Below are 230,686 nucleotides of genomic sequence, written 5' to 3' on the forward strand. Positions count from 1 at the left end.
CCCGAAGAGCAGGACATCCGAATCCCGTTCCCGGTGGACCAGTACGTCCTGCTGCAGATCGTCCAGCGAGGCGAGGCCTGGGGCGTGCACGGCGACGGTGAGCCGGGCACCGGCTGGCGGAATCTCGAAATGCTTCAGGACGGTTCCGCGGACCGAGTCCCATGCGATCTGGACCTGCAACGGCAGGATACGTCCGACGTCTGCCTGCTCCACGAGATCGACGACCAGGCTGTGACCGCCCGCTGGGGACGGCTGCTGGGCCTCGTGCGATGGCACGTCCGGCGGTGTGCTGCCGGGATCTTCGCCCCTGGCCTCACCGGTGGCCACGCCATTGGTGATGACTTCGACGCCGGTGGAGGGTGCGCCGACCGGGACCGGCGGGCCGGATAGGGCCGCGCGGCCACTCGGCGCCGCCGAGGCTACGTCCGGCGCACCGCCGCTCACCCAGTTGAGGGCGGCACTCAGCACGCGCGGCCCCGCGAAGGCGTTCGCAGCCGGCTCCAGGACCAGCGTGGCGCCGGGGATGTGGTCGGCGAGCCAGCGCGAGTGGCCGACCGGGGAGTACACGTCATCGGCACCGTGCCAGAGCGATACCGGCACAGTGATGTCCTCGACCTTGAAGCCCCAGTCCGAGGTGAACGCCACCACATCGTCGACCCAGCCGTCCGCGTTCTGCCGGAACGCCTCCTGGTAGTTGCGCTGCAGCAGCTGGCGGACACCCCCATCGGAGACCACCACCCTGTCGGCGACCGAAGGGTCGGGCGTCAGCCCCTCGACCCGGGTCGGCCAGCCCGCGCGCCCGCGTGGGTGGGAGTGCGGGCTGCCCGTGAGCAGAGCGCGCTCTGCCTCGACGTACGAGCGGACGTTGGACGCTGTCATCCCCGCGTACCAGTCCAGGCCATTCGCGTCCCGGGGAGCCAGGCCGACCAGCACGGCCACCCGTGACACCCGCTCCGGGAGCAGCGCAGCACAGGCCAACGCGTGCGGTCCGCCGCCCGAACGGCCCAGGACCGCGAACTCGTCCAGCCCCAAGGAGTCGGCGATGGCCAGGACATCAGCGGCAGCCGAGGCCACTCGGCGGCCCGGCAGCCTGTCCGAGTCACCGTATCCCGGTCGGTCGTAGCTGATCAGCCGGATGCCCAACCGATAGAGCACTGAGCTGCGCGGCGCAGGGCCCAGACGACTCCCCGGTGTTCCGTGCAGAAGGACGACCGGACGGCCATCCGGCTCGCCCATGCTCTCGACTGCGAGGACACGGCCGTCAGCCACATTGACAAGTCTGATCGCCACACTTACCCGCCCAGAGAATCAGATTCCACCAAGCCTACGGGCAAGATGACTTGAAGTCAGCTCCCGAGCCTCTTCTCCCAGCGCGGCAGGTGGGTTCGAACCTCACCGGGGATCGGCCGTCAGCAGGCTGCCGAACCTCACAACCCGGGGCTGCCGGCTGCGGCACGAGAATGAGAAGGCAGTAGTGCCCAGCGCGCAGGGATTCTTATCGAACTTCACCCGTTCGTGATGATAGTCCGGGGGACTCTCGCCAGAGGCTTGTTGGGGTGGTCATGCTCGGGGTGCGGTGTTGGCCGCGAGTCGGCGGGAGGTGTCAGTCGTGGCGATGACCTTGGCAGTGAGTGGGGCGATGTGTCTGTCACTTCGGACGGTAGGTCAGATGTCCTGGCTAGGTGGGTGCGTGAGCGAGCCGGGCTTGCCCAGGAGAAGGCGCCCGAGAGTGATGGCTTGCGGATCGCGTTCTACGGCCGGGTTTCCACCGAGGATCACCAGGACCCGGCCACGTCGCGCGCCTGGCAACTGCTGCAAGCAGAGTCCTTGGTTTCCGGCCATGGCCGGGTCGTGGCGGAGTTCTTCGAAGTCGGGCACAGCAGGGCGCTGCCCTGGGCACGCCGTCCCGAGGCCGGCGCTCTTCTCGCGGCGCTGACCGATCCGGACCGGGGGTTCGACGCGATCGTCATCGGGTCGAGCGAACGTGCCTTCCACGGCAACTAGTTCAGCGTGATGGCGCCACTGTTCGAGCACTTCGGCGTGGGCGTGTGGATCCCGGAACTGGGCGGCTGTGTCGACCCGACGGTCGCCGGGCACGAGGAGCTGATGGTCCTGCTCGGCATCCTCGCCAAGCGCGAGGTCACTCGCGCCCGGATCCGGGTCCGCTCCGCCATGGCCGTCCAGACCCGCGACCAGGGCCGCTACCTGGGGGGACGCCCTCCGTACGGCTACCGCCTGGTGGATGCGGGACCGCACCCCAACCGGTCCTTCGCCCGCCGCGGCGTGCGCCTGCGACGGCTGGACACCGACCCGCACACGGGACCGATTGTGCGGTGGATCTTCTCCCAGCGCCTGTCCGGCCACAGTTTCGCCCGGATTGCCCGTGCTCTGAACGACACGGAGGTTCCGCCGCCATCCGCCGTCGACCCGGAGCGCAACCCGCACCGTGACGGCTGGCGCTGGCAGGTCCCCACGGTGCGGGCGATCCTGGCGAACCCCCGCTACACCGGCCGCCAGGTCTGGAACCGCCAGCGCACCGACCACGAGCTGATCGACCCGGACAACACCACCCTCGGCCACCGCGACGTCCAGCGCTGGAACACCCCGGACGACTGGGCTATCTCCCGCAAGCAGGTGCACCCGGCGCTGCTCAGCGAGGCCGACTTCGTCGCCGCCCAGCACGTCCGCGTGACCCGCGAGGTGACGCCAGGCCGCACGTACCGGCTGGCCGGGATCCTGCGCTGCGGCCTGTGCGGCCGCCGGATGGACTCCCACTGGACCCACCAACGCCCCGGCTACCGCTGCCGCCACGGCCAAAACAGCGCTACCACCCCGCAGCCCGACCGGCCGCACAACGCGTACGTGCGAGAGGACCTGATCGTGGCCCACCTGCCGGCTCTCGTCCTGCGCCTCACGGCTGCCGTCGGCGATGCGGCCGGTGAGCCGCTCACCGCCCTCGACGCAGTCGAGCACCTGCGTGCCAGCGGCACCACACTGACCTACGACGCGGTGGCCAGGGTCCTGACCGCCGACACCGAGCTAGCCGAGAGGATCCTGATTGGCTGATATTCCAGCGAGACATGCGACGAGCTGAGGACGACACCGAACGACGAACGCCCGCACCTGGCCGAAGGCCTGGAACGGGCGCAGATCCACCGTACTCGGAAACCGAGCACGGTGGGGGAAGAGTGTGTCCGAGCTTGTACCACCGGCCAACCTGGAGTGGGCTTCTGCGGTGCTGGAAGTTGATTACCGGTAGCTGGCCTGACGTGGCTCTGCGTATAGCGAACATCCGCAGGCGGGCTTGCCCTCGCCGCCGACTCCAAGCGTCCATGGGGACACCGCCCGCTACGGGCGGGCTCTGAATCCGATGGAGAGGGCTTACCCCATGGCCTGGATCGAGAAACACGGATGCGGTTGGCGTGCGCGCGGCCGGAACGGCAGCGCCGACGTAGCCCGGGTCACCGAGCCTGATGTCGCAGACGCCCGGGAGGTGCACTTGCCTGTCCCATTCGCGGGGCGTGTCCCTGGACCCGTCGGCGCGTTGTGCCAGGACGGGGCTGGATTCGGGCCGCGCTGGCTGGGGCTGTCAGTGTCCGGAACTAGACTGGCCGCTTCATGTAGGGCGACCGCACCGGGACCATGCCGCTGGCCAGCGCTGGACAGCAGGATCGGGAATGGCAGGTCGTACCTCGAAGGGAGGTTCGCTAACGTGTTCGATAACCTGGCTGGACGCAGTCCGGCATCTGGCGTCCTCCACCCCGCAGGATCGGCGCGCGTTGCACGGAGGAAGAATGTCTGCCCTTAAGGTTGTCGAGATCTGCGCCGGAGCAGGAGGGCAGGCCGTCGGCCTTGAACGGGCAGGGTTCGAGCACGCCCTTGCAGTTGAGCTTGATCCGAACGCGTGCGAGACACTGCGGAAAAACCGGCCCGAGTGGAAGGTCGTCCAGGGCGACGTCGCGGATGAAGAGGTATGGCGGCCCGAGGACTACAAGGGAGTCTCCCTGCTCGCGGGAGGGGTGCCTTGCCCGCCCTTCACGATTGCGGGCAAGCAGCTCGGTGCAACCGATGAGCGTGATCTGTTCGCCTGGGCCGTCAAGCTCGCCGAGCGTGTCCAGCCCAAAGCGCTGCTGCTGGAGAACGTCCGCGGACTCAGTGCCAACCGCTTCTCTGCATACCGGCAGCACGTCCTCGACACCCTCCGCGACTTCGGCTATGTGGCGGAGTGGCGGCTCCTTCAGGCTTCCGACTTCGGGGTGCCGCAACTTCGGCCGCGGTTCGTCCTGGTCGCCCTCCAGGATGAGTACGCCGAGTACTTCCACTGGCCCGAGCCCCTGCCCGGACTGGCGCCCACGGTCGGTGAGACGCTGAAGGACCTCATGGCAGCCAACGGCTGGGAAGGCGCCGAGGAATGGGCCGCCAAGGCTGACGGCATCGCCCCCACCATCGTCGGGGGCTCGAAGAAGCACGGTGGAGCCGACCTCGGCCCCTCCCGGGCCAAGGCGGCCTGGGAGGCCCTGGGCGTCGACGCCTGGGGCATCGCGAACGACGCGCCGGCGCCGGGCTTCGAACCGGCGACGAGCAAGAAGGGCGAACGCAGGGGCGGACCGAAGCTCACCAGCCGGATGGCGGCGCGGATCCAGGGCTTCAGCGACGACTGGGAGTTTGAGGGAGGCAAGACCACCGGCTATCGGCAGATCGGCAACGCCTTCCCGCCGCCAGTCGCCAAAGAGGTCGGCCTCTCCATCGCGCGGGCCCTCAACAAGAAGGCCTCTCGCCGTGAACGTGCCGAGATCACCCATGACCCGGTCTACCGGCTGCTCCGCGGAAGGACACAGGCGCTCACAGCAGAGCAGATCACCGCGCTTCTCCAAAAGGAGGACGTCGTGATGGGCGTGCCCGACGTCGAACGCCACTTGAGCCACCTCGGCCGGGACTTCAACATCGAGACCGTCGAGCGCAAGCAGGGCGTCCCGAGCTACTTGCTCCGCGACTTCAAGGCTTTCATCGGCCAGGAGGGCCACGAGCGGCACGAGCTGTTCAAGGCCAACAAGGCCAAGATCAGCTGAGCATGACCGGCTGCCGCCCGCGGGAAATCAGCCCGCGGGCGGGCCTCCGGGGAGACGGCTTTGGCTGTTCTCAGCCTTTAGCCGCTTCCGCTCGGCGAGCTCCTGCCTCCGCGCCACAACGGCTGCCACCACTGCCTCTGCGCACTCCGCGGGCGACTGGTGCTCCCAGAAACGCAGCACGAGCCATCCCTCGTCGGCGAGGCGCCCATCGGTATCCCGGTCGCGGGTGACGTTCCCGCCGATCTTCGACTCCCAGTACGCGGGATTGGTCTTGGGAAGAACGAAGTGCTCCGGGCAGCCGTGCCAGAAGCAGCCGTCGATGAAGACGGCGACGCGCACCGGCCGGAACACCAGGTCGGCTGTGCGCCGCATCTTCGGGAGCGGTCTCACAGCAACCCGGTAGCGCAGCCCGGCTGCGTGCACGAGCGACCGCAGCGCCAACTCCGGGGAGGTGTCCCTGCTGCGGTTTCCGAGCATGCTGCGCCGGTTAGCTGCCGAGGATGCCCACGAGCCTTCGGGGGCGGTCCAGGCACCGCTGTCTGGGTCTGGAGAGCGTGTGCTCATATCTCTGGGAGCTTCGGGACGTATTCCTCTGGGTCGTCCGGCAGAGCCAGCGTCCACTGCTCGCCGCCGAGATCGACACAGGGCGCACCCCCATGGTGCGGCCTCAGCCGTGCGAGCCGCGCACTAACGGAATCCCCCGACTCCGGGACGGGCAGGCCCAGCTGCTCAGCCAGCTGGCCATGGCTCGAGTAGTGGCCGAGGATGACGATCCCGCGGGACTGCAAGCGCGAACGCGAGCCGCCGTTGTAGCGGACCCGCTTCATATAGTCCTCCTGCATCGCCACAGTCGCCACGACGTTGCGGCTGACCCTCCGGTGCTGCGCGCGCAGGAACAGCTCGTCGACGCGGCGCTGGCCCGACCTGTGACTGAACACTGCCGAGACGTCGTCCGCCGACAGGCGCAGCAGCATGTTGTCCTGCAGTGGCGCGTTGTAGAACAGCCACCGCACCTCCTGCCGCCCCGCCGCGCTGAGCGTCTTCTTCGCATCGCGGTTGCCGCCGACGTTCAGCAGCTCGGGGAGCGCCCGGACCAGACCCGCACACCACTGCGAGTCGCGGTCGTTCGCCCACACCACGAGCAGCAGCTCGCCGTGCGCCTCCGGCGGGATCATCCACGCCCCGCGGGTCTGGGAAAACTTGCAGTCCACATCCGCACCAGCGATCCGGTAGTCCATCCTCGCGCCGTCGGCGAACGCGAACTCCCGCTGCAGGTTGATCTCGATGAGCGTGCCGAGGTGGGCCTTCTCCGTCTTGTAGAGCTGCTCCCAGCGGAAGCGCCCGGTGTGCTGGCCATCGAGCAGCATGTCCATGCTCCGCCGGACCGCACCCGCGAAACGCCGACCGTCGGGGTCTTCGCGAAGGATCAGCTCGGCTACCGCCTCCAGCGCTGAGTCCTGCCCAGACGCATCCGGCCACAGGCTGGGCTGCTCAGCATCAAATCCGTGATCCACACGGGAGAGGCTATCGGGGAAGCCCCCGTTTCGGCACCGAATAGGTGCACCCGGTCCGGCAGTGAAAGACTCATCCGCGTGATCCGAGAACCTGCTGAAGTCAGCATCGACGCCGAAGGCCACGTGGCCCTGCCCATGGCCCCTCCTCGCGGAGGCCGGCCTGGACATCGGCGCACGGCTCCTCGCCTGCAGCGACGGCGACGGCCGAATCGTCCTGCGCCGCCAGGCCGATGCGATCAGCCAGCTGCTGGAGTACGGCGAGTTCTGACACCGGTGCCGCCTGCCACAGGCCTGGACGGTGATTGAAGCCGAGGAGCCGGACTCCGGCCCGGCCGCGCATACAGGCCCGGTTTGATCCGTGCGAGCAGCTCGTCGTCGCCGGTCCGCGTATGTTGGCGCCCCCGGTATCCGGCTGCCGAGAGGCTGGCGCTGGCCTACGAGAACAGCGTGGCCTGCACGGCTCCTTGCTGGGCGCCCAGCGTCCCCTCCAGGTCGAGCTGCTCCTGGAACGCCACGGCGTCGGCGAGCGGCAGCTGAGTCATGCTGCCAGCGCACAAGACGAGTTCGTGAGCATGGCGCTTGTGGTCGTGGACGCTTCCGTGACCGGCACGGCCCGCGATCGGTACGAGCGCCACTGGGCGGGAACAGGACGGGCACGCGACTCTCGGCATCTTCACTGCTCCAGGATGCCGCAGCCGTATGACAGTTGGCAGACTGTCGAGCGCATCGCCAGAGCTCTCCTCATCAGGGAAGTGTGTAGCGGCATCCCGCGCCACGGCCGCTAGCACAGCCGTGCAGGGGGACCTCCCCGTATCGGCGTACACGTGAGTATGTGCGCAGTCGTGTACGAATGAATTGGATCCGTCGCCGACCGTGTGATGGAGTCGCTTCGCTTCACCGGCAGCCCTGTTGTGGCCGGTCGCTCCGTCCGAGGTCCGCCCTACTACGCTGAAGCCTTCGACAAGGGGGTGAGTGCGGCGTCGAGGGATGTTGCCGGGTTGTTGGCCGTGTTCGACGCGCAGTTGAGGAGCCGGGTTCCTCGCTTCGCGCCGGTCGGGGCGGTCGTGGAGCAGGACGGGCCGCTGGTCCGCATCCAATTCGGCACGCACGGGATCGTCGGTCATCGCGGTCTGGACGGTGAAGACTTTGGCGAGCTGATCCGCCGACAGCAGGCTCTGTTTGCCGGATGTCTTCGACCGGTACAGTCGCGCATCGCGAGGATTGAGTGTGAACAGGACAGGAGCGCGGGGGAACGTGGCCCAGGGAAACCTTCCAATGGTTGAGCAGTACCGCGCTTGGCTCCTGCCCGACGGCGGCATGGACGACGCCGAGCGGGAGGCATTCTTCACTGATGGTCTTGTAGTGCTCGACACCAACATCCTGCTCAGCCTCTACGAGTACAATCCCGGAGCGCGCGAGCAGGTCTTTGCAGCGCTGGAGCAGATCGCTGACCGCCTGTGGCTGCCCCATCAGGTTGGACTGGAGTTCGTCCGCGGACGTCACCGTGTGATCGTGGATCGCCTGAAGGCCCTCAAGGACGCGCCCGCCGAGGTCGACCGGAAGCTGCAGCAGGCCCGCCAGGCAGTCATCGAGGCCAGCGATCTGGTGAAGCGGCTCCTCGCGAAGTACGCACAGGACGATGTCGCCAGCGCCGAACTCGATGAGCAGATCAACCCGGAGGCGATCGACGGCCGTCTGGATGAGTACCGCACTCTTCTACGGCGGCACGTCCAGCACTTGAAGGACGAGCAAGACCTACTGCTCGGGTCGATCAGCTCTGATGACCCCATCCTCCCGCGTGTGGCCGCGCTGTTTCTCGATCGCATCGCCGCGCCCACTCCGCCAGACACGGTGAGGCAGCGACTCGATGAAGCCCTGACCTACCGGTTCCCCAACCAGATCCCGCCAGGGTTCTCGGACGGCCGCAAGGGAACATCCCTCGAGGCGGCAGGCGACTTCCTCCTCTGGGCGGAGATTGTGGAGAAGGCCAGAGGACTGGAGCAGCCCTGCCGGGTCCTGCTGGTCTCTTCTGACGGGAAGGGTGACTGGTACGAGAAGGCCGAGCCCGGCCGCAGCCGCCGCCCTTGGCCGATGCTCTTCGACGAGTTGAGGCTACGCGCCGGGGCCGAGCTGCGACTTGAGGAGCCTAGGAAGTTCTTCGAGGGCATCAAGCAGTTCCTGAACCCGGATGTTGAGCTCGCCGCGACCACCTATGAGGAGATCGACCGTGCGGCAGCTGTTGCCGCTGGCGGTACCGGCCAGCCGGACCTTGTCACTGAGGGCAACGCTGCTGTCATTGTCCCGGCGGACGGCCTGGCGCTCGACGCATACCGTGCGGCCGGCCTGACAACAGGGTCGGTTCGCCGTCTCGCGGAATCGCCTATGCACCGTCAGTTCCAATGGTGGCTGATCGGCGCCACAGCTCAACTCGGCCAGCGTAACGTCAGAGAGGGCGAGCCCCAGGTCGAGGTGCTCGCCGCTGTTCGCTCCGAGCGCCCGCCAGGGCCCGAGTGGCTAGGCGGGGATGTGCTAACCCAAGGCGAGTGGCCGTACCGGGGAGGTTCCTGGATCGCGCCGTGGTTTGTTCAGGTGGTGCGCTCAGCCAGCGAGGCCGACCGGCTGCCGCTCCAGAGGCTTGCGGCGCGGCACGCAGACCGGGTGGTGCCTGGCGGCTGATCCGCCATCTGATCGCACTGATTGGCCGTCTGAACAGGCGGAGGGCACTACGCTAGCGGACGTAGTAGATCGCGGACAGTGAAGACGGGGTCAAGCTGAAGATGGCGCACAAGCTGTTGGACATCACGCCCACTCCGCAGGTGCTGGTGGCACTCACGCGGACCCCGATTTCGCCGCTTGACGCACTTAGCGAACTGATCGACAACGCCATCGACTCGTTTCGGGCGGCGGCCACCGCGGGCAAGCCGTCTCCTGTCCGCCAGGTAATCATCGAGATCCCCAGTGCTGCTGAGGTCAGCCGCGGCGAGGGCCTTGTCCGAGTACGCGACACGGGACCCGGGCTCTCCGAGGAGCAGATCGCCGACTCGATGCGGGCAGGGTTCTCCTCCAAGAACCACTTCGACACCCTCGGGCTATTCGGCATGGGCTTCAACATCGCCACCGGCAAGCTGGGCCGTATCACCCGCGTGGTCTCGGCGCGCGCTCAAGACCCGCATGCCATCCAGGTCACCCTCGATCTCCCCAAGCTCATCCAGGAGCAGAGCTTCGCAGCCGAGGCTGAGCAGGTGCCCAAACCCCCTGGCCTCACGCACGGAACGGTAGTCGAGATCCGTGGCTGGTGGCCCGACGGCGATGGGAACAGCGGCTTCATCCGCAACTTGGCGAAGCTTCCGCGGAAGACGCTGCGTGATCGGCTCGGGCGGCGGTATGCATCGCTTCTGCGCACCGACAGCTCCACACCGGTGATAATCAGTGTCAACGGTGAGCGGTGCCAGCCGTTCGAGCACTGCGTGTGGTCCAAGGAGCGGTTCGTCGAGCGCCAAAGCCACGGCAAGGTGCCCGCGCGAATCGACTTCGACGAGCAGATCAGCCGTGCACGGCGGTGCCTGCACGACGGGACCGACTTCGGCGTTTCGGCGACCTGTCCCCGGTGCGGAGGAACGGAGAGCCGACAGGTCGTCCACCGGGTCCGAGGCTGGGTCGGCATCCAGCGGTTCGACGACCAGAACGACTTCGGGATCGACCTGATCCGCAACGGGCGCGTGATCCGGGTGGCTGAGAAGGCAGCCTTCTTCGAGTTCGCCGACGAATCCACCGGGCGCTCTGAGCGCGAGTACCCGATCGACCAGCAGTACGGGAGGATCGTTGGCGAGGTCCACCTCGACCAGGTCCCCGTCGACTTCCAGAAGCAGAATTTCCAGCAGGCTACGGATGAGTGGCAGGACGCCATGCGGTACCTGCGCGGCGGTTCCCTACTCCCCACTAAGTGGAGTGACGAGGAGCGCAACGAGTCTCCTGTCTCCCGCTTGTTCCAGGGCTACCGCAAAGTCCGCAACTTCGGCCGCAGCGACATGTACATGGGCCAGTACAACCCCGCCAAGGGCAAGGCGGACCGGATCTCTCGCGACACCGAGCGTGCTTACCATCAGAAGTTCCTCGATCGCGAGCCCGGCTACTACACCGATGAGAAGTGGTGGGAGCTCGTTGAGACGGCCGGTGAACCGCCGATCCAGGAACTGCCCGAATGCGGTGACTGCGGGTTCCAGAACACCCCGGCCGCCGAGGAGTGCGGAGGATGCGGACAGGTCCTCAACGGGAAGACCTGTCTGAGCGCCGACTGCCGCAAGCAGATCCCGCGGTCCTCCACCGCTTGCCCGCACTGCGCTACCTCACAGGTCCCCACGGTCCAACTGCCCTGGAAGTGCGCCTTCTGTTCCTCTGAGAACAAGGCCGGGGACGAATCCTGCAATGTATGCGGCAGTATCAAGGGCGCGCCGCACCCCGCCAGCCCCGAAGCGCTCGCCCTCGCCTCAACGAAAGAACCCGACTACTGTGCCTCCCAGCTGATGGTCGCTCTGGCCGATGGGAAGATGAGCAGCCCGCTCGACATTGCGGCGCACACGGTGCATCGGCCAATCATCCCTGCGTACGGCCGCGAGCCGGTACCGCTCGTCACCGGCGCGGCGATGGGAAGGATCACTGTGTATGTCGATCCAACCCACCCGGTGTTCACCGCCATGGGGCTGCGACCCGAGTACCTTGTCGCCACCGAGGCAGCGCAGTATCTCTACTCCCTCCACAGGAACCTGCAGAACCAGCCCGGCCACACCGTCGCGGCGATGACCGCTGAGCTCCTCAAACAGGGGTGGGGCGACGCGGTCACCGACAACGCCGACACTGTCCGGGGCGACATCAAGGAACTGTTCAGCCAGATCACCGAGAAGATCCTCTTGGCACCCCACGCCGAGGACTTCTACAGCGAACTCGATGAAACGCAGCAGCTTGCGCTCGCCGAATCGATGATCAAATCTGGTGCCGACCTGGCTGAGCTCGGCCGCCTCAAGAGCACCGGCGGCTACCTGCGCTACTGCGACCGCGACACCGTGACCGCGTTCTTCGCCCGCCACTCCGACAGCTGGTTCAACGGCCTGGTCTGGCAGGACCCCTGGCCCAGCGAGGCAGAGGTCGGCCCGCTCATCGCAGGGAAGCTGCGAGAAGTCCTGCGATTGAAATATTTGCGCTGCCTGGAGGACTGCGCGTCCTACATGCGCTACGAACAGCCAGAACGCCTGATCATCGTCCGAGCTCGCGCTGCTGTTGACTTCCTCGCCGACAAGCTGTCATGACGCAACGTATCGTCACCGACCTCAACCTGGCTGGGACTGGCTGGCAGTCCTTTGAGAGGACTGTCCAGCGCCTCCTAACTGCCCGCGGCTACACGGGCGTCCAGCTAGCCGGCGCATCCGGTGATGGCGGCGCCGACGTGATCGGCACCCTCAACGGACGGCGATGGCTTTTCCAGGTCAAGCGCTGGCGTACGCCGGTGGGGCCTGACGTCATCGCGCAGACCATCGCGGCGTGCCAGCGCTATGACGCTGACATCCCTGTCGTCGTTAGCCTCAACGGCTTTGAGGCATCCGTCCGGGCCCAGCACGAGCACTTGGCAGCGAGAGGGATCCCTCTCCAGCTATGGGACCGCCGCATGCTTGTCCGGCAGGCCGAGCGCGTGCCCCGGGATCCGTTGTCCCAACGGTTCCCGGAGCGCTACCAGTTGCGCTCCTATCAGGAGCGCGCCGTTGAACACGTCATGGGCGAAATGGTCAACGGTGCCCGCAGTGCCCTGGTCGTCCTTGCAACCGGGCTAGGCAAGACCTTCGTCGCAGCCGAGTTCTACCGGCGCTTCCGGACATCACGCCCCGACACAAAGACGCTTGTCCTCGCACACCGAAACGAGCTCGTATACCAGCTCGAGCGTTCCTTCTGGCCCATGCTGCCCTCTTCCGTGGGCACCGGCGTGTGGAATGGATACGAGCGTCCGGACCCGGACGCCCTGGCTGATCTCGATATCGTGTTCGCCTGCGTGGACAGCGTAGCTACCGCCGCAGCATCAGGACGCTCACTCCCCGACTTCGGCTTGGTGGTCGTGGATGAGTGCCACCACCTGGGCACCACCGCATACGACACGGTCATCGGCGAGCTGTCGGCAGCTGACGGCGGAGCGTTCCTTCTCGGCATGACCGCCACTCCGTGGCGGCCCGACGGGAAGACGCTGGGACAGTGGTTCGACTATCCCGTCGTGGACATTGACTTGGTGCGTGGGCTGCGAGAGGGCTTTCTCGCCAACGTCGACTACCGGATGTTCACGGACAACCTCGACTGGGACGCCTTGGCCGCCGGACTTGCTGGGACTGCTCCAGCCCTCACGCCCCGCGGAATCAACCGCACCCTGTTTATCGATGAATGGGACGATGCTGTCGCTGATCGGCTCTCCGAGGTGTGGCGTGAACAGCTCAATCCCCGCGCCATCGTCTTCTGCGGGACTATCGACCATGCCGAGCGGATGGCCGGACGCATCAACGCCCTGGGCTTTGCCAGCGCCGAAGTCATCGCTTCCCGAACTTCCAGCGGCAAGGCGGTGGACGCGGCAACCCGCAACCGCATCCTGTGGGACTTCGCAGATGCCCGTACAGGCGTCCTGTGTGCCGTCGACGTCCTCAACGAGGGCGTGGACGTCCCGGACGTCAACATTGTTGTCTTCCAGCGCGTCACCCACAGCCGCCGCATCTTCGTCCAGCAGCTCGGCCGAGGCCTCCGCCTCGCCCCAGGCAAGGACAAGGTCATCGTTCTGGACTTCGTCTCCGACATCCGCCGCTTCGCCGCAGGCCTGAGTCTTCAGGACTCGCTCGCCTCGCCTGGCAAAGCGGGCCACGATCCCCGAGTCAAGATCGGCAGTCAGATCAGCTTCCTTCGGGCAAACGGCCCTGACCAAGAAGGAGCTCAGTTCCTCCGCGAGTGGCTGGGCGACCTAGAGGCGGTCGAAAACGCAGGCGAGGATACACACATCCTTCGCTACCCTCCTGGCAGCGCCATTGCAGAGATCGCGAAGTGATAGGAGCGCATCCCAATGCCTGAGCACAAGTCCCGTCCCGAGGCTGACTGGAACCGCCTCAAGCCGGCCACCGAGCATGCGGTCACTGAACTCCTCAACCAGCTTCAGCAGGACGCGTGCGCACAAGACCTCCTCGATGCCTACCTCTACGCGAAGCGCCTGCTGGCAGAGTCGATGCAGGCTCTGATCCGCATCGATCTTCCGGCAGAGTGCGAGACGTTCCAGGACCTCCGCAAGCAGCTCTGCGACGCTATAGCGGCTCAGTACGGGAACAAGATCCCCGAACGCTACCTCGTCGTGCCCTATGGCAGCCGGACCCACGAGGAGCTTTTCACCATCCTGCTCCAACACTTCGGCCAGCCAGTCAGCGCCGCGTTGCTCCGTGTTGTCACCAGGGACTCCGTCCACACCGAGCGCCGCACCCGCGAACTGCGAGAGCTCGGTCTTGACATCGAGACAGGAAAAGAAAGCGGTGTTGACGTCTATACCCTCAGATCCCTGGCCCTCGACACCGGCATGATCCCGACAATCATCAGGAACAACCTCCGCGACAAGAAGGCCCCGGCCGGTGTAAAGGCTGCGGCGCTCGCCGTCCTCGGAGAGTGAGCGGAGCGCGTGATCCGTGATCCCCGTGGGACCTTGTTGCTCGATGTGATTGTTCGTCACTCGTGATCTCCGTGTTGGGTGGACACTGCTGGGTGTCAGGCCGGTGATCTGGGTCGAAGGAGGAGATCATGTCGATGCGTCCGCTGCCGGCTCCTGAAGTGCCCGGGTCCACGTCCCGGGTGGCGCGGGCTGTGTTCCCGCGTGGCTGCCTGGCGATGCGGATCAGGGACGAACTCGGCGCGGTGTTCGGCAACGAGCGGTTCGCGTCCTGTGGGGCTCGTAAAGTCATTGCTGCAGATGGGAGCTCGCGTGCGGACTCACCGATGGTGGCTGGGATGCTGCGCGGGTGATCATCTCGCTGCTGTACAGGGCCACGCGTGCGCTGCTGTCCGTGCCGGCGGTGCTATTGCGCCGGGACACCGCCAAGGACGCCGAACTGCTGGTGCTGCGGCTCGAGAACGCGGTGCTGCGACGACAGCTCGACGGTCCGGTTCGCTACGAGCCCACGGACAGGTTCTGGTTGGCCGCGCTGTCGTCGCTGATACCGCGCCGTAGCTGGAGGAGCGTCTTCCCAGTCACGCCGGGGACGCTGCTGGCTTGGCACCGGAGGCTGATCGCCAGCAAGTGGGACTACTCCGACCGGCGGGGACGCACTGGCCGCCCGGCCACAGCGGCAGCACTCAAGAAGCTTGTACTGCGCCTGGCGCGGGAGAACCCGCGGTGCGGTCATCGCAGGAGCCAGGGCGAGCTGGCGCGGCTGGGGCACCCGATCGCGCCGTCCACAGTCTGGGAGATCCTGCGCGCGGTCGGCATCGACCCGGCCCCGCGCCGTACCGGACCGAGCTGGCGCGAATTCCTCACCGCGCAGGCCGAGGGGATCATCGCGGCGGACTTCTTCCACGTGGACACCGCGACGGACAGGCGCTTGTACGCGCTGGCATTCCTTGAGCACGGCACCCGCAGGCTCCACATCACCGGTGTCACCGCCCACCCCACAGCACAGTGGGCGACCCAGCAAGCCCGCAATCTCGCCGCCGACCTCGGCAGCCGCGTCGAGTCTCTGCGCTTCGTTCTCCGCGACCCCGACAGCAAGTACACCGCCTCCTTCGACGCTGTCTTCGAAGCTGAGGAGATGGGGGTGCTGATCAGCGCGCCCCGAGCGCCTCGGATGAACGCACACTGCGAGCGAGTGATCGGCACGATCGGCCGCGAAGTCCTCGACCACGTTCTGATCATGAACGAGGCCCACGCCCGTCAGGTCCTCGCCGAGTACCGGGATCACTACAACAGGCATCGACCGCACCGATCCCGGGACCAACGACCGCCTGAGATCCAGGAACAGCCAGCAGTCTTGCACCAGTTCGATCCCGTAAGGCTCCTGCGTACTCGAGTCCTCGGCGGTGTCGTCAACGAGTACCGATACGCCGCTTGAGCTGCAGCGATGACTTTCCGAGCCCCACACGAGTAAGGGTGACGGCGATGGTCGGCAGACACACGCTCTCTACTCGCGCCAGTCGCCGACCCGGGGCAGCTCTCCCAGCTCGAGATACGCCGACGCGACCGGCTCGGCGGAATCCTGCATGAGTACCGACATGCTGCATGACCAGTCCAGATGCGAATTCCGGCAAGTGCAGCGCTCTGAGCGCCACGTCGGCTGACCCATTTCACGCGAGGCTGCTGAAGAATCCCAGTCCGGGATCATCCAGAGTTCCGGCGACCAGTCCGCGGTCGAGGAAGCGGTTGAACTCCTCACACGCCGTTTCGGGCAGCAGAGCACAGCTGTGGCACGCTGCGAGGTTGCAGGAATCGGGCCCCTGGCCGTGGCTGTCCATGCAGACCGGGTCAGAGGAGCACCAGCGGGAATTGCTGATCGCGTTCTTCAGGACCTCTTCGAAGCGCTCAGGCTGACCCATGCGCACGAGCCCACCGAGGGTCCCTTCCGAGTCGCCAGCGGCAGTGTAGATGAGCAGGCCGTTCATTCCATCAGTCCCGGGCGAGACGTAGAGGCGTTCCCGCAGTGACGCCGAGCTGTAGCCGCACTCGAACGTCAGTTGGTTGATCAGCAGGTGGGCGAGCGTGTGCAGTAGAACGAGCCGGGGAGTTACCTGTCGTTCGACGAGGTGGCGTTCCTGGGCCACCATCTGGAACCGCTGGGCTATCGGGACGAGCCGGTTCTGCACCGACGGGGCTACTTCCCACTGCACCAGGAGTTCCGGATCGAGTTCCAGGTAGATGCCTTCCCCGAGCACGGTGTAGGCGGGGAGCCATGACTCGCCATCCTCCGGGGTCCGGCGACGCAGCAGGGCCATCCGGGCAGCGGTGTCCGGGTTGGACGACTCGGCGAAGATCCGGTTGAACCCCCAGAGGACACGGGTCTCCCGCAGCTTCTCGACGAGGCGTACGCGTGACACCAGCCGTCCGACGTCGTTGGCGGAGTCGGCCTCCTGCTCCCGGACAACAAGCTCGGTCGAGTCGATGGTGTCTCGGATGCGCGTGTACTCCTGCTGGCGGAACGGTGCCTGGTCCCCGTCGGCATCGGCCGTCAGCTCGGTGGAAGCCGCCGCCGGGCCCTCCAGGATCGAGAGCGCCGCCTCGATCTGCTCGTCGGTGAACTTCTCCAGGCGGAAGGCGTTCTTCCTCGCGGTCCGCCGCAGGCGGCTTGCGGTGAGGACCTCCCCGTCGTCCAGGACGCCGCGGGCATTCGCCCGCGCCCTGGCGATGGTCTGCTCCTCGAGAGCCTCGAGTACGCGGGGGTCTACTCCCGTTGACGATGCCTCAGGGATGAAGATGGAACTCTTGACCAGGGCGTAGTAGACGTTGGCCGCGCCGCGGAGGCTGCCGCGCAGCGGTTCTCCGCAGGGCTGTCCGGCCGTTGCCAGACCGAGCCAGGGCATAGCTCCACGGCACGAGAACTCAGTGCCGTCCTCCAGATGGGCGGTGAGGTAGGTGGTCTCGTCCTTGTCCCCCTGGTTGGGGCGTTCCACCGAGGTGATGCCCTCCAGCCCCCGGTCCTTGTGGCAGGTCTCGCAAACGACGCGCTGCGAGGCAAGAGTGCCGCCGCCGGAGGTCCGGAGCTTGAGCTTGGGTGAGCGACAGCTCGGGCTGACGGCCCGATGGACCCACTCGACCCAGGGGAAGTCCTGGAGGTGGCCGCGCTCGCACAGGGCCACGAAGGGAACCTGTGCGAGAAACGGTGCCCAGGATGCCTTTTGCCTGGGGCAGTTCGGGTTGGTGCAGCGCGGCCGGTCCGCGAGGTGCAGCGGGTGCTGGGTCAGGGCGCGGCACCGGGGGCAGAAGCTCCAGGCAGGGAAGCGCAGGACTGGTACCTGGAGCTTGGTGTTGTACTGGTCGGGGCTCGACCTGAAGCTGTCCCGGTAGTCCGGCGGGGTGTAGAGGGCCTCCACCCCGAGGTGGCGTTCCAGTCGCCATTCGTGGATGCGGAATTCCTCCTGGTCCAGCCTCTCCCCGGGGATGAACCAGTGGTCGAGGCCGGCGGTGATAACGGAGGTGCCGTCCGCGAGGACCTGCATGGCTCCCGGCCCGAACGGGGCGACGAGCTGAGAGCGCCGGATCTTGCCGCGGATCACTGCCTGGCCCCTTCGAGTGCATACTGCTGGGTGATTTCGGCGCGGCACTCTGCGTCGGCGCCGCGCATGGAGGTGGGCGTAGGCCAAGTGCTCTCCTCGACGATGCCGTCCGCATAGTGGCCTGCCGCCCGCATGAGGCTGCCGAGTACGGCGGTTCCGCCCGGTGTACCCCAGGTGGTCGGCTCCCAGTGGGACCACTCTTTTCGGAGCTTGCCCAGGACGGAGGCGACGTGGCTCTCCTCGCTGGGGTCGCAGATCGCGACCCGGGCGAGCAGGAGTTCCTCAGCCTCGTCGAACAGGGCCTTGGGGAAGGGGAACGGCGGCAGGGACTGCTCGGCTGTCTGACGGATGTACCCGACGGCGACGGCGTGCAGGGCGCGCTCCACAGCCGACGGCGCGAACGGGGTCGCGCTGGTGGGTTCGACCTGGGCGTACAGCCGTTGGTGGTAGCTGCGGAAGCGCTCGAAGTGGCTCCGGTCGCGTGGTTTGGCCGCTCCGTAGAGGGTGACTACCAGGCCGGGACGCTTGTCCCACTTGCGGCCGACGCGCCCGGTGACCTGGATGTACTGAGAGGTGTTCTTGGGCTGGCCCACTACGGCCATCAGGGACAGACGGTCGATGTCGATACCGACTTCGATAAGGCTGGACGCGAGGCAGACATCGATGGCTTTGCCGTCCTTGGCCTTCTGGGCAAGCTTCTCCATCGCTTCGGGAATCTGGTCCTGGCGGAGCCGACTCGTCATCTCCTCCACGCGGTTGAGGTAGCGGACCTCCGTACGGTCCGCACTGGAGCGGTTGTTGATGGTCTTGAGGTAGTCGGGGATGTCGGACTGCATCAGTGAGAGGGAGTTGCCGAGCTCGCGGAGGCTGTTGAAGAAGGCCATCAGCGTCCACCAGGGGTCCTGCTGCTCCCCGTCCGGAGCGTCCTTCGCTGCTTGCAGGAGTGAGGCGAAGGAGCGCACTTGGGTGGTCTGCATGGAACCGAGCGCGGGCGCGTGGACGCCGATGTACCTCCGCCCCGGGAGGAGCTCTCCGCTGGCGTGGTCGCGTGCGTATACCGCGAAGAACGAGTCCGCCGCGTCGATGCCGTGCGGAGGGAAGAGGTGGACCGTGTCGCGTGCGTACAGGGCACGGACCTGTTCCTCGTGGCGGCGGATGGTCGCCGTCGAGGCGATGATCTTCGGTGGGGCCGGAGCTGCTCCGCGCGAGTCGGTGCACAGGTTCTCGATGAGTCCCTCGTACAGGCCGGTCATCGAGCCGAGGGGGCCTGCGATCAGGTGCAGCTCGTCCTGGATCACGAGCTCGGGAGGCGAGTAGTCACGCTGTCCGGACTCTCCGAGTCCGAACAGGGCTCGTGCGCGGGGGTTCCAGGCGAGCAGCGCGAACTTGTCCACCGTCCCGATGACGAGGGACGGGCGGTACTCGTACACATCGTCGTCTACGACATAGACCGGGAGTGGGCGCCTGGTGGTGGAGAATTCGCAGTTCGTGTCAGGGCAGAGGAAGAGGACGCGTCCGCCGTACGCCTCGTAGCCCGCGATGGTGTTCTGCCTCTCGGTCTGCTGCGGCCTTCCGCGTGGGGTCCGGCTTCGCCCGCCTGACGCTGAGTCAGGGTCCTGGACGCTCTTCACCGGCCCCATCTGGGCGGCGCACCACGGGCAGCGCAGGAGCAGGAAGGGGTTGTCTCCCCCCTCGCGGGCGAGTGCCTTCAACGCTGAGACGGCGTCGCTGTTCTTGTTCGGCGTCGAGTCGCCACCGACCCAGATGCCGATGGAGAACCGCTCGCTGCCCAGCCCTTCCTCCCGGTCGCGCAGGTCTTCGAGCGCGCAGATCAGCCCGGCGGCGCGGAGGAACTGCTGCGCGGTCAGCAAGCGCAGGGTGTAGCGCATGAGGATGGTGACGCTGGCGTCGCTGGGTTCGCGCAGCCGCCGCAGCAGGATCGCGAAGGCGGAGAGGCCGAGATATGCCTCGGTCTTTCCACCCCCGGTGGGGAAGAAGATCAGGTCGACGGCGAGGCGGTCCGGATGCGCGGGGTCAGCGGTGGAGGGGATCGCGGCGAGCAGGAAGGCGATCTGGAAAGCGCGCCATGCACCGCGCCCCGCCTGTGCTGCGGCCTTCTCGTCGGGCGGTTCGCCCTCGACACGGATCCGCCCGTCGACGAGCCGGGTGGTGCGCAGCTCGGCGCCGGAACGCACCTGCTGCTTGAGCATGGCCGCGTTGGCCAGCCGGAAGGCCCGGCCGATCTGGCTGGCGGGGTCGCGGACGAGCTCGAGCCCTTCTCGCATGCGCTCCAGTGCCCTGGTGCAGTCGGCCATGTGCCGCTCGGCGGTCGCGCGGAACTCCTCTTCCAGTGCCGCCGCCTGGGTCCTATGTGCCTCGATCCAGCCCGCATACTCCGCCAGGACCCGTTCGAGCTGGGCCATGCCGCCCGGCTCGGTCCCGGCAAGCTGCGCCATAGAGACGGTCAGGGGCTGGCCGTCCTCCAGGACGATGTCGGGGGTGATACTGGGAGTCTCGTACTCCGGGAGCGGATCGGCCTTCGCCCACCGCGACCGTCCCGCGTTGTCGGGATCGTCCCAGTCGGCGGAACAGCCATGTCCGACGGCGTACGTTTGTGCGTGCCGGTAGATGAGCCGGAAGGACGCGTCGTCAGGGTGTGCTCCGGCTTCGGCGCTCTCGGGGTAGGGGACGATCCAGGTGTTCTCGGGAGTCGCTGTCATCCCGGCCTGGAAGAGGGATGCGGCATCCACCGCCCTAACTCCCGGCAGGGACCGGTTCACGAGGGCGATGGTCGTCAGGGTGCCTGCGGCGTGCCGCCGCAGGTTCACTGTCAGCCGCAGGTCGAGCCCCTCCAGTCCCGTGGACTCGCTGGCTACTGGGATCAGTTCGCGGTGGAGTCGGGGGATCCGCTCGAAGTGTTCAGGAGCCAGTCGCCACACCGCCTTGACCGGGATGCGGGTCCACCAGGTGCGCCGGGCCCCGCCCGGGAGGTCGATCCTGATCTGCTCATACCGGCCGCCGGTCGCCTCGATCTTCAGACCGGTCCGCGGATCCGGGGTCAGGAGGAACGAGATGCCCATGGCTGTGGGCCTGCGTTCGTTGGCGCCCGAGAGATCGAAGTCGGCGTCGTCAGAGGTCGCTCCCAACCGCCCGGCGGATCCTTCCCACGCCCCGGTCTGCGGCCCCTCGGTGTCCTCGGCGGTCAGGCCGGGCACGATGGCCTGGTCGGCGATCTTGGGGCTTGCCGCACCGGCGACGGGGTAGAGGACGCCGACGCCGTATCGGATCAGGGGGGCGCGCTCCAGGATCTCCTCGCCGGTGGCGGCATTGGTCCAGGGGCCGTATGAGTCCTCCTTCTTGTCGAAGGTGAACCTGTCCAGAGGCTTGCCGGCGGGCGATGGGCCCAGGAGCTCGTCCCGCAGGGCCCTGATGATCTCGTCACGGCCGGCTGTCCGGTCTTTCTCGGGCATGGCTATTCTCCCAGTACCAATCGGCGGAAGTCGGGGCGCGCGGTGTCCCGGGCGATGATGGTGAGGTCGTCGCGCGCCCGCGACGAGGCGATGTAGAAGAGAGCTTCGCTCCTGGCGTCCTTGATCTCCTCGATATCAGTGACGATCACTGCCGCCGCGTCCATTCCCTTGAACGCGTGGACTGTTCCGTAGGCGATGGCCCCGCTTTGCGGCTTGGCGAACGGGGCCAGCCGCCGGGACCATCGCGGGTCGGTGCACAGTTCTGCGGCACTGCCCTTCCCGCGGGTTGACAGCACCACGATCTCGTCCGTGGCGAAGCCGTCCGCGTGGAGCCTGGCTAGGTGCTTGACCAAGTGCTGGTCCTGCTCCGCAGGCGTGCTCCACCACTCCCGTACGGCCTCGCGGTCGTTCTCCGCGCGCAGGGTGTCGCTGTATCCGGGGTCCAGATGCGAGGTCTCCTCCACGTACTGGGAGATCGAGGGGACGTTGCGGCAGTTCGCCGTCAGGGTGAAGGACGCGGAAGCGGTGCCCGCTCGGTCCTTGAGCAGGCCGATTCCGGCATAGCCGGAGTCGTAGATCGCCTGGTTTGTGAAGTCGCCGAAGTGCAGCCACCTGCCGCTGCCGAGCCCTCCGCGGACGGACGTATCGAGGACGTCCAGGTAGGAGTCCAGCATGAGGTCCTGTGCCTCGTCGACGACCAGGGCGTCAAATGGCGGGAGCCCCTCGAGAAGCGCGCCGAGGGCGAGTTCCGGGAGTACTTCGGTGAAGAAGCCGCCCTCGCCCTTGTGATGCTCCGATGCGTTCGGTGCGAGCTTCCCCATATAACTGTGGAGTGTTCCCGCAGTTATCAGGCGGTCACTGGCGGTCTCCTCTTTGAGCCACTGGCCCAGGAGGTTGTTGTAGCAGCAGAGGAGCACACGCGAGCCGTCGGCGGCGAGTCGGCGGGCGGCCTCCAAGGCGATGAAGGTCTTGCCGGTGCCGGCCGCTCCCTTCACGATGCAGCGCGGATTCTCGGCGATCATGTCGAGCAACTGATACTGCTGCCGCGTGAACCGCTCGGCCTCCTCCTGTCGGCGGTAGCGACGGATCTTGGGCGGCTCGGCGAACTCGAAGCTTGGCCGCAGCTGGTCCGCGATGCGCGCGCAGTTCACCAGAGTCGGCTCAGCGTGTGACAGGGAGAACCAGGAGCGGACACTCGGGGTTCCGGCGAGGTGCTCACGATGGCCATTCAGGACGGCGCGCAGCAGGGCTGAGATGGAGTTGCGGTGGAAGGCGACCGTGTCGATCGCCTGCCAGCTGTGCCACTCGGTGGGGTTGGGCACCTGGAAGCGGGCGTGGGTGAAGCAGACAGCGGAGATGATGGGGAGGCGCGGCAGCTGGGGGTTAGCCTTCTTGAGCTGTGTGGCGATCGCGTGCATTGCCTCGTCGGCCTGCTTGAACGGCCCGCGGGCCTCCGGCTGCTGCTGACCGAGTTTCCAGTGGCCGTCTGCGAACCGGACGACGTGCAGGTGCGACTTCACTTCCAGGCAGACGACGCCGCTGCCCGGGACGATGACCACGAAGTCGGCCTCGCCCTGGACCTGCCTGGGGTGCTTGGCGATGCCCAGGGAGTGGAGTGCGATCCATCCTTCCGTGGCCGGATCGTCGCGCAGCCGTTCGAAGACCTCGCGCTCCCCTGGGCTGGTGCTCTCCGGGGCGAAGGACGGCGGGATCATTCGGGTCATCGGGTGTCCTCCGTTGCGCTGAGTCGGCAGAGGGCGTGCAGGGGGACCTGCAGGGTGTCGGGCAGGATGTCGTCGATGCGGGCGATGAGTGTCTCGCTATCCGGTCCGGTCGGGCTGACGGTGCACCAACCAGCTGCGACGAGTCGCTCCACGCTGTCCGGGGTCAGCGCCCGCTGGAGGTCGTGGGCGTACCGCTGCCCGGCGCTGCGGTGGGCGCTGTCGATCCGCCGCAGACGCTCCCAGGCTCCGTCGACGTCAGCCCCAAGCGCCAGGTAGCGCAGCACAACAGCGAAGTCGTCCTTGCTCCTCGGCCGGATACACCAGCCGCTTACCCAGTAGCCGACGTTGGCGGTGACGGCTCCCAGACTGCGGAGTTCGCCGGCGACGCCACGGATGCCTCGAGGGTGCCGCTCGGTCCGCTCCCATAGTCGCTTCTTCCATTCGGCCTGGGTGGCCCGCAGCGAGGCCGCGTCCAGGCCAAGGATGGCGTCCGCCCGGTCCATAAGGTCCTGGTGGTGGGAACGGTTCCGCAGGGCCAGGTAGTCACCGCGGCCCACGGAGGATGCGGAGACCTGCTCCACGTGGACGTCGGGGAGGTCCTCAGCGCGCAGCGCAAGGATGCGGGCGTCGGCATCTGTCGGCAGGAGCACATGGGAGCCGTCAGCGAGGACGGCCGCATGCGCTTCGACCTGGTCGGGGACACCGCGGTAGCTTCCTTCTGCCGGATACCGGGGGAACGAGGCTTGGATCTCCTCGCTGGGCGAGCACTCCTCGGCAGAAAGCAGGCCGACTCCTTCCGGTTCCGGCGGCTGCGGGCTCAGTGCCGACGTTTCCGGCGCTCCATATCGGAATGGCTTCGACTTCTTGATGGGGCGCGTGACGTGGGTGCTGACCGCTGGCCCGAACAGGAGCGGTGCCACTTCAGGGCTCTCGCGGAAGAAGCCGTAGTGCACGAGCGCGAGGTTTCCGATCCGGGGCGCATTGAGGAGCCCGGGGCGGATCCAGGCTGGTGGTCCGACGACTACAGCCGAGGCATAGATGTCGTGCCCGACAAGGTCGGCGTAGGTACCGATGCGCGTTTGGACGCCGTTCAGCGCCATGGCCTCGGCGACCGCGTCGGTGAACCTGCGGTCGGACAGGACGACGATCCCGTCACGGGGGTCCTCCAACGTGAGGAAGTCCCGCACGCAGTCGCCGAGCGGATCCCCGCCGTCAGCGGCGAGGCGCTCGAGGCTCAGCGTCGCAGTCCGCAACCGCTCCACGTGTCCAGGATCGGCGATGCCGTCGAAGCCGGCAGCGGCCGCTGCGAGTTGGCGGGCAGCGTCCTCGAACTGGAGCAGCGGCTCGTCGAACGGGAGCGGAACCGTGCAGACGAGTCTCCGGCACCGGCGCAGGAGGGCAGCGCTGGACCTCCAGAGTTCGGTGTCCTCAGCTTCCCCGAGGGCTCGCAGGAAGCCGGTCGCCGCGAAGACGAAGGCCCGCGCGGTGGGATGCTCGACGGGCTGGTCCCAGATCTCGCACTCCGCCGCGCAGGCGTAGACCTGGTCGATCTCTTCGAGCGTCGTCATGGGTTCCCCACCCTGCTCTGCCATGCGAGTACTTCGATCCCGGCAGGGACACGGGCGAGGTCCGCTGGGAGCGGCAGGTCCCGCAGGCTCCTCGCTCGGTAGCGTTCGAGGACGTCGGCTGCGGAGTCGCCGGAAGGCGCCGTACGCTCGACCAGCGCGACCGTGATCGGCGACATCCCCGCGCCGAGCCACCGGCAGACCGTCGCCGCGCCGTCCAGGATCGTGACTCTGGGCTTCCGCGCGGCAACGAGTTCACGGTAGTCCTCGGGGTCCTCCCGCGCTGGCAGCAGCAGGCTACGGAACTGGCGCGCCTTGTCGCGCACGCTGCGGAGCCGGAGCAGAGCGCTGAGCGGAATCGGCTCCGTCGCTGCGGAGGCTGCGACGAGGGTCCCGGACTCCTGCTGGATGGCCCTGCCATTGCCGACGATCGCGCAGTGGAGGGTGCTGAACCCGCAGAAGTCGGCGGCCGCGCCGGGGAACAGTCCGTCTGCGCCGTCCGGGATGTCGATCGGCTCCAGAGTGCGGCTCCGCCCCATGAATTCCCTCGGGCTGTCCGGCCAGCGGAGGACATCGATCCGGTACTGATCCGCCGGAAACCAGCTTCCGCCGACGTTGTAACCCTTGCGATTGTGCTTGATCACTGCCTCATTGAGGATGCCTACGAATCCGGTGGTGTTCCGCGTCGGGATGAGCCGGACGACGTGGCTCCTCGGTACAAGACTTACGGCTCTGTCGAACTGGGAGCCCTCAGGCGAGGTGTCCAACTGTGGCTGGAATGCCGCATACACCGCTCCGCATCCGAGGAGGACGCTGGCGTACTCGCGGGCGGGAACGGAGACTGCAACGGTTCCGCTGACGCCTTCCGCTGCCAGCTCCACGGCCCAGGCGCCGAGTTCAGCTAGCCAGGCAGCCCAGTTCGGGAGCGGGATACGCGCCTCGTCTGTGCACAGCAGCACTCCGCTCAACGGCGTGCGGCCCCCCGCCGATCCCACCCGAAACTCCTGTCCATGGCAACGCCTGGCACCTGCATAGTCACGCAATCAGCACCTGTGGTGGCGTCAGGTTACAGCACTCCCAATGGAGATCATCCCGGAGTGGTTTCTCCACTGCAGCGCAAGGCGGCCCCAGAGAACGATGGGTTTCCTGTTCGCCCCAGGGGCCAACGTCTCACCGGGTAGGCACACTGGAGATCAAGGGGTGCAGGTTCAAATCCTGTCGTCCCAACCTGGCAGATCGCTCAGGATGCATTTCCGAGCGATTCCGGCGCCATGGGTGTGCGGGACAACGTGCTCAACTTCGAGCACGTTGTGGTCGACCGCTGCGGGGAGTCGAGTCACGCTGGCAAGACTCCGTGCTCAAGGTAGGCCGTGCAGGTCGCATCCCTGGCCTGGAGTGCTGCGTGGATCCGGCGGGCCAGGCGGGGGATCAAGAGGCTGTCGATCTCGCTTGCACGGTGGAAGGCGTAGTCACCGATCTCGGTGCCATCGAGGACGATCTTCTCGCGGTGCTCGGCCGCGAGCGCTCCGCCGTCGAAGACGAAGAGCAGTTTGTCGCCTTCCGCCGGGTGAGGTGCCCAGTCAGCAACCAGCAGTCGGCCGATCGGCGGTGTGATGCCGAGTTCTTCGAGGACCTCGCGGGCGGCCCCTTCGGTCGGGGTCTCTCCGGGGTGTAGGTAGCCGCCAGGGATCTCCCAGCCGTCCTTGTAGGTGGGTTTGACCAGCAGGACGTGTCCGGAGGCGTCGAAGAAGAGCACGCCGGCGGCGACGCGTGGCTGGGCGACTGGTTCGTGGTCCTGGGCCGTGTTCACGGCTGTGACTGTAGTCGGTGGAGGAAGGGTCATTCGAGAAGCTGCAGGCGTTGTGCGAGCGCGGCCAGCCGTGGACTGGGCTTTCCACGCAGGGTGCGGACCCAGGTGCCGACCAGCTGGCGGGATATGAAGTGATCTCGGACCTGCTCGGGGGAGAGCTGCTCGGCGGCGAGCACGATGGCGAGCGCGTCGTCGGTTCGGTTACGGGCGCTGTGGGCGCGGGCGACTTCCAGCTTGTGCCGGACCTGGCGCTCGACGGGGAGCCCTGCGGCCTCGATCGACGGGCCGAGGTCGAGGGCGATCTGGACGTCGCCGAGTTCAGCCGCGGTGGAGACCTGGTGGATGGCGACGTTAGTGGGTCCGAAGGCTGTCCAGAGGTAGTTGGCGTCGTGGCCGAGCTGTTCGGCCGCGCTGGCCGAACTTCGCATGTAGTCCTGGACGGCGGCCCGCTCGCCGTCTCGGGCAGCAGCCATGGCGCCGACGAGAAGAAGAGTGCCGTACACCGACAGGAATGCGGGGGACGCGGGATGCCGCGCGGCCGTCAGATAGCTGGCTGCGTCAGAAGTGACGTCCTGAGCGGCGGTGAAGCGGCCACACGAGAGCAAGCTATGCGCCACGGATCGGAAGAGCGACCCGATGACCAGGGGATCGCCGCAGTGCTGAGCGGCCGTAAGGCCACGGTCGGCCGCGATCCACGCGAGATGCGCTTCTCCGGTACGCGCCAGGATCGTGGCGGCCAGGTGGTGGGTCAGGGCCAGCATGGAGTAGGCCCGTAACTGGTCGTCTCCGTGATGTCGCTGTGCCGCCTGGTGGGAGTGAGCGAGCAGCGAGGGGAGGTGGTGGACCGCGACCGAGTAGTGGGCGTGCTGGCAGGCGTCCCAGGCGGAGCGGAGGCGGGCGTCGAGGACGTCCAGCTCGATCAGCCCTCCATTCGACCCGTGATCCAGCACGGGCGAGATGGAGCGGTAGTCCGTGAGGGCGTCGCGGAGGGACTCGACAACGCTGGCGCGGGCAGGCGCGCTCTGGGCCTGGACTGAGGGCTCATCAAGCAGGTCGCCCAGCCGGATGCGCAACGCGTCGGCAACGCTTCTGATCACCGCGAGCCTGTCCATGGCGATGCGGTCGTTCTCCACCTTGCTGAGCCAGTCGGTGCTCCTCCCGACGAGGCCGGCGAGCACCTCCTGAGACATCCCGCGACGTCGCCGGTACCACGTGATGCGCTCGCCGATTGTCAAGCCGTCGGTCATCGTTGGTTCGCCCCCCAGCGTCCCATCCGTCCGCGATCGGACCCCGGAAGAATTTTCCGGGTTGTCATCCCTTCCCAGCTCTAGCGTTCTGACTCTACTTCGGAACTGACGATGCGTTGGCCGGAGCGTAGGGCTCATGCGGATGGGCCGCTCACTCATAAACGCTCATAACTGGCCGGGGTGTTGGTCGGCATCGTAGTGATCGTAGTGAGGGCGGCGGAGGCCGTCGGGAGAACCGCGTCTTCTTCCGCCCGGTGATCGGGTTCCGCCGAACGCGACGAGGAGGTGGGCAGATGCTGCGTCATGGCACGATCAGCGGGTCTGGCACGGTGCCGGCGTTGTCTCAACTGGCCGAACACCAAGCGGGGATACCGCAGCTGGCTCGTGACATCGAGGCAGGACCAGCCGCTGCGCGGACGGCCAGATGGGCAGTTCGGGACGAGTACGCGGGGCGGCTGACCCCAGACATTGCCGGGGATCTCGAGCTGATCGTGACTGAGCTTGTGGAGAACGCCAGTGCGGTAACGGTGGAGGGCGCCAAGGTGCACGTGGACGTCCGGCCGTACAGCACTCGTCTGCTCATCGAAGTCACCGATTCCTGTGACCGGGCGCCTGAACCTCGTCGCGCCGCAGATCTGGACGAGGATGGTCGCGGCCTTCTCCTGGTCGGCGAGCTCAGCGAGTCCTGGGGCTGGTACCCGAGCGGCGAAGGAAAAGTCGTCTGGGCCCTATGCGCCCTGCCCGACCGAACTGCGCCGACACTCGGCAGCGGCCCGACGCCGACGAAGGCACCCGATATCGCCGCCAACGGCGCGTCGCCGAGCGGCGAAGGACGTAGGAGACAGTGACGGACCGGGTCGCCCTCGTGACGGCTCCCTCAACCGGCGGCCCCGCGCTCCTCGCGAAGCCCCAGCCGTAGCCTCATCGCGCTCACCAGCGCCGTATTGGCCAGTCGAGCGGATCCCGGGTCGCAACTCGCCTGATCAAGGCCGAAGTTCCTGTCCCGACTGCCTGCTGCTGCCGATCTCAGCTTTCAACCGCGAAGGGCCTCGCCCTCGCTTGTACGAGAGGAACAGAAACAACGTGAAGCTCTCGATTATCACCGATGAGGTCTCCCAGGACCCGCTGGTCGCGATCAAGTACGCCGTCGCGCAGGGCATCCGGCACGTAGCCGTGCGCTCCATCTGGGGGAAGAACATCCTTCAGTGCGACGACCAGGACGTCGAGCGTCTCGCGGAGTTGTTCCGGCGGCACGACCTCGCGGTCACGTCCATCATGTCGCCGCTCTTCAAGTGCCTCCCCATCGACACCCCTGGGCCGCACCTGGTCGATCCTCACTTCGTCGGCTTTCAGCCGATCCTTTCGAATCACCTCGACGCCGCGGCGCGGCTCCCCGCGCTCGCTGCCGCCTTCCAGGCGCCGACCGTCCGGATCTTCACCTTCCTGACGGCGGAGCCGATCGCAGCTACCCTTACGGCGCCTCAGATCGACAGCATCACGCAGGCCGTGGAGGACTGGCCGGCCCGTCTGGCAGCCGTGGAGAACGAGTACGTCTGCCACGTGCGGACGCTCCCTGAGCTTGAGCGCTTCACCGCCCTCGCGGGACTGTCCGCTGTAGTGGACCCATGCAATAGCTACCTCGCGACGGGCAGCGACGGGCTCGACGAGCTCAGCGAGGAACTGCTGGCCCGGACGGTTGACGTGCACGTAAAGGACCGTCAGTACGGACGGTATGTACCGGTTGGCGACGGGACCTTGCGCTGGCCGCAAATCTTCGACCGGCTCCACGGTCTCGGGTACTCCGGCACCATCACCTTGGAGTCGCACCTGCGCGGCGACCTTGACGGCCTGGACCGCTCGATCGCCGCGCTGCGCAAGTGGGTGACTCCGTGACCCAGCTCGCTCGCATCACCGAGGTGCTGTCGACCCGACCCACGGGGTCTGGGTCTGTGGGAGACAGCCCACTCGGAGTCGTCGTGGTGGGGCACGGGCGCTGGGGCGCCAACCATGCCCGAGCGGTGACCGACGCGCATGGCGTCAGGCTGCAGGGCGTAGTGGACCCTCGGCCCGAGGCTCGCGATCTCGCTCGGCAGCGGTACGGCGTACCGGTGTGGTCCACGCTGGCACACGCTCTGGACGACGACCGGGTGGAGGCCGTGGTGGTTGCCACTCCGGCGCACACCCACGCGGACATGGTCGGTGCGGCACTGCGTGCCGGCCGCCACGTGCTCGTGGAGAAGCCAGCTGCCATGAGCACGGCCGACGCCGAGGCCATGGTGGCCGAGGCGGACGCGAGGGGCCTCCAGGTCTCGGTGGGCCACACCTTCCTCTACACCCAGCCTCTCCGGAACCTCGCACGGTGGCTGCGGGACGGCGCCCCGAGTACGCCGTGGCTGCTCCGTAGCGAGCGACTTGGCGGCCAACGCCGACCCGACTGCGACGTGTTGTGGAACTTCGGGCCGCACGACGTGTCGATCCTGCTTCACCTGCTGGCCGAACCGGTGCTGGAGGTGGCAGCGCGGGGTCACCGATTCCCCGGGGGTCGGCATCTGGACGCCGTGACTCTCGACCTGGGGTTCGCCTCAGGAGTCCGCGGTGAGGTCTATCTGGGCTGGCGGCACCCAGGCGCGAAGCGCTCGCTGCGCGTGCTGGGTGAGGACTGGGCGGTGACGTACCGCCATGGCCACGTGAACGGCGAGGACACCCTGACGCGCACGGGCGCGCAGAGCAGTCCACAGAGCGACAACGTCCTCAGCAGCGGCTGCAACCAAGGCCAGCGGAGTGGCAGCCTGCACGGCTACCAGGAGCCGCTGAAAGTCGAGCTCGAAGAGTTCGCCGTGGCCTGCCGGACCGGTCGCCCCACGGTGACTGGACCAGATCACCTCGTGGCGGTCACGAGCGTCCTGGAGGCAGCCGCCCGCTCGGCGGCCCGAGACGGCCAGGCGGAGGTACCCGACCGGGTGGGCGTCGCCGGCAGGCGACCACAACTGGGGAGGCGTTGAGCATGGACATCCTGGGCGTCAACCTGACCCGGACATCCACCGGTACCGACCTCTACGACGGGGCGGCGGTTCTCCTGCGTGACGGGGTGCCGATGGTCGCCATCGCAGAAGAGCGACTCACCCGCGCGAAGCACTGCGGATCGGTCCGATTGGCGAGCCAGTACTGCCTCGACGCGGCCGGGACCGACATCCGCTCGGTCGACTACGTCGCGGTCAGCATCTGCTGCGAGGTTCCGCCGCCGGCGGACTGGGCCGCTCACTCGCTGCGCCTGCAGGGGCTGGACGTTCGAGACGATCAGGTCGTCGTCGTGCCGTCGCATCACCTCTCGCACGCCGCGAGCGCCTTCCTCGCCAGTCCCTTCCAGCAGGCGATCACGGTAGTGGCCGACAATGAGGGAAACATCCTCGGGCCGCGTACCAGGCAGGAGTACTGGCTCAACAGCTTGGAGCGGACCACCGTTTGGGCCTGCACCAGTGGGATCGGGACGGAGATCCGGCGGATCGCCAGCCACGGCGACCAGCCTGACGAGATCTCACTCGGTGCGGCGTACAACTACATCACCAAGTGGCTCGGCTTCTCCAGTTACCACGATGCCGGACAGACGATGGCCCTGGCGGCCCACGCCACCGGAAAGTGGAGCGACTCGCGGCTCTTCGAATGGGAGGCGGGCCGACTGCTGTGCCGACTTCCTCAGCGAAACGACGCGAAGGTCGAAGCCGTCGCTGGCTGGCTTAACGCAGAGTTCGGCATCCCGCTCGATCAGGGCCGCGACCCCGGAGAGCCCATCACCGAACTCCACCACGAGGTGGCGGGACTCGCACAGTCCGCCCTGGAGCGCGCCCTTCTCGACCTGGTGCGCCGCGCCGTCGAGGAGACCGGGATCCGTACGGTCTGCCTGGCCGGCGGTTCGGCGTTGAACTGCGTCGCCAACCACAGAATCGCGAGAGAACTGGATCTCGACGGCCTCTTCATCCAGCCGGCCGCCTCCGACGTTGGGCAGGCCCTCGGCAACGCGCTCTGGACCTGGCACTGCCTGCTCGGCCAGACACGCCGCTGGGCCATGAACAGCGCGGCGCTCGGTCGTCCCTACGAGGCGGCCGAGGTCAGGCGGGCGGCCGAGGAATACGCAGCCCACATCGATGTGGAGCCGTCGCCAGACGTGGTGGGAGCGGTCGCGTCGAGGCTCGCCCAAGGACAGATCGTCGGCTGGTTCAGCGGCGGCAGCGAGTACGGGATACGAGCGCTCGGGCAGCGCAGCATCCTCGGGGACCCGCGACGGCTCGAAACCAAGACCCGCCTGGACCTTGAGATCAAATGCCGCGAGCCGTTCCGTCCGTACGCCCCGAGCGTCACCGCCGAGTCGGCGTCCGAATGGTTCGACCTCACCGAGCGCGAGATCGCTCCCGGCGCGCCGGCCACCTTCATGCTCCAGGCCGCACCCGTCCGGCGCCATCTGCGGTTCCGTATCCCCGCCGTCGTACACGTCGACGGCACGGCCCGAGTCCACGTCGTACACCCCGGTCAGAACGCCGACTACCACGCACTCATCGAGCGATTCCGCCAGCTCACGGGAATCCCAGTCCTCCTCAACACCTCCTTCAACGCCGCCGGAAACCCGATCGTCGAGACCCCCGGCGACGCCATCGCCGAGTTCCTCGCCATGGGGCTGGACTGCCTCCTGCTCGACGGTCTCCTCATCACGCCTCGACGCCGCTGACCCGACTGATGTCCCGAGAGCGATCCAACCCATCTCGAATGACTGGGAGTTATCGTGGAACCCTCGTTCAGCACCGACGCCGGTGGCTGCGGCTCATGCTCGTCCTCCGCAGCTGCCCCACCGCAGGTCATCCTCCCGATCCCGCGCCTGCGCCCGGCCCTCGTCCCGCCCGCAGACGACTACAGTCGTGACGGCCTCCCGGCCCTCAGCACGAGCACCGGCACCGCCACGACTCACGTGTACCTCGACTCCGGCGCCCTTCCGGCCGTGGCCGCTCGCAAGGGCGGACCGCAACCGGAGACCAACACCGCGCTCATCGACCTCGGCGGCGGCGCATGGTGCCTGAACCACGCCCTGCGACAGGAACAGCTCTACGGCGGACGCGTCCTACGGGACACCTTCGAAGACCTCAAGGTCGGGAGGAAGCCCGCTGACCCGGTACTCGCCCAGGTGATGCAGGCACAGGGCTTCATCACAGCAGCAGGCGGACAGGCGGAGGCGTTCCACCGCGACCTGATGCGGCAGGAGGACACCAAGACGGAGGTCCAGCCCTCCTTCACCCTTCTGAGAATCCTGCTGACCGACGTCTGCAACCTCTCCTGCACGTACTGCAAGGTCATCCCCAACGTCCTTGCCCCGCAGGCCGAACCGACGGACGCCGACCGCCTCGCGGAGGTGATCGACTTCTTCTTCACCCACTCCGAGGTCAGCCGCCCGAAGATCATCCACATCACCGGAGGCGAGCCGACGCTCTTCTTCCACCAGATCCAGCACATCGTCGAGGTCGCCGAGCGCGCCGCACGCCCCGGCGAGAACTTCTGGTTCGTCATCGGCACCAACGCGACCCTGATCCGCGACCGTCAGGCCGCCTTCCTCGCCGAGCACGACGTGAAGTGCATCGTCTCCATGGACGGCCCCGCCGACGTCCACGATGCCCTGCGTCGCAATCACGGTGGCCGCGGCTCGTGGCGCATGGTCGACGCCGGTGTTCGCCAGCTCAAGAAGGCGGGCGCGGAGGTCTCGCTGTCGATGGTCCTCGGCCAGCACAACCTCGATCGCGCCGAGGGGATCATCGAGTGGTTCCTCGACACCTACCAGCCCACCGGCCTCGGGGTGAACTTCATGAAGCCACCCACCCCGGACCAGAAGGACTACGACCAGCTCATCGACCCGGACCGCTACGCCGACCGGATGTACGCCATCCACCAGCGGTTCCGCGACCGCGGACTGTTCCTGGAACTCGTCTACCGCAAGCTCCAGCCCTTCGTTCAGCAGCGCTACCGCTTCCACGACTGCGGGGCCGCCGGCGGAACCAACCTCAACGTCGACGCCAAGGGCAACGTCGGGCCGTGCAAGAGCTTCCTCGTCATGGACCGGCTCGCCATGCGCCAACTCGACATCGACGCCTACCGGTCCACCGTCGTGGACAAGTGGCGCAAGCGCTCGCCCATCTACTACACCCACTGCGATGGCTGCCAGGCCCGAGGCATGTGCGGCAACGGCTGCGCCTACGACGCGATGGTCCACACCGGCGACGAGATGGCCATCGACATCCGCAGCTGCCAGTACACGAAGCGGTTCAACAGGCTCTTCATCGACGACCTTTTCCAGCAGGTCCGCCCCGAGGGCCAGCTCTCCGACAGCTGGTGGCATCTGCCCAGCCCGGCTGAGCGCCAGCGGCTGTTCGGCGAGGTCTCCGCCAGGCCGCGAACTCTGTCCTACTCGATCGGCCACCAGACGCTCGACTGATTGCCCCGGAGGAGATATGACTACGACATCCGCTCTGACCCAGGCGACGTCAGACTCACTGCGCCTGCGTGATACCGCCACGGAGGCGTTCCGCGACCACCTCCTGCCGGCGATCCGGACGCACCTCCCGGAGATCGAGAACCGGATCAGCGTCAACATCACCTCCTCGGTCGCGTACGGAGCCGCGGACGAGCACTCCGACCTCGACGTCTTCGTCATGTTCGAACGCGAGCGCGACTACGTCCGGCATGCAGCCGAGCTGCAGAAGCTGATCGACAACCTCCACCTCGACGCTCTCTACGGCGAGGTGTGTGACAAGGGCATGCGTTTCGAGATCGAGAGTCTCTCTCGGGCGGACCTCAGCGCGATCTACCGCCACCCTGAGCGGCCCGAGCACTGGCACCGGCAGAGCGAATGGCTGTTGTCCTGGTTCCTCGACTCACACCCCATCCACGACCCGTCGGGGATCCATGCAACGCTCCAGCGGCGCGCCGGGCGGTGGCCCGACGACATCCTGCAGGGGCGCCAGGACGACGCGCTTACTCGGATCTCGACCTGGACGGCGGCTGCCCGCCGCTTCCTGGTGGATCAGGGGCCGAGCTTTGTCGCGGTGCGCAGTGCATACCGTGCCGCTACGGCCTCGTTGGAGTTCGCCTACCTCCAGGCCGGTCTCTATGCACCTCACCCAAAGTGGAGGAGCGCGTATGCCGGGGTCATGCTTCGCCAAAATCCTGACGCGCAGCGGCCTCTGGAAGTCCACCAGCGGCTTGCCGAAGAGCTGGTCGCATCGCCCTTGACCACCGGCGGGCTCGACGACCTGCTGCTCGGTCATCTCGACGGTAGCGACCTCAGTAATCCCCCTTCACCGGTGGAAGGTTGGTGGCCCGTGCTGCGTGACCGCGCCGAACTCTTCGTCGATGAGCACGGCAGCATCTGGGCGGCGCGCGACCGTGCCCCGGGACGGGCGTTCCATGTCGCAGCGCGGGCAGCCGCAGCGATGGGCGAGACGGTCTACCTCGGGTCGGAGCTGGGCTGCGATCGCATCGACAGCCGGACGTACGACGGGAGCATGCGAGTCGCAGAGCCGTTCCGCTGGCTGATCGAGCGTCAAGTCGACCTGCCAGGGCGACCCGCCATCGATTCGAACTCCTCAGCACATCTCCGCAGGTGGCGGTTCCTCAACTTCATCATCTGGCGGAAGCTGAGGGTGGTCGACAAGGCGTCGAAGAGGGGGCAGGCGTTCACCTGCCGGTGGTACCAGCTCCAGGTGGTCGATCATCTGATGGAGGCGCAGGCCTTGCTCGCGGGTACCCATCTGCCCCCGCTGCACCGGTACGAAGCCTCGACACTAGGGTTCCTGACAGCGCCGATGTTGCGAGCCCTGACCGGCCAGCCGGCAGAGGTCCTGATCGGCGACGTTCAGGACTTCTTGGGCTGGGGCTGGCGGGAGTTCGCGGAGCTTCAGCTAGCCATGACCAAGCGTGGCCTGCTGAGTGATCAAGCGGCACGCGATCCGTTGGCCACCCAGTGGGAGATCCAGTACTGGAAGTACGAGAACCTCTTCAGCTGAACTCTCGCCCTCCGGGACCTCTCGTGCGAGGTCGCCCCGCACTTGGCCGCGCAGCGGCGCAATGCGCGCCGCCGATCCGCAACCTGCCGCTCCCGCACTCCCGAGCGGCGCAATGCGCGCCGCCGATCCGCAACCTGCCGCTCCCGCACTCCCGAGCGGCGCGTTCGCGAGCATCACGGCTCCCCGCAGAACCTCCTGATCGTGCGGGGAGCCGCTTTTCCCGATACCGCTTCGTCTTGGAGACCACCGTGGACTCACACCCGGCGGGCACGCTGGTACTTAATCCGGACGAGCTCGGGCAGGACCCGGCTCATGGAATGGACCTCGCCCTGGCGCTGGGCATCACCGAGTTGGAGATCCGCACGGCGTGGGGCGCCAACGTCGTGATGCTGGGCGACGACAGGCTGCGGCGCTTGCGCGGCATGGCCGAGGAGCGTGGCCTGCGGGTGGCGGCGCTGGCCTCTCCACTGTGGAAGTGGTGCCAGCCGCAGGCGACGCCGGGGCTGGTGGACAGTTTCGGTTTCCCCGCTCGGGTCGCGCGAAGCGAGCGGCTGGGGTGGGTGGAGCGGGCGGTCCAGGCGGCGCGGGCTCTGGGCGCGCCTGCGGTGCGGGTGTTCTCCCACCTGCGTGTCGAGCCGGACCTGACGGAGCATCTGGTCGGTGACCCGCTGTTGGCGAGGGCCCTGGAGGTTGCGAACGCGGCGGGAGTGCGGCTTCTGCTGGAGAACGAGCCGGTCTGCACCGTCGCCCACGCCGACGAACTGCTGGAGATGCTCGGCCGCTACCACGGTCAGGGACTCGGGCTGTGGCTGGACGTGGCGAACCTCCACGAGGTCGGCCAGGCCATGCCGGAGGTGGTGGGGTCCCTGGCCCCGTACGTGGAGTACGTGCACGTCAAGGACTACCGTCCGGCTGCGGACGGAGGCCGGGTGTTCTGCGCGGCGGGCGCCGGGTGCGTTCCCTACCCGCAGCTGCTGCCCCTGCTGGACGCAGCCCGTCCGACCCTGCCGTACGCGCTGGAGACCCATGTGCGCGACGCCCCAGCCGACGCGCTCGCTGCGGGGGCCGCCTTCCTGCGTGCGACGCTGCCGGGAGGCCTGGCGTGAGCGGGTCCCGTTTGTTGGCGCCGGCGAGGTCGGCGCGACGCACCTGGGTGCCCTGGCCGCCCTGGGGCCGATCGGTCTTGCGGCGGAGGCCGTCGCCGATCCCGCGCCCCGCAGCGCGGTACGTGCGGGTACCCGCGAGCGACGACGGCGTGGCAGCGATGCTCCACCACGCCCCTCGCTCGTGAGCAGCCCTCTCCTGGTCACCGGAGCGAGCGGCGCCATCGGCACACACCTGGCCACGGACCTAACCGCCCAAGGCGTCCGGCTGCGGCTGCTCGACCGGCGATCGCCCGCTGCCGGTCCTCCCGCCGACGCCGAGTTCGTCCAGGCCGACCTGTGCGACCAGGAGGCTGTCGAGAGGGCCGCCGCAGGGGCGTGCGCGATCATCCACCTTGCGGGCAGCAGCCAAGAGGGGTCCTTCGCCGACATGGTGGAGCACAACATCACCGGCACCCACCACGTCCTTGAGGCGGCCCGTCGTCAGCGGGTACCGCGCGTGGTGCTGGCCAGCAGCCACCACGTCACCGGCCTGAATCCCGCCAGCGGGCCAGAGAACGAGCCGCTGGCGCCGGACAGCTTCTACGCCGTCAGCAAGGTCACCATGGAGGCGCTCGGCTACCTCTACGCGCACAAGGGAGGCCTGGAGGTCGTCGCGGTCCGGATCGGCAGCTGCCGGCCCCGCCCCAGCGAGCCCCGCCACCGAGTGACCTGGCTCAGTCCCCGAGATGCCACCGCCCTGCTGTACGCCGCGGCAACCCGCCCCCTGCCGAGCCGATTCCTCACCCTGTACGGCACCTCTGGCAACGCGGAGCGCTGGTGGCCCCGCACCGGCTGGGACACCCTCGGCTACCAGGCCGCCGACAGCGCTGACCGGCACCCCGACCCCGGGCCGCTCACCGACCGCTGGACGGGCGGAGCCTTCGCCGACCATCAACTCCCCTCATAAGAGGAGCCGCGCCGAGGTGGACTTGGGTGTGAATAGCTGATGATCAATCAATCATCAATAATCGCAGGGGCGGCAGTTGATATTGCGCTGCCAGAGTCGCCTGGATTCACTACACTGACCAGGGTGATCGATCTGAAGGCTGCTCGTAAAGAGCCCAACTACTTCCGTGCCGCCCTCGCCAGGCGAGGCGCTGCAGAGGACTTCGACGACCTGCTCGCGGTTGACGCGAGCTGGCGCGAACTTGTGGACCAGGTTGATCGGCTTCGATCGCAGAAGCGCCCCAAGGGCGCGCCGACCCCCGAGCAGATCGAGGACCTGAAGCGCCTCAAGGACGAACTTCGTGACGCCGAAGAGGGGTTGGCCAACGCGGCCGCCCGCCGTCAGCATCTGCTGGACAGGCTCCCGAATCTGCCGCACCCGACCGCGCCCGCCGGCGGTGAGGACGAAGGCGAGGTCGTCCGGACCTGGGGTGAGATCCCGGTCTTCCCCTTCACGCCCAAGGACCACCTCGAGCTGGCATCGAGGACCGGTTGGGTGGACATGAAGCGCGGAGCCCGGCTCGCCGGCGCGCGCTTCGCCTACCGGGTCGGGGATGTCGCGCTGACCGAGCAAGCTCTCTATCGCTTCGTGCTGGACCGGATCATCAGCAAGGGCTTCACCTACCTGCTGCCGCCGGTCCTGGTCAACAAGCGTGCGATGTACGGCACCGGCTACCTGCCGACCGACGAGACCAACCTCTACCGGCTGGACAAGGACGAGCTCTACCTGAGCGGCACCTCGGAGGTCGCGCTCGGCGGCTTCCACATGGACGAACGGCTTGAGGAAGACGAGCTTCCCGCTCGGTACACCGCCTTCTCGACGAACTTCCGGCGCGAGGCGGGCTCGGCCGGCAAGGACACTCGCGGCATGTTCCGCGTCCACCAGTTCGACAAGGTCGAGATGTTTGTGTTCTGCCTGCCGGAGCAGTCCGAGCAGATCCACGACGAGATCCTCGCGCACGAGGAGGAGATCATCCAGGCGCTGGGCCTGCCCTACCAGGTGGTCAACATCGCGGTGGGTGACCTGGGCAACCCAGCCGCGAAGAAGTACGACATCGAGGCTTGGTTCCCCGCCCAGGAGCGCTACCGCGAGGTGACGTCGTGCTCCAACACGACCGACTACCAGGCCCGCCGCCTGAACGCCCGGGTTCGTCGTGACGGCGGGACTGAGTTCCTGCATACCGTCAACGGCACCGGCATCACGGCACGGGCCCTGCTCGCAGTCATGGAGAACTTCCAGGACGAGCGAGGGGTGGTCGCGGTCCCGAAGGTGCTTCAGCAGTACGGGGCGCCGGCCACGCTCGGCACGGCTGACTGAGGTTCGGTGACACGGTAGTTCACCGAGCTGTCCGTCTGGTCCCCTCGGATCGGACGGACAGCTCGGCTGCGAGTTCAGCTTCCAGGACGTCGAGGAAGGAGTGGGCGTACGCGCGGCGTTCGACTGCCAGGTCCTTGCCGAGCCGAGTCCGGAAGACCGGCTGATCGATGAAGAACCTGGCGCGTTCGATGCTCTCCTCGTAGTGCTGCCCTCTTGCCCCACCGGTAGTAAACGCCTTCGCGATGCCGAAAGCGCCCACTGCCTCAAGGAAGTTGGCGTCGTGGACCAACTCCTCCTCCAGCAACATCGGCTCCTTGAGGTGACGTTCCAGGCTGATCAGGGCCTGAGTCACCTCCTCGGCGGGCCACCCGAGAGACCCGAGGAAGGCGGCGGTGTCCCGCCGAAACCCCGGATCATCAAGGTTGGGGACGAGTCCGTGGAAGCAGGCCAGGAAGTAGAGCAGGTGCAGTCTGGGTTGCTGGCCGTCACGCAGGGAATCAAGCCGGGCCAGGATGCGCTGGACGTGCACAAAGTCGTGAGCCGGGTCTTTGGCCGCGTAGTAGGCGCGGGCCTGGTCGGCGTACGGCTCCGGCTTGCACCGCGCGTCAATGCCACAGGAGTTGGCGCTTATCTCGACCTCCACCGAAGAAACGGCACGGCAGCCCAGCGCGGGACCGCATGCTGCTGCAAGACACGGAGCAATGCCAGTCGACGACAGATCAGAAGACTTGGCATCAGGGAGTAGGCCGACTGGGTGAGTCTCGTGTCCCGAGCCAGACAGCCGGGAAATCGTGCCGCTACCGGCCGGGGCGAAGGGCAGCTGTGGCAGTGTGGAACTCAGCGGTGTCATCCGGTCACGTACCGAGTGGGGTGGGGCGTGGAAAACGCGCAACAGCGATGCTGCACCGGCTGTGGAGCGCTGCTCAGCCGCTTCAACCAACGGCGTCAATGCGCGCTGTGCGAGCGCAGCATGGCACCCAAGGCCGACGCGGCGTTCTGGGCGGAACCCGAGGTCCTGGGAGCGCTGAGACGCTGGGACTTCGGAGCGGTGGTTCGTTTATATCGACGGCACACAGGGCTTCCGCAGGCGGCAGTGGCGCGGCTCGTCGGAATCGATCAAGCCGAGGTCAGCCGACTGGAAAACGGTCGCAAGACGATCCGCGACCGTCACCAGCTCCAGCAGTGGGCCAAGGGACTGGGTATCCCACCCGCCCTGATCGCGCCGCTTCCTGCGGAGTCGGCGGCGCTCGTGCCGGTGCGCGCCCAACACCGAAGGGCACCGGAGGAGGCAGCCACTGCGGGAATCTGGGACGATCCGGCGGTGATCGCGGATCAGTTGAGTGCGATTACCTCGGTGAACGTCGATACCGCCGCCCTGTCCCAGTTCGCTCGGTCCGTTGACTCGATCGTTATGTCCTACGAGACGGGCGGACCACAATCCCTCGCCCCGGTCGGGGCTCAGCTACGGTCCTCGCTACATACTCTGCTGAGCGGACGGCAGCATCCCGGCCAGCGGCAGAAGCTCTACGTTCTGGCTGCTCAGGCAGCCGGCCTCCTCGGCTATATGGCGGTGAACGCGGGACGGCCGGCGGCTGCCAAGGCCTACTGCGCGGAGGCGTTCCAGCTGGCAGAGGAGGTTCAGGACGTCGACCTGATGGCGTGGGTCCGGGGGACACAGTCCTTGGAGGCCTACTACGCCGGCCAGTACCGTGAGGCCTACGACCTCGCGGACGCGGGCGTCCGCCTCGCAGTCGGCAGCCCACAAGCCGTCCGACTGCTGGTCAACGGCAAGGCGCGCGCCCTCGGCAAGCTCCACGAGAGGCGGGCTGCGGAGCGGGCGATCGGGGAGGCTCTCGCACTGACCGAACGGGTCGGCACGCCGCTCGGCCTGACGCCGTGCATCTCCTTCGAGCCGTACGGCCTGGCACGCACGCTGGCCAACGCCGCGACCGTTCACATGGCGCTCGGCGATACCCCGAAGGTGCTCAGCTACGCTGACCAGGTCGCGCAGCACGTTCAGGAAGCGGACTCCGCCTGGAGTCGGGCCCTGATCGCCCTGGACGTCGCAGCCTCCCACCTTCACGGTCCGAACCCAGAGGTCGAGCAGTCCATGGACCTCGGCCGAGCAGCGCTGCACTCCGGTGGTGCGAACCCGATCCGCTCAGTCGTGCAGCGCGCTGCCGAACTTCAGCAGCTCGCGGCACCGTGGTCCCATCTCGATGCGGTGGTTGAGTATGGTGTGGCCCTCGCGCAGTGGAGGGTCCAGAAGGCCGCGTACATTGTCGAGGCATAGGCCCTGATCCTGAGCGAGCCCTCTGGCCGTGGACGAATAGAGCGTCGATGTACCCAGACACGCCCACACGACCCATCAGCTTCCCCGCTGACCCGCCGCCGTCGCTCACTGACCCCAGGGTGATCGCGGACCACGACTGGGCCGCCTTCTCCGCAGTGACCATGATGGTCAACCACTGGGACCGGCCTGGGAGATCATCCGGACGCCGTCGGCTCTACTGGTTCATTACCGCGGAGCAGGCGCCCGACGTTCACTCGCTGGCTGAGCGGTGCCAGCGGCAGCTCGCCCGGCCGGAACTTGATCACACCGCCGCCGACGGACTGCACATCACCATCAGCCGAGTCAGCGCGGCGAGCGAAGACATGCTGGCGACCGTAGCTGCAGCCGCCCGTGCGCGCTGCGCAGAGCTTGATCCATTCGTCCTGCAAGTCCTGCCCCTGGCAGGGTCTCGTGGTGCAGTGCGCTTCAGTCTCGCACCGTGGGGGCCACTCCTGCAGCTACACAGTGCACTCACCGACGTCGGCACTGCGGCCGGGGTGGCCACGGCCAAGCCGACCAGCGGCTTTCGACCCCACCTGGGCATCGCGTACTGCAACCGGCCGGTCCCGGCAGAACCAATCCAGAGGGCGATCACCGATCTCCGCCGCCTCGAACCTGCTGAACTTCCTGTATCGGGTGTCAAGTTGGTCGAACTTCGGAGGGAGAATCACCGCTACCGCTGGACCACGCTGGAGGAGATTCGTCTCGGTGGCGTCTCCGATGGAGCGAGGGACAAGCGTTAGCGGGGGAGCCCGGTGCAGCTGGCGGCTTGGGCGCAGCGCCGATCTCTCCCACCTTGTTGGCCCGTTGCCGCTCCCACTGCAGAGCGCCGGCGACGGCGCGTCCCCGGAACCGGGGCAGGGTCTCGGCTGACTGCTCCTACCAGTGTGTCGGCGGCGGCTGAACCGTGACCCACTTTGGTCGGTCGAGATCTGACCCTTTTCGCGTCGTCAGCGCTCGTGTTCAGTCGTTGTCGGTGGCGGGGACGCGACCGAGATCGCGGCCCCGCATGCGGTAGGACTCGCCCTTGAGGGAGTGGACCTCGGCGTGGTGGACGAGCCGATCGATCATCGCTGCGGCGACGGTCTCGTCACCGAACACCTCTCCCCAGCGCCCGAAGGGCTTGTTGCTGGTGACGATCACGCTGGCCCTCTCGTATCTGTTCGAGATCAGCTGGAAGAACAGGTTCGCGGCCTCGGCCTCGAACGGGATGTAGCCCACTTCGTCGACCACGATCAGCGGGTAACGGCCGAGTTTGATCAGCTCGTCCTGGAGCCGTCCTGTGTGGTGGGCGGCGGCTAGGCGGTCGACCCACTGGGCGGCGGTCGCGAACGCGACCCGGTGGCCGGCCTGGCAGGCCCGGACGGCGAGCCCGGTCGCCAGGTGCGTCTTGCCGGTGCCCGGCGGCCCCAGGAAGATCGCGTTCTCGCGGGCGGCTATGAAGTCCAATGTTCCCAGGTGGCCGAGTTGTTGGCGCGTCAGCCCGCGCAGATGGGTGAGGTCGAGTTCCTCGATCGTCTTGATCGCGGGGAAGCGGGCGGCGCGGATGCGGCCCTCGCCGCCGTGGCTGTCGCGGGCGGAGACCTCGCGCTGCAGGCAGGCGACGAGGTATTCGAGGTGGGTCCAGGACTCGGCCTGGGCGCGTTCGGCCAGCCTTTCGGCGGCGTCCAGCAAGGCCGGGGCCTTCAGTGCGCGGGCGCAAAACGCCAGGTCGGCTGCGGTCTGTCGCCCGGTGCGGGCCTGGCCGTCGGGCTTGGCCGCGCTGGTCGTGGGGGTGGGTGTCATCAGGGTTCCTCCTTCCCGGCGCCGCCCTCGATGAGGGTGAACATGCGGTCATAAGTCGCCAGTTCGCGTTGCTCGACCTCGATGCCGAGGCTGTCCGGGGCCAGCAGGGCGGCTCGGGCGGTGGCCGCGCGGGCGGCTTGCTGGCGGATCGCCTCGCCGCGAAGGAGCTGGGCCGCAGCTGCGTGCTCGGGGTCGGTCAGGGTCTGGTGGCGGGCCCAGCAGCGGGTGTGCCGGGCGACGACGTCGTTGCCCGCGATGACGCTGACCTCCTCGTTGTCCGCGCGGACCATCACGGTCTTGCCGATGGCGCGCGGGTGGACGGAGTAGTCGTTGGTGTCGACGCGGACGTAGTGGTCGCGGCCGATGCGGGTGTGGAAGCGCCACCAGCTGGGCGGCGACACAGGCGGAATCTGGAGCATCGCGGCCCGGTCCGCCTCCCAGCGGTCGATGGGCCGGGCGTCGATGGAGCGGTGGATCCGCCGGTTGGCGATCTGCAGCCAGGCTGCCAGCTGGGTGTTGAAGTCGGTGGGTCCGGTGAAGGTGCGGCCGGGCAGGAAGCTGGTCTCCAGGTAGCCGTTGGCGCGTTCGACCAGGCCCTTCGCTTCCGGGTCGCGGGGGCGGCAGAGGTGGACCCGGGTGGCCAGCAGTCCCGCGAACGCCGCGAACTCGCTGGTCAGCCTGCCTTTGCCGACTCCGGCTTCGTTGTCCCAGACCAGGGTCTTGGGGACGGCTCCCCAGCCGTCGGCGAGCAGGCGCCAGTGCCCGTCGATCAGGTCGCCGGTCTGGCGCGACGGCAGCATCCGAGCGGTGATCACCCGCGAGTAGCCCGAGACGATGACCAGAACCGGCGGGCGGCCGGACTGGCCGTAGCCGAGCGGGATGTCGACGGCCGGGAACCACAGGTCGCACTGCGCGAGCTCGCCCGGCTGGTAGACGGTCCGCGAGACCGGGTCGACGGGCAGGTAGGCCGGCCGCAGCTCACGCACTCGTTCCTTCAGGATCGTCAGCCCGCGGGTCCATCCGATCCGCTCGGCGATCACTGTCGCGGGCATCGTCGGCGTCTGTTTGAGCAGCTCGCGGATCGCGGGCTCGAACGCGTCGACCGCCGATCCTTTCAACGGACGCTGGTAGACGGGCGGCTGGTCGGTGGCCAGGGCCCGCTTCACCGTGTTCTTCGAGATGCCCATATGGCGGGCGATCGCCCGGATCGGCATCTGCTCGGCCCGATGCAGCCGACGGATCTCGGCCCAGTCCTCCACGTGGATCACCCTCTCCTCCTGACCCTCTATGAAGATCAGGATGATCAGACGATCGCGAGGTGGGTCACCTTTGATCCGCCGTTCAGCGGTCAGTTTTCACCCGTCGCCGAGACAGTGCTGGCTCCCGTCTACTCCTACGGGCTGTCCCGCAATTGATCTTTGACGCGTCTGCCGTCGTCCGGGTTCGGGCGGCGTGGGTGGGCTATGCGGCCTGGAGGAGGTTGTGCAGGCGGGCGATGCCGAGCATCGCGGCGTGGACACCGTCGCCCTTCAGGCGGCAGTCGCGAAGGATCTTCCAGTTCTTCATGCGCGCGAAGACGTGTTCGACGCGGGCGCGGCCCTGCTGTGGGAGTGGTTGTGCTGCTTCTTCCAGCCGCAGAGGTGACCGCTGGCGGGGCGGCGGTGCGGGATGACCAGTCCGGTGCCCTGGTCGCCTCGGCGATGGTGGTCGTCCTGCTCACCGCTGCGGCGGCGCCCGACTCGGTCTACGCCTTGCAGCAAACTGTCCCCCCGGGCCCTGGCCGAGATCGCCCGCACGGAAGCCACTCGCGACAGTTCCTGGCCCGGTACTACAGCGGCGGATCTTGCTGATGTGATCGCTTCGGATCGCTTGGGCGAAGGTGCGCGGGGAGGGGGTCTCCGCGTCGCTGGTAGTGGCTGATGGCGGCTGCGGTCTGGTGTTTCGGTTCGTCCGTGGTGCTGACGCAGAAGTTCGGCGTCGTCGTGGCGGATGACGAGGCCGGTGAGAGCCAGGAGGCAGGCCAGCGCGGAGAGGGTCAGTCGGATCATGGGACCAGGCTGGCGTGGTGGGCCACTTGTTGGTGGCGGGGGCTCCTCGGCGGGCGGGGCGTCTGCCGTCTCCTGGCCCGGAGCCGCTTCCCCACGCGGGAGTTCGGGGTCGGCGGCGAGGTGGCGGGCGCGCTGGACGGCCAGGAAGGCGTGGGCGAGCATCGTGCAGGTGATGCTGCGGTGCCAGGGGATCCACTTGCGGACCTGGTACTGGTCCAGGCCGGTGAGCTGTTTGGCCTGCTCGTTGTCCTCTTCGATCTGCCAGCGGATCCCGGTCTGCTCTATCGCGGCGCCGGCCGGGGTGGCGGCGGGGGCGTGGACGAGGAAGTAGGCGTATTCGAAGTCGAAGCGCCCGCCGGCCAGTTTCCTCTTGTGCTTGGAGCAGCCTATCGGCAACTGGTGTTCGAATCCCTCGGCGGGTTCCTGGTCCTTGACCCAGACGGCGACACGGTCCAGTCGTAGTACCGACGGCCCTTCGATCCTTCTCCGCAGGAGCGACGTTCCCACTGGTTGCGGCGTTTCGCGTAAGGCAGCAGGTGGTCGGCGCGCTTCATGGTGGCGGTGCCGGGCGCGGGCCATCCGGGTGGGCCAACCAGCGGCAGGTACAGGCGACGGTCGATAAAGGTGTGTCCGCCGGGTGCCGCGTAGGTCAGCATCAGTCGGGTAGCTCCGGCGCATTACTGCGCCGGAGCCCCCTCAGAACCGGGCATGCCCGCTTTCCGGGCACCACGGCTCAAGCAAGCCCTGGAGGCGTGCGGGCGTGCAGAGTTGATGTTGCGGGTCTGCTGCCAGCAGTGTTGAGCTGCTGACAGGTGGTGTGGACAAGACGGAGTTGTGTTCCGTCCGGCGTGCCGATCCCGTGGTAGGTGATCATCCGTTCGGTGATCGCCTGGCGGGTCGCCCGCAGCCATCTCTCCCACTGGGTGGGGTCGGCTGGCGGGCGTTCGACGGGCAGTAGCGGCCTGCGGCAGATCTGACAGCGGCCGTTCTGCGCGTTGAGCAGGCGCAAGGTGGCGCGGTTGACCAGCGAAGGTGCGCTTCTGCGCCGTCGATCGGCCCAGTACTCGGTCAGGTCGGGGTCGTCCGGGGACGCCCCGTTCTGGACCATCTGGTGTCGGAGGATGCTCGTCCAGGCGAATTTCAGCAGGTAGGCGCCGCTGTGGCGGTCGCCGAACACCCACTGGTCCTGCCGGGACTTGTTGAACCGGCCGAAGTAGCGGGCGGTGACCCAGTGCCTCGACTTGTTCGGGTGGGCGCGGGTGGCCCACTTGTAGACGAGCTTCCACATGTAGTCGTCCAGGGAGGCGAAGACCTCGCTGGAGACCACGTTCCGGTAGTAGGCCGCCCAACCCCGGATGATCGGGTTGAGCCGGTGCAGCACCGCCGCCGCGTTGGCCCCGTTCTGGGCGCGCATTTCGGTGCCGAGCCTTTGCCGGATCCGTTTGACGGCCTCGCGGCTGGGTTTGATCAGCAGCTTGCCGTGATAGCGGCGGACGGTGAACCCGAGAAAGTCGAAGCCCTGTTCGAGGTGGACGATGCGCGTCTTGTCCTCGTTGAAGGCCAGACCCCGGGGCGCCAGCCACTGGGCGAGCCGTTCCTTGACCCGTTCGGCCTGTTCCCGCGAGTGGCACAGGGCGACAAGATCGTCGGCGTATCGAACCAGCAGCGGGGAGCCCGGCATCGTGTCGCCAGCGCGGCGGCCCGTCTGCCGGTACTGCACTCCCGCGGCCGTCTCCATTCCATGCAGGGCGATGTTCAAGAGGACAGGGCTGATCACGCCGCCTTGGGGAGTTCCCTCCCCGGTCGGGGTGAGCTCGCCGTCCTCGACCACGCCGGCCTTCAGCCACCGCTCGACCGTTCCCCGGGCGGGGAAGGAGCCGAGCTGGGCGAGAAGGTGGGCGTGGTCGATCCGGTCGAACGCCGCCACCAGGTCCGCGTCGAGCGCCCACCGACGCAGGGCGCTCTTGCCCTTGGCCGTCCAGTAGATCGCCGCGATCGCGTCCTGGCAGCTGCGGCCGGGTCGAAAGCCGTACGACTTCGGCTCGAACCGCGCTTCCCACTCGGGTTCCAGTGCCTGTGAGACGCGGGCTTGCTGCACCCGGTCCACGATCACGGGAATGCCGAGCGGGCGCCTCTTTCCACCTGCTTTGGGGATGTACACGCGCTTGACGGGTCGGGCCTGCCACGGGCCGGTGCAGTGCTGGACCCAGTGGGCCAGTTCCGCCTTGCCCCGGGAGGTCAGTACGACCTGCCCGTCGACGCCCGCCGTCTTGCGCCCCGCGTTGATCTCCGTGACCCGCCGCACGCTCACCAGCGTGCTGGCTCGGGAACGGAGCATCAGTTTCTGCAAGTTGCGGACCTTCTTGAGGTCCCTTGCCTGCGACGCCGTGAAGATCCGCTGTCGAAGACGCCGTACGCTCTCCTCTTCGGCACGCCAGTCGATGGCGTCCCAGTCGGGGAGAGTGTCCTCCGGTCCGTTCACCGCGCGGACCGGCGGCGTCGCAACAGCAGTCGCCTCGGTCCTCATGGTGTCCAACTTGCCCTTCGGTTCCGGAATCCTTGATCAGTCACGTTCCTCACGGGCTCACCCGGCCCACGTCAGCTCCCTTTCGGGATCGGGCAGTTGCCCGTATCCGGTCAGTTGTGCGGGGCTCGGCGGAGGAGCCGATGGTCCGCCCCGGTTTCCTGCTGCCTTTCGGCGCACCGGCGTTGGCTTCTTGGGCCGTCCTGCTCCCGCTGGGGAGTTGGGCCTTCCTTGCGGTCGGCTGACCAGGCGACAAGTCGCATGGACCCCAACGGGGTTGTCACGTTCCACACGTATGAGATGCGACCGGGGTGGGCGCCCTCATTACCCCGGGACGGTGGTGTCCTCCCGGCCGACTCAGAGTCTGCGACCGGCACCTGCCGCTTCTCAGCGGCCAGTCCTGCACCCCACCACTGCATTCCACCTGCGGGGCTTGCCATCACGAGGCATCGTCGAGGGTTCATTCACATTCACCCGTCCGATCTTCTCCTTGCCTGTGACCTCCGAGTGGAGCGGAGGCCCTTGGGCTTCTTCCCGGAGCTTCGCACCCCGCCGTTACCAGCGACGCACGTCCGGGCGGAGACAGGCCATGGACACTGGCCCGGGGCTACGTCCTCGGCATCACACCGACCCTCCTTCCGACGAGCCCACTCACTACGTGCGACTTCGTGTCGCACCCATGACCTGGCAGTTGCGCACGTCGCCGGTGGCTCCGCAGTGCTGCCGGGCGACCCCGACGGACTTGGTCCCCTTCTTCTGTACCTGGGTGTCGTCCAGGACCAGCGACGCGGCCTGATCGCCCAGATGCTCGGCCACGTACGCCCGCAGTTCGGCCAGCAGCGCGTCTGCTGACCACGAGGCCGCGTTGAGGAACTTCCGGATCCGCGAAGGCGTGACATGGCCCGCCCGTGCGGCCATCGTCCACGCGTTCTTCCGACGCAAGTCCGACAGCAGACCCTCGACCAGGTCTGCGAACACCTCCCGGGGCTCCGGCCGCGCGAACAGATGGTCGAGCCCACCCAGCAGAACACCTAACTGCTGGGCCCACTAGCCGAAATGCTCCTCCGTCACATCCACCAGGATGACCGCTCAACGACAGAACCGATCAGCAGTCACATGATCTTCCGCTGTAGTACCTGCATCGACCAGATTGTGAATCAGCGGAGCCGGACCAGATCACCTGAGATTTCCAGCGGCCCGGCGTCTCAACTGATCTGGCCGTCGCAGATCAAAGCCCTACCCACAGACCAGATCCTTTGAGGCGGGACACGAGCGTGAATGCTTACGCGGGGCAAGAGTGTGGAGGTTGGGAAGATCGTCCTGCCGGACGGCGTCGAGCCACTCCGGCAGGTGCTCACCCTGGTGTTTGGTGAGCACCTGTGGCCTCTTGTGAGTCCGAAGACGTCCAGCAGCCGTTCAGCCCAACAGAAGCGCGGAAACGACGATGTTGGCCAGGTTCATCGCGAATAGAGTCGTCTTGTATGGCGTCAGAAGGTTGAGTCGGGTGACTCGGGTGCCAAAGCGACGAAGAGCTCCGCGGGGCGGCGGCAGATCGTCTGGATTATTGCGAAGCGCTGCGCCGGCGAGCTTCGTGGAAAGGAGGATCAAGGCCCAGATGGAAAGGGCCAGGAAGATCGCTAGGGGAACGCAGAGCCAGGCCTTCTTTTCTGCAACGCACACGCCGCCGACCACAATGATCGCAATGGCAGTGGACGCCAGCCCAGTAAGGACGGCTGCGGCATCGCCGGCGAGAGCGCAGATCGTCGCGATGAGCGGTATGACGACCTTCCGGCGTTGCTCTAGCGGGGGGAGGTCCAGCTCGCCCTCCTTGTCCTTCTCGGCCTCCTTGGAGAGAAGCTTGCTCCCGGAGCCGTCAAAGCTCCGCCCAACCACCTCGGTGAGCGCAAGCTGCACGAACGATGCGGCGGCCACAGCGATGCCCACGGCTCCGATGTGCATCGGATCACCCGACGTCGATGACAGTGTCGCAGTGCCGGGAGAACCGCTTGGGCGGCGGACTGCCTAGCGTTCCGCTGGTGTCGAGGTAGTCCGACCAGTCGGCGTCGGTCGAGATCTGATGACTGCCGTTGATCCCCGGCTGTTTCTTGAGATCGAAGGGTTCGCATCGGTGTCCCTGCGGACGAATCATCGCCCCGTTAGCAGCCGTGCCGCTTATCTGAAGCGAAGGGGCTGGCGGTGCCGACACGTCCACTCGGATGTGCACGTCGTACAAATTCGTCTGACGCCAGTTGGCCAGGGTGACCTTGTGCTTGCCGTCCGAGCTCGTGAGTCGGTCCGGTGATGTCTCGGCAATCAGGTTGACCTGAAGGCGATTATCCGAGGCCTGCATTTTCGTCGCTCACAATCCACATCGACGACATCTCGTAGGCGAGTCTGCCCACCTCGGCTGGATCTTCGTTGGATACGAAGAACTGGTTGTCGTCGAACAAACTCAGGTGTACCTGCTTGTCTGACTCGAAGAGCAGGCCGATGGACGAAAAATCGACCACCTGCAGCACCCATGGTGACACGGGCTGGCGGAACTGAGTAATCCTGGATGTAGTCTCCGAATCCTCGCGGAAGCTTGTCACCTGCACCTTTCTGATGAAGGAGGCGATGGATTTGCTGCTCAGTCTTATTCTTATCGCGCCAAGGGAGACGCCGCCCTCGGGTGCACGTTTTTCCAGTCGCGCCATGAAACTGGCGGTGTCCACAGGATCCGGCGAGGCCACCCCGATGACGCGCTGAGATCCGTTCGCGGTGTGGCAATCGACTTCGTACACGGCCACTGTGTGGGTAGCCTCGCCCGGGACGGTCCGCCATGGGGTTTCCAGCTCCCCTGGGGAGTCCTTGCGATCGCTGAGCCAGACCCGTCCCCAGTCGTAAGTCCGTGGGGCGCTTGTGACTTCCGGAAAGCTGCCTACAACATCGAGATTCCAGTTCCCGATGGCAGCAGCCCAGCGTGTATGGACGTGAAGCATGCCCACTCACCCGTGCTCTCTGAGTTGGCCGTTTCCCATCTTCAGGTTAGGTCTGCCCTGCTGTCGTGCGCGACCCGGCCTGACAGCGGCCACCAGGAATGGTTCTGATCCACTCTCTGCCACGAGTCGGCTGAACGCGGCGGCCAGTTCGTGGCGCCAGGGCCAGACGGCTGCGATCCGCAGGTACAGGCGACGGGCTCCGCTGGTGATCCGGGCGCTGCGTGCAGGATCCGGTAGCGGAGCTTCTTGGGCTCAGCGGTGGGGAATCCGCCCTCCAGTAGCAGGGTCCTGGCCCGGGCGAGCAGGTCGATGGCGGTCAGGGACAGCTCCAGCCAGGCCTGGTTGATGGCGAAGTGGCGGGAGGGGAAGCGGCCGAAGCGGGTGGTCTTGCCGCAGCGGATGTGGTCCTCGACCCTGCCGTGGGCCCGCTGGAGGGCCTCCAGATACTGGATCGAGCCGCCTGCGGCGATGGGCGTGTTGGTGAGGAATGCCTAGTGGCGCATGCCCTCGTCTGGTCGAACAGAGAGAGCTGCACGCCGGGGTAGGGCTGTTCGCGGCGCATGACGATGCGGGTGCCGCCTGGGTGGCCGGCGAGGTCGACCAGGCCGGTCCGTTCGGCGACTTCGGCGCCGACGCGCAGGGAACCGTCCTGTTCCAGGGCCGGGCGCCAGACACGGTCAGGCAGAGCGCGGATGCAGGCAGAGCGCGGATGCAGGCAGAGCGCGGATGACGGTGCGGACCTGGTCTGTGACGGTGTGTCCGACGGAGAAGGACGTGTGGGTCCCGCGTTTTCGCAGGGCACGTATGTGGGCGAGGAAGGCCTTGGTCTCGCACGCGCTGTCGGCGCAGATGAGAATGGGTGTGCCGTGTCGGTGGGCGTCGGGGATCTGGGCGAGGGCCCGGTCCTGGATTGCGACGAGCGAGCGATCCCCGCGCTTCTGCCGTACCGTTGGAAGTGATTTGCCCCCGTCTGTCGTCCGTCTGGAAGATCGGGACGGCCCCTCAAGGTTCACAGCCTCCTGCCTACGACAAGGGTTTGATGCACGCTGAGTGCAGTGACTCACGATTCGGGCGAGACCATGAGTACTTCAAATTTTCCAAAATTTGATGAGCAACGCTACTTGGATGAGGAAGACAGTGTTCCCTCCCCGGACTTCCGGTCAGCCTTCCAAAATGACCGTGACAGGATCTTGTACTCCTCGGCTTTTCGTCGCCTAGCTGGAGTTACTCAGGTCGCGGCGGTGCGTGAGCACCACCTCCTGCATAATCGCCTCACTCACAGCCTCAAAGTCGCCCAGATCGGGCGAAGGATGGCCCAGCAGCTGGTGAATGACCATGACCTGTTCGGCATAGAAGATAAGTCCTGGCTGGCGGACATCGTGGAGGCTGCAGGGTTGGCCCACGATATCGGGCACCCGCCTTTTGGTCACATTGCCGAGGCAGTCCTGCAAGAGGAATTAGCGTCATTTGGAGCCAGCTTTGAGGGGAATGCCCAGTCTTTCCGTCTCGTAACCCGGCTCGCCTCGCGCAAGAATGGCATGGACGGGTTGAACCTCACCCGAGCCACCTTGAATGCGATGCTGAAATATCCCCAGTACAAGCATGAAGTATCGGATGGTAGAAGTAGCCACGAGTGGCATAATAGGGGCTACGGTGTCAAGTGGGGCGTGTACAAGAGCGAGCGGGAGTGGTTTGAGTTCGCTCGCCTCAGCCCGCCGGCGGCGACGTCTCGCGACTCCGACCCGAAGGTCCGCTCAACTGCGGCGGCCCTGGTAGATTGGGCAGACGATGTATCCTATGCCATCCATGACGTTGCCGACTATTTTCGAGCGGGACTGATTCCTCTCGATATTATCCACCTTGAGAGTCATCTTCCTTCGAAAGGTCAGATGACACGGCGTGCGAGGTTCATTGAATTTGCCAAGAAGGAGCTAGGCAACAGATACAGCCAGTTCGATCCGGATCGCTTTGAGGATCAGTATGATCGACTCGTTGCCGATCTCAAGCTTGAGGAACCATGGTCGGACACGAGGGACGACCGGTATGAGCTTAACAGCGTCCAGCGAAAGCTTCACCAGCTGTTCTGCACTGGCGTGCGAGGGCTGGATCATCCCCCATATGTCGAGGTGGACATCGACCACCAGTATCAAGTAGAAGCATTGAAGCAATTCACTTGGTATTACGTAATCAAGCAGCCGAGTCTTTCTGTGGCCCAGAAGGGTCAAAGTGCGATCATCAAGTCCCTACTGGCCGAACTGATGGCAATGCTGGAAAAGTATGAACCCGCCTCGAAGTTCACCAGTCAAATTCCAAACTATCTTCGCAATCGATATGAAAGCGTCCTTGAGTTTGCTGCTCACAATCCAGGCGTGATGGCCACAGAAGAGTATTGCCGAGCCCGCACGGTTTGCGACTACCTCTGCGCCTTGACCGAGGATCAGACGATCGACCTGTACGAGAGGATCACGGGATACAGCGTCTCCCGTGGCTCGATCTTCGGCGCCTGGTTCCACTAGTACTACAGGGGCAGATCTTGCTTATCTGATCGGTTTGGATCGCTCGGGCGGAGGTGCGCGGGGAGGGGGTCGCCGCGTCGCTGGTAGTGGCTAGTGGCTAGTGGCTAGTGGCGGCTGCGGTCTGGTGTTCGGTTCGCCAGTGGTGCTGGCGCAGGAGTTCCTGGTCACTGTGGTGGACGGCCAGGCCGGTGAGGGTCAGGAGTCCGGCCAGTGCGGTGACGGTCAGTCGGATCATCGGACCGGTCTTGCCTGGACTGTCCTGGCACATGGTCACATCAGGTGCCGACGGGGGTGGGTCCTGGGGTGCGGGCGGGTCGGCGCCATGGTGGGTGTGGGCCGGTTCCTCGCACGGGAGTGCGGGCGGGGAGTTCAGGTGGTGGGCACGTTGGACGGCCAGGAAGGCGTGGGCGAGCATCGTGCAGGTGATGCTGCGGTGCCACGGGGTCCACTTGCGGACCTGTCCTCGGTGTTTCATGGGTGGCCTGAAGCTTGGTGACGCTGTGTGAGGTAATGAAAGAAGGTGCCGCCCGACCTGCGATGATCTGGCTTGTCTAGGGCTTGATCAACGTGAAGGCGGGGGCACCTCTTCGGTGCACGATACAGAGTGGTGCAAGGGCCTGGCCATGTCGGCCGACGGCCGGGGGCAGGTCGGGCACGTCGGCGGGGTGCACTTGCGGCTGCTGGCCGAGCGGACGGGGGTTCTCTGGGAGGTTCTCCGGCGACCACGGTGTCGATGCTTCAGTTGAGAGAACGCCACGACGATTTGTATCGCGGTCGGTCGTGCCGTATCAGCCAAGGGCGGTCCAGCCAGGGGCGGCTGAGGTTCGCGTTGATCAAGGTGATCATCGCATCGTCGGCTTTCTTTGTCTCTTGGGTCTTGTAAGCCGCAACGAGTTGACCGAGTGCGCGCAATGCATTCTTGCGGACGTGTTTCCGAGGGTGGCCGGCGGCCACCACGTGCAGCCGTTCACAGGCCTCGATGTACTTCGCGGTGAGGTTGGCGTGCGGGTCGTCGCGGATGGAGTCCAGGAGCAGGAGCGCAGGGCCGAATGCCTCAGCGTCGTTCCACTGTCGGCCGCGGAGCAATTGGTGATGGGCCGTGACGGCCGTGATCGATCCGCCGACTAGTACACCGAGTACGCCGCTGGCGAGGCTGCTCCAATCCATCACAGCTCCCATCAGACCGGTCCGCCGGGTTGCCATTGCGATCTTCGCTGACCGGGTAGCGCCGCAGTGTTCGACCATGGTTACACGGAGTGCCTTACCAGGGTGGTCGGCGCGCGGGTCGGCGGACGCCAGCCGCCGGGCGGGCTGCCCTCCGCTGGTCCTTCCTCTGCCGACCGATCGGGGGCGGAGAAGGCGGCCAGGAGAAGGCTCGATGACCTGTGGTGGGAGGTCCGCCTCGTCCATGAGGAGAGCGGTACCCGAAGTGGCAGCGGGAGTAGATGGCCTGCGTGGGTGTGATCCAGGTGGACGCCGATGCCCGCCTGGACCGGCCGTGCCGGGTACTGATGGTCGTCAAGGGCGGCCAGTGCCGCGCCCCGCTCGCGGCCGCCGTCCTGCAGCCAGAGGTGGAGGAGGTGCTGTCACGTTGGCTGCTGAGGGATGATCTCCCGCGGGTACCGGCTGGTACTGGTCCAGACCGGTGAGTTGTTTTCCCTGCTCGTTGTCCTCTTCGATCTTCCAGCGGATCCCGGCCTGGCCGATTGCCACGCTCGCGGGAGTCCCGACGGGGGCGTGGACGAGGAAGTAGGCGTACTCGTAGTCGTAGCGTCCGCCGGCGAGCTTCTTCTTGTGCGTGGAGTGGCGGATCAGCAGTTGGTGTTCGAAGCCGTCGGCCGGTTCCTGCCCGGTGACCTTGACCCCGAACAGGGTCCAGTCGTAGTACCGCAGGCCCTTGGATCCCTCTCCGCAGGAGCGGCGTTCCCACTGGTCACGGCATTTCGCGTAGGGCAGCAGGTGGTCGGCACGCTTGATCTGCCGCCGGCCGGGGGCGGGCTTGCCGGGCGGGCCGGTGAGCGGCTGGCTGACTGGGACCGCGAGCACGTAGTTCGCGGCTCCGCGCTGATCGCCTTGACGGTAAATATGTAGCTCTGCACAACGTGGGTCAATACGAAGTCCCCCTCCCGGTCGTCATAGAGTCGTAGCCTTCCGGAGTGGCTCTCGTGCAACACCCGGAAGTCCTCACCCGGCTCATCGGGCCGCAGAGTGCCCGACCAGGCCGTCTGCTCGTGGGGGGCCCGCAGCGAGGACGGTTGCCGGGCCCCCGTAGGTGGATGTGTCCATGGAAGCAGTCTGCCGCCCGGCGGCTATGGCTTCGCTCCGAGCGGTCGGCCCGGTGCCCATCCTTGGCCTCACGTGATCGCGAACTGGACATCCCGCGACTGTGCCGAGGTCATGGGACAGGCGAGCGGTGGTCCTGTGTCATCCAATCTGGTCCGTCGAGCTCCCCGACACTGCTGCGTCCCTACGTCTATGCAGGCCAGCTGCCGTCTGCCGGCGTCGCTGTACTTCGCCGACCAACTGAGTGGCACGGCGGGACAGATCGACCAGATTGAGTGTCAAGCGACCCGACTGGATGGCATAGGACAGTGGCGTGTCGCATTCAGAGAAATCGCCTGGATGGGGCCGTTAGTTCGGAGCACCTGTCCTCCGTCCCTGTGAATGGTCCCGGTGGTGCTGGGCGCGCGGCGGGAGCGGGCCGTACACCGGTACTTGAGAGATCAGTACCGGGTCCTTCGTGGGCCTGCGGACACCAGGGAGATACAGCGATGGCAGACATGACCGCCGAAATCGGAGCCTGTCGAGCGCTTCGTGTCTTGGTGGTGATCGCGTGCCTGGCCGTTCTGACGGCATGCGGTCCGACGTTGAGGAGTCGTACCGGCCCCGGTGGGTCGGCGTCGCCGGCGACACCGGTGGGAACGGTCGAGGTGGTTCCCATGCCGATTCCGGTTCCCTGGCCGACACCTGAGCAATCGACAACTCGGTGATGAACAGGGCTGCTTGGGTTTCTTACCGAGCTTGCGAGGCGGACGAACAGCCCCAGGGGCACCCGCTACTTCGGAAGCTTGTCGGACTTTGCACTCTTCCGTGTGAAAACAGTCGATATCCGCATCTTTTTCGTGATGAATGTCGTCATACACCGGTACTGGGGCGCGGCGCCGGATTCTTCGTGGTCCAGGTGATGAGCGGGAGGCGAGGCAATGGTGGAGTCGACTCGGCTATGTGGCGGCAGGGGGATCGTGGCCTGGACGGTGAGCCTGGCGTGCCTGACGGGGTTGGCTGGCTGTACGAGCGGAGCCTCACCGAGCGTGGAGGCTACATCGAAGGCATCCGCCTCGATCTTCGGTACCGCTAGCCCTGCGCCGACTGTCTCAGGCTCTGCTTCGGCCGCGTCGGCTCCTTCGTGGTCGGGCGTGCCAGCACCCCCGGAGGCCCTCGCCGCGTATGACGCCATGTGGGAGGACATCATGGCTGTCTCGGAGACGTCCGACTACAAGAACCCGCGTCTCGCGCAGCACATGCTCGGCCAGCCGTTGAGCTTCTGGACCGAGAACGTGGCACGGGATCAAACCCGTGGCTGGGTCGGACGTGGACGGCTCACCTGGAAGGCGAAGGTGACATCGGTGACCCCGGCTGCGGCGCCGGACCGGGTGGAGGTCGCCGACTGCCTCGACAGTACCAACTGGGTCAACGTCACGACGGACGGCAAGCCGGCCAAGGACACGCCGGGCGGTCGACACCGCTCGGCCTCTGCCATCACCAGGGCTGCGGACGGATCGTGGCGGGTCAGCCAGCAGCTCGTCGGGGAGGTTGGTACGTGCTGACCGGTCGACGGGCTTGGCAGTTGATGATTGCCGAGGTAGTCCTTGCCGTCGTCATGGCTGGTCCGGCGTTGGCCGACAAGGAGGTGCCGACCGGCAGCACCACGTGCGGGATTTCCAGTTGTGACCTCGCGGCTGCGCTGCAGGGTACTCAGGAATCGGGGCCTCCGGGTTCGGGTGCTCACCCGCCACCCGGCTCAAGTGCTGGTACCGCAGCGACGCCCGTGTGCAAGCCGGTCACGTTGTCGGCTGTCGAACAACTCCCGACCGGAGAGCGAGGCCAGTGGTATTGGCTGGACTGCGGTGGAACTCTTCCGCACGGCTCGTTCGGGGAGACGGGAATCCCCGGTACTCCGCTGTGGGCATCCCTTACCGACGAGAAGGATGCTGCACCGGCGGTCGATCCAAAGGTGTTGGCGGAGCAAGCCGTGTCCCAACTGGCCTTGCCAAAGCCAGTGGTGAGGATGTCACCGGTGGAGACGGCCCGTCAGGTGGTCAGGGTGCCGTCGTGGCTGTGGGTCGAGCAGGCCGGTTGGGCCCCGGTGCGGTCGACAGTGGCGGTTACCGGGGTTGAGGTGACGGCAGAGGCGAGGCCCTCCTCGGTGACCTGGGATCTGGGAGACGGCGCGACGGCGGTGGTGTGTCGGGGGCCGGGGACACCGTACGGGCCGGACTCCGATCCGTATGCGGCTTCTCCGGATTGCGGGCACACCTTTGAGCGGCCGTCGGTCGGGGAGGCGGGCGGGGTGTTCCAGGCGGTGGTGACGGCGCACTGGTCGGTGACGTGGTCGGGGGCCGGACAGGGCGGGGCGTTCCCGGATCTGACGACGAGGACGGTGCTGCCGGTGAAGGTGGTGGAGGTCCAGTCGCTGGTGGTTGCAGGTAGTGGCCGCTGAGGCCGTGTGAACGGTGTCGGTCGAGATCATCTGAGGAGTGGTGCGTTGATGCTGACCTTGAAGGTTCCCTCCGCGCGGTCACGGCGCGATCGGCCTGGTTCGGAGCTGACCAAAGCGGTTGCGGGGGAGGAGGTACGCATCGCGGCGGTCAAGCGTCGGGGTCGGCGGCGGATGCTGACGGGGCTGTCGGTCATGGCGGTGTGTGCGCTGCTGTTCGGCGTGATGGCGATCGCTACGGGGCATCGGAGTCACGTGCTCGCGCTGGCCAGGCCGGTGACGGCAGGCCAGGTGCTGACGGCCGCTGATGTGAAGCCGGTGCTGGTCTCCGCCGAGGGCGGGACCGCGGTGATCGCGGCAGGGCGCCAGGACTTGGTGGTGGGGCAGAAGGTGAACGCGACGCTTCCGGCGGGCCTGCTGCTGTCGCAGGACCTGCTGGGCCAGGGGCCCACGCCGGCGGGGTCGGCGGTGGTGACGCTGGCGCTCAAGGAAGGCAGGTATCCGCCAACTCTCGGTCCCGGTGACCGGGTGGCTGTGTACGAGGCCCGCCCAGCAGCCGCTGCCGGTGGTACCGGGGCGAGCCCTGTCGCAGCGGAGCCCGTGACCGCGATGACGCTGGACGTTCGCCCGGGCGGCGGCTCAACGGGCGGCGCGGTGGTGATGCTGCGGGTCGCGGCCGACCAGGCCGGGCGGCTGGTGGCTGACCAGGAGCCCGCAGTGGTGCTGCTCGGCGCCGATCCGGCAGGGGGCGCGCGCTGATGGCCCTGATCGTGGTGGGTTCGGCGAAGGGCGCACCCGGTGCGAGCACCCTCGCTCTGGCGCTGGCAGCTGCCTGGCCGGGCGGGGTTCGCCCGCTGGTGGTAGAGGCGGACGCGGCCGGTGGTGACGCGCTGCTGCGCTTCGGGATGCGCGAGAGTCCGGGGCTGGTGAGTCTGGCAGCCGGCTCTCGCCGTGCCGGCGTGACGACGGCGTCGCTGCGTGAGCATGCTCAGCGGCTGCCCGGAGGTGTCGAGATGGTGATCGCCCCGGCGGAGGCCGGGCAGTGCGCGGCCACGCTGGACGCGCTGGCCCCGGTATGGGTGGAGGCGGAGCTCGACGGAGCCGTGGTGCTGGCGGACTGCGGCCGACTGCCCCTCGGTGCCAGTGCGACGACAGCGCTGCTGGGCATCGCGGACGCGCTGATTCTGGTCAGCGGCGGTTCGGTGGAGGCGCTCGCGCACACGGCGGAGACCGCGGACCGGCTGCGGCCCAGCATCCATTTCCTGGTGGTCGCGGTTGTGGGCCGGTGCGCGTGGCCGGCGAGAGAGGTGGAGACGGCTCTGGGAGCCGACGCGTGCGTGATGCTGCCGTACGACCCCGCCAGTGGGGCTCTGCTGCGCGGCGCGCCCATGCCAAGACGCCGTTGGCCGGCCAAGGCCCGCCATCCCTTGATGGACGCGGCACGGGGTCTCGCCATGGAGTTGGAACGACAGCTCCCCGAGAACCTTGCGCCCGATGAGAATCCGCAGCCAGCGGCAGCCTCTGCCGCCGAGCGGGCCGACCTGGCATCCGCACTGGGAGGCGAGCGCCGATGACCACCACCCCGCAACACATTCCCGCGATGGTCGCGGGCCATGGAAGTGCCTCGGGTGCAGGGGAGTTGAGCGAGGCGCTGCGGGCCGAGGTCGCGCAGCTCCTCGTCGCAGAGGCCCAGCGGCGCGAGGACGCAGGCCTGCGTCCCATGTCAGGCCATGAGCGCCGGGCGGTGGGTGAGCGGCTTCTCAGCGAGGCGATGGACCGCCACACCGCTCGGCTCCTGGGCCAGGCCCGGCAGGCCCTGGACACGGACGCCGAAACGCGGACACTGCGTGCCGCGCACGACGCGCTGTTCGGTCTGGGCGGGCTGCAGGGGCTGCTGGACGACGAAGGCGTGGAGAACATCGACGCGAACGGCTGCGACGCCGTCTTCGTCCGCTACGCCGACGGCCGCAAAGAGCAGGTCGCACCGATCGCCACCTCGGACGGCGAGCTGGTCGAGCTGATCCGCACGGTCGCCGCGCGCGGGGGCGCGGAGGAGCGCCGGTTCGACCGCGCGCTACCGCGCTTGAACGTGCAGCTCCCGGACGGCTCTCGGATGTTCGCCGTAATGGCCGTCTCCGGCCGGGTCTCCCTTTCCATCCGCCGCCACCGGTATCCCCGAGCGACGCTGCCGCAGCTGCGACGCCTGGGGGCGTTCGACGCTGAACTGGAGGCATTGCTGCGGGCGTTGGTGCTGGCGCGGAAGAACGTCATCGTCGCCGGGGGCACGAACGTCGGCAAGACGACGCTGCTGCGCGCCCTGGCCTCGGAGATTCCGGCCGCGGAGCGGTTGGTGACGATCGAGGACACCTTCGAACTCGGCCTGCACCTGGACGGCCTGCACCCGGACGTGGTTCCGATGCAGGCCCGCGAGGCGAACATCGAGGGCGAGGGCGCGATCGACCAGGCGGAACTGGTCCGCTGGGGCCTGCGCATGGCCCCGGACCGGGTGATCGTCGGCGAGATCCGGGGAGCGGAGGTCGTGCCGATGTGCAACGCCATGTCGCAGGGCAACGACGGCTCCCTCTCCACGATCCATGCCTCCACCTCGCGCGGGGTGTTCACCAAGCTCGCCGCCTACGCCGTCCAGGCACCTGAACGTCTCAGCCTGGAGGCCACGAACCTGCTGGTCGCCTCCGCTGTGCACTTCGTCATCCACCTCACCCGCGACACGGCCGGGCGCCGGGCCGTCTCCTCGATCCGCGAGATCATCGACGCCCACGGCGGCCAGCTCATCTCCAACGAGGTCTACCGACCCGGGCCCGACCGCCGGGCGCAGCCCGCCGCCCCGCTGCGCACGTCGACGCTGGAGGACCTCACCGCGGTCGGCTACCAGCCGCCCGCGCTGACCGGCGGGTGGTCGTCATGAGTGCCCCGCTGCTGGCGGTGCTGGTCCTCGGCGCCGGGTTCGGTGCGGGGGCGTGGCTGCTCCATGCCGGGCTGCGGCCGACCGAACCAACGGAGCGTCAAGAAGGCCAGATCGCCAGGTGGTGGCGTACACACCGGCCACCGCGCCCCGGTCGACGGCTCGCGACCACGGCCCTGGCCGCGCTTCTTGCGCTGGTGGCCACCGGCTGGCCGCTGGCGGCGCCGCTCGCCGCCCTCGCCAGCTGGTCACTGCCGGGGCTGCTCGGCCGGGACAAGGGCCACGAGCAGGCGATCGCCCGGATCGAGGCCATCGCCACTTGGACCGAGCAGCTGCGCGACACCCTCGCCGCTGCCGCAGGCCTGGAGCAGGCTCTGCTCGCCACCGCCACAACTGCCCCGGCGGCGGTACGGCCGCAGATCACCGCGTGCGCGGAGCGCGTCGCACGCGGACAACGCCTGCCCGACGCCTTGCGGCAGATGGGACACGACCTCGCGGATCCGCTCGGCGACCTGGTCGTCATCGCGCTGATCAGCGCCTCCGGCCGCCAGGCCGGACGGCTCGGCGACCTCCTCGCGGGGCTGGCGGCGTCGGCGCGCGAGCAGGCCCTGATGCGCACCCGCACCGCTTCCTCCCGCGCCCGCATCCGCACCTCCGTGCGCATCGTGGTGGGCACCACCCTCGCCATGGCTGTCGGCCTGATCGTCCTCAACCGCCCCTACCTGCAACCCTTCGACACCGCCACCGGACAACTCGTCCTCCTGCTGGTCGGCGCGCTCTTCGCGGGCTCGTTCGGCTGGCTGCGCCGCATCGCCACCTTCACCGAGCCAGCCCGCCTGCTCGCCGACCCGACGACGGAGCCTCTCGCGTGATCTACCTCCTGATCGGGGCCGGGTTCGGCGCGGGGGCCTGGTGGTGCTGGCTCGGCTGGCACCCGTCCGTCCCCGCCCTCGCCCAAGCCCTCACACCCACCCCACCCGCGCCGAAGCCTTCCGCGCGCACCACGGATGCCGGCGGCTGGTCGGCGCGTCTCGGCGCACGGATGGTTCCGCTGCTGGTGCTCTGCCACCTGCCGGGAAAGAAGACCGTGAGTGACCTGCGCACGCTGGCCGTCCCGGTCGAGCGGCACCTGGCGGAGAAGGCGACCTCGGCGCTGGCCGGACTGCTCATTCCCTGGCTGTTCACCGCCCTGGTCGCCATGGCGGGCCTGGACTGTTCTCCCGCGCTGCCTGCCTGGGGCTCGGTGGCCCTGGCGGGCTTGCTGTCCGTCGTGCCCGATCTGTCGCTGCGTCAGCGAGCCGCCCGCTACCGGGCGGAGGTCCGCCACGCCCTGTCCACGTTCCTGGACCTGACCGTCGTGGCCCTGTCCGGTGGCGCCGGCGTGGAGCAGGCACTGACGGACGCGGCGGGCGCGGGCCAGGGCCCTGCGTTCACCGCGTTCCGCCGGGCCCTGGGGGAGGCGGAGGTCACCCGCACTCCGCCCTGGACGCCGCTGGGCGAACTGGGGGAGCGCCTGGCGGTGGCGGAACTGACGGAACTCGCCGCCACCACCGCACTTGCAGGCCACGAGGGCGCCAAGGTCAAGGCCTCACTGACCAGCAAGGCCGCCACGCTGCGCGGCCACCTGCTCGCCGAGGCGGAAGCCGACGCCGCCTCCGCCACCGAGCGCATGAGCCTGCCGGTGGTCACCCTCTTCGCCGGGTTCCTCCTCTTCATTGGCTACCCGGCCCTCTCCCACGCCCTCGCCGGCCTCTGAAACGTCCGTGGGTTCGTCGAAACCGAGAATCCAATTCCGGCAGTCCCTTCAACTTCCCTCTCCCGTAAGGAGCCCGCTGATGCGCCCCACCCTCACCCAGGCCCGCGCCGTCGTCCGCACCGCCCGACGCCGCTTCGCCGCTCATCTCGCAGAGGTCAGCGCCAAGCGCAGGGCCAACCCCGACGGCGGCTACACGACCGAGACCGTCATCATCACCGCGCTGCTCGTCGCCTGCGGCATCGCGGCTCTCGGCATCCTCGCCACGAAGGTCCTCGACAAGGCCAACGCCCTCAACTTCTAGGACACCGGAATGCCCCGCATCCGACGACCCCCCGCCGCTGAGCGGGACCGGGGAGCGGCCAGCGCTGAACTCGCCATCGCCACCCCGCTGCTGCTGCTCATGCTGCTGGCGATCGTGCAGTTCGCGCTGGCCGTCCACGCCCACCACATCGCCCAGGCCGCCGCGTCCCGGGCCCTGGCCACCGCCCGGGCCGAGCGGGCCACGGCCCAAGCCGGGCAGGCGGACGGCCAGGCGCTGCTCCGGGCGGTCGGCTCCGCGACGCTGACCGGCCCGCAACTGACGGTACGCCGAACTGTCACCCAGGCGAGCGTCGAGGTGAGCGGTGGTGTCGTGAAGGTCCTGCCGTTCCTCGACCTGCACGTCAGCGCGCACGCCACCGGCCCCGTTGAACATCTCACAGGGCCCGACCACTGACATCCATCCGCCCATCCGCGAACGGAGGAGAACGCGTGCCCGACCGTTTGGGGCGTGGCGGCGACGAGGGCTCGGTGTCCGCCGAGATGGCCCTCATCGCGCCACTGCTGCTGACCCTGCTCGTGTTCGCCGTCGGTGCTGGTCGGCTCGTCTCGGCCCGCCTCGACGTCGCGGACGCGGCCCACCAGGCGGCTCGCGCCGCCTCCCTGGCCCGTACACCCGCCTCCGCCACCGCAGCCGCTGAGCAGGCAGCCCGCGGCGCGCTCGACGGCACCGGGCTGGCCTGCCCGAAGTTGGCGGTCACCGCCGACACCGCCGCCTTCCACCCGGGAGGGCAGGTCAGCGTCACTCTTGCCTGCACCGCATCGTTGGCCGACCTCACCGCGCTGCCGTGGGCGGGCGACCACACCGTCACCGAGACCTTCACGGCTCCACTGGAGACCTACCGCACGACAAGTGAGCCGAAATGAACCCGAACTCCCAGCGCACGAGGCCCCGTAGTCTGGACGAGGGCTCGGTGACGGCGTTCACCGTCGTCGTCGTGATGGGCCTGCTCACCCTGCTAGGCCTGACCGTCGACGGCGGCCTGGCGCTCGCCGCGAAGGTCCGCGCCTACGGTGAAGCGCAGGAGGCCGCCCGCGACGGCGCCCGCCACCTCGACCTGAAACGGCTGCGCGAACAGCACCCGCTCACCCTGCGCACCGCCGACGCCGAACAGGCCGCCCTCGCCTACGTCCACGCGGCCGGGGCCACAGGCGAGGCGACGGCGAACAATGACAGCACGACGGTGACCGTCCACCGCACCCAGCGCACCCAACTTCTCGCCCTGATCGGCATCTCCAGCATCAACGTCAGCGCCTCCGCCACCGCGCACGCCGAAGAGGCCGACACGCCATGACCTTCCTCGAACGCCTCGGCCGGCTCCTGCGCGCCCTCGGCGCGGCCGGGGTGCTGGCCGGCCTGCTCGCGGGACTGCCTTACCTTCTCCTGCACTACGCCCAGCAGTTCCGCCCCGAGCACCTGCCCGACCTGGACGAGATCACCGTCTGGGCGAGCAACCCGCTGTCCGAGTTCCTTCTCCTGCAACTCCTGTACTGCCTCTGCTGGGTGCTGTGGGCGTATCTTCTGCTGCAGACAGCGCGGGAACTGTGCTGGCACGCCGTCCACTTCGCCGCGCTGCTGAGCGAGATCGGCCCGGACGCGGTCGCGTTCACCGCCCGCCGCACGATCGCCGGCCTGCTCGTCGGGGCGATCGTCCTGGCCATCGCGACCAGCCTGCGCAGCACACCCGCGCACCGCAGCAACGCGACTCTGGCCGACTGGAGTTCACCGATCACTGCCACCGCACCCGCCGATCCCTCCATCACCGCACCACCGACACCCAGCACCGCCCCCGCCCCGGCTGCCGCCCGCACTCAGGCGCCCGGCGCCTGCACCGTTGGGCCAGGGGACACGCTCTGGGATCTCGCGGAGCGCCATCTGGACAACCCGCTGCGGTGGAGGGAGATCTACGAACTTAACAAGATGCTGCCGCAGTCCGACGGGCGTCACCTGAGCGACCCGGACCGGGTCTACCCGGGCTGGACCATGCTCCTGCCCGGCACGCCCCAGGTCGCGATCACCAGCCCGGTACAGCCAGCCACTCCGAGCCCGCCACCTTCCACCTCGACCGTACCGCTGGCGCCCGCTCCGCCGCAGGCCGCCCCCAGCGCTGAGGCTCCTTCGCCAGCGAGCGGCACTCGCCAGACGGCCGAGCCCACTCGCGCCGCCACACCGCACGAGGCATCCGATCCGGGAATCCAGCTTCCCAGTGAGGCCGGATACTTCGCCGTGACGGTGGCCGTAGCGCTGAGCGCCGCCGCCGTGCGCCGCACCCTGCGCCGCCGACGCGACTACCGCCCTGGCGACCCGGCCAGCCAGGACCAGCCACGGCCCGAAGAGACCGCGCTGGTGGCGGCCATGCGCAGGATCACCCGGCTTCACCCGGACGCGAGCACCGACCCCGCCGGACCTCCAGTCCCGGTTGGGGACTTTCCCTTCGCCACCCGCGGTGCCCGGCAGCACGGACTGCTCGACCTGTTGACCGGGCATCAGCATCCGATGCTGACCCTGGCCGGACCCGGGGCCGACGACGCTGCCCGCGCCCTGCTTGCCAGCGCCCTGACCACTGCGGGCCGCGCCCGCCTGCTCCTGCCCCGCAGCGAGGTCACGCGCCTGGCACCAGGCCTCACCGACCGCCAGCTCGCCCCCTGCCACCTGGCCGCCGACCTGGAAGAAGCCCTCGGCGTACTGGAGGAAGAACTCCTGCGCCGTGCCCGCTTGCACCAGGACAACCCTCGCGCGGTCGACGGCCATCAGCCCGGGCCACTGGTCCTGCTCGCCCGCCACGACCCGCGTCAGCACCAGCGCCTGAGCGCGCTCCTCAAAGCCGGCCGCACCTATGACCTGGCCGCGATCCTGCTCACCGACGTGACGCTCTCCCAAGCAGACGGGCTCGCCTGCCACGTCGAGGCGAACGGCAACGCCACCACCAACGGAACACCGCCCAGCGATCGCCTGCGCATCTTCCACCTGCCCATGCGCAGCGCCGAAATCCTGCTGAGCCTCATCCCCGAAAACGACCAATCGCGACCCGGCGACCATTCACCGACCAATAATTCGACCAGCCCGGTAGTGCCCGGGCCGGACCATGGCGAGGCCTCCCCGCTCGTCGATCACATCTCTCATCCCGACGGTAGCGAGATTCCGGATAATGATTCTCAAAGGGATACATCTCCGGGGCCTGAAGCCGGAGAAGCACTCGGCGGGAATTCGAATAAGGGCGAACTCTTCTCCGAGTCGGTATTCGCTCACGCGCCGGCCCCGGTCGGCTTTGGCGCGCGGGCGGACGAGGTGAGTGGATCGGAGGGGACACCGCAGGCGGCCGCGGTCTCCGGCGGGGGAACGGTCGCCACCCTCGCCGCGCCATGCGCCGTGGCCGTGTGCCTGCTGGGTCCGCTCACCGTCACGGCGCTGGGCCAGGTGGTCACCCGGGGACTTGCCGGTTACTCGGGCGAGCTGTTTGCCTATCTCGCCAGCCACCCGGCAGGCTCGACCAAGGACGCCATCCTGGAGGCCGTCTGGCCCGAGAAGGACCCGGGCGGCAGCGGGACCGAGGCCTTCCACACCGCGAAGAAGAGCGTTCGCGGGGCCCTGCGCACAGCGCTCGGTGCGACCACTTCCCTGAGCGTCTTCCTGCACGCCGGCGGACTGTGGCGCCTGGACCCCGCGCTCATCACGACCGATCTCGAGGACTTCCACGCCGCCGTGCGGCGCGCCACCGCCGCCACCGACCCGGCCGAGCGTCTCGCCGCCCACCGGTGCACCGTCGAGCTGTATCACGGGGAACTGTGCGAGGGGATGGACCGCGCCTGGCTCACCGCCCCGCGCGAGGACGCCCGCCGCCGCACCCTCAACGCGCTGGGGGCGCTCGCTACCAGCGCTGCAGACCCCGAAGAGGCCTTGGGCCTGCTGGAGCGCGCGCTGGAGCACGACCCCTACAACGAACAGCTCCACCTGCGCCTGGCCCGCCTGCACACCTCGCTCGGCCGCGCCGAAGCCGTCCGCCGTACCCAGGAACGCCTGCACCGCAGGCTGGCGGAGATCGACGAACGCCCGACCCCCGGCACCACCCGCGCCTTTCAGGACCTCCTGAACCCCAACCCCGCCACGAGCCACCCCGTCCCCGGTCGGCCTGCCCCTCACCGCCCGGGCCCGGCCGCGCCGAAGCGCCAACCCCGGCCGTGACCCGGGCGGTGAATGGACGTACGCCAGTCGCCGCACCCGCCACCTGACCCCCGCCGACAGCCTCACCGAGCCCGAGTGGAGCCTCCCGGTCCGTCGCAGCGGTGCCACAGCCCCGGGAGCTTTGGGCTTCGGTCGGCCCGCGGCGGATCTGCCACCTGTCGAGTCGCCCCGGTCTTGCCGGACCCCATGGCCGGTGGGGTGTCGATTCTTGGGTGTCGTCCCTTGGGCGTCCCCCCAGGTGTCCTTCCTCAGAGGGGACACCCCGTCCTGCGGCATACCGGCAGGTCAGCGGCCGATTGGGGGCGCGCGGCGGGGCCAGACTCAATACCCGGTGGTAGGTACCACCCGGTCTTCACGCGCCCGGCCCGGCCCGTACTCCGGCTCGTTCCCTCCGGTCCCGTCATTCTCCTTCGTCTTCCCTGACCTCTCGTCACCTCCTCTCCTCCCCGCTCTCTTGCGTCTGCTTCTCCGTCCCTGCCCCGCCCTCGCCTGTCCCCGCTGGCCCAGGCCCCAACTGAGCCGCCTGCCGGCCCGGCGGGCGCGGTGCCCCAGCGAAGCGGTGGGGAAGCGTCCGCCCGGGGCCGCCGCCCGGGGCCGCCGTGGTGATCATGGAAGTGCCGGCCTTCCCGCGCCCCGAATGGCACCCGAACGGGTGACATTCGGGGCGCGCCGCCGGGCCGTGTCCTGTGAATCGGTCGTGCGATCACAATTCGACGACCGAACGCGTCGTGCACCTGGAATTACACGACACAAGGCGTCGTAAAAACCCCGGAATTCCAGCATTTCCGAGCCCGGGGTACGACTTCACGACGCCCCGTAATCGAGCTATCTTAGAAATGTGCCCGGGAAAACCGGGCGGCGGAAAGTCCGCCAAAACCCCCGAGAAATCCGCCGACGGGTGAATTGTGCCCGCTGCCCGGCAAAAGGAAAGGAATAGGAATTTCTGGGGAAATGCCGGAATGCGGCCCTGCGCATTCACCCGAGCCCGCACTCGAAACGAAGGAGACCCTGACATGACCGACACGACCTGCACCCCCGCGACCTTCGCGGCCCCGCCCGGCAGTCACCCGGGCCCGTTCACCCCGGCCCCCACCCCGGTCCTCCCGGAGCCGACTGCCACCGGCGGGCGCGAGGAGTGGGAGGTGTACGTCAGCCCCCGCTACCTGGCCGGGCCCGGCCATGAGGCCGACGACGCCATGGCCCCCCTGCACGGCGACACCGGCTGGCACGGCTGGAGCGACGAGCTCGCCAACCGGCACGTCACCAGCCCCTGCGGGCGCGCCTACCTGGGCTTCCTGCCGGAGGACAATCCGGAGCCGGTCGGACTGTGGAAGGCCTGGGCACGCCCGCACCACCACGGCCCCCGCACCTGGATGGCCGCCTTCTCCGACCAGATGCCTTACGAGTTCATGGGCGCCTTCACCGCCGAGTGGGCTGAGGGCTACAACCCCGACGACCCCGCCTTCGCCGAGCCCGACGACGGCGGCCGCGACGGCGTCGAGAAGGTCCTGGCGGTCCTGCGGGAGGCCGGGTGGGACCGCGACCCGCAGACCGGCGCGGGCCGCACGGTCGAGCGGTGGACCGCTCCGGACGGCCGCGCGGGTGTCGAGGTGCGGGTGCACGCGCGGGGCGGCGTCGAGCACGAGATCCTCACCGGCGATCCCCGGTGGACGGTCTGGGCGTCCCCCGCCCCCTACCGCAGGCCCCTGTGGGACGCCGTGTTCAGCACCGGCACCCCGACCGGCCTGATCGCCGCGTTCTGCCGGGCCCTGGCCGACCGGGCCCCGCTGACCCGCGAGGACCAGCAGATCCCCCGCGCCTGCGAGGGCCGGGTCACCCTCACCTGACGCCGCACTGGAGGGGTGCCGCCCCCGACCGAAACGGGGGCGGTACCCACCCCCAGCGTCGCACAACCCGCCCAACCCGCACGGAATGGAGGCCCGAAATGAGCATCCGCTCGGTTATCGCCCGCCCCACCCCCGACGGCTACGCCGGACGCTACGTCCACAGCGACGGCCACCCCACCACCCGCATCCCCATCCTCCTGGCCGCCGTACAGGGCCACTTCGGCGGCGACCCGCAAGCCGCCGCCCGGTTCTACCTCGACGAGCACCCCGCTGGCTGGTACGAGCTGGGCCTCGACTTCACCACCACCCCCGGCTACACCGAAACCCGCCCCCACCCGGCCGGGGCGTGGCCCAACCGGTGCTTCTGCCACGGGGACCGCGCAGACGCGCCCGAGCTCCTCACCCACGAAAACGTCGACGCCGTCTGGCACGAGTGGATCTACCTCCTGCGCCCCGACGGCCTGCAGATCATCCGCACCGACTGGAGGAAGAGCACCCAGGCCGACTGGGCAAGCCACCTCCTTCCCTGGACCACCAACCCCCACGCCCCGCTGCCCGCCACCTTGCGCTGACCGCGCACCACCCCTCTGCCCCCGGTGGCCGGGCAACCCCCGCCCGGCCACCACCACCCGAAAGTGAGTAACCGTCATGACCCGAAGCATCGCCGCGCGCGCCCAGGCCGCCGCCGACCACCTCGCCGCCACCGCCACCGACCCGTTCTTCGCCCACCCCGCCCGCCCCGACGAGGCCGCCGCCGCACAGCTGCGCCTGGCCTACCTCCTCGGCGTCCCGGTGAACCGGGTCACCGTCACCAGCGACGGCCTGCGCCGCCACCACCAGAGCGGCGAGCCGCTCCTGCTGACCGTCACCGACTGGGCCGACGAGGGTGGCACCGAGGCGGTGTACCGGTTCATCCTCGGCGCCCCGCTGTACGACGACGACCCCTTCCGCCTGCTCGACGCGTGCCCCGAATGCGGCGCGGACGTGCCGGTCTGGACGGTCATCCGCATCACCGACCTCGCCCCCGCCAACCGGTCCGACGTGCCCGCAGACCTGAGCGCCGACGACACCTTCCTGTACGACCCCGGCCACCGTGACACCTGCGACTTCGGCTCCATGCGCGGCTGACCGCACCACCCACCGCCGCCCGGAGCGGCCGGACACCGCGATGGCCGCCCCGCCCCGACCGCGACACACCCAGCCTGGAGGCTCTCGATCATGACCACCCGTCACCGCACGGTCGCCGACCTGATCACCACCCTGACCGCCTTCGACCCCACCGCCCCCGTGCGCCTGGCCATCAACCCCCAGTGGCCCTTCGAGCACTACGTCGGCACCGTTACCGCCACCCCCGGCATCAACCCGACCACCGGCCCCGGCGACACCGACCTCACCGGACCCGACGGCGCCCCGACCGGGGTGGTGTGGATCGGAGACGGCGGCCAGATCGGCTACCTGCCCGCCGAAGCCTGGCTCGACCTCCACCACGACCCCTACGACGACCTGTACGGCGCGGCCTGACAACCCGACCCGGGGTGGCGGCGCCCGACCGGCGCCGCCACCCCGGGCCGACACCGTCCGACTGCCCGGAGCCCGCCCGCTCGAACGCTTCCACCTTGTCAACAACCGACCGCCACCTCGCCGCCGCCCCGCCCCGGCGGCGACTCCTCCCCGAGAACGGAGCCACCCGCCATGACCGCCCACCAGCCCACGCCCGCCACGCTGCCCGGCCTGCGAGCCCTCGCCGCCACCGTCCTCGCCACCGCCATCGCCGCAGCCCTCACCGCCGACGACCGCTTCGCCGACGCCCACCGCCAGATCCACCGGATCGCCCCCGGCCCCGCGCTGCCGCCCGGCCACACCGACCTCGTCCGCCGCGAGAGCGCCTACCGCCTCGCCCACGCCGCCCAGCTCAACCCCCACGGCCTCCTCGCCCCGAGCCCCGCCCCGGCGCTCGAAGGCCGCGACCGCGCCTGGCCGCGCCCCATTCGCAGCACCGCCCTCCTCACCGCCCTCGCCCAACTCCCCGCCACCCCCGACCGCACCCTGCTGATCCCCGGTCAGCCGCCCAAGACCCCCACGGCCATCACCGACCGACTCACCATCACCCTCCACGCCGCCGCCATTCAGGCCGCCACCGACCTGCGCGGCAACCGCGCCCGCAACCTCACCCACGCCCTCACCGCCGCATCCAGGCATGCCACCCGCACCCTGCCCGCCGGATACGACCTCCTCCTGGAGCGCGAGATGACGCTGCGCCTCGCGCTCACCCTCGCCCTGCCCACCACCGGCGCCCTGGCCCCCGGCCTGGACCTCGCACTCGCCCACGCCACCTCCACCACCAACCGCACCGAACTCGCTGACCTCATCCTCACCGCCCTGCGCCCCGCCCCCACCCGCCCGGCACCCACCCCGGTGTTCCGCAGCCACCTCGCCCACGTCCCGCGCCAGCGGGTCATCGCCGGGCCCTGCACCTGCGCATGCGCCAGCGGCGGGTTCTGCGGCGGCTGCGGCCACGCCGGATGCGCCCGCCGCTGACCCACCCGCCCCATCCACCCCCGGGGCCGCCCCACACCGGCGGCGGCCCCGGACCGCACAACCAGCAAACCAACGAAGCCAAGGAGGCACCTTCCATGTCCCAGACCACGATCGCCACCACCCCGACCGCCGACCGACCGGTCACCGCCCTGACCGGCACCACCGCCGCCGTCTACACCGAACTGTGCGGACAGGAGCGCGCGACCGCCGCCGCCCTGGCCCTCGCGGCCGAGGTCAGCCCCTCCGCCGCCCGCAAGGCCCTCACCGCCCTCGAGCAGCGGGGCCTGGCCCGCCGCACCCCGGGCGGCAACGACCGCACCCGCCGCCTGCCCGACCACTGGTACCCCGCCACCCCCGGTGATCTCCCCCCGGCTGCAGAGCAGGAGACCGCACCGGCGGGGGAGGCGGCCGAGAACGCTGACGAGGCGGCGGACCCGCAGCGCGACACCCACACCCCGGCCAACCCCGAAGGCGAAGGCGACGGCGGCACGCCGCATGAGGACCAGGTGGACGATGAGAGCCACGCCCCGAACACCGACACGCTCCCGGACAGCCCGGAGTTGACTGCCGACCCGCTCGCCGCAGATGACCTCCCGGCGGAGGACCCCGCCCCGGGCGGAGCACCGGCCCCTGAGGCCGCCGATAGCGGCGTGGCCGACCCCGATGACGGCAGCGGACAGGCAGGCGCCGCGATCGAGGACCTGACCGTGCCGATGGCGGCCGAGAACACTGATGAGTGGACCGAGCCGCAGCGCGGCCCCGAGACCCCGGTTCACCCCGACGGCGATGGCGGCCAGGCGCCGCAGGGCGACCCGGCGAGCGAAGAGACCGACACCTCGAACACCCCGGACGCCACTGAGAGCGCGGAGTTGACCGCCCATCCGCTCGCCATAGATGGAACTCTGGGGGAGGACGACGCGCCCGGCCCCGGGGCCACCGCGAATCGCCCGGCCGACCCCGAGAGCGGCGGCGCAGGAGCAGCCGCCGCCGGGGAGGAGCCGACCGGGCCCACGGCGGGCGGCGACGCGCCCACGGTGTCCACCGCACAGTGCTGTCCGACCTGCGGCACCCACCTGCGCCCCCCGGCCCGCAAGCGCGCCTCCACGGCCACCAGCGGCGGGTCCCGGCTCGCGCCCGGCCAACTGCACCAGATGATCCTGGACCACCTGCGGGCCAACCCCGAAACGGACTGGTCCCCCACCAAGATCTCCCAGGCACTCGGGCGATCCTCCGGCGCGATCTCCAACGCCCTGGTCACCATGGTCAGCCGGGGCGAGGCCGTCATGACCTGTGCCCAGCCCCGCCGCTACCAGGCCGCACCGACCGCCACCGAGGAGGCTCCCAGCGGCAACTAACAGCGCGGTAAGGGCCGTCCGGGGGGAAAATCCCTCGGACGGCCCGTCCGCGCGCCGGCGCTGATCGCCATGCCGGCGGACTCCAGCGGTTCAGCGGCCACACACCGAACCGACGCGAACCACAGGCTGGGCGCGCGTCATCCAGTCAAATCGCCTGGGGCGGTGGACCTCTGGTGAGGTGGTGTGCGGCAGGACCGGTTCATCGCAATCTTGAAGCGACCCGCCGGGAGGTGCCAACGAGCGGCCCGCTGAGGGGTGGACCGCAGCCGGCTGACCGGGTGAATGATCTTCGCTGCCCGCAGCGGATGCGGGGGCGTCCCCGTTCGGCCGAGTGTTCCGGAGATGGTCCGGGCATTTGCTCCGCAGGAGGTCCTGATGCGTGTCGTCCGGCCCGTTGCCCTACTGACCGCTGCTCTCGGCATTGTCGTACTCGCCAGCCCAGCCGCCAACGCCCAGACCCGCGCCGTCCAGCGCGGCGTGACCGGCTGCTTCGCCTGGAGCTGGGACCCTGGTTTCGCCTGGACGACCGTGTATTGGCACAACCGCTGCGACACCGCCCACGTCCTGAGGATCTCCTGGAAGTACAGCGGCTGGAGGTTCCGATTGTAGGGTGTCGCACCCCGCTGCATACTCAGCGCCTGTTGCATCTCGATGAGACTCGCAGGTCAACGGCAGGATGGTGCTTACTGTAGCTAAACGCTCACCGTTGGAGCATTACCGCTGCCGGATGGTGGCGCTCAAGCGTTGCGCGGCCGCCTCGAACCTGACAGAGGCGTCACTCGAAGAAAGGGCGCCTGTCTGCTTGTTCGTCGGCTTAATCTTTCCCTTTAGGCCCCGCGCCCAGTATCTTCCCAAGGCATCTCGAAAGTGAATCTGAACCGGCTCCTCCTTGAGAAACCTTTCGATCTCTGCAACGACATCTTCATCTCTCAGCAACGAGCTTTCCAGTACGGCAATTGCTCGAAATGCACCGAGAAATGCAGCTACTTTCGGGTAAATGGCTTGCTCATCAGCCTGCTTTGGCTGCAGTTCTGGATACTCGGCCAGCACGTAGCGGTCTGCATCCATGATAGTCAAATGATAGACTGGAGTATCCCCAAAGTTTTCAACATGCAGAGCGAACTTCTGTTCGTCGCCATCGGAGCTCTCGCTGATCCATGCAGCTATCTTGCTCGCATATTCTCGCCTCTTGTCCCGCTGACTGTGCCAATAGGTAAGCGCTGCGATGAGAACGCTGGCGGTACTCACCCAGGCGGGAACTGATCCCCAATCCATTCCAGAGAGGCCAATTGTAAGGAATGTGGACGTCATAGATGACTCCCGCGTGGCACATCTTCGGATCCAGCAGCTCTCGCCCATATGGCCGCCTCTTATGACCGTAGGACGTTGGATCCTGTGTCGCCACTGGCGGTACTCCGATTGAACGGGCGGTGTCCGGTATCGAAGGGATCGTGGAACGTCACCCAGCGCGGACACCGCCCGTTCAATCGGAGTAGTTGCAGTTGATGAAGTGGCGAAGTCGAACGCTGCAGAGTTCGGGATGGGTCCGGTCTCTACGTTTAGGTGATGCGGGTCCAGAGTGTCTCGCACAGGCCCCTGACCTGCACCTAACCTCGATCCTGCGTGATGGCCCGTCAGCTTGGCTGGCGGGCCGTTTCTGCTTGGTCGGGCTGGGTGTTTCTGCCGACGGGTATGGCGATGGCCCGGCTGTCGCGTCGGGTGGCGCCAGGCGAGCAGGTCGAGTGCGATCTGGACGATCTCCAACCAGACCTGGTTCTGGGCGGCGTCGTGCAGGGGCAGGTTGCGCAGGCCGGTGTCGCGGGCGGCGCGGATGCGGTCCTCGGCCAGGGGCGTTTCAAAGTCCTGGTGATCACATGAGTTCGCAGGCCAGAGCGGTCTGGAGGGTCCGGGTAGGCCCGTCACGTACGCATCGAAGCTCCAGTTGAACGAGGTGACCTTGCCAAGTCGCCTTGAACCGCTGGAGCTTCGATGTGCCGTCAGTCTGCCACCGTCTGTCTCGTCAAGTCGCCCACTCTGGAGGAGGTGGCGGGACTCTCGCTGGTGGAGCGGTTGCGGGTGCTGCCGGATCCGCGTCGGCGGCGCGGTGTGCGTCACCCGTTCGTGGCGGTGCTGCTGGTTGCTGCCTCGGCGGTGGTCGCCGGCGCGCGCTCGTATGCGGCGATCGGCCAGTGGTCCGCGAATGCTCCGCAGCAGGCCCTGGCCCGGCTGGGTGCTCGTGTGGCGGGCGCGTTGGGGGTGCGCATCGGGCCGAGCGCCGCCACGATCCGACGGGTCGTCAACCTGGTCTGCCCCCGGGGCCTGGCCGATCTAACCGGTGCTGATCCCGGCGGTGCGGACTCGGTGGCCGTGGACGGCAAGACCGCCCGTGGCTCCCGGAACGGCCAGACTCCCGCCGCCCACCTGCTGGCCGCGATGACCGGTGACGGCCGGACCGTCACCCAGCTACGGGTTCCCGACAAGACCAACGAAATCACGTGCTTCGCCACGCTGCTGGAGCCCTACGACCTGACCGGGATCACCGTCACCGCCGACGCCCTGCACACCCAGCGCGCCCACGCGCGCTTCCTCGTGGAGGAGAAGAAGGCCCACTACCTGCTGGTGGTCAAGGCCAACCAGCCTGAGCTGCACCGCCGGCTGCGGTCACTGCCGTGGAAGGACGTCACCGCGAGGCGCTACGACCGCGAGATCGGCCACGGCCGCAAGGAGACCCGCGTGACCAGGGCACTCACCATCACCGGTCTCGGCCTGGACTTTCCCCACGCCGTCCAGGCCGTGCGGATCCTGCGACACCGCACCGACCTCAAGGTTGGCACCGTGAGCCGTCAGACCGTCTATGCGATCACCGACTTGACCTCACAAGAAGCCTCACCCCAGCGCCTGGGCCAGCTCGCCAGGTCACAGTGGACCATCGAGAACCGGCTGCACTTCGTCCGCGACACCACCTTCGGCGAGGACGCCTCGAAGATCCGCACCGGCCACGGACCCGAGAACATGGCGACCCTCCGCAACTTGGCGATCAACACGCTGCGACAGCACGGACACCGCAACATCGCTGCCGGCCTCCGCCACGTCTCCTACGAGCCCTTCAACAGGCCGCTGGACCTCCTGGGCATCGCCTGACCAGCCGGTCTACATGATCACCGGGACTTTGAAACGCCCCTGGGTCCTCGGCGCGGGCCCGCTGGCGGTGCCGTAGCTCCAGGTGCGCGATCGGCGTGTGCTTGGTGTTGGTGGCGAAGCAGGTGATACGCATGCCGTCGGCGTCGGTGATACGCAACTGGGCCCCTGGGTGGGGCCGTTCCTTGCGCACGATCAGCCGCATGCCCTTCGGCCAGCCGGTGAGGACGTCGCCGGCGAGTTCGGCAACCCAGGCGCCGTCGCGGATCTCGCCGCCGGGTTCGACGGCCGGGGTCCAGGCCGGGGCCGGGATCTTCAGCACGCGGACCACACCAGCAGTCCAGTCGGACGCGGTGGGCTCGCCGTCGCATCGCGTAAGGGGTCGGTCGGGCCTGAGACCTCGGGAAGGCTACAGAACGCCTTGGACAGGGTCGCCGCTTCCTGCAGCCTTCTGTTGAAGCGGTCGGTCAGGTTCGCGTAACCGCCGAGAGTGTCGTTGGTGCGCTGGAATTCCTCGCGCGCCTCCTTGGCGAGCCCGACGTCGCGGGTCGCTATGGCATACAGAAGTTTGATGTCCTGGGCAGCAAGCACTCGATTCGCGGAGGGGTGACCTCTGGAGAGCTCGGTGAAATGTGCGAACCGGTCCTCGATGAGAACCTCGGCGCGGCGCGTTGAAGGCGCCAGGACCAGGTCTTCGCTCCGGATCCCGAAGCTCAGGGCGATCTCTAGTGTCCGTCTGTCCCTTGTGAACTGAACCTCGATCACGCCGCTTTGCTGGTCTGCGAGCGCATGCACGTGACGCAGTGCAGCCATGGCAGAGGAACGGTCCCCCTGTCTTAACGCCTCCGTGTACGCGATCTGGGCATATGCGTCGTGCAGCTCCTCAAGTTGGTCGTGCTCGCTGGGTGGGAAGTAGACAGCATGGCTGATGGATTGGCGATAGCACCGCAGAGCTGCGTGATGGTGGCCGAACATCTGCAGGATGTGCCCCCGGCCGGCCATTCCCCTGCGAACTCGTGGGTCGGCGATACCTGCCGGGCTGAGCCGGGCCGCATCTACCTGGAGCGCCCGGGCGTAGCGCAAGGCGATGATGTGTTCCGACTCCATCGCCGCATGGAACCGTAGTTGAAGGTAGCTGAGCCATGCATCGACGCCCGCCGCATTCGCGTCGGGAATCAAGCGTCCGGCGTGGGCGATGAGGAGCGGAAGTGCTGCCCGTTGTTTGGTCACGATGGCCGTGCTGATCTGTTGCAGCGCAGCCTGTGGGTCTGTCGTCAGCTCGATGTCTCGACAGACGGTCAGGAGTGACCTGTCGGCCGCGGTAGTTGAGGGAACCGGCGGATTCTTGGCAAGGGTGTTCATCCACGCCGCAACTCGTTTGGCGTCCCGGTACCGGCTGTCCTTGTTCCCGGCCATGTAGGAGGGTCTGCCCCGGTTGGCAATGGCGGTCGGACGTTGGTTGCGAACGAACATTTGCACGGCGTCGAGCGATCGGATCGGATCCGACACAGAGAAGCACTCCGCGCGCACCGCTGCGAGCATTTCGTCGATGTCGAGGTGGAATTCCGGATTCACCCGTCGTGCCCCGCGTCGAAACTGACCAGGTGGGAGATCGCCAAGTACACCTGCCACCGCACCGTCGACATGACGAATACGTCGGTGCGCCTGTCTGGTTGTGAGCTGAAGGTCGCGCGCCATGTCAGTGACGCTGGTCCGAACACAGGGGCGTTTCAAAGTCCTGGTGATCACATGAGTTCGCAGGCCAGAGCGGTCTGGAGGGTCCGGGTAGGCCCGTCATGTACGCATCGAAGCTCCAGTTGAACGAGGTGACCTTGCCAAGTCGCCTTGAACCGCTGGAGCTTCGATGTGCCGTCAGTCTGCCACCGTCTGTCTCGTCAAGTCGCCCACTCTGGAGGAGGTGGCGGGACTCTCGCTGGTGGAGCGGTTGCGGGTGCTGCCGGATCCGCGTCGGCGGCGCGGTGTGCGTCACCCGTTCGTGGCGGTGCTGCTGGTTGCTGCCTCGGCGGTGGTCGCCGGCGCGCGCTCGTATGCGGCGATCGGCCAGTGGTCCGCGAATGCTCCGCAGCAGGCCCTGGCCCGGCTGGGTGCTCGTGTGGCGGGCGCGTTGGGGGTGCGCATCGGGCCGAGCGCCGCCACGATCCGACGGGTCGTCAACCTGGTCTGCCCCCGGGGCCTGGCCGATCTAACCGGTGCTGATCCCGGCGGTGCGGACTCGGTGGCCGTGGACGGCAAGACCGCCCGTGGCTCCCGGAACGGCCAGACTCCCGCCGCCCACCTGCTGGCCGCGATGACCGGTGACGGCCGGACCGTCACCCAGCTACGGGTTCCCGACAAGACCAACGAAATCACGTGCTTCGCCACGCTGCTGGAGCCCTACGACCTGACCGGGATCACCGTCACCGCCGACGCCCTGCACACCCAGCGCGCCCACGCGCGCTTCCTCGTGGAGGAGAAGAAGGCCCACTACCTGCTGGTGGTCAAGGCCAACCAGCCTGAGCTGCACCGCCGGCTGCGGTCACTGCCGTGGAAGGACGTCACCGCGAGGCGCTACGACCGCGAGATCGGCCACGGCCGCAAGGAGACCCGCGTGACCAGGGCACTCACCATCACCGGTCTCGGCCTGGACTTTCCCCACGCCGTCCAGGCCGTGCGGATCCTGCGACACCGCACCGACCTCAAGGTTGGCACCGTGAGCCGTCAGACCGTCTATGCGATCACCGACTTGACCTCACAAGAAGCCTCACCCCAGCGCCTGGGCCAGCTCGCCAGGTCACAGTGGACCATCGAGAACCGGCTGCACTTCGTCCGCGACACCACCTTCGGCGAGGACGCCTCGAAGATCCGCACCGGCCACGGACCCGAGAACATGGCGACCCTCCGCAACTTGGCGATCAACACGCTGCGACAGCACGGACACCGCAACATCGCTGCCGGCCTCCGCCACGTCTCCTACGAGCCCTTCAACAGGCCGCTGGACCTCCTGGGCATCGCCTGACCAGCCGGTCTACATGATCACCGGGACTTTGAAACGCCCCTGGGTCCGAACACCCCGCAGGCCCGACGTCTCGATCCACAGCAGCACGTCTGCCGGGGAGAGGCCCGCGTCCACTCGGCTTTCCATGGCCGTCCAGCCGAGCGCGACCCGAGTCTGGGCCGGATTGAGGTCTCCGATGATCTCAACTATCGGACGGGATGGGTCGATCCAGGACGGCCTGGTTGGGCCCCGATGACCTTGCTGTAGGTCGTCGAGGAGCCAGCAGCGAAGCAGTTGGATATCGGCCGCCGTGACCGCGGCGATTACTCGAAGCTGCTTGGAGTCGCTGACGGACGGTTGTCTCTCGTGTTCGACTCTCACCTCCCAAGGGTCTGCCAGTCGTGGCGGGCAGGCAAGGGTACCCGCTTGATGCGATGTCGCACTTTCGCGAAGTTTGACTGCGTGGGGAGTCCGCCTGCCGACCGCCGTGGTGCAGTGGGGATCGGTGAATGACGACCGTTCGAGCCACGTCGCGAGACGGCGACTCGACCAGGATGTAAGGGGTGTCCCAATGCCGGTGTGGGTTGTCGTGTCGGTGGTCTCGTCCGCGAGTGGGCTCGCTGGTCTGTGGCTGATCCTGCGTTTTCTCTGGCGGATCTACGACCGTGGCGGGATCGACGACCTGCGAGACGCTGCACGCGCGGTGCAGGTTGTCCGCCCTTCGTGGCGGCACCTGGGCTCGGAGGTCCGCCGCCGACGCCGCTAGTGATCAGGTGCACGGGGGCACACCCACGGTCCCGAGCATCGGCAAGACGCCGGTGTGGTGCGGGGCGATCGCGGACATCCAGTAGGTTGCCATAGGTACCTGCAGACCTTCGATCAGGTGGCACCCGCAGCCCACGGCTCATAATCCGCCAGCGGATTCGGACTGAAGTATCCGCCAGCGACTTGGACCAACGACAGACTGCCAGGTCGGCGTTGTGACTCGGCAGAGGAGACTGGAACCTACAGCGGCATCGAGGAGTCCACCATCACCGTGGCTGCGGACGCGAAGGGCAACCAGTCGCGGATGTCGGACCCGGAGAGCATCTGGGACGGCGGACGCCCGTAGAAGCCGGCACCTTGGCCGACGTCGCCTCAGGAGTGCGACCGTACGGGGAATCGCAGAACCTACAGTGCCGCAGTGCCCGCCGACAGGCTCAATGTCTTGAGAGTTGCGGACGTTGCTCGGCAGTCGGGGAGGCTCTGCTGTCGTGTTGATCGCTGCGGTGGTCGTCATGGCGGCGTTGACCCGGGCTCATGCTGGTGGTCTTCATCCAGGGTGGTCCAGATCTTGCGGACGAACGTGGGGCTGCGGTGGGCCCAGCGGGCGGTCTCGCGCTGGCTCAGGCCGTCGAGGCGACCGCGCACGATCCGCGAACGTGCCTCTCGGGCATCGGCGGGGGGCTCGGTGACATCGCCTTCGTCCCCCTGCTCACCCCCCTCGCCCACGGTGTACTCATCGGTGCCATCGGTGTCGACCCCGTCGGCGTGTGCCGACGGCCGCGCGGGGACCACGGGTTGCTCAGGCGGCCATGCGGTGCGCACCTCTTCGGCCGGGGTGCGCACCGCACTCGCGGGGTGCGCACCCCAGGTGGTCACCTCGGGCGGGTAGTCGGGCCTGGGACTGGGCACCTGGGGCTCTGTTGCGGTCACCTCCGGTTGGTCAGCGGTAGCCCGGGTGCACGCCCCCGCCGGTGGCAGCGAGGTTTCGACCGACCAGGAGTGACGTGGCAGCTGCTCCTCGGTGTGGTTGCGGGTACGACGGGTGGACAGGTGTCCACCGTTCCAGGTGGACTCCGGGTGGCCGGCTGCGGTAGTCGGTGCGTGCGGTTCAGCGGTTCCGGAGTGCTGAGAGGTGGTGAGCGGGCCATCCGGGTTCGGACGGAGGTCCCTGGAGGCGGGTGCGCGTTCCAGGTGGACGAGTTGGCGGCGCCAGGCTGGGCCCGCCTCGCCGAGCACGAGCAGCAGCGCGGGTGCGATCAGGTGGACCGCGACGCCGACCAGGTCACCTTGGAGGGCGGCGTCCCCGATGTTGACGAACACCGAGAACGCGCCGGTCAGCCAGCGGAAGGCGCTGGGCCACCGTCCACCCGTGGAGCCGAAGCGGGCGAGGGTGGCGTCGGCCTGCAGTGCCATGACGAAGGCGATGTCGATGCCGGCGGCGAGGACCCAGCCGGACCAGTGCCAGGGGGAGTGCGCACCGATGAACTGGGCTCCGGTCATGGCGGAGAAGGTGCACACCGCGCCGATCAGGACCCAGGTTCCGGCGGTGAGCATGCGGCCGGTGCGGCGCAGTTCGGCACGGGTCGGCGGGGTGGTCGGGTACGCACTGGTCATGGCCGGAGGCTCCTGAAGGGTGCTCGGGTCAGGGACATGTGCGCACCCTGGTGTCCGGGGTGTGCACCTCCTGGGGCGTGGGTGGTCACCTGTCCCCTCGGCTGGCAGGGTCGTGCCGTTGTTTCTCGTCCGACATCCACCGCCGGGGGTTGACGCCTCACGGCGGGCCCGTGGTGAGCGGCACTTCTCCGTTGAGGTCATTGGGTTGGCCTCGTCGCGCCGAGGTAGTGGTCGCCGGGGTAGCGGTAGGGCGCCTCGGTGACGGTCCTGCCGGTCCTGGGGGCGTTGATCATTCGTGCGTTTCCGGTGTAGAGGCCGACGTGGACGATGTGGGTGGGGTCGTCTCCGTAGAAGAGGAGGTCTCCGGGGAGGAGCGGTGCGGTGTCGGGGACTTTGGGGGTGGCGTTGTACTGGTCCTGGGCGACTCGCGGTAGGCGCAAGCCGGCGGCTGCGTAGGCGGCTTGGGTGAGGCCGGAGCAGTCGTAGCCGTGGCCGTTCTCTCCGGTGCCGCCCCATTCGTAGGGGATGCCGATCTTGGAGCGGGCGAAGGCGATGGCCGTTGCTGCGGCCTGGTTGGGGGCGTTGATCGGGCCGGGTTGCTGGTTGGCGTTCTGGGCGTATTCGCGGGCCTGAGCAAGGACCTTGTCGACGTACCACTGGGCGTGGTTGTAGGCGTAGATCGCGGCGTGCAGGTCGCGGGCGTCGCGCGCGCCGTTCGCGCACAGCAGGCGGGTTGCGGCGTAGACGGCGTCGGGTGGGTCCCAGGGGGTAGGCGGTGTGGCGCCGCCGGGTGGGATGGGCAGCGCGTACTGGTTGAGGGTGTCGGGGAGGAACTGCATGGGGCCGACGGCTCCGGCGCTGGAGACCTGGCTGGGGGCGCGGCCGTGGTCGGACTCGATCTTGCCGATAGCGGCGAGCACGGTCCACGGAAGGCCCGGGCACGTTGGGGCCGCTTGCCGGTAGAGCATCAGCATTCGCGGCGGGATCTCGGCGAGGGCTCCGCCGTTGGGGGAGCCGTCGGCGGCGACTAGGAAGCTGAAGAGCCCGCCGCCGGTGAGGGTGGAGACGGCGGCGGTGGCGGCGGCCATGACGAGGGCCAGGAAGGCGAGGCAGCCCGCTCCGGCCCCGGTGGCGATCCGCGCGGCGGTGGACGCCACAGCGGCCTCGCCGGGTCAGTTCCCGCCCGGTGGGCGGGCGGTGGGCGCGGCATGGGCCGGTGGGGTCGGCGTCGGGGCGGGGATTCGTCGTCGCCCGTCGCTGCGGTCGCCGGTGTCCTGGTCGGCGGTGGCGGTGGCGGTGCCGGGGCGCTGGTGGATGGGCCAGGCGGTGGGCAGGTCGGCGAGGCGGGTGCGGATGCCGGGGTGGGAGACGGGGAGCCACAGGGGGTCGGCGGGGTGGTGGTGGCCGGTTGCGGGGTGGTGCTGGTCGCGGCTGGTGGTGGCGACCGCGAGGTGTTCCAGAGCCGGATGGCCGGTGAGGCGGTCGTGGAGGTTGGTCTCGCGGGCCCCGCTGTGGAGGGTGAAGAGGATGAGGGGGCGGGTGCGGGTGGTGGTCGCGAGTTCGGCGTAGTCGTCGAGCTTTCGCGCGAGGCGGGTCAGGGCTTCGGTGCCGGTGTCGTACTCCAGGAAGAAGGAGACTGCGCCGGAGAGGCCCTTGTAGTGGCCGTAGCCGTCGGGGTGGGCGAGGTCGGCCCACAGGTGTTCGCAGCGCTGTTCGGACCACCAGGCGGTGAGCTGTTCGCGAGGCCGTGTGGGGCGGGTGAGGTGGGTGAAGAAGGTGCGGGCGCCGAGGTCGTGGGCGAGGAACGGGGAGAACATGGTGCGGGTGGCCTGTTCGGGGTGCCAGCCGAGTGCTGCGGGGGTGGTGGCGTAGCGGGCGGCGAGGAGGTTGGCGCCGGCGGGTCCGAGGACGTAGTGCTCGGGGGCGGATCCGGGGCGGTGGTGGGGGCGGAAGGAGTGCAGGACGCTCAGGTCGGTGAGGGTGGCCAGGCGGCGGTTGACGGAGCGTCGGGAGGTGGTGAGCAGGTCGGTGAGGTGGGTGGAGGTCAGGACGGTGTGCTCCTGGAGCATCTCGAGGAGCCAGATGTCGCGGGGGGTCAGACGCCGGGCGAGGACCGCCAGCGCCGGCCTGTGACGTGCAGCAGTTGTGGTGGTGCGTTGGCGGGCCGGGGCGGTGGGGTGCAAGGGCGTTCTCACTTTCGTACAGGGGGCGTGGGTCCGTAGGTGGTGCGGGAGGACTCCCGGATGGCGGTGGCCCGCCCAGGGATGCGTGCCGGGAGGGGTGTGGTGCGCAGGGTGAAGGCGGGGGTGTTGGCGCTGGCGGCGATGAGGCGGGCGGCGGCTTGGTAGGCGCCGAGGTGGGAGAGGTCGTGGGCAGTCAGGTTGGGTGCCATGTGGCGTTCGAGTTCGCGGGCGTCCTCGGGGGAGGCGTTGAAGACGATCTTTGACCGGGCGTTGGCGGAGATGCCCTCGCATAGGTCGTGGGGGAGTTGGGCGAGGTGCTGGTGGGCGAGGACGAGGGAGAGGCGGTAGCCGCGGGCTTCGGCGAGCATGTCCTCCAGTGGGTAGGGCAGCGTCAGGAAGTTCTGCGCCTCGTCGAGGTACATGGCGGCGTCTCGGCGGGTGTGTTCGCGGGTTCCGGCGCGGCGTGCGGCGGCCTGCCAGGTCTTGGCGACGACGAAGGAGCCGAGTAGGCGTGCGGTTTCCTCGCCGAGGACGCCCTTGGGGAGGCGGATGAGGGCGATGCCGCCGTCGAGGACGGTGTTGAGGTCGAAGGTGGAGGGGCCGGCGGCGATGGTGTTCTGGACGAACGGGCGCAGTAGGAACGCGCGGAGCTTGTTCATCAGCGGGCCGGTGGCGGCGGCGCGGGAGGGTTCGGAGAGCTGTTCGTACCAGTTCCAGAATCCGCGCAGCACGCGGTCGTTGACGCCGGCGGTGGTGCGGCGACGGTAGGAGGGTTCGGTGAGCAGGCGGGGGATGTCGGCGAGGGTGACCGCGCCTCGGGTGGTGGTGGAAGTCATGAGGGTGAGGCAGGCGGCGCGCATGACGTCGTCGGTGCGCGGTCCCCAGAACGCGGTGAAGATCCGCCGGAAGATCCCGACGAGGTTGTCGACGACGACATCCGCGTCCGGCCCTTCCAGGACGTTCAAGCGCGGCGGTAGCGCGTGGTCGTCGGGGTCGATGAGGACGGTCCGGCCGAGCGCCGACTCGGGGAGCCGGGCGAGGAGGTCGTTGACGAGGTCGCCCTTGGGGTCGATGACCAGCGCCCCTCGTCCGGCGTCCGCGTCGGCGAGGATCATGTTGGCCATCAGGGTGGACTTGCCGGAGCCGGTGGCGCCGACGATGTGCAGGTGGTGCCGCCCGTCGGCGACGGAGAGGCCGACGGACCGGGTCGCGCCGATGTCGGCGGTCCCGAGCGGCTTGACTGCGGGCCCCGGCGTCGGGATGGCTGCGGTAGGGAGGACCGAGCGGGCGCCGGCTCGCTGGACACCTGGGGCTGCTGCGTCGAGCGGCAGGTGAGCGACGCTCGCGAGTTCCGGGACGGAGAGCAGGTCGCCTCGGCGCGGGAAGTGGCGCTCTGCTAGACGCACAGCGGGATCGCGTAGTCGATGGCGGGTGTAGAAGTTGCGGCCGGAGTGGACGGCGAAGCTGGAGGCGACCGCGTGGGCGCGGCCCCTCGCTCGGGCGCGAGCCGTCTCCACGGCTTCGCGTGCCGCTTCCTTCTCACCGCCAGGGTCGGCGGGGGCTCGCTGGATGGGGATGCTGACGGCGTACCGGATCGCGGTCTCCCACTGGGGGCCTGCGGCTTTGGTGAGTGCCGCGCGCAGTTCGACGTTCTGTTCGGGGTCTTTGGCGGTGGGGGTGGTGCGGGAGGGCTGGTGGGTGAGCAGGTCGAACAGCCGTCCGGCGCGGGTGGGGCTGCCGGTTCCGGTGCGCAGTCGCCGAAGTTGGTGCTTGGCGCGCCGTACGCGTCGGCCGGTGGCGGGTCGGGCGAGGACGCTGACGGTGATCGCCTCGCCGTCTTGGAGGGCGAGTCCGGCGCCGAGTAGGGCGCGCAGCGGGTCGCTGTCGTGGTCGGTCTTGAGGGGGAGGATCTCGGGGCGAGCCAGGCGAAGCGTCCCACCGGTGGTGAACAGATCCTCCTTCGAGAGCGGGACCGGGAGGCGTTCGGTTTTGGTGTGGGTGCCGGGCCAGGCCGCCTCGACGGCGCGGCGCAGCAGGGCCTGCGGCACGGAGGCGGGCGCCCAGAGTCTGACGGTGAGTCCGGCCGGGGTGAAGTGGTACTCGAACGCAAGGTGGGGTTGGCCGGTGAGAAGGCGCCGGTACCAGGGGCGGAGTAGTCCGACGAGGTGGCTCCACAGCGCTGCTGCTGCGGCGGGGTGGGCGGTGGGCGGGGAGAGGATCGTGACCGCGATTCCGCCGATGGTGAGCCGCTGCTGGCGTCGGCGGTGCAGCGCGCACCGGGTCGTCCAGTAGGCGGCTGTTGACCCGGCTGCCGCTGGGATGAGGATCGGCCAGTCGGTGGTGCCGACGGAGATCACGGCATCGGTGGTGGCCTGCCACCAGCTGTGCGGGTCGGTCAGGAGGCGGCCGAGCGGCCCGCCCGGGACGGGGTCGGTCACCAGTTCTCCTCGGGGGCCTTGAGGAAGGCTGCGGACGGATCGGCGGCGGCGTGTGGACCGCTGGCCTGCTCTTCCTGCTCGTCTTGTCTGCCGTACGCCGCAGTGTCCGTGAGCTCGGCGGGGTCTGTGGTGACGAGCTGATGCTCGACGTCGGAGGCGACGGTGGTGAACGCTGCCCGCTGGCCTGGTCCGCTGCAGAGCAGGGCTTCGCCCTTCGCGGCGGCGAGGAGGTAGGCGGCTTCTCCGGCGGACAGGCGGAAGGCGTCTGCGACGGCGTCGATGGCCTGGGGTGCTTGGCGGAGCAGGATTTGGGTGGCGGCGTTGGCAACTACGGCTTTGCCGAGGTCGGTGGCGAGGAGGTCGGCGGTGTCCTGGGTGACGACGGCGAGGCCGGCCCAGTGCTTGCGCGAGGATTTGGCCATGCGGTGCAGGAAGCGGGCGCCGTGCTCGTCGCGCATGAGCAGCCAGGCCTCGTCGATGACGACCAGGCGGGGCCTGCGGTCGTGTGGGTTGGTGACGGTGCGCCAGATCTGGTCGAGGGTGAGCATGGTGGCGGCGGTCTTCAGCTCCTCGGGGACGTTGCGCAGCGAGTACACGGTGAGGTGCCCGCCGGCCTGCTGGGTGGTGGGGCCGTCGAAGAGTTGGCTGTGGGTTCCGGTGGTGTAGGGGGCGAGGCGGTCGGCCAGGAGTGTGCCGGCCGGGTCGGTGCTCGTGGCTAGGACGGTGGTGAGGTCTGCGAGGAGTGGGGCGGGTCGGGTGTGGGTGCGTGGCTCGAGGGTGATCCCGGCCTGCCGGTAGGCGGTGAGGATCGCGGTGTCGAGCAGGGCCTTCTCGGACGGGGTGGGTGTCTGGCCGAGCAGGACGGCGATGAAGGAGTGCAGAAACAGGGCGCGCCTGGTGAGTTGGTCCACCGCGCCGTCGCCGGCGAGGTCGAGCGGATTGATCCGCACGCCCGGGGCGCCGGGGCGGATGACGGTGCCGCCGACGGCGTCCGTGAGGCGGGTGTACTCGTCTTCGGGGTCGATAACGAAGACCTGGACGCCTTGGTAGAGCAGACGCAGGGCTTCGAGTTTGGTGAGGTAGGACTTGCCGGCACCCGAGCGGGCGAGGGTGACCGAGTTGTGGTTGTCCTGGGCGAAGCGGTCCCACATCACCAGGCCCGAGGCGGCCGTGTTCAGCCCGTACAGCACCGTGCCCACCCTGTTCTCGGTGTCCGGGCCGGTGGCTGGCAGGTCGGGGGAGGAGAACGGGAAGCAGGTGGCCAGGGCGGCGGTGTCGAAGGTCAGCGGGGCCTGCAGTTGGTCGACGCCGAACGGCAGGCAGGTGGTCCAGCCCTGCAACGCGCGCCAGGTGGCGATCTGGCAGCGCAGCAGCATCGACTCGGCCAGAGCCCGTACGGCTGACAGCTCGTCGGAGAGTTCCTCCCGACTGGTGGCGTAGATGGTGAGGTAGAGGCCGACGCGGAAGAGCTTTCCTTCGCCTCGGGCGACGCGCCAGGCGAGTTCTGCGGCGTCGGCCGCTGCGGCCTCGGTTTCGGGGTCTTCGAGGCGGCCGTGCTGGTGGCCCGCACGGCGGGTGGCTTCGAGACGGGCGCGCTGTTTGCGCAGCCTGGCGGAGGCGACCTGCGCGGGGACGGGCTCGATGTGGAGGGAGACGTCGAGGCGGCCGGGGTAGGTGAGCAGGGGATCGAGCCAGCCGGGGCCGACCTCGGCGGGGTAGCCGGTGACGGTGAGGGTGGTCGCGAGGAGGTCGCCGACGGCGAGCACGCGCGGTTCGACCTGCACGGAGTCGGGGCCGAGCCTGAGATCACTGTCGGCCTCGGGGGCCAGGCGGCGGGGGATCGGGTGGGGGATCTTCACCAGGCTTCTCCGGTCGAGGTCGAGGTCGAGGTCGAGGTCGTGACGGGGACGTGCGGCAGGGCGGGGAAGGGGTGGGGCGGTGTGTCGGGGTCGCAGGCCGCGCTGAGCGCGGCGTAGGCTGCGGCGCCGCCCAAGGGGCGGACGGCGATCTCGGCGGCCGCGAGCAGCCCCGCGGTCTCGTCGCAGCGCCGGAGCGCTCGTCCTGCGGCACCTGGGTCGGTGCGGTTCTCGCGGTGCACGATCAGCACCTGCCGGTGCAGCAGTTCCTGCTGGTGGGCGAGGTCGGCGAGGAAGTCGGCGTGCGCGAGGCAGGCCTGTTCCAGCAGCGGATGCGGCAGCGTGGGCGCGGCCTGTTCGAGGGCGGCGACGCGGGAGCCGATCTCCAGGCGGCGGGTGCGGACCAGGATCTGCACGGGGCCGCTGAGGGAGTTGAGCCAGCGGCCGAACGCCGAGATGAGGACCTGCTGTTCGCCGCCGGTGCGCAGGGCGAGGTTGACGGTGCCGGCCTCGCTGATCGCCGCACACCCATGCGGGCCGAGGTCCAGGACGCCGTCCTCGTCGACGTCCGTGATCGGCAGGCTGAGTCTGCCGATGCTCTCTGCCGGCTGGTCGCCGAGGATCTCGGCCTGCCACGACAGCACGTCGGCCAGGCCGCCGGTCGGGGTCAGGCGCCTGGGTGAGCGGTGGTGGCGCAGGGCCGCGAGCAGCCAGCGGTCCAGCGTCAGCCCGTCGCGGCGGGTGAGGACCGTGAGCGTCGCCGCCGTTGCGAGGGGCAGGGCGCCTGCGGCGAAGAAAAGCGGCGGCACCAGGCGCTCGGTGGCGTGGTAGACACCCCACACGACTAGCAGGACGGCGGCGAGCTGGACGGCCTGACGGGCGGTCAGGGGGCCCAGGACGGTGTCCTCCTTGTCGACGTCGGGGATCTTCACCAACGAGGCCCACGGCTCGTCGTCGCTGGGGTGTCTGCTCAACTTGGGTTCCTCTTTCGGCGGGTGCCGGGCGGGTGGTCGTCCATGGGTGGGCGCAGGACGGCGGGTCTGGGGAGCGGTGGTGGGAGGTTGGCGCGGGCGGGGCGCAGGTTTGACGCGGCGTTGGGCCGCACGGCGGGCGGCAGTGGCACCGTCCGGCCGTTGCCGCCCGTGCCGCCGGGCAGTGGCCGGGGCGGGCGCGCCCCCGGGCCGCCGGGGCCAATCGGTGGTCCGCTGGCACCGGGGCGGTTGCCCGGCCCGCCGGGGTTACCGGGCGGAAGGCCTGGACCGGAGCCGGGGGTGGGTGGCGGGGTCGGCGTGTTGAGGCGGTTTCCGGGGGCGTGTCTGCGGGGGCGGCCCCATTGGTAGGCCGGTGCCGGGTTCGCGCCGCCGGGACCGTTGCCGGGCGGGCCGCCTGGGCCGGGTGCCGTGCCGGGGCCGCCGGTTGGCGGGGGTGTGTTGCCGGGCCGTGGGGCGCCACCGGGGCTCGGGCCGGGCCTGCCGCCGGTCGGTCCCGTACTTGGGCCGCCCGGCCCCCTGGTCGTGCCCGGGCCACCGGGACCTGCGCCGCCGGGGCCGTTTCGTCTCGGCCGTGTTCGTCCCGTGCCAGTCGCTGCCGTCGCGGTTCTCGCTGCCTTGGCGGCTCTCGTGGCGCCTTTGCCGATGCGCAGGCCGGTGGCGAGTTTGGCGCCGAAGGCGTAGGGGCCCAGGGGCATGCCGAGGGCGCCGAGGGCGACTTTGCGCAGGATCCGCAGGCCGGGGATCTTGGGGCCGGCTGCGCTGCCGGTGATGGTGCGGGCGGGTGCGGTGACGATGCGTCGGATCCAGGAGGGGATCTTGATGAGGAGGTAGAGGGTGCAGCAGAGCAGCATGAGGTTGATGAGCTGAGTGGTGGCGCCGAGGGTGACCAGGCCGTAGTTGTTCGGGTCGAGGAGGGCTTTGACGCAGACGAGGAAGGCGATGGCCTGGGCGATCTCGGTTCCCAGGCAACCGAGGTAGGCGCGCCACCACAGGCGGGCGACGCCGTCGCTGAGCGGGTGGGCGTGGCAGGCGAGCATCAGTGGTGAGGCGACGGTGAGCAGGATGATCGCCGCGGTCCGCACCAGCACGGTGATCAGCAGGACGGCGCCGAGGGTGAGGGCGACGAGCTGGATGACCAGGATGTAGAGGGGCGCGTCGCCGGTGAGTTGGGCGAGGAGCAGGCCGATGAGCGTGCCGGCGACGTCGTCGGCGCTGACGCCGTCGCCGAAGATCGCCGCAGCGATCGCGTTGGTCAGCTCGAGCAGGGTGGTGCAGATCGTCAGGGACAGGTTCGAGGCGGCGATACCCAGCACCAGCCGGGGCAGGAGGTCCTGTACGCCCCAGCGTTGTTGGATGCTGCCGTGGGTCATCGTGGTGATGCCGGCGGCGAGGACAAACAGGCCGTAGCCGGCGACCGCGATGACCCTCATCGCCTCCCAGAGCTCGCGGATCCGGGGGGAGGAGGCGGGGTCGGGGGTGGTGAGCAGGGCGCGGACCACGGAGTTGATCAGCGGGTTGACGAGCGGGCGGATCAGGTCGGCGAGCCAGCCGGTGATGGCCTGGCGGATCTGGCCGGGGATGTCCCAGAACGACACCGACTCTCCCCCACCCGTACCGCCCCAGCCGTCGGCGGGTGGCGAGGGTGCGGGGCCCGGTGACGGTGCCGGAGTAGGCGTCGGCCTGGGCTTCTCACTGACCGACGGGGATGGCGTCAGACCGGGGGTCGGCTCCTGGGTGCTCGCAGGCGGTCCGGGGTCCGGCCGGGGTGGCGAGGGCGCCGGTGCGGCCGGGGTCGCGCCGGGCACCGGCTGCGGCCCACCGGGATCGGCATAGGCCCGGACCTGGGAGCAGGCCAGCACGGCGGCGAGCAGCACGAGCGTGGCACCGGTTGTCACCGCCCACGCCCACCGGCGTCTTCGCTGGGGTTGAGGGGGTGTCATTTGGCGCCGACCAGGCCCTTGAGGATGTCGAGGATGACGGGGGCGAGGATGGCGAGCATGTAGCCGATGCCGGCGGACTTGATGGCGCCCTTTGCCTTTTCGACCTCGCCGGGGTCCCCGGCCGCCATGAGGTAGCGCAGGCCGCCGATGGTCAGGAAGGTGGTGGCGATCGCCGCGACGATCCCAGTGATCCAGGCGGTGATGTTCGCGAACACCTGGTCGATCGTCGCCGGGCCGGCCAGCTGGGTCGGGGCGGCGGAGGCAACGTGCGCGGTCAGGATGAGCAGCAGCGCGATCGCGGCGAGCACCGCGGGCAATGCGTACGGGGAGTGGGGCGGGCGGCGCGGACGGCGCCCGGGGTGGTCGCTCGACATGGCACTCCTGACGGGCAGGGCGGGCAAGGGAGTGGGAAGCCGCGTGGTGGGCGGCCGGGGTGAGAGGGCGCTGCCGGGGGCGGGTGCGCGCTTGGAGGGTCCGTGGGCCGTCACCTCCCTCACGGGAATCAGGTGGCGGGCGGGTGCAGCGGTGTCAGCGTCTGCGGCGGATCCTCTCGGCGGCACCGGCGGTGCTGGCCGGTGGCGCCCTCTCACCTCTACAAACCGGGATTAGACGGCGTGTCTAACGTCCGATCAGGAAATTCGCGGAAATTGTCAGCCGTTCAGGAGACCCGCGCGCACGGCCTTGACCAGCCGCAGCTCGGCCCGGTGGCGGCGCATTCCCATCGCCTCCACCGTCACCCCGGCCCGCTCGGCCAGCTCCCGCACCGAGACGCCCTCCAGGCGGGTGCGCGCGATCAGCTCCGCCTGCTCCCGGCCCAGCAGCCCGCGCTCGACCGCCCGCTCCAGCACCTCATCGGGGCACCCGACCGGGACGCCCTCCCGCTCCGGCTGCTCGCCCAGGTCGGCCCGCGCCTCCTCGTGGCGCAGCTGCTCCGTGCGGTAGGCGCGGGCGGCCCGGTCCGCGGCCCAGCACAGGCTCGACGGGATACGGCCCGGGTCGGCCACGGTGTCCATGCGCGAGCGCAGGTCGACCGCGGCCTCCCAGAAGCCGGCCAGGGCCGCCTGCTGCACATCGGCCTGCGACAGCTCCGGGGCCTCGCGCCGCAGCCGGGCGGCAGTGCGCCACAGTCCGGACAGCGCCATCGCGCACAGCGCGGTGGGCCACTCCTCGCCACGCCACCCGGGCGTCTGGGTCAGGCCGAGCAGGCGGACCCAGATCGCCCCGCGCGTCTGGTAGCCGATCGAGGGGTGCAGCAGCAGCGCCCGCAGGCACGCCATGTCCAGCGGGTGCTGCGGCAGCGCCGCGTCCAGGTCCCCGACCACGAGGGTCAGCGGGTGGGGCCGCTCGACGAGGCGGCGCAGCTCCTCCTCCAGGGCCTGCAGCGGCTCCATGCGGGTGGTGGTGTTCTCACGCATGACGGTTCTTCCCTTCGGCGATGACGGCGGGCTTTTCGCCGTCTGCGCCGAGTCCGCCAGGACCGCTGGGGGCCATCTGGGGCCCGGCCGGGCAGGCCGTAGGGAAGCCCTGGGGGCGAGCTGGGGGTGCAGCGATTTCCGGGACCTTGGAGGCCGCCCCATGTCGCCCCCAATCCGGCCCTGACCAGCACGAACGCTCTCGCTGCGGCTGGGGGTGAGCTGGAGGAGGGAGCGTGGAAGAGCTCCTTGAAATTTCTCTGGGCAGCCTCTTGCGAAGTCCCTTCCGGACGGCTGCGGGAATGCCTGATGGGGTGTGTGGTGCGCACGGGCAGCGGTATGACTTATTCGCGATCGGATGGATGGTGCGTTAGAAAACGGCCCAAAATCCGGTTTGTATAGGTGTCAGCGTCACGCGGCGGCCGTCGGGCCAACCCGCATGAACCACCCCACCCGCCCCACTACCTCCACCGAGCCCCAGCCCGCCCTCCCGCGAACCCGCCGGGAAGCCGACGAACGGCCCCGCACCCCGCGCTCCAAGCCCACCGGCGTGCCCCTGTCGGTGTGGCTGACCGAACCGCTCGCCGGCTGCTGCCCCACCTGCGAGACCCCCATCGGCTCGGCCTGCGCCCACCGCCTCCCGCTCGGCCTCGCCAAGCAGATCGTCGAGGCGTTCACCGCCCGAGGCGACCTGGTGTACGTCCCCGAGGCCGGCAATGCCACCTGCCTGATCGCCGCCGTCCAGACGGGCCGCAAGGTGATCGCCTACGCCCCCACCCACCAGGGCGCCACCCTCGCCTACGACACCCTCCACACCCACGCCGTCCAGGTCGCATCCCTCGCCGTCCTACGGCGCGGCGCCCCCGGCAGCCTCCCGCCCGCAGCCGACCGGCTCGGCGGCCAAGCCCAACTGGCGATCGCCGCACCCCACGCTTTCACCACCCCGGCCGAGCTCGCCGCGCTGACCGAGTCCTGCGCGAGGGCGCTGAAGCCCGACGGAGTGCTGGTCATCACCACCCGCCAGAAGACCGGCCAGGACACCGCGGGGCACCTCGTCGCCCACGCCCAGGCCGCCGGCCTGGTCTACCTCCAGCACATCGCCGTCGTCGAGGCCACCGTCACCGACGGCCATCTCGCACCCGCCGTCCCCGCGCGCGTCCAGCACCGCCGGGACTGCGTCTGTCACCACTCCCAGCCCGTCCCGGGCCGCCACGCCTTGATCCACAACGACCTGGTCGTGCTGGTCAAGCCGTGAACGACCACTCGGGTTCAGGAAGTTCGCAGCCCAGCCGCGCCTACCGCGAGGAGCCGATCATGACCACCAGCCCGCACGAGACAGACCCCCAGGCGCAGGCCCGCACCGCTGGACCGCCCCCGCCCCGCGAGCCCGCTGGCACCGTCGGTCCCGTGACCCTGGCCTGCCTGCCGACCTCGGTGTGGGTCACCGCGCAGAAGGACGCCCGCAACCAGCGCCGAGGCCGCTACTCGCCCGCCTCGGCCGCGCACCCCGCGAAGATGCTCCCGGCGATCGCCGCTCACGCGATCGCCACCTACACCACCCCCGGCCAGCTCGTGCTGGACCCGATGTGCGGCATCGGCACCACCCTGGTCGAAGCCGTCCACCTCGGCCGTGACGCCATCGGCGTCGAACTCGAAGGCCGCTGGACGGCGGTGGCCAAGGCCAACCTCAACCACGCCCGAACGAGCGGGGCCACCGGCCGCGCCGAGGTCCGCACCGGGGACGCCCGCCACGCGCAGAGCGTCATCGGCGAGGAGCACTACGGCCGCGCCCAGCTCCTGCTCACCTCGCCGCCCTACGGCGCGTCCGTCCACGGCCAGGTCCGTGCCACCCGCGAGACCGGCCGGCGCGGCATCGGCAAGTTCGACACCACCTACGGCAACAACCCGGCCAACCTCGCCCACGCCCCCACCGACGACCTCCTGGAGGCCTTCACCACCATCCTGACGAACTGCCTGCCGCTGCTCGCGCCGGGCGGCACGGTCGCCGTCACCGCCCGACCGTGGCGTCACCATGGCGAACTCGTCGACCTGCCCGCCGCCGTCATCGCCGCCGGACAGGCCGCCGGACTCGTCCCGGTCGAACGGTGCGTGGCCCTGCTCGCCGGCCTGCGGGACGACGCACTGGTCGCCCGGCCGTCGTTCTTCCAGCTCAAGAACGTGCGCGCCGCCAGGGCGGCGGGCGTGCCCATGCACTTGATCGTCCATGAGGATGTGCTCGTGTTCCGTCGCATGAAAGCGCAGGTGACGGGGTGTGAGAACCGGGCGGGCGCCGTTCACGGGCGGTCGGCGTGACCATCATGAACGCTGTCGGCGGGCCGGGTAACCCCGGCCCGCCGGGTCTCACTCCAGCGGTCCAGGGCGGGCTGCGGATCGGCAGTCTGTGCACTGGGTACGGAGGTCTGGACCTCGCGATCGAGGCCGTCCTTGAGGCCCGCGTGCTCTGGTGTGCCGAGAGCGATCCCGCCGCTGCGGCAGTGCTTGCCGCACGCTACCCGGATGCTCCCAACCTCGGTGACATCAGCGCCGTCGACTGGAGCGCGGTGCCGGACGTGGACATCCTCACGGCCGGCTTCCCCTGTCAGGACATCTCCTACGCCGGTCGCGGCGCGGGATTGGCGGAAGGCAACCGCAGTGGCCTCTGGTACACCGTCGCCGAAGCCGTTCGCGTACTTCGACCCGGCCTCGTCTTCGTGGAGAACGTCACCGCTCTGCGACGGCGCGGACTCGGCATCGTCGTCGCCGACCTGGCCGCGTGCGGGTACGACCTGGCGTGGCGTTGCGTACGAGCTTGCGACGTCGGCGCCCCGCACCGCAGAGACCGGCTCTTCCTCCTCGCGACCCGACGGGACGCCGGGCCGGACACCCCCGGAGGCGTCGGGCTGCGACTTGAGCAGCCCTGTCTCCCTGCTGCTGACCCCGACTGCCAGCCTGGGCAGCGGGACCGGAGGGCAGAACCCGTTGGAGCACCGTGCCGCCGGACACGGTCCGACCCTCGCCGACCAGGTCGAACACCTGGCCACGACACCGCGCATGCAGCCACCGATCCGCAACGTCACCTGCCCGGCGGGCATCTGTGCGATCGAGGTCGTGGACAAGCTCCTGCCGACGCCGCTCGCGGGCGACGGAGTCAAGGGCAGCCCACGGCAGATGGGCTCCAAGGGAGACCTGTCCCTGCCCTCCGCCGTTGCATCACTCAGCTCCCGCCAGCCCGAGCACCACGACTGACCAGACGTCACACAGGCTGGGGACCGTACGAGATGGCGGTCCAGCGCTGGGAGGCCATCCTCGGCAGGCCAGCCCCGCCGCCGACCAGCCCAGGGCTGACGGGGACTCAGCGACTCGCCCCGGCTTTCGTCGAGTGGCTGATGTCCTTGCCCGAAGGCTGGGTCACCGGCATCGACCTGCCCCGCAACGCGCAGCTCCGCCTGCTCGGCAACGGGGTCGTCACCCTCCAGGCAGCGTGCGCCCTGACCTACCTGCTGGGCACCGTGCAGCAGTTGAGACAGTCACCGCCCGAACCGGAGCAGCCGGCGGTCACCGTCGAGGTCCCGGACGAGCTGCCGGCGATCAACGACCAGGCCGCCGCACTACTGCTGCGCATGCTGATCGAACACCGCCCGAACCTGACCGACGGGGAACCGTTCGGGTGATGCGGCTGGAGTAACCCGCCCGGCGGAGTTACGACAGGACGACGGTCCACGGCCCGGTGGCCAGCGGCGACGCGGTCACCGGGCCGGGGACCGGCAGACAGACATTGATCCCGTGCCGACAAGGAGCTTGGCAGATGCGCGACTTCGCCTTCGCCGGACGCTGTTCGACCGAAGACCTGCAAGACCCCGTGGCCTCGAAGAACTGGCAGCTCACCCGCGCCAACATGCTCATCGCCCCCCTCGAAGGGCGGGTCGTCGCCCAGTACTTCGACATCGGGCACTCCCGCTCGCTGCCCTGGCGCCGCCGCCCCCGGGCCTCCGCCCTCCTCGACGCGCTCGCCGACCCGAACCGGGGCTTCGACGCAGTGGTGATCGGCGAGCCCCAACGCGTCTTCTACGGCAACCAGTACAGCCTCATCCACCCCGTCTTCGCGCACTACGGCGTCGAGCTGTGGGTTCCCGAGGTCGGGGGTCCCGTCGATCCCGACAGTGAGGCCCACGACCTGATCATGTCCGTCTACGGTGGCGTGTCCAAGGCCGAGCGCTCCCGCATCAAGGTCCGGGTCCGCTCGGCGATGTCCGCCCAGGCCTCCATCGAGGGCCGGTTCCTCGGCGGACGCCCGCCCTACGGCTACCTGATCGCCGACGGCGGCCCGCACCCCAACCCCGCCAAGGCCGTCGACGGCAAGCGCCTGCACGTCCTGGTAGTTGACTCGGTCGCGGGCCCGGTCGTCCAGCGGATCTTCAGCGAGTACCTGTGCGGTCGGGGCATCTACGCCATCGCCGAGGGCCTCACCCGCGACGGCATTTCCTCGCCCTCCGCGCACGACCGCGCCCGCAACTCCCACCGCGATGGGGCGGCTTGGGCTAAGAGCGCGGTGCGCGCCATCCTCATCAATCCCCGCTACACGGGACACCAGGTGTGGAACAAGCAGCGGAAGGAGGAGGTCCTCCTCGATGTCGAGGACGTCGCGCTCGGCTACGAGACCAAGCTGAAGTGGAACGCCGAGGACAAGTGGGTCTGGTCCGAGCGGATCGCCCACCCGCCGCTGGTCACCCGCGAGACCTTCGACAGGGTCCACCAGATCATGTTCTCCCGCAGTCGCCACAACGCACCCCGCGACCGGGTCGGCGCTATCCATCCCTACCTGCTGCGAGGCCGGGTCGACTGCGTCCTGTGCGAGCGGAAGATGGGTAGCCAGTGGTCGCACGAGGAGGCGTACTACCGCTGTCGTTATCCCGAGGAGTACGCGCTGGCGAACAAGATCGGCCACCCTCGCAACGTCCTGTTCCGGGAAGCCGACGTCATCCCGCACCTCGACCGCTGGCTCGCCCGCAGTTTCGCCCCCGGCCACCGCGCCGCCACCATCCACCGCCTGTTCACCGCCCAGGGCACCACCACCGCGACCGGCCACCAGTCCGCCGAGGTCGAAGCCCGGGCGGAGGTCACCGCGTGCGACCAGCAGCTCGCCCGCTATCGCGAGGCCCTAAACACCGCCGACCCCGGAGCGACTGCCCCCATCACCCGGTGGATCGCCGAGACCGAGGCCGAACGCACCCGAGCCGAAGCACGGCTTCGCACCGCGACCAGCACCCGCCGAACCCAGGCCCTGGCCGAAAAGCAGATCGCCGACCTCGTGAACCAGGCGGGCGACATCGTCGATGTGCTGCGCGCCGCGAAGCCCGAGACCAAACGCCAGACCTATGCCGCCCTGGGCCTGCGCTGCCGGTACAATCACGCGCAACGCAAAATGCAGGTCGGGATTGCTCCTGACCTGCATTCCCTGGCCAACTTCGTTGGCCAATGGGTCGTGTCCGAGGGGGGACTTGAACCCCCACGCCCGATAAAGGGCACTAGCACCTCAAGCTAGCGCGTCTGCCATTCCGCCACCCGGACTAGGTGGTGTCTGCTCGGCTGCCCTTCGGTGTGCCGCGCTGACATGCATAACTGTAGCAAAGATCGGCTCAGGGTCCCAAAAGCCTGGGGGTCTGGGGGTGGCCCGGGGGTGGACGGTTGGGATCGGGGAGGTTCCGGTGGGGATTTCCTTGGGGTGTGGCGGTGGCTGGGGGAGGATGGCGGGACCGTGGCCTGGATGGGCTGGAGGATGAGGAGGGCGCATGAGCGAGTCGGAACTGACGGGCGGGGCGCGAGTGAGCGGGGAGTCGGAGGTCGCCGAGATCTGCCGCGACCTGATCCGGATCGACACCAGTAACTACGGCGACCACTCGGGGCCGGGGGAGCGGGCCGCGGCGGAGTACGTGGCGGAGCAGCTGGCCGAGTTCGGTCTCGAGCCGAAGATCATCGAGTCCGCCAAGGGACGGGCCTCGACAGTGGTTCGGATCGAGGGGGAGGACCGGTCGCGGCCGGGTCTGCTGATCCACGGGCACACGGACGTGGTGCCGGCCAACGCCGACGACTGGACCTACCACCCGTTCTCGGGCGAGATCGCGGACGGCTGCGTCTGGGGGCGCGGCGCGGTGGACATGAAGGACATGGACGCGATGACCCTGGCAGTGGTCCGCGACCGGCTGCGGACCGGGCGCAAGCCCCCGCGCGACCTGGTGCTCGCCTTCCTGGCGGACGAGGAGGCGGGCGGCACGTACGGGGCCCGGTACCTGGTGGACAAGCACCCGGAGTTGTTGGAGGGCGTCACCGAGGCGATCGGTGAGGTGGGCGGCTTCTCCTTCACCGTCAACGACAAGGCGCGGCTCTACCTGATCGAGACGGCCCAGAAGGGCATGCACTGGATGCGCCTGACGGTCGAGGGCCGGGCGGGGCACGGCTCGATGGAGAACAACGACAACGCGATCACCGAGCTCTGCGAGGCGGTGGCCCGGCTCGGTCGGCACCAGTTCCCGCTGCGGATCACCAAGACCGTCGAGGCGTTCCTGAACGAGCTGTCGGACGCGCTGGGCGTGCGGCTCGACCCGAACGACATGGACGAGACGCTGCGGGTGCTCGGCGGGATCGCCAAGATGATCGGCACCACGCTGCGCAACACCGCGCAGCCGACCATGCTGGGCGCCGGCTACAAGGTCAACGTGATTCCGGGGCAGGCCACGGCGCATGTGGACGGGCGGTTCCTGCCGGGGTACGAGGAGGAGTTCCTGGCCGAGCTGGACAGCGTGCTCGGGCCGCGGGTGAAGCGGGAGAGCGTGCACTCGGACAAGGCGATCGAGACCAGCTTCGACGGGGCGCTGGTGGAGGCGATGCAGTCGGCGCTGCGGGCCGAGGACCCGATCGCGCGGGCGGTGCCGTACTGCCTGTCGGGTGGGACGGACGCGAAGTCGTTCACCGATCTGGGGATTCGCTGCTTCGGGTTCGCGCCGCTGCAGCTGCCGCCGGAGCTGGACTTCGCCGGGATGTTCCACGGGGTGGACGAGCGGGTCCCGGTGGAGGGGCTGAAGTTCGGTGTGCGGGTGCTGGACCGTTTCATCGATGCCTGCTGAGATTATTTTCTGTCGATCATCTGAGCGAATGATCACCGGTAGGAGTGAATGCTGATCGGGCCCCGTTCCCCCATTCGGCAGAGCCTCGTTCACTCCTATGGCGGGCGGGTGACCGCGCCGCTCAGATGATCAGGAGGAAATAGTGAACGTCAAGAAGATCGCTGCTGTCGCGGCCACTGCCGGTGGTCTCATGCTGGCCGGTGCGGGCGTCGCCTCGGCGCACGGTGGCGCGAGCGCCGAGGGTGCTGCGCTCAACTCGCCCGGCGTGCTGTCCGGCAACCAGGTCCAGGTCCCGGTGCACATCCCGGTGAACCTCTGCGGCAACACGATCAGCGTGATCGGCCTGCTGAACCCGGCGTTCGGCAACGAGTGCGAGAACGACTGACGGTGGGGCGGTACGCGGGAAGACGGTAGGAAAACAAGAGGGGCACCCTGAGGTGGGGGCGCCCCTCTTTCTATTCTGAAACCACCCGATCGGGTGAGGCGCCGCCGGTTGGCTCAACCTTTTCATGCGCTACTCGTTGTCCAGTGGGCGGGAAAAGAGTTCGTCGGAAATTCCGACCATCACATGTCAGGGGTACCTATGCGACAGGTTGCCAGAAAAGGGATTCTCACGGCCGTGGCCACCGGCAGCGTGCTGGCCTCCACCGCAGGCTACGCCTACGCGGCGGCCGACGCCGACGGGGCCGCGGCCGGCTCCCCGGGCGTCGGCTCGGGCAACAGCGTGCAGGTGCCGGTCGAGGCGCCGGTCAACCTGTGCGGAAACACGGTGGACGTGGTCGGGCTGCTGAACCCGGCCTACGGCAACCAGTGCGCCAACAGCTCCCCGCAGCACGGCGGGCACCACAAGGGTGGTGGGGAGCACGGCGGCGACCACGGCGGTGGCGGCAGCCAGGCCGGCGGCGGCGACCACACCGGTGGCAGCGACCAGGGGAGCGGCGGCCAGGGCACCAGCGGCGGTGACACCCCGGGCGGCGGCTCGCAGAACGGTTCGCAGAACGGGTCGCAGGGCGGTTCGGAGAACGGTTCGCAGAACGGACCGGGCACCCCCAGCCGGGGCGGCCCGGGCGTGCCCGGCATCCCGACCGCCGGCAGCTCCGCCTCCGGTGTCAGTCAGGGCTCCCCGGGCGTCGGCTCGGGCAACAACGGGCAGGTCCCGGTGGACATCCCGGCCAACGTCTGCGGCAACTCCGTCGACGTCATCGGCGCGCTCAACCCGGTCATGGGCAACGACTGCGCCAACCAGGCGCCCGCCGCCCACACGCCGGCCCAGCCGCCGACCTCGACTCCGGCGACCCCGGCTCCGCCGACCGAGGTCAAGGGCGTCAGCGGTACCCGCACCCCGGCGCAGCCCGCCGCCGCTCCGGTGAGCGCACCGGCGGTGGCCGAGGTGGCGCAGCAGGTGCCGGGCCAGCGGCTGGCTTCCACGGGTATGGACGGGCTCGGCATCATCGCGCCCGCCGGCCTCGCGCTGCTGATCGGCGGTGGGGTGCTCTACCGCCGCTCCCGCACCGCCGCCTGACCATCACCGTCTGGCCAGCCCTGCCTGGCCAGGCAGTGTCTGACCAGGACCGCTCGACCTGTGCTGGCTGAGCAGCACTGCCCGAGCAGCACCGCCTGACCTGCACCGCCGGACATCACCAGCTGCGAAGCGCTGTCACCAGCTGCGAATCTGCCGGATGATCCGGCGGCGCAGCAGGACGGTCCGACTGCCATCAGGGAAGAGTCGGAGCCGATCCAGCTCCCAGTGCCCGTACTCGGCGTGCTCGGTGAGTAGCTGCCGTGCCGCGTTGCGCGAGGTGCCGCGCGGCATGCGCAGGGACTGGTACTCGTACTCTGGCTGCCGGACCAGCTTCGGTGGGGTCAAGGCTCGCCTCCTCAGCGACGACTGCGGGCAAGCCTACGACCTGCCCCCGACAGTGGCGCCGGTCCGGACCGGGTCCCCGGTCCCGACCGGTGCCGTACCTCCGGGAGAAGTCATCTGATGCATGATCAATTCCCGGATCGGATGAGTTCTTCGGAGGCATTTCTACCCGCCGGGCGGCTCCCGAAAAGCGCATGGTTTCGGACATCACGGGTCAAGTTGCCAGGGTTTCGCAAACTCGGGAGGTAACCCCTGTGCGCCGCAGGCCCTGGTACGGATAGCGTCTGACCCATGTCTGATGCCGCGCAGCTCACCCGCACCGAGGTACGCGAAGCCGCCGAGGCGGTCAAGGCCGCCATCGACCGCCATCTGGAAGCGGTGTCCAGCACCACCACCGACGACGATCCGGCGGTCTTCGCCGCCTACGAGGAGTTGGCCGCGGCGGCCATCCACTACGACCAGCTGCTCTACGAGGTCTACGACGAGGTCACCCCGTTCGAGGTCCCCGGCGACGGCGGGCCCGGCAGCTACCAGGGCCCGGAGGAGCCGGAGGCGGTCAGCGTGCTGATCCGCCGCGACTACCGGATCGTCGACCCGCGCCGGCTTCGTGCCCAGGCCGAGCGCCTGGACGACTCGCTGGCCCCGGTGACCGGCGAGGAGCAGGGAGTGACGGCAGCCGTCGGGGTGGTCTTCGGTGAGTTCGAGCCGGACGAGATCGCGGCCCGCGCGGAGGAGTTCGGCCTGGAGGAGGGCGACTCGACGCTCTGGGTGACGGCGACCGACCCGACCGAGCCGGGGGAGTGGCTGGCCGAGCCCTTCGACACCCCGGACCCGCACCTGCTGCTCTGCCGGTTCGACGTCAGCGAGGTCTACGACGAGGACGACCTCGACGACTGAGCCGATGAGTGAACGGACGACTGCACTGTCGAGCCGGCTGAACGAGTCGGTTGGACCGACAAGTCGGCTGAACCGACGAGGCGACTGAACCGACGAGGCGACTGAACGGACGAGCGCCGGGGCCGCGTGGCCCCGGCGCTCGTCGTGAGCCGGTCGGTTACCCCTCGGCCTCGGCCAGCAGCCCCCGCAGCCGTGTCGTGCGCGCAGTGCCGGGCCGCTCGGCGACGGCCTGGGCCAGCGCGGGCCCGGCGGCGTGCACCACGGACAGATGCCGCTCGGCCCGGCCGAAGGCGGTGTACACCCACTGCCGGGTCAGCCCGGCGGCCGCATCCTCGGGCAGCACCACCACGCCGCCCGGCCAGCGCCGACCGAGGGCCTGATGGACCGTCAGCGCCCAGCCGTGCCGCAGCCGGTCGACCTGGGCGGGCGGCAGCAGCAGCTCCGCCCCGTCGGTCAGGGCGAGCCGTAGGCCGGCGGCATCGCCGTCGAGCACGGTGCCGGGACGGTTGACCCCGGGCAGCGGCGAGTAGACGACCCGGTCACCGGGGTCGAAGCCGGCGAACCGGCCGGGGCCGGGGTTCAGCGCGGCCTTGGCGGCGGCGTTGAGCGCCCGAGTACCGGCCGCACCGCCGTGGCCGGGGGTGAGCAGCACGGTCTGCTCGGCGGGGATGGACAGCGCGCGCGGGATCGAGTCGGTGAGCAACTGGACGGCCCGGTGGACGGCCTCGCCGGCGTCGCGGGCGGTGAGGATCACCACCTCCTTGCCCGGCGCCTCGACGCTCTGCAGCTCGCCGATGCCGATCCCGGAGACCAGCTCGCCGATCGGGCCGAGGTCGGGCGTGCGGGAGGCGACCACGGGGCAGGGCTTGGCGGCCAACAGGTCGGCGAAGAGTCGCCCGGGGCCGGTCGACCAGAGCTGGCCGGGGTCGCCGCTGAGGACCAGCCGAGTGCCGTCGCCGAGCGACTCGACCAGGGTGGCGGCGAGCTCGAGGTCGAGCAGCGGGGCGTCCTGGACGATCAGCAGGTCGAGCGCGAGGGTGCCGTCCTCGGCGCGCTCCACCCCGCCGGGGGCGAGCAGTTCGGCGAGGGTCAGCGAGTCGGGGTCGGCCAGCGCGTCCCGGCCGTACTCGGTCCAGGCGGCTGCGCGGGCCCGCAGGCGGAGCTCGCGCGCGGCACCGAGCAGCTCGGCCAGCTCGCCGCGGGAGGCGGCGTCGCCGGTGTGCAGGACCAGGCCGTTGGCGGCGACGGCTCGGATCAGCGCGGCGGCCGAGGGCGAAGCGGTGGTCGCCGCGGCCTCCCAGGACTCGGCGGACTGGGCAGCGTCAGCAGGTTCATCGGGCTGGGCAGCGTCGGCGAGCTCGTCATCCTGGGCGGCGTCGGCGGCCTCAGCAGCCTCGGCGGGCTCGAAGGTGGAGATCAGCCGGACCAGCCCGTCCGCCGCCGCGTCCTCCGCCAGTGCCAGCCGCTCCAACGCGAGCAGCATCCGCATCGGCGGCTCCTCGTCCTCGCCCAACTCGCGCGCCCCGGGCCCGGTCTCCTCCTCCTGGAAGGGCATCACCCGGCCGTCCTGCACGGCGTCCTGCAGGGCTTGGTCGGGGTCGGGCAGGCCGAGCTTCGCCAGGCCCGCCCGCAGCTCGGTGGCCTCCAGCGCGGAGTGACCACGCAGCGCGGCCTGCTCCAGCAGCCAGCCGGCCAGCGCCTGCCCGCGTCGCGGGTCGCCGGGGCCGGCCGCCGGGCCGAGCAGGGCCCGGGCGAAGCCGTCGGCCTGCTCGGGGCGCACCCCGGGCAGCGCGAGCAGCGACCACGGGTCCTCGCGCAGCAACTGCGCGGCGCCCTCGCCGAAGGCGGTCAGTGCGGCCCCGGCCAGCGCGGGGACGGCGGCAGCGGGCGCACCGCCGGCGGCGAGCAGTTCGGCGACGGACGAGGTGTCACCGAAGGCGGCCACCGGAGCCGTGGCGATCCCCGGAGCCGTGGCGGGCGCCGACGCCGCGGCGGCCGCAGCGGGAGCTTCCGGCTGAGGATCGGCCGAGCCCTGGGACTCGCGCTCGACCGAGGGCTCGGCCGAGGGCTCGGGTGCAGGCCCAGGTGCAGGCTCGGGTCTGCGTGCGGCAGCCGGCGCCGACGGCGCTCCAGGCGTGCGCCGCTCCACCGCGCGGATCGCCTCGGTCAGCGCGGCGAGGTCGGCACTGCGCGAGGACCGCGGCTCGGGCACCTGGCTCTCGCCGGGTTCCGCTCCGTCGGCCGGGTCGTGCGTCTGACTCACAGTTCGTTCCAGTCCTGATCAGGGTAGCGACGCACCGGCGCCGAGATGTCGTCCAGCGCACCGCGGATCTCATCCGGAAGCGTAAGCGCCTCCACCGACAGCGCCGCGTGCAGCTGTGCCGCCGTCCGCGCGCCGACGATCGCGCTGCTCACCCCGGGCCGGTCGCGGACCCAGGAGAGGGCCACCGCCAGCGGGCTGCTCGCCAGGCCGTCCGCCGCCGTGGCGACGGCGTCCACGATCCGCCGCGAGCGTTCCCCGAGGTAGGGCTGCACGAAGCCGGACAGGTAGGGGGAGGCACCACGCGAGTCCTGCGGGACGCCGTGCCGGTACTTGCCGGTCAGCACGCCGCGGCCGAGCGGTGAGGAGGCGAGCAGCCCGAGCCCGGCGTCCAGCGCGGCGGGCAGCACCTCGCGCTCGATGCCGCGCTGCAGCAGCGAGTACTCCATCTGCGTCGCGGCCAGCGGCACCCGGCCGGGCGCGCAGCGCTGCCAGGTCGCGGCCTTGGCCAGCTGCCAGCCGCTGAAGTTGGAGACCCCGACGTAGCGGGCCCGCCCGGAGCTGACGGCCAGGTCGAGGGCGTGCAGGGTCTCCTCGGTGGGGGTGGCGGGGTCGAAGGCGTGCACCTGCCACAGGTCGATGTGGTCGGTGCCGAGCCGGCGCAACGAGGCGTCCAGGGCGGCGAGCAGCCGGCCGCGCGAGGTGTCGAACCGGCGGTCGGAGTCGGGGACACTGCCGGCCTTGGTGGCGATGACCAGTTCGGAGCGCGGGATCAGAGTGTCCGTCAGTCGGGAGAGCAGGTACTCGGCGCCGCCGTCGGCATAGACGTCGGCGGTGTCCACCAGGGTGCCGCCGGCGTCGACGAACTCCTTGAGCTGCTCGGCGGCTTCGTGCTCGTCCGTGTCGCGGCCCCAGGTCATGGTGCCCAGGCCGAGTCGAGAGACCCGTAGGCCGGTGCGGCCCAGATGACGCTTCTCCATGGCGGAAGGACCCCCTCGATCGGTACCCACGAGGGTAGCCGCCGCCTCGGACGATGTGACGCGCGCCACGCCTACCGGTCAGTAGCATGACCGCGACCGGCGCGACTACCGTGGCCGCGACAGCCCCTGCGCAAACGCGACAGCTCCACCCCAAAACAGCCCCTCCCCAAAAACAGCCCTTCCCGAAAACAGCCCTTCCCGAAAACAGCCCCTCCCGAAAGGCGTGCAGCCATGCGACTCGGCATCAACCTCGGTTACTGGGGCCTCGGCCTGGACGCCGACAACATCGCGGTGGCCCAGGAGGCCGACCGGCTCGGCTACTCGGTCTGCTGGGCCGCCGAGGCCTACGGCTCGGACGCGGCGACCGTGCTCTCCTTCGTGGCCGCCCGGACCGAGCGGATCGACGTCGGCTCGGCGATCTTCCAGATCCCGGCCCGCACCCCGGCGATGACCGCGATGACCGCGGCCACCCTGGACGCCCTCTCCGGCGGCCGGTTCCGGCTCGGCCTCGGGGTGTCGGGGCCGCAGGTCTCCGAGGGCTGGTACGGCGTCAAGTTCGACAAGCCGCTGGCCCGCACCCGGGAGTACGTGGAGATCATCCGCAAGGCGATGTCCCGCGAGCGGCTCACCCATGAGGGCGCCAACTGGACGCTGCCCCTGCCCGGTGGCCCGGGCAAGGCGCTGAAGCTGACGGTGCATCCGGTGCGTGAGCACATTCCGCTGTACATCGCGGCGATCGGCCCGAAGAACCTGGAGCAGACCGGCGAGATCGCCGACGGCTGGCTCGGCATCTTCTTCTCGCCCGAGCCCGAACACGCCGCGCTCTCGCTGGACCCGCTGCGCGCCGGGCGGGCCAAGGTGGGCAAGACGCTGGACGGCTTCGACCTCTGCCCGACCGTCAACATCGCGGTCGGCGAGGACGTCGCGGCGCTCGCCGACGGGCTGCGCTCCTACGCCGCGCTCTACATCGGCGGGATGGGCAGCAAGGAGAAGAACTTCTACAACCAGCTGGCCCGCCGGATGGGCTACGAGCAGGCCGCCGAGGAGGTCCAGCAGCGCTACCTGGCCGGCGACAAGGAGGGCGCGGCGGCGGCCGTGCCGCACGAGCTGATCGACGCCTTCTCGTTGCTCGGCTCCAAGGAGCGGATCGCGGACCGGATGCGCGCCTACGCGGATGCCGGGGTCACCACGCTGACGCTGGCCCCGGCCGGCTGGACGCTGGACGAGCGGATCACCGCGCTGCGCACCGGCGTCGAGGCGCTGGAGCTGGCCGGACTGGCCTGACGAGCTCAGCCGGGCGCGCCGGACGAGCTCAGCCGGGCGCGCCGGACGAGCTCAGCCGGGCGCGCCGGACGAGCTCAGCCGGGCGCGCCGGACGAGCTCACTCCGGCGCGCCCGAGGAGCCGACCTCACGTGGTGACCGCGGGACAGCAGGGCAGGACGGGGTGGCGCGCGGCCACCCCGTAGGCTTGGGGCATGCCCACACTGCTGCTGGTACGCCATGGCCGGTCGACCGCGAACTCCTCCGGGATCCTCGCCGGTTGGACTCCCGGGGTGGACCTGGACGAGACCGGCCGGGCGCAGGCGGACAAGCTGGTCGACCGGCTCGCCGGCGTGCCGCTGGCGCAGGCGGTGAGCAGCCCGCTGGAGCGCTGTCGGCAGACCCTGGCCCCGCTGCTGGCGGCCCGCCCCGAGCTGGGTGAGCCGACCCTGGACGACCGGTTCGGCGAGTGCCACTACGGGGAGTGGACCGGACGCCCGCTCAGCGAGCTGGCGCAGGAGCCGCTCTGGCGCACGGTCCAGGACCACGCCTCGGCCGCGGCCTTCCCCGGCGGGGAGTCGCTGCGCGCGCTCAGCCACCGCACGGTGGCGGCGGCCCGCGAGTGGGACGAGAAGATCGCCGCCGAGCACGGCCCGGACGCGATCTGGCTGGCCTGCACCCACGGCGACGTGATCAAGGCGATCGTGGCCGACGCGCTCGGCCTGCACCTGGACCACTTCCAGCGGATCAACGTGGACCCCTGCACGGTCACGGTGATCCGTTACACCCCGCTGCGGCCGTTCCTGCTGCGGATGGGCGACACCGGAGACCTCACCTCGCTGCGGGCCAAGGCCCCGGCGGGTGGCGACGCGGTGATCGGCGGCTCCACCGGCGCCGACGCGGTGATCGGCGGCTCCACCGGCGCCGACGCGGTGATTGACGGCTCCACCGGTGCCGACGCGGTGGTCGGCGGCTCCACCGGGGCCGACGCCGTAGGGTGAAACCACGGCCCTCGTAGCAACCGCAGCCCCTGAACAAGTCCAGACCCGTTCAACACACCCCGGAGCGAGAGAGTGCCCCGACAGGTCTTCTTCTACGACCAGCCCGAGCGGTTCGTGGCCGGTACCGTCGGCCAGCCCGGCTCGCGGGCGTTCTTCCTGCAGGCCAGCGCGCGCGGCCGGATCACCAGCGTGCTGCTGGAGAAGACGCAGGTCGCCGCCCTCGCCGAGCGGGTCGAGGAGGTGCTGGACGAGGCGCTGCGGCGCAGTGGCGGCCAGGCGCCGATCCCGGCCGTGGCGCCGGTCGAACTGGTCGACACCGCGCCGCTGGACCTGCCGCTGGAGCAGGAGTTCCGGGTCGGCACCATGGCGCTGGCCTGGGACGCGGGTGACGGGTTCCTGGTGGTCGAGGCGCAGGCGGTGGTGGAGGACGCCGAGGAGGAGGACGCCGAGGTGACCTTCGAGGACGAGGAGAACGGCCCGGACATGCTGCGGGTGCGGCTGACCGGGGCGATGGCCCGGGTCTTCGCCAAGCGGGCCCTCGACCTGGTGGCGGCCGGGCGCAAGCCCTGCCCGTTCTGCAACCTGCCGCTGGACCCGGAGGGCCACCTGTGCCCGCGCCAGAACGGTTACAAGCGCTGAACGCCGACCAGGAAGCCGTAGCCGACCACGAAGCGGCCCGCCAGGAAGCAGCGGCCGCCCGGGAAGCCGTGGCCGACGGGGAACCAGCGGCCGCCCGCGAGGCCGCAGTCGACCAGGAGGCCGCCGAGGACGAGATGACCGACATACCGGAGGCCGACCCGGCCACCGGCGCGGCGCTCGCCGCCGACGTGCCGGCCGCCCTGGAGCTGCTGCGCGCCGGCACCCTGACCGTGCACGGGCAGCTCACCGACGCCTCCAACGCCGCGCTCTACTGCTCGGTCGCACTGGACGGGGTCGAGGCGCTCTGCGTCTACAAGCCGGTCCGCGGCGAGCGCCCGCTCTGGGACTTCCCGGACGGCACCCTGGCCGGCCGCGAGGTGGCCGCCTACGAGCTGGCCGCCGCCACCGGCTGGGCGCCGATCCCGCCCACCGTGCTGCGCGACGGGCCGTACGGCAGCGGCATGGTGCAGATCTGGGTGGAGCCCGATCCGCAGGCCGCGCCGCTGCTCGCGCTGCAGGATCCGAGCGGCCCCGAGCCGGGCTGGCTGCCCATCGTCGAGGCCGAGGTGGGCCAGGGCCGCACCGCGCTGCTGGTGCACCTGGACGACCAGCGGCTGCGCCGCCTGGCCGTAGTGGACGCGGTGCTCAACAACGCCGACCGCAAGGGCGGGCACCTGCTGTCCGCCGCCGACGGACGGATCTACGGCATCGACCACGGTGTGACTTTCGCCGCCACCGGCAAGCTGCGCACCCTGCTCTGGGGCTGGGCCCGCGAGCCGCTGACCGAGGAGGCGGTGGAGATGCTGCGGCGCCTCGGCGGTGAGCTGGACGGTGCTCTCGGCAAGCGGCTGGCCCCGCATCTGACGGCGGTTGAGCTGACGGCCACTCGGGAACGGGTGGCGGAGTTGCTGCGCACCGGCCGACACCCGCTGCCGTCCCAGGAGTGGCCGTCCATCCCCTGGCCGCCGGTCTAGGTCCGCTGCGACCCGCGGAATCGGCTGCTGGTTTCAGCCGATTCCGTCGACTGGTTAGCCTTTCAAATGATCGCAAGGTTAGAGTCATTTTCATGCATGCCTGGCCCGCCTCCGAGGTTCCCGCCCTGCCTGGTCAGGGACTGCCCCTGCGTATCCACGACACCGCCACCGGCGGTATCCGCGAGGTGGTGCCGCAGGGCGACACCGCCCGGCTGTACGTCTGCGGCATCACCCCCTACGACGCCACCCACCTGGGCCACGCCGCCACCTACAACACCTTCGACCTGGTCCAGCGGGTCTGGCGGGACGCCGGCCACGACGTGCTGTACGTGCAGAACGTCACCGACGTGGACGACCCGCTGCTCGCCCGCGCGGTGGAGACCGGCCAGGACTGGACGGCGCTCGCCGAGCGCGAGACGGCCCTGTTCCGCGAGGACATGACCGCGCTGCGGATCCTGCCGCCGGCCCACTACATCGGCGCCGTCGAGTCGATCCCGTGGATCGTCCCGCTGGTCAAGAAGCTGCTGGCGTCCGGCGCCGCGTACGAGCTGGACGGCGACATCTACTACTCGGTCGCCGCCGACCCCCGGTTCGGTGAGGTCTCCCGGCTGGACCGCGAGCAGATGCTGCAGATCTTCGCCGAGCGCGGCGGTGACCCCGAGCGCCCCGGCAAGCGGGACCCGCTGGACGCGCTGCTCTGGCTCTCGGCCCGCTCCGGCGAGCCCGCCTGGGACACCGAGCTCGGGCACGGCCGCCCCGGCTGGCACATCGAGTGCGTGGCGATCGCGCTCGAGTACCTGGACATGGGCTTCGACATCCAGGGCGGCGGCAGCGACCTGGCCTTCCCGCACCACGAGATGGGCGCCGCGCACGCCCAGACCGCCACCGGTGTCCACCCGTTCGCGCGGGCCTACGTGCACGCCGGCATGGTCGCCCTGGACGGGCACAAGATGTCCAAGTCGCGCGGCAACCTGGTCTTCGTCTCCGCGCTGCGCCGCGAGGGCGTGGACCCGGCGGCGATCCGGCTCGCCCTGCTCTCCCAGCACTACCGCGCCGACTGGGAGTGGACCAAGTCCACCCTGGACGAGGCCGTGGAGCGGCTGGCCCGCTGGCGCGCCGCGGTCTCCCGGCCGGACGGGCCGTCGGCCGAGCAGCTGCTCGCCGAGGTGCGGGCGGCGCTGGCCGAGGACCTGGACGCGCCGGCCGCGCTGGCGGCGGTGGACCGCTGGGCCGAGCAGCAGGCCGCCACCGGCGGCGAGGACATCGGCGCGCCGGGCCTGGTCTCGCGCACCGTGGACGCGCTGCTGGGTGTGGCCCTCTAGGGCCCACTGCTGGGTGTGGCCCGCCAGGACTGCCGGGTGCGGCCCACCAGCGGCTGAGCAGCCCTAGCACGCCAATGCCATAACAGTCTGTCAACAACAGGGCCGCCGATCTGACAACAGGTCGGCGGCCCTTTGGCGTGCCCCTTCGGATTTCGTAGACACGCCGTGCTGAATCTGCGGATTGCGTGGCGTTTCGCGCGTTATGGATCTGATCCGATCAAAGCATTGCCACTCCCGGCGCGCGCTGGGCAGCATATGGGCCACCCCGGGCGCCCGGGGTGGCCCGCAGCGCAGGAGTAGCCCACAAAGCGAACGCGCCGCCGCCCTTCTCCGCCTCACCTCCCCACCCGCGCGTCCGCGCTTCCTTCCCCCTGACCGGTTTCGGAGAGGCAGCTTCGTGTCCACAGCAACAAATCCCGGCCTGCGTGCCAATGTCCTCGGCGCGGCCGACACCGTCGTGATGGCCGTCGCCGGCAGTGCGCCCGCGTACTCGCTCGCCTCCACCACCGCCGTGCTGGCCGGCGCGGCCGGGCTGGTCGGCCCGGCGGCCCTGCTCTGGTGCGCGATCCCGATGCTCGGCATCGCCTGGGCCTTCAACTACCTGGGCCGACTCGACGTCAACGCGGGCGCCAGCTACTCCTGGGTGGGCCGCGCGCTGCACCCGGCGCTCGGCTTCCTGGCCGGCTGGTCGCTGGTGGTCTCGGCGACCATCTTCATGGTGGCCGGCTCGCTGCCGGCCGGGCAGTACACCCTCTCGCTGTTCTCCGCCTCGCTCGCGCAGAACACCTGGGCGGCCACCGGGGTCGGCGCGGCCTGCTTCCTGGTGATGGCCGCACTGGTGCTGCTGGGCGCGCAGATCACCGCCCGGGCACAGTGGATCATGACCACCGTCGAGGTGGCGATCCTGCTCGTCTTCGGGGTCGCCGCGCTGATCCACGGCGGCCACGCGGCCGTCTTCTCCTGGTCCTGGATCTGGGGCTTCGGCCACTTCGGCGGGGTCAAGGGCTTCGCGGCCGCGGCACTGATCGCCGCCTTCTACTTCTGGGGCTGGGACGTCACCGCCAACCTCAGCGAGGAGACCAGCGACAGCAAGAAGAACTCCGGCTTCGGCGGCCTGGTCGGGGTGATCGGGGTGTTCGCGCTCTTCGAGGTGGTGACCATCGCGGTCAACCTGATCATCAGTCAGGACGACCTGGCCAACCCCGACTCGCCGCCGCTGCTCACCACCCTGGGCGACACCGTCTGGCCCGGCGTCGGCGGCAAGATCCTGGTGCTCGCGGTGATGCTCTCCACCATCGCCACCCTGGAGACCACGCTGATCCAGGTCACCCGCTCGCTCTTCGCGATGGGTCGCGACAAGACCGTGCCCTCGGTCTTCGGCCTGGCGCACCGGCGCTGGCAGACCCCGTGGGTGGCGCTCGCGGTGGTGGTCGTGGTCTCGCTGGGCCTGTTCGTCGGCTCCAACGCGCTCGGCTCGGTCAACAAGATCCTGGCCGACGCGGTGGCCGCGATCGGCTTGCAGATCTCCGTCTACTACGCGCTGGCGGGCCTGGCCGTGGTGGTCGCCTACCGCAAGCTGATCCTGCGCTCGGCCGCCAACGCGATCTTCATCGGGCTCTGGCCGCTGGCCGGCGCGGTCTTCATGGCCTTCCTCTTCGTGGAGAACTGCCGCAGCCTGCCCGGGGCGCAACTGGGCATCGGGCTCGGCGCGCTGGCCATCGGGCTGCTGCCGATGGGGTGGTACTGGGCGAAGGGCAGCGCGTACTACCGGCGCGGGCCGGGGCTGGACGCCTCCGAGCCGTCCGGGGACGGCGTGGGGACGTCGGACGGCCCGATCTCGGTGGCCGGCTCCTCGGACGCGGAGGCCGCGGCCTCCTGAGCCTGAGCGGCCCGGTCCAGTGCCTGAGCGCGCTGCAGTGCCTGCGCGAGGTCCAGTTCCTGGGCCCGGTCGAGCTCCTGGGCCCGGCCGAGTTCCTGAGCCCGGTCGAGCTCCTGGGCCCGGCCGAGTTCCTGAGCCCGGTCGAGCTCCTGGGCCCGGCCCAGTTCCTGGGACTGCTCGAGTTGCTGGGACTGTTCCAGCCTGGCCCGGGCCGCGTTCTCGTCCGTCGCGCTGTCCAGGAAGCGGAGCAGCTCGACCGGGAACGGCAGCACCAGCGTCGAGTTCTTCTCGGCGGCGACCTCCACCACCGTCTGCAGCAGGCGGAGCTGGAGCGCCGCCGGGGTGGCGCTCATGATCGAGGCGGCCTCGGAGAGCTTCTTGCTGGCCTGGAACTCACCGTCCGCGGTGATGATCCGGGCCCGCCGCTCCCGGTCCGCCTCGGCCTGCCGGGCCATCGAGCGCTTCATCGACTCGGGCAGCGCGACGTCCTTGATCTCCACCCGGTCGATCTCGATGCCCCAGCCGAGCGCCGGGCTGTCCAGCATCAGCTCCAGGCCCTGGTTGATCGGCTCGCGGTTGGCCAGCAGGTCGTCCAGCTCGCTCTTGCCGATGATCGAACGCAGCGAGGTCTGGGCGACCTGGGAGATCGCGAACTGGTAGTCCTGCACATTGACGGTGGCGCGGACCGGGTCGACCACCCGGAAGTACACGACCGCGTCCACCCGCACCGTGACGTTGTCCCGGGTGATGCCCTCCTGGGCGGGGATCGGCATGGTGACGATCTGCACGTTCACCCGTCGGATCCGGTCCGCCACCGGCATCAGCATCACCAGGCCGGGGGCCCGGACCTCGTCGCGGACCCGGCCGAAGCGGAACACCACCCCGCGTTGGAACTGCTGGACCACCCGCACGCTCAGCGCCGCCCACGCGGCGCCGACCGCGGCCATCGCGCCCACCGCCCCCAGCACCACATCCAGGACCAACATGGCGTCACCTCGGCCACAACCCGGCTACCGGCCTTCCACGGTACTCCGGCGGCGGGGCGGCGGACGGCCCCGGCGGGGGCGGGCCGCGGCTGGACCGGGCCCCGTCAGGTGGTCTAGACCCTTGACAGGACACGGTCCGGACCGGTGCACTGGTCGTGGCCGATGACCGGCGGCTGCCCGACGTCGGTCATCGGCGCCGTCACGCCCGGCTGTTGACGGTGGATCAGCGAGTACTGCCGCCCTTGCCGTCCGCGTTGTGGTCGTCCTCCTCGGCGGACTCCTCCGCCGTCGGCTCCGCGGCCGAGTCCGCCGCCGCCTCCGGCGAGGCAGCCGGTTCGGCCGGCTCCACCGGCTCCACGGAGCCCATGACCTCGCCGGCCCGCTCCGTGATGGCCCGCCCCGGGCCCGGCTTCTCGCCGCTCGGGCCCTGGTTGTCCCGCCGCCGCAGATAGCGCTCGAACTCGCGGGCGATCGCCTCGCCGCTGGCCTCCGGAAGCTCCGCGGTGTCCTGCGCCTCCTCGAGCTGCTGCACGTACTCGGCCACCTCGCTGTCCTCGGCGGCCAGCTGGTCCACGCCCAGCTGCCAGGCACGGGCGTCCTCCGGCAGCTCGCCCGGCGGGATCCGCAGGTCGAGCAAGTCCTCCAGCTTGTTGAGCAGCGCCAGCGTCGCCTTGGGGTTGGGCGGCTGGGCCACGTAGTGCGGCACCGCGGCCCAGAGCGTCACGGCCGGCACGCCCGCGTGCGTGAAGGCCTCCTGGAGCACGCCGACGATGCCGGTCGGGCCCTCGTAGCGGCTCTCCTCCAAGTCCAGCCGGCGGGCCAGCTCGGGGTCCGAGGTGACCCCGCTGACCGGCACCGGGCGGGTGTGCGGGGTGTCGCCCAGCAGCGCGCCGAGGATCACCACCAGCTCCACGCCCAGTTCGTGCGCCAGCCCGAGCAGCTCCTGGCAGAACGAGCGCCACCGCATGCTCGGCTCGATGCCGCGCACGAGCACCAAGTCCCGGGTGGTCGGCTCGGTCACCCGGACCACCGACAGCCGGGTGGTCGGCCAGGTGATCCGCCGGACTCCGCCGTCCAACCAGACGGTCGGTCGGTTGACCTGGAAGTCGTAGTAATCCTCCGCGTCCAGGGCGGTGAACACCTTGCCGCCCCAGGTCTCGTCCAGATGCCCGACCGCCGTGGAGGCGGCATCTCCCGCGTCGTTCCAGCCCTCGAAGGCACAGACCATGACCGGGTCGATCAACTCGGGAACATCTTCCAGCTCGATCACCCAGCGTCTCCCTCCGCACGTGGAACTCCGCGTTCCACGGACCCTACCTGCCCAGCCTACGGGCTTTGATGCGCGAGGTTCCGCGTATTAGACCCGGTTAGACCCGGACCGGGCGGTGTACCGGGCAGTGCAGCGGGCGGGATCAGGCGAGTGCGTCCGTCACCACCGGAAGGTATCCGCGGGCCTGTCCGTCGGCGGTGGGATGGAAGGACTCCCAGAGGTTGAGCAGCACGATGCCGGTGATCCACTCGGCCTTGCCGCTCTCGCAGAGGCCGTGGCCGGTGAAGGCGGGGCGCGGATCGGCGAACCGGGCGCCGTGGGCGGCGGACTGCTGCCGGATCAGCTCGTCCAGCTGGTCGGTCAGCTGGTTGAACCGGGTGCGGCGGGTGTCGGTGCCGGCCCAGCAACCGGCACCGGCGTCGGGCCGCAGCAGGTGCGGGTAGCCGGTCACCACCACCCTGGCCACCGGGGCGGCCTGGCCGACGGCGGTCAGCAGGCGGTCCAGCCGGCCCGGCAGTTGGTCCCGCAGCAGCTCGGCGGAGTGGTCCAGGGCCTGGGTGCAGCGGCCCTCGGTGGTCAGCGGCTGCAGGCAGTCGACCACGGCGTCGGTGAAGTCCAGGTCGTTGCCGCCGACGGTCAGTGTCACCTCGCCGGTGCCGGCCGGCAGCTGGGGGAGTTGCCCGGCGAGCACGTCCTCGGTGGTGGCCCCGAGGCAGGCGAGGTCGAGGAAGGCGGCGTCCGGGTGGGCGGCGGCCCACAGCGCGGGGTAGCCGTGGGCGCTGCGGTGGCAGTCGCCGCTGGACCGGTCGTAGCCGCCGGCCGCGACCCCGGCGGCGTAGGAGTCGCCGAGCGCGACATAGCCGGCGGCGGACCGGTCCTGGGCCCGGGCCGGCGCGGCGGCCCCGAGCAGCAGCAGTGCGGTGGCCGCGAGCGCGGTGGGGAACTTCAGACGGATCATGGCGACGGATGGTATCCAAATGATCACGCCGAGTGGTGGACCGTCGGGGTGGCGCAAACTTCCGTAAGGCGACGCAATCTTCCGTAAAAGAATTGCGTGATCTGCCGTAGGATCGCCGCCATGACACGACGACTTGCGCAGGTGGCCAAGAAGGTCGGGGTGAGTGAGGCCACGGTGAGCCGGGTGCTGAACGAGAAGCCCGGCGTCTCCGAGGCCACCCGGGCCGCGGTGCTCACCGCCCTCGATGTGCTCGGCTACGAGCGCCCGACCCAACTGCGGGGCGAGCGGGCCCGGTTGGTCGGTCTGGTGCTGCCGGAGCTGCAGAACCCGATCTTCCCGGCCTTCGCCGAGGTGGTCGGCGGGGCGCTGGCCGGCCAGGGCTTCACCCCGGTGCTGTGCACCCAGACCGCCGGCGGCGTCTCCGAACCCGACTACGTGGACCTGCTGTTGGAACAGCAGGTGTCCGGGGTGATCTTCTTCGGCGGCTGGTACGCGCAGGGCGACGCGCCGCACGAGCACTACGGGCGGCTCGCCGAGCGCAACCTGCCGACGGTGCTGCTCAACGCCGCCGTGGAGGACCTGGACTTCCCCCGGGTCTCCTGCGACGACGCGGTCGCGGTGGAGCAGGCGATGGGTCATCTGCGTCAACTCGGCCACAGCCGGATCGGCATGGTGCTCGGCCCGCCCGACCACGTGCCCTCGCAGCGCAAGCTCGCGGCAGGTCGGGCGGCCGCCGAACGGGCCGGGTTCACGCTGCCCGAGGAGCTGGTGGAGCGGGCGCTGTTCTCGTTGGAGGGCGGGCAGGCGGCCACCACCCGGCTACTGCGGCAGGGGGTGACGGCGGTGATCTGCGCCAGCGACCCGCTGGCGCTCGGCGCGGTGCGCGCGGTGCGGCGGTTCGGGCTCTCGGTGCCGGACGACGTCTCGGTGGTCGGCTATGACGACTCGTCCTTCATGACCTGCACCGATCCGCCGCTGACCACGGTGCGCCAGCCGATCGAGGCGATGGGGCGGGCCGCCGTGGAGCTGCTCGCCGGTGCCATCGCCGGGGTCCGGGTGACTCATGACGAGCTGCTGTACGAACCGGAGTTGGTAGTGCGGGGGTCGACGGCCCCGGTGCGTCGGGACTGAGATCGCAGGAACCGGCAGCAGGAACCAGTAGCGGGAACCAGCGGTAGGAACGAGCAGCAGGAACCAGCAGAGGGCGGGCACTTCGGTGCCCGCCCTCGCTGCGTTTGCCGAGACTTGTCGAGCCAGACTCAATGCTGTCGAGTTTTTGCGAAATCACGTCGACATCTTGTGGCCATCTGTTCGGGCTGGTTAAGTGAGCTGCGCCACCGAGGAGCGGTGGCCTCCCCACCCACCTCCTGCCCCGGGCATCCCCGTGCCCGCAGAAGGGTCCCCCATGAACAGCAAGCAGTTCCTGCGCAGATCCGTCGCGGCCGCCGCTGTCGCGGGCCTGACCGTCTCGCTCTCCGCCTGCGGGAGCAGCGGCGGCGGATCGGGCACCGCCAAGCCCGCGCCCAGCGGCGGCGCGACCCTCGACCCGAACACCAAGGTCACCATCAGCATCGACTGCCAGCCGCCGGTCACCAAGACCGCCGAACGCAAGGAGTGGGCCGCCGACATCGCGGCGTTCAACAAGCTCTACCCGAACGTCACGATCAACTCCAAGGACGCCTCCCCCTGCGAGGACCCGGCCGCCTTCACCGCCCAACTGGCCGGCAAGAGCCAGCCCGACGTCTTCTACAGCTACTTCACCGACCTCAACCAGGTGCTCGACGCCGGTCAGGCCGAGGACATCTCCGCCTACGTCAACGACGCCTCGGTGCCCGCCCTGAAGGACATCGACCCGTCGGTGCTGTCCACCCTCAAGTCGGACGGCAAGCTCTACGGCCTGCCCACCTCCAACTACAAGATGGGCCTGATCTACAACCGCAAGCTCTTCACCCAGGCCGGCCTGGACCCCGACAAGCCGCCGACCAGCTGGGACGAGGTCCGCGCCGACGCCAAGAAGATCGCCGCACTCGGCAACGGCGTCAACGGCTACAGCGAGTACAGCGCGAGCAACACCGGCGGCTGGCACTTCACCGCCGAGCTCTACGGCCTGGGCGGCTCGATGCTCTCCAGCGACGGCAAGAAGGCCGCCTTCAACACCGCCGAGGGCAAGCAGGTCCTGCAGAACCTGCACGACATGCGCTGGACCGACAACAGCGTGGGCGCGGCCCAGGGCCTCAAGTGGCCGGACCTGATGACCCAGATGTCCACCGACAAGACCGGCATGTACATCGGCGCACCCGACGACATCACCTACATGGTGCAGACCCTCAAGGGCGACTACGCCAACTACGGCATGGGCCCGATGCCCGGTGGCAGGGCCGCGCTGCTCGGCGGCAACGACTACTTCTTCAAGAAGGGGTCCACTCCCGACCAGATCAAGGCCGGCATCGCCTGGATCAACTTCAAGTACCTCACCATCGGCAAGGGCCAGTTCGACTACGCCAGGTCCAAGGCCGACGGGCTGCCGGTCGGTCTGCCGCAGCCGTTCTTCTTCGGCGGCGCCAGCCTGGCCGCCGACAACCAGGGCAAGGCCGCCAGCGCCACCGTTCCGGTCGCCAACTACGCGCCGTACCTGGCCACCTCGGTGCCCGGAAAGACCGAGCCGGCCAACGCCCAGCAGATCTACAAGATCCTGGACAACGCCGTCTCCGGCGTGCTGACCAACCAGAACGCGGACGTCGCCAAGCTGCTCTCGGACGCCGAGACCCAGGTCAACCAGGTCATCGCCAACAACCAGTAGTCGAGCGTCCGTCCGGGGCCGGTCGCCGGCCGGCCCCCGCTTCACCGAGTGGGAGTACCCCGATGGCAGCGAGCCGCCTGAGGCTGCGTCAGAACCTCACCGCCTACGGCTTCCTGGCCGGCGCACTGGTCAGCTTCGGCTGCTTCACCTGGTACCCGATGGTCCGTGAAGTGATCATGAGCTTCCAGAAGACCAAACGCGGCCGCACCAGCTGGGTCGGCCTGGCCAACCTGACCCGGATCACCCACGACCCGGCCTTCTGGCACGCCTGGGGCAACACCCTGCAGTTCACCCTGCTCGCCCTGCTGCTCGGCTTCGCGGTGCCGTTCCTGGTCGCCGTGCTGCTCAACGAACTCCGGCACGCCAAGGCCTACCTGCGGATCCTGGTCTACCTGCCGGTGATGCTGCCGCCGGTCGCCTCGGTCCTGCTCTTCAAGTACTTCTACGACCCGGGCTACGGCCTGTTCAACCACATCCTGCACGCGCTGCACCTGCCCACCTCGGCCTGGCTCAACTCACCCGGCAGCGCGATGCTCTCGGTGGTGATCGCCGCCACCTGGATGAACATGGGCGGCGCCACCCTGATCTACCTGGCCGCCCTGCAGGGCATCCCCGGCGAGCTCTACGAGGCCGCCGAACTGGACGGCGCCGGCCTGCTCCGCCGGATCTGGCACGTGACGATCCCGCAGACCCGGCTGATCCTGTCCCTGCTGCTCCTGCTGCAGATCGTCGCGACCATGCAGGTCTTCGTCGAGCCCTTCCTGCTCACCGGTGGGAACGGGCCGCAGGACTCGACCATGACCGTGGTCAACCTCGTCTACCAGTACGCCTTCAACTTCGGCAACTACGGCAGCGCGGCGGCGCTCGGCCTGGTGATGCTGGTGGTGCTGGCCGGCTTCTCCGCCGTGTACGTCAAGCTCAGCCGCGCCGAGGACTAGGAGGGCTTCGCCATGGCGCACGCAGAACCGCAGACCCGTACCCTGATCTCGCAGAGCCAGCTCAACCGGCGCGGCGGCCGGATCGTCTACTGGACGGTGCTCACCCTGGTGGTGGGCGGCTTCACCCTGGTCTTCCTCGGACCGCTCTACTGGCTGGTCACCGGCGGACTCAAGTCCACCCACGAGGTGATCCAGAACCCGCCCACGCTCTTCCCCACCCAGCTGCACCCCGAGACCTATGCGGAGGCCTGGAGCAAACTCCGGCTCGGCCGACTGCTCTTCAACACGCTCTACTACGCCTTCGGCGCGCTCGCCCTCCAACTGGTCTTCGACGTGGCCGCGGCCTACGCGCTGTCCAAACTCCGGCCGGTGCTCGGCAACCTGATCCTCGGTCTGATGCTCGCCACCCTGATGATCCCGGCCGCTGTGCTGATCGTCCCGCAGTACCTGACCGTGCTCGACCTGCCGCTGCTGCACCTCAACCTGATCAACTCGCCCTGGGCGATCTGGCTGCCCACCGTGGCCAACGCCTTCAACATCTTCCTGCTGAAGCGCTTCTTCGACTCGATCCCGGCCGACCTGATGGCCGCGGCCGCGATCGACGGCGCTGGACCGGTGCGCGCGCTCTGGTCGATCGTGCTGCCGATGTCGCGGCCGATCATCGGGGTGGTGTCGATCTTCGCGGTGGTCAACGTCTGGAAGGACTTCCTCTGGCCGATGCTGGTGGAACCCGACCCGCGCAACCAGCCGCTCAACATCGGCATCAACTCGCTGGCCACCGGCGTGCCGCAGAACGTGGTGATCGCCGCGCTGGCGATCGCCTCGGCGCCCACGGTGCTCTTCTTCCTCCTCTTCCAGCGCTCGATCATGTCCGGGCTGACCTCGGGAAGCCTCAAGGGCTGACGCCCATCCGCAGAAGGGACCGACCCGTGCACGACGACTGGTGGCGCGACGCGGCGATCTACCAGGTCTACCCGCGCAGCTTCGCCGACGGCAACGGCGACGGCACCGGGGACCTGGCCGGAGTTCGCGCCCGCCTGCCGTACCTGGCCGAACTCGGCGTCGACGCCGTCTGGTTCAACCCCTGGTACCCCTCACCGATGGCGGACGGCGGCTACGACGTGGCCGACTACCGCGCGGTGGACCCGCTCTTCGGCACCCTGGCCGAGGCCGAGCAACTCATCACCGAAGCCCTCGAACTGGGCATCCGCAGCATCGTGGACATCGTGCCCAACCACGTCTCCGACACCCACCCGTGGTTCCGCGCCGCGCTGGAGGCCGCCCCCGGCAGCCCGCAGCGCGAGCTCTTCCACTTCCGCCCGGGCCGCGGCGCCGACGGCGAACTGCCCCCCAACGACTGGGTGTCGGAGTTCGGCGGCTGCCCGTGGACCAGGGTGCCCGACGGGCAGTGGTACCTGCACCTGTTCGCCAGCCAGCAACCCGACCTCAACTGGGCCCATCCGCAGGTGCGCTGGGAACACGAGGCGATCCTGCGGTTCTGGTTCGACCGCGGCGCGGCCGGCGTGCGGATCGACTCCGCAGCACTGCTCGCCAAGGACCCGGCGCTGCCCGACTTCGAACCCGGCCGCGACCCGCACCCCTATGTGGACCGCGAGGAACTGCACGAGATCTACCGCTCCTGGCGAGCCATCGCCGACTCCTACCCCGGGGTGCGGATCCTGGTCGGCGAGGTCTGGCTGCCCGACGCCGAGCGGTTCACCCGCTACCTGCGCCCCGACGAGCTGCACACCGCCTTCAACTTCGACTTCCTGGCCCGCCCCTGGCAGGCCGAACAACTGCGCGCCTCGATCGACGCCACGCTGACCCTGCACGCCCCCGTCGGCGCCCCCGCCACCTGGGTGCTCTGCAACCACGACGTCACCCGCACGGTCACCCGCTACGGCCGCCGCGACACCGGCTTCGACTTCGCCGCCAAGGCCTTCGGCACCCCCACCGACCCGGTCCTCGGCCTGCGCCGGGCCCGCGCCGCCGCGCTGCTCTCGCTCGCCCTGCCCGGCGCCGTCTACCTCTACCAGGGCGAGGAGTTGGGCCTGCCCGAGGTCGAGGAACTGCCGCTGGAACGGCTGCAGGACCCGATGCACTTCCGCTCCGGCGGCACCGACCCCGGACGGGACGGCTGCCGGGTCCCGCTGCCCTGGTCCGGCAGCGAACCGCCGTACGGCTTCTCGGCCCCCGGTGTGACGCCCTGGCTGCCGCAACCCGCCGACTGGGCCCGGCTCACCGTCGAGGCACAGCGCGCCGACCCGGACTCCATGCTCGCCCTCTACCGCGCCGCGCTGGCCCTGCGTCGGCGCGAACCGGGCTTCCGCGGCGACAAGTTCGAGTGGCTGCCCAGCCGGCCCGGAGTGCTCGCCTTCCGGCGCGGACCCGGCCTGAGCTGCCTGGTCAACCTCTCGGCCGAGCCGGTCCCGCTGCCGGGGTGCGGCGAGGTCCTGCTGACCAGCGAGGACCTGACGGATGGCCAACTTCCCTGCGACGGCGCAGTCTGGCTCCGTCAGGGCTGACCAGCAGGGCTGACCAGCAGGGCTGACAGGCAGGGCTGACCGGCAGGGCTGACCGGCAGGGCTGATATCAGGGCTGAAAGGTGTAGGGCGTGGTGACGCTCAACGCGGCGAAGCCCAGCCGCTGCAGGATCGGCCGGCTCTGGTCCGAGGCGTCCACCTGCAGATAGCGGTAGCCGCGTTCGGTGGCCAGCCCCGCCCGGTGGGCCACCAGCGCGCGGTACAGCCCGCGACCACGCCAGGCCGGCGCCGTCCCACCACCCCAGAGGCCGGCGAAGGACACGTCCGGCAGCAGTTCCATCCGCGCACCGCAGACCGGCTCGTCCCCGGCCATCGCCACCACCACGCTGATCGTCTCCGGCGCCTGCGCCGCCTGCAGCCGCAGCCGGCGCAACAGCTGGGCAGGATCGGTGCCGAAGGCCCGCTGGTGCGCCTGCCCCAGCAGGGTGATCCCCTCCTCGTCCGCCCCGGTACGCAGCCGGATCCCCTCGGGCAGCACCACCTCGGTGAGCTGCGAGGCCACCTCGGCCACCATCAGGGTCTCCGCCGGCTCGGCCGTGAACCCCGCCGCGAGCAGCCGCTCACCCAGGTCGGCGGGCCGGTCGTGCCGGTAGTGCTTCCACTCGAACTCCCGCCCCCGCGCGGTGAAGTAGCGCACCTGCTCGGCGATCGCCGGATCGGCCGTCCCCGCATCCAGATCCGACCAGAGCACCGCGGACCACCCGAACTCACCCCCGTCGTGCCGCACCACCGGCCCCACCCGCTGCACCACCGCCCCCGGCCCCTCCGGCCCCGCCTCGCGCCGCAGCTCACGGTCGTACCGGGCCAGCACAGCTTCGGTGTCCATCCCGCCAGTCCACCAGGGGCCCGGGGGAGAGGCAACCGGATTACTCTCCAGCGCCCGGTCAGTGCCTGGTCAGCGCCCGGTCGGTGCCTCGTCAGCGCCCGCTCAGCGTCCCGTCACCGCGCGCCGGACCGCTGCCGTGTCCGTCAGGTCGGGCAGCACCACGTCGGCGCCCGCTGCCGCCAGCTCGGCGGCGGAGACGGTTCCGGTGGCAACCGCCACGCTGCGGGCGCCGACGATCTGGGCGGTTGCCACGTCGCGCAGGGTGTCGCCGATGATCACGGTCTGTCGGCCGTCGAAGCGGCGGCCGAGGACCTGTTCGGTGCGGTCGAAGGCGTGTGCGGGCAGGTCGGAGCGTTCGTAGGCGTCGTCGCCGTAGGCGCCGAGGCGCAGGTCGAGGAGGTCGGTGAGGCCGAAGGCGCTGAGCTTGAGGACGGCCAGCGCGTGCAGGTTGCCGGTCAGCACCGACTGCCGGACCCCGGCGACCTTTCCCACCGCGGCGAGTGCCGCCTGGGCGCCGGGCAGCGCGTGGCCCTCGTCCGCCAGGTCGTCGGCGCGGTCCTGCATCTCGGCCACCACCAGCTCGAGGAAGGTGCTGAGCAGTCCGTCGCCCGGGTCCAGCTCGTGTGCGCGCAGCACCTCGGTGGCGGCGGCCAGTTCGGTGCGGCCGTCGAACTGCCAGCTGCGCTCCAGCGGCTGCCCGGTGGCGCGCTGGAAGGCGGCTGCGTAGGCCCGGCGGTTGACCGTGCCGCAGTCGAGCAGCGTGTGGTCGATGTCCCAGAGCACCAGCAGCGGCGTGGGCAGATTGAGATTCACGGACCCCTCCGATCAGCTGTGGCCGCATCCAGCGACCCCCCACCTCCGATCATCGCGCATATGCCACCGGCTTGTCGCCACCACGCTGACGAACCGTCAGAACGCGCCGGTCAACTCGCCCGGGTGGCTGACCGGGATGGCGCACGCCTGCGTGGGAGGACTCGCCGCCGCGCAATGAGGAGACATGTGATTGCAAGTTCCCAATATCAGCGCACAAATTTCTGGCTTTGTTATGGACTTGCCGACGCGGCGCTCGTAGTCTCAGGTCTCGCCCGGGCCCGTCCCCACCCTCATCCCCCACCCCCAGCAAGGATGTGGACCCCCAGATGCAGCCCCGCATGCAGCCCCAAATGCAGCCACCTCCCCGGCGCAGACCGCTGACCCAGGGCGTCTCGCTGCTCACCGCCGCCGCGCTCGCCGCGGCCGGCCTGGTCACCGTCGTGATCGGCACGGCCGGTTCGGCCCAGGCCGCCGGCGTGCCGACCCTCTCGCCGCTCGCCGTCGCCGGGCGCGGTGCCACCGTCCCGTTCGTCGAGCAGGAGGCCGAGTACGCGGCGACCAACGGCAGCGTGATCGGTCCGGACCGGCTCTACACCCACCTCGCCTCGGAGGCCTCGGGTCGACAGGCCGTCACGCTCAACTCGGTCGGCCAGTACGTCGAGTTCACCCTCAGTCGGCCCGCCGACGCGATGGACTTCCGCTACAGCATCCCCGACTCCGGCGACGGCCAGGGGCGGGACGCCTCGATGGACCTGCTGGTCAACGGCGGGTTGCTGAAGAGCGTGCCGGTGACGTCCAAGTACAGCTGGTTCTACGGCGGTTACCCGTTCAACAACAACCCGGGCGACACCAACCCGCACCACTTCTACGACGACGCGCGGACCATGTTCGGCAGCACCCTTCCGGCCGGCACCAGGATCCGCCTCCAGGTCTCCTCCACCGCGCAGTCGCCCACCTTCACCGTCGACCTGGCCGACTTCGAGAACGTCGCACCGCCGATCGCCAAGCCCGCCGGGGCGATCGATGCGGTGGCGGACTACGGCGTCGACCCGACCGGGGCCGTCGACTCCACCGCCAAACTTCAGGCGGCCGTCAACGCCGGTCAGGCGCAAGGCCGCACGGTCTACCTGCCGCAGGGCAACTACACCCTCTACGACCACGTGGTGGTGGACGGCGTCACGCTGGCCGGGGCCGGCCCCTGGTACACCGTGCTGGGCGGGCGTGACCCGGTCAACCGCAACCGCGCGGCCGGCATCTACGGCAAGTACGTCGCCGGTGGCGGCTACACCGGCGCGATCCGGCCGCAGGAGGCCGGCGGGCCGAGCCGCAACGTCACGCTCAAGGACTTCGCCATCAGCGGCGACATCCGTGACCGGGTGGACGACGACCAGGTCAACGGTATCGGCGGCGCACTGTCCAACTCCACCGTCGACGACCTGTGGATCCAGCACGTCAAGGTCGGCGCCTGGATGGACGGGCCGATGGACGGGCTGACCATCAAGAACAGCCGGATCCAGGACACCACCGCGGACGGCGTCAACTTCCACACCGGGGTGACCAGTTCGACGGTGACCAACACCCTGGTCCGGAACACTGGTGACGACGGCCTGGCCTCCTGGCCGCAGGACAAGCCGAACGCCAACGACAGCTTCACCCACGACACCGTGGAGCTGCCGATCCTGGCGAACAACATCGTCAGCTACGGCGGCCGGGACTTCACCATCTCGGACAACGTGGTCTCCGACACCATCACCAACGGCGGCGGCATCCATGTCGCGAACCGCTACCCGGGAGTCAACTCCGGCAGCGGCACCGCCGTCGCAGGCACCTTCACGCTGGCCCGCAACACCCTGATCAGGGCCGGGAACAGCGACTTCAACTGGAACTTCGGGGTCGGCGCGATGTGGTTCGACGGCCTCAACGAGCCGATCACCGGCGCCACCATCAACGTCACCGACACGGACATCCTGGACAGCTCCTACGAGGCGATCCAGACCATCGAGGGCGCGGTCAACGGCCTGAACCTGACCAACGTGAACATCGACGGCGCCGGGACGTACGCGCTCCAGGCGCAGGCCAACGCCACGGCGAAGTTCACCAACGTGCAAGCCAAGAACATCGCGCAGGCGAACACGCCGATCGAGAACTGCGTCGGGAGCGGATTCGCGATCACCGACGGGGGCGGGAACTCCGGGTGGAACACCGGCACGACCTGCACGGGGGTGTGGCCGGCGCCGGTGTGGACGTACGGGGGACAGCCGGTCTACAGCGGCGGCGGAACGCCCACGCCCACGCCTACGCCCAGCCCGACGCCGACTCCCACGCCGAGCTGCCCGTCGGGTGCGGGAGACCTGCTGCAGGGCAGGCCCGCAACCGCCTCCTCCGCGAACCAGGGCTACCTGCCCGGCAATGCGGTGGACGGTGACGTCAACTCCTACTGGGAGAGCGCCAACAACGCGTTCCCGCAGTGGTTCCAGGTCGACCTGGGCTGCGCCGGCGCGATCGACAAGGTGACGCTCAAGCTCCCGCCGGCCGCCGCCTGGGCGGCCCGTACGCAGGCCTTGAGCGTGCAGGGGTCGACCGACGGCAGTGGCTACAGCACGCTGGCCGCCTCCGGGGGTTACACCTTCGACCCGGCCACCGGGAACACGGTGACCATCACCTTCCCGGCCGCCGCCATCCGCTACCTGAGGCTCAACTTCACCGCCAACACGGGCTGGCCGGCCGCCCAGCTCTCCGGGCTCCAGGCCTACGCCGGCTAGCAACCGGTCGGTCCGCATGCCGCCTCGGCCCACCCCCGCCTCACCGAGGGTGGGCCGAGGCCCATCACCTCGCCGCCACCTGCTCAAGCACCCGCGCGGTATCCGCCGGCCGCGAGAACATCGGCCAGTGGCCGGTGGGCAGCTCCGCCAACTCCCATTCCGAGCCGGCGAGTTCCGCGAAGTAGGGATGGCCGTCGGCGATCATCGCGCGTACCTGGTCCAGCGGGAACGAACAGGAGACCAGCGTCTTCGGCAGCGTGGCCCCGGTGCCCGTCAGCTTGAGGCGCTGGCGCAGCGTGCCGATCGGCTGGGCGGTGGCCCGCTGCTGAATGAGCGCTTGCTCAGCAGCGCCGAGACCGACCAGGCTCGCTCCGTTGGCGGCGAGCTCCGCCCAGGACGGCATGGGATAGCGCCAGCCGTCCAGCACCGAGGCCTCCACTCGGGCCTGCTGCTCGGGCGGGTACTGGTCCAGCGGCGCGAGGCCGTCGGCCAGCGGGCCGCTGTCCAGGTAGACGACCCGGCGGATCCGCTCCGCCACCCGGTCCGCCGCTCCCGTCACCGGCGCGCCCGCACCGCTGTGGGCGACCAGCACCACCTCGCGCAGGTCGGCGCCGGTGATCAAACCGGTGAGATCGGCGACATGGGTCTCCAGGTCGACCCCCGGGCCGCCCTCGCCGGCCCGCTCGGCCAGGCCGGTCAGCGAGACCGCGTGCACCGTGTGCCCGGCCGCCCGCAACGGCGCGGCCACCGCGTCCCAGGCCCAGGCACCCAACCAGTACCCGGGAACAAGCACGAACGTGCTCATAGAAATCTCCTCCTCCTTCGGGGCTTCCAGGGATCAACGCTTCTGGAACGACCCTAGGATCGAATCCGGACAGAATCCGCCCGGATAGGGAAGAGACACGCGCCATGACCCACCCCGTCACCCGCGTCCTGGCCCTGCTGGAGCTCCTGCAAGCCCGCCCCGGCCTCACCGGCCCCGAACTCGCCGACCGACTCGACGTGGACGAGCGCACCGTGCGCCGCTACGCGGCCCGGCTCGCCGAGCTGGGCATCCCCGTGGAGGCCGAGCGCGGTCGCTACGGCGGCTACCGGCTCTGCCCCGGATTCAAGCTGCCGCCGCTGATGCTCACCGACGAGGAGGCGATGGCGGTGGTCCTCGGCCTGCTGCTCGGCCGTCGCTCGGCGGTCCCGGCCGGGGCGGCGGCGATCGAGGCCGCGCTCGCGAAGATCCAGCGGGTGCTCCCGGCCGCGTTGCGCGAACGCGTGGCCGCCGTCGCCCAGACCGTCGGCGTCACCGGCCCGGCTGTGCCGACCCCGCCCCCCGACGCCCGTGCTCTGCTCACCCTCGCCGAGGCGGCCCGCGCCCGGCGCCGGGTCAAGCTCGCCTACCGCTCCTGGCGGGGCGCCGAGACCGAACGCGAGCTGGACCCGTACGGCCTGGTCTGCCACGCTGACCGCTGGTACGTCACCGGCCTGGACCAGCTCAGCGGCGAGCTGCGGACCTTCCGGCTGGACCGGATCCGCGCCCTCGAACCGCTCGACACGTCCTTCACCGAGCCCGGACCGCCCGGCTTCGACCCGGTCGCCCACGTCCTCGACACGCTGGCCTCGGCTCCCTGGCGGTACCAGGTCGAGGTGCTGCTGCACACCACCCCCGCCGAGGCGCGGCGCCGGATCCCGTCCACCGTGGCCACCCTGACCGTCACCGACCAGGGCGTGCTGCTGAGCACCCGCGCCGAACGGCTGGACGCGATGGCCTCGATGCTGGCCGGCCTCGGCTGGCCGTGCACCGTGCTGCACCCGGCCGAACTGCGCGGCGAGCTGCGTGCCTTGGCGGCCCGCCTGACGGTCTGGGCCGAAAACCCACCAGACGGCTCACAGTTGTCGGAAGAGCGACCTATCGTTGGCGCATGACGAACACGACGACCGCGCCGACCAAGATTGACTTCTACTTCGACCCGATCTGCCCTTTCGCCTGGATCACCTCCCGCTGGATCCTCGAGGTCGAGCAGCACCGTGACCTCGACCTCAACTTCCGGGTGATGAGCCTGTCCGTGCTCAACTCGGGCCGCGAGGGCCTGCCCGAGCAGTACAAGGAAATGCTGGGCCGTGGCTGGGGCCCGGTCCGGGTCTGCATCGCGGCCGCCGAGCGGCACGGGTCCAAGGTGCTGCGCGACCTGTACACCGCGCTCGGCACCCGGATCCACAACCAGGACAACAAGGACTACGCCGTGGTGATCGCCGAGGCGCTGGCCGAACTCGGCCTGCCGGCCGATCTGGCGGCCGCCGCCGAGAGCACCGAGTTCGACGAGGCGCTCAAGCGCAGCCACCACGAGGGCATGGACCCGGTCGGTGAGGACGTCGGCACGCCGACCATCCACATCGACGGTGTCGCCTTCTTCGGCCCGGTGCTGACCGCGATCCCGCGCGGCGAGGACGCCGTCAAGGTCTTCGACGGCGCCCGCCTGCTGGCCGGCTACCCGAAGTTCTTCGAGCTCAAGCGCACCCGCACCGGCGGCCTCGACTTCAACTGAGCCTGCCGCGCAGTACGCCTCCCGGGCCCGCCGAGTGTTATTGCTCGGCGGGCCCGGCTGCGCGGTGGGCCAGCCCCTTGGCGGGCCCTGCTCAGCTGCCCAGCTCATCCGCCAGGAACCGCACCGTCTGCGCCACCAGCGCCGGCACGTCGTCGTACCCCGCGAAGATGTGGTCCGCGCCCGGCACCAGTCGCAGCTGCGCGCGTCCGCCGACCTTGAGCAGCGCCTCGTGCAGCCGCTCGCTGTGCGTGCTCGGCACCATCGTGTCCTCGGTGCCGTGCAGCAGCAGGAACGGCGGCGGGTCGGCCGGTACCTGGGCCACCGGGCTGCCGAGTGCGGCGAGCTCCGGCAGGTCCACGGGTCGGCCGCCGAGCAGGTTGGCCTCGGGGGAGTCGTCCCGGTCGGCATGACGGACCGTCATATCGGTGATCGGGTACCAGCAGGCAACCGCTGCCACGCCCCCTGCCGCCTCTGTCCCTCCTGCAGCCGCCTGCGCCGCCCGGTCCGCGAAGGCGGCCAGCACGGCCAGGGTGGCTCCCGCCGATTCGCCCGCGAGCGCGATCCGCCCGGCATCCAGGCCCAGCTCGCCCGCGTGCTCCCGCAGGTAGCCCAGTGCCGCCGCCAGGTCCGCGAGCTGCGCGGGGAAGCGCGCCTCGCCGGAGAGCCGGTAGTCGACCGTGGCCACGGCGACCCCCGCCTCGGTCAGCGCTGTCCAGAGCGACCCCGGCTCCAGCGTCTCCGGCAGGTACCGCCGGTCCCCCCACTGGAATCCGCCGCCGTGCACCCACACCACCACCGGTGCCGGCGCGTCCCCGGCCGGCCGGTGCAGATCCAGCAGCAGCGGGCGGAATCCGCGCAACGCCGAGTAGGTCAAGCCCCCATGAACGCGTGTCATATCCTCACCGTACGCGGCTCAACTCAGACCGACCGGCGATCGGGGGGCGGCGTCGCGGGCCGATGGCTGTCGCCTGGACGGCTTCTCCTCAGTCGCCAATGCTCCGCATGGACTCCTTCGTCGGCGCCGCCCAGACTCGGCCCTCGACCCGCTCCTTCACCCACCCCCCGATCGCCGGTCGGTCTCAGCACCAGTCCCGCCGGTACGACTCCCAGTCCGCCGCCGTCGCCGAGAAGTCCGCGTACACCGCCACCCCGAAGGTCTGCCGGCCGACCGCCTGCCGGCTCAGGCCCAGCCGGATCCCGCGCACCGCCGCCGGCACCGTCTCCGCCGAGCCGCGGTGGCCCCACTCGTCGGCATCGTAGGCGGGCAGGCCCATCAGCAGGTCGACAGCCTCCGGCGTGGCCTCCAACGCCAGCTCGGTCTGCTGCGCGACATAGCCGCCGTACAGCGTGGGCAGTGGCATCGCGGTGTCGTAGGACATCACGGCGATCTGCTCCACCCGCCGGGCCACCTGCCCGAAGTACTCCTGCGACCACCACTTGGGGTGCCCGGTCAGCGCCCCGGCCACCGAGTGCAGTGCCGGCAGAGGGTCGATCTGCGGCGCCGCCACCGAGAGCGGCACCCCGCGCGCCACGGTGAGCTCGTGGGTCTGGTCGAGCAGGGTCAGGAATCCGGCCGAGCCGGAGTGCACCGGCTCCAGGTCGTAGTGCACGCCGTCGAAGCCGGCGTCCAGCACCTGCGCCGCGGACTCGGTGATCCGCTGCCGCACCTCGGGCCGGTCCAGGTGCAGCCCTTCCTCGTGCTCCGGTGCGACCACGTTGCCCAGCCAGGCCTGCACCCGCACCCCGGGCAGTTCCCGGTGCACCGCGTCCACCAGCTGCCGCGCCTGCGGGTACCGGTCGGCGCGCAGCGAGCCGTCCGCCTCGAGCGGCCCGGTGTGCACGTACAGGTCCCGGATCCCGCCGCGCACCAGTTGCGGCAGCGCCGCCAGCTCGGCCGGTCCCTTGTGGCCGTCCACCCAGGCGTGCCCGAGCCAGGCCGCGTCCCGGCCCCGGCTGCGCGCCTGCGCCGCCGGGTCGCCCGCGTCGGCCAGCCGCAGCGCCAGCGCCGCCGATCCGACCGGCAGCACCAGCAGCGCGCCGATCACCGCGAGAGCGAGAATCCACCGCCGTCGCAGTCGAACACGCCCGCGCGGCGCCTGCCCGGTAGATCGCCGTAGCGCCCGGGCCCGGACCCGTATTCGCGCGCCGACCTGCCAGAGAACCCGTGGATTCACCCCTGCTTCCTCCCTCTGATGGCTCACCATACGGAATGCCCTCCATGGCGAGCGGTCCGGGCGGATACCCTGGCCGAGTGCATCCCCATTCAGGGGGAGCGCATAGCCGACAGCCGTCGCACCCAGGGAGTAGCCCCATGGCCACCAGTGTCCCCTCTGCCGCTCAGCAGTCCCGCGCCAGCGCATTGCGCGAAGCCCTGGCCACCCGCGTGGTGGTCGCCGACGGTGCGATGGGCACCATGCTCCAGGCGCAGAACCCGACGCTGGCAGACTTCCAGGACCTGGAAGGCTGCAACGAGGTCCTTAATGTGACCCGCCCGGACATCGTGCGCGGAGTGCACGAGGCCTATTTCGCGGTCGGTGTCGACTGTGTGGAGACGAACACCTTCGGCGCGAATTTCGCCGCGCTCGGCGAGTACGACATCCCGGAGCGGATCTTCGAGCTTTCCGAGGCCGGCGCCCGGATCGCCCGCGAGGTCGCCGACAGCTACGCCACCGAGGACCGCCCGCGCTGGGTGCTCGGCTCGATCGGCCCCGGCACCAAGCTGCCCACCCTGGGGCACACCACCTTCGATGTGGTCCGCGAGGGCTTCAAGCAGAACGCCGCCGGTCTGATCGCCGGTGGCGCCGACGCGCTGCTGGTGGAGACCAGCCAGGACCTGCTGCAGACCAAGGCGGCGGTGCTGGGCTGCCAGGACGCCCTGGAGGAGGCCGGCCTCGACCTGGTGGTGCTGGCCCAGGTGACCGTGGAGACCACCGGCACCATGCTGCTCGGCTCGGAGATCGGCGCGGCGCTGACCGCCCTGGAGCCGCTGGGCGTCGACTACATCGGCCTGAACTGCGCCACCGGCCCGGCCGAGATGAGCGAGCACCTGCGCTACCTGGCCAAGAACGCCAGGGTCGGCCTGTCCTGCATGCCGAACGCGGGCCTGCCGGTGCTGGGCAAGGACGGCGCGCACTACCCGCTCTCCCCGGCCGAGTTGGCCGAGGCGCACGACACCTTCACCCGCGAGTACGGCCTCTCGCTGGTCGGCGGCTGCTGCGGCACCACCCCCGAGCACCTGCGCCAGGTGGTCGAGCGGGTGCAGGGCCGCCCGGTCGCCCCGCGTGACCCCAGGCCGGAGCCGGCCGCCGCCTCGCTCTACCAGTCGGTGCCGTTCCGCCAGGACACCTCCTACCTGGCGATCGGTGAGCGGACCAACGCCAACGGCTCCAAGAAGTTCCGCGAGTCGATGCTGGCCGCCGACTGGCAGGCCTGCGTGGAGATCGCCCGCGAGCAGATCCGCGAGGGCGCGCACCTGCTGGACCTGTGCGTGGACTACGTCGGCCGGGACGGCGTGGCCGACATGCGGGAGATCGCCGGCCGCCTCGCCACCGCCTCCACGCTGCCGATCGTGCTGGACTCCACCGAGCCCGAGGTGCTGCGGGCCGGTCTGGAGCTGCTGGGCGGGCGCGCGGTGCTCAACTCGGTCAACTACGAGGACGGCGACGGCCCGGACACCCGGTTCGGCAGGGTCGCCGGGCTGGCCCGCGAGCACGGCGCGGCCCTGATCGCGCTGACCATCGACGAGAACGGGCAGGCCCGCACCGCCGAGACCAAGGTGGCGATCGCCGAGCGGCTGATCGAGCAGCTGGGCCGCGAGTACGGCATCGCCGAGCACGACATCCTGGTCGACTGCCTGGCCTTCACCCTGGGCACCGGCCAGGAGGAGTCCCGCCGCGACGGCATCGAGACCATCGGGGCGATCCGCGAGCTGAAGCGCCGTCACCCCAGCGTGCAGACCACGCTGGGCCTGTCGAACATCTCCTTCGGTCTGTCGCCGGCGGCCCGTCAGGTGATCAACTCGGTCTTCCTGCACGAGTGCGTCGAGGCCGGCCTGGACTCGGCGATCGTGCACGCCGCCAAGATCCTGCCGATCGCCCGGATCCCGCAGGAGCAGCGCGAGGTCGCCCTCGACCTGGTCTATGACCGCCGTTCCGAGGGCTACGACCCGCTGCAGAAGCTGCTGGAGCTCTTCCAGGGCGTCTCGGCCGCCTCGACCGCGGCCTCCAAGGCCGAGGAGCTGGCCGCGCTGCCGCTGGACGAGCGCCTCAAGCGGCGGATCATCGACGGCGAGCGCAAGGGCCTGGAAGCGGACCTGGACGAGGCGCTGACCGTGCGTCCGGCGCTGGAGATCGTCAACGAGACGCTGCTGGACGGCATGAAGACGGTCGGCGAGCTGTTCGGCTCCGGCCAGATGCAGCTGCCCTTCGTGCTGCAGTCGGCCGAGGTGATGAAGACCGCGGTGGCCCACCTGGAGCCGCACATGGAGAAGTCCGAGGACGAGGGCAAGGGCACCATCGTGCTGGCCACCGTCAAGGGCGACGTCCACGACATCGGCAAGAACCTGGTGGACATCATCCTGTCCAACAACGGCTACACGGTCGTCAACCTGGGCATCAAGCAGCCGGTCTCGGCGATCCTGGAGGCCGCCCAGGAGCACCGGGCCGATGTGATCGGCATGTCCGGGCTGCTGGTCAAGTCCACGGTGATCATGAAGGAGAACCTGGAGGAGCTCAACCAGCGCGGCCTGGCCGCCGACTTCCCGGTGATCCTGGGCGGCGCGGCACTCACCCGCGCCTACGTGGAGCAGGACCTGCACTCGATCTACCAGGGCGAGGTCCGCTACGCCCGGGACGCCTTCGAGGGCCTGCGGCTGATGGATGCGCTGATCGGCGTCAAGCGCGGCGTGCCGGGCGCGGCGCTGCCAGAGCTGCGCCAGCGCCGGCACGCCCGGGTCGAGGTCGAGGAGCCGCAGGAGCAGAACCTCGGTCAGATCCGCTCGGACGTGGCCGTGGACAACCGGCTGCCCAGCCCGCCGTTCTGGGGCGACCGGATCGTCAAGGGCATCCCGTTCGCCGACTACTCCTCCTGGCTGGACGAGGACGCGCTGTTCAAGGGCCAGTGGGGCCTGAAGGCGGCGCGCTCCGGCGGACCCTCGTACGAGGAGCTGGTGGAGACCGAGGGCCGGCCGCGCCTGCGGATGTGGCTGGACCGGCTGCAGACCGAGGGCTGGCTGGAGCCGGCCGTGGTCTACGGCTACTTCCCGGCCGCCTCCAAGGGCGACGACCTGATCGTCTACAACGAGGACGGCACCGAGCGCACCCGCTTCACCTTCCCGCGCCAGCGCCGTGGCCGCCGGCTCTGCCTGGCCGACTTCTTCCGCCCGGAGGAGTCCGGCGAGAAGGACGTGGTGGGCCTGCAGGTGGTCACCATGGGGAACCGGGTCTCGGAGGCGGCCAATGAGCTGTTCCAGGCCAACGCCTACCGCGACTACCTGGAGCTGCACGGCCTGTCGGTCCAACTCGCCGAGGCGCTCGCCGAGTTCTGGCACGCCCGGGTCCGCTACGAGCTGGGCTTCGGCGACGAGGACCCGCAGGACATCCGGGACATGTTCCAGCTGAAGTACCGCGGTGCCCGTTTCTCGCTCGGCTACGGTGCCTGCCCGGAGCTGGAGGACCGCGCCAAGATCGCCGAGCTGCTCAAGCCCGAGCGGATCGGCGTGGTGCTCTCCGAGGAGTTCCAGCTGCACCCCGAGCAGTCCACCGACGCGATCGTCATCCACCACCCGGAGGCGAAGTACTTCAACGCGCGGTAACCCGCTGATCGCGCGCAGTTCGCTGAACTGCGCGTATGCTGGACGGCCCCCCTTCTCACCGGGGGGTCGAGCAGCGAAGGGGCGTGCCCGCATGACCACCGTCGACACCACCACCACAAGCCTCGACGAGACCGGGGGCCGAGGCCTGCAGGCGGTGCTGGTGGACATGGACGGCACCCTGGTGGACACCGAGCACTTCTGGTGGCAGGCCGAGTCCTCGCTCTTCGCCGAGCTGGGCCACCCGCTGGACGAGACCCACCGGGCCCAGGTCGTCGGCGGCCCGATGACCAGGGTGATCGACTACCTGCTGGGCATCACCGGCCTGCAGCTGAGTCCGGCCGAGCTCACCGTGCAGATCAACCAGCGCTTCGTGGACCTGCTGGACGGCGGCGCCCCGCTGATGCCGGGCGCCGAGGAGCTGCTGCGGCTGCTCGCCGAGCAGCGGATCCCGGCGGCGCTGGTCTCGGCCTCGCACCGGCGGATCATCGACCTGGTGCTGAAGAACCTCGGTGACCACCCGTTCGCCTTCTCGGTGGCGGGGGACGAGGTGACCAGGACCAAGCCGCACCCCGACCCGTACCTCGCCGCGGTGGCCCGGTTCGGCGCCGACCCGGCCCGCTGCGTGGTGATCGAGGACGCGCCGCTGGGCGTGCAGGCGGGGGAGGCCGCCGGCTGCCCGGTGATCGCGGTGCCCTCGGTGGCGCCGATCGAGCCCGCGCCCGGGCGCACCGTGCTGCGCTCGCTGGCCGAGCTGGACCTCGAGCTGCTGCGCTCGGTGGTGGCCGCGCGGGTGTGACGTTCATCTCCTCCATGAGGCGTCAGGGATCCATAAATTCGGGCAAATCGGGCATGGTCTGACAAGTCGTCGGTTCTGCCGATCTTCGATGCGAAAGCGTGTCCGATGCTCGGTCGGACGTGTGCCGCCAATGTGGCAGGCTGCTGCGGTCTATCCCGACACGCCCGGGCAAACCGACCGACGCGATCCCCTATCCGGGGATGGTCGGCGGCTGCCCTCACCGGCACCCTCGGCCGGCCTGCACGGAGAAGGAACGCATGACTTCAGCGATACGACGCGCCCCCGGCCGACTGCTGACGCTGGGGTGCGCGACCCTGGTCGCCACCTCGCTGGCGGGGTGCGGATCGGTCAAGTCCATCGCCGGCGGCGGTGACGGCAACAAGAACGCGATCACCATGGGCACCACCAACGTCACCGGCGTGCTGGACCCGGCCGGCGCGTACGACCAGGGCTCCTGGCTGATCCTGGAGAACAGCTTCCAGGGCCTGCTGCGGTTCCCGGCCGGCAGCACCGCCCCGCAGCCCGACGCCGCGCAGTCCTGCGAGTTCTCCGGTGCCGACGCGACCACCTACCACTGCACCCTGCACAGTGGGCTCACCTTCTCCAACGGCCACCCGCTGACGGCGCAGGACGTGGTCTTCTCGATGGACCGGATGAAGAAGATCAAGGACGAGAACGGCCCGTCCTCGCTCTTCGACACGGTCAAGTCGGTCGAGGCCAAGAGCGACACCGAGGTGGTCTTCCACCTCGCCGAGCCCGATGCCACGCTGCCCGACAAGCTGGCCGGCGCGGCCGGTTCGATCGTCGACCACCAGGTCTTCCCGGCCGACCACGAGCTGGCCAACAGCCAGCTGGTCGGCTCCGGCCCGTACACCATCGACTCGGTGGACGAGACGGCCGGCGCCGGGGGCGCCAAGTCGATCGGCAAGGTCACCCTCTCGGCCAACGCCAAGTACAAGGGCGACCAGAAGCTCAAGAACTCCAAGTTCGCGGTGAAGTTCTTCGGCTCGCCCGACGAGCTGAAGTCCGCCCTGGACAGCGGCGCGGTGGACCTCACCGACAACAGCCTGGACCCGCAGGTCTCGGCCCAGCTGCTGACCGACCAGCAGCTCGGCAAGGGCACCGTCAAGATCACCCAGGCGGACGGCAACGACACCCGCTTCCTGGTCTTCAACACCAAGGACGACACCACCGGCCAGCTCGCGGTCCGTCAGGCCGCCGCCCAGCTGCTCGATCGCCAGGCGCTGGCGCGCGATGTCTACGCGCGTACGGTCGAGCCGCTCTACTCGCCGGTCCCCTCCGGCATCGGCGGCCACAGCACCGCCTTCTACGACAAGTACGGCGAGCCGGACGTGGCCAAGGCCAAGGCCTACCTGACCGCGGCCAAGGTGCCCATCCCGGTCAAGCTCACCCTCACCTGGTCCCGCACCCGGGCCCAGGGCGCCGAGAGCGCCGCGCTGAAGAAGCAGCTGGAGGCCGGCGGCCTGTTCCAGGTGACGGTCAACCAGGAGCCCGACTGGACCGCCTTCAAGAAGGGCTGGGCGGCCGGCAGCTACCAGGCCTACACGGTCGGCTGGAGCGCCGACTACCCGGACGCGGACGACTTCATCGTCCCGCTGGTGGTCGGCGGCGGCGCCTTCCACAACGGCTTCGACGACCCGCAGATCAGCCAGAAGCTGGTGCCGGAGACGCTGCGCCAGACCGACCGCACGGTCGCCACCAGCACCTTCGCCGCGATCCAGAGCCAGCTGGCCGTCCAGGTCCCGCTGCTGCCGCTGTTCCAGAACAAGTCGTTCTACGCCGCGCGCCCCGACATCACCGGCGTGGACGCCACCGTGGACTCCACCAACGTGTTCCGCTTCGCCGAGATCGGCCGCGGCTGACGCAGCGACACCGGCGCATCGACGCTGACGCATTGACGCTGACGCATTGACACCGAGGGGGGCCGTCCAGCCGGACGGCCCCCCTCGGCGTGAAGCTCCCTACAGCGCCCCGGGACGCACCAGCCCGCTCTCGTAGGCGAACACCGCCGCCTGCACCCGGTCGCGCAGCCCCAGCTTGGTCAGCACGTGCCCGACATGGGTCTTCACCGTGGTCTCGCTGACGAACAGCTCGGCGGCGATCTCCGCGTTGGACAGCCCCTTGGCGACCAGCCGCAGCACCTCCATCTCCCGCTCGGTCAGTGCGGTCAGCGCGGGGGAGGGCGTCTCGTCGCCCGAAGGCAGCCGGGTGGCGTACATGTCCAGCAGCCGACGGGTGATCGACGGCGCCAGCATCGCGGCGCCGTCCGCCACCACCCGGATCGCCTGCACCAGCTCCTCGGCCGGCACGTCCTTCAGCAGGAACCCGCTGGCCCCCGCCCGCAGCGCCTCAACCACGTACTCGTCCAAGTCGAAGGTGGTCAGCACCAGCACCTTCACCGGACCGTCGCGGCCCGGCCCGGCGATCCGTCTGGTCGCCTCCACCCCGTCCATCCGGGGCATCCGGATGTCCATCAGCACCACGTCCGGCTGCAGCGCCCGGACCTGTTCCAGCGCCTGCTGACCGTCCCCGGCCTCGCCCACCACCACCAGATCGGACTCGGCCTCCAGGATCATCCGGAAACCGGTGCGCAGTAGTGGCTGGTCGTCGACCAGCAGCACACGGATCGTCACCTACGACTCCTTGCTCGTCATACTCGTCCCAATGCTCGCCACCGTCTTCTGCGGTGGCACTTCGGTCAGGGGGAGCGGGTACGGCGGCGGAGTCCCCCCGAACTCCGGGCAGCTGGCCTGATGGTCGCACCAGTCGCAGAGCCGGTTGCGGGTGGCCGGGAACTCGCCCGTCGCCACCGCCCGGCTGATCGCCTCCCACAGCGCCAGCAGCTTGCGCTCCACCGCGCGCAGGTCCGCCTCCTCCGGGTCGTAGCTGACCACGTCCCCGCCGCCGCCCAGGTAGACCAACTGCAGCCGCTTGGGGATCACGCCCTTCCAGCGCCAGACCACCAGCGCGTAGAACTTCATCTGGAACATCGCCTTGCCCTCGAAGTCCCGCGAGGGCGCCCGGCCGGTCTTGTAGTCGACCAGCCGCACCTCCCCGGTCGGCGCGACGTCGACCCGGTCGATGTAACCACGCAGCTTGAGGCCCGAGTCCAGCACGGTCTCCACGTAGAGCTCGCGCTCCACCGGCTCCAGCCGGGTCGGGTCCTCCAGCCTGAACCACTGGGCGGTGAGCTTCTCGGCGTCGGCCAGCCAGCGGGTCAGCTCGGCGCCGTCCGCGTCCGCGGGAAACAGCTCCGCCAGCTCCGGACGCTCGCCCAGCAGCCGCTCCCACTGCGGACGCAGCAGCTCCAACGCCCGCTCCGGGGTGCGCTCCGCGGCCGGGTGGTCGAAGAGCCGCTCCAGCACCGCGTGCACCAGGGTGCCCCGGGTGGCCGCCGGGCTCGGCGGCTCCGGCAGCTTGTCGATCACCCGCAGCCGGTAGAGCAGCGGGCAGGTCAGGAAATCCCCGGCACGCGAAGGGGAGAGCCCACTGGGCGGCACGGCCTGGCGGGCGGTCTCGGTCTGCTGCATACCCAAGACCCTAGGGGGTCCGACTGCCATCCGGCTGTCAGACCACTCACACGGTCTCCCGGCCGGCGAGCGCCCGGAGGCGAGCCGAGCCCTCAGGCGAGCCGAGCCCGCAAAACGGGTATGAAGACTTGTACGGGGGGCGCTTCGGCCATCGCGGGCGGAGATCACGTAGCGTGGGCAGCTACCCGCCTGTCAGGGCAGGGGAATCGGCGGGGACACGACCTGAAGGGGTCACGGTGAGCGACACCACGGGGCAGCAGACCTCCCAGCAGCCACCCCAGCGGCCAACCCCGCCGGGCGGCGGGCCCAAGCAGCCGGACCGCCCGGCCAGCGGCATCCTGATGGGCCGCCCGTTCGGCGTGCCGATCTACGTCACCCCCAGCTGGTTCCTGATCGCCGCCCTGATCACCTGGCTCTTCGGCAACCAGCTGGCCACCGTACTGCCCGAGCTGGGCTTCACCCGCTACCTGGTCGCGCTCTCCTTCGCCGTCGCCTTCTACGGCTCGGTGCTGATCCACGAACTGGCCCACACCCTGGTCGCGCTGCGCTACCGCCTCGGGGTGCGCCGGATCCAGCTGCAGTTCTTCGGCGGCGTCTCGGAGATCGAGAAGGAGGCCGAAACCCCCGGACGCGAGTTCTGGCTGGCCTTCGTCGGCCCGCTGCTCTCACTGGTGCTCGGCGGCATCTGCTGGCTGCTGATGGAGCAGGTCGAGCTGTCCAGCGTCCCCGGCGTCCTGCTGGCCGGCCTCACCGTGGCCAACCTGGTGGTCGCCGCCTTCAACCTGCTGCCCGGCCTGCCACTGGACGGCGGCCGGATGCTGCGCGCCGTGGTCTGGGGCATCACCGGGCGCCCGATGTCCGGCACCCTGGCCGCCGCCTGGACCGGCCGGATGCTCGCCATCGTGGTCCTGTTCGGCCTGCCCGCCTTCAGCTCGGCCCGGGCCGGCAGCCAGCGCTCCGGCGGTGACGCGCTGCTGGACGCGGCGCTGGCCGCTGTGCTGGCCGTGGTGATCTGGAACGGCGCGGGCAACGCGGTGCGCAACGCCCGGCTCAAGGAGGCGCTGCCCGGCCTCACCGTGCGCGGCCTGACCCGCCGGGCGGTCTCGGTCAGCGCCGACACCCCGCTCGCGGAGGCGCTGCGCCAGGCCCGCGAGGCGCAGGCCGGCGCGGTGGTGGTGGCCGACGGCCACGGCGACCCGATCGCCCTGGTCAAGGAGGCCGCCGTGCTGCAGGTCCCCGAGCACCGCCGCCCCTGGGTGGCCGCCGGGGCGCTGGCCCGCTCACTGGAACCCGGCCTGCGGTTGGCCGCCGACCTCGACGGCGAGCAACTGCTCGCCGCCCTGCGGGCCACCCCGGCCAGCGAGTACCTGGTCGAGGAGGCGGACGGCACGCTCTACGGAGTGCTCTCGGTGGCCGACGTCGAGCGCCGGCTCAGCGCGGCGCTCAGCAGGCGGTAAACCCTGGTGGTCAGGGCGGCGCCGCAAACCCCTATAGGATTGTCCGCATGTCCGAACCGACCGGTGCCACCCGCAGGCGGGGGCCATTCACGGTCGGGGACCAGGTTCAGCTGACCGACCCCAAGGGCCGTCACTACACGTTCACGCTCGAAGCCGGGAAGAACTTCCACACCCACAAGGGTGCGTTCCCGCACGACGAACTGATCGGCGCCCCCGAGGGCACCGTCGTTCGTACCACGGGGAACGTGCCCTACCTCGCGCTGCGACCCCTGCTCCCCGACTACGTCCTGTCCATGCCGCGCGGCGCCGCCGTGATCTACCCCAAGGACGCGGGGCAGATCCTGGCCATGGCCGACATCTTCGCGGGCGCCCGCGTGGTCGAGGCCGGCGTCGGCTCCGGCGCACTCAGCACCTACCTGCTGCGCGCCGTCGGGGACACCGGCATGCTGGCCTCCTACGAGCGCCGCCAGGACTTCGCCGACATCGCCCGGTCCAACGTCGAGCGCTACTTCGGCAGCCCGCACCCGGCCTGGAAGCTCACCGTCGGCGACCTCCAGGACAACCTGGTGGAGACCGAGGTCGACCGGATCATCCTGGACATGCTGGCGCCCTGGGAGTGCCTGGACGTCGCCGCCAAGGCGCTCGTCCCCGGCGGCCTGATCTGCTGCTACGTGGCCACCACCACCCAGCTCTCGCGCACCGTCGAGGCGCTGCGCGAGCACGGCACCTTCACCGAGCCGCAGTCCTGGGAGACCATGGTCCGCACCTGGCACGTGGAGGGCCTGGCGGTCCGCCCCGACCACCGGATGATCGGCCACACCGGCTTCCTGCTCACCAGCCGCCGGCTGGCCGACGGCGTCGAGCCGCCGCTGCGCCGTCGCCGCCCCGCCAAGGGCGCCTACGGCGAGGACTACGACAACGGCGGCGCCGAGCCGAGCCTGGCCGAGCGGGCCGCCGCCCGCGCCGCGGCCAAGGCGGCCACCCCGGTCATCGACCAGGACTGAGCGCGCCGTCCGGACCGGCACCGAGCCCGCTGTTCGACCGGCGACTCAACTGGCGGCCGAGCCCGCTGTTCAACTGACGGCCCGGCCCCTGTTCAACTGAAGGCCCATCGGAATCCGATGGGCCTTCAGCATGTCCCGGTCACCCGCCCCCCAGTGCGGATAGAGCACCTGTGATGTGCGACGATGCTCGCCACACCCGTACACCCCGGCGCCTGGAGGGGACCTCTTTGCCCGACGCAGTCGACGCAGCGGACGAAGCACGCCACCCGGCCCAGCCCGCCCCGGCCCGCTCCGGACCCTGGCGTTGGACCGCCGTCGCCGCCGGCTGCGCCGCCCTGGTGGCCGGCACCCTGGCCGCCGCCCCCACCGTCCAGCCGGTGGGCCCCGCCAGCGCGGCCGGCAGCACCTCGAGCACCCCCAGCACTCCCAGGCCACTGCCCGCGAGCAGCGCCCCGGACCCCGCCAAGGCCCAGCTGCCGCTGGACTGCGGCCCGCTTCCCATCAAGGTCTCGGTCAGCTTCGCCGCCGACCTCGGCGACGGCATCCCCGCCACCGTGGTCGCCGCACACTGCCAGGCCGGCAGCGGCACCGCCCCCGACGGCGTCTTCGTGCTCACCGCCGGACCCGACGGACAGCCCGCGGTGCACGACACCCTGGTCCGCTGGCAGGAGGGTCTGACCGTGACCCGGCTCGCGCTGCGCTCCGACGGCACCCTCACCGCCCGCGCCCAGGGCTACTCCACCCCGGACATCCCGCGCTGCTGCCCCGACCTCAACGTGGAGCTCAACTGGGCCCGCCACGGCGGCTCCTACACCCGCACCGAGCGGAGCGTCCCGGCGACCTCCACCTGAGGCCCGACCTGACGCCCGACCTGACGCAGCGCCAACGTTGTGGCGGGCAGCCGTCAGTCGGCGTCCGGCCCGTACACCTCGACCCGGTCGCTCACCCGGCGCACGTGGATGCAGTCGCCCGGGCACTCCTTCGCCGAGTCCACCACGTCCTGAAGCAGCGTCAGCGGGACCGGCGCGGTCTCGCCCGGCTGCTGGCGCAACTCGTCGTCGTCGCCCTTCACATAGGCGAGCCCGTCGATGTCCAGCTCGAAGACCTCCGGCGCGTACTGGGCACAGATCCCGTCGCCGGTGCACAGGTCCTGATCGATCCACACCTCAAGCGGCTCGGCGGCGCCCGCCCCACTGGTCACTGACATCGGCTCCTGCCCAGAAACGGTCACGATCGGGTATTGACTCGCTCGACCCTACATCTCGTCCGCTTTCCGAGCGTGTGCGGTGGGTATCTCTGAGCCAGAGGGGAAGCACACTCGGGTGAAGATCGGACACACCCCTTCCGTCTTTCTTGATCTAGGGGTTTACACGACCCCTGGTGCAGGTAGGGTCTGGAAGCATCCCGCTCCCCGGAGGAGGTGAGGACCGTGGCAGCCCACGATGACGACTACAACCGCAGTGCCGGCAAGCCCGCCCGTGGTTCCGACGAGGCCGCACAGGTCTCGTACCTGGAGCAGGAGATCGCCGTGCTGCGTCGCAAGCTGGCCGAATCGCCGCGCTCTTCGAGGATTCTCGAAGACCGGATCGTCGAGCTCCAGACCAACCTGGCCGGAGTGACCGCTCAGAACGAGCGACTCGCCGCCACCCTGCGCGAGGCCCGCGACCAGATCGTGGCCCTCAAGGAGGAAGTGGACCGGCTGGCCCAGCCCCCCGCCGGATTCGGCACCTTCCTCAGTCAGAACGAGGACGGCACCGCCGACATCTTCACCGGGGGCCGCAAGCTTCGGGTGAACGTCAGCCCCACCATCGACCTGGACGAGCTGCGGCGCGGACAGGAAGTGCTGCTCAACGAGGCACTCAACATCGTCGACGCCTTCGCCTTCGAGTCGATCGGCGACCTGGTCACGCTCAAGGAGGTGCTGGAGGACGGCGAGCGCGCGCTGGTCGTCGGCCACACCGACGAGGAGCGGGTGGTCCGCCTCGCCGAACCGCTGCGTGACATCACGCTGCGCCCCGGTGACGCACTGCTGCTGGAGTCCCGCTCCGGCTACGTCTACGAGGTCGTGCCCAAGGCCGAGGTCGAGGAACTGGTCCTCGAAGAGGTCCCGGACATCGACTACAGCCAGATCGGTGGCCTGGCCAACCAGATCGAGCAGATCCGCGACGCGGTCGAGCTGCCCTACCTGCACGCCGACCTCTTCAAGGAGTACGAGCTGCGCCCGCCCAAGGGCGTCCTGCTCTACGGTCCGCCCGGCTGCGGCAAGACGCTGATCGCCAAGGCGGTCGCCAACTCGCTGGCCAAGAAGGTCGCCGAGGTGACCGGCCGGCCGCAGGGCAAGAGCTACTTCCTCAACATCAAGGGCCCCGAGCTGCTCAACAAGTACGTCGGCGAGACCGAGCGGCAGATCCGCCTGGTCTTCCAGCGGGCCCGCGAGAAGGCCAGCGAGGGCACACCCGTCATCGTCTTCTTCGACGAGATGGAGTCGCTCTTCCGCACCCGCGGCTCCGGCGTCAGCTCGGACGTGGAGAACACCATCGTCCCCCAGCTGCTCGCCGAGATCGACGGCGTGGAGGGCCTGGAGAACGTCATCGTGATCGGCGCCTCGAACCGCGAGGACATGATCGACCCCGCGATCCTGCGACCCGGACGCCTCGACGTCAAGATCAAGATCGAGCGCCCGGACGCCGAGGCGGCCAAGGACATCTTCACCAAGTACCTGAAGAACTCGCTGCCCTTCCACCCCGACGACATCAAGGAGCACGACGGCTCGGTGGACACCACCGTCGGCGCCATGATCCAGGCCGTGGTGGAGCGGATGTACACCGAGACCGAGGAGAACCGCTTCCTGGAGGTCACCTACGCCAACGGTGACAAGGAGGTCCTGTACTTCAAGGACTTCAACTCCGGCGCCATGATCCAGAACATCGTGGACCGGGCCAAGAAGATGGCGATCAAGGACTTCCTCGACCACGGCCAGCGCGGCCTTCGCGTCTCCCACCTGCTCGCGGCCTGCGTCGACGAGTTCAAGGAGAACGAGGACCTGCCCAACACCACCAACCCGGACGACTGGGCCCGGATCTCCGGCAAGAAGGGCGAGCGGATCGTCTTCATCCGCACCCTGGTCACCGGCAAGCAGGGTGCCGAGTCCGGCCGTTCCATCGACACCGTCGCCAACACCGGGCAGTACCTGTGACCACGTTCTAGGCTCGACCCGCGGCTGACGGATCCGACGCTCCGTCAGCCGCGGCGCTTACCGCAGCGACGTCGGTGGGTCAGGACGGGCAAGGAGGGCCGCATGACCGTAAGGCGCGTGATGGGCATCGAGACCGAGTACGGGATCTCCGTACCCGGGCACCCCAACGCCAACGCCATGCTCACCTCGTCCCAGATCGTCAACGCCTACGCGGCGGCGATGCACCGGGCGCGCCGCGCCCGCTGGGACTTCGAGGAGGAGAACCCGCTGCGCGACGCCAGGGGCTTCGACCTGGCCCGCGAGGTGGCGGACGCCAGCCAGCTGACCGACGAGGACATCGGCCTGGCCAACATCATCCTCACCAACGGCGCCCGCTTCTACGTCGACCACGCGCACCCCGAGTACAGCTCGCCCGAGGTGACCAACCCGCGCGACGCCGTGCTCTGGGACAAGGCCGGCGAGCGGATCATGGCCGAGGCGGCAGCCCGCGCCCTGGAACTGCCCAACGGGCAGAACATCCACCTCTACAAGAACAACACCGACAACAAGGGCGCCTCCTACGGCACCCACGAGAACTACCTGATGCAGCGGGCCACCCCGTTCGCCGACATCGTCCGCCACCTCACCCCCTTCTTCGTCTCCCGCCAGGTGGTCACCGGGGCCGGCCGGGTCGGCATCGGCCAGGACGGCTCCGCCAACGGCTTCCAGATCAGCCAGCGGGCCGACTACTTCGAGGTCGAGGTCGGCCTCGAGACCACCCTCAAGCGCCCGATCATCAACACCCGGGACGAACCGCACGCGGACGCCGACAAGTACCGCCGGCTGCACGTGATCATCGGCGACGCCAACCTGTCCGAGATCTCCACCTACCTCAAACTGGGCACCACCTCGCTGGTGCTCGCGATGATCGAGGAGGGGTTCATCGCGGTCGACCTCGCCGTCGACCAGCCGGTGCGCACCCTGCACCGGGTCTCCCACGACCCCTCGCTGCAGTACCTGATCACGCTGCGCAACGGCCGCAAACTCACCGCCGTGCAGCTCCAGATGGAGTACTTCGAGCTGGCCCGCAAGTACGTCGAGGACCGCTACGGCGCCGACGCCGACGAGCAGACCAAGGACATCCTGGTCCGCTGGGAGGACGTGCTCGGCCGGCTGGAGCGCGACCCGATGAGCCTGTCCAAGCAGCTCGACTGGATCGCCAAGAAGGAGCTGCTGGAGGGCTACCGCCAGCGCGACGGCCTGGACTGGGACAACCCCCGACTGCACCTGGTCGACCTGCAGTACAGCGACGTGCGGGCCGAGAAGGGCCTCTACAACCGCCTGGTCGCCCGCGGCCGGTTCGAGCGGCTGGTCACCGAGGAGGACGTGCTGCGCGCCGTCCACAAGCCCCCGGAGGACACCCGCGCCTACTTCCGCGGCCGCTGCCTGGAGCAGTACGCCGAGCACGTCGCGGCCGCCTCCTGGGACTCCGTCATCTTCGACCTGCCGGGCCGTGACTCGCTGCAACGGGTCCCCACCCTGGAGCCGCTGCGCGGCACCCGCAACCACGTCAAGGAACTGCTGGACCGCTGCCGCACCGCCGAGGACCTGGTCCGGGTCCTTTCCGGTGGGTGACTGATCCGCAACCTTGGGTGAAAGGTCCACTGACGGGGAATCATCCTGGTGTGGCTCGAACGTTCCACTACTAGACCGACCGACGATGCAGAGGGGTGAGGGACATGGCGACCAAGGACACCGGCGGCGGCCAGCAGCGGGCCAACCGCTCCACCGAGGAGACCGAAGAGCAGGTCGCGGAGGCGCAGCAGAGCGAGGAGCTCAAGGAGCGCCAGGAGAAGCTGAACGACGACGTGGACGCGGTTCTGGACGAAATTGACGAAGTCCTCGAGTCGAACGCCGAGGATTTCGTTCGCGGCTTCGTTCAAAAGGGCGGCCAGTAAGTAATTCCGCGCGCCCGGCGAGAGCGTTCTCGCGGCGCACACGAATTGTCCGGTCACTGACCGCGGAGCGCCGCAGGCGTGGCTCCACGCCTGCGGCGCGGCGTTCGCCGACAGCTGCGCAATTCGTCTCGAAGGCCGGGTCCGAGCATGTGGATCACCACCTCGAAACGGGTAGGGTCCATGGCATCGGGCCCGACGCGCTCCGGCGGGCTGCCGACTACCTGGAAGGAATCGTGTGGAAGCCAACACTCGTGGCACCGGGCGTCTACCGGCTGCCTTCCTCACCCCCGGACATTCCTCCTTTGTCGACTTCCTGGCGGAGCACTCGCCGGAGCTCATCCCCGGGCGCCGCAAGCTCCCCGAGGGGCTGACCATCGAGGCGCCGCACGGGACGACCATCGTCGCGGCGGTGTTCGACGGCGGCGTGGTGATCGCCGGTGACCGCCGCGCCACCATGGGCAACGTGATCGCCCAGCGGGACATCGAGAAGGTCTTCCCGGCCGACGAGTACAGCGCGGTGGGCATCGCCGGCACCGCGGGCCTGGCGGTCGAGATGGTCCGGCTGTTCCAGCTGGAGCTGGAGCACTACGAGAAGATCGAGGGCACCGTGCTCTCCCTGGAGGGCAAGGCCAACCGGCTGACCACCATGATCCGGGGCAACCTGGGCATGGCGATGCAGGGCCTGGCCGTGGTGCCGATGTTCGCCGGCTACGACCTGGACCTCGGGCGCGGCCGGATCTTCACCTACGACGTCACCGGCGGCCGCTCCGAGGAGCGTGGCTTCGCCGCCACCGGTTCGGGCTCGGTCTTCGCCCGCGGCTCGCTGAAGAAGCTCTACCGCACCGGTCTGACCGGTGATCAGGCCGCCACCCTGGTGATCCAGGCGCTGTACGACGCGGCCGACGACGACTCCGCGACCGGCGGCCCGGACCTGGCCCGGAAGATCTTCCCGATCGTCGGGCTGATCACCGAGGACGGCTTCCGCCGGCTCTCCGAGGAGGAGGTCTCGGCGATCGCCGTCACGATCACCGACGAGCGCCGCAACCACCCCGACGGCCCGCAGGCCCCGCTCCTCTAGTCCGCCACCCCACTCATCCAGAAGGGACGACCGCCGGTGTCCACACCGTTCTACGTCTCGCCCCAGCAGGCCATGGCGGACCGCGCGGAGTACGCCCGAAAGGGCATCGCGCGCGGCCGCAGCGTGGTCGTGCTCACCTACGCCGACGGCATCCTGTTCGTGGCCGAGAACACCTCCCGGGCGCTGCACAAGGTCTCGGAGATCTACGACAAGATCGCCTTCGCCGCGGTCGGTCGCTACAACGAGTTCGAGAACCTGCGGATCGGCGGCGTGCGCTACGCCGACCTGCGCGGATACTCCTACGACCGGGCCGATGTGACGGCCCGTGGGCTCGCCAACGTGTACGCCCAGACGCTGGGCACCATCTTCTCCTCGGTCGGGGAGAAGCCGTACGAGGTGGAGCTGATCGTCGCCGAGGTGGGCAAGGCCACCGAGGACGACCAGATCTACCGGCTCACCCCCGACGGCTCGGTGGTGGACGAGAAGAACACCGTGGTGGTCGGCGGCAACGCCGACTCGATCGGCACCTACCTGGGCCAGCGCCACACCCCGGGCCTGAGCCTGGGCGAGGCGCTCAAGGTGGCCGTGGAGTCCTTGGCCCGGGACCCCAACGGCGGCTCCCCGCGCACCCTGACGCCGGAGCAGCTGGAGGTCGCGGTACTGGACCGGGCCCGGCCGCAGCAGCGCAAGTTCAAGCGGATCCTGGGTGGTCAGCTGAGCCGGCTGCTGGCCGCCGGCTCCGGTGACGGCGGCGGCGACAGCGAGGACACTGAACTGGACCTTCCCGAGCTGGACGAGGACGAGTAGACAGTCCGTTCCGAGTGGGGTGCGGCGCCGTGCGCGCCGCACCCCACCGGGCTGCTCCGGCTTCTGACGGACCGTGGGACCGTCATCCGATTGACGTGGCGAAAACGGTTTCAGAACCTCGCCAAAAGCGTAAAGTCCAGGCATGGACCGCCGAATTTTCGGGCTGGAGAACGAGTACGGCGTCACGTGTACGTTCCGGGGACAACGGCGTCTGTCTCCGGACGAGGTGGCCAGGTACCTCTTCCGCCGCGTAGTTTCCTGGGGCCGCAGCAGCAATGTGTTCCTGCGCAATGGCGCACGCCTCTACCTCGATGTCGGTTCGCACCCCGAGTACGCCACTCCGGAGTGCGACGACGTCACCGAACTCGTGACCCATGACAAGGCGGGCGAACGGATCCTCGAAGGCCTGCTGGTGGACGCCGAGCGGCGGCTGCACGAGGAGGGCATCGCCGGAGACGTCTACCTCTTCAAGAACAACACCGACTCGGCCGGCAACTCCTACGGCTGCCACGAGAACTACCTGGTCGCCCGGCACGGCGAGTTCTCCCGGCTGGCGGACGTGCTGATCCCGTTCCTGGTGACCCGTCAGCTGATCTGCGGCGCGGGCAAGGTGCTGCAGACCCCGCGCGGTGCGGTGTTCTGCGTCAGCCAGCGGGCCGAGCACATCTGGGAGGGCGTCAGCTCGGCGACCACCCGGTCCCGTCCGATCATCAACACCAGGGACGAGCCGCACGCGGACGCCGAGCGCTACCGGCGGCTGCACGTGATCGTCGGCGACTCCAACATGTCGGAGACCACCACGCTGCTCAAGGTCGGCGCCACCGACCTGGTGCTGCGGCTGATCGAGGCGGGCGTGGTGATGCGCGACCTGACCCTGGAGAACCCGATCCGGGCGATCCGCGAGGTCAGTCACGACCTGACCGGCCGGCACCAGGTGCGGCTGGCCAACGGCCGGGAGGCCAGCGCGCTGGAGATCCAGGAGGAGTACTACAGCAAGGCGCTGGAGTTCGCGGACCGCAAGGGTCTGAACACCGGGACGATCGGCCGGGTGCTGGAGCTGTGGGGCCGCACCCTGGAGGCGGTGCGCACCGAGGACCTGGCCAAGGCCGGGACCGAGATCGACTGGATCATGAAGTACCAGCTGATCGAGCGCTACCGCGAGAAGCACCAGATGAGCATGTCCAACCCGCGGGTCGCCCAGATCGACCTCGCCTACCACGACATCCACCGCCGCCGCGGGCTGTTCTACCTGCTGCAGAACAAGGGGCAGGCGAAGCGGGTGACCACCGACCTGAAGACCTTCGAGGCCAAGTCGGTGCCGCCGCAGACCACCCGGGCCCGGCTGCGCGGGGACTTCATCCGAAAGGCGCAGGAGCAGCGCCGGGACTTCACGGTGGACTGGGTGCACCTGAAGCTGAACGACCAGGCGCAGCGCACGGTGCTCTGCAAGGACCCGTTCCGTTCGGTGGACGAGCGGGTGGAGAAGCTGATCGCGGGTATGTGAGCGATCTGATCCGGTTGTCGCGGCCCCGCCTCCGTCGGAGGCGGGGCCGCGTGGTTCTACGCTGATCACGTCTACTGATCCGTAAATGTGACTGACAGTGAGGACTGCCGTGCGCCGCAGAGCTGGATTGCTCGTACTCCTGCCGATGCTGGTGCTGGCCGCGTGCAGCAGTGGCTCGCCCGTGAAGAGCGGACCCTCGCCGGCGCCGACCAGTTCGGCCCCGGCGGTGCCCAGCCCGGTGAGCTCCGCCTCGCCGATGCCCACGGTCAGTGGGGACTTCGGCAGCAAGGCGACCATCACCGTTCCGCAGGGCCAGCCCAGCGGGCAGTTCGTGGTCAGCACGGTGACGGAGGGCGAGGGCGCCAACGTCGGCAAGGGCGACTGGGTGACGGTCAACTACACCGCCACCAACTGGACCACCGGCAAGTCGATCCCCAGCTCGTACGACGCGGGTGCCAAGCCTCAGCTCTACCAGGCCGGGAACGGGCAGCTGGTGCCGGCCTTCGACCAGAGCGTGCTGGGCAAGAAGTCCGGCAGCCGGCTGCTGGTGGTGGCCCCGCCCTCGGCGGGCTTCGGCAGCAACGGCAACCAGCAGCTCGGGGTCGGCAAGGACGACACGGTGGTCTTCGTGCTGGACATCATGCAGGTGGTGCCGCAGGACGCGGTGGTGAGCGGCACGATGACGCAGCCGGCGGCCAACCAGCCGCAGGTGAAGGACAACGGCAAGGCCGCCCCGACGATCACCATCCCGGCCAACACCCCGGCGCCGACCGATCTGCAGACCAATGTGCTGATCAAGGGCGACGGGAAGCCGGTGCAGTCCGGGCAGTCCTTGGTGCTGCAGTACACCGGGGTGCTGTGGAGCAACGGGCAGCAGTTCGACTCCTCGTGGAACCACGGTGGGGCGCAGGTGCTGCAGATCGGCACCGGCAGTGTGATCCAGGGCTGGGACAAGGGGCTGGTCGGGCAGCCGGTGGGCAGCCGGGTCGAGCTGGTGATTCCGCCCGCGCTGGGCTACGGCTCCCAGGCACAGAACGGTATCCCCGCGAACTCGACCCTGGTCTTCGTGATCGACATCCTGGAAGCTGTGTAGCGGCTGTTCCGGCAAGCCGACGGCGCGACAGTCACGCGGGCGGGTACTTCTGGGTGTGTCATGCACACCCGATGAGTGCCCGCCCTCATGGCAAGCTGACATACTGCTGCCGATTCGCACAGCGGCGAGAGATCTGATGGCGAGGATGGGGAGAAATGGCTGAGAACCCGACGGGCCCGCGCGAGGCCGACACCGCGAGCGGCGCGGTCGCCGACCCGGCGGCGCCCCGGCCCGGGGGCCCGCTGCCGGGCGACGGGGAGTCCATCGTGATTCCGCCGTCGATTCTCAAGCAGCAGGCCGGCTGGACGGCGCCCGGCCAGGCGCCCCCGCAGATTCCGTCGGCCAAGCCGGAGGAGCCGCAGGTCTTCGCCTCCACGGTGCGCAAGCAGCAGGTCTCCGAGGCCGACTACGAGAACGTGGGCGGCGGCGGCAAGCTCGGCGCGGTGCTGGGCGCGATCCTGGCGGTGCTGCTGGTCGGCAGCGGCATCGGCCTCTACGTGGTCACCCAGAACAAGGACTCCAAGCCCGCCAAGGCCGCGGACAGCGCCCCCAGCGCGCCGGCTGCCCCGAGCCAGGCTCCGGTGCCGCCGATCAAGGACAGCGCCAAGGTGCTGCCCACGGTGGCCGGCGACTTCGGCAAGAAGGCCACCATCACGCTGCCCAGCGACCAGGCCGACGGCACCTTCGTGGTCAAGTCGCTGAGCGAGGGCGACGGCGCCAAGGTCGACAAGGGCTCCTGGATCACCGCCGACTTCACCCTGAAGGACTGGACCACCGGCAAGGACATCCCGGGCTCCTACGACAACGGCAAGCCGCAGCTCTTCCAGGCCGGCCTGGGCAAGCTGATCCCGGCGCTGGACACCTCGGTGGTCGGCCACAAGGCCGGCAGCCGGCTGCTGGTGGTGGCCCCGCCGGCCGCCGCCTTCGGTGACGCGGGCAACCAGCAGCTGGGTCTGGGCGCCAAGGACAACCTGGTGCTGGTGATCGACATCCAGCGGGTCAACGGTCCGGACTCCCGGGTCAGCGGCGACGTGACCGCCCCGCCGGCCGACTTCCCGAGCGTCAAGGTGGCCGGTGACGGCAAGGCCGACGAGATCACCCCGCCGGCGGGCGTCACCGACCCGACCGAGCTGAAGACCGCCGTGCTGGTCCAGGGCAAGGGCCCGAAGGTGGAGAGCGGCGAGAAGGTGGTCGTCCAGTACAGCGGCGCGCTGCTGAAGGACGGCAAGGCCTTCGACTCCTCGCTCACCCGCAAGCAGGCGTTCAGCTTCGTCACCGGTGGCGGCAGCGTCATCGAGGGCTGGGACAAGGGCATCGTCGGCCAGAACGTGGGCAGCCGGATCGAGCTGGTGATCCCCGCCTCGATGGCCTACAAGGACCAGGCGCAGGCGAGCATCCCGGCCAACTCCTCGCTGGTCTTCGTGGTCGACATCCTGGACGCCGGAGTCGGTTCGGCCGACCAGGGATGACAAGATAGGGCGACCGGCCGATCGGGGTGACCTGTGGCCGGGCCTGATCAATGCGGGCGGCGGACAGTCGTACGGTGGTTCCTGACGGAGCCTTACCTGCGGCGGTCCGCCGCCGCGTTGTGTGTTGAGACGGAAGAGAAGAGGCAGTTGTGAGCCAGAAGACGAAGCCGGAGATCGACTTCCCGGAGGGCCCGGCCCCGGCCGAGCTGGAGATCACCGACATCGAGGTGGGCACCGGCGCGGAGGCGAAGCCCGGCCAGATGGTCGAGGTGCACTACGCGGGCGTCACCTACGAGACCGGTGAGGAGTTCGACGCCAGCTGGAACCGTGGCTCGACCTTCAAGTTCCCGCTGGGCGCCGGGCGCGTCATCAAGGGCTGGGACGAGGGTGTCGTCGGCATGAAGGTGGGTGGCCGCCGCAAGCTGGTCATCCCCGCCCACAAGGCGTACGGCAACCAGTCGCCGAGCCCGCTGATCCCCGCGGGTTCGACCCTGATCTTCGTGGTCGACCTGATCAACGTCTGACGGTCCCCCCGGGGTCGGTCTGACGATCTGTTCGAGGCGGTCGGTCCCGGTCTGTTCCGGGCCCGGCCGCCTCGGCTTTCGCCGCAGGTCCCGCTACCGGTACGGTCGAGGCGCCAGGTCCCCCGGGGTGGGGTGACGAAGCGGGTCACGGAAGGGTCAGCGATGGCGATCGCCAAGGCAGAGCGGCTGATGAATCTCGCCCTGTGCCTGATGAACACCAGACGTCCGCTCTCCAAGCGGGAGCTGCGGGAGTCCATCGAGGCCTACCGGGAAGCCTGGCAGCACGGCAGCGAGGACGCCTTCAACCGGATGTTCGAGCGGGACAAGGACGACCTGCGCGAGCTGGGCCTGGTGATCGACGTCGACGAGAACACCCTGGACGGCGAGGCCGGCTACCTGGCCCGGGCCGACCGCAACAGGCTGCCGGAGATCGCGCTGGACGCCGAGGAGGCGGCCGCGCTGAGCCTGGCCGCCAAGGTCTGGCAGCAGGCCCGGCTGTCCGGTGCCGCCAGCGGCGCCCTGCAGAAGCTGCGCGCGGCCGGGGTGCCGTTCGGCGACAGCGCCGGCGGTACCGCCCTGGAGCCGCACATCCCGGTCCGCGAGGCCGCCTTCGAGCCGCTGCTGCTGGCCGCCCGGGACCGGCGCCCGGTGAGTTTCGAGTACCGCAAGGCGGGTGCCGCCGTCGCCGAGCCGCGCTCGGTGGAGCCCTGGGCGCTGGAGTGCTGGCGCGGCCACTGGTACCTGGCCGGCTGGGACCGCGACCGCGGCGCCTCCCGGGTGTTCCGGCTCAGCCGGATCGCCGGCAAGGTGCGCTCCCGCCAGGGCGCCTTCACCGCGCCGATCCCCGAGCACGTGGACGTGCGCGCCACGGTGGCCCGGTTCGCCGGTGAGGGTGCCACCGCCACGGCCACCGTCAGGCTGCGCCGCGACGCCGCCTACCCGCTCCGGGCCAAGGCCCTGACGGTGCGTCAGCTGGACGCGGACTGGGACGAGTTGGAGATCCCGTACGGCCTCGGGCTGGACGCGGAGCTGGCCGAGTACGGCCCCGACGTGCTGGTGCTGGCGCCGGAGGAACTGCGCGCCGAGCTGATCGACCGACTGCGCGCGGTGGCCGGCCTCGCCGCTGCCGGTCTCGCTGCTGGCGGTCTCGCTGTTGAGGGGGAGTCGAAGTGAGCAACGCCATCGACCAGACCCGGCGGATGCTCTCGCTGGTCACCTACCTGCGTGAGCGCCCGGGTGCCGAAGTCGCCGAGGTGGCCCGCGCCTTCGGGATCACCGAGCGCGAGCTGATCGCCGACCTGAACGTGCTGCCGATGTGCGGCACCAGCTTCCGCGGCGGCGACCTGCTGGACATCGACACCGACGGCGAGCGGATCTGGTGGCACAACGTCGACGACGTGGCCCAGCCGCTGCGCCTGGCCGCCGACGAGGCGACCGCGCTGCTGGTCGCCGCCCGCGCGGTGGCCGGCCTGCCGGGCCTGCGCGAGCGCGACCGGCAGGCGCTCACCCGCGCCGTCGCCAAGATCGAGAACGCGGCGGGGGAGAGCGCCGAGGGCAGTGCCCGGGTCGGGGTGACCTTCGAGGCCGAGGGCCAGGTCTTCGCCGACATCGACCGCGCGCTCAGTGAGGGCCGGCGGATCTGGCTGCGCTACTACTCGCACGGGCGCGGCGGGATGACGGAGCGCGAGGTGGACCCGATCCGCCTGCTCACCGAGGGCCACACCTACCTGGACGGCTGGTGCCGCACCTCCGAGGACCGCCGGCTCTTCCGGCTCGACCGGGTGGCCGAGATCAAGCTGCTGGACGAGCCCGCCGACGCCCCCCGGCTGGAGCCGCGCGACCTGTCCCAGGGCCTGGTCAACCCGGCCGCCGACGACCCCGAGGTGGTCGTCGAGGTGGGTGCGGCCGGCCGTTGGGTGGCCGAGTACTACACCCACGACCTGGCCGAGGAGCTGCCGGACGGCGGCCTGCGGATCACCCTGCGCAGCTCGGACCCGTCCAGCCTGCGCACGCTGGCGCTGCGGCTCGGTCGGGACGGGCGGATCGTGGCGCCCGCGCCGGTGGCCGAGCAGGCCCGACAGGCGGCGCTGGCCGCGCTGGCGGGCTACGGGGTCGGGGTCGGGGAGTGACCGACCAGGCCGACGGGGTGGGCACCAGATTCAAGGTCTACTGCTCGCAGTGCCGGGAGAAGGTGGAGCTGCCCGCCGCCGCGTTCCGCCTGGCGCTCGGCCGCACCAAGGAGCGCACCTTCTACAGCTTCACCTGCCCGGTCTGCGGGGCGGCGGTGCGCAAGCCGGCCGGGGAGAAGATCGTCGCGGCGCTGACCGGCGCGGGGGTGTCGACCATCCGACTCGTCCCGATCGAGAGGTAGTTCGAGATGCCGTGGATCCTGATGGCGGCCGTCGGCCTCGCCACCCTGGGGCTGGGGGTGCTGGGGGTGCTGGCGGTGCGCCTGTGGGTGGATGTGCACGGGCTGGCCAAGCAGGTGGACGCCGCCTCGCGGGCGTTGGCCGGCGCGGCCGAGGAGCTGGCCGGAACCAGCCGGACCTGACGTACCCCAATCTTCACCTGCTCGTGAGGCCAGGGGGTCTGCTGTGTCCTCGGCCGGCGGGTTAGGCTCTCACCGTGGCCCCGCTGTACCCGCTCCCCGGGTGCGTCGGCCGCAGCGAACCGTCCATCAGCGGCCGGGGTCCCAACAGGCCCACGGGCAACCGCTTTCGAGTCAGAAGGTAGCCGCCCATGGGCAGGATCCTGGCGTTCCTGATCATCGTCGCGATGGCGGCGGTCTTCTTCGGCGGGAAGCGGCTGCCGGACCTGGCCCGGTCGCTCGGCCGGTCGATGCGCATCCTCAAGAGCGAGACCGCCGCGCTGCGCGACGAGTTCGCCGAGGAGTACAAGGGTGACGAGTCCGAGGGGTCGACGCCGTCGGCCCTGCCCGACGCGGCACCGATCATCAAGGCCGCACCCGGTGATGCCTCCACCGCGCGGCCGGGCACCGAGCAGAGAGCCGGTCGCGCGCGCTGAGCGCCCGACCGGTCCGCCCCGTGGCCGCCGCCCGGCGGGCACGTCGCACGAGTTCTGAGGACCGGGGTTGAGCAAGTCTTCCAAACCGCCGAAGACCCCCGACGGACGGATGTCCCTCGGCGATCATCTGCGCGAACTGCGCAACCGGCTGGTCAAGTCGGCGCTGGCGATCGTGGTCGCCACGATCGTGGCGGCGTTCTTCAAGGACAAGCTGCTGCACTTCCTGATGACCCCGCTGCCCGGCTGCCTTCCCAACGGCCAGCCCAAGCCCGGGGTGAAGCACTGCGCCGACGTGGCGGTCATCGGTGTCACGCAGCCGTTCAACCTGACCTTGAAGGTCTGCCTCACGGCCGGCCTGGTGGCCGCGGTGCCGATCTGGCTCTACCAGCTGTGGAAGTTCATCTCACCGGGACTGCACAAGCACGAGCGGCGCTACTCGCTGGTCTTCCTCGGAGCCGGTACGCCGCTCTTCCTGGCCGGTGTGACCTGCGCCTACCTGCTGATGCCGACCACCATCGAGGTGCTCGGCTCGTTCACCCCGATCGGGGCGCACCAGATCCTGCCGGTCGAGGGCTACCTCAACATCGCCACCCGGATGCTGCTGGTCTTCGGTCTGGCCTTCGAGTTCCCGCTGCTGCTGGTGATGCTCAACATGGCCGGGGTGATCACCGGAAAGCGGATGCTGGGCTGGTGGCGCGGCATGGTGATGGCCATCACCGTCTTCGCCGCTGTCGCCACCCCGAGCGCCGACCCGATCAGCATGCTGGCGCTGGCCGCGCCGATCTGGGTGCTGTACTTCGCGGCGGTGGGCGTCGCGCTGCTCAACGACCGCCGTCGCCGCCGCAACAACCCGGACGCCGGGCTCTCCGACGAGGAGGCCTCGCACGTGGACCTGAGCGTGGCGGCGCTGGAGGGCGCGGAGTCGGTGGCCGCCTCGGCGGCGCCGGTGGCCTCGGTGCCGGCCGCGCGAAGTGAGCACGTGGACGACGACATCACCTGACCGCTCGGCTCCTGGTGAGCGAAGCCCCGGTCCGCCGCTGTGGCGGGCCGGGGCTTCGTGCTGGGCGGCCGGTGCCTTGCTCGGCAGTGTTCGTTTGGCCGTGCTTGTTGGCAGGTACTTGTTCAAGGCGCCTGTTCACGGTGCTTGTTCGCAGTGCTTGTTCAAACACGAGGCAATGTGACATATTACTGACGTGCTCACGAGACCAACCCACGACGTCGTGGTGATCGGCGCCGGCGTCGTCGGCGCCGCCTGCGCGTTCTACGCCGCCCGGGCCGGGCTCTCGGTCGCCGTGGTGGACCGCGGTCCGGTGGCCGGCGGGACCACCGGCGCCGGCGAGGGCAACCTGCTGCTCTCCGACAAGGCGCCCGGACCCGAGCTGGAACTCGCCCAGCTCTCGGCCCGACTCTGGCAGCAGCTCGCCGCCGAGCTGCCGGCCGAGGTCGAGTACGAGGCCAAGGGCGGACTGGTGGTCGCCGCCGCACCCGCCGGACTCGACGCGCTGCGCTCCTTCGCGGCCAAGCAGCAGGCAGCCGGCGTGATCGCCCACGAGGTGCCCGCCGACGGCCTCGCCGAACTCGAACCGCACCTGGCGCCCGGGCTGGCCGGCGGCTTCCACTACCCCGAGGACTCCCAGGTGCAGCCGGCCCTGGCCGCCGCTCAACTGCTGCGCGCCGCGCGCAGGGCGGGCGCCGTGCTGCACCTGGGCGAGCGGGTGGACGCCCTGCTGACGACCGCCGACGGCGCGGTGCGCGGGGTGCGCACCGAACGGCGGGAACTGGCGGCCGGCGCCGTGGTGAACGCCGCCGGGACCTGGGGCGGCGAGATCGCGGCCCTGGCCGGGGTGGACCTGCCGGTGCTGCCTCGGCGCGGATTCGTGCTGGTCACCGAGCCGCTGCCGCGCGTGGTGCGGCACAAGGTGTACGCCGCCGACTACGTCGCGGACGTGGCCAGCGGGTCGGCCGAGCTGCAGAGCTCGGCGGTGGTCGAGGGCACCCCCTCCGGGCCGGTGCTGATCGGCGCCAGCCGGGAGCGGGTCGGCTTCGACCGGACCGTCTCGGTGGAGGTGCTGCGACGCCTGGCCGCACAAGCGGCGGAGCTCTTCCCGGTGCTGACCGACGTACGGGTGCTGCGCGCGTACCGCGGATTCCGGCCGTACCTGCCGGACCACCTGCCCGCGATCGGCGCCCATCCGCAGGCCCCCGGCCTCTACCACGCCTGCGGCCACGAGGGCGCGGGCATCGGACTGGCCCCCGCCACCGGGCTGCTGCTCGCCGAGGAACTGACCGGCCGGCAGCTGACCGAGGGCCCGCGGCCGGACCTCAGCCCGTTCCGCCCCGACCGCTTCACCTCCTCGAGAAACGGATAGGTCCGATGCGCCGTACCCCCACCGCGCTGGCCGCCGCCGATCCCGGACCGGCCCACACCATCGAGTTCGACGGCCGGCCGATTCCGGCACTGCCCGGGCAGACCATCGCGGCCGCGCTCTGGGCGCAGGGCATCATGGCCTGGCGGCGGACCAGGGTGAACGGGCGCCCGCGCGGGGCGTTCTGCGGGATCGGGGCCTGCTTCGACTGCCTGGCCACCGTCAACGGGCAGCCCAACCAGCGCACCTGCCTGCTCCCGGCCGAGCCCGGCGACACCGTCACCACCCAGGAGGGCCACGGCCGTGCCGACCTCGCCGTCTGAATCGAAGAGCTTCGACCTCGCCGTGATCGGCGCCGGTCCGGCCGGCCTGGCCGCCGCCGTGGCCGCCGCCGACCGGGGTCTGCGCTGCGCCCTGCTGGACGCCGGCGCCCGTCCCGGCGGCCAGTACTACCGTCATCCCGCCCCCGAGCTGCGCGCCGCCAGGCCCGACCGGCTGCACCACCACTGGGCCGGCTTCGCCGAGCTGACCGAGCGGCTGGCCCGGCACCGGGACGCCGAGCGGATCACCTATCTGACGCACCATCACGTCACCCTGCTGGAGCAGGCCGAGCCCTGGCGGCTGCACGCCGTCACCGGCGCCGACGGGTCCGGCCTCGCCCGGCTGCGGGCCCGCGCCGTGCTGCTCGCCACCGGCGCCTACGAGCGCCAGCTCCCGTTCCCGGGCTGGACGCTGCCCGGGGTGGTCACTGCGGGCGGTGCGCAGGCGATGCTCAAGGCGGGCCTGGTGCTGCCGGGCCGGCGCGTCGTGGTGGCCGGCAGCGGCCCGCTGCTGCTGGCCGCCGCCGTCTCGCTGACCGCCGCCGGGGCCCGGGTGCCCGCCGTGCTGGAGGCCGGCGACTACCTGGGCTACGCCGGCCGCCCGGCCGTGCTCGCCGCCGTGCCCGGCAAGCTGGCCGAGGCCGTCACGCACGGCGCCGCGCTGGCCCGGCACCGGGTCCGGCTGCGCCGTTCCAGCGCCGTGGTCGAGGCGCACGGCACCGACCGGGTGGCCGGCGTGACCGTGGCCCGACTCGACCGGCAGTGGCGGCCGGTGCCCGGCACCGAGCGGCGGATCGACTGCGACGCGCTGGCGATCGGCCACGGCCTGGTCCCGCAGCTGGAGCTCGCCACCGAACTGGGCGCCGAGACCCGGCTGGTCCCGGACGGCACCCTGGCGCTGCGGGTCGACGCCGGGCAGCGCACCACCGTGCCTGGCCTGTGGGCGGCCGGCGAGACCTGCGGCGTCGGCGGTGCGGAGCTCGCGCTGGCCGAGGGCGAGCTGGCCGCGCTGGCGATCGCCGGCGCCGACACCGTGCCGGCCGCGCTGGCCGGCCGCCGGCGTCGGCTGCGGGCCTTCGCCGAGCTGATGGCCGCCGCACACCGTCCGGGCCCCGGGTGGACCGGCTGGTTGCGACCGGACACCGAGGTCTGCCGCTGCGAGGAGGTCCCGGTCGAGCGGATCGCCGAGGCGGTCGAGGAGCTCGGCGCCACCGACCCGCGCACCGTCAAGCTGCTCACCCGGGCCGGGATGGGCTGGTGCCAGGGGCGGATGTGCGGGCCGGCGGTGGCCTGCCTGTCGGGTGCGGGCGCGCCCGGCCCCGACCGCCGACCGTTCTCCTGTCCGGTCCCGCTCGGCGAGCTGGCGGCGCTGCCGGAGCTGACGGGGACGACGGGGACGACGGGGACCCCGGAGAACTGACACCCCCTCAGTAGCCTTGCGCCATCTTCTGGGCATCATGTAAAATGTCACACCTCACCAAGGAGATAACCGTGACCGTCCCCACACACGACCGCGCCCGCCCCTGGCACGGCATCATGGTCGCCACCACGCTTCCTTTCCGTGCCGACCTCTCCGTCGACTACGACGCCTACGCCGAGCACGTCCGCCGACTGATCGACGCCGGCTGCGACGGAGTCGTCCCCAACGGCTCACTCGGCGAGTACCAGACGCTCACCCCCGAGGAGCGGACCCGAGTGGTCAGCACCGCCGTCGAGGCGGCCGGCGACGGCGCAAGGGTGATGCCGGGCGTGGCCGCCTACGGCAGCGCCGAGTCCCGCCGCTGGGCCGAGCAGGCCGCCGAGGCCGGCGCCGGCTCCGTCCTGCTGCTGCCGCCCAACGCCTACCGGGCCGACGCCGCCACCGTGCGCGCGCACTACGCCGAGGTGGCCAAGGCCGGCCTGCCGATCGTGGCGTACAACAACCCGTACGACACCAAGGTGGACCTGGTCCCCCCGCTCCTCGCCGAACTGCACGGCGAGGGCAGCATCGTGGCCGTCAAGGAGTTCAGCGGCGACGTCCGCCGGGCCTACGAGATCGCCGAGCTGGCCCCCGGCCTCGACCTGCTGATCGGCGCCGACGACGTGCTGCTGGAGCTGGCGCTGGCCGGCGCGGTCGGCTGGATCGCCGGCTACCCCAACGCGCTGCCCGAGGCCTCGGTCGAGCTCTACCGGGCCGCCGTCGCCCACGACCTGGCCACCGCGCTGCCGCTCTACAAGGCCCTGCACTCGCTGCTGCGCTGGGACTCCAAGACCGAGTTCGTCCAGGCGATCAAGCTCTCGATGGACCTCGCCGGCCTGGGCGGCGGCCCCACCCGCGCCCCGCGCGGACCGCTGACGCCCGAGGTCGACGCGGCCGTCCGGGCCGCCACCGAGAAGGCGCTGGCCGAGGGCCTGTGCTAGGGCCTGCGCTAGGGCCGACCTGAGACCGGTCGGTCCAAAGCCCCCGCCCGCCTGACAGCCGGTCAGGCGGGCTTCCACCCCAGCCGACGAAGGGTCACCATGCGCACCCGCCACGTCTTCCACGCCGTCGACTCGCACACCGAGGGCATGCCCACCCGGGTGATCACCGGCGGGTTCGGGGTCATCCCCGGTGCCACCATGGCCGAGCGTCGGGTCCACTTCCAGCAGCACCTGGACCGGTTCCGGACCCTGCTGATGTACGAGCCGCGCGGCCACGCCTCGATGAGCGGCGCCGTCCTGCAGCCGCCGACCAGGCCGGACGCCGACTACGGGGTGCTCTTCATCGAGGTCTCCGGACTGCTGCCGATGTGCGGGCACGGCACCATCGGGGTGGCCACCGTGCTGGTGGAGACAGGCATGGTGCCGGTGGTCGAGCCGGTCACCACGGTGCGACTGGACACCCCCGCCGGTCTGGTCACCGCCGAGGTGCAGGTCAAGGACGGCGCGGCCACCGCCGTGACGATCCGCAACGTGGCCTCCTACTCGGTGGCCCTGGACCAGAAGATCGACGTCCCCGGCTGGGGCACCGTCAGCTACGACCTGGCCTTCGGCGGCAACTTCTACGCCATCCTGCCGCTGGCCGAGTTCGGGCTGCCCTTCGAGCGGGCCCGCAAGCAGGAGATCCTGGACGCAGGGTTGGCGCTGATGGCGGCCATCAACGCCTCCGAGCAGCGCCCGGTGCACCCTGAGGAACCGTCCTTCCACAGCGTGCACCACGTCAACCTGCTGGCCCCCGGCTCCACCGCCCAGCACTCGCGGCACGCGATGGCCATCCACCCCGGCTGGTTCGACCGCTCGCCCTGCGGCACCGGTACCTCGGCCCGGATGGCCGAACTGCACGCCCGCGGCGAGCTCCCGCTCGGCCAGGACTTCACCAACGAGTCCTTCATCGGCACCCGCTTCATCGGCCGCCTGGTCGAGGAGACCCGGGTGGCCGGCCACCCTGCCGTCATCCCCACCGTCACCGGCCGCGCCTGGGTCACCGGCACCGCCCAGTACTTCCTCGACCCGACGGACCCGTTCCCCGGAGGATTCCTGCTATGAGCACCACCTCGTCGTACAACCCCGCCGACCCGACCGACCTGGTGGTCGAGGCACCGACCGCCGGCGCCTTCGGCACCCTGGCCGCCGTCGAACGGGCCCGGGCGGCCCAGCCCGGCTGGGTCGCGGCCGGCGCCGCGGCCCGCTCCGCCGCGCTCGGCCGGGCGGCCGCGGCCGTCGAGGAGCATGCCGAGGAACTGGTCGCGCTGGCCGAGCGCGAGGTCGGCAAGCCGACCGCCGAGGCGCGCGGCGAGGTGGCCCGGACGGTGGCGATCCTGCGGTACTACGCGCAGGCGCCGTACGCGCCCGCCGGTGCCGTGCACGAGCCGGCGGCAGGGGAGGGGCTGCTGCTCACCCGGCGGCGCCCGCACGGCGTGGCCGGGCTGATCACCCCGTGGAACTTCCCGCTGGCGATCCCGGTGTGGAAGGCCGCGCCCGCACTGGCCATGGGCAACACCGTGGTGCTCAAGCCGGCCCCCGAGGCGACCGCCTGCGCGCTGCGCCTGGCGGAGCTGCTCGCCCTGCCGCAGGACGTCTTCACCGTGCTGCCCGGCGGCGCCGAGGAGGGCGCGGCGCTGGTCTCGGCCGCCGACGTGGTCTCCTTCACCGGCTCCACCGCCACCGGCGCCTCGGTGGTCCGGGCGAGCGCCGAGCGCGGGGTGCCGGTGCAGGCCGAGATGGGCGGGGTCAACGCGGCCGTGGTGCTGCCGGAGGCCGACATCGAGCAGGCCGCGGCGCACCTGGCCTACGCGATCGCCGGGTACGCCGGGCAGAAGTGCACCGCCACCAGCCGGGTGATCGCGGTCGGCGCCGCCTACGAGCCGCTGCGCGAGGCGCTGGTCAAGGCCCTGGCCGCCGTCGCCGACAGCAGCCCGGTGATCTCGGCGGCCGCCCGCGAGCGGCTGGCCGGTGCGATCGGCTCGGCGGTCGACGGCGGCGCCACCCTGCTGACGGGTGGTCGGATCCCGCAGCGGGACGGCTGGTTCATCGAGCCCGCGCTGCTCGAAGGGGTGCCGGCCGGCCATCCACTGCTGGCCGAGGAGTTCTTCGGGCCGCTGGCGGTGCTGCTCCCGGCGGCCGACCTGGACGAGGCGATCGCGCTGGCCAACTCCTCCCGGCACAGCCTCTCCGCCTCGGTGCACACCCGGGACCTGGACGTGGCGCTGGCCGCCGCCGACCGGCTGGCGGCGGGCATGGTGCGGATCAACGCGCCGTCCAGCGGCGTCGACTTCCACCTCCCGTTCGGCGGCTCCGGCGCCGCCTCGTACGGGGCGCGCGAGCAGGGGCAGGCGGCGCTCGACTTCTACACCTCCAGCCGGACGATCTCGCTGCTGCCCGCCGGGAGCGGCCGGTGATCATCGAGACCGTCGACTACCACACCGCGGGCGAGCCGTTCCGGATCGTGGCCTCCGGGCTGCCGCCGATCCCCGGGGACACCGTCGCCGAGCGCCGGGCCATCGCGCTCGGCGCCGGCGGCAGCCCGACCAGTCCGCGGCCCAGCCGGCTGGACACCGTCCGGCAGCTGCTCACCCGCGAGCCGCGCGGGCACGCGGGGATGTACGGCGGGTTCCTGGTGCCGCCGGACGACAGTGAGGCCCACCTGGGGGTGCTCTTCTTCCACAAGGACGGCTACTCGACCGCCTGCGGCCACGGCACCATCGCGCTCGGCGCCTGGGCGGTGGACAGCGGCCTGGTCGCGGCGCCCGAGGACGGGCGCGCGCAGGTGCGGATCGACGTGCCGTCGGGCCGGGTCACGGCCGTGGTGCACCGCTCCGGCGGGCGGACCACGGCGGTCACCTTCCGCAATGTGCCGACCCGGGTGCTGGCGCGCGCCGTGACCGTGAAGACCTCGGTGGGGGAGCTGAACGTCGACCTGGCCGACGCCGGGGCCGTCTACGCCTCGCTGCGGGTGGACGAGGTCTCGCTCGGGACGCTGCCCGGTCTGACCGCGCTGGGGCGGGAGATCCGCAGCGCGCTGCCGGCGCGGTACGACGTGTACGGCGTGATCTTCCACCAGGAGCTGCCCGACGGCCCGTCCGGCCCGCGCCAGCGCAACGTCACCGTGTTCGCCGACGGCCAGATCGACCGCTCGCCCTGCGGCTCCGGCACCTCCGCCCGGCTCGCGCTGCTGGCCGAGGACGGGCTGCGCGGTGAGCTCTGGCACGAGTCGGTGATCGGAACGGTCTTCACCGGCCGGGTGGTGGCGGAGCGGGACGGCGGCGTGGTCACCGAGGTCACCGGGGAGGCGTACCCGACCGGGGAGCACCGGTTCGTGCTGGCGGACGGGGACGGGCTCGGGACGGGGTTCCTGCTCCAGTGACGCTTCCCGTGACGCGGCCCGTGACGCTGCCCTGGCTTCCCGTCGACCGCCTGACGCCGAGTCAGGCGGTCGACGCCCTGGTCGAGGCCCTGCGGGGTGGGCTGGACCCCGAGGCGTGCCCGGCGCGGCTCGGCGTTCCGGTGCCCGCCGGCGAGCTGCTGGTGATGCCCGCCGCCACCGCCGAGTACGCCGGGGTCAAGATCGCGGGGGTGGCTCCGGGCAACGCCCGGCGCGGGCTGCCCCGGATCACCGGCAGCTACCTGCTGCTCGACGGCGCCACCCTGCTCCCGCTCGCCCTGCTCGACGGCGCCGCGCTCACCACCCTGCGGACCCCGGCGGTCACGGCCCTCGCGCTGGACCGGCTCGCCGCCCCCGAGGCCGCGCACCTGGTGCTCTTCGGGGCCGGGCCGCAGGCGTACGGGCATCTGGACGCGCTGCTCGCGGTCCGTCCGCTGCGCCGGGTCACCGTGGTGGCGCGGCGGGCCGAGGCGGGGGCGGCGCTGGTCGGGTACGCGGCCTCGCTCGGCCTGCCGGCTGCCGCGGGCAGCGCGGCGCAGGTGGCCGAGGCGGACCTGGTGGTCTGTTGCACCACCGCCACCGAGCCGCTCTTCGACGGTGCGGCCGTGCCCGCCCACGCGGCCGTCGCGGCGGTCGGCTCGCACTCGCCCACGGCGCGGGAGGTCGACGCCGCCCTGGTGCGGCGGGCCTCCTGCTACGTCGAGGCCCGCGCGGTGGCCCGGCGCGAGGCGGGCGACCTGGTGCTCGCCGAGCCGGACTGGGAGCGGGTGGCCAACCTCGCCGAACTGGTCGCCGGCACGGCCGAGGTCCGCACCGACCGTCCGCGCTTCTTCAAGAGCGTCGGCATGGCCTGGCAGGACCTCGCGGTGGCGGCCGCCATCCACCGCGGCCAGGACCGGACGAGGTGATTCCGAATCTCACTCCGTGGCCATTCGGTGCCCCGGAGTTCCCTGATAGGACGTCAAGCGGGATGATGGGACGATCGGGAGCGCCCGACGAAACGTGACATTGTACGCTGGTGCTCCGCACCGTCCGGAGGACCGCAGTGACCGAGTCAAAGCCCCGCCCCCTCATTTCCGTCCAGGAGCGCCTGCGCGACCAGGTCGCGCACGCCCTGCGGGCCGCGCTGATCTCGGGCGAGCTGCGCCCCGGCGTCGTCTACTCAGCCCCGGCGCTGGCCGCCGACTTCGGCGTCTCGGCCACCCCGGTCCGTGAGGCGATGCTCGACCTGGCCCGGGAGGGCCTGGTCGAGGCGGTCCGCAACAAGGGCTTCCGGGTCACCGAGATGACGGAGCGCGACCTGGACGACTACACCGAGATCCGTGCCCTGATCGAGGTCCCCACCGTCGGCCGGGTCACCCGCACCGCCACCCCCCAGCAGCTGGAGGCGCTGCGCTCCGACGCCGAGGCCATCGTCGCCGCCGCCCGCCGGCACGACCTGATCGCCTACCTCGAGGCCGACCGCCACTTCCACCTGACCCTGCTCGGCCTGGCCGGCAACGCCCGCCTGGTCGAGGTGGTCGGCGACCTGCGCAAGCGCTCCCGCCTCTACGGCCTGACCCGCCTCGACCAGCGCGGCGAACTCGTCTCCTCCGCCGAGGAACACCTCGAACTCCTCGACCTGATGCTGGCCGGCGACGCCGAAGCCGCCGAGGCCTGCATGGCCCGCCACCTCGGCCACGTCCGCTCCCTGTGGGCGGAAGGCCGCGAGGAGCTGGAGGAGGAGAAGCCGGCCCTGCGGCTGGGGATGCGGTAGGGGTACCCGTTCGGGTGAATGAGCTGGAATCTCATGGTCCGGTTCCTCGCTGCGGGGCCTGCACGCCGATGAGTCACGTGTCCTCCAGGCGGTCGGACTCTGGCTGCCCTCGGGACCGTCCGACTACGCGATCCCCGACCTCGCGCTGGTGGACTCCGACTTCGCCGATCACAAGATCTCGTTCAACTGCTACGACCCGTCCGTGTTTCGCCTGGTCCTGGAGGTCACATCCTCCAACCTTGGCGATGACGTGCGGAAGAAGCCGCTGGCATACGCCGGCGCGGGCATCCCCGTGTACGTGATCGTCGACCGCACCAAGCGTCTTCTGCGCGTCCTCACCGACCCCCATGACGGCGAGTACCGGATCCACACCATCCACCGCCCCGGCGAGTCCTTCACCCTGCCCGCCTCGATCGGCGCCGAGGTGACCCTAGAGGTCGACGCCGTGCTCGGGCCGGAGAAGTAGCCGACCGTCCGCCATCTCCACCACCCGGTCGACCCGGCCGAGCAGCTCGCGGTCGTGGGTGACCATCACGGTGGCCGTCCGGTGCTCGCGGGTCACCTCGCTGAGCAGGTCCACGATCTGGGCACCGCGCTCGTGGTCCAGGGCGGAGGTGGGCTCGTCGACCAACAGCACGGACGGTCGGCCGAACAGGGCGCGGGCGATGTTGACGCGTTGGCGCTCGCCGCCGGAGAGCTGGTGCGGGCGGCGCTGCTGCTTGGGGCCGGACAGGCCCACCGAGGCCAGCAGCTCGGCGGCGCGTTCGCGGGCGGCGCGGGGGCGTTCGCCGCGCAGGTCGGCCAGCACCAGCAGCTGTTCCACCGCAGTGAGCGAGGCGAGCAGGTTGGACTGCTGGAAGACGATGCCGAGGCGCTCGCGGCGCAGCGCCGTGCGCGCCTTCGCGCTGAGCGCGCCGGTGTCCTGACCGTCTATCAGGACCTGCCCGGAGTCGGGGCGCAGCAGGGTGGCCGCCACCGCGAGCAGGCTGGACTTGCCCGAGCCGGAGGGGCCGGCCACCGCGAGGAACTCGCCGGGGGCGACCGTCAGGGAGACCCGGTCGAGGGCGGTGAGGCGCTGCTCGCCGTCGGGGTAGCTGAGGGTGACCTCGTGCAGGGCCAGGCCGGTACGGGTCGCCACGGCGGGCACGGTGGTGGTCATCGGTTGGCTCCCAGGGCGGCCATCGGGTCGACGGAGGTGATGCGGCGCACCGCGAGTGCGGCGCCGAGCAGGCCGAGCAGCACCATCACGGCCACCGGCACGGCGACGCTCGCGGCGCTCAGGTCGAAGGGCACTCCGGTGGAGGCGATGGCGCCGCCGATCGCGCCCACCGCGCCGCCGAGCAGCGCGCCCGCCAGCAGGACCGCGGCGGCCTGGGCGAGGGCGTCGCGCACCAGGTAGGCGCTGCTCGCGCCGACCGCCTTGAGGACGGCGATGTCCGGTTTGCGCTGGACCGTCCAGACGGTGAAGAAGGCGCCGACCACGAGCGCGCTGACCGCGAAGAGGAAGCCCTGGATCAGCTGCAGGCTGCCCTGCTCGGCGGCGAAGCCGTCGATCCCGGCCGGGGCGTCGGCCAGCGGGACGGCCTTGGTGTTCGGCACCGTGCCCAGGCCGGCGCCGGAGGCGACCCGCAGGGCGAGCGCGGTCGGCTGGGACTGGCCGCTGACCGCCTCCCAGGTGGTGAGCGTGGTCCAGACGGTCGGGGCGTGGGCGTACGAGCGGTCGGCGGTGATGCCGGAGACGGTCAGCGTGCGGGCCCCTATCCGGACCTGCTGACCCACCGCCAGCTTGTTCGCCGTGGCGGTCGCGGCACCCACCGCCACCTCGCCGTCCTGCGGCGCCCGGCCGGAGGCGACCGGCGGCAGCAGCGCGGCCGAGGTGCCGACCAGGCTGACCGCGGCGGCGGCGCCGTCACCGGTCAGCCGGGTCATCGACAGGCCCAGCGGGCTGACCGAGGAGACCCCGGCAGCGCTCGCCCAAGCGCTCGCCGCGGCCGGGGAGATGCTGCTCGAACTGAAGGAGACCGTCGGCTCGGCCCCGGCCGGGGTGCCGAAGACGATCCGGTCGGCGGGCAGCTGGGCGATGGTGGAGGAGGCGGCGGAGGCCAGCCCTCCGGTGAGCCCGTAGAGGAAGACCACCAGGGTGGTGATCAGGGTGACCACCGTGCCCATCAGGGCGAAGCGGCCCCTGGCGAAGCGGATGTCACGCAGGGCGACGAACACGGGTACCTTCTCGGTCGGCGACGGCAGCCCCGGCGGTGCGCGGCTGAGTACCCCTCCACCTTCGCGACCGGGGGCCCGGCTGCCATCGGGTAGAGGAGTGCATCCGGAGCCCATCCACCGGTGGAGCCGGGAATCCATCGAACGGTTGATGCCACGGCGTCCGGATCGGCCGGGATCAGGCCGTACCCTCGGGAGGCGTGAGCCGCCCAGACAGTCACGAGCACACCGACCGACCCGACCGCGCTGACCACGCCGACCCGCAGCACCCCGACCTCGCCGAGCCGGCCCCCGCCGGACATTCTGTGAGCACGCCCGCCCTGCGCCTGATGAACCTCGCCCTGCACGGGCTGTTCTTCACCCTGCTGGCGGTACTGGTGGTGCGCGGCCTGCTGACCGGCGAGCTCGGTGCGGGCGCGACGGTGCTGGCGCTGGTCCTCGGCGCGGCCTACGCGCTGGGCGGGCGGGTCCGACGGATCCGGGCCGACCGCCGCTGGGCCGCCGGCTGGCTGGCCGCCGTGGTCGCGCTCTGGGGCGTGCTGCTGGTGCTGCACCCGGAGTTCGGCTACCTGGCGTTCCCGCTCTACTTCGTCTGCCTGCACCTGCTGCCGGTGCGCTGGGCACTGCCCGCGGTGCTCGGGCTGACCGGCCTGGTGGTCTTCGCCCAGGCCGGCACCGAGGGCGGCCTGACCACCGCGAAGGTGCTCGGCCCGCTGGCCGGTCTGCTGGTCGCGCTGCTCACCGCCTACGGCTACGCCGCGCTCTACCGGGAGAACCGTGAGCGGCAGCGGCTGATCGAGGACCTGGTCTTCACCCGGGGCGAGCTGGCGCGCAGTCAGCGCGAGGCCGGGCGGCTCGCCGAGCGCCAGCGGCTGGCCGCCGAGATCCACGACACGCTCGCCCAGGGCCTGTCCAGCATCGTGCTGCTGGCCCGCTCGGCGCAGGCCGCGCTGCCGGTCGACCCGGTCGTCGCTGCGGACCGGATCGAGGAGGTCGCCCGGACCGCCGTGGAGAACCTGGCCGAGGCCCGCAGCTTCGTCCAGGCGCTCACTCCGCCGGCCCTGGAGGACGCCACCCTGAGCGAGGCGCTGCGCCGCCTTGCCACCGGGCGCGGTGCGGCCTTCCACCTAGACGGCGAGCCGCACCCGCTGCCGGTGGAGGCGGAGGTCGCCCTGCTGCGGCTGACCCAGGAGGCGCTGGCCAACGCGGTGCGGCATGCGGCGGCGCAGCAGATCGCGGTGACGCTGAGCTATCTGGACGACGCGGTGACGCTGGACGTCTTCGACGACGGCGTGGGCTTCGAGCCGCTCGGCGGCCGGCCATCGGACGGGCGTGGCGGGCGAGGCGAGCGTGCTGGGCGAGGCGTGCAGGGCGGGTTCGGCCTGCACGGGATGCGCGAGCGGATCGCGGCGCTCGGCGGGAGCCTGACCGTGGAGTCGGCGCCGGGGGAGGGCACGGCGGTGGCTGCGTCACTGCCGCTGCGCAGCGAGGTGGTGGCGCGATGATCCGGGTCATGCTGGTGGACGACCACCCGGTGGTGCGGCGTGGTCTGCGCGCTCTGGTGGACGAGCTGCCCGAGCTGACGGCCGTCGGCGAGGCGGGCGACGGCGCGGCCGCGCTGCAACTGCTGGACGAGCTGGCGGAGCGGGGCGAGGCCCGGCCGGACGTGGTGCTGATGGACCTGCAGATGGGCGCCGGGATGCACGGGGTGGAGGCGACTCGGCGGATCACCGCGCTGCCGGATCCGCCGGCGGTGCTGATCCTGACCACCTACAGCACGGACGCGGACATCCTCAGCGCGGTGGAGGCGGGGGCCACCGGCTACCTGCTCAAGGACGCCCCGCCGCAGGATCTGGTGGCCGCCGTCCAGGCGGCGGCCCGGGGCGAGACGGTGCTGGCACCCCCGGTGGCGGCCCGGCTGCTCGGGCGGGTGCGGGCCGGGCGGCCCACGCTCTCACCCCGGGAGGCGGAGATCCTCCAGCTGCTGGCCGCCGGTCTGGCCAACCGTCAGATCTCCAAGCGCCTGTTCATCAGCGAGGCCACCGTCAAGACCCACCTGGTCCACATCTACGAGAAGCTCGGCGTGGACAGCCGCACCGCCGCCATCGCCGCGGGCCTCAGCAGCGGACTGATCCGGCCGGCCTGAGCCGGGCCGAGAACGGAGCTGGGCCGAGAACTGAGCTGGGCCGAGAACTGATCCGGCCGGGCCGACCTGACCCGGAGTCAAGTCGGCCCGGCCGGACGTCAGGGGAGCGTCAGCCCTTGGTCACGCACTTGTTGGCGCTGTTGGACCACAGGCCCTGCAGGTCGAAGCTGCCGGTGGAGAGGGTGACGAAGGCGTCCATGTTCTCGCACTCGTCGCCGATCTCGCCGCCGCCGCCGTTCCAGCCGATGCTGGGCCAGAAGTCGGTCACCGTCTCGGCGTACTCGTGCGTCTCGGTGGACTCGATCCCGGACAGCGCGCGGCCGTCGGTCAGGGTGGTGCAGCCGTCGATGCCGGTGTCGGGCACGTAGGGCAGGTTGGTGTAGGCGAGGTTGCCGTACGAGGAGCTGGTCTTGTCGTGCCAGGCGCAGAAGCCGCTGCTCGGGAAGCCGTCCGGGTGCGTCCCGGTCGGGGAGACGATCACGTACTGCGCGTTCAGGTTCGGCGTCTGGGTGGTGTTGCCGAAGTGCGCGGCCGCCTTGGTCGCCTCGGCGGCGATCTGCGCGGCGGTGGCGTTGGACGGCTCGGCCGCACTGTTGTCGAACCAGGTGCCGGCCAGCGGCGAGCTGGTCGGGTGCTGGATGTGGGTGCCGTTGGTGCCGCAGTTGCTGGTGCCCTTGGCGAGGCCCTCGCAGTACTGGGAGAGGATCGTCCCCCAGGTGTCCTGGCTGCCGTACAGGCCCTTGAACATCGCCTGCATGTCGGGCGCCACGCCCGCCGGGTCATTGGACCACTGCGAGCCCCAGAAGACCAGGTAGACCTTGGGTGTCGGCGACACCACGCCCTGGCTGGCACTGGAGCTGAGCTTCAAGGTGTTGCGGGACGCGGCCGCGGCGGTGTTCGCCTGGGCGTGGGCGCCAGGGTGCAGCGGCTTCATGCCGAGGTGGGTGGCCCCGGCGGTGGCCGGGGTGGCGCCGGCGAAGCCCATGGCGGCCAGAGCGGCGGCACCGAGCAGGGCAAGTGAGGTACGGGGGCGAATAGACATGGGGGAGTCCTCCCGGAGTGAGGGATCGCGGGTGCAGGACGTGCGGGGGTTGCGCGGCTACCCAACCAGCTCGCCCGGGGAGGCGTCCATACTTCGAACATGACAAGACGACAGAATTTACTGATAGGACATCAGCAGACAGCACTTTGTCCTGACAAAACGGCCCGCGTCAGCAGAATCTGACGCGGACGGTTACTGCGCGCTAGCAGCCGCTGGCAGTCGGAAGCACTCGGGGGCAGCGCGGATCAGCACACCGGGATGAGCACCGTCAGCACGAAGCGGTGCGGGTCCGGGTTGGCGGGCGCCTCCTGAGTGATCGTCACCGGGATGCTGCTGCCGGGCGTCGCCGCCGGGTCCACCTGCAGCGCGAAACCGCGGTTGAAGTTGGCCCAGGTGTTGTTCACCGTGTCGGGGCAGGTCGCGGTGGTGCCGTCGGCCGAGATCTCGCACGGGCTGTAGGTCGGCGCCGAGCTGAGCCACTTGGACCCCGGCGGCAGCTGCGCCACCACCCGCCCGCGCCACGGGTAGTCGGTGGACGGTCCGAGGTTGCGCTCGAGGATCTCGAAGTCGGCTGGGTTGCCGGGACCGGCCGGCTTGGGCGGCCGCCACAGCTCCAGCACGGCGTTGGTCACCGGGGCGGAGGTGTCGAAGGCCCAGCCGGCCGAGTTGTCGTCGGGGTTCTGGGCCGGGTCCCAGGTGACCACGGCGGTGCCGCCGGGGTAGCTGTGCGGGCCAGGAGTGGTGCTGATGGTGTTGGCGAAGATCCGCTCGGTCTCGCAACTGGCCGGCGCCAGGTTCGCCGCCACCGGGAAGCGGATCCAGTTCCAGCCGCCGTCGACCGGACCGGCGTGATCGGTGGTCAGGGTCAGGCCCGGGTCGCCCGGTCCGTTGACCACCAGGGGCGCGGAGCTCGGGGTCTCCGTACCGTTGTTGCAGACCGTCACCAGCACGGTTCCGACGGCGCCGGGCGCGGTCGGGAAGGACGGCGGGCTGACGCTGACGCTGAGGTCCTTGCTGTACGCCGACAGGTGGCCGGCGCCGGCCCGCAGCGGGGCGCCGGAGCGGACGGCCGGGCCGCCGTGGGTGTGCGGCGCCTTCGAGGCGATCGGCGGGACGGCCGAGCCGGGAACGGCGGGAGTGCTGGGAGCGGCGTAGGCGGCCTGGGCCAGCGGCAACGCCAGCAGCGCGGCGGCCGCCAGCAGAGCGGGAATCCGCATGAGGAGTACTCCGAGGAGAGGGGAGGGGTGAACGTCATCGTTCGATTGCGAAGCTACGCAGGGTCAGCGTGGCGCGCGCTACGGAGTTACTCCGCCTGGTGGCGCGGGCGGCTGTGGGAGGATCGCGCAATGCCGTCGAACGACCCGTCCCTGCCCGCCTCACCAGTCGCTGCCGCACCGCCCTCCGCCGCCACGTCCTCGCAGTCGGCCCGGGGCGCCGCCGCCCGCGCTCAGGTGCTGGCGGCCGCCGCCGAGCTGTTCACCCGCGACGGCTACGCCGCGACCACCACCCGCGCCGTCGCCGAGCGCGCCGGCCTGCGCCAGGCCTCGCTCTACCACCACTTCGCGAGCAAGGACGACATCCTCGCGACCCTGCTGGTCGGCACCGTGGCGCCCTCGCTGGAGTACGCGGGCCGCCTGCTGGCCGAGCCCGAGACGGTGCCCGGAGCACGGTTGTGGGCGCTGGTCCGGTTCGACGCGGACCTGCTGCTGGGCGGCCTGTCCAACCTCGGCGCGCTCTACCAGCTGCCGGAGGTGCGCCGCGAGCGGTTCGCCGACTTCCGCCGCATGCGGTGCGAACTGGCAGGCTGCTACCGCGCGCTGCTGGCCCCGCTGGATCCGCTGGCCCTGCTGCCGGAGCAGGAGCTCGCCCTGCGCTCGGAGCTGGTGCTCGGCCTGGTCGAAGGCACGGTGGCGATCGCCCGCGAGTGCGCGAACCGGTCGGCCGGCACAGTCGCCGAGGCGGTGGCGGACGCGGCGCTGCGGGTGGCCGGCTGCGCGGACGAGCAGGTCGCGGCGGCGCGGGGTGCGCTCAACTGACGGCCCGTACAGCCCCGTACAGTGGACGGGTGTTCACCCTCGCCGAGCTGACCGCCCCGATCATCGCCGCCCCCATGGCGGGCGGTGCCTCCACCCCGGAACTGGTCGCGGCCGTGAACGCGGCCGGTGGCCTCGGCTACCTCGCCGCCGGCTACCGGACGGCCGCCGCCATGACCGAGCAGATCGCCGCCGCCCGCAAGCTGACGGACCGTCCGTTCGGAGTCAACCTCTTCGTCCCCGGCAGCACCGACCCGGCGGCGCTCGCCGAGGTCGCGGGCTACCGGGAGGCGCTGCGCCCGGAGGCCGAGCAGCTGGGCGTCGCACTGCCGGAGCAGATCGCGGCCGACGACGAGGACTGGGACGCCAAGATCGCCGCCCTGCTGATGGACCCGGTGCCGGTGGTCTCCTACTCCTTCGGGCTGCCGACGGCCGCCGAGGCCGCCGCGCTGCGGCGCGCGGGCACGACCCAGGTGGCGACCGTGACCAGCGCGGCGGAGGCGCGGGCGGCCGCGCGGCTGGGAATGGACGCACTCTGCGTCCAGGGCCCGGAGGCGGGCGGCCACCGGGGCACCCACTCGGCCGCCGCCGAACCCGGGACCGAACCGCTGCTCGCCCTGCTGGGATCGGTGCGCGCCGCCGTCGACCTTCCGCTGATCGGCGCCGGCGGGCTCGGCGACGGTGCGCGGATCGCCGCCGCGCTCGCGGCGGGAGCCGACGCCGTCCAGCTCGGCACGGCCTACCTGCTCGCCGAGGAGGCCGGCACCTCGGCCCCGCACCGGGCGGCGCTCACCGATCCCGCCTTCACCGAGACCGCCCTGACCCGGGCCTTCACCGGGCGGGTCGCCCGCGGCCTGCGCAACCGGTTCATCGACCGGCACGCCGACCGGGCCCCCGTCGCCTACCCCGAGGTCCACCACCTCACCGCCCCGCTGCGCGCGGCTGCTGCCCGGGCCGGCGATCTGCAGAGCATGCACCTGTGGGCCGGGACCTCGTACCGGGCGGCCCGGGCGGCGGCCGCCGGGGAGATCACCGAGCGGCTGTCACGCGAGGCGCGGTCAGCGGGCGCGAGCTAGTGCCCGCTCCGACCCCTACCGTGACGCCCTGGCCATGGCGGACCACACGCCGAGCCACTGCTCGGCGCCGTAGTCCTCGAACCGCTCCACCTCGGTGAACCCCAGCTTCGCCGCGACGCGCATCGACGCCTCGTTGGCGGTCTGGGTGGAGAGCACCACCGGCTCGCCGGGATGCGCGGCGGTGAACCAGTCGAGTGCCGCTGCGCACGCCTCGGTGGCGTACCCGCGTCCCCACGCCTGCGGCAGGAACATGTAGCCGAGCTCGGGCTCCCCGCCTTCCGGGCGGATGTGACCCTTGCGCTCCGGGTCGCGGCGATCGAGCGTGATCATGCCGATCGTCATTCCGTCGAGCTCCACCACGAAGAAGCCGAAGCGCTGCCCGGGCACCTCGGGCATCGCGCGCTCGAGCTCGTCACGCGGCCGAGCGCCGCCGACGTAGGTGCCCACCTCCGGTGAGGCGATCAGGTCGATCAGCGCCGCACGGTCCCGGGCCTCGGACTCACGGAGCACCAGCCGCTCGGTCCTGATCGGGGCAGGTGGCCAGGCGACGGGGTGCACGGTGATCCCATCCGGCATGGAACGGCTCCTGATCCTCGCGGCCACACGGTTCGACCTCGTACGGCCATGGCAGGCAACGACTTCTGACGTCGCCACAGATCGAGACGCGCTCCGAGAAGGTGCCAGTTGCATGCGGATCCGGAAAGATCCGCCGGGCATGCCCTGGTCGACCTAGGAGGAGGATCCCTCCTCCGGCAGCAGGCCTGCCGAAGGTCGGGGTCCGCTGTGTGGCATGGCGGCCAGCGCGAGCAGTGGGGCGAGGACGAGCCCGCCGAGGGCCACGGGTTCGAGCCCCTCCATGGCCGTTACGACGGCGGCCGCCAGGTGGGCGATCGCGAGCAGCACGAGATCCCAGGACCACCGCTCCGCCCGGCGCCGCCAGGCGTGTGTGAACGCCCGCACTCCACCCCAGGCACAGGCCACCGCCCAGGCGACCGCCAACCCGAACCAGACCCACGACGTCCAGTCTCCGGAGGGGCGGTCGGGCTCGGGCGGGATGGTCAGGGTGACAACGACGAGCCCCGCGAGGATGACGAACCACGGGATCGCCTCGGCGAACAGGACGAGCCCGAGGGCTATAAAGGCGGCTCTGCGCACCACTTCTCCGGCTGACGGCTGACGGCTGGCCACTGAGGGACAGGGACTGACGGAACCGTACCCTCAGTAGGGCAGCAGGCCGGAGGTGACCAGCTCGAAGTCGAATGGCGCGGGGATCTGGAGGGTCTCGCCGAACTCGATGTCCTCGCGGCGGTGGTAGCGGGTGCCGTCCGGGCGGCTGAAGAGGGTGACCGTCTTGGCCCGGGCGTCGATCAGGAGATAGAGCGGGATCCCCATCAGGGGGTAGTCACGGACCTTCCCGACCCAGTCGTTCTCCGGGTTGGACGGAGAGACCAGTTCGACGGCGATCGCGGCCCGCTCGGCCGGGACCTGGTTCTCAGTGGTCTCCAGCGCGGCGGTCGGCAGGTAGGTCAGGTCCGGGTTGCGGCTCTTGCCGACGTGGGGGGAGACCAGGTCGGTGTTCTCGCTCGGCAGCAGGTCGGGTGGGGTGTGCGCGTCGAACTGCCGGCGCACCGTCAGGAGGTTCCGCTGGTGCAGGCCGGACGGGCTGACCATCATGACGATGATGTCGCCGGACAGCTCGACCTTGAACCCGTTGGGCAGGCTGCTGCGGGCCTCTTCCAGGAGAGCGAAATGCTCTGGGTTCATGTGCTGCGCCTCCTGACGTGAGTCGGTCTCCCAGCGTAGTCGCAGGCCTGGCTCATCGCGTGGACCGGGCGCCGACTCAGGTCCCCCTGGCGGTTCTTGCGGCACGGCCCCGGAGTACCTGACTCCGGGGCCGTGCAGTCGTGGCGGGGTGGCTGCGTGCCGGATCGCGGCCGTGCTCAGGCGGGCAGCTGCGCCTCGATGGCGGCGACCACGGCGGCGTCCTCCGGCTCGGTGCGCGGGCGGAAGCGGCCCACGACGGCGCCGTCGGGGGAGATCAGGAACTTCTCGAAGTTCCACTGGATGTCCCCGGCAGCGCCCTCGGCGTCGGCGAACCCGGTCAGCGCGGCGTAGAGCGGGTGACGGTCGTCACCGTTCACGTCGAGCTTCTCGAGCAGCGGGAAGGAGACGCCGTAGGTGGTGGAGCAGAAGGTCTGGATCTCGTCCGCGCTGCCGGGCTCCTGGCCGGCGAACTGGTTGCACGGCACGCCGAGCACGGTGAAGCCGCGCCCGGCGTACTGCTGCTGCAGCCGCTCCAGGCCCGCGTACTGCGGGGTCAGGCCGCACTTGGAGGCGACGTTGACCAGGAGGACGGCCTTGCCCTTGTAGTCGGCCAGGCTGGCGGGCTGACCGGCGAGGGTGTGCAGCGGGATGTCGTACAGGCTCATGGGTTCCCTCTGGGATCGGAAAGCTGCTTCGTGGGCAGGCACCACCGTAACTCCACCGGGCGGGCGACGGGTCAGGGGCGCGGGCCGACCGGGAGCTACGGCCCGATCACCGTTCGCCCGGCCCGAACGGCGGCGCCCGCGAACGCGGCAGCGTCCAGGACCGCCGCGCCGCCGAGGTCGTTGTTGAAGTACACGTACACGTCGGCCTCGTCCGGCCAGGCCTCGGCGACCCGGGCCGTCCAACTGGCCAGTGCCCGCTGCCCGTACCGGGGCGTCGGCTGGGCGCGGCCGGCGTGGAAGCGGAGGTAGCCCCAGCCGGTGGTGCGCCAGAGGGGGGTGACCGGGCGGGAGTCCCGGTCGGCCCAGCAGAGGGCGGCGGCGTGGCGAGACAGTACCGCGTGGACGGCGGGGGTCCACCAGGAGGCGTGCCGGGGCTCGACGGCGACTCGGGTGCCGGCCGGGAAGCAGGACAGGCAGGTGTCCAGCAGGAGGGTGTCCGCCCTGAGGGTGGGCGGGAGTTGGAGCAGGATCGGGCCGAGTCGGGGGCCCAGCCCGGTGGCGGCCGCGAGCAGCCGCTCGACCGGCTCCTGCGGGTCGTGCAGGCGCTTTAGGTGGGTCAGGTAGCGGCTCGCCTTGACCGCCATCACGAACCCCTCGGGGGTGCGGGCCCGCCAGTCGGCGAAGGTCTCGGCGGGCGGCAGGCGGTAGAAGGCGTTGTTGTTCTCCACGGTGGCGAACCGCGTCGCGTACTCCTCCAGCCAGAGCCGCCGCGGCGTCTTCGGCGGGTAGAGGACGCCGCGCCAGTCGTCGTACTGCCAGCCCGAGGTGCCGACGAACAGGGGCATAGCTCCATCAAAGCACCGGGATCCGGTGTGCCGATCGGTGGCGCGCACACTGTCCGGCCCTCCCGGCGCCCGTCTACGATGGGCCGCGAGGCCACAGGGCCATGGAACGCCGGGGAGGGCGCAGTGACGGCAGGCTCAGCGGGGGCACCGACCGTGGCCGACCTGGTCGGGGCGATCGCCCGTCGGGCGGCCGAGCAGGGGCCGGCGCCGCAAAAATCCCGAAGCGGCCGAAGAGCTGAGCAAGAGTCGGAATCACCCGAGCGGCGAGGACGACGGTGACCGGCGCGGAGCGGCGCAGGCTCTGGCGGCGATGTCGGCAGATCGTCCGCACGCTCGAACTGCCGGAGCCCTTCGGGCTGTCCGCGCTGGCCGAGACGCTCGCCGAACGGACCGGTCGCCCGGTCGAGTTCCTGCCCCTGCCGGCCGGCTCCTTCGGCAGCTGCGGGGTGCTGGTGAGCACCGAGCGCGCCGAGTACATCGGCTATCCGACCGGTACCACCGTGCTGCACCAGCAGCACATCGTGCTGCACGAGGTCGGGCACCTGCTCTGCGGGCACCAGAACGTCGCCGCCCCCGCCGACTCGGCCGCCCTCGGCGTGCTGGCGCCGCACCTGTCCACGGAGTTGGTCCGCCGGCTGCTCGGGCGGGACGTGTACAGCGACGTCCAGGAGCAGGAGGCCGAGCTCTTCGCCTCCCTGGTGCTGCACCGCCAGGCCGGGCGGCGGCCGCAGCCGGGGCCGCCCGAGCCCGGGACCGGACAGCCCGAGGCCGGTCGCCGCGGTGAGGTGACGGCCCGGTTGAGCGCGCTGTTCGGCTCGCCGACCCGTCGGCCCGGCCAAGGGCCGGCCGACGGGTGATCGGCACGCTCGAATGCCTGGCCGGCACGATCGCACTGGGCGGCGCCGGCCACCGGGCCTGGCTCTGGCGCGGCCACCAGCTGCGCGCGGGCGGCTTCTCGCTGATCGCCTTCGCGGTCACCATCGGCCTCGCCCAGGCGGCGCTGTCGCTCGCCGGCTCCGGGGTCGCGCCCGCCACCGGCTCCGCGCTGCTGCTGCTGGGCAGTGAACTCAAGCTCGCCGCAGGCGGCTTCCTGGTGCTGATGGCCTTCGTGCTCGGTTCGCCGGACCGGCGCGGCCGCCGGGTCCAGTGGCAGGCCGCCGGCTCCGCGCTGGTGATGCTCGCCGACGCCGCGCTCTACGGGGTCGCCGGAGTGACCCCGGTCGGTGCCACGCTCACCGTCGCGCCGGGCGGGCGGCTCGCGCTGGCCGCGTTCCTCCTGCTGCTCACGGCACACAGCGCCTGGTGCGTCGGGCTGTTCACCCTCGTGGTGCGCCGCGCCGCGCGCGGTCTCGATCCCGGGCCGCTGCGCACCGGGCTGCGCCTGGTGGTGGCCGGCGGGGTGTGCGGCCTGATCTGGATCGCCTCCGGCCTGGTGCCGCTGGTGGTCGGCCTGCGCACCGGCCGGCAGGACTGCGGGGAGGACTGGTTCTCCGCACCGGTCGCGGTGCTCGCGCTGACCCTGGGCCTCGGCGGGGCCTCGCTGACGGCCCTGGAGAGTCGGCTGACCGGGCCGGTGCGTCAGCTGCGGGCCCGGCGCAGCTACCGGCGGATCGGCCCGCTCTGGTCGGCGCTGCACGCCGTCCGTCCCGAGATCGCGCTGGAGCCGCCGATCAGCGGGATCGGGCTGTGGGGGAACACCGAGTTCGCGCTCTACCGGCGGGTGATCGAGATCCGCGACGGGCAGCTGTGGCTGCGCGCCCATCTGCACCCGCAGGTGCCGCAGTGGGCCGCCGCGGCCTGTGGCAGCGAGACGGGGGAGCGGCGGCGGGCGGCGACGGTGGAGGCCGCCGTGCTGGCGGCCGCGCTGGAGGCCGCGGCGGTGGGCCACCGGTACCCGCGCGCGCTGGCCGAGGGGTACGTCCCGCCGGCGGTGCCGGCCGATCTGGACACCGAGACGGCCTGGTTGGTGATGGTCTCCGAGGAGTTCACCGGCTCCCGGGTGGTGGCGGAGATCCGGCAGCGGGTGCGGTCGGAACTGGCGCTGCCGGACAGACCCTAGGGGCAGGCCAGGTCGCGCGGTGGAGTCCACCGCGCGACCTGGCCGCAGCTTGGTGCCTGCCTGTGCGCCGGGTTGTCCGCCTGCCGTCAGCCGAGCAGCCTGCCCATCCACTCCTCGATCCCCGCCACCGTCCGCGGCAGCGCGCCCGACATCAGCCGGGCCCCGTCCTCGGTGATCACCAGGTCGTCCTCGATCCGCACCCCGATCCCGCGCAGCTCCAGCGGCAGCGTCTCGTCGTCGGGCTGCAGGTAGAGGCCGGGCTCGACGGTCAGCACCTGGCCGACCTCCAGCACGCCGTCCAGGTAGGTCTCGCTGCGGGCCTTGGCGCAGTCGTGCACGTCGAGCCCGAGCATGTGGCCGCTGCTGCACAGGGTGTAGCGCCGGTAGAGGCCGCTGTCCTCGCGGATCGCCTCCTCGGCGGAGATCCGCAGCACGCCCCAGTCGGCCAGGCCCTCGGCGATGACGCGCATGCCGGCGCGGTGGAAGTCGCGGAAGCTGGCGCCGGGGCGCAGCGCGGCGATGCCGGCGTCCTGGGCGGCGAGGACGAGCTCGTAGACGTCGCGCTGGACGGGGGAGAAGGTGCCGCTCAGCGGGAGGGTGCGGGTGATGTCGGCGGTGTAGAGGGTGTCGGTCTCGACACCGGCGTCGAGCAGCAGGAGCTGCGAGGGGTCGAGCGCGCCGTCGTTGCGGATCCAGTGCAGCACGTCGGCGTGTGCGCCGGAGGCGGCGATGGTCTCGTAGCCCGTCCCGTTGCCCTCGGCCCGGGCCCGCAGGTTGAAGACGCCCTCGATCCAGCGCTCGCCGCGCGGGTGGCGCAGGGCGGCGGGCAGTGCCCGGACGACGTCCTCGAAGCCGAGCGTGGTGTGGTCGACGGCCAGCTGCAGCTGCTCGACCTCCCAGGCGTCCTTGACCAGGCGCAGCTCGCTGAGCACGGTGGAGAGCCCGTCGGTCAGCTGCAGCAGCGAGTCGACCAGCGGGTCGACGCCGGCCAGCAGCCGTACCCCGCCGGACGGCTGACTGGCCGTCAGCAGCTTCTCCAGGCCGTCCAGGTGCTCCACCCGCAGGCCGGTCAGCTGGGCGGCCTCGGTCAGGTCGGGGCGGCGGCCGACCCAGAACTCGCCGTACCGGCGGTCGCGGTAGAACTCGGCGCTGGAGCCGTCGCGCGGGGAGCGGGGACGCAGGTAGAGCACCGGCTCGTGACTCTCGCTGCCGGTCGGCTCCAGCACCAGGACGTGGCCGACCTGGTCCTCGCCGGTCAGGCCGGTGAGCCAGGTGAAGGCGCTGTGCGGGCGGAACCGGTAGTCGCAGTCGTTGCTGCGCACCTTGAGTTGGCCGGCGGGGACCACCAGGCGCTCGCCGGGGAAGGCGGCGGAGAGTTTGGCGCGGCGGGCCGGCATGACGTCGTGGCCGGCGACCCGGTCGGTGGCGGGGATGGGGGTGGCGGTCCAGGCGGTGCCCATGAAGGTGGCCAGGGCGGGGGAGACCGGGAGGTCGTGGCTTCCGGTGTTGAGCGGGGCGGGCTGGGAGGAGGTCAAGTGGGGTCTCCTGAGCTGCGGGGATGTCCGTGGGTGCAAAGGGAGTTGACGGTCCGTTCGGACACAGCTGGATAACGGGCCGGCACATCCCTTGCTAGTGCAATTTCACATTACTATGTTACGGGTCACATCTTAGAAGCAGCTCGTTGAAGCAGCCAGCCCTAGTGCGGAGTTGTCCCATGACCAGGCGTACCCATGCTGCCCTCGCCGCGGCGATCGCAGCGGCACTGACCCTCGGCCTCGGAGCGTGTTCCAGCAGTAAGAGCGACAGCGGCACCAGCGGTGACGGCAAGGGCATCACCACCGAGGGCAACGGGATCATCGGCGGCACCCCGGTCAAGGGCGGCACCCTGCACATCCTGTCCAACCAGGACTTCTCCCAGCTCGACCCGACCCGCAACTGGGTCGAGCCCGAGATGGACTTCGGCCTGCGCACCCTCTACCGCACGCTCACCACCTTCAAGGCGGCGCCCGGCAAGGAGGGGCTGGAGATCGTCCCGGACCTGGCCACCGACCTCGGCACCTCCGGCGACGGCGGCAAGACCTGGACCTTCCACCTCAAGGACGGCCTCAAGTACGAGGACGGCTCCCCGATCGTCGCCGACGACATCAAGTACGACGTCGAGCGCTCCTTCTCCGCCGAGCTGCCCGGTGGCCCGGACTACGCCAAGCAGTACCTCAACGCCCCGGCCGGCTACGCCGGACCGCTCAAGGGCGAGCGCCTGGGCAAGGAGGCGATCGAGGTGCCGGACGCCAAGACCATCGTCTTCCACCTCAAGCGCCCGGTGGCCGAGTTCGGCTACACCGCCACGCTGCCCACCTTCGCGCCGGTCCCGATCGCCAAGGAGGCCGGCGCCCAGTACAGCAACCACCCGTTCTCCTCCGGCCCGTACAAGATCGAGACCTACGACCGGGGCAAGCAGCTGGTGCTGGTCCGCAACACCAACTGGGAGCAGAGCTCCGACACGGTCCGCAAGGCCTACCCGGACAAGATCGTGGTGGACCAGTCGCTGGGCGGCTCCGGCATCGCCGACCGCCTGATCGCCAACCAGGGCGAGGACCAGAGCGCCATCATGTACGCCGACCTGACGGCTTCCAAGGTCCCCGACGTGATCACCAACCCGGCGGCCAAGGCGCGCCTGGTCAGTGAGAACGAGGGCTGCACCGCGATGCTGACCTTCGACACCAGCAAGGCGCCCTTCGACAACAAGAACCTGCGCCTGGCGGTCGAGTACGCGATCGACAAGGAGGCCTTCCAGTCCTCGGTGGGCGGCCCGGCACTGGCCGACCTGGCCACCACCTTCCTGCCGCCCGAGTTGACCGGCGGCACCTCGGTGGACCACTTCAAGATCCCGGCCGGCGGTGACCTGGACAAGGCCAAGCAGTACCTGCAGCAGGCCGGCCTCTCCGGCGCGATCAACACCGAGATCACCGTCTCCAACGGCGCCAAGGCCCAGGCCGAGGCGATCCAGGCCTCGCTGGCCAAGATCAACGTCAACGTCACCATCAACGCGCTGGACGCCAGCGTGGTCAACTCGGTGCTCGGCGACAAGAGCAAGCAGACCGGCCTGTCGATCAGCGGCTGGTGCCCGGACTACCCCTCCGGCGCCACCTTCCTGCCGATGCTCTTCGACAGCCGGATCATCACCGACACCGGCAACCAGGGCAACAAGTCCCGGTTCAAGGACCCGTCGGTGGACGCCGAGATGGACCGGATCGCCACCCTGAGCGACGTCAACGCCGCCGGCCAGGCCTGGCTCGCGCTGGACGCCAAGATCATGGACGCGGCCCCGGCCGTCCCGCTGACCTGGCAGAAGAAGCCGCTGCTGGTCGGTTCCAACATCGCCGGCGCCTTCGCCAGCCCGATCTGGTCGGCCCAGATCGACTACGCCACGGTCGGCCTCAAGTCCGTCAAGTAGCAAGGACCGCAAGGTGACTACCACCGTTCCTGCTACGCGGGAGCCGACCGTGCGCCAGGCGGAGGCCCCGGCCTCGCCCTGGCGCACGGCATGGCGCCGACTGCGGCGCCGGCCGATCGCGCTGGTCGGCCTCGGCATCATCGTCTTCTTCGTCCTGGCCGCGGCGCTCGCCCCGGTGCTCACGTCGATCTCCGGCTACGGGCCGACCGACACCGACAAGCACGCCATCGACCCGTACCTGGCTGGGCTGCCGCGCGGCAGCCTCGGCGGGATCAGTGCGAAGCACTGGCTGGGCGTGGAGCCCATGCTGGGCCACGACATCTTCGCCCGACTGCTCTACGGCGCCCGGATCTCGCTGCTGGTGGCCTTCAGCGCCGCCGCGCTGATCACCCTGGTCGGCGTCGCCCTCGGCGTGCTGGCCGGCTACTTCGGCGGCCGGGTCGACGGCGTGATCAGCCGGTTCATGGACATCATGATGTCCTTCCCGAGCCTGATCTTCATGATCGCGCTGCTCTCGGTCGTCAAGGACGTCAACCGGGTGGTGCTGCTGATCATCGTGATGTCGGTCTTCACCTGGCCGTACATCGCCCGGGTGATCCGGGGTCAGACGATCTCGCTCAAGCACCGCGAGTACGTGGAGGCGGCCCGGGCCAGCGGCACCGGCAGCCTGCGGATCCTGCTCACCGAGATCCTGCCCAACCTGACCAGCACGATCATCGTCTACGTCACCCTCGCCATTCCGGGCCTGATCGGCTCCGAGGCCGGGCTGACCTACCTCGGCGTCGGGGTGCGCCCGCCGACCCCGTCCTGGGGGCAGATGATCACCGACTCCTCGCTGTACTACAAGGTCGACCCGATGTTCTTCGTGCTGCCCTGCGCCTGCCTCTTCCTGGTGGTGCTGGCCTTCACCCTGCTGGGCGACGCGCTGCGCGACGCCCTGGACCCGAAGGGCGGCAACGGATGACCGCCTTCCTCACCCGGCGGCTCCTCGGCATCGCCGTCACCCTGCTGGTGATCTGCGCGGTCACCTTCGCCATCTTCTACCTGCTGCCCAACGACCCCGCCCAGCAGTTCTGCGGCAAGGACTGCACGCCGGACCAGGTCGCGCTGGTGCGCCGGCAGATGGGCCTGGACGCGCCGCTGGCGGTGCAGTTCGGCCGCTACGTGGTGGCGATCTTCGCCGGGCGGACCATGGGCGCCGGCAACTACGCGGTGGCCTGCCACTTCCCCTGCTTCGGCTACTCCTTCCAGAGCGGGCGCCCGGTCTGGGACCTGATGATGGACCGGTTCCCGGCCAGCTTCTCGCTGGCGATCGGCTCGGCCGTACTGTGGCTGCTGCTGGGCCTGCTGGCCGGCGTCGTCTCGGCGCTGCGCAAGAACAGCTGGGTGGACCGCACGCTGATGATCGGTACCATCGGGGCGGCCGCGCTGCCGGTGTACTTCACCGCGATGATGCTGGTCTACCTCACGGTCACCGTGCTGGGCCTGATCCCGTACCCCCGGTACATCGACTTCAGTGACGATCCGGTGGCCTGGGCGCAGAACCTGCTGCTGCCCTGGATCACCCTGGCGCTGGCCACGGCCGCGCTGTACGCCCGGATGACCCGCAGTTCGGTGATCGAGACGCTCGGCGAGCCGTTCGTGCGCACCGCCCGGGCCAAGGGACTTCGCGAGCGCCGGGTGGTCGGCAAGCACGGGCTGCGCCCCGCGCTGACCGCGGTGGTCACCATGCTCGGCATGGACCTCGGCGGCCTGCTGGCCGGCGCGGTGATCACCGAGCAGCTGTTCGGCCTGCCGGGCGTCGGCAAGCTCTTCGCCGACTCGCTCAACAAGTCCGACCAGCCGGTGGTCATGGGCATCACGCTGCTGGCCTCCTTCTTCATCGTCAGCTCCAACCTGGTCGTGGACGTCCTCTACGCCTGGATCGACCCGAGGGCGAGGCTGTCGTGACCCTCCTCGAAGTCCGCGATCTCGCGGTCGAGTTCAACACCTCGGACGGGCCGGTCCAGGCCGTCAAGGGGATCGACTTCACGGTCGACCGGGGCCAGGTGCTCGGCCTGGTCGGCGAGTCGGGCTCCGGCAAGTCGGTCACCTCGATGGCCGTCATGGGCCTGCACCGGGGTGCGAAGGTCAGCGGATCGGTGAAGCTGAACGGCACCGAGCTGATCGGCGCCGACCCGGAGGCGGTGCGCAGGCTGCGCGGCCGCCGGATCGCGATGGTCTTCCAGGACGCGCTGACCGCACTGCACCCGTACTTCACCATCGGCGACCAGATCGCCGAGGCGCACCGCGAGCACTTCGGCAGCAGCCGCAAGCAGGCCCGGGCGCGCGCGGTCGAGGTGCTCGGCGAGGTCGGCATCCCCGAACCGGCCCGCCGCGCGGGGGAGTACCCGCACCAGTTCTCCGGCGGCATGCGCCAGCGCGCGATGATCGCGCTCGCGCTGTCCTGCGAACCAGAACTGGTGATCGCCGACGAGCCGACCACCGCACTCGACGTCACCGTCCAGGCGCAGGTCCTGGACCTGCTGGTGAAGCTCAAGGAGGACCGCGGGCTCGGCATCGTGCTGATCACCCACGACCTCGGCGTGATCGCCCGGGTGGCCGACCAGGTGCTGGTCATGTACGGCGGCGCGGCGGTCGAACAGAGCGGCGCGGACGAGCTGTTCGCCAGTCCACGGCACCCCTACACCCGCGGCCTGCTGGACTCGCTGCCCCGGCTGGACGCCGAGGGAGAGGCGCTGCGGGCGATCCCCGGCACCCCGCCCTCGCTGCTCTCGCCGCCGCCCGGCTGCGCCTTCCAGCCGCGCTGCGCGGCGTACGCGGCCGACCCCGAGGAGGCCTGCACGGCGGGCCGTCCCGCGCTGCGGCTGGTCACCACCGGCCACCGCAGCGCCTGCGTCAAGGAAGAGGTGACGGTGTGACGGCACCGATTCTGACCGCCCGCGACCTGGGGATGACCTTCCCCGGCCGACGGGGCGGGCTGCACCGCAGTCCCGGGGTCAAGGCCGTGGACGGGGTCAGCCTCGAGGTGCGGGCCGGGGAGACGCTCGGCCTGGTGGGCGAGTCCGGCTGCGGCAAGTCCACCACCGGGCGGATGCTGGTGCGGCTGCTCGACCCGACGGCGGGCCGGGTGGACTTCCAGGGCCAGGACATCACCCGGCTCGGACAGCGCGAACTGCGGCCGCTGCGCAGCAGGTTCCAGATCATCTTCCAGGACCCGTTCGCCTCGCTGAACCCGCGGCAGAACGTCCAGCAGATCATCGGCGCCCCGCTGCGCGCGCAGGGCGTGGGCGCCGAGCAGATCCGCCGCGAGGTGCGCGAGCTGGTCGACCTGGTCGGCCTGGCGCCCGAGCACCTGGAGCGCTATCCCCACCAGTTCTCCGGCGGCCAGGCCCAACGCATCGGCATCGCCAGGGCGTTGGCCACCCGGCCGGAGCTGGTGGTGGCCGACGAGCCGGTGTCCGCGCTGGACGTCTCGATCCAGGCGCAGATCGTCGGCCTGCTGGAGCGGCTGCAGCGCGAACTGGGCGTCGCCTACGTCTTCATCGCGCACGACCTGGCGGTGGTGAAACACATCAGCCACCGGGTCGCCGTGATGTACCTGGGCCGGATCGTCGAGATCGGCGAGAAGGCGCAGGTGTACGCCGACCCGGCGCACCCGTACACCAAGGCCCTGCTGTCCGCCGTGCCGCTGCCCGATCCGGCGGCCGAGCGGGCCAGGGAACGGATCGTGCTGCTCGGCGACCCGCCGAGCCCCGCGAACCCGCCCAGCGGATGCACCTTCCATCCCCGGTGCCCCAAGGCCCAGGCGGTCTGCCGCAGCGAGGCACCCTTGCTGCGGCTGACCGCCGGACCGGGCGAGCGGCAGGTCGCCTGCCACTTCCCGGAGAGCTGACCGCGGACCCGGCCCGCAGCGCCGCCGCGTTTGGCCCAGCAGGCCGGGTCCGTGCCGGCCGCGACGCCGGCAGCCGGTCTGACCCTGCCGGTGATCGCCGCCGCGCAGGCCGTCGCCGCCTCGACCACCTCCGCCGGCGCCGCCGCCACGGCGACCCGCACCTGTGCGGGTCCGCTGCGGCGGCAGCCACGACTCCCGGCCGGGCGCAGTGGGGAACCCTGCGAGGACTGCGCCCGGCCGGGTTCCACCCAGACGAAAGGCAGAACCCCGTGCCACCGCTGAGCTGGGACGGCAGCGCGCCGCCCTCCGCCCGCACCGAGACCACCCGTGAACTCGCCACCTCCGTCCCCGGCCTGCGGCTGCGGGTCACCGCGATCGGCGCGGCGGAGGTGGCGGTTCGCGTCACCGGCACCGGCCGACTGCTGCTGATCGAGGCCGCGCCGGCCCAACCGGTGGACGAACTCCCCGCTCGGGTACGGGTGGAGTGGCGGTTGCCGTGCGCGGGAGCCACCGCGCTGTGGCGCCCGAACACCGACACCCGCTGGCTGCCGCCCTCCTGGAGCACGCCGCGCACCGCCTCGCTGGCCTCGGGCGCGGCGATCGGCAGCCTGGTCGGCGCGGGCGACGCCGCGCTGTGCAGCTACGCCGTGGCGGAACGGGTGCTGCCGGTGACCATCGGCGAGGGCGCGGTGGAGGAGACGGGGGAGTTCACCAGCTGGGTCGAGCAGCAGGGCGCGCTGGCCCTGCGCCTCGATCTGACAGGACGTCAGTTCAGCCTGACGCTGAGCGAGATGGCCCAGTGGTGGGACGACGGATCGGTCCGGGTCCCGGAGGCCGCCTTCGAGCCGGTCTTCTGCACCTGGTACGCCCGGCACCTGGAGATCACCGCCCCCGAGGTCGAGCGGCTGGCCGAGCTGGCCGCGCCGCTCGGCTTCGGCGCGCTGATCGTGGACGACGGCTGGCAGACCGCCGAGACCGGGCGCTCCTACGCCACCACCGGTGACTGGGAGCCCGCCTTCCCCGACTTCGCCGGCCATGTGCGGCGGGTCAAGGAGCTCGGGCTCGGCTACCTGCTCTGGTGCGCGCCGCCGTTCGCCGGTGACCGGAGCGCGGCCGGGCAGCGGTTCGCCGGGCAACGGCTCAGCCACCTCGATGAGTTGGAGACCTCGGTCGTGGACCCCGGCGCGCCCGAGGTGCGGGCCCATCTGGTGGCCCGGCTGACCGAACTGGTGGAGAAGTACGAACTGGACGGCCTCAAGGTCGACTTCATCGACACCTTCGCCCGGCACGGCGGCGACCCCGAGGGCGTGCACCAGCTGCTCGCCCGACTGCGCGCCGAACTCCCACCGGTGCTGGTCGAGCACCGGCAGCCGTACGTCGGCCCCGGGCTCTGGCCGTACGCCACGATGGTGCGGGCCACCGACTGCCCGCACAACGCGGCCGAGAACCGGCAGCGCACCGCCGACCTGCGCCTGACCGCCGGGCCGCTGGCCGTGCACGCCGACCCGCTGACCTGGCACCCGGACGAGACCCCGGCCGAGATCGCGGTGCTGCTGCAGAACGTCCTCTTCGCCACCCCGCAGGTCTCGGTGGACCTCGCGGTGCAGAGCGCCGAGCAGCTGGCGGCCCTGCGGTTCTGGCTCTCGGTCAGCCGCGAGCACGTGGACCTGCTGCAACGCGGCGAGTTCCGCGCACACCGGCCCGAGTTGGGCTATCCGCTGCTGGCCGCCGCCAGCGGGGACGGCCGCGCCTTCGGCCGCTACGCCCCGGTGCCGATCCACCCGGACGCCGACTGGTCGCTGCTCCTGGTGGCCAACGCCGACCCGGACCCCGAGGTCCGGCTGAGCTTCCCGCAGCCGCTCGGCCCGATCGGCGTCCTGGTCCAGGACCCGGCCGGCGCCACCCTCGCCCGCACCACCGCCGAGGGCGCCGAGCTGACCGTCCGGGTGCCGCGCGGCGGGCTGCTGACCCTGCGGCGGTAGCGGCTGGATGCGGCTGAGGGGGAGTCCGGGATCCCGGACTCCCCCTCAGCCGTTCCTCAGGACGCGGCGCTCACCTTGACGGTGGTGAGGCGGCCGTCCCTGGCCTCGCGGACGATCTGGATCTTCGTGTTGGTGTCCGGCACGGCCACCGTCAGCTGCGGGGTGGCCGGATCGCCGTACACACCGCTGTGGTCGTTGAAGACCGGGACGGCGGGCTCGGCGGGCACCGTAACAGCCACCCCGGCCTTGTGCAGTACGAAGGAGGTGGTGGGCTTCAGCGAGAACACCGCGTCGAAGGTCTGCGCCCGGGCGTTGACCGGGCTGCCGTCGGCGAACCTGATCGGCGTGGGGTGCGCGTCGATCGGCAGCAGCAGGCCGCCGCCCGGGTGGTCCTTGACGTTGTTGTCGGTGTAGTCGTTGTCCCAGAGCCAGATCAGCACGCCCTGCTGGTAGGGGTAGAAGTCGACCACGTTGGCCTTGCCGGTCACCCCGGTGTACCCGAAGTTGTACGGCCCGGTCTTCAGGAAGGCGCCGAAGCCGGTGTAGCGGCGGTTCTCCACCAGGTAGGCGCGCGGGTGCTGCTGCACGGCGGTGCGCCCCTGCACGATCGAGAATCCGGTCGAGGTCCAGCCCTGGACGCCCTGCTCGGCGCCGTCGTCCAGCAGCACGGTGGTGCCGGCGGTGAGCCGGACCGCGTCCAGGGTGACGCCCTTGCCGTGCGTGTTGCCGTCCGAGGTGACGTGGAAGCGGAGCTGGAACTTCTGGCCCGCATAGCCGTCCAGCGGGATGTGCAGCTGCGCCCAGGAGCCCGAGGTGCCGGTGAGGGCCGGCGTGTTGGCGCTCGACAGGCCGATCGGTTGCCCGTTGACCGTACCGCCGAGCGGCTGCCAGCTCTTGCCGCTGTCGGTGGAGGCCTCGACCGAGAAGAAGTCGTAGCCCTGCTCCACGTCGTACCAGGCCGCCGAGTCCAGCGCGGCCGGGCCGGTGGTCCCGGTCAGGTCCACCGTGCGGCTGAGCGAGTTGTCCAGGTTGTCACCCGTGTTGCTCCACCACTGCGCCGCGCCCTGGTAGGGGTCGGTGAGGTCGGTCCTGGTCTGGCCCGGTGGCAGGTGGACCAGCACGGCCTGGGCCTCGTCCGTGTTGTAACTGCTCACGCCCAGCGCGTGGGTGGAGGTGGTGGCGGCCTGCGCCTCGTCGTAGTTGAGCCAGCCGAGCTGCAGCTTGCTCCAGGCGTCCAGGTCGCCCGGGTACTCGCCGGTGCTGTTCCGCCCCTTGCCCAGGTAGGAGGCCGAGGACATCAGCGACCAGAAGTTGACGCTGTTGTCGCCGCCGGTGAGCGGGTAGAGGTCGGGCAGGCCCAGGTTGTGGCCGTACTCGTGGGCGAACAGACCGGTGCCGCTGTTCTCGCCGGCCTGCACGTAGTCGTAGACGTAGTAGCCGGAGTCGCCGACCGGTGCGCCGCCGATCTTGTCGCCGGCCGGGCCGACCTGTCCGGTCGGGTCCGGGAAGTCCCAACTGCGGTGCGCCCACAGGGCGTCCGAGCCCTGCGCGCCGCCGCCCCAGGTCTCGTCCACGCCGGCGTGCACCACGATGACGTTGTCCAGGTAGCCGTCCGGCTGGTTGAAGTCGCCGTCCTTGTTGTGGTCGTAGCGGTCGTAGACGTCGTACTGGGCGAGCTGCGCCTTGACGTCGGCCGCCGAGCGGCCCTTGGCGATCTCGCCGTCGTACCAGGCCTTCACCGCGTCCCGGATGAACTCCTGGGCCTGGGTCCAGGCGCCCGAGCCCTCGGGGCCCTTGTTGCTGCCGTACCTGGCCTCGTTGTACGGCACGGTGACCCAGTCGCTGACCGTGCCGTCGATGTCGTAGCGGCCGGAGGACTGGGTGCGGTAGTAGTTGCGCAGCGAGACCGTGCCGGGGGAGGAGTCGAAGAACATCTTCTGGTAGTAGTCGCGACTGAAGTCGGTGTTCCAGTAGGTGTGCGTGTCGTCCGAGCCGGGCTTGGGGATCTGGTTGTGCTGCGGGCCGGGCGTGCCGCCGTAGCGGACCTGCCCGTTGTAGAGGGTGGAGTTGTCCACCTCGTTGCCGAACTGGGCCAGGATCACGAAGACCTTGTCCGTGCGCTGCTGGGCCAGTTGGACGTAGTCGTCGCCGACCTTGACCTTGGCCGGCGGACGGCCGTCCGAAGTCCGGGCGATCGCGCCCTGGTTGACCTGCTCCATGGCCTTGGCGCGCAGCGACTGGCGCTCGCGCTCCTGCGGGGCGAGCGGCTGGCTGGGGCCCTCGGTGCCTTCGGTGGCGCCGGTGGCGCTGACCGCGAGCGGGAGCGGTGCGGCGGCCTGCGCGGCGGGCCCGCCGAGCAGGGTGGCGGCTATCGCCGTGGTGGTGAGGGCGGCCGCGAGGGCCGCGCGTAGTCCGCGCAACTGACCGGTCCTTTCGGGGTGGTGACGGATCGTGGGCCGTAATATTTCACATGTCACGGGTTGCATGAAAGGGTTCTGCTCAGCCCAGCGCACCGCGCAGGAAGGCGAGTTCGGCGGTCACGATCCGCTCGTTCGCGCCGTCCGGGGTCAGATGGGTCAGGCCCGGAATCGGCAGGACCGTGTGCGGGCGGCCGGCCCGGTGCAGCGCCTCGGACAGCCGCAGGCTGTGCGAGGGGTGCACGTTGTCGTCCGCCAGGCCGTGGATGATCAGCAGCGGCCGGGTGAGTGACGGGGCGTCAGGCAGCAGGCAGTCGGCCTGGTAGCCCTGCGGGTTCTCCTCCGGCAGCCCCAAGTACCGTTCGGTGTAGGCGGTGTCGTAGGTCCGGAAGTCGGTGGGGGCGGCACCGGCCGAGGCGGCATGGAAGACATCGGGCCGACGGAGCACCGCCATCGCGGCGAAGTACCCGCCGTAGGACCAGCCGCGCACCGCCACCTGCCCGAGGTCCAGGTCCGGCTCGCGCTCGGCCAGCGCGTGCAGCGCGGCCACCTGGTCGTCCAGCGCCACCTGGGAGAAGCGGCGGAAGATCGCCCGGGTGAAGGCGGGGGAGACGAACGGGGTGCCCCGGTTGTCGGTGGTCACCACCGCGAAGCCCTGGTCGGCCCACCACTGGCGCAACTGCCAGCGGCGCGGCTCGTTGGCGACGGCCTGCGCGCCCGGCCCGCCGTAGACGTCCAGCAGCACCGGCAGCCGCTGCCCGGCCAGATGCCCGCGCGGGTACACCACGGCGGTGGGCAGACCGAGTTCGGTCACCCGGGCGAGGCGCGGGCGGACCAGGTACGGCAGTTGCGCGGCCAGGTCGGGCAGCACCGTCTCGCGGCCGCCGCGCAGCACCCGCCGCCGTACCCCCTCCGGTGTGGCCGAGATCAGCAGCAGGCTGTCGGCGGCGGCCAGCGCGGAGTGCACGCCGGGCCCCTCGGTGAGCCGCTCGAGCGTCCCGTCGGCCGGGTCCAGGGTGAAGACCTGCTGGTCGGCCGGGTCGCCGTGGCTCGCCTCGATCAGCAGCCGGTCGCCGATCCGCCCCACCACCCGGCGCACCTGGATCCGCTCGGAGCTGAGGATCCGCCCGTCCAGCACGAGGCCGCGGGCCGTCCCGTCGGGCGTGTCGGCGGCGGTCAGCAGTCGGCCGTCCGGCAGCCGGGCCGGGGTGCCGGGCAGCTCGTCCACCCAGTGCTCGTCCACCGTGCGGGAGAGCTCGACGGTCTTGCCGGTGGTCGGATCGGCGGTCAGCAGCAGGACGTTCTGCTGCAGCCGGTCGGCCACGGTGAGCAGGATCTCGCCGTCGCCCTCCCAGCCGGCGGCGCAGAGGTAGGGGTAGCGCTCGGTGTCCCAGTCCAGCCGGACCCGGCCGCCGGTCAGCGCCAGCACCCAGAGCTGGACCTGCGCGTTGGGTCCGCCGGCCTGCGGATAGGCGAAGGACTCGGCGGGGCGCTCGGGGTGTGCGGGGTCGGCGAAGTAGCGGCGGGGGAGGGCGGATTCGTCGACCCGGGCGGCCAGCAGCGCGCTGCCGTCGGGCGACCACCAGTGGCCGCGGTGGCGGCCGAGCTCCTCGGCGGCGGCGAACTCGGCCACGCCCCAGCGGGCGCCGTGGGCCGGGCTGAGCGGCTCGGTGCGGTCGGTGAGGTACAGCGCGTCCTCGGCCACGTAGGCGACGCGGCTGCCGTCGGCGTTCGGGCGGGGGTCGAACGCCGGCCCGGCGACCGGGAGTTCGGCGGTCCCGGCGGTGGTGGTCCGGAACAGTCGGCCGTCCAGGGCGAAGACCGCGACGGTGGCGTCCGGGGTGGCGGCGAAGCTGCCGATCCCGCGCGCGAACAGGCGGCTGCGTTCGCGCAGCCGCCGTTCCAGTACCGGCAGTTCGTCGCGGTCCCCGGTGCGGCCGGGGACCAGGGTGCGGGGGTCGGCGAGCAGCAGCTCCTGACCGGTCGTCAGGTCCAGTTGCCAGAGCCGGTCGAAGGGATCGCGCGCGCCCGTGGACCGCAGGAAGAGCAGCCGGGTACCGTCGTCGGAGAAGGTGAAGGCGCGCGGTGCGCCGTAGCTGAAGCGGCCGGTGGCGGCGCTGAGTGCAAGGAAGTGGTCGTCGAGTTCGGTCACCGGTAGAGTATGCAGTGTGAAATGTCACACATCAATGGATGAGCCCGATCCGATCCCGGGCGCCGCCGAACTCTTCGCCCTCGACCCGGCTGTCGCCCACCTCAACCACGGCTCCTTCGGAGCCGTACCCAACGAGGTCCGCCGCGCCCAGGCCGACTACCGCGCCGAGCAGGAGGCCGACCCGGACGGCTTCTTCCTCGCCCTGCCCGAGCGGGTGGCCCGGGCCCGCATGGCCGTCGCCGGGCTGCTGGGCGCCGATCCGCAGGGCCTCGCGCTGCTCAGCAACGTCACCGAGGCGGTCGCGGTGGTGCTGGACAGCATCCCGTTCGGCCCCGGCGACGAGATCCTGGTGACCGACCACGGCTACGGCGTCGTCAACCGGGCCGCCGAGCGCCGGGTGGCCGAGTGCGGGGCCGCCGTGCGGACCGTCACGGTCCCGCTGGAGGCCGCCGACCCCGCCGAGGTGGTGCTGGCCGCCGTCGGTCCGCGCACCAAGGTGGCGATCCTGGACCGGGTCACCTCGCCCACCGCCCGCGAGTTCGCCACCGCCCCGCTGCTGCGGGCGCTGGCCGCGCGCGGCGTGATCACGGTGGTGGACGCCGCGCATGCGCCCGGCATGCTGGACCCGGAACTGGAGGTCGGCCGGCCCGACTTCTGGTTCGGCAACCTGCACAAGTGGGCCTTCGCGCCGCGCCCCACGGCGGTACTCGCCGTCGCCCCGCAGTGGCGCCCGCGGATCCGGCCGCTCACCTACTCCTGGGAGCACGAGGGCGGCTTCCCCGGGAACGTCGAGTGGCGCGGGACGGCCGACTACACCGGCTGGCTGGCGGCGCCCACCGGCCTGGAACTGCTGCGGCGCCTGGGCCCGGAGCGGGTGCGCGAGCACAACGAACGGCTCGCCGCCCACGGTCAGCGGCTGCTGGTGGAGCGGACCGGGCTGGCGGCGCTGCCCGCCTCGCCGGGACTGGCGATGCGCGCCGTGCGGCTGCCGGCCGGAGTGGCGGAACTCGAGGAGCAGGTGCAGCCGCTGATGCGGGCGGTACGGGACCGGCTCGGCACCCGGGTGGCGGTGCGGCCCTGGGCGGGCGGCGGGGTGCTGCGGATCAGCGCGCAGATCTACAACCGGCCGGTGGAGTACCAGCGGCTCGCGGACGGCCTGGGGGAGTTGCTCAGGTCCTGGACATCCAGCACTGTCTAGATCTCCAGCACCGCCTCGATGGTCCGCAGCTGGTGGCGGGCCATCGCCAGGTTGGAACGGGTGCGGTTCAGCGCCAGGTAGAGGAAGAGACCGCGGCCGTTCTGCCTGGTCAGCGGCCGGATCAGGTGGTACTGCGCGGTCAGCGTGATCAGGATGTCCTCGATCTCGTTGTCGTGCAGGTTGAGCAGTTCCATGGTGCGCATCTTGGCCCGCACCACGTCGGTGTTCCCGGCCGCCGCCACGTTCAGGTCCAGTTCGGAACCGTCGCCGAGCGAGCCGAGCGCCATCCCGCTGCCGTAGTCGACCAGCGCGACACCGATCGCGCCCTCGATCGCCATCGCTTCCTTGAGCGAGGTCTCCACATTCGCCATCGCTGCTGCTCCTCTGTCTCGGTCCGGTTGCTCCGACTGTAGGCACCGCAGTCACGGTGGGTTGACGAATGATCACAGCTGAGCGAAGTCGACTGATCGGGATCGATAGTGACTGTTCGTGACGGGCAAAACGGTGCGATCAATGTCAGTGCTGCCGGGTAACCTCAGGCTGAGATGACCGAACAGCACACCCCCCAACCCAGGAGCAGCGCCCTGTCCGAGGACGAGATGAGCCCCGCCGAGGCGTACGCTGCCTCGCGCCGCCGAGCCCAGGAGCAGGCCACTGCCCTGTACGGCTTCCAGGAGCTCTACGACTTCCCGCTCGACCCCTTCCAGTTGGAGGCCTGTGCGGCACTGGAGGCGGGCGAGGGCGTGCTGGTCGCCGCGCCCACCGGCTCCGGCAAGACCATCGTCGGCGAGTTCGCCGTCCACCTGGCGCTGGCCGCCGGGCGCAAGTGCTTCTACACCACGCCGATCAAGGCGCTCTCCAACCAGAAGTACGCCGACCTGGTCAAGCGCTACGGCGCCGCCAAGGTCGGCCTGCTCACCGGGGACAACACGGTCAACGGCGACGCGCCCGTGGTGGTGATGACCACCGAGGTGCTGCGCAACATGCTCTACGCGGGTTCGCACACCCTGGCCGGCCTCGGCTACGTGGTGATGGACGAGGTGCACTACCTCGCCGACCGGTTCCGCGGCGCCGTCTGGGAAGAGGTGATCATCCACCTGCCCGACTCGGTCACCCTGGTCTCGCTCTCCGCCACGGTCTCCAACGCCGAGGAGTTCGGCGACTGGCTGGACACCGTCCGCGGCGGCACCAAGGTGATCGTCGCCGAGCACCGCCCGGTCCCGCTCTGGCAGCACGTGATGGCCGGCAACCGGATGTACGACCTCTTCTCCAACCCCGATGTGGACGGCCGTCCCAAGGGCAGCCAGAAGAACCCGGCCAAGGCGGTCAACCCCGAGCTGGTCCGGCTGGCCCGCGCCGAGGCCGACCGCAACCCGCGGTTCGCCGGCCGTGGCCGCGGCCGTTCGATGCCCGCCGGCCGCCCCAGCCGGGTCTGGACCCCGGGCCGGGCCGATGTGATCGACCGGCTGGACGCCGAGGGCCTGCTGCCCGCGATCACCTTCATCTTCAGCCGGGCCGGCTGCGAGGCCGCCGTGCAGCAGGTGCTCCACTCCGGCCTGCGGCTCAACAGCGAGAGCGAGCGCCTGCAGGTGCGCACCATCGTGGAGGACCGCTGCGCCGCGATCCCCGACGAGGACCTGCACGTGCTCGGCTACTACGAGTGGCTGGACGCGCTGGAGCGCGGGGTCGCCGCCCACCACGCCGGAATGCTGCCCCGGTTCAAGGAGGTGGTCGAGGAGCTCTTCCTGAAGGGGCTGGTCAAGGCCGTCTTCGCGACCGAGACGCTGGCGCTGGGCATCAACATGCCGGCCCGCTCGGTGGTGTTGGAGAAGCTGGTCAAGTGGAACGGCGAGACCCACGCCGACATCACCCCCGGCGAGTACACCCAGCTCACCGGCCGCGCCGGGCGCCGCGGCATCGACGTCGAGGGCCACGCCGTGGTGCTCTGGCAGCGCGGTCTGGACCCGGAGGCACTGGCCGGCCTGGCCGGCACCCGCACCTACCCGCTGCGCTCCTCCTTCAAGCCGTCCTACAACATGGCGGTCAACCTGGTCGCCCAGTTCGGCCGGCACCGCTCGCGCGAACTCCTGGAGACCTCCTTCGCGCAGTTCCAGGCGGACCGCTCGGTGGTCGGCATCTCCCGCCAGGTGCAGAAGAACGAGGAGGGCCTGGACGGCTACCGCGAGGCGATGACCTGTCACCTCGGCGACTTCACCGAGTACATGAACCTGCGTCGGCAGCTGAAGGAGCGGGAGAACGACCTGGCCCGCGAGGGCAGCAGCCAGCGCCGGGCGGCCGCGGTCGAGGCGATCGAGGCGCTCAAGCCGGGCGACGTGATCCACGTGCCGACCGGCAAGTTCGCCGGCCTCGCCCTGGTGCTCGACCCGGGCCTGCCGCCGGTGTCGCGCGGCGGCCGGACCGCCCGGCACCCGGACTACCAGGACGGCCCGCGCCCGGTGGTGCTCACCGCCGAGCGGCAGGTCAAGCGGCTCGCGATGATCGACTTCCCGTACCCGGTGGTCGCCATGGACCGGCTGCGGATCCCCAAGTCCTTCAACCCGCGCAGCCCGCAGTCCCGCCGCGACCTGGCCTCCGCACTGCGCACCAAGGCCGGCCACCTGGAGCCGGAGCGCTTCCGCAAGGGCCGGGCGGCCGCCGCCGACGACCCCGAGATCGCCCGGCTGCGCACCGAGCTGCGCGCGCACCCCTGCCACGGCTGCGACGAGCGCGAGGACCACGCCCGCTGGGCCGAGCGCTACCAGCGGCTGCACCGCGACACCGAGGTGCTGGAGCGCAGGATGCGCTCGCGCACCCACACCATCGCCCGCACCTTCGACCGGGTCTGCGCGCTGCTCACCGACCTCGGCTACCTGGTCGGCGACCAGGTCACCGACGACGGCAAGCGGCTCGGCCGGCTCTACGGCGAACTCGACCTGCTCGCCTCCGAGTGCATCCGCGAAGGGGTCTGGCAGGACCTCGCCGCCGCCGAACTGGCCGCCTGCGCCTCGGCGCTGGTCTACGAGGCCCGGCAGGCGGACGATGCGGCCGCGCCCCGGCTGCCGGAGGGCAAGGCCAAGGACGCGCTCGGCCGGATGATCCGGATCTGGGGCCACCTGGACGCGCTGGAGGAGCAGCACCGGATCAACACCGCCGAGGGCGTCGGCCAGCGCGAGCCCGACCTGGGCTTCGCCTGGGCCGCCTACCGCTGGGCGCTGGGCCACAGCCTGGACCAGGTGCTGCGCGACGCCGACATGCCGGCCGGTGACTTCGTGCGCTGGACCAAGCAGCTGATCGACGTGCTCGGTCAGATCCAGGACGCCGCGGGCGGGGACGCCCAACTGCGCAGCACCGCGCGCAAGGCGGTGGACGGGCTGCGGCGCGGGATCATCGCGTACTCGTCGGTGGGCTGACGACGCGTCGAAGGGGGGCGCCGACCACCGGTCGGCGCCCCCCTTCGTGCGTCTCCTGGGCGTCAGCCCAGCTGGAAGACCGCCTCGACCGGGTAGTGGTCGCTGGGCGAGCGGGTGTCCAGCCGGCCCGGGGTCCAACCGGCCTGCGGGTCGAGGTCGGCCTGGACCGTCGGCAGCGCCAACGGCGTCGGGCGGCCCGGGGCGTTGAGGTAGCCGAGGTAGTCCAGGTCGTCCCGGTAGTCCGTCGGGAAGGTCTCGATCCCGGCCATGTACTGGCACCAGGCGGCGGCCGTGCAGTCCATGGTGGTCAGCGACTGGTTCGGGTCGGTGGCCGGGGTGCCGAGCACACCGCCCACCGCGGCCTGCGAGTTGGCGAAGTCGCCGCGCGACTGGCCGTGGTAGTACTCGACGTTGAGGTCGCCGCCGAAGAGCACCGGGGCGGAGGCGCCGACGATCCCGTTCACCCAGGACTTGACCTCGCCGAGCTGGCCGAGGCGGGTGGCCTGGGTGGTGTCGGTGGAGACGTCCGACTCGTCCGCCTGCAGGTGGGTGCCGGCCACCCAGGTCTTCACGCCGCCCTTGTTGATCTGGGCCAGCACGGCGCCCTTGTTGGCGTGGTAGTCCCAGGTGCCGTAGGTGGAGTTGGAGTAGACGTGCGCGTACTGGGCGGCGATCGGGTACTTCGACAGGATCATCGTGCCGCCGTTGATCACGAACATCGAGCTGGAGCAGTTGCCGCTGATCCCGTTCCAGCCGCCACCGGAGCAGGTCGCGCCGACCACCGGGGTGCGGTACGGGTAGAGGTCGGCGAGCTTGCTGTTGATGTCGCTGATCGAGGAGTTGTTGAACAGCTCGTCCAGGATCACCACGTCGTCGTCGTGCTGACGGATGATCGACTCGATCACCGGCGTGCGAGTGGCGGCCTGCTCGTTCTGGCTCCAGTCGACCACCGAGGTCCCGAGGTCGACGTTCCAGGCGAAGACCGACAGCGTGTTGCCGCCGGTCGCCGGGGTGGCGGCGGAGGCGGACACGGCGGTGCCGCTGAGCAGGGCGGTCGCGAAGGCGGCCGAGCTGAGCGCGGCGGCGGTGCGGCGCAGGGTCATGGAGGGGTCTCCTGAGGGTGCGTCAGTGGGGTGAGGGTGCGTCAGCGTGGCTCTGACTTTGCTCTGACAGCGGGATACCGTAGCTACTGGTAAGTACGTTTGGAAGAACTCCAGGAAGATGTCTGCACAACCCTGAGCAAGCTGTCCGGACAACTTCGAGCCCTGGACACCTTCGCGGCCCGGCGGAGTAGACATGGTGGAGTAGGGGTGCCTCCTCGGTGCGGTCGGCTGCGTGCGGTCGGCTGGGTGCGGTCGACCCGGGAGGGCGCGACCATGGACAGGTCTTCGGGATGACCCCGCAGGGCGAAACGGTGGGAGACGACGGTGCACGCCGAGGCCAGCGAGCAGCCGGCCGCCTGGGGGGAGGCGGCCGAGCGAGCCTGGGCGCGGGCCGGCGAACCGCTGCTGCGCGAGGTGATCGACGTCGCCCCCGTCGGCATCGCGCTGCTCGACCCCGAGCTGCGCTGGGTGCACGCCAACCCCGCCTTCCTTGAGTACACCGGCACCCGGCCCGCCGAGCTGCTGGGCGAGCCGTTGGCCGCGACGGAGCTGCGGGCGGCCGCGCCGGTGCTCAGCCGGGCGCTCAGCAGCGGCTCGGACGGGCAGGAGTTCCCGCAGCGGCCCGGCCTGCAGCTGTTCGGCCGACGGCTGGAACCCGAGGGAACCGTCGCGGGCGTGCTCGCCTTCGTCTGGCCCGAGGACCAGTCCCGGGCCCGGCTCGCACTGCTGAAGACCGCCGCCGAGCGGATCGGCAGCACCCTCGACGCCGACACCACCTGCGCCGAACTCGCCCGGTTCGCGGTGACCAACGGCCTCGCCGACCTGGTGCTGGTCGACCTGCCCGCCTCCGGGCACGCCGTCGCGGGCGGCGGCTCGGTCCGGATGCACCGGGCCGCCCTCGCGGTCGCGCCGCACCTGGACCTGGCGGTCGGCGAGCTGGCCCAGCCCGGGGAGGGTGTGCGGTACGGCGAGGGCGCGGCCGCCGCACGGAGCCTGGCCGCAGGTCGGACGGTGCTGGGCGAGGCCGAGGCGCTGGCCGGGGCGGCCACCCGGATGCTCGCGGTGCCGCTGATCGCCCGCGGCCGGACCGTCGGCGTGCTCTCGCTGGCCCGCTCCGCCGGCCGGCCGGCAGAGGGCAGGGGGGCCGAGTTCGGCGCGGACGACCTGGTGCTGATCGAGGACCTGGCCGGCCACGCCGCCCTCAGCATCGACAACGCGCTGCGCTACACCCGCTCCCAGGGAGTCGCGCTGGAACTGCAGCGGGCGCTGCTCGCCGAGCCCGCCAACCCGCACCCCAACCTGCAACTCGCCACCCGCTACCTTCCCTCCGGCAGCAGCTCGGTGGTCGGCGGCGACTGGTACGAGGCGGTCCGGCTGCCCTTCGGCCGCACCCTGCTGGTGATCGGCGACGTGATGGGCCACGGCGTCGAGGCGGCGGTGGACATGAGCACCTACCGCTCGATGCTCCGCTACACGGCGAGCATGGACCTGCCCCCGCACCGCATCCTGCGCCAGCTGGACGCGCTGATCTCGGAGAACGACACGGCCCGCCCGGCGACCTGCCTGCTGGCCCTCGCCGACCCCAACCGCCGGCGTTGGACCTTCGCCAGCGCCGGCCACCTGCCTCCCGCGCTGATCACCCCCGACCGGCCCACCGAGCTGGTCGAGCTGCCGGTCGGCCCACCGCTGGGCAGCGGCCTGGCCGACTACGAGCAGTTGGCCCGCCCGCTGCTGCCCGAGCAGGTGCTGCTGCTGTACACCGACGGCCTGGTGGAGCGCCGCCACGAGGACATCGACACCTCGCTCGCCCGGCTGGCCGACCTGCCGCTGCCCGCTGCCGGCGACCTGGAGGAGCTGCTCGACACCGTGCTGCACCACCTGGCGACCACCCCGGCGCAGGACGACACCGCGCTGCTCGCCGCCCGCGCCCGTCCCGCAACCACTAGGTGAGGTCTGCCGACACCGTCTTCAGGACATCGGGAGCCGCGGGGCCGGTGAGGAAGAAGTGGCCGCCGGGGAAGGTGCGGACCGAGGTGTCCCCGCTGGTGGCAGCGGACCAGCGGTGCAGCTCCTCCGTGCTGACACTGTCCTGCTCGCCGCCCAGCACGGTGACCGGGCAGTCCAGCAGCGGGCCGTCAGGACGGTGGAACGACTCGACCACCGCGAAGTCGTCGCGCAGCGTCGGCAGCACCAGGGCCAGCAGCCCCGGTTCGGCGAGCACCTCCTCCGGGGTCCCGCCCATCGAGCGCAGCGCGGCCACGAGCTGCTCGTCGCTCCAGGTCGAACGGCCCAGCCGGCGCGGCGCCGAACCCGGCCCCGGGCTGCCGCTGACCAGCAGCCGCTCGGGCGCGCGATCCCCGCTGCGCCGCACGGCCATCGCGAAGCCGTACGCGAGCAACGCACCCATGCTGTGCCCGAACAGCGCGTACGGCCGGTCCAGATACGGCAGCAGCGCGGAATGCAGCCGGTCGACCGCCGTCCGATAGTCCGTCAGCCGCGGCTCGGCGAACCGCGCCTCACGCCCCGGCAGCTGAACCGCCAGCAGCTCCACATCGGCCGGCAACCGCTCCGGCCAGCCGCGGAACAGCGCCGGCCCCGCACCGGCGGGGTGGAAGCAGACCAGGCGCAGCCTGGCCGCCGGACGCGGCGCCGGCAGGCGCACCCAGGCATTGGCGGCGGTGGTGTTGGGGTGGGAGCTCACCGGAGCAGCTTATGGCCCGCGGTGGCCCAGGTCCGGAAACCGTCGTACAAGATGATCACCACATGAGATACCGGCCGCCGACCTCCTCCGGCGGGTGACCGGAGCTCAGGCCAGGTCGCTCCAGGCGAGGTTGCGCTGCGCGAGCTTGTCCGAGGTGGACGGGGTGGCGCCGGTCGGGACGGCGACCGGGTCGTAGGCGATCTCCGCGATCAGGCACTGGTGCGGATTGCGGATGATCGCCTGCTGGATCGGCACCGCGGCGGCGAACGGCCCGTCCGGGTTCCCTGGCGGTACCGCCGGGGGCAGCACGTTCCGGGAGGGCTGGTTGATGTCGAGCCAGCAGCCGAAGTAGGTGTCGACCTCGGGACCGCCGGTGGCCGGCAGCCGCAGGATGTTGTGCGGGTCGGTCTGCCGGGTCATCGCGGTGGTCGCGGCCGGCACCCGCTCGCCGGCGAAGCAGGGGATCGTCACGTAGTCGCTCCCGCTGATCCCGGCCAACGGGATCGGCTGCCCGTCGGGGTTGGGCGCCGACCGCCGGTAGCTGGTCAGCGGTTGGAAGCTCACATCGGTGCTCTGCACCTGGAACAGCCGGAAGAAGACCCGGACGTCGTCGGCCGGCAGTGCCAGCGCGCGGTAGCGGACCCGGGCCAGCGCGAAGTCGTACACCGGGACCGGCACACCGCCGACCGAGGTGGTCGGGAGGACGTGGACCGCGGAGGGTTCCTCGTCCACCGGCAGGTTCTCGAAACTCTCCCCGCCCGCCATGCCGTTGCCGCCGCGCAGCCCGTCGAGCACGGCACGGATGAACCCGGGACCGTCGCTGCCCATCGGCACCCCGAAGCGGCTCTGACCGGTCGTCACCGAGAAGACCCGCAGATCGATACTGAGCCAGGAGGTCCGGCCGTTGGTCAGGAACGGGTCCGGCGTGTTGGTGAGCTCCAGGGGTGCGCTCGCGGACAGCCCGTGGGTGGCGGCGGTCAGCGTGGTGAAGCCGACGGCGCCCGGCGCGGTCGGGAAGCCGGCGTCGCTGGTGAACCGGATCCGGTAGCCGAAGGTGAACCGCTGCTGCTGGGCGGAGAGTGACGGGTCGTCGGAGGAGACGGCGACCACCGCCACCGACATTCCCGGCACCGGCGGCGTGATGGTGATCACGGGGGCCCACCCGTCCAGCTGCGCCTGGCTCGGTGGAGCGGCCGATCCGGAGAGCGCGGTGATGCCGAGCTCGGCGGGGGAGAAGCCGTCCACCAGCACCCAGAAGGCGGGGTCCACCACCCCGGGATCGAGGGCCTGGCCGAGCAGCGTGTCCACCTCGTCCCGCCCGAAGGTGCTGCGGTCCAGCACCAACGAGCAGGCGCGCGGCACCACCTCCTGGGCGGCCAGGCAGAACTCGACCAGCCCCGAGCCGATGTCGGCGACGATGAGCTGCATCTCCGCCCAGGGCGGCTGGAACTCGGTGCCCCACTCGATGGTGAAGCCGTAGACCTTCTCCTGGGTCGGATCGCTGAAGTAGCGCGAGAAGGCGTAGTCGTCGCTGGTGCCGCTGGTCGGATAGAGCTGGAAGCCGGTCTTGGGCGTGTAGCTCTTCCCGCGCACGGCCTGGACCGCGCCGGTGAACCGGGTGGCGAGCGTGCTGGCGACGGCCAGGTCGGGCGAGGGGATGTACTCCCGGTACGCGTCGTTGGGGATCCCGCGCTTGCCGTTGTAGGCCGGGTTGCGGAAGTTCATCGTCGGATCGGTGCTCTGGTTCTGGTCGTCGCCCCAGTTGTAGAGCATGTCCTCGGAGTAGCTGTGCGTGTCGACCAGCCACCGGGTGCGCGGGTTGGTGTCGAGCAGCCACTTCACGTTCTCGGTCTCGGGCTCCGAGAAGGCCGCCGGGCCGTGGTAGACCTGGAAGTCGCAGGGGTTGTCGGAGACGTAGCCGCTGATCTGCGAGCTCGACGAGAACGCCGTCTTGTAGTCGAAGAGGAAATCGAAGTTCCGGTTGATGTCGACGCCGACGCAGGCCGCGCTGCCGCCGGAGTTGGCGGGGTTGCGGTTCTTGCGCCAGAGCGCCTGCACGGTCTGGCTGTAGTGGCGCCCGTCGGGGTTGACCAGCGGGAAGACGAGGACGTGCAGGTTGTCGACGATGGCCTGCACCTGGGCCGCGGTGTAGCTGGTGGCGCCGTAGCCGAGGCCGGTGCCGCTGGTGTACGCGTGCAGCAGGTCGGCGGCGAAACCGATCAGGATCTCGCAGCTGCCCCACTCCCGCGCGTGCACGCCGCCGATCATCACCACGGCCGGCCGGCTGCCCGCGGCGCCGCCGCCCAGCCGCAGCGCGTGGCAGGTACGGCCCTCGACCGTCTGGTGCGGCAGGGTGATCAGCTGGCAGATCGCCGGGAAGGCCCCGGCCAGGTTGACCACCGCGCTGTCGACCTCGTCAACGTTCAGGTACATCGTCGCCGTCCTCTGGCAGTCCCGTTCCTCGCGGCACCGCGCCCTTGGCGAAGCGGTTGCCCTTGCCGACCTCGGCCTGCCGGGACCGGCCGGTCTCGGTGGCGTTCTCCACGACCTGCACGCTGATGCCCTGCCGGCGTAGTTGCTGCAGCACCTCTTCGGTGGCGTAGGCGTCGGTGGCCACTTCGCCGCTCTCCTCGCGGCGGAGGCCGCCGGCCACGTCCAGCCGGTGGGTCTCGATCACGGAGTGGAGCAGCGCGCGGTCAACCGAGCCGATCCGGGCCCGGAAGATGTGCGGGCCCTGGTCCTTCTGCCGGCCCTGGGCCTTCTTCTGAGGGGGCATCAGCCTCTCCTAGCGGTCTTCGCGAAGCCACCGGTTGCCCGGGGTCGCGAGCAGGATCAGGGCCAGCGGGTCGCGCGGCGAGTCCGGGTCGATCGGCACGCTCACCAGGATCCGGTCGCGCCACGCCCGGTGCGCGAGGGCTTCGATCTCGCGTTCCCGGCTCTGGAAGCTGCGGTCGCCGTCCTCGGTGTCGAGGACGAAGCCCTCGAAGTCGCCGAGCCGGTCGTAGACCAGGGCCTTGACCTTGCCGGTGGCCGCTCGGTGGTTCCCGCCGGGCTCCGCGCCGTGCTCCTCGCCGTGCTCTGCGCCGGGTTCGCCGCGTGGTTCGCCGCCCGGCTCGGTGCCCGTCTCGGTGCCCTGCCGCCAGTCCCCGGTCGGCGAGGGGCCGATGGTCGCCGGGTCGCCGCCCAGCGCGTGGACGTGGTCGGCGAACTGGGCCAGGTAGCGCTGGAAAACCGGGAACCAGCGGCTGCCGGGCGCGACGGCCTGCTGGATCCAGCGCAGGACCGAGAGCAGCCGCTCCTCCCGCTCGAGGACGAGCGCCGCGCCGTGCACCGGCAGGTCCACCTGGAAGGTGCCGAGCACCTGGCGCCACGGCCCTGGTCCTCGCCGGATCCGCGCGGCCTTACCGGGAGTGGCCTCCCCGATAGCGGCCGCACCGGGAGCGGCCGCACCGGGCGGGGTTGCCTCGCGCCCGGTGTGCTCCACCACCTGGCGGACGACCACCGAACGGCCCGGGTCGCGGGCGACCGGACCGGCCACGCCGATCGACAGCAGGCCCGCCAGATTGCCGTCGCCCCCTTGCGGGATCGGCAGGTACGACACGCCGCCGGCCGGGCACCGGAGGGTGTGGGCGTCGACCTGCCGCAACCGGTGGGCCGGATACCAGCGGTCCGCCGCCGCGAGGACGGCGTCGGCCGAGGCGGCCGGCAGGTAGATCTCGGCCGTACTCCCGGGCGGGAGCCGGCCCCAGTCGATCATCAGCTCGTCCGGCCGGCCGTCGGGTGGCCGATCCGCCGGAGTCGGGCGGATCTCGAAGGTCTGGAGCGCGGAGTTTCGCGGCATGCCGGTCACGATACGTGTCCGAACGATCATGAGTGTGCGCCACGCCCTCGTGTCGCGCGGCGGGTCGCCTGGAGCGTCGCCCGGGTGATCGGCATCGCCACCCGAGCTGCCCCGCTCCTGCGGTGGGACGGCCGGCCGTGCCACCTGAACGGGTGGTTTGGTCCGGCTTGGGCGGTGGCAACCATCCCGCCATGAGCATCCGCGACCAGGTCTGCCTGGTGACCGGCGCCGCCAGCGGGATCGGCCGGGCCGTGGCCGTCCGGTTCGCCGCCGAGGGAGCCCAGGTCGTCGCCACCGACCTCGACGGCCCGGGGCTCGACCGGCTCGCCGCGCAACTGCCCGGCACCACCACGGTGGTCGGCGACGTCTCGCAGGCGGCCGACGTGCGGCGGATGGTCGACACCGCCGTCGAGCGGCACGGGCGGCTGGACGTCGCGGTGGCCAATGCCGGCGTGCTGCCGCTGATGGAGATCACCGAGGCGGACGGCGATGACTTCGACCGGGTGATGGCGGTGGACGGGCGGGGCATGTTCCTCACCTGCAAGTACGCGATCGAGGCGATGGTGGCGAACGGCGGCGGCTCGATCGTCTGCGTCTCGTCCATCTCCGGCGAGGCCGGGCAGCGCGGGCAGGCGGTGTACGGGCCCGCCAAGTTCGTCGCCTCCGGGCTGACCAAGCACCTGGCCGTCGAGTGGGCCGACCGCGGCATCCGGGTCAACGCCGTCGCCCCCGGCACCATCCGTACCGAACGCGTCGCCCGGCTTCCCCAGGAGCCGGGCGGCGCCGCCTACTTGGCGGCGATCGAGAAGCTGCACCCGATGGGCCGCCTCGGCGAACCGGCCGAAGTCGCGGCGGCCGTCCTCTTCCTGGCCTCACCCGAAGCCTCGTTCATCACCGGCGCGGTCCTCCCGGTGGACGGCGGCTACCTCGCCCAGTAACGCCGGTACGGGCTACCTGGCAGTGGTGGCGAGGGTGCGTGATCGGCGATTGAAGGTCGAGGTGGCTCTGCTCGGTGCCTGGCACCACGCAACTCGATCGCGACGGAGAGCCGTGCAGGATCGGCTCCGCGTCAGGTCCGCACCGTGCTGGCCCACGGGCACCGGTGCCGGTCCAGTCGGAGGTGGCGGCGTCTCGCGAGGCTCAGTGTGTGAATGCCAAGCAGGGGCGGAGGAATTGTCAATACCTGGGGATACGGCCGGTTCCGGGTGACTGCTGAACGGGGGTTGGTGGCAGAGGTCGTCTGGCGTCAACTCTGCGGTGATTTCCGGGGTCAGCCAGAAGTGCTGTGCGGGGACGCGCGTTGGGAAAGCCGCAGGCAATTCTTGCAGCCGCACCAGCGGGCCCTCCCCGAGCAGCGGCGCACACCGTAGGCCAGCCGCGGCTGCGGCCCTACGCAGCACCGCGTCTCCGACCCACCACTGCTCTCCGCGGACATTCACCACCGCGTCGAAGACTGACCAGTGCAGGCCGGGCGCGTACCAGACGCCGGTCTGAACGGTCGGGACGTTCTGCTCCGGCGGCACCGCTGGGTGTGGGTAGTGGCCGCCGAAGAGTTCGCCGTACAGCACCACATGGACATCTGACCGGCGCAATTACATGATCACAGGGCTTTGCAACAGCCCTGCCCCTGCCAGTACCGGCGGGGCGGGATCAAGCAATGTCGTCAGCATCGTGCCCATGAGCCCGCCTGGTTCCGTTCTCAGTGGGTGGCTGCGAGGGTGTCGAGGAGGCGGGTGAGGGAGGTGCCGAGGCCCCATTGGGTGGTGAGGGCTTCGAGGGTCATGGGGTCGAGGGGTTCGTGGGGGAGGGCGGGGTCGAAGGTGGGGAGGGGGACGTCGGTGGCGACGCGGACGACGGTGGGGGCGACGTCGAGGTAGGCGGCGCCTTCGAGCAGGTTCTTGCGGCGGGCGGGGGTGAGTTTGGAGAGCGGGTCGGCGGCGGCGGCGCGGATGCCGGCGAGGTCGCCGTACTCGCGGATGAGTTGGGTGGCGGTCTTCTCGCCGATGCCCTTGACGCCGGGCAGGCCGTCGCTGGGGTCGCCGCGCAGGGCGGCCATGTCGGCGTACTCGGTGCCGGTGACGCCGTACTTGTCGAGGAGGGCGGCCTCATTGATGAGTTGGGCGGAGCCGACGCCCTTGATGGGGTAGAGGACCTGTACGCCGCGGGCGTCGTCCACCAGCTGGAAGAGGTCCCGGTCGCCGGTGACGATCCTGACCGGGGTGGTGGCGTGGGTGGCCAGGGTGCCGATCACGTCGTCGGCCTCGTAGCCGGGGACGCCGACGCGGGCGATGCCGAGCGCGTCGAGGACCTGCTCGATGATCGGGACCTGGGGGGAGAGGGTGTCGGGGATCTCCTCCTCCTCGCTGCTCTCCGGGGCGAGTCGGTGGGTCTTGTAGGTCGGGACCAGGTCCACTCGCCACTGCGGCCGCCAGTCGGCGTCCATGCAGGCCACCAGCTGGTCCGGGTGGTGGTCCTGGACCAGGCGGGTGATGAAGTCCAGCAGGCCGCGGACGGCGTTGACCGGGGTGCCGTCCGGGGCCTTCACGGAGTCCGGGACGCCGAAGTAGGCCCGGAAGTACAGGCTGGCGGTGTCGAGCAGCATCAGTGTCACGGCTCGATCATCGCGTACGGCAGTGACAAACGGCCGTAGTGACCGTCAGTCAGTCAGCCGCACCGCCGCGCCCGAGACCCGCACCCGCGGGTCGCCGGAGCGCAGTTCGACGTGGAGCAGGCCGGGGCTGCCGAGATCCTCGCCCTGGTGCAGGGTCAGCCGGGCGTCGGGGCCGGCCTGGCCCAGCTCGCGCAGGTAGGCGCCGAAGGCGGCGGCGGCCGCGCCGGTGGCCGGGTCCTCGACCACGCCGCCGACCGGGAACGGGTCGCGGACGTGGAAGACGGCGGCCGACTCGCGCCAGACCAGCTGAAGGGTGATCAGGTCATGGGCCGTCATGAAGGTGGCGAGCCGGTCGAAGTCGTAGGAGAGGTCGGCGAGCCGTTCACGGGTGGCGGTGGCCAGCACGAGGTGGCGGGCGCCGGCGTAGGCGAACCGCGGCGGCAGGCTCTGGTCCAGGTCGGCGGCGGACCAGTCGAGTGCGGCGAGGGCTTCCTGAAGGTCGGCCTGGTCGACTTCCTGTACGTGTGGCTCGACGCTGGTGAGGGTGGCGCGCAGCTCCTCGTCGACCGCGACCGGGACCGTGCCGGCCTTGGTCTCGAAGACCAGGTCCCCGGGGCCGGTCTGCTCGGCCACCGCCACCGCAGCGGCGATGGTGGCGTGGCCGCAGAACGGCACCTCCATCGTGGGCGCGAAGTAGCGCACCCGGTAGTCGCGCCCGCCCAGCGGGGTGAGGAAGGCGGTCTCGGAGTAGCCGAGCTCGGCGGCGACGGCCAGCATCCGATCGTCCGTCAGCTCGGTGGCGTCCAGCACCACTCCCGCCTTGTTGCCGCCGGACGGGTCGGTGGTGAAGGCGGCGTACCGCAGCACAGTGGTCATGATCGTCCGCAACGCTCGTGACCGGCCCGGCATTCCGTCAGTGCGGGTGCGGGCCGCTGCGGTGCACCGGGCCGTGCGAGTCGGCGCAGTGGTCGGCGACGGCCGAGGCCTGCGCGGCGTCGGTGATCTGCAGCAGCTGCTGCTCCTCGTCCTCGCCGACGTGGTCCACCTGGAGGGTGGCGTGGGTGATCCGGTACTCCTCGCGCAGCCGGCGCTGCAGGTCGCGGCGGACGGCGTGGCAGTCACCGCCGGGAGCCACCAGGATGTGCGCGGAGAGGGCCGGCTGGCCGGAGGTGATCTCCCAGACGTGCAGGTCGTGGATCTCCTCCACCTGCGGGGTGGCCACCAGGCGGTCGGCCAGCGCGTCCGGGTCCACGCCGGCCGGGGCCGCCTCCAGGAAGATCCGCCCGGAGTCGCGGACCAGGCCGAAGCCGGCCTTCAGCATCAACGCGACCACGATCAGCGAGGCGATCGCGTCGGCTCGCAGGAAGCCGGTGGTCAGCATGATCAGTCCGGCCACGGCGGTGGCGATGAAGGCGTAGAGGTCGGTCAGTACGTGCTGGAACGCGCCCTCGACGTTGAGCGAGCTGCGGTTGGCCTTGGACATGCACCAGGCGGCCGCGATGTTGACCACCACGCCGACCAGTGCGGTGCCGAGCACCAGACCGCCCTTCACCGCGGGCGGCTCGATCAGCCGGGTGACGGCCTCGTAGCCGAGCCAGGCGGAGAGCACCAGCAGGGTGACGCCGTTGGCCTGGGCGGAGAGGATCTCGGCGCGCTTGAGGCCGTAGGTGTAGCCGCCCCGGGCCGGCCTGGCGGCCAGCCGCATCGCGATCAGTGCGAGGACGATCGAGGCGGCGTCGGTGAGCATGTGTGCGGCGTCGGAGATCAGGGCCAGCGAGCGGGCGGCGAAACCGACCACCACCTCGGCGGCCATGAAGACGACGATCAGGGTGAGCGCGCTGGTCAGCCAACGGCGGTCGGCGTCGGCGGCGACACCGTGCGAATGGCCGCCGTGGCCGCCGTGGCCATGGCCGTGCTCGTGGCTGTGAGCACTGTGATCGTGGTCGCTGTGGCCGGCCATCGCGGTCGTCTCCTGAATGCAGCGGGCGGACAAGGAGGGTTGCCCTGCAAGGAAGTGAACCTCAGATTGGACAAAGATCCAAAGGCTGCACTGGTGACCGTTGTCGTTCCGGATTCGGCCGGGGCGACGGCGGTCCGTCCGGCGGACTCTCACCGTAATCTCATGCGAATTGGGCCGATTGTGCGGTCCGCTTGATATCGCGTTTATCCGCCTACCCATACATTTTCCGGTGTGAGCGAAGCGAAGATTCCGGCCGGGTGGTACCCGGACCCCAAGGACACCACCACCACTCCCCGGCCCGAACGCTGGTGGGACGGCACCGGCTGGACCGGCAGCACCCGCCCGGGCGGCTCGACCGAGCACCCGGCCGGCCCGGTGAATACGGCCGGCGCGGCCGGCCCGGACGGCGAGGACACGGCGATCCTGGACGGCGCCGCGATCGGCGGCGGCCCGACGGTGATCGAGGGCGAGGTGCTGGACAACGGCACCGTGCGCTTCCCCGAGCCGCCGAGCGAGCCGGCGCCGAGCGCCTTCGGCGAGTTCCCGGTCGCGCCGCCGAAGAAGCCCTCGCTGGCCAAGCGGCTCGGCAAGCCGGTGCTGGTCACGGCGGCGGTGGCCGGCGTGCTGGGGCTGGCCATCGGCTCGGGCGTGACCTACCTCGCGGTGGACCACCACGACCGCCACAGCCAGGACCGCGCAGTCGCGCAGCAGGACGCCAACGGCAAGCTGCCCGGACACAAGCGCGGCCAGGGCAACGGCGGCGGCAATGGTCAGGGCAACGGCGGCGGCCAGGGCAGTGGCGGCGGAAACGGGCCGGGAAACGGTCAGGGCAGCGGCGGCGGCAACGGTTTCCCGGGTTTCCCCGGACTCCCCGGCGGCAAGGGCAAGGGCAATGCCACCGAGGCCGACGACCTGGTCAACGGCATCGCGCTCCCGGTGCCCAGCGGTTGGACCGGCGGCACCACGATGAAGGGCACCGCCTACCTGAGCATCGGCAGCTACCAGTGCCCGGGCTCGAGCGGCAACAGCGACGGCAGCGCCACCTGCTCGCTCGGCGGCGTGAACACCGGCCAGGTCGAGGGCACCGACCCGCAGGCCGCCGCCAAGCAGGACATCGTGGCCGCCGCCAAGGAGTCCTACGGGAACATCAAGTCCCACCAGGAGCTCAAGTCCGAGCCGGTCACCGTGGACGGCCGCAGCGGTTACCTGATCCGCTGGCAGGTCGGCGCCGAGCAGGGCAACGACGGCACGGTGGAGTCGGTGGTCTTCCCGTCCGCCGACGGCAAGAGCCTGATCTCGGTCCGGCTCGGTTTCGACATCGCCGACAAGGCCCCGGCGGTCTCGCAGATGGACAGCATCATCAGCGGGATCAAGGACTACACCGGCCCGGGCGCCGGCACCGGCGGCGGTACCAGGACCTGAGCCACCGTCAGCAGCGTCAGGGGCCGGCCCGGGCGGGTCGGCCCCGATCGCGTTGACAGGGTCTACCGGAAGGTCCTGGGCTACAGGAAGGTCCGGCCCTCGCCCCGGTAGGTCGGCACCGTGTCCACCACCCGGTCGCCGTCGATCAGGTGCAGCTCGGCGAAGCGCTCGCACAGCTCCCCGGCCTTGGCGTGCCGGAACCAGACCCGGTCGCCGATCAGCAGGTCGTCGGCGGGCGAGCCGAGCAGCGGGGTCTGCACCTCGCCGGCACCCTCCTGCGGGTCGTACCGCAGACCGGCCGGCAGGTACGGGACGGGGGAGCGGTCCGGGCCCGCCGCACCCGAGGCGGGGTAGCCGCCGCCGAGCACCGTCACCACGCCGACGCCGGGCCGGCGCACCACCGGCTGCGCGAAGAGCGCGGCCGGACGCCCGTGGAACGAGCGGTAGTTGTCGAAGAGTCGGGGCAGGTACAGGCCCGAGCCGGCCGCCACCTCGGTCACCGCCGCCTCGGCCACCGTGCTCTGCACGCTGCCGGTGCCGCCGCCGTTGACGAACTCCAGGTCGGCCACCCGGCGCACCGCCCGGACCACCGCCGCCCGTCGCTCGGCCAGTTCGGTCCGGGCCTTGGCCTGCATCAGCTGGATCAGCCGGGACCGCACCGGGCGGCCGGCCAGCCGGTCGCCCACCCCGGCCACATGACCCTCGTAGGCCATCAGGCCGACCACCTTGAAGCCGGGCCGGAGTTGGACCAGTTCGGCGAAGGCAGCCAGGTCCTCCGGGGTGCGCAGCGGGGAGCGGCGGGCGCCGACCCGGATCCGGCCGCCCAGCAGTTGCAGCGAGGTGTCCAACTCCAGGCAGACCCGCACCTGGGCGTTGCCGCCCCTGGCCCGGTCGATCAGGTCGAGTTGCGCGGGGTCGTCCACCAGGACGGTGATCTGCTCGGCCAGTTCGGCATCGCCGGTCAGCTCGGCGAAGCCGGCCCGGTCGGCGGACGGGTAGGCGAGCAGCACGTCGCGAAAGCCCTCGCGGACCAGCCAGATCGACTCGGGCAGGGTGTAGCTCATCACCCCCGCGAAGCCGTCCAGCTTCAGCACCCGCTCCAGCAGGGCCCGGCAGCGCACCGACTTGCTGGCCACCCGGACGGGCTTCCCGGCGGCCCGGCGCACCAGGTCCGCGGCGTTGGCGTCGAAGGCCGCCAGGTCCACGATGGCCAGCGGCGCCTCGAGATGCGCCGTGGCCCGGTCGTAGCGAGCGCGGTCGGCACCGCGCGACGTCACCGGGGCAGCCGCCGCAGCGGTTGTGAGCTGAGCCATGCGCGCAGACTGCCACACCCCCCATACCCGTGGGTAGGCCTCACCCCACCACCGCTGCGCGCACGCAGAGGATGTCCGGGAGGTGCGAGGCGAGCAGGCGCCAGCTCTCGCCCTCGTCGGCGCTGGCGTAGAGCTCGCCGTTGCGGTTGCCGAAGTAGACGCCGGCCGGGTCCGCGTCGTCGCAGCGCAGGGCGTCGCGCAGCACCACGCCGTAGTGGTCCTCCTCGGGCAGGCCCTGGGCGAGCGGGCGCCAGCTGCCACCGCCGTCGTCGGTGCGGTAGATCCGGCAGCGCCGGCCGGGCGGCATCCGCATGTAGTCCGCCTCCAGCGGCGCGAGGTACGCGACCTGGGCCTTGCGCGGGTGGGTGGCCACCGCGAAGCCGAACACCGCGGGCAGGCCCTCCTCGACCGGACGCCAGTTGGCGCCCGCGTCGTCACTGCGGAAGACGCCGCCGTGGTTCTGCAGGTAGAGCCGGTCCGGGGCGGTCGGGTCCGGGGCGATCTTGTGCACGCACTGGCCGAACTCGGGGTACTCCTCCGGCAGGAAGCTCACCCTGATCCCGGAGTTGGACGGCGCCCAGCTCGCACCCCCGTCGGTGGAGCGGTAGACCCCGCCGGAGGAGATCGCCACGGTGAGCGCGGCCGGGTCCCGAGGGTCCGTCAGAATCGTGTGCAGGCCCTGTCCGCCGAACCCCTCGCCCCACTGCTCGTGCTGCGGGTGCGCCCAGAGCGGCTCGACCAGGGTGAAGGTCTCGCCGCTGTCCTCGGAGCGGAAGAGCGCGGCCGGCTCGGTGCCCGCGTACACCACCCCGCGCGCCTCGGGCCCGGCCGGCTGCAGCTGCCAGACCCGGGTCAGCGAGGCGCCGGTGTGCTCGGGGAACTTCACGGCCGGCTGCCCGGGCTCGTTCCAGGTCTTGCCGAGGTCGTCGGAGTGCCACACCGAGGGACCCCAGTGGCTGCTGTCGGCCCCGACCAGTACCCGGGTGCGACCGTCGCGGCGGTCGATGCCGATCGAGTAGATCGCGTTCATCGGGAAGTGCGGGCCGGTGAACGCCCAGTCCCGGCGGCCGTAGCTCAGCCCCAGGAAGAGGCCCTTCTCGGTGCCCACTGCCAGCAGTACCTCGGTCATGCCTCCACTGTGGCGCTGGGCCACCGCACCCAGCGGCTAGGCTCGCCGGGTGGACCGCAAGAACATTCCGAACCCCGGATTCGCCGCCGACGACGGCAGCGCCGACCCGGCCCTGGCCCAGGCGCTGGCCGACTTCGACCGCGACCCGGCCACCGAGCCCGCGCTGCTCGCCGCGCTGCCCGCCGCCCGGCTGATGGTCCCGATCGTGGCCCTGCTCGGCGAGGTCGAGGTGGACGCCGCAGGGCTCAAGCACGAGAAGACCAGTGACATGGCGGTGCCGGTGATCGAGGCGCCGGACGGCCGGCGCGCGCTGCCCGCCTTCACCTCGCTGGCCACCCTGGCGGCCTGGCGGGCCGACGCCCGCCCGGCCCCGGTGGCCGCCCCGGACGCCGTCCTGGCCGCCTACTCCGAGCGGGCCGACACCCTGCTGATCGACCCGGCCGGGCCGGTGAGGTACGAGCTGACGGGGGCCCGGATGCGCGCCGTCGCGGAGGGGCGCCGCTGGCTGCCACCGGTCGAGGACCCCGAGGTGCTGGCCGCGCTGCGGGTGCTGCTGGCCGCCGAGCCGCTGGTACTGCGCGCCGAGCTGCGTCCGGGCAGCGCCACCGACGCGGTGCTGGCGCTGGCGCTGGCCGACGGGGCTCCGGTGCAGGAGCTCGCCCAGCGGCTGGCCGGTGCGCTGGCGGCCGACCCGGTGCTGCGGGTCCGGCTGAGCCGCGGCCTGGACCTCGCACTGCTGCCCGCCGACGCACGGCCGACGGGCGGCAGCATGTACCAGCGTCAGGACTAGCCGGTAGGAGTAGCGGTCAGGAGTAGACGGGCCCGGTGAACTTCTCGCCCGGCCCGGCGCCCGGCGCGTCCGGCACCAGCGAGGCCTCGCGGAAGGCCAGCTGCAGCGAGCGCAGCCCGTCGCGCAGCGGCGCGGCGTGGAAGTTGCTGATCTCGGGGGCCCCGGCGGTGACCAGGCCGGCCAGGGCGGTGATCAGCTTGCGGGCCTCGTCGAGGTCCTTGTCCTTCTCGCCGCCCTCGGCGAGGCCGCACTTCACGGCCGCCGCGCTCATCAGGTGCACGGCGACGGTGGTGATCACCTCGACCGCCGGCACCTCCGCGATGTCGCGGGTCAGGTCGTCGAAATCGGGGGTCTCGTCGGCGCCGGTCGGCTCGCTGCTCACGTCTGGCTCATTCCGCGTAGGTGGTTCGGTACCCCCCGGAGGGTACAAGGCAATACCTTTGGGCCGGGCTAGTGTATTGTGGCTCGTGACCGGCCAGGCGCTTCACCGTGCCCGGCCAGCAAGTGGAGGTTCCATCTCCCACCTGATCGACCTCGCGGTCGACGGGTCCCGGTCCGCGACCGCAGCCAGCAGTGGCAGCGTCGCCAGTGGCGCCTCTCACCAGGCGTCGCCCCCGGTTGTGTGGAAGCCCCGCTTGCTGACGAGCGGGGCTTTTTTCGTGCCGCGGTGCCCCGAGCACCGCAGCACGCATGAAGCCCCGCCCAGTGGTCGAAGTCCACTACGTGCGACCGCCTCCCTGACGGCCGCATCGCAGAAGGTGCAACCAAGGAGGCCCCATCAGCACCGAGCCCCGCATCAACGACCGGATTCGCGTCCCCGAGGTGCGACTCGTCGGTCCCAGTGGCGAGCAGGTCGGCATTGTGCCGCTTGCCAAGGCGCTGGAGCTTGCGCAGGAGTACGACCTCGACCTGGTCGAGGTCGCGGCGACCGCCCGGCCGCCGGTGTGCAAGCTCATGGACTACGGCAAGTTCAAGTACGAGTCGGCCATGAAGGCCCGTGAGGCGCGCAAGAACCAGGCGCACACGGTCATCAAGGAGATGAAGCTCCGGCCGAAGATCGACCCGCACGACTATGACACCAAGAAGGGTCACGTCGTTCGGTTCCTCAAGCAGGGCGACAAGGTCAAGATCACGATCATGTTCCGTGGTCGCGAGCAGTCCCGCCCCGAGCTGGGCTTCCGACTGCTGCAGCGGCTCGCCAACGACGTCCAGGACCTGGGCTTCGTGGAGAGCTCGGCCAAGCAGGACGGCCGTAACATGATCATGGTTCTCGGCCCGCACAAGAAGAAGACCGAGGCGATGGCCGAGGCCCGCGCGGCGCAGGACGCCCGCAAGGCCGAGCGCCAGGGCCGGGTCGCCGGCTCGACCGACACCGCCGCGGACGACGCCGCGCTCGAGGCCGAGAACGCCGCGCTCGAGGCTGAGGCCGACGCAGCGGACGACGACGCCGACGACGCCGACGACGTGGCCGCCGACGAGGCGACTCAGGACCAGGCCGAGGCCGGCGACACCGCCGCCGAGGCCGACAAGCCGGCCGAGGTCGCCCAGGACGCCTGAGCCCACAGGCTCGGCGGGCTTGAGTGATCCGGCCACCGCGGTTCCGGGGCTCCCGCCCCGGTGACCGGAGAACACCCAGCGCCTTGGCCCGCGTGGCGACACGCGGGCCGGGGCGGACCGACGAGGAGATACGGCGACATGCCGAAGCAGAAGACGCACAGTGGCGCCAGCAAGCGCTTCAAGATCACGGGCTCGGGCAAGGTGCTGCGCGAGCGTGCCGGCCGTCGCCACTACCTGGAGCACAAGCCCTCCACGCTGACCCGCAAGCTGGCCGGCACCACCGAGATGGCCCCCGCTGACGCCAAGAAGATCAAGAAGCTTCTCGGCAAGTGATCGCCCGCCGCGACTGAAGAGTCGTGGCGCCCGGCAGATCCTTTCCGACCAATTCGATTGACGGACCACGTGAAGTAGTCCGTGGTCCAACCCAAGGAGTAATGAAGTGGCACGCGTCAAGCGGGCAGTGAACGCCCACAAGAAGCGCCGGGTCATCCTGGAGCGCGCCAGCGGTTACCGTGGCCAGCGCTCGCGCCTGTACCGCAAGGCCAAGGAGCAGGTCACCCACTCGCTCGTTTACAACTACAACGACCGCAAGAAGCGCAAGGGCGACTTCCGTCAGCTCTGGATCCAGCGCATCAACGCGGCCGCTCGTGCCAACGGCATGACGTACAACCGCTTCGTGCAGGGCCTGAAGGCCGCCAGCATCGAGATCGACCGCAAGATGCTGGCCGAGCTGGCCGTCAACGACCCGAACGCGTTCGCTTCGCTGGTCGAGGCCGCCCAGAAGGCGCTGCCGACCGACGTCAACGCGCCCAAGGTCGCCGCTGACGCCGCCTGATCGTCGTAACACCGCAGACCCGCAGGCTCACCGGTTGAGCCTGCGGGTCTGCGTTTAGACCGCCCCCAATCGCCGGGCGGTCTTACCGGTAGGAACCCAGAAAGCAGACCATGGCCAGCACCGACACTCCTCTGCTCAGCTCGCTCCGCTCGCCGCGGGTGATCGCCGCGCGCAAGCTGGCCCGGCGGGCCCAGCGTGGCAAGGACCGCCGGTTCCTGGCCGAGGGGCCGCAGGCGGTCCGCGAGGCGGTGGCGTACGGCCTGCTGCCCAGCGGGGAGCACGCGGTGGTGGAGGTCTACCTGACCCCCGAGGCCGCCGAGCGGCACGCCGAGCTGGTGACCGCCGCCCGGGCCGCGGACCTGCCGGTGCTGACCGCCACCGACGAGGTGATCGCCGACATCTGCGACACCGTCACCCCGCAGGGCATCGTGGCGCTCTGCCGGTTCCTCGACACCCCGTTCGAGACGGTGCTGCGCAGCCGGCCGAAGCTGGTCGCGGTGCTGGCCAACGTGCGCGACCCGGGGAACGCGGGGACGGTGCTGCGCACCGCGGACGCGGCCGGCGCGGACGCCGTGGTGCTCACCGATGCCTCGGTGGACCTCTACAACCCCAAGGCCGTGCGGGCCTCGGTCGGCAGCCTGTTCCACCTGCCGGTGGCAGTCGGGGTGCCGGTCGAGCAGGTGGTGGCCCGGCTGCGGGAGGGCGGCGTGCGACTGCTGGCCGCCGACGGCGCGGGGGAGCGCGACCTGGACCAGGAGCTGGACGAGGGCACGCTGGGCGCCCCGACCGCCTGGATCTTCGGCAACGAGGCCTGGGGCCTGCCGGAGCAGACCCGCGCACTCGCCGACGAAGTGGTGCGCGTGCCCATCCACGGACACGCCGAGAGCCTCAATCTCGCCACCGCCGCCGCCGTCTGCCTCTACGCCTCCGCTCGCGCACAGCGTTCGCCCGCAGGGTGTCGCGAGCCGGGCACCGAGCGCTAGGGTCGGGCGTGGCGGGGGCCGTCGTGAATGCGCGTGGGATCGGGAGGACACCCATGGTCGGCAGCGAGGAACGGCCGCGGGCCGGGGCAGCCGCGTTGCCGTTGGATCCTGACGACCTGCCGGACGGCCTGGTGATCGCCGACGCGGACGGACTGGTGGTCTGCTTCAACCGCGCCGCCGCCCGGCTGACCGGGATCAGCCCGCGCGCCGCGCTCGGCCGGCCGCTGACCGAGGCACTGCCGCTGGAGGACCTGGACGGCCGCCGCTGGTGGCCGCTGACCGATCCGTACGGCGGCCTGGCCACCCGGACCCGCCAGCCCGAGCGCAACCTGCTGCTGCCCGGCTCCAACCGCGAGGTGCTGGTCTCCGCCTCCTATCTGCGAGAGCGCTCCCGGGGGCCGTTGCGCCAGCTGGTGGTGGCGCTGCGCGGCACCGAGGCGCGGCTGCGCACCGAGCGGGCGCATGCCGAGCTGATCGCCACCGTCGCACACGAGTTGCGCTCCCCGCTGACCAGCGTCAAGGGCTTCACCGCGACCTTGCTGAACAAGTGGGAGCGGTTCACCGACGGTCAGAAGCGGGTGATGCTGGAGACCGTGAACGCGGACGCCGACCGGGTCACCCGGCTGATCGCCGAGCTGCTGGACATCTCCCGGATCGACGCCGGGCGACTGGAGATCCGCCGGCAGGTGGTGGACCTGGCCGCGGCCGTGCACCGGCAGGTGGACGGCAAGGTGGCGGCCGGCGTCCCGGCCGAGCGCTTCGACATCCGGCTCGCCGAGGACCTGCCGCAGCAGTGGGCAGACCCGGACAAGGTCGACCAGGTGCTGGCCAACCTGCTGGAAAACGCGGTGCGGCACGGGGAGGGAACTGTCACCATCGAGGTGGCGCCGGCCAAGGAGATCGTCGAGGCCGCCAGCTGGGAACACCCCGGCACCGCGCCCCGGATCATGGAAGGCACGGCGGTCACCGTGAGCGACGAGGGCAGCGGCATCCCGGAGGAGTCGATGCCGCGCGTCTTCACCCGCTTCTGGCGCGGCAGCAAGCGCGGCGGGACCGGCCTGGGCCTCTACATCGTCAAGGGCATCGTCGAGGCGCACGGCGGCACCATCCGGATCGACCGCGCGCCCGGTGGCGGCGCCAGGTTCCGATTTATCCTGCCCGCCGGGGTGCCCGACTTCATGGTCTGACCGACCAGCACGACGGGCCCGGCGGGCGGTCCATGCCTTGGGATGCAAGGGACGACCACCGGGCCGTGTGCGCTCTGCGACTACACTCGACCTGGTGTAACGCCACGGAGACGAGCAGGAGCACGGGAAAACATCGAGATGTCGGCACCCAACAAGTCCTACGACCCGGTAGAGGTAGAGGCATTGAAGCCCGAAGAGGTCGAGCGCGCCCGTGACGAGGCGGTCGCCGCCTTCGCCGCCGCCGCCAGCCTGGACGAGCTGAAGCAGGCCAAGGTCGCGCACACCGGGGACCGTTCCGCGCTCTCGCTGGCCAACCGCGAGATCGGCGCGCTGCCCCCGCATGCCAAGGCGGCGGCCGGCAAGCTGATCGGGCAGGCCCGCGGCGCCGTCAACCAGGCGCTGGCGAAGCGTCAGGTGGAGCTGGAGGCCGAGCGCGACGCCCGGGTGCTGGTCGAGGAGGCGGTGGACGTCACGCTGCCCTACGACCGCACCCCGCGCGGCGCCCGGCACCCGCTGACCACGCTGGCCGAGCGGATCGAGGACACCTTCGTCGCGATGGGTTACAGCATCGCCGAGGGCCCCGAGGTCGAGGCCGAGTGGCTCAACTTCGACGCGCTCAACCTGGGCCCGGACCACCCGGCCCGCTCGATGCAGGACACCTTCTTCGTGGCCGCAGCCGACGGCTCGCCCGACTCCGGCATGGTGCTGCGCACCCAGACCTCGCCGGTGCAGATCCGCACCATGCTGGCCAAGGAGCCGCCGCTCTACGCGATCTGCCCTGGCCGGGTCTACCGGACCGACGAGCTGGACGCCACCCACACCCCGGTGTTCCGGCAGGTCGAGGGCATCGCGGTGGACGAGGGCATCACCTTCGCCGACCTCAAGGGCACCATCGAGCTGCTGGTCTCCAAGCTGATCGGCGACGGCCTCGAGCTGCGCTGGCGACCCTCGTACTTCCCGTTCACCGAGCCGAGCGCCGAGATCGACCTGCAGTGCTTCGTCTGCCGGGGCGCGAGCGTCGGCAACCCGGACCGCCCCTGCCGGACCTGCTCCTCCGAGGGCTGGATCGAGCTGGGCGGCTGCGGCGTGGTCAACCCGCGGGTGCTGGTCGCCTCCGGCGTGGACCCGGAGCGTTACAGCGGATTCGCCTTCGGCCTGGGCCTGGAGCGGATCCTGATGAACCGTCACAACGTCGCGGACATGCGCGACATGGTCGAGGGTGACGTGCGTTTCACTCTCCCGTTCGGGATGGAGATCTGATGCGCGTCCCGCTTTCCTGGCTGCGCGAGTACGTCGACCTGCCGGCCGGTGTCACCGGTCGCGAGGTCGCCGAGAAGCTGGTCCGGGCCGGCCTCGAGGTGGAGACCGTCGAGCAGCTCGGCGCCGACCTCAAGGGCCCGCTGGTGGTCGGCGAGGTGCTGTCGATCGAGGAGCTGACCGGCTTCAAGAAGCCGATCCGGCACTGCTTCGTCAACGTCGGCGACGCCAACGGTACCGGTGCCCCGCAGGAGATCGTCTGCGGCGCGACCAACTTCAAGGTCGGCGACAAGGTGGTCGTGGTGCTGCCGGGCGCGGTGCTGCCCGGTCCGTTCCCGATCGCCGCGCGGCAGACCTACGGCCACACCTCGGCCGGCATGATCTGCTCGGCGCGCGAGCTCGGCATGGGCGACGAGCACGACGGGATCATCGTGCTGCCGGGGCACTACGAGCCCGGCACCGACGCCATCGAGCTGCTGCAGCTGGTCGACGAGGTGCTGGACATCGCCGTCACCCCCGACCGCGGCTACTGCCTGTCGATGCGCGGCATGGCCCGGGAGGCCGCCGCCGCGTTCGGGCTGCCGCTGGCCGACCCGGCGCTGCTGGACGTGCCGCCGGCCAACTCCTACGGCTACCTGGTCAAGGTCGCCGACCCGGCCGGCTGCGACCGCTTCGTGGCCCGCACCGTGGTCGGCATCGACCCGGGCGCCCAGTCGCCGATCTGGCTGCAGCGCCGGCTGCAGAAGATGCACGTCCGCCCGATCTCGCTCACCGTCGACATCACCAACTACGTGATGCTGGAGGTCGGCCAGCCGCTGCACGCCTACGACCGCAACCGGGTGGACGGGCCGATCCAGGTCCGCCGCGCCGAGCCGGGCGAGGTGCTCACCACGCTGGACGGCCAGAAGCGCGAGCTCTCCGTCGAGGACCTGCTGATCTGCGACAACTCCGGGCCGATCGGCCTGGCGGGTGTCATGGGCGGCGCCTCGACCGAGATCCTGGAGCCGGTGGCCGACCCGGAGACCGGCGAGGTCACCGGCACCACCGAGGTGATCATCGAGGCCGCGCACTTCGACCCGGTGGCGATCGCCCGCACCGCCAAGCGGCACAAGCTGCCCTCCGAGGCCTCCAAGCGCTTCGAGCGCGGCGTGGACCCGGAGGCGGCCCGCGCCGCCGCCCAGCGCGCGGTGGACCTGCTGGTGCTGATCGCCGGCGGCACCGCCGAGGCCGGTGTCACCGACATCGCCGCCCCGCACCCGCTGCGCACCATCACCATCACCGCCGACCTGCCGGACCGGGTCGCGGGCATGGAGTACGGCCGCGAGACCGTCGCCCGCCGGCTGCAGGAGGTCGGCTGCACGGTGGTCGGCGGCGACCTGCTCGAGGTCACCCCGCCGACCTGGCGTCCCGACCTGACCGACCCCAACGACCTGGCGGAGGAGGTGATCCGGCTGGAGGGCTACGACAACGTCCCCGCCCGGATGCCCACCGTCCCGCCGGGTCAGGGTCTGACGCCCGCTCAGCGGATGCACCGTCGGATCGGCGTGGCGCTGGCCGCGGCCGGCTACGTCGAGGTCAACAACTACCCGTTCCTCGGCGACGCCGCCTTCGACGGCCTGGGCCTGGACGCCGACGACGTCCGCCGCCGCACCGTCAAGCTGGTCAACCCGCTCAATGACGAGGAGCCGGCGCTGCGCACCACGCTGCTGCCGGGCCTGCTCGGCGCGCTGCGCCGCAACGTCGGCCGGGGCAACACCGACCTGGCGGTCTTCGAGACCGGCCTGGTCTTCCTGCCCGAGGCCGAGCAGCAGGTGGCCCCGCGCCCGGCCGTCGACCGGCGGCCCAGCGAGGAGGAGCTGGCCGCGCTGGACGCCGCGCTGCCCAAGCAGCCGCGCCGGGTGGCCGTCGCGCTGGCCGGCGAGCGGCTGCCCTCCGGCTGGTGGGGCAACGGCGCGCAGGCGAGCTGGGCGGACGCCGTGGAGGCGGCCCGCACGGTGGCCCGCGCGGCCGGTGTGGAGCTGGTGACCCGGGCGGCGCAGTACGCGCCCTGGCACCCGGGCCGCTGCGCCGAGCTGGTGGTCGCGGGCACCGACCGGGTGGTCGGCCACGCCGGCGAGCTGCACCCGCGGGTGGTCAAGGCGCTGCACCTGCCGGAGCGCACCTCGGTGATGGAGCTGGACATCGACCTGCTGGCCGCCGACGGCGAGCAGCCGGTCCAGGGCCCGGCGGTCTCCGGCTACCCGGTGGCCACCCAGGACGTCGCGCTGATCGTCCCGGGCGAGGTGCCGGCCGCCGAGGTGGAGGCCGCGCTGCGCGAGGGGGCCGGCGAACTGCTGGAGGCCATCCGGCTGTTCGACGTCTTCACCGGTGAGCAGGTGGGCGAGGGCAAGAAGTCGCTGGCCTACGCGCTGCGGTTCCGGGCGACCGACCGCACGCTGACCGCCGACGAGGCCTCGGCGGCCCGCGCGGCGGCGGTGGCGTCGGCGCAGGCCCGCACGGGTGCGGTGCTGCGCGGCGCGTAGTTGCTTCTGCTGCTGAGGAGGGCCCCGGTTCGCCGGGGCCCTCCTTTTTTGGGCGGTGCTCTTGCGGTGGAGGGGAGTTGGCGCTTCAATCTCACGTTAGGAAAGTTTCCTAACGGCAGGAGCATGACATGAAGCTCGCCCCCACTCGCCGTGCGGTCCTCGGCGCCGCCCTCGCCGCGGCCGTCCTCGCCGGCACCGGCGCCACCCACGCCACCGCCGCCGGCAGCGGTGTGAACCTCACCGACCCGCACAAGAAGGAGATCGCGATGGAGCTCGTCTCCAGCGCGGAGAACTCCTCGCTGGACTGGAAGGCACAGTACAAGTACATCGAGGACATCGGCGACGGCCGCGGCTACACCGCCGGGATCATCGGCTTCTGTTCCGGTACCGGCGACATGCTCGACCTGGTCAAGCACTACACCGCCCTCAAGTCCGGCAACGTGCTGGCCAAGTACCTGCCCGCGCTGGAGAAGGTCAACGGCAGCGCCTCGCACTCCGGCCTCGGCACCGCGTTCGTCAACGACTGGAAGAAGGCCGCCACCGACCCGGTCTTCCAGCAGGCCCAGAACGACGAGCGGGACCGGGTCTACTTCAACCCGTCCGTCCAGCAGGCGGAGCAGGACGGGCTGCGCGCGCTCGGCCAGTTCATCTACTACGACGCGATCGTGATGCACGGCCCGGGCAACGACAAGACCAGCTTCGGCGGCATCCGCGCCACCGCCATGAAGCACGCCAAGACCCCCGCCCAGGGCGGCAGCGAGACCACCTACCTGAACGCCTTCCTGGACGCCCGCAAGGCCGCCATGCTCACCGAGGCCGCGCACGACGACACCAGCAGGGTCGACACCGAGCAGCGGGTCTTCCTGAAGGCCGGCAACCTCGACCTCAACCCGCCGCTGCACTGGAAGACCTACGGGGACAGCTACAGCATCAACAGCTGAGCCACCAGCAGCCGGGCCGCCGGCCACTAACAGCCAGGCCGCCGGCCGCGGTTCGCGGTCCGAAGCCGTCCCGGGCGCTTATTGGTTGGGCGTTCAGCTGTTCGACCTGCTAGCGTCCGGGGCGTGGCCAAGTTGAACCAGATCATCGCCGTCGAAAAGGGCGTCAAGTCCAAGTCCTTCCAGGAGCTGACCCAGGCTCACCAGGACCTCCAGAAGCCCGCGTTGCTGGCCGGAATCGCGCGGACGTACCAGCCCAAGGACGAGGAGGGCGAGCAACTGCCGCCCGAGTCCACCCGGGTGCAGATCAAGGCCGAGGACGTGCTGCGCACCACCGCGGCCACCCTGACCCGACTGTTCGACGTGACCGCCACCAAGGACTGGGCCAACCGCAGCGCCAGCGCCGACGTGGTGGTCGACGGCCAGGTCCTGCTCGCCCAGGTCCCGGTGCCCTACCTGCTCTTCCTCGAGAAGCAGCTCACCGACCTGCACACCTTCGTGCGCAAGCTGCCGGTGCTGGACGCCTCCGAGTCCTGGAACGTGGACCCGTCCACGGACTCCTGGAAGACCGACCCGGTGCGCACCATCCGGACCAAGAAGGTGCCGCGCAACCACGTCAAGGCCGAGGCCACCGAGAAGCACCCGGCGCAGGTCGAGGTGTACTACGAGGACATCCCGGTCGGGTACTGGACCACGGTGAAGTTCTCCGGCGCGCTGCCGGCCCGGCGGGTGAACGAGCTGGCCGAGCGGGTGGAGAAGCTGCAGCAGGCGGTCAAGTTCGCCCGCGAGGAGGCCAACGGCGTCGACGTCACCGACCAGCGGGTGGGTGACGCGGTGTTCGGCTACCTGTTCAGGTAGCCCCATGATCGCCCGCCCGCGGAGTCGGGCGGGTGCGCTGAAGAGCGCAAGCTGACACTGATGTTGAAGCTGACCAAGGGTCCCAGTGGGGGTTCGAATCCCTCCCCCGGCACACTGGCCGGGGTAGCCCAAGCCTGGCAGAGGCAGCCCGATGAAACTCAGACTCTCGCTCCAGTCTCAGCATTCGCCGCCGAACGCCGGATCGACCGGGTGCGGACGAATATCGACGAATGCGGGTTCAAGTCCTGTCTGTGCCGCTCTCATGGCACGGTAGTTCAATGGTAGAACGCGTCGATTTCAATCTGATCCGCAGCCCTTAAACGTGCCGGTGTGCGCAATTGGGCGGCAAACAGGGGCCCGGGAGCTGGCTACGCTCCCGGGTCCTCTCGCTTTTCCGCGGACCTTCCCGGCTAGTAGGGAGTGCCGTTGGCGAAGTCGCCGGCGATGGTGTTCTCCACCCCGGACAGCACGCCCGAGTCGTTGACGATCAGGCCGAGTTCGCGGTTGTTGTTGAGCGAGTTGTCGGAGAAGTTCTCCGAACCGACGAAGACCTTGGCGGTGCTGGTGCCGTAGTCCGCCACGATCGCCTTGGCGTGCACGTAGAGGCCGCCGGAGGAGGAGTAGGTGACCACCGAACCGCCGGCCGTGACCACCTGGTCGAAGTAACTCCCGTACGAGCTCGGGTTCATGCCCACCACCCGGACCGTCACGCCACGGTCCGCGGCCGCCGCGACGGCGTCCACCAGCGCGCTGTCACCGAACTCCAACTCCTCCAGGTCCAGGGTGTGCTGGGCGCCGTTGATCAGCGCCAGCAGCCGGGACTGCGAGTCGGTGGGCGACCAGACCAGGTTGTCGCCGTCCGAGGGGGTGACGGAGGTCTTGGCGTAGTCGGCGTTGAAGACGCCCTCGATCGCCGCGACATCGTTCAGGTCGCTGTCGTAGACCGCGTAGTCGCGGTCGTTGGCGTAGTAGGTCGAGTCCAGGTTGCCGCTCAGGACCAGCGATTTGGCGGCATCGACGGTGATGCTCTTCTGGTGGGTGTAGACGAAGGCCGAGGAGGACCAGGTCACCCCGACGCCGCCGGACTTGAGCGTGCTGTACGCCGAGCCGTTGACCGAGGTGTGCTGCGCGTCCAGGATCACCCGTACCTTGACCCCGGCCTTGGCGCGGCTGACCAGGTCGTTGACGGCGGTGGTGTCGCGCAGCTCGTACATGGTCACGTCGATGGACTTGGTGGCCGAGGTGATGAACGCGAAGACGCTGCTGTGGCTCTGGTCGGGAAAGACGAGGAGCGAGAATCCCGTGGCGGCCTGAGCCGGCACAGCGGTGGTGGCGCACAGTGCCGCGGAGCAGACGGCGGCGGCGAGGCCGAGGAACCTGGTGGCGCGCATGGGTGTGCCCTCCCGGTACGGCTGGTGACTGGCTTTCAGCACACCACCGTGCGGCGCGGGTTCGACACCCGGCGGGAGTGACGCCTTGATGACAAGTCGGTTGCCGATGGCCTCCGTTGGTTCAGGCGTCGGGCTCCCACTCCGACCGGTAGTCCGGGTGGTCGCGGTAGGGCAGCGCCAGCAGGCGCAGGGTGGGGCACGGGTGCGGTTCGCCGAAGCAGGCCTCGCAGAACGGCTCGTCGGCCTCGGCCCGGCTACGGTCGGCGCGGACCCGGTACCCCGGCCGGTGCAGGTCGAGGATGCTGCGCAGGGCGGTCGTGGTGGCCAGCTCCTGGGCCGGGTGGTACGCCTGCTGCCACCAGGTGACCCGTTCGCCGCCCGGCTCGGGGTCCTGCCGGACCGTGCCGTCGATGGACAGGTGGATCACCCGGTCGCCCGCCGCGCGGGCCGTGCGCTCCCGGTCGGCGAGCCGCGCGAGCAGGAACTCCGAGAGTGCGTGGGCCACTTGGGGCTCCTCCGGAAGCGATGCCGAGCGGTGCGATGCCGAGCGGTGCGATGCCGAGCGGTGCGATGCCGAGCTGTGTGGTACCGAGCTGCGTGGTGTCGAGCTGTGCGGTACCGAGCGGTGCGGACCGGCGCGATGACAGCCGCCGGTCCGCACCGGCTGGTCAGGCCTTCGCGGTGTAGTCGTAGAAGCCGCGGCCGGACTTGCGGCCGAGCAGGCCGGCGTCGACCATCCGGGAGAGCAGCGGGGGAGCGGCGTACAGCGGCTCCTTGTACTCCTCGTACATCGAGTCGGCGATCGAGGCGATGGTGTCCAGGCCGATCAGGTCGCACAGCCGCAGCGGGCCCATGGGGTGGGCGCAGCCGGCCTCCATGCCCTTGTCGATGTCGGCGGCGGTGGCCACGCCCGACTCGAACATCCGGACCGCGGAGAGCAGGTACGGGACCAGCAGGGCGTTGACCACGAAACCGGCCCGGTCGCGCGCGCGGATCGGCTCCTTGCCGAGCACCTGCACGGCGAAGGCCTCGACCCGGGCGGTGGTCTCGGCGGAGGTGGTCAGGGTGGGGATCACCTCGACCAGGCGCTGCACGGGGGCCGGGTTGAAGAAGTGCAGGCCGATCACCTGCTCGGGCCGGCTGGTGGCCGCCGCGAGCTTGACGATCGGGATCGAGGAGGTGTTGGAGGCCAGCACCGCGTCCCGGCGGGTCATCACCTGGTCGAGGGTCTGGAAGATCTGGATCTTGATGTCCTCGCGCTCGGCGACCGCCTCGACCACCAGGTCGCGGTCCGCGAAGTCGGCCAGGTCGGTGGTGAAGCTGAGCCGGCCCAGCGCCTCGTCCCGCGCCTCGGGGGTGAGCTTGCCCCGCGTGACCGCGGTCTCCAGCGAGTTGGTCACCCGGGCACGGCCGAACTCCAGCGCCTCTCCGGTGGCTTCCGAGACCAGGACGTCCAGTCCGGCCCGGGCGAAGACCTCGGCGATTCCCGATCCCATGAGACCGCAGCCGACCACTCCGACGCGCGCGATGTCGCTCACTCCACTTGCCTTTCCGGGTTTCCAGCCGGGCGGGGTCGCCGCCCATGTCGATCGACCGTACTACTTGGCACCCGGAGCGGTGCCAGGTGCCCCACTCAATTGATCATTACGCCGTTCGAATGACGGCCACAGGCTCGCCCGTGTGGCCGAGCGCACCGCGGCCGGGCGGGGCGCATGCTGGCCGGGTGTACGGGGCCGAGGGGTCCGCGGAGCCGGTACGGGGTGGAGGGAGCTGCAATGCGCAGCGGCACGCTGGAGGGACAGGTGGCCCTGATCACCGGGGCCGGGCGGGGGATCGGGCGGGAGATCGCGCTCGGCCTGGCCGCCGAGGGCATGGCGGTCGGGCTGGTCGGGCGCACCCTGCAGACGCTGACCGACACCCTCAAGGCCTGCGTCAAACAGGGCGCCAAGGGCATCGCGGTGACCGCCGACGTGGCACACCCGGGCGCGGTGCGTGAGGCGGTGCGCAGCGTTGAGCGCGACCTCGGCCCGATCGACCTGCTGGTCAACAACGCGGGCCAGGTCGACCGCGCCGAGGTGCCGATCTGGGAGGTGGACCCGACCCAGTGGTGGCAGGTGCTCGAGGTCAACCTGCGCGGCCCGTTCAACCTGATGCGCAGTGTGCTGCCCGGCATGGTCGAGCGGCGGCGCGGCCGGATCCTCAACCTCAACTCCGGCTTCGCGCTGCGCCCGGACGGCCACTACACGGCCTACGCCACCTCCAAGGGCGCCCTGCTCCAGCTCTCCGACAACATCGCCGATTCGCTGGCCGCCCACCACGTGGTGGTGCTGGACATCAGCCCCGGTGCGGTGGCCACCGACATGACGGCGCGGATGCCGATGTTCGCCGACATGAAGGAGTGGAACAGCCTGCCGTACATGGTGGCGGTCGTGGTGGACACCGCGCGCGGGCGGTTCGACGCGCTGCACGGGCGGTTCGTCCACGCGGGGCGGGACGACCTGCAGCAACTGGTCGCAATGGCCGAGGAGATCAAGGCCAAGGACGCCCGCACGCTGCGGCTGCGCCCGTACGGGGAGGACGACCCGCTGCTGTGACGGGGTGACGGGGTGGCGGCGGGTCAGGAGCAGAGCTGGCTGGCCGTCACGGCGCTGAGACCGCGCTGCTGCAGCGCGGTCAGCACGGCCGGCAGCGCGTCCACCGTGCCCTGGTGCCCCATGTGCAGCGCGACGATCGAACCGGCCTTGACCGACCCGAGTATCCGGCGCTGCACCGCCTCCGCGCCGGGGTCGGCGTAGTCGCGCGGGTCCACGTTGAAGGACAGGCAGTGCTCGTAGCCGACCTTGCGGGCCTGTTCCTTGATCTGCGCGGTGGCGAACTGCGCGGCGGAGGGGCGGAACCATCGGCCGATCGAGCCGGTCAGCGCCTTCAGCCGGTCCGCGCAGCCGGCGATCTCGGCGTAGGCCTGGTCCGGGGACATCGAGGAGATGTCCAGGTGGTTCTGGGTGTGGTTGCCCAGCTCGTGGCCGCCGGCCAGGATCCGCTGGGCCATCTGCGGCTGCTGGTCCAGCCAGCTGCCGACCACCAGCACGGTGACCTTGGCGCCGTGCTGCTCGGCGGCGTCCAGCAGGGCGGTGGCCAGCTTGGGGTCGCCCTGGCCGTGGAAGGTCAGCGCCACCTGCGGGCGGTTCGCCGGGCCGTTGACCACCTCGGGCGGGGTGCCGGCGGCCAGCGGCGGCAGGACCGGGAGGGTCAGGCTCGGCGTCGGGGTCGGCGTCGGGCTGGGCGTGGCCGAGGGGGTGGCCGTGGCGCTCGGGATCATATTGGGCGTCAACGCGGTCGTGCCGGTCCCGGCGGCCGGCTGCGGCGTGGCGCCGTGCGGGCCACCGGCGCCGGTGGCGGCTTCCTGGCCGCAGCCCGCGAGCAGGCCGCCGGCCGCGGTCAGGGTGGCCAGCTGGGCGGTGGTGCGCAGAATCCTGCGGCGGTCGACACTCATCGCCGACAGCATAAA

At 70.5% G+C, this 230,686-nt stretch carries 200 protein-coding genes, 1 tRNA gene and 5 pseudogenes (1 of these 206 running past the window's edge); 127 read left to right on the plus strand and 79 right to left on the minus strand.

Annotated features, from left to right (window positions below):
- On the minus strand, nt 1-1,236 hold the 5' portion of the coding sequence (locus tag BR98_RS42410) for an alpha/beta fold hydrolase (protein ID WP_083977312.1). 1,194 nt of this gene lie to the left of the window's left edge; only the first 1,236 of its 2,430 coding nucleotides appear in the window; its start codon is at nt 1,234-1,236; its stop codon lies beyond the left edge, outside the window.
- A 501-nt stretch (nt 1,237-1,737) separates the two neighbouring features.
- On the opposite strand from BR98_RS42410, the gene BR98_RS41825 reads away from it, so the two are divergent.
- The 3 genes from BR98_RS41825 to BR98_RS33880 all read left to right on the plus strand — a co-directional run bounded on the left by BR98_RS41825 (nt 1,738) and on the right by BR98_RS33880 (nt 5,069).
- On the plus strand, nt 1,738-2,004 hold the full coding sequence (locus BR98_RS41825) for a recombinase family protein (RefSeq protein ID WP_232247825.1): 267 nt from the start codon (nt 1,738-1,740) through the stop codon (nt 2,002-2,004).
- Between the two features lie 9 nt (nt 2,005-2,013).
- Nucleotides 2,014-3,066 carry a recombinase family protein gene (locus BR98_RS33875; protein ID WP_232247826.1) on the plus strand — a complete coding sequence of 351 codons (1,053 nt, stop codon included), beginning with the start codon at nt 2,014-2,016 and terminating at the stop codon, nt 3,064-3,066.
- Nucleotides 3,067-3,794: 728 nt separating this feature from the next.
- Nucleotides 3,795-5,069 carry a DNA cytosine methyltransferase gene (locus tag BR98_RS33880; protein ID WP_035851028.1) on the plus strand — a complete coding sequence of 425 codons (1,275 nt, stop codon included), beginning with the start codon at nt 3,795-3,797 and terminating at the stop codon, nt 5,067-5,069.
- A 27-nt stretch (nt 5,070-5,096) separates the two neighbouring features.
- Here the strand turns inward: BR98_RS33880 and BR98_RS33885 are convergent, their stop codons facing one another.
- Complete coding sequence (locus BR98_RS33885; RefSeq protein WP_083977314.1) at nt 5,097-5,633, minus strand: very short patch repair endonuclease; 537 nt, start codon at nt 5,631-5,633, stop codon at nt 5,097-5,099.
- Nucleotides 5,630-6,583, minus strand: coding sequence for a NaeI family type II restriction endonuclease (locus BR98_RS33890; protein WP_035854800.1), 954 nt, complete (start codon nt 6,581-6,583; stop codon nt 5,630-5,632). Before BR98_RS33890 ends, BR98_RS33885 begins: the two co-directional genes overlap by 4 nt.
- 878 nt (nt 6,584-7,461) lie before the next feature.
- On the opposite strand from BR98_RS33890, the gene BR98_RS33895 reads away from it, so the two are divergent.
- From BR98_RS33895 to BR98_RS33920, 6 genes are all read left to right on the plus strand, one after another.
- Nucleotides 7,462-7,866, plus strand: a complete 405-nt coding sequence (locus tag BR98_RS33895) for a hypothetical protein (RefSeq protein ID WP_035851034.1) — start codon at nt 7,462-7,464, stop codon at nt 7,864-7,866.
- On the plus strand, nt 7,859-9,259 hold the full coding sequence (locus BR98_RS33900) for a PIN-like domain-containing protein (protein WP_035851036.1): 1,401 nt from the start codon (nt 7,859-7,861) through the stop codon (nt 9,257-9,259). The genes BR98_RS33895 and BR98_RS33900 overlap by 8 nt, the downstream gene beginning before the upstream one ends.
- Before the next feature lie 101 nt (nt 9,260-9,360).
- The gene (locus BR98_RS33905) at nt 9,361-11,886 is read left to right on the plus strand and encodes an ATP-binding protein (protein ID WP_035851038.1); all 2,526 of its coding nucleotides are present in this window, start codon (nt 9,361-9,363) and stop codon (nt 11,884-11,886) included.
- Nucleotides 11,883-13,649, plus strand: coding sequence for a DEAD/DEAH box helicase family protein (locus BR98_RS33910; RefSeq protein ID WP_035851039.1), 1,767 nt, complete (start codon nt 11,883-11,885; stop codon nt 13,647-13,649). The genes BR98_RS33905 and BR98_RS33910 overlap by 4 nt, the downstream gene beginning before the upstream one ends.
- 15 nt (nt 13,650-13,664) lie before the next feature.
- Nucleotides 13,665-14,255 carry a hypothetical protein gene (locus tag BR98_RS33915; protein ID WP_035851048.1) on the plus strand — a complete coding sequence of 197 codons (591 nt, stop codon included), beginning with the start codon at nt 13,665-13,667 and terminating at the stop codon, nt 14,253-14,255.
- A 346-nt stretch (nt 14,256-14,601) separates the two neighbouring features.
- Nucleotides 14,602-15,687 carry an integrase core domain-containing protein gene (locus BR98_RS33920; RefSeq protein ID WP_035851050.1) on the plus strand — a complete coding sequence of 362 codons (1,086 nt, stop codon included), beginning with the start codon at nt 14,602-14,604 and terminating at the stop codon, nt 15,685-15,687.
- A gap of 232 nt (nt 15,688-15,919) precedes the next feature.
- Here BR98_RS33920 and drmB read toward each other — a convergent pair whose 3' ends face one another.
- From drmB to BR98_RS33955, 7 genes are all read right to left on the minus strand, one after another.
- The gene (drmB, locus tag BR98_RS33925; protein ID WP_157538061.1) at nt 15,920-17,842 is read right to left on the minus strand and encodes a DUF1998 domain-containing protein; all 1,923 of its coding nucleotides are present in this window, start codon (nt 17,840-17,842) and stop codon (nt 15,920-15,922) included.
- Nucleotides 17,839-21,312, minus strand: coding sequence for a helicase-related protein (locus BR98_RS33930; protein WP_051970788.1), 3,474 nt, complete (start codon nt 21,310-21,312; stop codon nt 17,839-17,841). Before BR98_RS33930 ends, drmB begins: the two co-directional genes overlap by 4 nt.
- A gap of 2 nt (nt 21,313-21,314) precedes the next feature.
- Nucleotides 21,315-23,036 carry a nuclease-related domain-containing DEAD/DEAH box helicase gene (locus tag BR98_RS33935; RefSeq protein ID WP_035851053.1) on the minus strand — a complete coding sequence of 574 codons (1,722 nt, stop codon included), beginning with the start codon at nt 23,034-23,036 and terminating at the stop codon, nt 21,315-21,317.
- Complete coding sequence (locus BR98_RS33940; RefSeq protein ID WP_035851057.1) at nt 23,033-24,604, minus strand: hypothetical protein; 1,572 nt, start codon at nt 24,602-24,604, stop codon at nt 23,033-23,035. The genes BR98_RS33935 and BR98_RS33940 overlap by 4 nt, the downstream gene beginning before the upstream one ends.
- Nucleotides 24,601-25,569 (minus strand): hypothetical protein, encoded by a 969-nt coding sequence (locus BR98_RS33945; RefSeq protein ID WP_157538063.1) that lies wholly within the window; start codon nt 25,567-25,569, stop codon nt 24,601-24,603. The genes BR98_RS33940 and BR98_RS33945 overlap by 4 nt, the downstream gene beginning before the upstream one ends.
- 368 nt (nt 25,570-25,937) lie before the next feature.
- Complete coding sequence (locus BR98_RS33950; RefSeq protein WP_035851063.1) at nt 25,938-26,411, minus strand: NUDIX domain-containing protein; 474 nt, start codon at nt 26,409-26,411, stop codon at nt 25,938-25,940.
- A gap of 29 nt (nt 26,412-26,440) precedes the next feature.
- Entirely contained in the window at nt 26,441-27,658 is a 1,218-nt protein-coding gene (locus BR98_RS33955) for a helix-turn-helix domain-containing protein (RefSeq protein WP_035851066.1), read from the minus strand.
- A gap of 293 nt (nt 27,659-27,951) precedes the next feature.
- Here BR98_RS33955 and BR98_RS38650 point away from each other — a divergent pair, with 293 nt between their 5' ends.
- The 9 genes from BR98_RS38650 to serS all read left to right on the plus strand — a co-directional run bounded on the left by BR98_RS38650 (nt 27,952) and on the right by serS (nt 39,105).
- Nucleotides 27,952-28,506: an ATP-binding protein gene (locus BR98_RS38650; protein ID WP_083977318.1), complete on the plus strand. Its 555-nt coding sequence runs from the start codon at nt 27,952-27,954 to the stop codon at nt 28,504-28,506.
- Between the two features lie 235 nt (nt 28,507-28,741).
- Complete coding sequence (locus BR98_RS39905; RefSeq protein ID WP_035851068.1) at nt 28,742-29,551, plus strand: sugar phosphate isomerase/epimerase family protein; 810 nt, start codon at nt 28,742-28,744, stop codon at nt 29,549-29,551.
- 86 nt (nt 29,552-29,637) lie between these two features.
- Nucleotides 29,638-30,660: a Gfo/Idh/MocA family protein gene (locus BR98_RS36865; RefSeq protein ID WP_267886133.1), complete on the plus strand. Its 1,023-nt coding sequence runs from the start codon at nt 29,638-29,640 to the stop codon at nt 30,658-30,660.
- Between the two features lie 2 nt (nt 30,661-30,662).
- A complete protein-coding gene (locus tag BR98_RS36870) occupies nt 30,663-32,378 on the plus strand; it encodes a carbamoyltransferase family protein (protein WP_051970792.1) in 1,716 nt (571 codons plus the stop codon).
- A 267-nt stretch (nt 32,379-32,645) separates the two neighbouring features.
- A complete protein-coding gene (locus tag BR98_RS33975) occupies nt 32,646-34,127 on the plus strand; it encodes a radical SAM/SPASM domain-containing protein (RefSeq protein ID WP_157538065.1) in 1,482 nt (493 codons plus the stop codon).
- Between the two features lie 16 nt (nt 34,128-34,143).
- On the plus strand, nt 34,144-35,697 hold the full coding sequence (locus BR98_RS33980) for a hypothetical protein (protein WP_035851081.1): 1,554 nt from the start codon (nt 34,144-34,146) through the stop codon (nt 35,695-35,697).
- A gap of 248 nt (nt 35,698-35,945) precedes the next feature.
- Nucleotides 35,946-36,803, plus strand: coding sequence for a sugar phosphate isomerase/epimerase family protein (locus tag BR98_RS33985; RefSeq protein ID WP_035854813.1), 858 nt, complete (start codon nt 35,946-35,948; stop codon nt 36,801-36,803).
- Nucleotides 36,804-36,984: 181 nt separating this feature from the next.
- Entirely contained in the window at nt 36,985-37,749 is a 765-nt protein-coding gene (locus tag BR98_RS33990; protein ID WP_035851084.1) for an NAD-dependent epimerase/dehydratase family protein, read from the plus strand.
- Nucleotides 37,750-37,872: 123 nt separating this feature from the next.
- Nucleotides 37,873-39,105: a serine--tRNA ligase gene (gene serS / locus BR98_RS33995; protein WP_035851086.1), complete on the plus strand. Its 1,233-nt coding sequence runs from the start codon at nt 37,873-37,875 to the stop codon at nt 39,103-39,105.
- A gap of 19 nt (nt 39,106-39,124) precedes the next feature.
- On the opposite strand, the gene BR98_RS34000 is transcribed toward serS, so the two are convergent.
- Complete coding sequence (locus BR98_RS34000) at nt 39,125-39,748, minus strand: HD domain-containing protein (RefSeq protein ID WP_035851089.1); 624 nt, start codon at nt 39,746-39,748, stop codon at nt 39,125-39,127.
- 234 nt (nt 39,749-39,982) lie between these two features.
- Here BR98_RS34000 and BR98_RS34005 point away from each other — a divergent pair, with 234 nt between their 5' ends.
- Both BR98_RS34005 and BR98_RS34010 read left to right on the plus strand, forming a co-directional pair.
- On the plus strand, nt 39,983-41,398 hold the full coding sequence (locus BR98_RS34005) for a helix-turn-helix domain-containing protein (protein WP_157538067.1): 1,416 nt from the start codon (nt 39,983-39,985) through the stop codon (nt 41,396-41,398).
- A 119-nt stretch (nt 41,399-41,517) separates the two neighbouring features.
- Nucleotides 41,518-42,180, plus strand: a complete 663-nt coding sequence (locus BR98_RS34010) for a 2'-5' RNA ligase family protein (RefSeq protein ID WP_051970800.1) — start codon at nt 41,518-41,520, stop codon at nt 42,178-42,180.
- A 220-nt stretch (nt 42,181-42,400) separates the two neighbouring features.
- Here BR98_RS34010 and istB read toward each other — a convergent pair whose 3' ends face one another.
- The 3 genes and pseudogenes from istB to BR98_RS38660 all read right to left on the minus strand — a co-directional run.
- The gene (istB, locus tag BR98_RS34015; protein WP_035839004.1) at nt 42,401-43,222 is read right to left on the minus strand and encodes an IS21-like element helper ATPase IstB; all 822 of its coding nucleotides are present in this window, start codon (nt 43,220-43,222) and stop codon (nt 42,401-42,403) included.
- Complete coding sequence (gene istA, locus BR98_RS34020; RefSeq protein WP_035839006.1) at nt 43,222-44,490, minus strand: IS21 family transposase; 1,269 nt, start codon at nt 44,488-44,490, stop codon at nt 43,222-43,224. The genes istB and istA overlap by 1 nt, the downstream gene beginning before the upstream one ends.
- Nucleotides 44,491-44,683: 193 nt before the next feature.
- Nucleotides 44,684-44,963, minus strand: a pseudogene (locus tag BR98_RS38660) (transposase); the annotation flags it as partial.
- Nucleotides 44,964-45,174: 211 nt separating this feature from the next.
- Here BR98_RS38660 and BR98_RS34025 point away from each other — a divergent pair.
- Nucleotides 45,175-45,732 (plus strand): hypothetical protein, encoded by a 558-nt coding sequence (locus BR98_RS34025; protein WP_157538069.1) that lies wholly within the window; start codon nt 45,175-45,177, stop codon nt 45,730-45,732.
- 271 nt (nt 45,733-46,003) lie between these two features.
- On the opposite strand, the gene ltrA is transcribed toward BR98_RS34025, so the two are convergent.
- From ltrA to BR98_RS42725, 6 genes and pseudogenes are all read right to left on the minus strand, one after another.
- Nucleotides 46,004-47,797: a group II intron reverse transcriptase/maturase gene (gene ltrA, locus BR98_RS34030; RefSeq protein WP_035851094.1), complete on the minus strand. Its 1,794-nt coding sequence runs from the start codon at nt 47,795-47,797 to the stop codon at nt 46,004-46,006.
- Nucleotides 47,798-48,472: 675 nt separating this feature from the next.
- Nucleotides 48,473-48,820, minus strand: a pseudogene (locus BR98_RS34035) (transposase); the annotation flags it as partial.
- Between the two features lie 390 nt (nt 48,821-49,210).
- On the minus strand, nt 49,211-49,753 hold the full coding sequence (locus tag BR98_RS34040; protein WP_035851096.1) for a hypothetical protein: 543 nt from the start codon (nt 49,751-49,753) through the stop codon (nt 49,211-49,213).
- A 4-nt stretch (nt 49,754-49,757) separates the two neighbouring features.
- Nucleotides 49,758-50,144: a hypothetical protein gene (locus BR98_RS39910; RefSeq protein WP_157538071.1), complete on the minus strand. Its 387-nt coding sequence runs from the start codon at nt 50,142-50,144 to the stop codon at nt 49,758-49,760.
- Entirely contained in the window at nt 50,128-50,577 is a 450-nt protein-coding gene (locus BR98_RS39915) for a hypothetical protein (RefSeq protein ID WP_157538073.1), read from the minus strand. The genes BR98_RS39910 and BR98_RS39915 overlap by 17 nt, the downstream gene beginning before the upstream one ends.
- Nucleotides 50,578-50,816: 239 nt before the next feature.
- A complete protein-coding gene (locus BR98_RS42725) occupies nt 50,817-51,245 on the minus strand; it encodes a transposase (RefSeq protein WP_083977747.1) in 429 nt (142 codons plus the stop codon).
- 585 nt (nt 51,246-51,830) lie between these two features.
- Between BR98_RS42725 and BR98_RS38670 the strand changes: the two genes are divergently transcribed.
- Nucleotides 51,831-53,291, plus strand: coding sequence for a deoxyguanosinetriphosphate triphosphohydrolase family protein (locus tag BR98_RS38670; RefSeq protein ID WP_083977334.1), 1,461 nt, complete (start codon nt 51,831-51,833; stop codon nt 53,289-53,291).
- Nucleotides 53,292-53,388: 97 nt separating this feature from the next.
- Here BR98_RS38670 and BR98_RS38675 read toward each other — a convergent pair whose 3' ends face one another.
- The 3 genes from BR98_RS38675 to BR98_RS34075 all read right to left on the minus strand — a co-directional run bounded on the left by BR98_RS38675 (nt 53,389) and on the right by BR98_RS34075 (nt 55,337).
- A complete protein-coding gene (locus BR98_RS38675; RefSeq protein WP_083977336.1) occupies nt 53,389-53,766 on the minus strand; it encodes a hypothetical protein in 378 nt (125 codons plus the stop codon).
- 263 nt (nt 53,767-54,029) lie between these two features.
- Entirely contained in the window at nt 54,030-54,458 is a 429-nt protein-coding gene (locus tag BR98_RS34070) for a hypothetical protein (RefSeq protein ID WP_035851123.1), read from the minus strand.
- A gap of 351 nt (nt 54,459-54,809) precedes the next feature.
- The gene (locus BR98_RS34075) at nt 54,810-55,337 is read right to left on the minus strand and encodes a hypothetical protein (RefSeq protein WP_051970804.1); all 528 of its coding nucleotides are present in this window, start codon (nt 55,335-55,337) and stop codon (nt 54,810-54,812) included.
- A gap of 1,424 nt (nt 55,338-56,761) precedes the next feature.
- On the opposite strand from BR98_RS34075, the gene BR98_RS34080 reads away from it, so the two are divergent.
- From BR98_RS34080 to BR98_RS34170, 19 genes are all read left to right on the plus strand, one after another.
- Nucleotides 56,762-57,118 carry a hypothetical protein gene (locus BR98_RS34080; protein WP_157538075.1) on the plus strand — a complete coding sequence of 119 codons (357 nt, stop codon included), beginning with the start codon at nt 56,762-56,764 and terminating at the stop codon, nt 57,116-57,118.
- 461 nt (nt 57,119-57,579) lie between these two features.
- A complete protein-coding gene (locus BR98_RS34085) occupies nt 57,580-58,011 on the plus strand; it encodes a hypothetical protein (RefSeq protein ID WP_407639552.1) in 432 nt (143 codons plus the stop codon).
- A 48-nt stretch (nt 58,012-58,059) separates the two neighbouring features.
- A complete protein-coding gene (locus BR98_RS36880) occupies nt 58,060-58,767 on the plus strand; it encodes a hypothetical protein (RefSeq protein ID WP_051970808.1) in 708 nt (235 codons plus the stop codon).
- Entirely contained in the window at nt 58,767-59,582 is an 816-nt protein-coding gene (locus BR98_RS36885; protein ID WP_051970811.1) for a hypothetical protein, read from the plus strand. Before BR98_RS36880 ends, BR98_RS36885 begins: the two co-directional genes overlap by 1 nt.
- Nucleotides 59,579-60,934, plus strand: coding sequence for a CpaF family protein (locus BR98_RS34100; protein ID WP_083977340.1), 1,356 nt, complete (start codon nt 59,579-59,581; stop codon nt 60,932-60,934). The genes BR98_RS36885 and BR98_RS34100 overlap by 4 nt, the downstream gene beginning before the upstream one ends.
- Complete coding sequence (locus tag BR98_RS34105; RefSeq protein ID WP_035854836.1) at nt 60,931-61,803, plus strand: type II secretion system F family protein; 873 nt, start codon at nt 60,931-60,933, stop codon at nt 61,801-61,803. Before BR98_RS34100 ends, BR98_RS34105 begins: the two co-directional genes overlap by 4 nt.
- The gene (locus BR98_RS34110) at nt 61,800-62,687 is read left to right on the plus strand and encodes a type II secretion system F family protein (RefSeq protein WP_035851131.1); all 888 of its coding nucleotides are present in this window, start codon (nt 61,800-61,802) and stop codon (nt 62,685-62,687) included. Before BR98_RS34105 ends, BR98_RS34110 begins: the two co-directional genes overlap by 4 nt.
- Before the next feature lie 79 nt (nt 62,688-62,766).
- Nucleotides 62,767-62,988: a hypothetical protein gene (locus BR98_RS34115; RefSeq protein WP_035851134.1), complete on the plus strand. Its 222-nt coding sequence runs from the start codon at nt 62,767-62,769 to the stop codon at nt 62,986-62,988.
- Between the two features lie 9 nt (nt 62,989-62,997).
- Nucleotides 62,998-63,402 (plus strand): TadE/TadG family type IV pilus assembly protein, encoded by a 405-nt coding sequence (locus BR98_RS34120; protein WP_035851142.1) that lies wholly within the window; start codon nt 62,998-63,000, stop codon nt 63,400-63,402.
- A 35-nt stretch (nt 63,403-63,437) separates the two neighbouring features.
- Nucleotides 63,438-63,872, plus strand: a complete 435-nt coding sequence (locus BR98_RS34125; RefSeq protein WP_035851146.1) for a TadE/TadG family type IV pilus assembly protein — start codon at nt 63,438-63,440, stop codon at nt 63,870-63,872.
- The gene (locus BR98_RS34130; RefSeq protein WP_035851153.1) at nt 63,869-64,300 is read left to right on the plus strand and encodes a pilus assembly protein TadG-related protein; all 432 of its coding nucleotides are present in this window, start codon (nt 63,869-63,871) and stop codon (nt 64,298-64,300) included. Before BR98_RS34125 ends, BR98_RS34130 begins: the two co-directional genes overlap by 4 nt.
- A complete protein-coding gene (locus BR98_RS34135; RefSeq protein WP_035851156.1) occupies nt 64,297-67,188 on the plus strand; it encodes a BTAD domain-containing putative transcriptional regulator in 2,892 nt (963 codons plus the stop codon). Before BR98_RS34130 ends, BR98_RS34135 begins: the two co-directional genes overlap by 4 nt.
- A gap of 1,013 nt (nt 67,189-68,201) precedes the next feature.
- Nucleotides 68,202-69,035 carry a DUF317 domain-containing protein gene (locus BR98_RS34140; RefSeq protein WP_035851158.1) on the plus strand — a complete coding sequence of 278 codons (834 nt, stop codon included), beginning with the start codon at nt 68,202-68,204 and terminating at the stop codon, nt 69,033-69,035.
- Nucleotides 69,036-69,133: 98 nt separating this feature from the next.
- Entirely contained in the window at nt 69,134-69,607 is a 474-nt protein-coding gene (locus BR98_RS36890) for a hypothetical protein (protein WP_051970813.1), read from the plus strand.
- Nucleotides 69,608-69,683: 76 nt separating this feature from the next.
- Entirely contained in the window at nt 69,684-70,163 is a 480-nt protein-coding gene (locus tag BR98_RS34150; protein WP_051970815.1) for a hypothetical protein, read from the plus strand.
- Between the two features lie 90 nt (nt 70,164-70,253).
- Entirely contained in the window at nt 70,254-70,556 is a 303-nt protein-coding gene (locus BR98_RS34155; RefSeq protein ID WP_035851161.1) for a hypothetical protein, read from the plus strand.
- A gap of 171 nt (nt 70,557-70,727) precedes the next feature.
- On the plus strand, nt 70,728-71,573 hold the full coding sequence (locus BR98_RS34160) for a hypothetical protein (protein WP_035851163.1): 846 nt from the start codon (nt 70,728-70,730) through the stop codon (nt 71,571-71,573).
- A 95-nt stretch (nt 71,574-71,668) separates the two neighbouring features.
- Nucleotides 71,669-72,928, plus strand: a complete 1,260-nt coding sequence (locus BR98_RS34165) for a hypothetical protein (protein ID WP_035851165.1) — start codon at nt 71,669-71,671, stop codon at nt 72,926-72,928.
- A gap of 375 nt (nt 72,929-73,303) precedes the next feature.
- The gene (locus BR98_RS34170; RefSeq protein ID WP_035851167.1) at nt 73,304-73,537 is read left to right on the plus strand and encodes a hypothetical protein; all 234 of its coding nucleotides are present in this window, start codon (nt 73,304-73,306) and stop codon (nt 73,535-73,537) included.
- A gap of 105 nt (nt 73,538-73,642) precedes the next feature.
- Here the strand turns inward: BR98_RS34170 and BR98_RS40645 are convergent, their stop codons facing one another.
- Entirely contained in the window at nt 73,643-74,239 is a 597-nt protein-coding gene (locus BR98_RS40645) for a hypothetical protein (RefSeq protein ID WP_198042412.1), read from the minus strand.
- A gap of 312 nt (nt 74,240-74,551) precedes the next feature.
- Between BR98_RS40645 and BR98_RS42195 the strand changes: the two genes are divergently transcribed.
- Nucleotides 74,552-74,806, plus strand: a complete 255-nt coding sequence (locus tag BR98_RS42195; RefSeq protein WP_267886138.1) for a hypothetical protein — start codon at nt 74,552-74,554, stop codon at nt 74,804-74,806.
- A gap of 111 nt (nt 74,807-74,917) precedes the next feature.
- Nucleotides 74,918-76,069 carry an ISAs1 family transposase gene (locus tag BR98_RS34180; RefSeq protein WP_232247170.1) on the plus strand — a complete coding sequence of 384 codons (1,152 nt, stop codon included), beginning with the start codon at nt 74,918-74,920 and terminating at the stop codon, nt 76,067-76,069.
- Nucleotides 76,070-76,112: 43 nt separating this feature from the next.
- On the opposite strand, the pseudogene BR98_RS34185 reads toward BR98_RS34180, so the two are convergent.
- Together BR98_RS34185 and BR98_RS34190 are read right to left on the minus strand one after the other, a co-directional pair.
- A pseudogene (locus BR98_RS34185) lies at nt 76,113-76,382 on the minus strand (IS1380 family transposase); the annotation flags it as partial.
- The gene (locus tag BR98_RS34190; RefSeq protein WP_157538077.1) at nt 76,382-77,764 is read right to left on the minus strand and encodes a hypothetical protein; all 1,383 of its coding nucleotides are present in this window, start codon (nt 77,762-77,764) and stop codon (nt 76,382-76,384) included. The pseudogene BR98_RS34185 and the gene BR98_RS34190, both read right to left, overlap by 1 nt.
- Nucleotides 77,765-77,930: 166 nt before the next feature.
- Here BR98_RS34190 and BR98_RS34195 point away from each other — a divergent pair, with 166 nt between their 5' ends.
- Nucleotides 77,931-79,082: an ISAs1 family transposase gene (locus BR98_RS34195; protein WP_232247170.1), complete on the plus strand. Its 1,152-nt coding sequence runs from the start codon at nt 77,931-77,933 to the stop codon at nt 79,080-79,082.
- A gap of 1,254 nt (nt 79,083-80,336) precedes the next feature.
- On the opposite strand, the gene BR98_RS36895 is transcribed toward BR98_RS34195, so the two are convergent.
- The 9 genes from BR98_RS36895 to BR98_RS36900 all read right to left on the minus strand — a co-directional run bounded on the left by BR98_RS36895 (nt 80,337) and on the right by BR98_RS36900 (nt 92,264).
- A complete protein-coding gene (locus BR98_RS36895) occupies nt 80,337-81,440 on the minus strand; it encodes a hypothetical protein (RefSeq protein WP_051970818.1) in 1,104 nt (367 codons plus the stop codon).
- Between the two features lie 197 nt (nt 81,441-81,637).
- Entirely contained in the window at nt 81,638-82,597 is a 960-nt protein-coding gene (locus tag BR98_RS34210) for a C40 family peptidase (RefSeq protein WP_035851178.1), read from the minus strand.
- 15 nt (nt 82,598-82,612) lie between these two features.
- The gene (locus BR98_RS42200) at nt 82,613-83,623 is read right to left on the minus strand and encodes a replication-relaxation family protein (RefSeq protein ID WP_051970820.1); all 1,011 of its coding nucleotides are present in this window, start codon (nt 83,621-83,623) and stop codon (nt 82,613-82,615) included.
- An 8-nt stretch (nt 83,624-83,631) separates the two neighbouring features.
- Complete coding sequence (locus tag BR98_RS34220) at nt 83,632-86,061, minus strand: type IV secretion system DNA-binding domain-containing protein (protein WP_232247839.1); 2,430 nt, start codon at nt 86,059-86,061, stop codon at nt 83,632-83,634.
- The gene (locus BR98_RS34225; protein WP_063774886.1) at nt 86,058-87,920 is read right to left on the minus strand and encodes a VirB4 family type IV secretion system protein; all 1,863 of its coding nucleotides are present in this window, start codon (nt 87,918-87,920) and stop codon (nt 86,058-86,060) included. Before BR98_RS34225 ends, BR98_RS34220 begins: the two co-directional genes overlap by 4 nt.
- Nucleotides 87,917-88,891 carry a PrgI family protein gene (locus tag BR98_RS34230; RefSeq protein WP_051970822.1) on the minus strand — a complete coding sequence of 325 codons (975 nt, stop codon included), beginning with the start codon at nt 88,889-88,891 and terminating at the stop codon, nt 87,917-87,919. The genes BR98_RS34225 and BR98_RS34230 overlap by 4 nt, the downstream gene beginning before the upstream one ends.
- Nucleotides 88,888-90,504 (minus strand): hypothetical protein, encoded by a 1,617-nt coding sequence (locus tag BR98_RS34235; protein WP_035851180.1) that lies wholly within the window; start codon nt 90,502-90,504, stop codon nt 88,888-88,890. The genes BR98_RS34230 and BR98_RS34235 overlap by 4 nt, the downstream gene beginning before the upstream one ends.
- Nucleotides 90,505-90,845: 341 nt before the next feature.
- A complete protein-coding gene (locus BR98_RS34240) occupies nt 90,846-91,223 on the minus strand; it encodes a pilin (protein WP_198042330.1) in 378 nt (125 codons plus the stop codon).
- A gap of 276 nt (nt 91,224-91,499) precedes the next feature.
- Nucleotides 91,500-92,264 (minus strand): sigma-70 RNA polymerase sigma factor region 4 domain-containing protein, encoded by a 765-nt coding sequence (locus BR98_RS36900; RefSeq protein ID WP_051970824.1) that lies wholly within the window; start codon nt 92,262-92,264, stop codon nt 91,500-91,502.
- 436 nt (nt 92,265-92,700) lie between these two features.
- On the opposite strand from BR98_RS36900, the gene BR98_RS34250 reads away from it, so the two are divergent.
- From BR98_RS34250 to BR98_RS42735, 6 genes and pseudogenes are all read left to right on the plus strand, one after another.
- Nucleotides 92,701-93,516, plus strand: coding sequence for a class I SAM-dependent methyltransferase (locus BR98_RS34250; RefSeq protein ID WP_035851182.1), 816 nt, complete (start codon nt 92,701-92,703; stop codon nt 93,514-93,516).
- Between the two features lie 59 nt (nt 93,517-93,575).
- Nucleotides 93,576-94,574, plus strand: coding sequence for a TRM11 family SAM-dependent methyltransferase (locus BR98_RS34255; protein ID WP_063774887.1), 999 nt, complete (start codon nt 93,576-93,578; stop codon nt 94,572-94,574).
- A gap of 5 nt (nt 94,575-94,579) precedes the next feature.
- Nucleotides 94,580-95,077, plus strand: a pseudogene (locus tag BR98_RS42730) (DNA cytosine methyltransferase); the annotation flags it as partial.
- A gap of 91 nt (nt 95,078-95,168) precedes the next feature.
- On the plus strand, nt 95,169-95,507 hold the full coding sequence (locus BR98_RS41835) for a hypothetical protein (RefSeq protein ID WP_051970828.1): 339 nt from the start codon (nt 95,169-95,171) through the stop codon (nt 95,505-95,507).
- Nucleotides 95,508-95,647: 140 nt separating this feature from the next.
- Nucleotides 95,648-95,932 (plus strand): hypothetical protein, encoded by a 285-nt coding sequence (locus tag BR98_RS41840; RefSeq protein WP_051970830.1) that lies wholly within the window; start codon nt 95,648-95,650, stop codon nt 95,930-95,932.
- A 134-nt stretch (nt 95,933-96,066) separates the two neighbouring features.
- Nucleotides 96,067-96,963: pseudogene (locus BR98_RS42735) on the plus strand (recombinase family protein); the annotation flags it as partial.
- Between the two features lie 456 nt (nt 96,964-97,419).
- On the opposite strand, the gene BR98_RS40660 reads toward BR98_RS42735, so the two are convergent.
- A complete protein-coding gene (locus BR98_RS40660) occupies nt 97,420-97,737 on the minus strand; it encodes a hypothetical protein (protein ID WP_198042332.1) in 318 nt (105 codons plus the stop codon).
- Between the two features lie 7 nt (nt 97,738-97,744).
- A tRNA-Leu gene (locus tag BR98_RS34275) sits at nt 97,745-97,829 on the minus strand.
- A gap of 221 nt (nt 97,830-98,050) precedes the next feature.
- Between BR98_RS34275 and BR98_RS34280 the strand changes: the two genes are divergently transcribed.
- The 3 genes from BR98_RS34280 (at nt 98,051) to BR98_RS34290 (ending at nt 100,904) form a co-directional block, all read left to right on the plus strand.
- Nucleotides 98,051-99,382 carry a M20/M25/M40 family metallo-hydrolase gene (locus BR98_RS34280; RefSeq protein WP_035851187.1) on the plus strand — a complete coding sequence of 444 codons (1,332 nt, stop codon included), beginning with the start codon at nt 98,051-98,053 and terminating at the stop codon, nt 99,380-99,382.
- Nucleotides 99,383-99,572: 190 nt separating this feature from the next.
- Nucleotides 99,573-99,767, plus strand: coding sequence for a chaplin (locus BR98_RS34285; protein ID WP_051971253.1), 195 nt, complete (start codon nt 99,573-99,575; stop codon nt 99,765-99,767).
- 234 nt (nt 99,768-100,001) lie between these two features.
- Nucleotides 100,002-100,904 carry a chaplin gene (locus tag BR98_RS34290; protein ID WP_051970834.1) on the plus strand — a complete coding sequence of 301 codons (903 nt, stop codon included), beginning with the start codon at nt 100,002-100,004 and terminating at the stop codon, nt 100,902-100,904.
- A 135-nt stretch (nt 100,905-101,039) separates the two neighbouring features.
- On the opposite strand, the gene BR98_RS34295 is transcribed toward BR98_RS34290, so the two are convergent.
- Nucleotides 101,040-101,249, minus strand: coding sequence for a DUF5703 family protein (locus BR98_RS34295; RefSeq protein WP_035851194.1), 210 nt, complete (start codon nt 101,247-101,249; stop codon nt 101,040-101,042).
- A gap of 288 nt (nt 101,250-101,537) precedes the next feature.
- On the opposite strand from BR98_RS34295, the gene BR98_RS34300 reads away from it, so the two are divergent.
- Nucleotides 101,538-102,143, plus strand: coding sequence for a hypothetical protein (locus BR98_RS34300; protein WP_035851196.1), 606 nt, complete (start codon nt 101,538-101,540; stop codon nt 102,141-102,143).
- 157 nt (nt 102,144-102,300) lie between these two features.
- On the opposite strand, the gene BR98_RS34305 is transcribed toward BR98_RS34300, so the two are convergent.
- Together BR98_RS34305 and BR98_RS34310 are read right to left on the minus strand one after the other, a co-directional pair.
- Nucleotides 102,301-104,406 carry an ATP-binding domain-containing protein gene (locus BR98_RS34305; RefSeq protein ID WP_051970836.1) on the minus strand — a complete coding sequence of 702 codons (2,106 nt, stop codon included), beginning with the start codon at nt 104,404-104,406 and terminating at the stop codon, nt 102,301-102,303.
- The gene (locus BR98_RS34310; RefSeq protein ID WP_035851198.1) at nt 104,403-105,383 is read right to left on the minus strand and encodes an aldo/keto reductase; all 981 of its coding nucleotides are present in this window, start codon (nt 105,381-105,383) and stop codon (nt 104,403-104,405) included. Before BR98_RS34310 ends, BR98_RS34305 begins: the two co-directional genes overlap by 4 nt.
- A gap of 231 nt (nt 105,384-105,614) precedes the next feature.
- Here BR98_RS34310 and BR98_RS34315 point away from each other — a divergent pair, with 231 nt between their 5' ends.
- The 6 genes from BR98_RS34315 to BR98_RS34340 all read left to right on the plus strand — a co-directional run bounded on the left by BR98_RS34315 (nt 105,615) and on the right by BR98_RS34340 (nt 112,459).
- Nucleotides 105,615-106,667: an LLM class F420-dependent oxidoreductase gene (locus BR98_RS34315; RefSeq protein ID WP_035851208.1), complete on the plus strand. Its 1,053-nt coding sequence runs from the start codon at nt 105,615-105,617 to the stop codon at nt 106,665-106,667.
- Between the two features lie 192 nt (nt 106,668-106,859).
- Entirely contained in the window at nt 106,860-107,645 is a 786-nt protein-coding gene (locus BR98_RS34320; protein ID WP_083977346.1) for a histidine phosphatase family protein, read from the plus strand.
- A 72-nt stretch (nt 107,646-107,717) separates the two neighbouring features.
- Entirely contained in the window at nt 107,718-108,284 is a 567-nt protein-coding gene (locus tag BR98_RS34325) for a DUF3090 domain-containing protein (RefSeq protein WP_035851209.1), read from the plus strand.
- A 134-nt stretch (nt 108,285-108,418) separates the two neighbouring features.
- Nucleotides 108,419-109,258 carry an SCO1664 family protein gene (locus tag BR98_RS34330; protein WP_051971254.1) on the plus strand — a complete coding sequence of 280 codons (840 nt, stop codon included), beginning with the start codon at nt 108,419-108,421 and terminating at the stop codon, nt 109,256-109,258.
- A gap of 92 nt (nt 109,259-109,350) precedes the next feature.
- Nucleotides 109,351-110,580 carry a cysteine--1-D-myo-inosityl 2-amino-2-deoxy-alpha-D-glucopyranoside ligase gene (gene mshC / locus BR98_RS34335; RefSeq protein ID WP_035851211.1) on the plus strand — a complete coding sequence of 410 codons (1,230 nt, stop codon included), beginning with the start codon at nt 109,351-109,353 and terminating at the stop codon, nt 110,578-110,580.
- A gap of 397 nt (nt 110,581-110,977) precedes the next feature.
- Nucleotides 110,978-112,459 (plus strand): APC family permease, encoded by a 1,482-nt coding sequence (locus BR98_RS34340; RefSeq protein WP_051970837.1) that lies wholly within the window; start codon nt 110,978-110,980, stop codon nt 112,457-112,459.
- Here BR98_RS34340 and BR98_RS34345 read toward each other — a convergent pair.
- The 3 genes from BR98_RS34345 to BR98_RS34355 form a co-directional block, all read right to left on the minus strand.
- Nucleotides 112,345-113,445 (minus strand): slipin family protein, encoded by a 1,101-nt coding sequence (locus BR98_RS34345; RefSeq protein WP_232247841.1) that lies wholly within the window; start codon nt 113,443-113,445, stop codon nt 112,345-112,347. The two genes, BR98_RS34340 and BR98_RS34345, sit on opposite strands and share 115 nt — an antisense overlap.
- 223 nt (nt 113,446-113,668) lie before the next feature.
- Nucleotides 113,669-114,715, minus strand: a complete 1,047-nt coding sequence (locus BR98_RS34350; protein ID WP_051970840.1) for a PAC2 family protein — start codon at nt 114,713-114,715, stop codon at nt 113,669-113,671.
- Nucleotides 114,716-114,857: 142 nt separating this feature from the next.
- A complete protein-coding gene (locus tag BR98_RS34355) occupies nt 114,858-115,673 on the minus strand; it encodes an SGNH/GDSL hydrolase family protein (RefSeq protein WP_035851213.1) in 816 nt (271 codons plus the stop codon).
- Between the two features lie 120 nt (nt 115,674-115,793).
- Here BR98_RS34355 and BR98_RS34360 point away from each other — a divergent pair, with 120 nt between their 5' ends.
- From BR98_RS34360 to BR98_RS34380, 5 genes are all read left to right on the plus strand, one after another.
- Complete coding sequence (locus BR98_RS34360; protein WP_035851215.1) at nt 115,794-116,804, plus strand: LacI family DNA-binding transcriptional regulator; 1,011 nt, start codon at nt 115,794-115,796, stop codon at nt 116,802-116,804.
- Nucleotides 116,805-117,078: 274 nt separating this feature from the next.
- Nucleotides 117,079-118,473, plus strand: coding sequence for an extracellular solute-binding protein (locus tag BR98_RS34365; protein WP_035851217.1), 1,395 nt, complete (start codon nt 117,079-117,081; stop codon nt 118,471-118,473).
- Nucleotides 118,474-118,535: 62 nt separating this feature from the next.
- Complete coding sequence (locus BR98_RS34370) at nt 118,536-119,411, plus strand: carbohydrate ABC transporter permease (RefSeq protein WP_083977350.1); 876 nt, start codon at nt 118,536-118,538, stop codon at nt 119,409-119,411.
- A gap of 12 nt (nt 119,412-119,423) precedes the next feature.
- Complete coding sequence (locus BR98_RS34375; RefSeq protein WP_035851225.1) at nt 119,424-120,314, plus strand: carbohydrate ABC transporter permease; 891 nt, start codon at nt 119,424-119,426, stop codon at nt 120,312-120,314.
- A 26-nt stretch (nt 120,315-120,340) separates the two neighbouring features.
- Entirely contained in the window at nt 120,341-121,936 is a 1,596-nt protein-coding gene (locus BR98_RS34380) for a glycoside hydrolase family 13 protein (protein WP_198042333.1), read from the plus strand.
- A gap of 67 nt (nt 121,937-122,003) precedes the next feature.
- On the opposite strand, the gene BR98_RS34385 is transcribed toward BR98_RS34380, so the two are convergent.
- Entirely contained in the window at nt 122,004-122,780 is a 777-nt protein-coding gene (locus tag BR98_RS34385; RefSeq protein WP_035851230.1) for a GNAT family N-acetyltransferase, read from the minus strand.
- A 102-nt stretch (nt 122,781-122,882) separates the two neighbouring features.
- Nucleotides 122,883-123,593 (minus strand): haloacid dehalogenase-like hydrolase, encoded by a 711-nt coding sequence (locus BR98_RS34390; protein ID WP_035851232.1) that lies wholly within the window; start codon nt 123,591-123,593, stop codon nt 122,883-122,885.
- 350 nt (nt 123,594-123,943) lie between these two features.
- On the opposite strand from BR98_RS34390, the gene BR98_RS34395 reads away from it, so the two are divergent.
- Nucleotides 123,944-126,355, plus strand: coding sequence for a galactose-binding domain-containing protein (locus BR98_RS34395; protein ID WP_035851234.1), 2,412 nt, complete (start codon nt 123,944-123,946; stop codon nt 126,353-126,355).
- A 64-nt stretch (nt 126,356-126,419) separates the two neighbouring features.
- Here BR98_RS34395 and BR98_RS34400 read toward each other — a convergent pair whose 3' ends face one another.
- A complete protein-coding gene (locus BR98_RS34400; RefSeq protein ID WP_035851237.1) occupies nt 126,420-127,160 on the minus strand; it encodes an alpha/beta fold hydrolase in 741 nt (246 codons plus the stop codon).
- A gap of 104 nt (nt 127,161-127,264) precedes the next feature.
- On the opposite strand from BR98_RS34400, the gene BR98_RS34405 reads away from it, so the two are divergent.
- Nucleotides 127,265-128,272, plus strand: coding sequence for a helix-turn-helix transcriptional regulator (locus tag BR98_RS34405; RefSeq protein WP_035851239.1), 1,008 nt, complete (start codon nt 127,265-127,267; stop codon nt 128,270-128,272).
- Nucleotides 128,269-128,892 (plus strand): mycothiol-dependent nitroreductase Rv2466c family protein, encoded by a 624-nt coding sequence (locus BR98_RS34410; protein WP_035851241.1) that lies wholly within the window; start codon nt 128,269-128,271, stop codon nt 128,890-128,892. Before BR98_RS34405 ends, BR98_RS34410 begins: the two co-directional genes overlap by 4 nt.
- A 91-nt stretch (nt 128,893-128,983) precedes the next feature.
- Here the strand turns inward: BR98_RS34410 and BR98_RS34415 are convergent, their stop codons facing one another.
- Nucleotides 128,984-129,787, minus strand: a complete 804-nt coding sequence (locus BR98_RS34415) for an alpha/beta hydrolase (RefSeq protein ID WP_063774888.1) — start codon at nt 129,785-129,787, stop codon at nt 128,984-128,986.
- A 184-nt stretch (nt 129,788-129,971) separates the two neighbouring features.
- Nucleotides 129,972-131,066 (minus strand): glycoside hydrolase family 18 protein, encoded by a 1,095-nt coding sequence (locus BR98_RS34420; RefSeq protein ID WP_035851243.1) that lies wholly within the window; start codon nt 131,064-131,066, stop codon nt 129,972-129,974.
- A 137-nt stretch (nt 131,067-131,203) separates the two neighbouring features.
- Between BR98_RS34420 and metH the strand changes: the two genes are divergently transcribed.
- From metH to BR98_RS34435, 3 genes are all read left to right on the plus strand, one after another.
- Entirely contained in the window at nt 131,204-134,704 is a 3,501-nt protein-coding gene (gene metH, locus BR98_RS34425; RefSeq protein WP_035851245.1) for a methionine synthase, read from the plus strand.
- Nucleotides 134,705-134,795: 91 nt separating this feature from the next.
- The gene (locus BR98_RS34430; protein ID WP_051970844.1) at nt 134,796-135,500 is read left to right on the plus strand and encodes an HAD family hydrolase; all 705 of its coding nucleotides are present in this window, start codon (nt 134,796-134,798) and stop codon (nt 135,498-135,500) included.
- Nucleotides 135,501-135,757: 257 nt separating this feature from the next.
- Nucleotides 135,758-137,383 carry an ABC transporter substrate-binding protein gene (locus tag BR98_RS34435; RefSeq protein ID WP_051970846.1) on the plus strand — a complete coding sequence of 542 codons (1,626 nt, stop codon included), beginning with the start codon at nt 135,758-135,760 and terminating at the stop codon, nt 137,381-137,383.
- 99 nt (nt 137,384-137,482) lie between these two features.
- Here BR98_RS34435 and BR98_RS34440 read toward each other — a convergent pair whose 3' ends face one another.
- The gene (locus BR98_RS34440; protein ID WP_035851247.1) at nt 137,483-138,154 is read right to left on the minus strand and encodes a response regulator; all 672 of its coding nucleotides are present in this window, start codon (nt 138,152-138,154) and stop codon (nt 137,483-137,485) included.
- Nucleotides 138,155-139,051 carry a RecB family exonuclease gene (locus BR98_RS34445; protein WP_051970849.1) on the minus strand — a complete coding sequence of 299 codons (897 nt, stop codon included), beginning with the start codon at nt 139,049-139,051 and terminating at the stop codon, nt 138,155-138,157.
- 236 nt (nt 139,052-139,287) lie between these two features.
- Here BR98_RS34445 and BR98_RS34450 point away from each other — a divergent pair, with 236 nt between their 5' ends.
- The 3 genes from BR98_RS34450 (at nt 139,288) to BR98_RS34460 (ending at nt 142,363) form a co-directional block, all read left to right on the plus strand.
- Nucleotides 139,288-140,508 (plus strand): site-2 protease family protein, encoded by a 1,221-nt coding sequence (locus BR98_RS34450; RefSeq protein ID WP_035851249.1) that lies wholly within the window; start codon nt 139,288-139,290, stop codon nt 140,506-140,508.
- 47 nt (nt 140,509-140,555) lie between these two features.
- Complete coding sequence (locus tag BR98_RS34455) at nt 140,556-141,512, plus strand: tRNA (adenine-N1)-methyltransferase (protein WP_035851251.1); 957 nt, start codon at nt 140,556-140,558, stop codon at nt 141,510-141,512.
- Between the two features lie 227 nt (nt 141,513-141,739).
- Nucleotides 141,740-142,363 (plus strand): hypothetical protein, encoded by a 624-nt coding sequence (locus tag BR98_RS34460; protein WP_035851253.1) that lies wholly within the window; start codon nt 141,740-141,742, stop codon nt 142,361-142,363.
- A gap of 53 nt (nt 142,364-142,416) precedes the next feature.
- On the opposite strand, the gene BR98_RS34465 is transcribed toward BR98_RS34460, so the two are convergent.
- A complete protein-coding gene (locus BR98_RS34465; protein WP_035851262.1) occupies nt 142,417-142,719 on the minus strand; it encodes a ferredoxin in 303 nt (100 codons plus the stop codon).
- 222 nt (nt 142,720-142,941) lie between these two features.
- Between BR98_RS34465 and arc the strand changes: the two genes are divergently transcribed.
- From arc to BR98_RS34585, 25 genes are all read left to right on the plus strand, one after another.
- Nucleotides 142,942-144,708: a proteasome ATPase gene (arc, locus tag BR98_RS34470; protein ID WP_035851265.1), complete on the plus strand. Its 1,767-nt coding sequence runs from the start codon at nt 142,942-142,944 to the stop codon at nt 144,706-144,708.
- Nucleotides 144,709-144,810: 102 nt separating this feature from the next.
- Complete coding sequence (gene dop / locus BR98_RS34475) at nt 144,811-146,322, plus strand: depupylase/deamidase Dop (RefSeq protein ID WP_035851267.1); 1,512 nt, start codon at nt 144,811-144,813, stop codon at nt 146,320-146,322.
- Nucleotides 146,323-146,426: 104 nt separating this feature from the next.
- Nucleotides 146,427-146,645, plus strand: coding sequence for a ubiquitin-like protein Pup (locus BR98_RS34480; RefSeq protein WP_035854880.1), 219 nt, complete (start codon nt 146,427-146,429; stop codon nt 146,643-146,645).
- Between the two features lie 235 nt (nt 146,646-146,880).
- Nucleotides 146,881-147,723 carry a proteasome subunit beta gene (gene prcB, locus BR98_RS34485; RefSeq protein WP_035851269.1) on the plus strand — a complete coding sequence of 281 codons (843 nt, stop codon included), beginning with the start codon at nt 146,881-146,883 and terminating at the stop codon, nt 147,721-147,723.
- A 36-nt stretch (nt 147,724-147,759) separates the two neighbouring features.
- Nucleotides 147,760-148,530: a proteasome subunit alpha gene (prcA, locus tag BR98_RS34490; protein WP_051970851.1), complete on the plus strand. Its 771-nt coding sequence runs from the start codon at nt 147,760-147,762 to the stop codon at nt 148,528-148,530.
- A 142-nt stretch (nt 148,531-148,672) separates the two neighbouring features.
- Nucleotides 148,673-150,034 carry a Pup--protein ligase gene (gene pafA, locus BR98_RS34495; RefSeq protein ID WP_035851271.1) on the plus strand — a complete coding sequence of 454 codons (1,362 nt, stop codon included), beginning with the start codon at nt 148,673-148,675 and terminating at the stop codon, nt 150,032-150,034.
- Nucleotides 150,035-150,215: 181 nt separating this feature from the next.
- On the plus strand, nt 150,216-151,127 hold the full coding sequence (locus tag BR98_RS34500; RefSeq protein WP_232247843.1) for an FKBP-type peptidyl-prolyl cis-trans isomerase: 912 nt from the start codon (nt 150,216-150,218) through the stop codon (nt 151,125-151,127).
- A 155-nt stretch (nt 151,128-151,282) separates the two neighbouring features.
- Complete coding sequence (locus tag BR98_RS34505) at nt 151,283-152,596, plus strand: FKBP-type peptidyl-prolyl cis-trans isomerase (protein ID WP_051970857.1); 1,314 nt, start codon at nt 151,283-151,285, stop codon at nt 152,594-152,596.
- A 149-nt stretch (nt 152,597-152,745) separates the two neighbouring features.
- Complete coding sequence (locus BR98_RS34510; RefSeq protein ID WP_035851276.1) at nt 152,746-153,120, plus strand: FKBP-type peptidyl-prolyl cis-trans isomerase; 375 nt, start codon at nt 152,746-152,748, stop codon at nt 153,118-153,120.
- Between the two features lie 162 nt (nt 153,121-153,282).
- Nucleotides 153,283-154,293 carry a helix-turn-helix transcriptional regulator gene (locus BR98_RS34515; RefSeq protein WP_051970859.1) on the plus strand — a complete coding sequence of 337 codons (1,011 nt, stop codon included), beginning with the start codon at nt 153,283-153,285 and terminating at the stop codon, nt 154,291-154,293.
- Between the two features lie 26 nt (nt 154,294-154,319).
- Nucleotides 154,320-155,249 carry a helix-turn-helix transcriptional regulator gene (locus tag BR98_RS34520; protein ID WP_035854887.1) on the plus strand — a complete coding sequence of 310 codons (930 nt, stop codon included), beginning with the start codon at nt 154,320-154,322 and terminating at the stop codon, nt 155,247-155,249.
- Entirely contained in the window at nt 155,246-155,491 is a 246-nt protein-coding gene (locus BR98_RS34525) for a hypothetical protein (RefSeq protein WP_035851286.1), read from the plus strand. Before BR98_RS34520 ends, BR98_RS34525 begins: the two co-directional genes overlap by 4 nt.
- A 6-nt stretch (nt 155,492-155,497) precedes the next feature.
- Nucleotides 155,498-155,671 carry a hypothetical protein gene (locus tag BR98_RS40665; protein ID WP_198042334.1) on the plus strand — a complete coding sequence of 58 codons (174 nt, stop codon included), beginning with the start codon at nt 155,498-155,500 and terminating at the stop codon, nt 155,669-155,671.
- Nucleotides 155,672-155,859: 188 nt separating this feature from the next.
- A complete protein-coding gene (locus BR98_RS34530) occupies nt 155,860-156,144 on the plus strand; it encodes a twin-arginine translocase TatA/TatE family subunit (RefSeq protein ID WP_035851288.1) in 285 nt (94 codons plus the stop codon).
- Between the two features lie 109 nt (nt 156,145-156,253).
- A complete protein-coding gene (gene tatC / locus BR98_RS34535) occupies nt 156,254-157,144 on the plus strand; it encodes a twin-arginine translocase subunit TatC (RefSeq protein ID WP_035851290.1) in 891 nt (296 codons plus the stop codon).
- A gap of 193 nt (nt 157,145-157,337) precedes the next feature.
- On the plus strand, nt 157,338-158,513 hold the full coding sequence (locus BR98_RS34540; RefSeq protein ID WP_035851292.1) for an NAD(P)/FAD-dependent oxidoreductase: 1,176 nt from the start codon (nt 157,338-157,340) through the stop codon (nt 158,511-158,513).
- A gap of 5 nt (nt 158,514-158,518) precedes the next feature.
- Nucleotides 158,519-158,833: a (2Fe-2S)-binding protein gene (locus BR98_RS34545; RefSeq protein WP_035851294.1), complete on the plus strand. Its 315-nt coding sequence runs from the start codon at nt 158,519-158,521 to the stop codon at nt 158,831-158,833.
- Nucleotides 158,814-160,250, plus strand: coding sequence for an FAD/NAD(P)-dependent oxidoreductase (locus tag BR98_RS34550; RefSeq protein ID WP_035851296.1), 1,437 nt, complete (start codon nt 158,814-158,816; stop codon nt 160,248-160,250). The genes BR98_RS34545 and BR98_RS34550 overlap by 20 nt, the downstream gene beginning before the upstream one ends.
- 116 nt (nt 160,251-160,366) lie before the next feature.
- Entirely contained in the window at nt 160,367-161,230 is an 864-nt protein-coding gene (locus tag BR98_RS34555) for a dihydrodipicolinate synthase family protein (RefSeq protein ID WP_232247963.1), read from the plus strand.
- Nucleotides 161,231-161,329: 99 nt separating this feature from the next.
- Nucleotides 161,330-162,334 carry a proline racemase family protein gene (locus tag BR98_RS34560; protein ID WP_035851300.1) on the plus strand — a complete coding sequence of 335 codons (1,005 nt, stop codon included), beginning with the start codon at nt 161,330-161,332 and terminating at the stop codon, nt 162,332-162,334.
- A complete protein-coding gene (locus BR98_RS34565) occupies nt 162,331-163,686 on the plus strand; it encodes an aldehyde dehydrogenase family protein (RefSeq protein WP_035851302.1) in 1,356 nt (451 codons plus the stop codon). The genes BR98_RS34560 and BR98_RS34565 overlap by 4 nt, the downstream gene beginning before the upstream one ends.
- A complete protein-coding gene (locus BR98_RS34570; protein WP_198042335.1) occupies nt 163,683-164,651 on the plus strand; it encodes a proline racemase family protein in 969 nt (322 codons plus the stop codon). Before BR98_RS34565 ends, BR98_RS34570 begins: the two co-directional genes overlap by 4 nt.
- 8 nt (nt 164,652-164,659) lie before the next feature.
- Nucleotides 164,660-165,577 carry an ornithine cyclodeaminase family protein gene (locus BR98_RS34575; RefSeq protein ID WP_232247849.1) on the plus strand — a complete coding sequence of 306 codons (918 nt, stop codon included), beginning with the start codon at nt 164,660-164,662 and terminating at the stop codon, nt 165,575-165,577.
- 137 nt (nt 165,578-165,714) lie between these two features.
- A complete protein-coding gene (locus BR98_RS34580) occupies nt 165,715-166,425 on the plus strand; it encodes a GntR family transcriptional regulator (protein ID WP_035851306.1) in 711 nt (236 codons plus the stop codon).
- Nucleotides 166,426-166,555: 130 nt separating this feature from the next.
- Nucleotides 166,556-166,891 carry a Uma2 family endonuclease gene (locus BR98_RS34585; RefSeq protein WP_324606721.1) on the plus strand — a complete coding sequence of 112 codons (336 nt, stop codon included), beginning with the start codon at nt 166,556-166,558 and terminating at the stop codon, nt 166,889-166,891.
- Here the strand turns inward: BR98_RS34585 and BR98_RS34590 are convergent.
- Together BR98_RS34590 and BR98_RS34595 are read right to left on the minus strand one after the other, a co-directional pair.
- A complete protein-coding gene (locus BR98_RS34590) occupies nt 166,856-167,584 on the minus strand; it encodes an ABC transporter ATP-binding protein (RefSeq protein ID WP_051970865.1) in 729 nt (242 codons plus the stop codon). The genes BR98_RS34585 and BR98_RS34590 overlap by 36 nt on opposite strands.
- Nucleotides 167,581-168,645 carry an ABC transporter permease gene (locus BR98_RS34595; protein WP_035851309.1) on the minus strand — a complete coding sequence of 355 codons (1,065 nt, stop codon included), beginning with the start codon at nt 168,643-168,645 and terminating at the stop codon, nt 167,581-167,583. Before BR98_RS34595 ends, BR98_RS34590 begins: the two co-directional genes overlap by 4 nt.
- A gap of 197 nt (nt 168,646-168,842) precedes the next feature.
- Between BR98_RS34595 and BR98_RS34600 the strand changes: the two genes are divergently transcribed.
- Complete coding sequence (locus BR98_RS34600; RefSeq protein ID WP_232247850.1) at nt 168,843-170,147, plus strand: sensor histidine kinase; 1,305 nt, start codon at nt 168,843-168,845, stop codon at nt 170,145-170,147.
- The gene (locus BR98_RS34605) at nt 170,144-170,788 is read left to right on the plus strand and encodes a response regulator (protein WP_035851311.1); all 645 of its coding nucleotides are present in this window, start codon (nt 170,144-170,146) and stop codon (nt 170,786-170,788) included. Before BR98_RS34600 ends, BR98_RS34605 begins: the two co-directional genes overlap by 4 nt.
- Before the next feature lie 109 nt (nt 170,789-170,897).
- On the opposite strand, the gene BR98_RS34610 is transcribed toward BR98_RS34605, so the two are convergent.
- Nucleotides 170,898-171,830 carry a hypothetical protein gene (locus tag BR98_RS34610; protein ID WP_063774889.1) on the minus strand — a complete coding sequence of 311 codons (933 nt, stop codon included), beginning with the start codon at nt 171,828-171,830 and terminating at the stop codon, nt 170,898-170,900.
- A 245-nt stretch (nt 171,831-172,075) separates the two neighbouring features.
- The gene (locus tag BR98_RS34615; RefSeq protein WP_035851313.1) at nt 172,076-173,047 is read right to left on the minus strand and encodes a hypothetical protein; all 972 of its coding nucleotides are present in this window, start codon (nt 173,045-173,047) and stop codon (nt 172,076-172,078) included.
- A gap of 129 nt (nt 173,048-173,176) precedes the next feature.
- Between BR98_RS34615 and BR98_RS34620 the strand changes: the two genes are divergently transcribed.
- Both BR98_RS34620 and BR98_RS34625 read left to right on the plus strand, forming a co-directional pair.
- A complete protein-coding gene (locus BR98_RS34620) occupies nt 173,177-173,866 on the plus strand; it encodes a TetR/AcrR family transcriptional regulator (RefSeq protein WP_083977359.1) in 690 nt (229 codons plus the stop codon).
- Between the two features lie 29 nt (nt 173,867-173,895).
- Nucleotides 173,896-174,939 carry a nitronate monooxygenase gene (locus BR98_RS34625; protein ID WP_035851315.1) on the plus strand — a complete coding sequence of 348 codons (1,044 nt, stop codon included), beginning with the start codon at nt 173,896-173,898 and terminating at the stop codon, nt 174,937-174,939.
- Between the two features lie 15 nt (nt 174,940-174,954).
- Here the strand turns inward: BR98_RS34625 and BR98_RS34630 are convergent, their stop codons facing one another.
- The 5 genes from BR98_RS34630 to BR98_RS34650 form a co-directional block, all read right to left on the minus strand.
- Nucleotides 174,955-175,515: a GNAT family N-acetyltransferase gene (locus BR98_RS34630; RefSeq protein WP_035851318.1), complete on the minus strand. Its 561-nt coding sequence runs from the start codon at nt 175,513-175,515 to the stop codon at nt 174,955-174,957.
- Nucleotides 175,516-175,668: 153 nt separating this feature from the next.
- Entirely contained in the window at nt 175,669-176,094 is a 426-nt protein-coding gene (locus BR98_RS34635) for a hypothetical protein (protein WP_035851320.1), read from the minus strand.
- Between the two features lie 63 nt (nt 176,095-176,157).
- Nucleotides 176,158-176,703 carry a Uma2 family endonuclease gene (locus BR98_RS34640; RefSeq protein WP_035851322.1) on the minus strand — a complete coding sequence of 182 codons (546 nt, stop codon included), beginning with the start codon at nt 176,701-176,703 and terminating at the stop codon, nt 176,158-176,160.
- 176 nt (nt 176,704-176,879) lie between these two features.
- Nucleotides 176,880-177,368 (minus strand): glutathione peroxidase, encoded by a 489-nt coding sequence (locus tag BR98_RS34645; protein WP_035851324.1) that lies wholly within the window; start codon nt 177,366-177,368, stop codon nt 176,880-176,882.
- Between the two features lie 95 nt (nt 177,369-177,463).
- Nucleotides 177,464-178,213 carry a DUF72 domain-containing protein gene (locus tag BR98_RS34650; protein WP_035851326.1) on the minus strand — a complete coding sequence of 250 codons (750 nt, stop codon included), beginning with the start codon at nt 178,211-178,213 and terminating at the stop codon, nt 177,464-177,466.
- Nucleotides 178,214-178,488: 275 nt separating this feature from the next.
- On the opposite strand from BR98_RS34650, the gene BR98_RS34655 reads away from it, so the two are divergent.
- Together BR98_RS34655 and BR98_RS34660 are read left to right on the plus strand one after the other, a co-directional pair.
- A complete protein-coding gene (locus BR98_RS34655) occupies nt 178,489-179,070 on the plus strand; it encodes a hypothetical protein (protein WP_063774890.1) in 582 nt (193 codons plus the stop codon).
- Nucleotides 179,067-180,272, plus strand: a complete 1,206-nt coding sequence (locus BR98_RS34660; protein WP_051970870.1) for an MAB_1171c family putative transporter — start codon at nt 179,067-179,069, stop codon at nt 180,270-180,272. Before BR98_RS34655 ends, BR98_RS34660 begins: the two co-directional genes overlap by 4 nt.
- Nucleotides 180,273-180,358: 86 nt before the next feature.
- Here the strand turns inward: BR98_RS34660 and BR98_RS34665 are convergent, their stop codons facing one another.
- Entirely contained in the window at nt 180,359-181,807 is a 1,449-nt protein-coding gene (locus BR98_RS34665) for an aminopeptidase P family protein (RefSeq protein WP_035851328.1), read from the minus strand.
- Between the two features lie 179 nt (nt 181,808-181,986).
- On the opposite strand from BR98_RS34665, the gene BR98_RS34670 reads away from it, so the two are divergent.
- The 6 genes from BR98_RS34670 to BR98_RS34700 all read left to right on the plus strand — a co-directional run bounded on the left by BR98_RS34670 (nt 181,987) and on the right by BR98_RS34700 (nt 189,603).
- Nucleotides 181,987-183,726, plus strand: a complete 1,740-nt coding sequence (locus BR98_RS34670) for an ABC transporter substrate-binding protein (RefSeq protein ID WP_035851330.1) — start codon at nt 181,987-181,989, stop codon at nt 183,724-183,726.
- A 13-nt stretch (nt 183,727-183,739) separates the two neighbouring features.
- Entirely contained in the window at nt 183,740-184,690 is a 951-nt protein-coding gene (locus BR98_RS34675; RefSeq protein WP_083977361.1) for an ABC transporter permease, read from the plus strand.
- A complete protein-coding gene (locus BR98_RS34680) occupies nt 184,687-185,676 on the plus strand; it encodes an ABC transporter permease (RefSeq protein ID WP_035851334.1) in 990 nt (329 codons plus the stop codon). The genes BR98_RS34675 and BR98_RS34680 overlap by 4 nt, the downstream gene beginning before the upstream one ends.
- Complete coding sequence (locus BR98_RS34685) at nt 185,673-186,647, plus strand: ABC transporter ATP-binding protein (protein WP_035851336.1); 975 nt, start codon at nt 185,673-185,675, stop codon at nt 186,645-186,647. Before BR98_RS34680 ends, BR98_RS34685 begins: the two co-directional genes overlap by 4 nt.
- Nucleotides 186,648-186,679: 32 nt before the next feature.
- Nucleotides 186,680-187,621 (plus strand): ABC transporter ATP-binding protein, encoded by a 942-nt coding sequence (locus tag BR98_RS34690; RefSeq protein ID WP_083977755.1) that lies wholly within the window; start codon nt 186,680-186,682, stop codon nt 187,619-187,621.
- 269 nt (nt 187,622-187,890) lie between these two features.
- Nucleotides 187,891-189,603 (plus strand): glycoside hydrolase family 36 protein, encoded by a 1,713-nt coding sequence (locus BR98_RS34700; RefSeq protein ID WP_051970873.1) that lies wholly within the window; start codon nt 187,891-187,893, stop codon nt 189,601-189,603.
- Nucleotides 189,604-189,659: 56 nt separating this feature from the next.
- On the opposite strand, the gene BR98_RS34705 is transcribed toward BR98_RS34700, so the two are convergent.
- Both BR98_RS34705 and BR98_RS34710 read right to left on the minus strand, forming a co-directional pair.
- A complete protein-coding gene (locus BR98_RS34705; protein WP_035851342.1) occupies nt 189,660-192,023 on the minus strand; it encodes an immune inhibitor A domain-containing protein in 2,364 nt (787 codons plus the stop codon).
- A gap of 79 nt (nt 192,024-192,102) precedes the next feature.
- A complete protein-coding gene (locus tag BR98_RS34710) occupies nt 192,103-194,172 on the minus strand; it encodes a S9 family peptidase (RefSeq protein WP_035851344.1) in 2,070 nt (689 codons plus the stop codon).
- A gap of 34 nt (nt 194,173-194,206) precedes the next feature.
- On the opposite strand from BR98_RS34710, the gene BR98_RS34715 reads away from it, so the two are divergent.
- A complete protein-coding gene (locus tag BR98_RS34715; RefSeq protein WP_035851346.1) occupies nt 194,207-195,370 on the plus strand; it encodes an aminotransferase class V-fold PLP-dependent enzyme in 1,164 nt (387 codons plus the stop codon).
- Here the strand turns inward: BR98_RS34715 and BR98_RS34720 are convergent.
- The gene (locus BR98_RS34720; RefSeq protein WP_035851356.1) at nt 195,367-195,741 is read right to left on the minus strand and encodes a hypothetical protein; all 375 of its coding nucleotides are present in this window, start codon (nt 195,739-195,741) and stop codon (nt 195,367-195,369) included. The two genes, BR98_RS34715 and BR98_RS34720, sit on opposite strands and share 4 nt — an antisense overlap.
- 174 nt (nt 195,742-195,915) lie before the next feature.
- On the opposite strand from BR98_RS34720, the gene BR98_RS34725 reads away from it, so the two are divergent.
- Complete coding sequence (locus BR98_RS34725; protein WP_035851358.1) at nt 195,916-198,780, plus strand: DEAD/DEAH box helicase; 2,865 nt, start codon at nt 195,916-195,918, stop codon at nt 198,778-198,780.
- 62 nt (nt 198,781-198,842) lie between these two features.
- On the opposite strand, the gene BR98_RS34730 is transcribed toward BR98_RS34725, so the two are convergent.
- Nucleotides 198,843-199,883 (minus strand): sphingomyelin phosphodiesterase, encoded by a 1,041-nt coding sequence (locus BR98_RS34730; protein ID WP_035851360.1) that lies wholly within the window; start codon nt 199,881-199,883, stop codon nt 198,843-198,845.
- 324 nt (nt 199,884-200,207) lie between these two features.
- Between BR98_RS34730 and BR98_RS34735 the strand changes: the two genes are divergently transcribed.
- A complete protein-coding gene (locus tag BR98_RS34735; protein ID WP_035851362.1) occupies nt 200,208-201,833 on the plus strand; it encodes a SpoIIE family protein phosphatase in 1,626 nt (541 codons plus the stop codon).
- Here BR98_RS34735 and BR98_RS34740 read toward each other — a convergent pair.
- The 4 genes from BR98_RS34740 to BR98_RS34750 form a co-directional block, all read right to left on the minus strand.
- The gene (locus BR98_RS34740; RefSeq protein ID WP_035851364.1) at nt 201,826-202,584 is read right to left on the minus strand and encodes a thioesterase II family protein; all 759 of its coding nucleotides are present in this window, start codon (nt 202,582-202,584) and stop codon (nt 201,826-201,828) included. The two genes, BR98_RS34735 and BR98_RS34740, sit on opposite strands and share 8 nt — an antisense overlap.
- A 105-nt stretch (nt 202,585-202,689) precedes the next feature.
- On the minus strand, nt 202,690-205,017 hold the full coding sequence (locus tag BR98_RS36925; protein WP_051970876.1) for a M14 family metallopeptidase: 2,328 nt from the start codon (nt 205,015-205,017) through the stop codon (nt 202,690-202,692).
- Nucleotides 205,001-205,360 carry a hypothetical protein gene (locus BR98_RS36930; RefSeq protein WP_051970879.1) on the minus strand — a complete coding sequence of 120 codons (360 nt, stop codon included), beginning with the start codon at nt 205,358-205,360 and terminating at the stop codon, nt 205,001-205,003. Before BR98_RS36930 ends, BR98_RS36925 begins: the two co-directional genes overlap by 17 nt.
- Nucleotides 205,361-205,369: 9 nt before the next feature.
- On the minus strand, nt 205,370-206,425 hold the full coding sequence (locus BR98_RS34750; RefSeq protein ID WP_157538081.1) for a hypothetical protein: 1,056 nt from the start codon (nt 206,423-206,425) through the stop codon (nt 205,370-205,372).
- 191 nt (nt 206,426-206,616) lie between these two features.
- Between BR98_RS34750 and BR98_RS34755 the strand changes: the two genes are divergently transcribed.
- A complete protein-coding gene (locus BR98_RS34755; protein WP_035851367.1) occupies nt 206,617-207,363 on the plus strand; it encodes an SDR family NAD(P)-dependent oxidoreductase in 747 nt (248 codons plus the stop codon).
- 761 nt (nt 207,364-208,124) lie between these two features.
- Here the strand turns inward: BR98_RS34755 and BR98_RS34760 are convergent.
- From BR98_RS34760 to BR98_RS34770, 3 genes are read right to left on the minus strand one after another with little or no spacing between them, the layout of a single operon-like run.
- Nucleotides 208,125-209,027: a 5'-3' exonuclease gene (locus BR98_RS34760; RefSeq protein ID WP_035854900.1), complete on the minus strand. Its 903-nt coding sequence runs from the start codon at nt 209,025-209,027 to the stop codon at nt 208,125-208,127.
- Nucleotides 209,028-209,081: 54 nt separating this feature from the next.
- Entirely contained in the window at nt 209,082-209,912 is an 831-nt protein-coding gene (locus BR98_RS34765; RefSeq protein ID WP_035851369.1) for a PhzF family phenazine biosynthesis protein, read from the minus strand.
- Nucleotides 209,913-209,949: 37 nt separating this feature from the next.
- Complete coding sequence (locus BR98_RS34770; protein WP_035851371.1) at nt 209,950-210,996, minus strand: cation diffusion facilitator family transporter; 1,047 nt, start codon at nt 210,994-210,996, stop codon at nt 209,950-209,952.
- 231 nt (nt 210,997-211,227) lie between these two features.
- On the opposite strand from BR98_RS34770, the gene BR98_RS40670 reads away from it, so the two are divergent.
- A complete protein-coding gene (locus BR98_RS40670) occupies nt 211,228-212,418 on the plus strand; it encodes a DUF2510 domain-containing protein (RefSeq protein WP_051970881.1) in 1,191 nt (396 codons plus the stop codon).
- An 80-nt stretch (nt 212,419-212,498) separates the two neighbouring features.
- Here BR98_RS40670 and BR98_RS34780 read toward each other — a convergent pair whose 3' ends face one another.
- Nucleotides 212,499-213,731, minus strand: coding sequence for an alanine racemase (locus BR98_RS34780; RefSeq protein ID WP_198042336.1), 1,233 nt, complete (start codon nt 213,729-213,731; stop codon nt 212,499-212,501).
- 40 nt (nt 213,732-213,771) lie between these two features.
- Nucleotides 213,772-214,860, minus strand: a complete 1,089-nt coding sequence (locus tag BR98_RS34785) for a WD40/YVTN/BNR-like repeat-containing protein (RefSeq protein ID WP_035851375.1) — start codon at nt 214,858-214,860, stop codon at nt 213,772-213,774.
- A 49-nt stretch (nt 214,861-214,909) separates the two neighbouring features.
- Here BR98_RS34785 and BR98_RS34790 point away from each other — a divergent pair, with 49 nt between their 5' ends.
- Nucleotides 214,910-215,650 (plus strand): SseB family protein, encoded by a 741-nt coding sequence (locus tag BR98_RS34790; RefSeq protein WP_035851377.1) that lies wholly within the window; start codon nt 214,910-214,912, stop codon nt 215,648-215,650.
- A 16-nt stretch (nt 215,651-215,666) separates the two neighbouring features.
- On the opposite strand, the gene BR98_RS34795 is transcribed toward BR98_RS34790, so the two are convergent.
- Complete coding sequence (locus tag BR98_RS34795) at nt 215,667-216,032, minus strand: DUF1844 domain-containing protein (protein ID WP_035851379.1); 366 nt, start codon at nt 216,030-216,032, stop codon at nt 215,667-215,669.
- 395 nt (nt 216,033-216,427) lie between these two features.
- On the opposite strand from BR98_RS34795, the gene infC reads away from it, so the two are divergent.
- The 9 genes from infC to BR98_RS34840 all read left to right on the plus strand — a co-directional run bounded on the left by infC (nt 216,428) and on the right by BR98_RS34840 (nt 225,787).
- A complete protein-coding gene (gene infC, locus BR98_RS34800) occupies nt 216,428-217,207 on the plus strand; it encodes a translation initiation factor IF-3 (RefSeq protein ID WP_083977362.1) in 780 nt (259 codons plus the stop codon).
- A gap of 138 nt (nt 217,208-217,345) precedes the next feature.
- Entirely contained in the window at nt 217,346-217,540 is a 195-nt protein-coding gene (gene rpmI / locus BR98_RS34805) for a 50S ribosomal protein L35 (protein WP_035851384.1), read from the plus strand.
- A 106-nt stretch (nt 217,541-217,646) separates the two neighbouring features.
- Nucleotides 217,647-218,042, plus strand: a complete 396-nt coding sequence (gene rplT, locus BR98_RS34810; RefSeq protein ID WP_035851386.1) for a 50S ribosomal protein L20 — start codon at nt 217,647-217,649, stop codon at nt 218,040-218,042.
- Between the two features lie 110 nt (nt 218,043-218,152).
- Nucleotides 218,153-219,025 (plus strand): TrmH family RNA methyltransferase, encoded by an 873-nt coding sequence (locus BR98_RS34815; RefSeq protein ID WP_035851387.1) that lies wholly within the window; start codon nt 218,153-218,155, stop codon nt 219,023-219,025.
- A gap of 53 nt (nt 219,026-219,078) precedes the next feature.
- Entirely contained in the window at nt 219,079-220,212 is a 1,134-nt protein-coding gene (locus tag BR98_RS34820) for a sensor histidine kinase (RefSeq protein WP_035851388.1), read from the plus strand.
- 138 nt (nt 220,213-220,350) lie between these two features.
- On the plus strand, nt 220,351-221,472 hold the full coding sequence (gene pheS / locus BR98_RS34825) for a phenylalanine--tRNA ligase subunit alpha (RefSeq protein WP_035851390.1): 1,122 nt from the start codon (nt 220,351-220,353) through the stop codon (nt 221,470-221,472).
- Nucleotides 221,472-223,991 (plus strand): phenylalanine--tRNA ligase subunit beta, encoded by a 2,520-nt coding sequence (gene pheT, locus BR98_RS34830; protein WP_035851391.1) that lies wholly within the window; start codon nt 221,472-221,474, stop codon nt 223,989-223,991. Before pheS ends, pheT begins: the two co-directional genes overlap by 1 nt.
- A gap of 128 nt (nt 223,992-224,119) precedes the next feature.
- Nucleotides 224,120-224,932, plus strand: a complete 813-nt coding sequence (locus BR98_RS34835; RefSeq protein WP_035851392.1) for a chitosanase — start codon at nt 224,120-224,122, stop codon at nt 224,930-224,932.
- 123 nt (nt 224,933-225,055) lie between these two features.
- Nucleotides 225,056-225,787 carry a DUF7873 family protein gene (locus tag BR98_RS34840; RefSeq protein ID WP_035851394.1) on the plus strand — a complete coding sequence of 244 codons (732 nt, stop codon included), beginning with the start codon at nt 225,056-225,058 and terminating at the stop codon, nt 225,785-225,787.
- Between the two features lie 410 nt (nt 225,788-226,197).
- Here BR98_RS34840 and BR98_RS34845 read toward each other — a convergent pair whose 3' ends face one another.
- The 3 genes from BR98_RS34845 to BR98_RS34855 all read right to left on the minus strand — a co-directional run bounded on the left by BR98_RS34845 (nt 226,198) and on the right by BR98_RS34855 (nt 228,716).
- Entirely contained in the window at nt 226,198-227,178 is a 981-nt protein-coding gene (locus BR98_RS34845; RefSeq protein ID WP_035851397.1) for a phospholipase D-like domain-containing protein, read from the minus strand.
- A 121-nt stretch (nt 227,179-227,299) separates the two neighbouring features.
- Nucleotides 227,300-227,683 carry a DUF6221 family protein gene (locus BR98_RS34850; RefSeq protein WP_035851399.1) on the minus strand — a complete coding sequence of 128 codons (384 nt, stop codon included), beginning with the start codon at nt 227,681-227,683 and terminating at the stop codon, nt 227,300-227,302.
- 163 nt (nt 227,684-227,846) lie between these two features.
- Nucleotides 227,847-228,716, minus strand: a complete 870-nt coding sequence (locus BR98_RS34855) for a 3-hydroxybutyryl-CoA dehydrogenase (protein ID WP_035851400.1) — start codon at nt 228,714-228,716, stop codon at nt 227,847-227,849.
- 237 nt (nt 228,717-228,953) lie between these two features.
- On the opposite strand from BR98_RS34855, the gene BR98_RS34860 reads away from it, so the two are divergent.
- Nucleotides 228,954-229,772, plus strand: a complete 819-nt coding sequence (locus tag BR98_RS34860; RefSeq protein WP_035851402.1) for an SDR family NAD(P)-dependent oxidoreductase — start codon at nt 228,954-228,956, stop codon at nt 229,770-229,772.
- 23 nt (nt 229,773-229,795) lie between these two features.
- On the opposite strand, the gene BR98_RS34865 is transcribed toward BR98_RS34860, so the two are convergent.
- Nucleotides 229,796-230,671 carry a polysaccharide deacetylase family protein gene (locus tag BR98_RS34865; protein ID WP_083977761.1) on the minus strand — a complete coding sequence of 292 codons (876 nt, stop codon included), beginning with the start codon at nt 230,669-230,671 and terminating at the stop codon, nt 229,796-229,798.
- Between the last annotated feature and the right edge of the window lie 15 nt (nt 230,672-230,686).

It is taken from the genome of Kitasatospora azatica KCTC 9699, from assembly GCF_000744785.1.
Classification (GTDB): Bacteria; Actinomycetota; Actinomycetes; order Streptomycetales; family Streptomycetaceae; genus Kitasatospora; species Kitasatospora azatica.

What these genes read in the sequence shown, in the direction of transcription:
- BR98_RS33875 (WP_232247826.1), top strand. Translation starts at nt 2,014, where the DNA reads ATGGCGCCACTGTTCGAGCACTTCGGCGTGGGCGTGTGGATCCCGGAA.
- BR98_RS33880 (WP_035851028.1), top strand. Translation starts at nt 3,795, where the DNA reads ATGTCTGCCCTTAAGGTTGTCGAGATCTGCGCCGGAGCAGGAGGGCAG.
- BR98_RS33885 (WP_083977314.1), bottom strand. Translation starts at nt 5,633, where the DNA reads ATGAGCACACGCTCTCCAGACCCAGACAGCGGTGCCTGGACCGCCCCC.
- BR98_RS33895 (WP_035851034.1), top strand. Translation starts at nt 7,462, where the DNA reads ATGGAGTCGCTTCGCTTCACCGGCAGCCCTGTTGTGGCCGGTCGCTCC.
- BR98_RS33900 (WP_035851036.1), top strand. Translation starts at nt 7,859, where the DNA reads ATGGTTGAGCAGTACCGCGCTTGGCTCCTGCCCGACGGCGGCATGGAC.
- BR98_RS33905 (WP_035851038.1), top strand. Translation starts at nt 9,361, where the DNA reads ATGGCGCACAAGCTGTTGGACATCACGCCCACTCCGCAGGTGCTGGTG.
- BR98_RS33910 (WP_035851039.1), top strand. Translation starts at nt 11,883, where the DNA reads ATGACGCAACGTATCGTCACCGACCTCAACCTGGCTGGGACTGGCTGG.
- BR98_RS33915 (WP_035851048.1), top strand. Translation starts at nt 13,665, where the DNA reads ATGCCTGAGCACAAGTCCCGTCCCGAGGCTGACTGGAACCGCCTCAAG.
- BR98_RS33930 (WP_051970788.1), bottom strand. Translation starts at nt 21,312, where the DNA reads ATGCCCGAGAAAGACCGGACAGCCGGCCGTGACGAGATCATCAGGGCC.
- BR98_RS33935 (WP_035851053.1), bottom strand. Translation starts at nt 23,036, where the DNA reads ATGACCCGAATGATCCCGCCGTCCTTCGCCCCGGAGAGCACCAGCCCA.
- BR98_RS33940 (WP_035851057.1), bottom strand. Translation starts at nt 24,604, where the DNA reads ATGACGACGCTCGAAGAGATCGACCAGGTCTACGCCTGCGCGGCGGAG.
- BR98_RS33955 (WP_035851066.1), bottom strand. Translation starts at nt 27,658, where the DNA reads ATGACCGACGGCTTGACAATCGGCGAGCGCATCACGTGGTACCGGCGA.
- BR98_RS38650 (WP_083977318.1), top strand. Translation starts at nt 27,952, where the DNA reads ATGCTGCGTCATGGCACGATCAGCGGGTCTGGCACGGTGCCGGCGTTG.
- BR98_RS36870 (WP_051970792.1), top strand. Translation starts at nt 30,663, where the DNA reads ATGGACATCCTGGGCGTCAACCTGACCCGGACATCCACCGGTACCGAC.
- BR98_RS33980 (WP_035851081.1), top strand. Translation starts at nt 34,144, where the DNA reads ATGACTACGACATCCGCTCTGACCCAGGCGACGTCAGACTCACTGCGC.
- istB (WP_035839004.1), bottom strand. Translation starts at nt 43,222, where the DNA reads ATGACACCCACCCCCACGACCAGCGCGGCCAAGCCCGACGGCCAGGCC.
- ltrA (WP_035851094.1), bottom strand. Translation starts at nt 47,797, where the DNA reads ATGAGGACCGAGGCGACTGCTGTTGCGACGCCGCCGGTCCGCGCGGTG.
- BR98_RS34040 (WP_035851096.1), bottom strand. Translation starts at nt 49,753, where the DNA reads ATGCACATCGGAGCCGTGGGCATCGCTGTGGCCGCCGCATCGTTCGTG.
- BR98_RS39910 (WP_157538071.1), bottom strand. Translation starts at nt 50,144, where the DNA reads ATGCAGGCCTCGGATAATCGCCTTCAGGTCAACCTGATTGCCGAGACA.
- BR98_RS38675 (WP_083977336.1), bottom strand. Translation starts at nt 53,766, where the DNA reads ATGAAACACCGAGGACAGGTCCGCAAGTGGACCCCGTGGCACCGCAGC.
- BR98_RS34070 (WP_035851123.1), bottom strand. Translation starts at nt 54,458, where the DNA reads ATGGATTGGAGCAGCCTCGCCAGCGGCGTACTCGGTGTACTAGTCGGC.
- BR98_RS34080 (WP_157538075.1), top strand. Translation starts at nt 56,762, where the DNA reads ATGGCTGTCTCGGAGACGTCCGACTACAAGAACCCGCGTCTCGCGCAG.
- BR98_RS34085 (WP_407639552.1), top strand. Translation starts at nt 57,580, where the DNA reads ATGTCACCGGTGGAGACGGCCCGTCAGGTGGTCAGGGTGCCGTCGTGG.
- BR98_RS36880 (WP_051970808.1), top strand. Translation starts at nt 58,060, where the DNA reads ATGCTGACCTTGAAGGTTCCCTCCGCGCGGTCACGGCGCGATCGGCCT.
- BR98_RS36885 (WP_051970811.1), top strand. Translation starts at nt 58,767, where the DNA reads ATGGCCCTGATCGTGGTGGGTTCGGCGAAGGGCGCACCCGGTGCGAGC.
- BR98_RS34100 (WP_083977340.1), top strand. Translation starts at nt 59,579, where the DNA reads ATGACCACCACCCCGCAACACATTCCCGCGATGGTCGCGGGCCATGGA.
- BR98_RS34105 (WP_035854836.1), top strand. Translation starts at nt 60,931, where the DNA reads ATGAGTGCCCCGCTGCTGGCGGTGCTGGTCCTCGGCGCCGGGTTCGGT.
- BR98_RS34115 (WP_035851134.1), top strand. Translation starts at nt 62,767, where the DNA reads ATGCGCCCCACCCTCACCCAGGCCCGCGCCGTCGTCCGCACCGCCCGA.
- BR98_RS34120 (WP_035851142.1), top strand. Translation starts at nt 62,998, where the DNA reads ATGCCCCGCATCCGACGACCCCCCGCCGCTGAGCGGGACCGGGGAGCG.
- BR98_RS34130 (WP_035851153.1), top strand. Translation starts at nt 63,869, where the DNA reads ATGAACCCGAACTCCCAGCGCACGAGGCCCCGTAGTCTGGACGAGGGC.
- BR98_RS34135 (WP_035851156.1), top strand. Translation starts at nt 64,297, where the DNA reads ATGACCTTCCTCGAACGCCTCGGCCGGCTCCTGCGCGCCCTCGGCGCG.
- BR98_RS34140 (WP_035851158.1), top strand. Translation starts at nt 68,202, where the DNA reads ATGACCGACACGACCTGCACCCCCGCGACCTTCGCGGCCCCGCCCGGC.
- BR98_RS36890 (WP_051970813.1), top strand. Translation starts at nt 69,134, where the DNA reads ATGAGCATCCGCTCGGTTATCGCCCGCCCCACCCCCGACGGCTACGCC.
- BR98_RS34150 (WP_051970815.1), top strand. Translation starts at nt 69,684, where the DNA reads ATGACCCGAAGCATCGCCGCGCGCGCCCAGGCCGCCGCCGACCACCTC.
- BR98_RS34155 (WP_035851161.1), top strand. Translation starts at nt 70,254, where the DNA reads ATGACCACCCGTCACCGCACGGTCGCCGACCTGATCACCACCCTGACC.
- BR98_RS34160 (WP_035851163.1), top strand. Translation starts at nt 70,728, where the DNA reads ATGACCGCCCACCAGCCCACGCCCGCCACGCTGCCCGGCCTGCGAGCC.
- BR98_RS34165 (WP_035851165.1), top strand. Translation starts at nt 71,669, where the DNA reads ATGTCCCAGACCACGATCGCCACCACCCCGACCGCCGACCGACCGGTC.
- BR98_RS34170 (WP_035851167.1), top strand. Translation starts at nt 73,304, where the DNA reads ATGCGTGTCGTCCGGCCCGTTGCCCTACTGACCGCTGCTCTCGGCATT.
- BR98_RS40645 (WP_198042412.1), bottom strand. Translation starts at nt 74,239, where the DNA reads ATGACGTCCACATTCCTTACAATTGGCCTCTCTGGAATGGATTGGGGA.
- BR98_RS34180 (WP_232247170.1), top strand. Translation starts at nt 74,918, where the DNA reads ATGTGCCGTCAGTCTGCCACCGTCTGTCTCGTCAAGTCGCCCACTCTG.
- BR98_RS34190 (WP_157538077.1), bottom strand. Translation starts at nt 77,764, where the DNA reads ATGGCGCGCGACCTTCAGCTCACAACCAGACAGGCGCACCGACGTATT.
- BR98_RS34195 (WP_232247170.1), top strand. Translation starts at nt 77,931, where the DNA reads ATGTGCCGTCAGTCTGCCACCGTCTGTCTCGTCAAGTCGCCCACTCTG.
- BR98_RS36895 (WP_051970818.1), bottom strand. Translation starts at nt 81,440, where the DNA reads ATGACCAGTGCGTACCCGACCACCCCGCCGACCCGTGCCGAACTGCGC.
- BR98_RS34240 (WP_198042330.1), bottom strand. Translation starts at nt 91,223, where the DNA reads ATGTCGAGCGACCACCCCGGGCGCCGTCCGCGCCGCCCGCCCCACTCC.
- BR98_RS36900 (WP_051970824.1), bottom strand. Translation starts at nt 92,264, where the DNA reads ATGCGTGAGAACACCACCACCCGCATGGAGCCGCTGCAGGCCCTGGAG.
- BR98_RS34250 (WP_035851182.1), top strand. Translation starts at nt 92,701, where the DNA reads ATGAACCACCCCACCCGCCCCACTACCTCCACCGAGCCCCAGCCCGCC.
- BR98_RS34255 (WP_063774887.1), top strand. Translation starts at nt 93,576, where the DNA reads ATGACCACCAGCCCGCACGAGACAGACCCCCAGGCGCAGGCCCGCACC.
- BR98_RS41840 (WP_051970830.1), top strand. Translation starts at nt 95,648, where the DNA reads ATGTCCTTGCCCGAAGGCTGGGTCACCGGCATCGACCTGCCCCGCAAC.
- BR98_RS34280 (WP_035851187.1), top strand. Translation starts at nt 98,051, where the DNA reads ATGAGCGAGTCGGAACTGACGGGCGGGGCGCGAGTGAGCGGGGAGTCG.
- BR98_RS34285 (WP_051971253.1), top strand. Translation starts at nt 99,573, where the DNA reads ATGCTGGCCGGTGCGGGCGTCGCCTCGGCGCACGGTGGCGCGAGCGCC.
- BR98_RS34300 (WP_035851196.1), top strand. Translation starts at nt 101,538, where the DNA reads ATGTCTGATGCCGCGCAGCTCACCCGCACCGAGGTACGCGAAGCCGCC.
- BR98_RS34310 (WP_035851198.1), bottom strand. Translation starts at nt 105,383, where the DNA reads ATGGAGAAGCGTCATCTGGGCCGCACCGGCCTACGGGTCTCTCGACTC.
- BR98_RS34315 (WP_035851208.1), top strand. Translation starts at nt 105,615, where the DNA reads ATGCGACTCGGCATCAACCTCGGTTACTGGGGCCTCGGCCTGGACGCC.
- BR98_RS34320 (WP_083977346.1), top strand. Translation starts at nt 106,860, where the DNA reads ATGCCCACACTGCTGCTGGTACGCCATGGCCGGTCGACCGCGAACTCC.
- BR98_RS34330 (WP_051971254.1), top strand. Translation starts at nt 108,419, where the DNA reads ATGACCGACATACCGGAGGCCGACCCGGCCACCGGCGCGGCGCTCGCC.
- mshC (WP_035851211.1), top strand. Translation starts at nt 109,351, where the DNA reads ATGCATGCCTGGCCCGCCTCCGAGGTTCCCGCCCTGCCTGGTCAGGGA.
- BR98_RS34345 (WP_232247841.1), bottom strand. Translation starts at nt 113,445, where the DNA reads ATGTTGGTCCTGGATGTGGTGCTGGGGGCGGTGGGCGCGATGGCCGCG.
- BR98_RS34355 (WP_035851213.1), bottom strand. Translation starts at nt 115,673, where the DNA reads ATGATCCGTCTGAAGTTCCCCACCGCGCTCGCGGCCACCGCACTGCTG.
- BR98_RS34360 (WP_035851215.1), top strand. Translation starts at nt 115,794, where the DNA reads ATGACACGACGACTTGCGCAGGTGGCCAAGAAGGTCGGGGTGAGTGAG.
- BR98_RS34365 (WP_035851217.1), top strand. Translation starts at nt 117,079, where the DNA reads ATGAACAGCAAGCAGTTCCTGCGCAGATCCGTCGCGGCCGCCGCTGTC.
- BR98_RS34370 (WP_083977350.1), top strand. Translation starts at nt 118,536, where the DNA reads ATGGCAGCGAGCCGCCTGAGGCTGCGTCAGAACCTCACCGCCTACGGC.
- BR98_RS34375 (WP_035851225.1), top strand. Translation starts at nt 119,424, where the DNA reads ATGGCGCACGCAGAACCGCAGACCCGTACCCTGATCTCGCAGAGCCAG.
- BR98_RS34385 (WP_035851230.1), bottom strand. Translation starts at nt 122,780, where the DNA reads ATGGACACCGAAGCTGTGCTGGCCCGGTACGACCGTGAGCTGCGGCGC.
- BR98_RS34395 (WP_035851234.1), top strand. Translation starts at nt 123,944, where the DNA reads ATGCAGCCACCTCCCCGGCGCAGACCGCTGACCCAGGGCGTCTCGCTG.
- BR98_RS34400 (WP_035851237.1), bottom strand. Translation starts at nt 127,160, where the DNA reads ATGAGCACGTTCGTGCTTGTTCCCGGGTACTGGTTGGGTGCCTGGGCC.
- BR98_RS34405 (WP_035851239.1), top strand. Translation starts at nt 127,265, where the DNA reads ATGACCCACCCCGTCACCCGCGTCCTGGCCCTGCTGGAGCTCCTGCAA.
- BR98_RS34410 (WP_035851241.1), top strand. Translation starts at nt 128,269, where the DNA reads ATGACGAACACGACGACCGCGCCGACCAAGATTGACTTCTACTTCGAC.
- BR98_RS34415 (WP_063774888.1), bottom strand. Translation starts at nt 129,787, where the DNA reads ATGACACGCGTTCATGGGGGCTTGACCTACTCGGCGTTGCGCGGATTC.
- metH (WP_035851245.1), top strand. Translation starts at nt 131,204, where the DNA reads ATGGCCACCAGTGTCCCCTCTGCCGCTCAGCAGTCCCGCGCCAGCGCA.
- BR98_RS34430 (WP_051970844.1), top strand. Translation starts at nt 134,796, where the DNA reads ATGACCACCGTCGACACCACCACCACAAGCCTCGACGAGACCGGGGGC.
- BR98_RS34435 (WP_051970846.1), top strand. Translation starts at nt 135,758, where the DNA reads ATGACTTCAGCGATACGACGCGCCCCCGGCCGACTGCTGACGCTGGGG.
- BR98_RS34445 (WP_051970849.1), bottom strand. Translation starts at nt 139,051, where the DNA reads ATGCAGCAGACCGAGACCGCCCGCCAGGCCGTGCCGCCCAGTGGGCTC.
- BR98_RS34455 (WP_035851251.1), top strand. Translation starts at nt 140,556, where the DNA reads ATGTCCGAACCGACCGGTGCCACCCGCAGGCGGGGGCCATTCACGGTC.
- BR98_RS34465 (WP_035851262.1), bottom strand. Translation starts at nt 142,719, where the DNA reads ATGTCAGTGACCAGTGGGGCGGGCGCCGCCGAGCCGCTTGAGGTGTGG.
- dop (WP_035851267.1), top strand. Translation starts at nt 144,811, where the DNA reads ATGACCGTAAGGCGCGTGATGGGCATCGAGACCGAGTACGGGATCTCC.
- BR98_RS34480 (WP_035854880.1), top strand. Translation starts at nt 146,427, where the DNA reads ATGGCGACCAAGGACACCGGCGGCGGCCAGCAGCGGGCCAACCGCTCC.
- pafA (WP_035851271.1), top strand. Translation starts at nt 148,673, where the DNA reads ATGGACCGCCGAATTTTCGGGCTGGAGAACGAGTACGGCGTCACGTGT.
- BR98_RS34505 (WP_051970857.1), top strand. Translation starts at nt 151,283, where the DNA reads ATGGCTGAGAACCCGACGGGCCCGCGCGAGGCCGACACCGCGAGCGGC.
- BR98_RS34515 (WP_051970859.1), top strand. Translation starts at nt 153,283, where the DNA reads ATGGCGATCGCCAAGGCAGAGCGGCTGATGAATCTCGCCCTGTGCCTG.
- BR98_RS34520 (WP_035854887.1), top strand. Translation starts at nt 154,320, where the DNA reads ATGCTCTCGCTGGTCACCTACCTGCGTGAGCGCCCGGGTGCCGAAGTC.
- BR98_RS40665 (WP_198042334.1), top strand. Translation starts at nt 155,498, where the DNA reads ATGCCGTGGATCCTGATGGCGGCCGTCGGCCTCGCCACCCTGGGGCTG.
- BR98_RS34530 (WP_035851288.1), top strand. Translation starts at nt 155,860, where the DNA reads ATGGGCAGGATCCTGGCGTTCCTGATCATCGTCGCGATGGCGGCGGTC.
- tatC (WP_035851290.1), top strand. Translation starts at nt 156,254, where the DNA reads ATGTCCCTCGGCGATCATCTGCGCGAACTGCGCAACCGGCTGGTCAAG.
- BR98_RS34545 (WP_035851294.1), top strand. Translation starts at nt 158,519, where the DNA reads ATGCGCCGTACCCCCACCGCGCTGGCCGCCGCCGATCCCGGACCGGCC.
- BR98_RS34555 (WP_232247963.1), top strand. Translation starts at nt 160,367, where the DNA reads ATGGTCGCCACCACGCTTCCTTTCCGTGCCGACCTCTCCGTCGACTAC.
- BR98_RS34560 (WP_035851300.1), top strand. Translation starts at nt 161,330, where the DNA reads ATGCGCACCCGCCACGTCTTCCACGCCGTCGACTCGCACACCGAGGGC.
- BR98_RS34565 (WP_035851302.1), top strand. Translation starts at nt 162,331, where the DNA reads ATGAGCACCACCTCGTCGTACAACCCCGCCGACCCGACCGACCTGGTG.
- BR98_RS34590 (WP_051970865.1), bottom strand. Translation starts at nt 167,584, where the DNA reads ATGACCACCACCGTGCCCGCCGTGGCGACCCGTACCGGCCTGGCCCTG.
- BR98_RS34605 (WP_035851311.1), top strand. Translation starts at nt 170,144, where the DNA reads ATGATCCGGGTCATGCTGGTGGACGACCACCCGGTGGTGCGGCGTGGT.
- BR98_RS34610 (WP_063774889.1), bottom strand. Translation starts at nt 171,830, where the DNA reads ATGTCTATTCGCCCCCGTACCTCACTTGCCCTGCTCGGTGCCGCCGCT.
- BR98_RS34615 (WP_035851313.1), bottom strand. Translation starts at nt 173,047, where the DNA reads ATGCGGATTCCCGCTCTGCTGGCGGCCGCCGCGCTGCTGGCGTTGCCG.
- BR98_RS34620 (WP_083977359.1), top strand. Translation starts at nt 173,177, where the DNA reads ATGCCGTCGAACGACCCGTCCCTGCCCGCCTCACCAGTCGCTGCCGCA.
- BR98_RS34630 (WP_035851318.1), bottom strand. Translation starts at nt 175,515, where the DNA reads ATGCCGGATGGGATCACCGTGCACCCCGTCGCCTGGCCACCTGCCCCG.
- BR98_RS34640 (WP_035851322.1), bottom strand. Translation starts at nt 176,703, where the DNA reads ATGAACCCAGAGCATTTCGCTCTCCTGGAAGAGGCCCGCAGCAGCCTG.
- BR98_RS34645 (WP_035851324.1), bottom strand. Translation starts at nt 177,368, where the DNA reads ATGAGCCTGTACGACATCCCGCTGCACACCCTCGCCGGTCAGCCCGCC.
- BR98_RS34650 (WP_035851326.1), bottom strand. Translation starts at nt 178,213, where the DNA reads ATGCCCCTGTTCGTCGGCACCTCGGGCTGGCAGTACGACGACTGGCGC.
- BR98_RS34670 (WP_035851330.1), top strand. Translation starts at nt 181,987, where the DNA reads ATGACCAGGCGTACCCATGCTGCCCTCGCCGCGGCGATCGCAGCGGCA.
- BR98_RS34680 (WP_035851334.1), top strand. Translation starts at nt 184,687, where the DNA reads ATGACCGCCTTCCTCACCCGGCGGCTCCTCGGCATCGCCGTCACCCTG.
- BR98_RS34690 (WP_083977755.1), top strand. Translation starts at nt 186,680, where the DNA reads ATGACCTTCCCCGGCCGACGGGGCGGGCTGCACCGCAGTCCCGGGGTC.
- BR98_RS34715 (WP_035851346.1), top strand. Translation starts at nt 194,207, where the DNA reads ATGGATGAGCCCGATCCGATCCCGGGCGCCGCCGAACTCTTCGCCCTC.
- BR98_RS34720 (WP_035851356.1), bottom strand. Translation starts at nt 195,741, where the DNA reads ATGGCGAATGTGGAGACCTCGCTCAAGGAAGCGATGGCGATCGAGGGC.
- BR98_RS34725 (WP_035851358.1), top strand. Translation starts at nt 195,916, where the DNA reads ATGACCGAACAGCACACCCCCCAACCCAGGAGCAGCGCCCTGTCCGAG.
- BR98_RS34730 (WP_035851360.1), bottom strand. Translation starts at nt 199,883, where the DNA reads ATGACCCTGCGCCGCACCGCCGCCGCGCTCAGCTCGGCCGCCTTCGCG.
- BR98_RS36925 (WP_051970876.1), bottom strand. Translation starts at nt 205,017, where the DNA reads ATGTACCTGAACGTTGACGAGGTCGACAGCGCGGTGGTCAACCTGGCC.
- BR98_RS36930 (WP_051970879.1), bottom strand. Translation starts at nt 205,360, where the DNA reads ATGCCCCCTCAGAAGAAGGCCCAGGGCCGGCAGAAGGACCAGGGCCCG.
- BR98_RS34750 (WP_157538081.1), bottom strand. Translation starts at nt 206,425, where the DNA reads ATGCCGCGAAACTCCGCGCTCCAGACCTTCGAGATCCGCCCGACTCCG.
- BR98_RS34755 (WP_035851367.1), top strand. Translation starts at nt 206,617, where the DNA reads ATGAGCATCCGCGACCAGGTCTGCCTGGTGACCGGCGCCGCCAGCGGG.
- BR98_RS34760 (WP_035854900.1), bottom strand. Translation starts at nt 209,027, where the DNA reads ATGCTGCTCGACACCGCCAGCCTGTACTTCCGGGCCTACTTCGGCGTC.
- BR98_RS34765 (WP_035851369.1), bottom strand. Translation starts at nt 209,912, where the DNA reads ATGACCACTGTGCTGCGGTACGCCGCCTTCACCACCGACCCGTCCGGC.
- BR98_RS34770 (WP_035851371.1), bottom strand. Translation starts at nt 210,996, where the DNA reads ATGGCCGGCCACAGCGACCACGATCACAGTGCTCACAGCCACGAGCAC.
- BR98_RS34780 (WP_198042336.1), bottom strand. Translation starts at nt 213,731, where the DNA reads ATGGCTCAGCTCACAACCGCTGCGGCGGCTGCCCCGGTGACGTCGCGC.
- BR98_RS34785 (WP_035851375.1), bottom strand. Translation starts at nt 214,860, where the DNA reads ATGACCGAGGTACTGCTGGCAGTGGGCACCGAGAAGGGCCTCTTCCTG.
- rpmI (WP_035851384.1), top strand. Translation starts at nt 217,346, where the DNA reads ATGCCGAAGCAGAAGACGCACAGTGGCGCCAGCAAGCGCTTCAAGATC.
- BR98_RS34815 (WP_035851387.1), top strand. Translation starts at nt 218,153, where the DNA reads ATGGCCAGCACCGACACTCCTCTGCTCAGCTCGCTCCGCTCGCCGCGG.
- BR98_RS34820 (WP_035851388.1), top strand. Translation starts at nt 219,079, where the DNA reads ATGGTCGGCAGCGAGGAACGGCCGCGGGCCGGGGCAGCCGCGTTGCCG.
- pheS (WP_035851390.1), top strand. Translation starts at nt 220,351, where the DNA reads ATGTCGGCACCCAACAAGTCCTACGACCCGGTAGAGGTAGAGGCATTG.
- pheT (WP_035851391.1), top strand. Translation starts at nt 221,472, where the DNA reads ATGCGCGTCCCGCTTTCCTGGCTGCGCGAGTACGTCGACCTGCCGGCC.
- BR98_RS34835 (WP_035851392.1), top strand. Translation starts at nt 224,120, where the DNA reads ATGAAGCTCGCCCCCACTCGCCGTGCGGTCCTCGGCGCCGCCCTCGCC.
- BR98_RS34845 (WP_035851397.1), bottom strand. Translation starts at nt 227,178, where the DNA reads ATGCGCGCCACCAGGTTCCTCGGCCTCGCCGCCGCCGTCTGCTCCGCG.
- BR98_RS34860 (WP_035851402.1), top strand. Translation starts at nt 228,954, where the DNA reads ATGCGCAGCGGCACGCTGGAGGGACAGGTGGCCCTGATCACCGGGGCC.
- BR98_RS34865 (WP_083977761.1), bottom strand. Translation starts at nt 230,671, where the DNA reads ATGAGTGTCGACCGCCGCAGGATTCTGCGCACCACCGCCCAGCTGGCC.